Below are 226,432 nucleotides of genomic sequence, written 5' to 3' on the forward strand. Positions count from 1 at the left end.
AACTCGCCACCCGCTACAAGGCCGGAGTCCACCTGGCCGCACTCATCCTCTGGCTCCGCGAACCCACCCAAGATCCTTTGTCAGACAGTGCCTAGGGGCCCGCCATGACGGAACCGACGCTCCGCGTCAGCGGCCTCGGCAAGTCCTTCGGCGGCGTCCGCGCGCTGGACGGCGTCGACCTCACCGTCCCGGCGGGCCAGGTGCACGCGCTCCTCGGCCACAACGGCGCCGGCAAGTCGACCCTGATCAAGTGTCTCGGCGGCGCGTTCCCGCCGGACACCGGCACGATGGAGGTGGCCGGGACCACGTACACCCGGCTGAGTCCGCGCGAGTCGATCGCCGCGGGCGTGGCGATCATCTTCCAGACGCTCAGCGTCGTCGACTCCCTCACGGTGGCCGAGAACATCTTCCTCGGCCAGGAGTGGACCCGGTACGGAACGGTCCACCGGCGCGCCCAGGAAGAGGTGGCGGCCGGTCTGCTGGAGCGGGTCACGGCCACCTGCTCACCCCGCGACCGGGTCGGCGAACTTCCCATGGCACAGCGGCAGTTGGTGGAGATAGCCAAGGCGCTCAGCCGCAGTGCCTCGGTGCTGGTCCTGGACGAACCCACCGCCGCCCTGTCCGCGGCGGAGAGCGACGCCCTCGCCGAGCGGGTCGAACACCTGCGGGACCAAGGGCTGGCCATCGTCTACGTCACCCATCTGCTCGCAGAGGTGGAGCGGCTGGCGGACGCGGTGACGGTACTGAGGGACGGCCGGGTGAGCCACCGGTCGACGGTCTCGGGCCGGACGAGAAGAGACCTGGTCGAGGCGATCGTAGGAGCGGCGTCCTCCGAGCACGGCCCGGGAAACCGACCCGAGGGGCGCGGGGAACCGCTCGAGCAGCCACGGACGACCGTATCGCCGCCACACAACAAGCAGCCCTCACCCCCCGAGCGCCCCCGACTCACCGTGACCGCCCTGCGAGGGCCCCGCTTCGGCCCCGTCGACCTGGCCGTCGCCGAGGGCGAGATCGTCGGCCTGTACGGCCTCGTCGGCGCGGGCCGCACCCGCATCCTCGAGACCCTCTTCGGCAGACGCGCCGCGACCGGCGGAACCGTCCGCGTGGGCGACCGGACCGTCACGGCCACCCGCCCCGCGGAAGCACTGGCCGCAGGCCTCGCCCTCGTCCCGGGGGACAGACGCCGGCAGGCGGTGTTCCCGGTGCTCAGCGCACAGGACAACGCGCTGCTCCCGTCGGTACGCGCGCTGGCCCGGCACGGAGTGCGTGCGCTGCGCGCCGAACGGCGTGTCTTCGGCGCCCTCTCCGACGCCGTGGGACTGCGCCCGCGCCGGCCACGGCTGCCGGCCGCCGCCTTCTCGGGCGGGAACCAGCAGAAGCTCGTCCTGGGCAGATGGATCAACGAGGCGCGCGACGTAGACGTCCTGCTCCTCGACGAGCCCACCCAGGGCGTCGACGTGGGCGCCCGCAAGGAGATCTACCAGGTGGTGTCCTCGCTGGCCGAACAGCGGGACACCGCCGTGCTGTTCGCCTCCAGCGACCCCGAGGAGATCGTCGCGCTCGCCCACCGCTGCCTGATCGTCTCCGCCGGCCGGGTCGTCGGCGAGCTGACCGGCGCCGGACTCACCGAGGCCGCCCTGCTCTCGGCCGTCCACCAAGCCGACCACACGACCTCCCCGAGCCCGGAAGGAGCGGCATGACCACCGCGACCACCACCACCCCGTCCGACCGTCTCCTGCCGACGCCCCGCGCGCTGGCGGACGGCGGGCTGAACGCCGTACGGCGGCATCCGCTGCTCCTCGTCCTCGCCGTCATGGTGCTGGTCTTCCAGCTGACGACCGGCAGCTTCCTGGACGCGGGCAATCTGCGCGGGATCGCCACCGACGCCGCCACCCTCGCCATCGTGGCCGTTCCGCTGGCCCTGCTGGTCATCAGCGGATACCTCGACCTCTCGGTCGGCTCCACCCTCGCCCTCGGCGGGCTGGTGGCCGGCTGGCTCGCCGGGCAGCAGCACCAGTCCCCGCTCGTCGCCGTCCTCGGCGCGCTGGCGGTGGGCGCGGCGGTCGGTGCCGTGAACGGCGTCCTGTGCTGCTACCTGGGACTGTCCGCGTTCATCGTGACGCTGGGCATGCTGACGGCGGTGCGCGGCTTCGCACAGCAGCTCTTCCCGCTGCCGCTGAGCGGCTTCGGCTCCGGATTCGCCTGGCTCGGCGGGTCGCGGATCGCCGGAATCGACGCACCGGTCGTCATCGCCGCGCTGGTCCTCGTCGCGGGCGCCCTGTTCCTGGCGCTCACCCCGGCCGGACGGCACGTCTTCGCGATCGGCGTCAACCGGGAGGCCGCCTACCTCTCCGGCATCGGCGTCCGCCGTACGCCGTTCGCGCTGTTCCTCGTCACGGGGGCCGCCGCCGCGCTGGCCGGGGCGATCAAGGCATCGGTGCTGGACAGCGTCGTCGCCGGCACCTCGGGGGCCGGATTCGAACTGACCGTGCTCACCGCCGTCCTCCTCGGCGGGGTGGCGCTCACCGGCGGCTCCGGTTCCGTCTTCGGCGTCCTGCTCGGCGTGCTGTTCCTCGGCTGTCTCCAGAACGGCCTGACACTGCTGAGCGTGCCGACGTTCTACCAGCAGATGGCCCAGGGCACCGCCCTGGTCACGGGAGCGGCACTCGCCTTCTTCGGCCCGCGGCTGACCCGGTGACCCGCACCCCCTCGCCCCGCCCCCACTCCGAGAGGACCCACGTGAACGACAGCGCCCCCTCCCTCGTCCTGACCGGCGGCCAGGTCCTGACCGTCGACGCCGACTTCACCGTGACCGAGGGCGTGGCCGTGCGCGGCCGGGACATCGTCGCCGTCGGCAGCGACGCGGAGATGCGCGCCCTGGTCGGACCCGGCACCCGGCTCGTCGAACTCGGCGGCCGGACCGTGCTGCCCGGCATCAACGACTCCCACCTGCACGGAGCCGCCTACGGCTTGACCAAACCGCCCTTCGCCCTCGACGTCGGCCACCCGGCGGTCGGGTCGATCGCCGACATCGCCGACACCGTCGGGCGGGCGGCCCGCGCGGCCCGGCCCGGCGACTGGATCATCGGCCTGGGCTGGGACACCGGCTATCTGGCCGAGTCCCTGGCCGACCCGGGGCGCTTCCCGCACCGTCGGGACCTGGACGCGGTCGCACCCGACAACCCGGTCTGTCTGACCCACTTCTCCTCGCACCTCGTGTGGGTCAACAGCGCCGCGCTGCGCCGCTGCGGTGTCGACGCCGCCAGCGTGCCCCCGCCGGGCGGTGTCATCGACACCGACCCCGACGGCCGGCCCACCGGCATCCTGCGCGAGGCCGCCCAGCAACTCGTCAACGCCGGCCTGCCCTCGCCCACCGTCGCTCAGCGCCGCCAGGCCATCCAGGGGGTGGTGCGTGAACTCCACACCCGCGGCATCACCAGTTACACCGAGCCCGGACTCGGCCCCGGCGGCGCCACCTCCTTCTTCGGCGGGCTGAGCACCGACAACTGGACCGCCTACGCCGAGCTCGCCGCGAGCGGAGAACTCCGGGCCAGGGTCAGCGTCCTGCTGCTGCCCGCCCCGATGGGCGGCTCGGCCGACGACGTACGCAGGGGACTGGCCGAACTGCGCCGCCCCCGCACTGCGGACCCACGCCTGCTGAACGCCATCGGCGTCAAGATCTTCGCCGACGGGGTGCCGCCCAACCGCACGGCGTGGATGAACGAGCCGTACGCCGACGGCGGCCACGGCGCGCTGTGCGTGCACGGCGACACGCCCGCCCTGCGCAGCGACGAACTGCGCGAGATGATCCGCGTGGCCCATGAGGCGGGCTTCCAGCTCGGCGTGCACGTCACCGGCGACCGGGCCATCGACGAGGTCGTCGACGCGTTCGTCGCCGCGAACACCGCCGTGCCGCGCCCCGACGCCCGGCACTACGTCATCCACGGCGACTTCGTCGGCGCGCGCAGCCTCGCCAGGCTGGCCGCCCACGGCTACGGCGTCAACATGAACCCGGCCATCAAGTGGACCATCTCCGACCTGATGGACGAGGTCGTCGGCCCCGAGCGCTCCGCCTACCAGTGGCCCGTACGGTCGGCGGTCGAGGCCGGGGTGACCGTCTGCGCCAGCTCCGACGCGCCGATCACCGAGCCCGACTGGCGGCAGGGGGTGACCGCGATGCTGCTGCGGGAGTCCAAGGCCAGCGGCCGGCGCAGCGGCCCCGAGCAGTGCGTACCGCTGGCGGAGGCACTGCGCTCCTACACGGTCAACCCGGCCCGACAGGACTTCGCCGAGGACTGGAAGGGGTCCGTCGAGGTCGGCAAGGTCGCGGATCTGTGCGTCCTGGACCGCCCCCTGCTGGACCGGGACCCGCACACCCTCATGGACGCCGAGGTGGACCTGACGGTGTTCGACGGCCGGATCGTGCACGAGCGCTGAGGAGAGAGCAGACAGGCGAGACGGGACCCGGAGGAGAAGACATGACCACCGCAGACACGACCACCGCGGACATGACCACCGCGGACACGACCACCGCGGACATGACCACCGCGGACACGACCACCGCGGACATGACCACCGCGGACACGACCACCGCGGACACGACCACCGCGGACATGAGCACCGCACCCCGCATGCTGCTCGTCCTCAGCGAGAACTGGACGCTCACCGGCGGCCGGGCCGACCTGCCCGCCGCGATCCGGTGGGCGCGCGAGGCCGAGGACGCCGGCTTCGACGCCGTCATGGTCAGCGAGCACATCGTGCTCGGCCCGGACGCCGCCGCCGACGGCGTCATGGGCAACCCCCGTGACTACGCCCTGCCGGGCAACCAGGACCCGTTCACCCCCTGGCCCCACTCGCTGCTCCTGCTCGCCGCGATCGCCTCCGTCACCGAGCGCCTGCGCCTGGCCGCCGCCGCGGTCCTGGCGCCGCTGCGCCACCCGCTGCTGATGGCACGGGAACTGGGCACCCTGGACCTGATCAGCGAAGGGCGGCTGCTGGTGCAGCCGACGGTGAGCTGGAGCCGGGACGAGTACGACGCCCTGGGCGTCCCCTTCGGACAGCGCGGGCGGCTGCTCGACGAACACCTCGACGTCTGGGCGAAGGCCTGGGGAGCGTCGCCGATCTCGCACGAGAGCGAGCACTACCCGTTCCGGGACGTCCACTTCGAGCCCAAGGCGTTCCGCCCCACCGGGCCACGGCTCTGGTTCGGCGGTCAGCGCCTCGGCGGGCCCGTCCTGCGCAGACTCGTACGGTACGGCCACGGCTTCCATCCGCTGGGGCAGCCGACATCGCAGGATCTGCGGGCGCTCACGGAGGCCATGACCGCGGCCGGCCGGGACATCACCGACCTGGAGATGATCGGCGGCACCCGGGCGGTCTTCCCCGACGACCACTCCACGGCGGACCTCGGCGCGGCGCTCGCATGCATCCCGGAACAGCTGGAACAGGGCTTCACCACGTTCTGCGTCAAGCCCAACCAGTTCATCGACGACCCGTCCGGCGTCGGCGCGTTCTGCCGTGAGGTGATGCGCCGCGTCGCGGCACTCACCGCCTGAGGAGGCGCCCTCCCCGCGGGCCTGTCGTTTCGTACAATTTGAGTCCGAACAACACGACGACCCACGCATCATGTGGCCGAAGGAGTGTGCCGATGCCCGGCCAGCGATCCATCGCCGAAGCCGAGAAGCTCGCCGAGGCCAAGCTCGGCGGCATCCCGTTGCGGCGGGAGCAGATGGCCGTCGTCGCCAACATCTACCGCGCCGCCTCGGCGGTGCGCCAGCACCTGGAGAACTCCGTACTGCGCGGCTCGGACCTGACGTGGACGGCGTTCGTCGTGCTCTGGGTGGTGTGGGTGTGGGGCGAGTCGGAGACCCGGCACGTCGCCGAGGAGGCCGGGATCTCCAAGGGCACGCTCACCGGCGTGTCGCGGACGCTGGAGGGGCGGGGGCTGCTGCGGCGGGCCGGACACCCCGCCGACGGCAGGCTGGTCCTGCTCAGCCTCACCGACGAGGGGGAAGCGCTGATGAAGCGCCTGTTCCCGGCCTTCAACGAGGAGGAGGCCTTCGTGGCGAGCCGGCTCAGCGACGACGAGTGCCGGAGCGTCGCCGACGGGCTGCGCCGCGTAGTGCGCCAGGTCGAGGAGAAGGGCGAGGAGCGCCGCACGGCCCTGCTGGACGGCGCCGCCCCGGCCCCGCGCCGCAGCGGCCGCCGCCCGAAGGCCTGACCCCGTCCGACCGACCGATCGCCCCCCATGGGCCGCCCCACCCCCTGACCCCGGCCGACCTCGAACCCGGCGACTACACGCCGGCCGACCGCGCACCGGCCGACCGCGCACCGGGCGACCGCGCGCCAGCCGACGACGCGCCGTCCGACGCGCGTCGGACGGTCGCGCACCGGGCGACCGTGCGTCGGACGGTCGTGTGCCGGACGGTCGTGTGCCGGGCGACCGTGTGCCGGACGGTCGTGTGCCGGATGGCCGCGCGCCGGATGGCCGCGCGCCGGCCGACCGCGCGCCGACCGGTCGCGCGCCGGGCGACCGCGCGCCAGCTGGTCGTGTGCCAGCCGACCGAGCGCCGGGCGTCGGTTACTGGGGTGGTGGTGCGCCCGGCGGCTGTGCCTCGGTCCTTGGTGCTTCGCCCGAGAGGGTCCGGCCTCGGGCCTCGTTCGGCGGGGCTCTGGGGAGCGGGGCACAGCCGCCGGGCGGCCTACTCGCAGGCTCCTGCTCCCTCGGGGAACCCCCGAGGGAGCCCCGCTCGTGTCAGCGGAAGTCGCGGGCGGCCCGGACCAGCGCGTCGAAGAGTCCCTGTTGCGCGGGATCCTCGTGCGCGGTGTCCTCCGGGTGCCACTGGACTGCTGTGAACCACCCTCGCGCGCCGGGGAGTTCGAGTCCCTCCACGGTGCCGTCGGCGGCTCGCGCGGTGACCGTGAGCCCCGCCGCGACGCCGCTCACCCGCTGGTGGTGGTAGCAGGAGACCTCCACCTTCTGCGCGCCGGTGGCCCGCTCCAGCAGCGTGCCGGGCCGTACCTCCACCGGGTGCACGACGTGCCGGTGTGCGCGTTCGGGTCCGCCCATGTCCTGTTCCAGCGTGCCGCCGAGGGCGACGTCGACGACCTGGAGGCCCCGGCAGATCGCGAGCAGGGGCAGGCCCGAGCCGAGGGCCCGCCGGGCGAGTTCGAGGTCGAAGGCGTCCTGGAGGTCGTCGACGTCGTAGACGCTGCCGTGGGTGTGCGCGGCGCCGTAGCGGTGCGGGGCGAGGTCGCCGCCGCCCGGCAGCAGGACGCCGTCGAAGCGGGTGAGGCGGGAGGCGACGCCGGACTCCGCGGGGTGGATGCTCGCCGGTTCACCGCCGGCCCGCCAGACGGCCTCGATCAGGGCGCGGGCGTTGACCTCGGCGGCGTACCGGAGCGCGGAGGTGGTGGCGGAGAAGCGGGCGGGGATCGCGATGAGCGGGCGTACGGGCGTCGTCACAGCTGGATCCAGGTGGTCTTCAGTTCGGTGTACTTCTCGAGGGCGTGGGCGGACTTGTCGCGGCCGTTGCCGGACTGCTTCACGCCCCCGAAGGGGACGGTCAGGTCGCCCTCCTCGTAGCAGTTGACCCAGACCGTGCCCGCCCTGAGCGCGCGCGAGACCTGATGGGCGGTGGACAGGTCGGAGGTCCACAGGCCGGCGGCGAGGCCGTACTCGGTGGCGTTGGCCAGGCGGACCGCCTCGTCGACGTCGTCGAAGGCGAGCACGGACAGGACCGGCCCGAAGATCTCCTCGCGGGCCAGCCGCATCCCCGGGTCCACCCGGTCGAAGACCGTCGGTTCCAGATACGTGCCGCCCGTGTCGGCGAGGATCCGCTCGCCGCCGGCCCGGAGCCGGGCGCCCTCGGCCAGCCCGGTGCCGACATGGTCCCGTACGCGGTCGAGGTGGGCCTCGCCGACCAGCGCGCCCATCTCGGTGGCCGGGTCGAGGGGGTCGCCGACGCGCAGCTCCCGGGCCCGTTCCACGACCGCCTCGGTGACGCGTTCGGCGATCGAGGAGTGCACCAGCAGCCGGGAGGGGGCGGTGCACATCTCGCCCTGGTTGAAGAAGATGCCCCAGGCGGCGGTGGCGGCGGCCTTCGCCAGGTCGGGGGCGTCGGGAAGGATGATGTTGGGGGACTTGCCGCCCAGTTCGAGCCAGACGCGCTTGAGGTTGGAGTCGGCGGCGTAGCGCAGGAAGTGGCGGCCGACGGCGGTGGAGCCGGTGAAGGCCAGGACATCGACGTCGGGATGCAGCCCGAGGGCACGTCCGGCCACCGGTCCCCGGCCGTTGACCACGTTGAGCACGCCCGCCGGCAGCCCGGCCTCCGTCGCGATCCGGCCCAGCAGCAGGGCGGACAACGGCGAGTTCTCCGACGGCTTGAGCACGACCGTGCAGCCGGCCGCCAGCGCCGGGGCGACCTTCCAGCCGGCCAGCGTGAGCGGGAAGTTCCAGGGCACGACCGCGCCGACGACCCCGGCCGGCTCCCGCGTGACGAGGGTGAGCGCGTCGGGGGCGCTGTGCGGGGACTCGTCGGTGAGTTTGTCCGCCAACTGCCCGTACCAGCGGAAGGTGTTGATGAGGGCCCGCAGTTCGATCCCGTACGCGTCGGTGACGGGCTTGCCCATCTCCAGAGTGACGGTGAGCGCGAGTTCCGTACGCCGTTCCTCGAGCAGGTCGGCGATCCGCAGGAGCGTCCGGCCGCGTTCGGCGGGTGCGAGGCGCGGCCAGGGGCCGGTGTCGAAGGCGCGGCGAGCGGCGGCCACGGCGGCGTCCACCTCGGCGGCGCCTCCGTCGGCGACCCGCGCCAGCACCTGGCCGTCCCGGGGCGAGACGGCGGCGAAGGAGTCTCCGGCCCCACTTTCGGCGACGCCGTCGATGTGGTGGGCGCCGGACGGTTCGAGGGTCTTGGCGCGGCGCAGCCACTCGTCGTGGGTGAGGTCCGGCATGCCAGGTCTTCCCTTCGCGAGTCTCATTTGATGCCAAACGATATGCGTTCACGGGTCTCCCCACAAGGCTCGGGAGCCTTCCCGCATCCAGCGGGACCCTGCGCGAGGTCTTGACGTGTACTTGACGTAGTGGCTTCATGGGAGCGCTCCCACACGCCATCCCCCACGCCCCCCACCCCTCTGCCGCCTGAGTTTCCTGGCCTCACTCCTGGAGTCGCAGTGAGAACTACAAGGAGCACCACAACGAGCACGACAAGGAGCACGAAGAGAAGCGCGAAGAGAAGCAGTGAAAGAGACACGGCGATGAGCACGGCAATGAGCCCTGGCACGAGCGCGGACACGAGTACTGGCACGAGCGCGGACACGAGTACTGATACGAGCGCGGACATGAGTACTGATACGAGCGCGGACATGGGCACGGCAAGGAGCGCGGGTCGCGGCGCGTCGCCGGCGCACCCCCTTGGCGCGCTGCTGACAAGGCTCGCGGTCCTCCTCGGTCTGGTCCTCGTGGGTGCCCTCTGCCCGGCCGCCGCCCAGGCCGAGACCCGTTCGCCCGACGCTCTAGCCACCGGCCTGCACATCAGCGACGGGCGACTGGTCGAGAGCAACGGGAACGACTTCGTCATGCGCGGCGTGAACCACGCCCACACCTGGTATCCGGGCAGGACGCAGCAGTCCCTCGCCGACATCAAGGCGATGGGCGCCAACGCGGTGCGCGTCGTCCTCGCCGACGGCCACCGCTGGAGTGCGAACAGCGCGTCGGACGTGGCGACCGTCGTCGCGCAGTGCAAGGCCAACCGGCTCATCTGCGTGCTGGAGGTGCACGACACCACCGGGTACGGCGAGGACACCGCCGCAGGCACGCTCGACCAGGCGGCCGACTACTGGATCGGCCTGAAGGACGTCCTGGCCGGCCAGGAGAACTACATCATCGTCAACATCGGCAACGAGCCCTGGGGCAACACCGATCCGGCGGGCTGGACCGCCCCGACCGTCGCCGCGATCAAGAAGCTGCGCAACGCCGGTTTCCAGCACACGATCATGGTGGACGCCCCCAACTGGGGTCAGGACTGGCAGGGCGTCATGCGCGCCAACGCCCAGTCCGTGTACGCCGCCGACCCCACCGGCAACCTGATCTTCTCGATCCACATGTACAGCGTCTTCGACACCGCGGCGGAGATCACCGACTATCTGAACGCCTTCGTCAGCGCCCGACTCCCGATTCTCATCGGTGAGTTCGGCGGCCCCGCCGACCAGTGGGGCGATCCCGACGAGGACACCATGATGGCCACCGCCCAGCAGCTCGACCTGGGCTACCTCGCCTGGTCCTGGAGCGGGAACACCGACCCGGTCCTCGACCTGACGATCGACTTCGATCCCGCGCAGCTCAGTTCATGGGGTCAGCGCATCTTCAACGGCGTCAACGGCATCGCCCAGACCGCCGAGGAGGCCACCGTCTTCGGCGGCGGGACCCCGGGCGACACCCAGGCCCCGACCGCTCCGGGCACCCCGGCCGCGGCCACGGTGACGGCCACCTCCGCGACGCTCACCTGGACGGCCGCCACGGACAACGTCGGCGTCGCCGGCTATGACGTCGTGCGGATCAGCGGCACCACCGAGACCGGTGTCGCCGCCTCGACCACCAACTCCGCCACCGTGACCGGCCTCACCGCGAACACCGCGTACACCTTCGCCGTCTACGCCCGCGACGCCGCCGGGAACCGCTCCACCCGCTCCGCCGCGGTGAACGTCACCACCGGCAGCGCGCCCGCCGTGTCCTGCTCCGTCGGCTACCGCGTCGTGGGGGAGTGGCCCGGCGGCTTCCAGGGGGACATCACCCTGCGCAACACCGGTACCACCGCCATCAGCGGTTGGAAGCTCGCCTTCGCCTTCGCCGACGGTCAGACCGTCAGCAACATGTGGGGTGGGACCGCCACCCAGAGCGGCGGCTCGGTGAGCGTCGCCCCCGCCTCGTACACGTCCACCGTCCCGGCCGGCGGTTCGGTCACCGTCGGCTTCATCGGCAGCAAGGGCGCGACCAACACCGCACCGACCGCGTTCACACTCAACGGCGGTGCCTGCGCCACCACCTGACCGGGCGCCCCGCCGGCCGGCGGAAGAGGCCGGTGCCTTCGCCGGTCACTCTCCCGAGGGCCGTGTCGCGGACGGGCGCGATCAGCACCTCGGTCCGCGCCCGGGCACGGGAGATCGCGCCGGCGGGCGTCACCGGCGTGGCAGGTTCGGGGCCGTTCCGGCTCTCCGGGCGGACATGGGCCCACCCCGTAGGGTGTGCCCATGTCCACGACGCCCCGCTGGCTCAACGCCGACGAACGACGAGCCTGGCTGGCCTACATCGACTTCTCCACCCTGCTCGCCGACCACCTCAACCGGCAGCTGCGGCGCGACGCGGGGATGACACACGCCGACTACAGCGTGCTGGCCTACCTCTCCGCGGCCCCGGAAGGCACCCTCGGCATGTCCGAGCTCGCGCAGCGCCTGAAGATCACCCGCAGTCGGCTCACCCACGCGGTGAACCGGCTGCGCGAGGTCGGTCTCGTGGACCGCAGGGAGGACCCCGCCGACGGCCGGGGCCAGCTCGCCTTCCTCACCGACCAGGGCAGGTCCCTGCTGGAGGAGGCCGCCCCGGGGCACGTGGAGGCCGTACGCCGAGCGGTGTTCGACGTTCTCACGCCCGAGCAGGTGCGCCAGTTCGCGGACATCGGCGAGGCCATCAGCGAGGCCCTGGTCCGGGCCGAGAGCACCGAGGCCGACCCCGCGGCGCTGCCCTGGCGCCGCCGGTAGCGGGTCGGGCGCATTCGGCCGGTCCAGGCGGTCAGGCCGGTCATGCCGCTCCGGGCGGTCGGGCAGGTCAGGCCGGTCCGCGCGGTCCGGGGTGGTCCGACGGGGCCTGACCGGCGCACGGAATCGCTGATCGGCACAAGGAATCGGTGACGGATCGAGAAGAACCGGCCGACGGTCCGTACCTGGGGGTACCGGGGGGCCGCCCGCCCCTCCGACCACGCCAACGATCCTAGGGACGTACCTCGTGAACGCAACCGCCGCCATCGGCGTCACCGGCCTCGGCGTGATGGGCCGCAACCTCGCGCGCAACTTCGCCCGCAACGGTTACACCGTCGCCGTCCACAACCGTTCCGCCGGCCGCACCCGCGCGCTCGTCGAGGAGTTCGGCCACGAGGGCGCGTTCGTCCCCGCCGAGTCGGCCGCGGAGTTCGTGGCCGCGCTCGAACGTCCCCGCCGACTGATGATCATGGTGCAGGCGGGCGCGGTCACCGACGCCGTCATCGACGAGTTCGCCCCGCTCCTGGAGCCCGGCGACATGATCATCGACGGTGGCAACGCCCACTACGCCGACACCCGCCGCCGCGAGGAGTCCCTGCGCGAGCGCGGTCTCCACTTCGTCGGCGCCGGCGTCTCCGGCGGCGAGGAGGGCGCGCTGAACGGGCCGGCCGTCATGGTCGGCGGCTCGACCGAGTCGTACGACGTCCTCGGCCCCATGTTCGAGTCCATCAGCGCGAAGGTCGGCGGCGAGCCCTGCGCCACGCACATCGGCACCGACGGCGCCGGGCACTTCGTCAAGATGGTGCACAACGGCATCGAGTACGCCGACATGCAGCTCATCGCCGAGGCGTACGACCTGCTGCGCCAGGTCGCCGGCTACACCCCGGCGGAGATCGCCGACATCTTCCGGACCTGGAACGAGGGCCGGCTCGGCTCGTACCTCATCGAGATCACCGCCGAGATCCTCGCCCACACGGACGCCACCACCGGCCTGGCGTTCGTCGACGTCGTCGCCGACGCCGCCGGTCAGAAGGGCACCGGTCGCTGGACCGTGCAGACCGCTCTGGACCTGGGCTCCCCGGTCACCGCCATCGCCCAGGCCACCTTCGCGCGCGCCGCCTCCGGCCAGAGCGCGCTGCGCGCTGCCTACGCCGGACTCCCCGGCGGCACCACGCCCCCGCTCAGCCGCACCGAGGCCACCCGCTTCACCTCACAGGTCGAGCACGCCCTGTACGCCTCGAAGGTCATCGCCTACGACCAGGGCTGGAAGATGATCCAGGACGCGGCCGGCGAGTTCGGCTGGAAGATCGACCTCGGCGCGGTCGCCCGGATCTGGCGCGGCGGCTGCATCATCCGCGCCACGTTCCTCGACCGCATCAGGGCCGCGTACGCCGCCGACCCGGACCTGGTCAGCCTGCTCGGCGAGATGGAGTTCGCCATGGAGATCACGGACGCACAGGTGCCCTGGCGGGAGACCGTGGCCTCCGCCGCCCGCCGTGGGATCCCCGTGCCCGCCTTCTCGGCCGCGCTCGCCCACTACGACACCCTGCGCGCGGAGCGTCTGCCGGCCGCCCTTCTCCAGGGCCAGCGCGACTACTTCGGCGCCCACACCTACCAGCGCACCGACCGTCCCGGCGCCTTCCACACCCACTGGGCCGAGGCCGACCGCCCGGAGACGTCGGCCTGACACACGGGAGTGGGGCGCCCTCGGCCCAGGGCGCCCCACTCCTTCTGTCCGTCGTCGGTGCAGGAAGGCAGGACCCAGCATGGCGTGCGGCAGGCGGCACCAGCCCCTGCCGTCACCCGCCGGATGAGCGACACCTGAACTGACGTGCCAATGGTGCCAATCCAGGCGGAGTGCCTCGAAGTCCGGGTCGGGCGGGGCTTCTCGCCCGCGAGCGGGGCGGACGACTCTGGCGACTTGCCGATGCGTGTACGGCTTGTGCATCAGTGACCGTGCAGGCCGCCGTGGCTCCGGAGACCTTCCTGCGTGCGGTCGTGACACCGTCGGGCAGCGCCTCGTGGCGAAGTCGCCCTCGCGTCGCCACCGCACACTGCCGGGACTGTCGCAGCGGCCGGCCACACCGGCTGATCCGCGACACCGGCGCGGGAAGCGTCGCAGATCGGGGTGAGGATCAATCAAGTGATGTCCCGTCAACCGTTCGCGCTGCGCCCGGTGGTCGGCCTGGTCACTCGACTTGGCGCTGGCTCTGGCCGGTGTCCCGGACGCTCTCATCGTCCAGGCGGTGGGTCGCGCCAAGGTGCGGGTGTCAACGCTGCCGCTGAGGTTCCTCGCGGCGACGGCTGCGCTCTACGGGCGCTCGGCCATCGCTCACACCTCCAGCACCAACCGCTCTCCTTCCGGTGCACGCGAGACGCAGGGCAGCATGGCGCCGGCCGCACGTTCGGCGGCGGTGAGCCGGCGGTCACGGTGATCGACATGGCCATGGGCCACCCGTACCCGGCAAGTGCCGCAAAACCCCTGGCGGCAGGAGAACGGCATGTCCGGCAGGGCCTCGTGGAGAACCTCCAGGGCGGAGCGGTCGTGCGGCACTGGCAGAACTCTTCCGGTGTCGCCCAGCTGAAGTTCGAAGGGACGGCCGTCCGTGATCGGAGCCGGGGCGAAACGCTCGAAGTGCAGGGCTGACGCGCGGCTGCCACCGAACGCGCGCCGAACGCCGTCGATCATGGGCGCGGGCCCGCAGCAGTACACCGCACCCGCCGCCGGGCTCAAGCTCAGTAGATCGGCTGCTTCGGGCACGCCGGACTCGTCGTCAGGACGGATGGAGACCCGGTCAGGGGCCGCGGCCGCGAGTTCGGCCAGCTCTGCCGCGAAGGGCATCGAGCCGCGGCTGCGGCCGGTGTGCACGAGCCTCCAGTCCAGGCCGCGTCGGGCGGCTTCCCGGGCCATCGGCAGGATCGGGGTGATTCCGATGCCGCCCGCGATGAGCAGGATGGATGCTTCGGCGGCGAAGGGGAAGGCGTTCCGGGGCGCGGTGACGGCGACCCGCACACCGTCTCCGAGGGTGTCGTGCACCTCGGCCGAACCGCCTCCGCCGTTGGCGATGCGGCGCACCGCGATGCGGTACCGGTACCGGTCGGCGGGGTCGCCGCACAGGGAGTACTGCCGCTTGCGGCCGGAGGGCAGGCGCAGTTCGATGTGGGCGCCGGGCTGCCAGGGCGGGAGTGTTCCGCCGTCGGGTGCTGCCAGCCGCAGGGAGACGACATCCTCGGCCTCTTGGTGCCTGGCGGCGACCACCAGTTCCCGGATCACAGGCATCCCGGTGGCCGGTGGGCGCCTGGGAGGAGTGCCGCGCCGCGCGAGGCGCGTTACCGCGGTGTCGCTGAAAGCCGCCAGCTTCCGCATGAAGGAGTCGCCGCGCGGTCTGCCGTACAGGTCCGGCGGCCGGGTGAGGGGTGTGCTGATGTCCATGGGATGCCTCACGGGTTGCTGGCTCATCGGGCCGCCGCTCGGGCAGCGGGGGACGCCGCCAGGTAGGCGACCGCCAGCTGGGTCGAGCCCTCCTGGGCCGGGTGGTAGCCGGGGCGGAAGTAGCGCAGCACCGAGCCGGCGAACGCGCCCGGTGGCGGCAAGAGGTCCTTGCGGGCGGCGGCCAGGTAGTCGCGGAAGCGGACCTCGACCCGGTCGTCGAGTTCGGGGTCGGCGCTCATCAGGAAGCGGACTCCGCGGATCCACAGCCGGGTCAGCACCGGAGCGGTGACAAGCATGCCGCCCACCCGGCGCCGGTACCGGGGATCGAGGTGCACCAGCAGGTCGAACGCGACCGAACGGTGTTCGACCTCCTCCGCGCCGTGCCAGCGGAACAGATCGAGCATCGCGGGGTCCGCGCCGGCCTGGTCCAGGTGCCCGTTGCTGAGAATCCAGTGACCCATGTACGCGGTGAAGTGCTCGAAGGCCGCTATGAGGGCGAGCCGTTGGAGGAGGTGCGCGTGTGTGGCGGCCGGCGTCAGCTCCGGCCGGTCTCCGAGCACCCGTCGGAAGATCCATTCGGACTGCCGGGTGTACGGAGCCGGGTCCAGCCCCTTGGCGAGCAGGTGCTCCAGGACCTCCTGGTGCGCCTCGGCGTGCATCGCCTCCTGGCCGATGAAGCCGCGTACGTCCTCGCGCAGCCGGTCGTCGGTGATCAGTGGCAGTGCCTGCTCGAAGGTGCGCACGAACCAGCGTTCGAGCTCGGGGAGCATGAGGTGGAGTACATCGAAGGTGTGGGTCGCGAAGGGCTCACCCGGCAGCCAGTGCAGCGGGGTGGCGCCCCAGTCGAAGGTGACGTCCCGGGGTTGCAGCACCAGGTCGTGGTGGTCGATGGGCTCGGACGGCCTCTCCGGGTGGGCATGTGCGGCTCGGAACATGACAGGTTCCTCCTCCGTCGGTGATCGGTGTGTGCGGAAGGGCGGTCAGGCAGTCGTCCAGTACTGCCGGCCTGTTGGGCTGTGGGTCTGTCAGATCGGGTGCGCGGTGTGGTCCGGAGTGCGGTGGGAGCCGCCTTCGACGCGGTGGGCGAATTCCGCGATCCGGGACGCGACCTCCTCGGGGTGGCTGAGCTGTACCCAGTGCCCGGCGTCGATCGGGCGCCGTTGTATCCGGCGCGTCCAGTGCTCCACTCCGTACGAGAGCACCGGGGTGACGCAGAAGTCGCGGGTGGGGATGATGAGTTGAATCGGGACAGTGGTCGGCCGGTCCCGGGGACGCAGCAGGCGGGGCAGCATGTTGGCGCGGTACAGCGCGGTGCCGGACACGGCGTCGCGGGCCAGCGTCGGCGCGGGGTAGGGGGTGTGCCCCGGTACGCCTTGGGATCCGGTGAGGAAGGTGCGCCAGCGGTGTCCCAGGCCTCTCCAGGTCAGGGCGGGCAGGAGCGGAAGATGGAAGTAGGCGATGTACCAGGACCGTGCGGCCTGCCGCAGCATCTTCGGCAGATCCGGATGCCGCGGCCGAAGGCGGGCCCGGATCAGGTGGCCGACGTGGTCCAGGCAGGGTCCGGAGATGGAGGTGAACGAGGCGATCCGCCCGGCCAGGCGGGTGCCGGTGACCGACTCCCAGGAGTGGATCGATCCCCAGTCGTGTCCGACCAGGTGCACCGGGCGGTCGGGGCTCACGGCGTCGAGGACCGCCTCCAGGTCGGCTTCCAGGCGGGACATCCGGTAGGCGCGCAGACCCCTGGGCCGGTGGGAGGCACCGGCTCCCCGCACGTCGAAGGCGGTGACGTGGAAGCGGTCGGCCAGGCGCTCGGCGACCGGTCGCCACACGGCGCTGGTGTCCGGATAGCCGTGGACCAGCACCACCGGAGGAGCCGTGGACGCTCCCCACTGGTAGGCGGCCAACTCCACGCCGTCCGCGGTGATCCGGCGGGCGGCCGGGCCGGTCACCGGCCACCGCCGGCACGGGTCAACTCGCCGTAGTTCAGACCGCCGTGGAGGAAGCTGGGCAGCACCGGCCAGTGCCGCTTGAAGGGGGCCAGCTCCGAGGAGGGCAGGATCTGCAGCCAGCGCGGATCGCGCCGGCTGGGGTCGGCGAGCGTCTTCTCCTTGACCATGGAGTCGTACTGGTCGAGAGAGTCCTCCAGGGTGTTGGCGTTGGGCACCACCTCATGGCCGTAGAACGCGGCGTGGCGGCGCACCCCGGGGATGCGGGAGAGCTCGGGCTGCCAGTTGTCGGCCGAGATGCCGTTCTCGGAGGAGACCCACACCCCGTCGGGGGTGTTCAGCACCAGGGAGTGGTTGCCGTCCGTGTGGCCGGGGGTCCACAACAGGCTGACGCCGACGCCGAGTTCGACATCGCCGTCGAAGGCGGTGACGCGCTCGGGCGGTACCCCGTCCATGCCTCCGTCGACGTACCAGGCCCACTGCATCGGATGCGTCGATTCGAAGGTGCCCAGCTCCCTGCGGTGCACCAACAACCGGGCGCGCGGGAACAGCGCTTCGCGGGGCGCCCGTTCGCCGGGAACGGTGCTGGTACTTCCCATGATCATGCGCACGTCCTGGACGTGCAGGTGGTCGAAGCTGACGAAGTCCACGTCCTCGGGTCGCAGACCGCAGGAGGGCAGGACGGTGTTCGGGTCCTGGTAGAAGCGGGCGAAGACGTGCTCGGTGAGGAAGTCCCCCGCCAGACGCTTGAGCTGGGCGTAGAACGGCGCTTGAGCCGTTCCGGCGGCGACGGTCGGCTCCCACACCAGTGTTTTCGGCTCCCCGTCGAAGCCGTCGAACTGCACGACGAGCATCCGGTTGACGATGCTCACGAACGGGTTGACGGCGAGCGCGGCGCCGTGGAAGCCGAACCGGGTCGGGTACGGGGCGGCGGCGATGTCGAAACTGCGGACGGCGTGGATGCGGCCCTGCTGGACGAACCGCTCACGGTAGGTGGCCGCGGCGCCGCGCACGGCGCGCAGCCGGTCGCCGCGGGGCCATACGTCGTGGACCCCTTCGAATTCGGGGATGGGACGCGGAGCGGCGGCGTCCTGGGCCTTCTTCGCGCTGGGCGCCGGTTTGGGCGTGGTGGTCACGGGCTCAACCTTCGGGATGGCGGGCGGTCCGGGTGCGCTGCTCGTAGGCCGCGCGGACCGACCGGTCGGACAGGGCGGCGAGCTGGTCGGGGACAAGGAGGTGATGCAGGGCGTCGCGGGCACGGCCCGGCAGGACCGCGGCCAACCGGGTCAGGGCTGCCACCTGGCGGGGAACGAAGACCTCGAACCGCGGGCGCAGCACGACGTCGAGCACCGCGTCGGCCACCTGATCCGTCGTCAGGCGCCGGGTGGGGCCGGTCGCGGTGCCCACGGCCAGCTCGGTCTCCACGACACCGGGCATCACCAGGGACACGTGCACGCCGGTGCCGCGTAGTTCGGCGCGGACGGCGGTGCTGTAGCCGTGGACGGCGTGCTTCGTGGCCGCGTAGGTCGCCTCGCCGGCCGGGGCGACCTTGCTGGCGGCGGAGGCGATGTTCACCACGTGGCCGCGACCGCGTTTCCGCATCCCCGGGATCACGAGCTTCATCCCCCGCAGTACGCCGTGGACGTTGACGTCGAACTGGCGCAGGGCGGCTTCCTCCGGTTCCTCCTCGAAGGGTCCCACCCACATGATTCCGGCGTTGTTGACCAGTACGTCGATCGGCCCCAGCCGGGTCTCGACGGTGCGCAGGAAGTCTTCGAAGGAAGGTGTGTCGGTGACGTCGAGAGACAGCCCGAGCAGCCGGCCACCGGCATGCGTGCCGATGGCACCGGCCGCCTCCGTGGCGAGCTCCGCGTCGAGATCGCCGATCGCCACGGCGGCTCCGGCGGCGGCGAGCCGGGCTGCGACGGCACGCCCGATTCCGCGGCCCGCCCCGGTGACCGCGATCACTCGGCCGGTCAGCGGTTGTGTGCGGGGGAGCCTGTCGCGGTCTCTTCGGCTGGACGTGTGCGGGTATTTGGGCGGTGCTGCCACGGTCGAGCCCCTTTCTTGCCCTGAGCATGAGCGGAACGCCGAGCGGCAAGCGACCCCCACGCGCGTCTGACACGATGCCATGTCAGATGATCTGACAAGGTAGAGTGTCAGTTCGGAGCACACCGGTGTCAACACCTCTGCGAAGGGGAAAAATGACCGGCACACAGACCGCCGGGCGGCGCTACGGCGGACGCGATGCGGCGCAACGACAGCAGGAGCGCCGCACCCGCCTCATCCAGGCGGGCCTCGACATGTTCGGCACGGTCGGATACGCCTCAGCCTCCGTCAAGCAGGTGTGCTCCCATGCCGGACTGACCGAGCGCTACTTCTACGAGTCGTTCCGCGACCGCGAAGACCTTCTCGCCGGGGTCTACAACGAGCTGATCACTACGATCAGCGCCGAAACCGCGCAGGCCGCAGCCGCTGTCGCACCCGATGTCGACGCCCAGCTGCGCGCCGGCCTCGAGGTGTTCATCCGTACACTGGCCGGCGACGCCCGCATGGCCCGCCTGGTGCTCATCGAGGTCGTGGGCGCCAGCCCCCGCCTCGAAGTACGGCGCCGTGAGGTCCTGCACCAATTCGCCGCCATGGTCGCCGCCGTCGTCGGACCGCTCCCTGGCCCGGAAGCCTCCTCCAGCCGGCTCACCATGACCGCGATGAGTCTGGTCGGCGGAGTCAACGAACTCCTCGTGGACTGGACGCTCGGTCACCAGAACGCCACCGTCGAAGAGCTGATCGACCTGTGCTGCACCCTGTTCATCGCGGCCTACCGAGCCATCAGCGATCAGCCCTGATCACGCAGGCCCGGATTTTTTCAGGAGCTTCTGCATCGGAGCAGCCCACGTCCCCTGCTCACCGGCCCGGCGCACTCGGCGGCCCTGGTTCGATCAGGCAGGCCGACGAGAAACCTTGCGCAATGAACGCAGGTGCGGCGCACCTGCCTGCTATCGGCTGTCGGACGGGTTACATATCGATCATCCATCCGGAATCGACGCGATGTGATCGGGTTGAGCAGCCGCGAACCATGACGGGCCCGTCGCGTCGGGGGAGCTGCTGAACGGCGGGGGATCACCCGCCGCCTGCGTCCCCGCTGGCGCGCCTGTCCCGGGGTCCAGCCCGCGCGGGACCGGCCCTGTCGCTGTCGCCGGGTGCCCGCAAATGCCCAGGCCCGCCAAGTGCCTGTGTCCCTCGACCGCAGTTACTGTCCGTGTTCGCGCGGTGGACGCATTCGCCAGAATCGAGTACTGCGCCCCGTCAGTGATCATCGTCGGCGACATCGGGCTCGTGCCCGTCTCACCGGACGCCGCCGAGGGCTTCTACCGCCCGGTGGCTGCCGCGGCGGCGTATCCCTGCATCTGCGTCTGGAGCGTTTCGGGGTGTGCCGAGATCGGCTGCGTGTAACAACCGATCGCCGTTGAGCCGCTCATGGCGCGGGAGGCCCGCTCGTGCCGCGCATCCTTGGCCACGCTCTCGAACGCCAGGCGGGCGTTCTTCCGTGCTCCGTGTCAAGGCGGCGGCGATCGCCTTGACGCCCGGGAAGAGTCGGAAGAGGTACGGCTGCGTGATATCGGCACGCTCGGCAATCGCCTCGGCAGGGGTGTCGTAGCAGCCCTTGAGCGCGAACTCGCGATCGCGGCGCGGGGATGGCGCTGTCGCGTCTCTCCGCCTGCTCATCCGGCGCGTGCCGCCCTGCCGGCGGGCGCCGGTCAGCTCAACCTGAAGCCGGCCGGTGACGCGGCCCGGGATCAGTTCCGTGCTTGGGCTTGCGCAGTGGAAACCGATCAGTTTACAGTGAAGGCAAAGGGAAACCGATCGGTTTCTCAGGCGAGTTCGGGAGTGCGTGATGACGACGAATCGACCGGTGGCCCTCGTGACGGGCGCGTCCTCCGGCATTGGCGAGCAGACCGCGCTCGCGCTGGTCGCGGCGGGTTTCGAGGTGGCCGGCACGGGCCGCGACACCTCACGCGTCACCCCGCTCCAGGGCGTGACGTTCCTCGACCTCGACGTGGTCAGTGACAAGTCGGTCACCGCCGTGGTCCAGCAGGTGATCGACCGGTTCGGGCGGATCGACGTCCTGGTCAACAACGCCGGCATCGGCTCGATCGGCGCGGCCGAGGAAACCTCCCTCGCGCAAGCCCAAGGCGTCTTCGACATCAACGTCTTCGGGGTCATGCGCATGGTGAAGGCGGTCCTGCCGCACATGCGCGCCCAGGGACGCGGCCGCATCATCAACCTCTCGTCAGTGCAGGGATTCATTCCCGCTCCCTACATGGCCGTCTACGGCGCGTCCAAGCACGCGATCGAGGGCTACTCCCAGTCCCTGGACCACGAGGTCCGCCAGTACGGCGTCCGCTCGCTCCTCGTCGAACCCGCCTACACCAACACCGGATTCGAGGCCAACAGCGCCAAGCCCGACACCCCCCTGCAGACCTACGCCGACCAGCGGCACGTCTTCGACCGCCTGATGACGGAGGCGATCAAGAACGGCGACGACCCCGCCGTCGTCGCCAAGGTCATCGTCACAGCCGCCACCGATACCAAGCCGAAACTGCGCTACGCCGCCGGTCCCCTGGCCGGACGCGCACGCATGCTCCGCTTCGTTCCCGCCTGGGTCCTGGACAAGCAGATCCGCACGATGAACAAGCTGGCCGGCTGACACCCGCCACCCCGTCCACCAAGCACGTCGGCACCCGCACATCCCGTCGCGCCGCCGCTGATACCGGGAGAGACCCCTGTCCGAGACCCTGCACTCCGCCGCCGCTACCGTCGCGAGCTGGCGCTCCGCCGAGGAACGCGGTGACGTCGACGCCGCGGTCGCGTGCCTGAGCCGGGACGTCGTGCTCGGCTCGCCGCTCACCGAGCAGTTCCGCTTCGAGGGATCTGACCAGCTGCGTGACCCCCTGACCTCGGCGTTCACGGCGGTCAAGGACGTCCGCTACCACACCCAGACCGGCGAGGGGAACGGGTACGCGCTGGTCTACCGGGCGCGGGTGGGGTCCCGGTCGTTCGAGGAGGTGCAGTTGCCGCGGCCCGACGACGAGGCAAAGATCAAGGAGATCACGCTCTTCGTGCATCCGATGCCGGCCCTCACCGTCCTGATGACGACCCTGGGGCCGGAACCCGCCCGCCAGCAGGGCCGCCGGGGCCTCGCGGCGCCCATGCGCGCCAGCACCATGCCCGTGCACGCGATGGTCACCTTCGGGGACCGCAGCATGGTGGCGAAGACCCGGCCGGCGGCCCGGCAGACCTGAGAGCACCAGGTTCACTGGCCGTTTGGCCCCGTTCCCCTTCCGGGAGTTGGCGGCAGCCGCAGGCGATGTCCCCGGCGGACGGCTTCAGGTCGCAGGAACGCACGAGGTACCTGCGTCCGGGTGGGCTCCGGATCGCCCTGACCGCACGGGCGAAGCCGACTCCCCGAGGGCGCCTGCTGGAGGCACCGTCCTCCACCGGCCACGGCACCTCCGGCAATCCCCCGCACGCCGAGGTGATGCGGCAACTCGGTCCCAAGCTCGTGGCGGTCGACCTGCGCACGGACCGGATCGTACGGAAGATCCTCTTCCCGCCCGAGGTGGTGCCGGCGAACAGCTACCCCAACGACGTGCGCTTCGCACCTGTACGCCATCGCCAACCAGCTCAACCGGCTGTCGCCCTTCCACGAGGGCAAGGACCTGCGCCGCAAGCCCTGTCTCCTGGTCCGCCCGCAGATCGACGCCGGGCCGGTCGGACTCGTGTGACCTCTCCGGCCCGCGTCAGGCGGCCACCTGGCCGCTGGATCAGAGCGCATCCCAGCCGTGCGGCGGGGGACCTCGGCCCGGGCGCTGCCTGGGCGCGGCCCCGGTCGGGGCAGCGCTTGCCGGCGCAGTGCGCGGCGACGCGGTCGGTATCGGTCAGACCATTGTCCCCGTACAACTCGACGCCCTCAACGCGCTGGCACCCGAGCCGGAGACACGGTTCGAGCTGAACCGTACGTTCAGGCCCGGCGCGGTACCGGCTCCGGGCTCACGGCACGTCCGCGAATCCCTGAACCTTCCCCTCGCTCACTCGCCACCCCGCTACCAATACCCCCAGGGCCCGCTCATAGCAGTCGGCGACCGCGAGCCCGGGCGGCTCGTTCCCCGACAGCACCAGGGACACCAGGCCATGGGCCGTTCCCCAGACCGACAGCGCGATGACCTCCGGGTCGGACTCCGGACTGAACTGCCCTGCCTGTTGTCCGCGCCGCACGGCGTCGACGAGGGGCCGGTAGGTCTCGATGGCCTCCCGCGGCCTCTCCGACTTCGACTCCGCCTCGGACGGGCACTGGACGCTGCGGTCGGAGAAGAGGATCGCGTAGAGATGCGGGTTGGCGATCGCGTATTCGCGATAGACGAGCCCAAGTCGGATCACGTCGCCGGCCGGGTCGTCCGTCGGACGGATGGCTGCCAGGCGTGCGACGAAGAGCCGCGCCGCCTCCTCGTACAGGCTCCTGAGCAGGCCCGCCTTGTTGCCGAAGAGCGAGTAGACCGCCGTGGTCGAGGTCTTCACGTCCGCCGCGAGCTGTCGCAGGCTCAGCGCGGCCGTGCCGCGGTCGAAGACCGTGGCGGCCGCGCGGTGCAGGAGCCGGAGCCGGAGTGCTTCGTCATGTGTCTTGAGCCTGGCCATGGCGCCATCGTATTGCAACGCCGTTACGAATGCTTCCCGGTATCGCTTTGGCTTGTTGTCGTCCGCTCCGCCCCGCGTCAGGACCCGCCGCTTCCGAGCGATCTTCTCTTGTAAATCAGCAGGTCAGGGCGGAGGAGCTCAACCCCTCTCCGGGGGAGCGGTGTACAACAGCGTTGCATCGAGCAATGAAAACGCTGTTACGGTTCGTTCGGTGTCGACCTTCGGACGGTCCTGTCCGGCGCTGGCTAACGATCTAGGAGAAGTCATGTTTGAGGGGTTTGGGCGTCTGCTGTACCGCAGGCGAAAGCCGGTGCTGATACTGACCATGCTGTTCGCCGTCCTGTCCGGGGCCTACGGTGCCGGAGTCTTCGGCTCCCTGACACCGCTCGGCTTCCAGGACCCCGGCTCGGACAGCGTGCGCGCGGCCCGCATCGCCGAGAAGGCGTTCCCACAGCGGACACCCGACGCGGTGATCGTCTACCGCGACAAGGACCGCACCGTCGACGACCCGTCCTTCCGGCAGGCGGTCGTCAAGCAGTTGGAGTCCCTGCCGGAGTCGGAGGTGACCGGCTACCTGGACTTCTGGACGACCAAGATGCCGGCGCAGGTCAGCCACGACCGGCACGCCACCTACGTCGCCCTGAACCTCCACGGCAGCAGTGAGAAGGCCAAGGAGGACGCGTACGAGGCGGTCAAGGACGAGATCCCGGCACCCGGCCTTCAGACGCTGCAAGGCGGAACGGTACCCACCGGCCACCAGGCCAGTGAGAAGATCGAACACGACCTGAGAACCGCGGAAGTCATCTCGGCCCCCGTGCTCTTCCTGCTCCTGCTGGTCGTGTTCGGCGGTCTGACCGCGGCCTTCCTCCCGTTGCTCGTCGGCGTGCTCTCCATCCTCGGGTCGATGGCCGTCCTGCGGACCATCGCCAACATCACCGACGTGTCCGTGTTCTCCATGAGCCTGGTCACGATCCTGGGTCTCGCGGTCGCTATCGACTACGGCCTGCTGATCGTGAGCCGCTACCGTGAGGAACTGGCGGCCGGCTACACCGGTGAAGCGGCGATCGGGCGCACCCTCGCCACGGCCGGGCGCACCGTGATGGTCTCCGGTACCACGGTCGCGGCGGCGCTGGCCGGCCTGGCCCTCTTCCCGTCGACCTTCCTGAAGTCGATGTCGTACGGCGGTGTGGCAGCGGTCCTGCTGGCGGTGCTCTTCTCACTGGTCGCGCTGCCCGCCCTGCTCGCCGTGATGGGACCGAAGGTCAACGCCTTCCCGCTGCGCCGCAAGAAGGCAGGGCGGCCGACGGCCGCGGGGGAGGGTGGCTGGTACCGGTTCGGGCACGGCCTGATGCGGCGGCGGTGGGTCGTGGTGGTGGGCGCGGTGGGCCTGCTGCTGACGCTCGCCCTGCCGTTCTCGAAGATCGAGTTCGGTTCCATCAACGCGCAGCAGCTGCGGAGCAGTTCCGAGGGCCGCCAGGTCTTCGACGCCATGGAGCACGACTTCGACGGCGACGCGGTGAAGTCCATCGACTCGCTGCTCGTGCTGAGGTCCGACGGGACCTCGAAGGACCAGGGCGCGGCGCTGAAGGCGTACGCCGAGCGGCTCGGCGCCACCGACGGTGCCACGAGCGCCCGGATCACCGGAGTCGAGGGCGCCACGGCCCGGGTGTCGGTCACCTACGACGGCAATCCCATCTCGACCCACGCGCGCGACCTGGTGAACCGGCTCAAGGACGTCCCCGAACCGCCGGGCGCCCGCGCGTACTTCGGCGGCGAGTCGGCGGTCTACGACGACACCCTGGACGCACTGGGCGAGACCCTGCCGTGGATGCTGCTCTACATCGCGGTGATGACGTACCTCCTGCTGTTCCTCGCATTCGGCTCGGTGCTGCTGCCGCTGAAGGCCATCGCGATGAACATGCTGTCGCTGACCGCGACCTTCGGCGTCCTGGTCTGGATCTTCCAGGACGGCCACCTGCACCACCTGCTCGGCTTTGATCCGACGGGCAACATCGAGCCCAACATGCCGATCATGCTGTTCGCGCTGATCTTCGGACTCTCCATGGACTACGAGGTGTTCCTGGTGTCCCGGATGCGAGAGCAGTACGACAAGCAGGGCGACAGCACCGAGGCCGTGGCGACCGGGCTGCAGTCCATCGGCCGCCTGGTCGTGAGCGCGGCGCTGCTGATGTGCGTGCCGCTCGCGGCGATCGGGATGAGCGACGTGCTGACCATCAAGCTCTTCGGCGTCGGCATGGTGTTCGCGGTCCTGGTGGATGTGCTGGTGGTGCGCATCCTGCTGGGAACGGCCGTCATGAGGCTGCTGGGCAGGGCGGCCTGGTGGGCTCCGGGCCCACTCGCCCGCTTCTACGACCGGTTCGGCATCAAGGAGACCGACATACCGACAGAAGTGGACAAGCCGGTCCCCGTTGCCGCGGGCTGACCTCCCCGAGGGGCCGAAGTGCCTTCCCCCGAGGACTTCGGCCCTCCGCTGTGACTTCGCGGCGTGAGCGAGGTGCCTGCGGTGCCCTGCCGTGTCTCGGCCGCCCTGCCGAGGGGTCAGTCCGCCGGATACCGACTGCCCCGGATCAAGGACTGGTTCCACCGCCTGGCACGCGCCCGCGGCTACAGCACGGAGGCACGGGGGGAAGTCTGGAGGACAAGACCGGTGTCGGAACCGCGCCCGGCACGACGTCCGCTTCGCGGACAGACGAACCGGCCGGACGCAGCCGCTCCGGCCGATGCGGGCCGCGGGATCACGCCAGCAGGAACAGGCCGGCGAGCAGGCAGAGCAGCACCAGGCAGTAGCCCTCGAACATCAGTCGCAGCGTGGCAGGGGCGGTGCGCAGCTCCATGAAGTGCAGCCCGACCAGCCGGACTTTCACTCAGGACCTGCTGGCCATACTCGACGAGCATCGCGGGCTCGTGGCGGCCCTGGTGTTCGCGCGGGCGTTCGACGACCCGGACAGGACGGTGTTCCCGCAGCTGGGCTCGGACTTCGCCGAGCTGCTCGGTAGCGCCGAGCCCGCGATGCGCGTCGAGTCGGAAGCGCGTGGCTTCCGCGGCCTGCCGTCGGTCCACGTCCGGTTCATGTTCGGCCTGGCCATCACCATGAGCCTGCGCGGCGACCGGCTGTTCACCGCCTCCGACCGACCGGACTGGGAGACCCTCCTCGACGAGCTCACGGCGCTCACGCTGAACGGGTTCGGCAGCTCGGAGAAGCTGACCAACTGAGGCGGGTTCTGCCGATCGTCGGCCAGTGCGGGGTCCTGACTCCCATACCCTGCGCTACGGCTGTGCACAGCGCGCGCGGCGCTTCCGTGCGTGCGGCCACCTGTCCCCACCTGTTTGAAGAGCGGCGCGTGACGTCTCTAGCGGCACCGCTGCCGCTCGCCCGCGGGTACTACCACGAGGTGGGGCCATCGCAGACCCTCATCGAACGCCTGCCGGCGCCACCGTCGACCGCGGCGAGGATGACACCGGCACCGCGGCCGACGACCGCGGGTTCGGCGTTACCTGCGGGCACATGTTCTCCGACGGAGTGTCAGGTCTGCTGCGCTGTGGCGTGCTGGCGGGAAGCGGCAGGATGGGGAAGCGGGATCTTCTGCGCGAGTTTCTCGCCCTCGACGTCCAGATCGGGCAGGAGACGGTCCAGCCACACGGGAATCCACCAGGCCTTGTCCCGCGCGAGTGCCATGGTGGCCGGGATGAACGTCATGCGGATGACGAACGCGTCGATGAGGATGCCCACCGCCAGCGCGAATCCCGCCTGTTTGATCATGGGCTGGGCGTTGAAGATGAATCCGGCGAAGACCGAGACCATGATCGTGGCCGCGGCGATCACTACGGCGCTCGCCCGGGCGAAGCCGGAGACGGTCGCGTCGAGCGGGTCGGCACCGTGCATGCGGGCCTCGCGCATCGAGGTGACCAGGAACACCTGGTAGTCCATGGCCAGTCCATAGAGCACGCCGGTGACGATGATGGGCAGCAGGCTCACCACAGGTGCGCTCGCGTCGAGTCCGAACAGCGCCTGCAACCAGCCCCATTGAAAGACGGCCGTGGTGATGCCGAAGGTGGCGGCGATGCTGAGCAGGAAGCCGAGAGTGGCCATCACCGGGACGACGACCGAGCGGAAGACCAGGAGCAGGACGATCAGCGAGAGCCCGAGAACGGTGGCCACGTAGAGGGGCAGGACGTCCCCGAGGCGGTCGGACACGTCGATCGCGAGGGCGGTGAAGCCGGTGATGCCGATGGTGACGCCATGGGTTTCGCGGATCTCCCGGCTCTTGTCCCGCACGGAGGTGACGAGGTCCTTGGTGCCGTCGTCGTTCGGACCGTCGCCGGGAACGAGGCTGAGGACGGCCACGGTGCCGGCGGTGTTCATACCTGCCAGAGAGATCGAAGTGGCGCCCTTGGTGTCCTTCAGCTCGGAGACGACCGCGGCGAGGGCCGTGGGAGTGAGCGGCCGCCCGCTGTCGGAGGAGCGGGCGACGAGCATGAGGGGTCCGTTGTAGCCGGGGCCGAAGGTGTCGCTGACCTCCTCGTAGCTCTGGCGCTGTGCGGTGTCGGGGTTGTAGCTGGCGCCGGACGGCAGACCCATCCTCATGTCGAGGGCGGGGAGCGCCAGAACCAGGGGGATCAGGAACGCCGCCGTGAGAGCGGGGTACTTGTGGCGGACCAGGTGTGATCCCCAGCGGGTGGCCCGTGTCCGTGCGGTGGCGGAGGCCTGCTGCTGCGCCGTGCGTCGGGTTCGGGCCGAGCAGATGCGCTCCTTGACCAGGCCCAGGAGCGCCGGCAGCAGGGTCAGGGCGAGCAGGACGGTGATGGCGATCGTGGCCGCGGCGGCGAGGGCCATGGTGCTGAGCAGCGTGATACCGACCACCAGCAGTCCGGCCAGGGCGATGATGACGGTGCTGCCGGCGAAGAAGACCGCGCTGCCGGCGGTGCCGATGGCGCGACCTGTCGCCTCGTGCGCGTCCAGGCCGGTGTCCAGGATGAGCCGCCGTTGCCGGTTGACGATGAACAGGGCGTAGTCGATGCCGACGGCGAGCCCCAGCATCAGGGCCAGTACGGCGGTGAGCGAGTGGATCTCGAAGACGGTGGAGAGAGTGAAGGCGCCGCCGACGCCCACCGTGACACCGATCAACGCGATGACCAGGGGCAGGCCCGCAGCCACGACCGATCCCAGGGTGACCAGCAGGACGATGGCCGCCACCACGACGCCGACGATCTCACCGACGCCCACGATCTCGGGTATCTCCAGCATGGCCGCCGACGGCAGGACGTCGACGTGGGCTCGTTCGGCCTGCTGCTCGGCGGCCTCGACGGTGCTGTCGATCGTGCCGGAGGGCAGCTCATAGGTCTGCTCGTCGAACTGGAACTGCATCAGGGCGGTGGAGCCGTCGGCCGAGACGATGACCCCGGGCACCGGTCGGCCGTCCTGCAGCAGCGGGGCCGGCACCTTGCCTCCCGTCGGCTGCCCGGCGGCTTCGGCCACCGCCGCCTGGGTCCGCAGCAGCGGACTCCTCTCTCCTTTGGACAGCTCGTCGGCGAGGACCTTGCGGGCGTCGATGACGTGGTCGTGGCGGTAGACCGCGTCCACCGCGGCGATGAGGGCGGCGCGGCTTTCCTCGCCGTCGACCCGCGTCCCGTTCTGTGCGCGGAACACCAGCATGCCCTGCCCGCCGGACGCCTCGGGAAGGGACTTCGCCAGATCGTCGATGACCTCCTGGGCGGAGGTGCCGTCGATGCGTACCTCATTGCTCAGCTTGACGGGGTTGACCACGAGCAGCGCCACCACGGCGGACACCACCGCCAGCCAGCCGAGGATCACGTGCCAGGGCCTGGCGTAGGCGAAATGCCCCAGCCGGTACAGCAGCACAGACACAGCCGTCTCCCTTCTCCGGCGCACCCTGTTGGGCACGCACATCCGAACGAAGTGAGAGGGTACTACCAAAACGATAGGAGACTATCAAAGCGATAGGGTGCTATCATGGCGCAGGTGATCGAGTAGTCTGCGGTGCGGAACGGGAGGGTCGGAGATGTCGAACGGCGCACCGCGCACACGCCGGCTCCGCAGGGTTGACGCCCGCTCCAGCGTGGAGCGCATCATTGCGGCCGGGCGTAATGTCCTCGGCGCGGGTGAGGGCTCTTTGGAGCAGATCGCTGCCGAGGCGGGCGTGGGCATCGCCACGCTCTACCGGCACTTCCCCAACCGGGAGGCCATCGTCCGGGCCGTCCTCGACGACATCCTCGAGACCGACCTCCTCCCACTGATCAACGACGCCACGGCCTCCCGCCACCCACGCCAGACCCTCCTGGACATCGCCACCCGGCTACTCGACCTGATCACCGAGGAGCGGGGACTGGTCACCTTCGCCGCCAACTTCGCAGACGTCGCAGTGGACGCCCTCCAGCGCTTCAGCGAGTCCCTCCGCCCCCTCCTCGAGCACGCACAGGAGCAGGGCGAGATCCGTAGCGACCTCACCGCGGACGACATTCCGCACTTCCTCGTCATGGGCATCGCAGGCCTCGCGCTCCCCGGCACCGCACCGTCCATGCGCGCACGCTTCATGGCCCTGCTCTTCGACTCGCTCAACCCCGCCAGCGCGTCCCCCCTCCCACCGGCACGCGCGGAAACGGAAGACGACGACCTCCGCGCCGCGATCGGCGGCGTCGTCCGGGACTGACTCCCGGAGCCGAGGCCGACCCCAAGGGCGCCTGACCTCCGCGAGACCGAGGAGCCCCTCCACGACAGAGTCCGGGCTCCCGGGAGTGAGGGGAGGGCGTGTCCGGGGCGGAATTCGTATGTGTCTGATCCCTGGGCCAGAACGACCCCGCTCGGCCGATGACGAGCGCCGTCCTGTGCCGGGACCCGTGCGTTGTTCGGCGTGGTCTTCGGGTCCTTGGCGCCCGCGCCTCGCCGAATACAAGAAGCCGCTGACGGTGTGTCGCCGCGGCCTACGGCTCCACGCACGGGGCGCCGTGGTCCGTGCAGCGCATCGCCCGGCACGTGGTTCGGGCTGTCGCAGGTTGGGTGGGGCTGACGGTGGGGTGCGGGACGACGGTCCGGCCAGGCAGGTGCCCGGCGGTGCCGGACCAGCGGGGTCTGCCCCGGTCGGCACCTGCCGGTGGCCGCGGGTGACGTGGTGCAGCGGGTACTCCTGGGTGATGCCCATCGCACCGTGCAACTGGTGTGCCAGCGCGCGACTTCGGTCGCCGCCTGGGCGGTGGTGATGCGGGCCACGGCCACGGCCGCGGTCGTTTCATCCGGTCCGGCGGGTTCGGTGCCGGCTTCTGCCTGGGCACCCGCAGGGTCAGCACCAGCCGTCACAGCTTGCCGGGCCAGGGCCGCCTCTGCCTGCAGCAGTTGGATCTTCATCAGCGCCAGCCCCGAGGAGACCGCCGGAATCCGCAGCAAGGGGGAGCCGAACCGGTGGCGCTCGGAGACGCAGGCCTTCCTCAGCCGGTACGCCCCGCGCCGGCCACCGCGGCCGACCACAGCAGTGCCAGGCGTGACCGGATCGCGGCGTGCCCAGGGCCGGAGGCGATCGGCGTGGCCGGAGTGCGGTGCAACAGAACCGTGTCCCGTGGCTCGCCAACCAGGTTCTCACCCGGCCGTACCGTCACCGACTCGTGCCGCACGTCCACGATCAGAGCCTCCCGCCCTGGGCCGCTGACCACGAGAAGTGTCGCGTCCCGGGCCCAGGGCACGGCCGCCAGTACGGCCGCCAGTACGGCCGCCAGTACGGCCGGCAGTACGGCCGTGAACGTTCCACGGTCCACGTCTTCTTCCACGGCCCTCGGTGATGGCTGCGGGCCTTCGCCGCCACCGGAGGACTCGTGAACTTCCGGCATCGCCGAGAGTCGGTGTCTATCGAGCGGGTGGAGCACGCTATCGACTTGATCCGACCTCATGAAGATCGAGGCCATCGTCTGGAGCCGGCAGGTCATCAGGCGACGGCAATGGCGACTGTCGGGCGGGGCGCCCCCGATGGCCGTGTTCGGCGCGACGGACCCGGAGCGCCTGCGCTACCTGAAGCGAGCCGCTCCACTCGCCTCGCGGCTCGAAGTGACCCGACGGCGGTAGGGGCCGACGTCGGCGCGCGGCTTCCTGCGATGCTGGGACATGGGTCAGCGCCTCGACTTGGAATTTGAAAACTGATCGGTTTACCATGGAGCTGAAACCGACCGGTTTCATCAGCTGGAGCCCGGCTGAGTGCTGAATCCGCGCCTCCGGTTCCGCGTCGGGGGTCGTGTGTTCCGGGATTGAGCGTTCCAAGGGCCGCCGGCCCGCAATGAAGCTGTCCGGCCTTCTCCGTCTGTGAGTGTGTTGTCCGAGACCGGAGTAAGTCATGAGTGGGATTCACCCGTTCCGCGTCCTGCGTGCCAAACCCCTGTGGATCGCCAACGGCGTCATCACAGGTGTCCTCGCGCTGCTCTTCACCGTGTTCTACGTCGGGGCCAACGTCGATCCCGTCGATCACATGAAGAATCTGCCCGTCGGCCTGGTCAACGCCGACAAGGGGGCCGCTGTCGGCGGCGAGCAGGTCAACCTCGGGGCTCGGATCACCGAGTCGATCAAGAAGTCCACCGCGAGCGGGGGCAAGGTCGACTGGAAGGTGATGGACGAGAAGGAGATGAAGGAGGAACTCGGCAAGGGCAAGCTGTACGGCGCGCTCGTCGTCCCCGCCGACTTCACCTCCGCCACCACCGCACTCACCGGTGCCGCGACCACCAGGGTCCCGATCCGTCCGACGCTGACGGTGCTGACCAACCAGTCCGCCGGCAGTGTGGGCTCCGGTCTGGCCCGGACCGCGACGACGCAGGCGGCCGAAAGCGCCTCGCTCCAGGTGGGCAAGGAGCTCATGTCCCAGGGCGGGACCGGGCAGGCGAAGCTGCCCGCCGCGGCACGCCTCCTGCTGGCCGACCCGGCCGCCGTCACCGTCGAGGACGGCCATCCCCTCGACTCGCACAGCGGCCTGGGCCTGACGGCGTTCTACTACGCCCTCGTCCTCGTGGTCTGCGGCATGCTCTCCGCCAACGTCATCAGCGGCCAGGTGGACCACGCCCTCGGCTACACCCACAACGACATGGGTCCGCTGCGCCTGCACCGCCCGCTGATCCGGGCGACCCGGGTGCAGACCCTCGCCGTCAGCGGCACTCTCATGGCCGGGCTGTCGCTGCTGATGGGGAGCCTGGTCATGGTGGGCGCGGTCGGCCTCATGGGGATGCACGCCGCCCATCTGCCCCTGCTGTGGCTGTTCTCGGTGTGCGCCATCGCCGTCTCCGGGATCGGTGCGCTCACCCTGCTCGCCGTCTTCGGCACGCCCGGCATGCTGGTGGTCACGCTGGTCTTCATCGGGATGGCGGTGCCGACGGCCAACGCCACCACGCCGATCCAGGCACTGCCCGGCTTCTACCGCTTCCTGGCGGAGTTCGAACCGCTGCGGCAGATCACCGGCGGCATCCGTTCGATCCTCTACTACGACGCCCAGGCCGACGCCGGCCTGACCCGGGGCTGGGTCATGATGGCCGTCGGCCTCGCGGCAGCCGCCCTCTTCGGTTTCGGCATGACCAGTTGGTACGACCGCAAGGGGCTGCACCGCATTCCCGCCGAGACGGAGCCCGAGAAGACCGCTGCCCCGGCGTAGCGGAAGGCGGCTCACCCAGGACCGGGCCATCACTCGGAGTGGCCCCGGTGTGCGTCGCCCCCCGTGGGGACGAGAGGCGCGCGCACCATCAGGGCTCGGCGACGGTCTCTCCCCCAAGACCGTCGCCGAGCCTCTGAGCGGCCTGCGGGCGTCCTCCCGGCGTCGGGCGTCTCCCCGACACCCGGTGGAAACCGATCAGTTTCTATTTCGTCCGATTCGAGTTAACCTCGCGGTATGACGACCGAAGTGAAGCAAAGTCCCCGGGAGCGGCTGCTGGAGGCAGCGGCCACGCTCACCTACCGCGACGGCGTCGGCATCGGCGTCGAGGCGCTGTGCAAGGCGGCGGGGGTGTCGAAGCGCTCCATGTACCAGCTGTTCGAGAGCAAGGACGAACTGCTGGCGGCGAGCCTGAAGGAGCGTGCCGCTGCCTTCGTGGCGAGGGCCCTGCCCCCGGATGATGGCCTTTCCCCCCGCGAGCGGATCCTGTACGTCTTCGAGCGGGTGGAGTCGCAGGCGGGTGCGCCCGACTTCCAGGGCTGCCGGTACCTGGCTGTGCAGATCGAGCTCAAGGATCGGACCCACCCCGCGAGCCGGGTGGCCCACCAGATCAAAGCGAACCTGACGGCCTTTTTCCGTTCCGAGGCCGAACGGGGTGGGGCGAGGAACCCCGACCTGCTGGCCCGGCAACTCATCCTGGTCTTCGACGGCGCCAGCGCCCGCGCGGGGATCGGCGCCGACAATCTGACCGGGCTCATCGCGCCCACTGTGACCACGCTGCTCGATGCGGCAGACATGCACTGATCCGTCCGGTCTTCGAGCAGGATCGGCGACCGAAGCGCTCTTTCGGGTTGATGCCCGACTCCGGCAGCCGGAGCAGCGCCCATGGCCTCAAGCCCCTGCCTCCCTGTAGTGGGAGGGAAGCCCGATGGCCGTAAGAGCGACCGGTTCCAGCGGGCCGTCGACGAGGGTGATCTGCCCTCCGGCGCTGACCCGGAACCACTCGCCCGATACGTCATGACCGTAGCGAACGGCATCGCCGTCCAGGCCGCCGGCGGCGCCACCCGCTCCGAACTCCAGCAGGTGGCCGACGTGGCGCTGCGGAACTGGCCACCCGTCTGACAGCAGGTGCCCGCGGAAGCGTGTCGCGCCCCCGCCGAGGCGAGGAACCGCACCCAAATCAGTGGCATCGCCAGCCATCAAGGCCCACCCGCTTGGGCGATGAAGTCAGTCGTCGCAGGCCACAGGACCGCTCTCGGCCAACTTCGCTGTCCAAGGACAGCCGACGGGCCCGCGGCTTCACCGGCCTGCGCCCGGCGAGTACGGACTTCGCCGAGGGACACGAGGCCAGCCGGCCCCTGAAGCCTGAGCTCCGCCCGACTCCACCTCGACCCCGCGTGCCGTGGTCATCCGGCGCGCAACCCGGCTTGCATCACGAAACCGATCGGTTTACGGTGGTGAAACCGATCGGTTTTCATCTTCGTGGAGGTAGTCATGACAGCAATCAAGGGCGCCGGCGTCTTCGTCACCGGAGGCAGCCGTGGCATCGGCAAGATGCTGGTCGAGGAGCTCTACGCGCGCGGGGCCGGCAAGGTCTACGCCACGGCCCGTGACCCGCGCACGGTGTCTCACCCCGATGCCGTTCCGCTGGCGCTCGAGGCCACGGACCCGGCATCCGTGGCAGCCGCAGCCGAGCAGGCCCAGGACGTCACCATCCTGATCAACAACGCCGGCGCCTCCGTCCGCGCTTCGTACCTCAACTCCCCGATGGAGGAAGTGCGCCGGGATCTGGAGACCAACTTCTACGGGCCGTTGCTGGTCACCCGGGCCTTCGTGCCGGTCATCGAGCGCAACGGCGGGGGCCACATCCTCAACGCCCACTCCGCCCTGTCCTGGCTGGCCGACGGCACGCCCTACGGCGCCTCCAAGGCCGCCCTGTGGTCGCAGACCAACTCCCTGCGCCTGGAGCTGCAGCCGCGCGGCATCGCGGTGACCGGGCTCCACATGGCCTACGTGGACACTGAAATGACCTCGGGTCTCGACGCGGCCAAGGCCGACCCCCGCGACATCGCCGTGGCCGCACTCGACGGCATCGAGGCGGGAGCGCACGAGGTGCTGGCCGACGACACCACCCGCTGGGTCAAGTCCCAGCTGTCCTCCGACCTGGAAGCCATGTACGCCCAGCTGAAGAAGTGATACCAACCGCGGTTTCCAGGGAGCCCCGTGTGGACAGCTCGTCCACCCACCGCTTCGTCGAGGTGAACGGGGTCCGGCTGCACATCGCCGAACAGGGGCAGGGCCGCTGATCCTGCACGGCTGCACGGCTGCACGGCTGCACGGCTGCACGGCTGCACGGCTGGCCGGAGAGCTGGCACTCCTGGTGTCACCGGTTCGGGGCGCTGGCGGCGGCCGGGTACCGGGTCGCCGCCCCGGCCAGCGCGGCTACGCCGGGATTCACCCGCTCTCCCGGCATGGCCGACGGAGGACGACTTTCGGGCGTACGTGCAGGACTTCGTCCTGCACGGCGAGCGGGCGTTCACCGGTGCCTTCGACGCCGCACTTTTTGACTTCCTCAACCGCGTCGACGACCACCCGTCCCGATGACGTTACGCGGCATCCGCCTCGTGGCTTTCTCAACAACCGACTCCCCCCACAAGACAGAGGACACATTGATGCCCGATCGCAACCCCATCCTGATCACCGGTGCCGCCGGCGAAGTCGGCGGTGTGAGCCGAACGATGGTTGACATGCTGCTCGAACAAGGGCACCCGGTGCGCGCGTTCGTGCGCCAGGAAGACGAGCGCGCGCACGCGCTCCGCCAGGCCGGGGCCGAGGTCTTCGTCGGTGACCTGCTCACCATCGCCGACGTGAGCGCCGCGCTGAAGGGCGTCCGCCGCATCTACTTCAGCATGAGCCTGTCGCCTTACTACACCGACGCCGTCAGCCTGATGGCCGCCGCGGCACGGGCCCAGGGCGACATCGAGGTCTTCGTCAACATCTCCGAGTACGAGCAGTCGTTCATGACGTTCGACAAGATGACCGCGCCGGAGGATGAGCGGCGTGCGTGGCTCGGCGGACTCGTCGCCAACTGGTCGCCGCAGCAACGCGCCCACTGGGTCGCCGAGCAGGTGCTGGACTGGTCCGGCCTCCCGACCGTCAACATCCGGGCGGCCATGTTCGTCGAGAACCCCCTGATGACCTGGCTGGCGCTGGAGCCGCTGAGCAGGGGTGAACTGCGCCTGCCCTTCGGTGACCACCGGCTCGCGCCCATCGCGGGCTACGACGTGGCGGAGCTGTGCGTGAAGATCCTGGCCGACCCGGAGCCGCACATCTCGAAGTCCTACGACCTCAACGGCCCAGAGCTTAAGGACATGCACGGGTTCGCGGAGGACTACGCGGCCGTTCTGGGACGCGAGGTCACGTACGTTCCCGAAGACGTCGAAACCTGGAACGAGACCTACGTCGACACCGCCCTGGCCGCGCTCCCGCACACCGCGGAGCACCTCAAGACCCTGACCCGGCTGAAGGGCGGCGGCGGCTACCGCGGCACCACCGACCAACTGGAAACCCTGCTCGGACGCCCGCCGAAGACCGTGCGGTGGGCGCTGGAGAACCACCCGCGCATCCGGAAGCTGGCGTCTGCCTGAACCGCTGAGCGATCCGGCCCACCTCTCCAACTCGTCGGATCCCGCCCTCTGACGCGTGGAGGTAGCCGAACGCACCTTCTGAGAGCCCCTGTCCAGGCAGTGCCGAAACCCTGCGAGGGTCAGCGCCGGGCTGGATCAGCTCGGCGCTGAACCCGAACGTTCAGCACAATGCTCTCCCACCTGCATTGCGCACTGATCCGCGGATCCTGCAGGGTCGGGCTCAGACGCCCGTCGCCGGGTACGTCGGGTACTCCACCCCGGAGACGTGCTGGACGACACGGACGACCTGGCAGGAGTAGCCGAACTCGTTGTCGTACCAGAGGTAGAGGATCGCGTTGTCGCCGTCGACCTTGGTGGCGCCGGCGTCGATGATCGAGGCGTGGCGCGAGCCGATGAAGTCCACCGAGACCGCGTCCGGCGCCGTGGTGAAGTCGATCTGGCGCTTGAGCGGCGAGGTCAGTGACACCTCGCGGAGGTGATCGAGGACCTCCTCGCGGGTGGTCTCCCGGCCGAGCCGCAGGCTGAGGATCGCGATCGAGACGTCCGGCACGGGCACGCGGATCGAGCTGCCGGTGATCGGCGCCTTGAGGTCGGGCAGCGCCTTGGCGACGGCCGAGGCGGCGCCGGTCTCGGTGATGACCATGTTCAGCGGCGCCGAACGGCCGCGACGGTCGGCCTTGTGGTAGTTGTCCAGCAGGTTCTGGTCGTTGGTGAACGAGTGGACGGTCTCCACGTGGCCGCGCAGCACGCCGTACTCGTCGGCCATCGCCTTCAGCGGCGGGACGATCGCGTTGGTGGTGCAGGACGCGCAGGACAGGATCTGCTCGTCCGGCTTGATCGTGTCGTGGTTGACGCCGTGCACGATGTTCGGCACATCGCCCTTGCCGGGCGCGGTCAGCACGACCTTGTCGATGCCCGGCCGCAGGTGCTCGGAGAGGCCCTCGCGGTCGCGCCACTTGCCGGTGTTGTCGATGAGGATGGCGTTGCGGACGCCGTACTCCGTGTAGTCGACCTGGCTCGGGTCGTCGGCGTAGATCACCGTGATCTCGTTGCCATTGGCGATGATCTTGCTGTTGGCCTCGTCGACCGTGATCGTGCCCTGGAACTGGCCGTGCACCGAGTCACGGCGCAGCAGGGACGCGCGCTTGACGAGATCCTGCTCGCCGCCGCCGCGTACCACGATGGCGCGCAGTCGCAGGCCGTTGCCGGAGCCGGACTTCTCGATGAGCAGACGGGCGACGAGCCGGCCGATGCGGCCGAAGCCGTACAGGACGACGTCACGCGGCTCACGCCGGTCGATCTTGTTCGCGCCGGTGGCGCCGGCCACGGCCTCGGCGGTGAACTCCGCCACCGACAGACCCCGGTCGTCGGCCCGGTAGGTCGCGGCGAGCATGCCGATGTCGATCTGCGAAGGGCCGAGGTCGAGCGCGGTGAGGGCATCGAGGAACGGCAGCGTCTCGGTGACCGAGAGCTCCTCGCCCGCGATCTGGCGGGCGAACCGGTGGGTCTTGAGGATGCTGACCACCGACTTGTTCACCAGGGAGCGGCTGTGCAGCAGGACGGTCACGTCCCGCTCGCGGTGCAGCTTCCCGATCATCGGGATCATCGACTCCGCGATCTCCTCGCGGTTCTTCCAGTTGGTGAACGAATCGTCGTTGAGCGTCACGGGCCTATCTTTCGAGCTAGGTGGCGCTCATATGCTAACCCTGCGGTCATTCGATCATTCAAGCGGGCCCGCGCTCAGCTGTGCACCTCGGGCCGGGATGCCTGCCGGGGGAGGGTCGCGAGGGGTTCCGGGCGGCCGGCGTCGCCGCCTGAGCCGTCTCCGTGCGGGCCTGTCGGGGGAAACCCGTACCGGCGGGGAAGCCGTTCCGGCCGGGGAACCCGTTTCTGCCGGGGGCCCATCCCGGCGGACTCCCGGCCGTCTCCTCGTGGAGCACACGGATCGCACGGGTCGCCCGGATCTGTGCCGGGCATGTGGCGGTCGGCCCCCGGGACACCCGCGGGGGATTGAGCGTCTGCCGGTCGGGTACGCGTGGCCGGACCGCCGCTACCGGCCGCTACCAGGGGAGACCGTCATGGAGACACCCGCGCACGACCGCATCAACAACCCCGCCGCGCTGGCGCTGGACGCGCTGGCCCGGAACACCGAGGACACCGCCGCACTGGACACGCTCGCGCACTGCGACGTCCTCGTGCCCGTGCCCGACGACGCCATGGACGAGGACATCACCAACCCGACCACGGTCGCGCTGCCCGTCCTCGAGCAGCCCGGTGGCGCGCCCGTGGTGCCCGTGTTCACCTCCGAACCGGAGATGGCGGACCTGCTGCCGGAGGTCGCCCGCTACCGGCTCGTGCCCCTCGGCGCGCTCGCCGCGCAGTGGCCGACCAGTGAGCTGTCCCTCTCGATCGACGCGGCCGGCGACCATCCGCTGACGCTCACGTCGGAAGGGGTCCGCACCCTGCTGGTCCGCTGACCCACGGACGCTTTCCCGGATCGGGGCTCCCCCGTCGGCCGGGGGAGCCGGGCCGGTCTAGGACTCGGCCAGCATCCGGCCGAGCGCCGCCCGCTGGAGCGGCAGCACCTCGGTGTGCAGGTCGCGGCCCTTGCGGGTGAGGGCTACCCACACCCCGCGCCGGTCCTCCACGCAGACGGAACGTTCCACCAGGCCTTCCTTCTCCAGGCGGCCGATGAGGCGGGACAGCGCGCTCTGGCTGAGGTGCACCCGTCCGACGAGGTTCTGCACCCGGCACTGGTCGCCCTCCCGGGGCGCCTCGGCGGCGAGGATGTCGAGCACTTCGAAGTCGCTCGCTCCGAGGCTGTGCGGGTGCAGCGCGCGATCGATCTCGCACATCGTGCGCGCGTGCACCGACAGGATGTCCCGCCACCGCTCCTCGAGGCCCGCTCCGGCCGAATTCGCTGCCATACCCGCACGGTAACACCAAAACGGCGATTCATTGAGTGTGCAACTAGTGCGGGCGCAAGCGGTTCCGGGAGGGCTCAGGCGGCCGGGTCCTGGAGCAGCCCCACCAGGTTGCCGTCCGCGTCCTTCACGAAGGCGATCAGCCTGCCGCCGCCGACGTCCTGCGCGTCCTGAAGCAGCTCCGCCCCCGCCGCCACCAGCGCCGCGAGCCGCTCGCGCAGGTCCGTGACATGCCAGTACGGAACCGGTCCGGTCATGCCCTTGGCGTGTCCGTTCGGGTCGAGACCGACGTCCTGTCCGGCGGCTTTGAAGCCGACGAAGTAGGGCTCGTCGGCGTACGGCTCGACCTCCAGCAGTGCGCTGAACAGGGCCTTCGCCCGAGCGAGGTCCTTGACGGGGTAGATGATCGTCTGCAGGCCGGCGGTCATGGCGTTCTCCTCGGTGAGGTGCGGTACGCGGGAACGGGTCCGTGTTTGTTCCCGCACCACTCACGCTAGGCCGGGGAGCGGCGGACGGCTTCTCCGATCCTGACCGGTTCGGCGCGCACCGCCCGGTCCGCTACGTCGACTCCCGCTTCACCAGCTCCGTCGGCAGGATCACCGCCGCCGGGTCCTCGCCCCCTATCTGGGCGAGCAGCACCCGGACCATCTCGCTGCTGATCCGGTCCCAGGGCTGCCGGATGGTGGTGAGGGAGGGACTGGCCGCGGTCGCCGCCGGGGAGTCGTCGAAGCCGCCGACCGCGACGTCCTCGGGCACCCGCCGCCCCGCCCGGTGCAGGGTCGTCAGCACGCCCTGTGCCATCAGGTCGGACGCGACGAACACCGCGTCGAGGTCCGGTGCCTGCGCCAGCAGCCGCTCGGCGCCCGCCTCACCGCTGGCCCGGCTGTAGTCACCGGAGACGACGATCCGCTCGTCGTAGTCGACGCCCGCCTCGGCGAGCACCTCCCGGTAACCGGCGAGCCGCTCCACACCACCGGGGGTGTCCAGCGGGCCGGTGACCACGCCGACCCGCCGACGGCCCTGCGCCAGCAGATGGCGCACCATGTCCCGGGCGCCGTCACGGTCGTCGGCGGCCACGTAACTCACCTTGGACCCGATCCCGATCGGTTTGCCGCACGCGACCAGCGGGACGCCCGCCTCGCGCAGCTCCGTGGCGATCGGGTCCCCGGAGTGGCTGGAGACCAGCAGCACCCCGTCGACATGCCCGGCGGTGATGTACCGCGTGATGCGCCGCCGCTCGTCCTCGGTCCCGGCCAGCATCAGCAGGAGGGGGGTGTCGTGCGCGGCCAGCGCCTGCGTGCAGCCGCGCAGCAGGACATTGAAGTTGGGGTCCTCGAAGAACCGCTCCTGGGGCTCGGTCAGCAGGAAGCCCACCGAGTCGGAGCGGCCGGTGATCAGGGAACGGGCGTGCCGGTTCACGACGTAACCCGTTCTGCGGATGGCGTCGTTGACCGCCTCGGCCGCGGTGGGGCTCACGTAGTGACCACCGTTGAGCACCCGCGAGACGGTGCCCCGTGAGACTCCCGCCTCCCGTGCCACGTCGTGGATGGTCGGCGGTCTGCGGCGGCCCCCCGCACCATTGTTCATGGTCATGACTTTACGGCTCCGGACAGCAGATCCAGGCTCCAGAACCGCTGAATGACCAGGAACAGCGCCACCAGCGGGATCACCGCCAGGAACGCGCCGGTGATCACCAGCGTGTAGAGCGCCGGGGTGTTGGCGCCCTGTTCGAGGAGTGTGAACAGGCCGAGCGTGATCGGGAACTTCTCGTCGTCGCTGAGCATGATGTACGGCAGCAGGAAGTTGTTCCAGATCGCCACGAACTGGAACAGGAACACCGTCACCATGCCGGGCACCATCATCGGCAGCGCGACCCTGGTGAAGATCCGCCACTCGCTCGCCCCGTCCATCCGGCCCGCCTCCACCACGTCGCTCGGCACGGCCGCGGCCGCGTAGATGCGCGCGAGGTAGACGCCGTACGGGGAGAGGATCTGCGGCAGCAGCACGGACCAGTAGGAGTCCGTGAGGTCCGCCTGCGCCATCAGCAGGTACTGGGGGATGGCGAGGATGATCGGCGGCATCAGCACGCCCGCCAGCAGCACGTTGAACAGCGTCTCGCGGCCCCGGAAGCGGTAGGTCGCCAGGGCGTAGCCGCTGAAGGCCGACACACACGTCGACAGCAGCGCGCCGAGAACGGCGTACAGGCCGGAGTTGGCCATCCACTGCCAGTAGATGCCGTCGCGGTAGGCGTTGAGGTCGTGCAGGTTGTCGGTGAAGCCGCTGCCCGGCAGGAACGTGAACGTGGAGAACAGCTCACTGCCGGACTTGGTGGACGCGATCACCACCCACGCCACCGGGAGCAGGCAGTAGAGCGCACCGAGCAGCAGTGTGAGCGTCGGCACCAGCGCGATCCGGCCGCGCATCGGCGGACGGCCCTGGGACGCGCCGGTGGCGCCGGCCGCGGAGGGGGCCTTGTGGACGGCAAGAGAACTCATCGTGCGGCTCCTTGACGGGCGTCCTGCTTGTTGCGGCGGTTCGCGGCCCGCAGGAAGCCGAAGGACAGCAGCAGCGTGGCGAATGCGATGATCACGGCCTCTGCGGCCGCCTGGTAGAGGTCGCCCGTGCCGAACGCGTCCCGGTACACCTTCATCAGCGGACTCCAGGTCGTCGACACGGAGTTGGTGAGCGGTTTGAGGGTGGTCGGCTCGTTGAAGACCTGGAGCGTGGCGATGATCGAGAAGAAGAAGGTCAGCACCAGCGAGGGCGCCACCATCGGGATCTTGATCCTCAGCGCGATCTGCGTCGGGGTGGCGCCGTCCAGCTTCGCCGCCTCGTACACCTCGACCGGGATGGCCTGCAACGAGGTGTAGATGACGATCATGTTGAAGCCAGTGCCGCCCCAGACCGCGATGTTCGACAGGGCGAGGTACAGCGGACCGCCGTCCAGCAGGTCCGGCTGCGGCATGCCCAGCCTCTCCAGGACGAAGTAGAACGGGCTGACGTCCGGCAGATAGAGGAAGCCCCACAGCAGCGCCGCCACCACGCCGGGGATGGCGTACGGCAGGAAGATCGCGAGCCGGGTGAACGGGGCGAGCCGCACCTTCTCGGAGTCGAGCATCAGCGCGAACAGCAGCGCCAGCCCCAGCATCACCGGGACGACGATGCAGCCGTAGCCGAGGACGCGCAGCGCGCCGTCGAGCAGCTCGCTGTCGGTGAAGGCGGCGGTGTAGTTTCCGAAGCCGGCCCAGATCTCCTTGCGCGCGCCCGAACCCAGGCCGAGGCCGGAGACGTGCACCTTGCGGAAGCTGAGCCACACCGCGTACCCGATGGGCAGCGCGAAGAACAGGCCGAAGAGGATCGTCGCGGGGAGGAGGAAGGCATACGGGGCCCCCTTGACCCCGTACGACCTCCGGCGTGCGATGGTCACTCGGCGACCTCGAAGCCCTGCTTCTTGAGGTCGGCGACCGTGTCCGCCTGCATCTTGGCCAGGGCGGCGGAGAAGTCCGACTTGTCCTTCGCGGCGGCGCCGAACGCGTCCTTGAAGGTCGTGTAGGCGACGTTCACGTTCGGGCCCCAGGCCGACGGCGCCGTGGTCTTGGCGATCTTGGCGGCCGTGGTGTAGAAGTCCGCCTGGTTCGAGAAGTAGTCCGGCGGGGTGGTGAAGGCGCCGCTGAGCTGGGCGGAGGTGGAGGCCGGGTAGATGCCGCTCTCCTTGGCCAGGGCGTTGAGGGCGTCGCCGTCGGTGTTCAGCCAGGCGGCGAACTCGGCGGCGGCCTCCTTGTGCTTCGAGTCCGTCGTCACGGCCGTGGAGGATCCGCCCCAGCTGCCGGTGACGTTCTCGCTGTTCGACCACTGGGGGAGCGGGGCCATGGCCCACTTGCCCTTGGTGTCGGGCGCGGCGGTGGTCAGGGTGCCCGGGGCCCAGACGGCGGAGACCCAGGCGATCTGCTTTCCGGTGTTGAGCGCCTTGTTCCAGGCGGGCGTGTACATCGGCTGGTTGTCGATGGCGCCCTCCTTGACGAGGCCGCCCCAGAAGTCGGCGACCTTCTTGGTGGCCGCGTCGTCGATGCCGACGTTCCACTTGTCGCCGGAGGTGGTCCACCACTTGGCGCCGGCCTGCTGGGCGAGGCCCGCGAAGAGGCCGGAGTCGTTGGCGGAGAAGGTCGTGAGGTCCGTGTCCGGAGCCTTCTCCTTCAGCGCGCGGGCGGTCGCCGCGAACTGCTCCCAGGTCGTCGGGACCGTCAGGCCGTACTTCTTGAAGAGGTCCGCGCGGTAGTAGAACATCATCGGGCCGATGTCCTGCGGCACCGCGTACACGGCGTCCGTGCCCAGCGTCGTCTGCTGCCAGACACCGTCGGCGAACTTGGCCTTCGCGTCGCCGACGTTCTTCGCTATGTCCGCCAGCGCGTCATTGCTGACCAGCGTCGGCAGTGCCTGGTACTCGGCCTGGACCAGGTCGGGGGCCTTGCCGGCCTTGTGCGCGGTGAGGATCTTGGTGACCAGCGTGTCGCCGGACGCCTGCTTCTTCACCGTGACGGTGATCTGGTCCTTCTTGCCCTGGCCCTTGTTCCACAGGTCCACGACCTTGTCCATGCCGGGCGTCCACGTCCAGTACGTGAGCGAGACCGGACCGGACTCGGCGCTGTCCTCGTCGGACGAGCCGCAGGCGGTGAGTGCGGTGGCGCCGAGGGCGACGGCGATGGTGGCAGCCGCACTTCTGACAACGAGCCGCCGGCGCTTCGTGTTGGGCATGGATCTCTCCCCTGACCTGGGTTTTCGCCCGGTGCGAAAACCTGCCATGCGATCGCATGGGCGAGCTCCCCACCCGTCGCGAGGAGGTCCCATGCTGTCTGTGAGCGTTCACAGTAGAGAAACATCCCGGACACTTGTCAATGGTTGTTGCTGTGCGGTTATGTTGGGCTCTGAACGACGCCGCTGTGTGTGCACGTTCCCAAATGATCGATTAAACGGGAGACATCCATGCCGGAGACCAGCCCCAAGGGCCTCACCAGGCTCGCCTTCGGTGGGGACTACAACCCCGAGCAGTGGCCGGAAAGCGTCTGGCAGGACGACGCCCGGCTGATGCGCGAGGCCGGCGTCACCATGGTGAGTGTCGGGATCTTCTCCTGGGCCCTGCTGGAGCCCTCGCCCGGCGCGTACGACTTCGGCTGGCTGGACCGCGTCATCGACCTGCTGCACGACAACGGCATCCGCGTCGACCTGGGCACCCCCACCGTGGCGCCCCCGGTCTGGTTCTACCGCGACCATCCCGACGCCCTGCCCGTGACCCCCGAGGGCGCGCGCTACGAGTTCGGCTCCCGCGCCGCGATCTGTCACAGCAACGCGGACTACCGCGCCGCCGCGGCGAACATCACCACGCGCCTCGCCGAGCGCTACGGCGACCACCCCGCGCTGGCGATGTGGCACGTGCACAACGAGTACGGCGTGCCCGTCTCCGCCTGCTACTGCGATTCCTGCGCCGCCCACTTCCGCCGCTGGCTGGAGACGACGTACGGCACGGTCGACGCCGTCAACGAGGCCTGGGGCACCGCCTTCTGGGGCCAGCGCTACGCGAGCTTCGAGGACGTCAACCCGCCGCGCGCCACCCCGACCGTCGGGAACCCGGGACAGGCGCTGGACTACAAGCGGTTCGCCGACGCCACCATGCGCGAGAACTTCCGTGCGGAGCGGGACATCCTGCACCGCCTCGCGCCCGGCGTCCCCGTGACGACGAACTTCATGACCGCGCTCAGCCAGTGCGACTCGGTCGACTACTGGGCCTGGGGCCGTGAGGTCGACATCGTCACCAACGACCACTACCTGATCACCGACGGCCGCCGCACCCACGTCAACCTGGCGATGGCCGCGGACCTCACCCGCTCCGTCGCCGGCGGCGCCCCCTGGATCCTCCTGGAGCACTCCACCTCGGGCGTCAACTGGCAGCCCCGCAACCCCGCCAAGGCCCCCGGCCAGATGGCCCGCAACTCCCTCGGCCACGTGGCCCGCGGTTCCGAGGGCGCCATGTTCTTCCAGTGGCGGCAGTCCCGGCGCGGCGCCGAGAAGTTCCACTCGGCGATGGTCCCGCACGGCGGCACCGACACCCGCGTGTGGCGCGAGGTCGTCGAACTCGGCGCCTCCCTCGACTCGCTGGGCGCGATCCGCGGCACCCGCACCGAGGCCGACGTGGCGGTCCTGTGGGACTGGCACTCCTGGTGGGCGCAGAACCTCGCCTGGCGGCCCAGCGAGGACGCCGACCCGCGCGAGCGCGCCGACGCCTTCTACGAGGCCCTCTACGACCGCCACCTCACCGTCGACTTCGCCCACCCCGAGGCCGACCTCTCGCCGTACCCACTGGTCGTGGTGCCCGCCCTGTACCTGATGACGGAGGCGGCCGGGAACAACCTCAAGGAGTACGTCGCGAACGGCGGCACCGTGGTCGTGTCGTACTTCTCCGGCATCGTCGACGAGCACGACGCCGTCCACGAGGGCGCCTGCCCCGGCGCGCTCCGGGACGTACTGGGCCTGACGGTCGAGGAGTTCTCGCCGCTGCTCCAGGGCGAGAGCGTGCGCGTCACCGGCCCCGACGGCAACGAGCTCGCCGGCGACGTGTGGACGGAGTTCGTGGTGCCGCGCGGCGCCGAGACCGTCTGGGCCTACGCCGACGGCCTCACCGCGGGCCACCCCGCCGTCACCCGGCACCGGCTCGGTGAGGGCACCGCCTGGTACGTCTCCACCCGCCTCGGCCGCGAGGGCCTGGACGCGCTGCTCGGCCGGGCCGCCGAGGACGCGGCGATCGCCCCGCGCGCCGACCTGCCGTACGACGTGGAGGTCGTGCGCCGCTCCGGCGAGACGGGCAGCTACCTCTTCGCGATCAACCACACCGCCACCGACGCCAAGGTGCCGCTGGACACCCCCGGCACCGAACTGCTGACGGGCGAACGCGCCGCGGGCCGCCTCGCGGTCCCGGCGGGAGCCGTCCGGGTCGTACGACTCGACGGCTGAGCCGACTCCCCCTTCGCCCGTGGAGCCGCGAGCCGCGGGCGGAGGGGGTCCCTCACCCCACGAGGGAACCCCATCCATCACGTCGAAGGGACGACGGACGACGATGTTCCATCCCAGACGCACGCTCAGAGCCCTGCTGCTGCCGCTCGCCGCAGGACTCGCTCTCACCGTCCTGCCCGCGCAGACCGCGCAGGCGGCCACCACGCTCACCAACGGCGGCTTCGAGACCGACGGCGCCGGCACCGCGACACCGTCCGGCTGGTCCACGTACTCGGCCACCGGGCAGACCGCCGCCTCCTTCACCGAGTCCGGTGGGCACGCGGGCAGTTACCGCCTCTCGCACTACTCGGCCTCCGCCTACAAGGTCGAGACGTACCAGTACCTGTCCGGGCTCACCAACGGCACCTACAAGCTCACCGCCTGGGTGCGCTCCGGCGGCGGCCAGAACTCCGCGTACCTCGCGCTGAAGAACTGCGGCAGCGCCGAGCAGCGCACCGCCATCCCGGTCTCCTCCAGTGGCTGGATCCGCATCGTCACCTCCATCGCGGTGACGAACAACCAGTGCACCATCAGCGTCAACTCCGACGCCAACGCCGGAAACTGGATCAACGTCGACGACCTGACCTTCGCGTCGGGCTCCACCGGCCTGTCCATCAAGGGCTCGGACGTGTCGTCGCTCATCAAGAGCGAGGCACTCGGCGGCGTCTACAAGAACAGCTCCGGCACCACCCAGGACGCGCTCGCCGTCCTGAAGAACGCCGGACAGAACTACGCGCGCCTGAAGGTCTGGGTGAACCCCGCCGACGGCTACAACAACAAGGCGCGGGTCCTGGCGGCGGCCAAGCGCATCAAGGCGCAGGGCACGAAGCTCCTGGTGGACTTCCACTACTCGGACACCTGGGCCGACCCGGGGGCGCAGACCGTGCCCGCCGCGTGGGCCGGGCACTCCTACAGCCAGCTGAAGACGGACGTCTACAACCACACCTACGACGTCCTCAACGCCCTCAAGGCGCAGGGCACCACAGCGGACATGGTGCAGGTCGGCAACGAGATCAACGGCGGCATGCTGTGGTCCACGGGCTCCACCGACAACTGGTCGCAGCTCGCCGGACTGCTCAACTCCGGCTACGACGCCGTCAAGGCGGTCAACTCCGGGACGACCGTGGCGCTGCACCTCGCCAAGGGCGGTGACCTGGCCGGTACCCGCTGGTGGTTCGACAGCGCCGTCTCCAACGGGGTGAAGTTCGACGTCATCGGCCTGTCGTACTACGGGTACTGGCACGGCACGCTCGCCGACTTCCAGACCACCCTCGACGACGCCGCCTCCCGCTACGCCAAGCCGGTCTACGTCGCCGAGACGGCGTACCCCTTCCGGCTGGACAGCGAGGACTCGACCGAGAACATCATCGACCTGTCGAGCGAGCTGGTGTCCGGCTATCCGGCGACCGTCGCCGGCCAGACCCGGTGGATGAACGACGTGGCGAGCATCGTCGAGGCCGTTCCGAACGGCCGTGGACTCGGCGTCTTCTACTGGGAGTCCACCTGGACCGCCGTCACCGGCAACGGCTGGGACCCGACCGACGCCGGCTCCGGCAACGGCTGGGAGAACCAGGCCCTGTTCGGCTACGACGACAAGGCACTGTCCTCCATGTCGTGGTTCAGCCACCGCTGATCCGCCTTCCCTCTCCACAAGCAGGGGCCCGGCCGCACCGTGCGGCCGGGCCCCTGCCCGTCTCCCGGCGACTCGTCCGAACGCCCTTGTGTGGCATGGGTGTTCGATCCCGGCCAAGGCTTGCGGAGTGCGGGACACGGCGGCCCCGGCTGCGGAACATTGGGGAGACGCGGTACCGGGGGAGCGCCGACCGCAGGGACGGAGGGGACGACGATGCTCAGGACTCCCGTGAGTGAGAGGCGACTGGAAATCCTGGAGTGGCTGAAGGAGCCGGCCCGGCACTTCCCGCCGCAGCGGCACGGCGACCTCGTCGAGGACGGCGTCACGGCGGACGTCGTCGCGGAGAAACTGGGCGTGCGCCGGCAGGTGGCCGGCACCCACCTCAGCCTGCTCGCCGGCATCGGTCTGCTGCGCGCCAAGCGGATCAGGCGCCGCACCTACTACCGGCGCGACGAGATGCGCATCGCCGAAGTGGCGCGGATGTTCGAGAAGGGGTGGTGAGGGACTTCGGGAAGGGGCGGTAGAGGACGGAGGGTCCACCCTCCGGAAAGGCCCGGCAAAAGACCACGGCCACGACCCGTCCACGCCGTGCCCGCCTGCGAGGATGGCCGCCTCCTCAAGGAAGGGCGGCCCATATGGACCGTCGGACGCCTCTCGTCCCCCTCAGGTACATCACTCTCCCGGGGCACGGTCCCGAAGACGTCGTCGCCGACGCCAGAGGGCGGGTACTGACCGGGGTGTCGGACGGGCGGATCCTGCGTGTCGACGGCCTTGACGACCCGCCCGCCGCTCGTGTCGAGCACGTCGCCGAGATCGGCGGCCGGCCGCTCGGCCTCGAAGTCCTCCCGGACGGCGACCTGTTGGTGTGCTGCGCCGACGGCGCGCTGCTGCGCGTCGACCCCGACGGCGGCACCGGAAACGTCCGTGTCCTGACCGAGTCGGTGGCGGGGGAGCGGCTGCGCTTCTGCAGCAACGTGGTCGCGCTGCCCGACGGCACCGTCTACTTCACCGTGTCCAGCCAGGTCCACCCCTTACGGGACTGGATGGGCGACCTCGTCGAACACACCGGCACCGGCCGCCTGTTGCGCCTGGAACCCGGCGCCCGCGAGGCCGAAGTGGCCCTGGAGGGACTCCAGTTCGCCAACGGTCTCGCGCGCGGCGCCGACGACTCCTTCCTGATCGTCGCCGAGACCGGCGCCCGCCGCCTCACCCGCTACCAGCTCACCGGCCCCCGGGCCGGCCGGGCCGAGCCCCTCGTCGAGCGGCTGCCGGGGTTCCCGGACAACCTGTGGCGCGGCGCGCCCGACGGCCCGGTCTGGGTGGCGCTGGCCGGCCCGCGCGTCCCCCCGCTCGACCTCCTGCACCGCGCAGGGCCCGCCGTACGCCGCCGCGCCGCCCGCCTCGCCGTGAACGCGCCGTACCGCCCGTCGGGCACGACGGGGGTGCTGGCGGTCGACGACGACGGCCGGATCGTCCACCACCTCACCCACCGCCGCTCCGGGTTCCGCATGGTCACCAGCGTCTGCGAGACCGGCGGCCGACTGGTCCTGGGCAGCCTCTGGGAGCGGGGCATCGCGGTCTGTGAGGCGCCCCTGACCAAGTGAGACGGCGTTACGCTGATTCCCGGCCGTGATCACTCCGACGAGGTGGGGTGCTCCGGGCCAGGGCAGGAGACGTGCGACATGACAGCTCCGGAGGCCGAGAGCCTCCGTACCGGCGCAGCACGCAGGGCCACCGGGGCGGGTCAGCTCCCGGTGGTCGCCGTGGTGGCCGTCGGTGGCGGTATCGGGGCCGCCGCCCGCTACGCGGCTTCCCTCTGGTGGCCCACACAGACCGGCGGGTTCCCCTGGACGACCTTCTGGGTGAACGTCGTCGGCTGCGCGGTGATCGGTGTCTTCCTGGTGGTGGTCACCGAGGCGGTGACCACCCACCGGCTGGTGCGGCCGTTCTTCGGCACCGGTGTGCTGGGCGGGTTCACCACCTTCTCGACGTACGCCGTCGACGTCCGGACGCTGTTCGGCCAGGGCCGTCCCGGCACGGCCCTGGTCTATCTCGCCGCGACCCTGTGCGCGGCGCTCCTCGTGGTCCGGCTGGCGGCCACGGCGACCCGCCACGTTCTCCGGTGGAGGCAGCGATGACGAGACTGACCGGCAGGGCCCTGCGGCTGACCGTGTTCGTCGGCGAGAACGACACCTGGCACCGCAAGCCCCTGTACACGGAGATCGTGCACCGCGCCCACACGGCCGGTCTCGCGGGCGCCAGCGTCTTCCGCGGCATCGAGGGCTTCGGCGCCTCCTCGCTGATCCACACCTCCAGGCTGCTCTCGCTCAGCGAGGACCTGCCGGTCGCGATCGTCGTCGTGGACACCGAGGAGCGGGTGCGGGCCTTCCTGCCCGAGCTCGACGAGCTGGTCACGGAGGGCATGGTGACCCTCGATCCCTGCGAGGTCATCCGGTATGTCGGCCGAGGCGGGAAGCGGGGCGGGAACCGGGCCGAGAGCTGGGCCGAGAACCGGGGCGATTCGGGCATGAAGGGTAAGAAGTCGTTGTGAACTGGCTGGTGGTCGTCGTCGGCGGCATGATCGGCGCCCCGCTCCGCTACCTGACCGACCGCGCGGTGCAGGCCCGGCGCGACTCGCTCTTCCCCTGGGGCACCTTCGTCGTCAACATCGGCGGCTGCCTGATCCTCGGCACCCTGACCGGCGCCGCTGCCGTCGGTCCCGACCTGCGGTTGTTCCTGGGGACGGGTTTCTGTGGAGCGCTGACGACGTACTCGACGTTCTCGTACGAGACACTGCGGCTGACCGAGACCGGCGCGGGTCTGTACGCCGCCGCCAACGCCGTCGCGAGCGTGGTGGTGGGTCTCGGGGCCGCGTTCGCCGGCGTCGCGACAGGCCAGTGGGCGTGGTCGTAGGCGGTCCGGCCGGATCCGCGCCTGGTAGGACTGTGTACGACACCGGAGCGTCTACAACGCTGTCGACCGATTCGTCTCCTCAGAACTGGATTCCATGAGTGCCATCTCCGTCGGCCAAGCCGTCGTCCTCGGAGCCGTCGAGGGAGTGACCGAGTTCCTCCCCGTCTCCTCCACGGGCCATCTGAAGATCACCGAGGGCCTGATGGGCATCCCGGTCGACGACGACGCCGTCGTCGGGTTCTCGGCCGTCATCCAGGTCGGGGCGATCGCCGCCGTGCTCGTGTACTTCCGCAAGGACATCGTGCGGATCGTCTCGGCCTGGTTCCGCGGGCTGCGCGACCGTGAGGAGCGTCACCACCACGACTACAAGTTCGCCTGGTGGGTGATCTACGCGACGATCCCGATCGTCGTCGTGGGCCTCGCCGCCAAGCCGCTCATCGAGGGGCCGCTGGCCTCGCTGTGGGTGGTCGCGGGCTCGCTGATCGTCGGCAGCGGCGTGATGTGGGCGGCCGACCAGATGGGCCGCCACAAGCGCGGCGAGGACGACACCTCGTTCAAGGACGCGATGCTGGTCGGCAGCTCCCAGATCCTCGCGCTGCTCTTCCCCGGCTTCTCCCGCTCCGGCGCCACCATGTCCACCGCGCTCATGCTCGACCTGGACCGGGTGGCCGCCACCCGGCTGTCGTTCTTCCTCGGCATCCCCGCCCTGACCGGCGCCGGCATCTACGAGCTGAAGGACGCCCTGGGCACGGGTGCCGACGCGGCGCCCCTGGCCGTCGGCACGGCGGTGTCCTTCGGGGTCGCCTACGCGTCGATCGCCTGGCTGCTCAAGTTCGTCGCCAAGCACTCCTTCAACGCGTTCGTCATCTACCGGCTCGTCGTCGGAGTGGCGCTGTTCGGGCTGCTGGCCGGCGGAGTCCTCGACAGCTGACCGGCCCGGCAGCCGGTCGACAGCCGGTCGGCGGCCGGTCGGGGAATTCCCTCGTGGCCCCTCAGGGGGCGGGAAGGTGCCTTTCAGCCTCCCCGCCCCCTGAATTTTTTGTTTCAAGGCGCGTCTTGACAGCGGCGGCAGCGCACCCGGAGTATCGCTTCCGTGAACCTGTCAGACAGCCAGACAGGTGGAGCGGGACCGCGGCGCATCAGTGCGATGGAAGCGGTCCTCACCCACCTCCGCGGCGCCATCGAGCGCGGCCGGTACGCCATCGGCGACAAGCTCCCTTCCGAGGCGGAGCTCTGCCGCACCCTCGAGGTGTCCCGGCCCGTCCTGCGGGAAGCCCTGCGCGCCCTCCAGACGATGGGCCTGACCGTCGCCAAGACGGGCAAAGGCACCTTTGTGATCGCGAACACCGTGGAGGACCCCACCTTCGGCGACTACGCGGCCAGCGACCTGCTCGAGGTGCGCCGGCACGTCGAGGTCCCGGTCGCCGGGTACGCGGCGCTGCGCCGCACCCCGGAGAACCTGGACCACCTGGCCCATCTGCTCGACCGCATGGAGCGGGAGACGGACACCACCGCGTGGGTCGCGATGGACACCCTCTTCCACCTGGCCGTCGCCGAGGCCGCCCAGAACCCGGTGTTCCGCCGGGTCATCGAGGAGATCCGGGACGCACTGGCGCGTCAGTCGGCCTTCCTCAACGAGCTGGGCGGACGGCGCGAGCAGTCCAACCGCGAGCACCGGGCGATCGTCGAGGCGCTGATCGACGGTTCCGAGCCCGACGCGGTGGAGGCCATGAGTCACCACCTCGACCGCGTCGAGACGACCCTCACCGACATCGTGCGCGCCCCGCGCACGGACACTCCCCTGGAAGGCGGACCCGCGGCGTGAGCGACCAGCACCTCAAAGACGAGACGCGCCCCTCGACCCGTCACGTCGACGCCGGAGACGAGGGCTACAGCAAGTCCCTGAAGTCCCGCCACGTCAACATGATCGCCATCGGCGGCGCCATCGGCACCGGGCTCTTCCTCGGTGCCGGCGGCCGCCTCGCCGACGCCGGCCCGTCCCTCTTCATCGCCTACGCGGTCTGCGGAATCTTCGCCTTCCTCGTGGTGCGCGCCCTCGGTGAGCTCGTCCTGTACCGGCCGTCCTCCGGTGCCTTCGTGTCCTACGCCCGCGAGTTCATGGGCGAGAGGGGCGCGTACACGGCCGGCTGGATGTACTTCCTGAACTGGGCCACCACGGGCATCGCCGACATCACCGCGGTGGCCACCTACACCCACTACTGGGGCATGTTCTCCGACATACCCCAGTGGGTGATCGCGCTCATCGCCCTGGCCGTGGTCCTCACCGTGAACCTGATCTCGGTGAAGATCTTCGGCGAACTGGAGTTCTGGTTCGCCATCGTCAAGGTCAGCGCGCTGGTCATCTTCATGTGTATCGGCATCTATCTGCTGGTCACCCAGCACCCGGTGGACGGCGCCACCCCCGGCCCGTCCCTCATCGCCGACAACGGCGGTGTGTTCCCGAGCGGCCTGCTGCCCATGCTGCTGATCATCCAGGGCGTCGTCTTCGCCTACGCCTCCGTCGAGCTGGTCGGCGTCGCCGCCGGTGAGACCGAGAACCCCGAGAAGATCATGCCGAAGGCGATCAACTCCATCATGTGGCGCGTGGGTGTGTTCTACGTCGGCTCGGTGGTCCTGCTGTCGATGCTGCTGCCGTGGAACAAGTACACGTCCGGCGAGAGCCCCTTCGTGACGGTCCTCGCCAACATCGGCATCCCCGCGGCGGGCGGGGTGATGAACCTTGTCGTCCTCACCGCGGCCATGTCCTCGCTCAACTCCGGCCTGTACTCCACCGGCCGCATCCTGCGCTCCATGGCGATGTCCGGCTCCGCGCCGAAGTTCACCGGCGTGATGAGCCGCAGCCAGGTCCCGTACGGCGGCATCCTGCTCACCAGCGGTATCTGTGTGCTGGGCGTCGGCCTCAACTTCGTGGTCCCGGCGGACGCCTTCGAGATCGTGCTGAACTTCGCGGCGATCGGCATCCTCTCCACCTGGGGCATGATCATGATCTGTCACCTGCTCTTCTGGCAGAAGACCCAGAAGGGCGAGCTGACCCGGCCGAGCTACCGGCTGCCGGGCTCGCCCTGGACCGAACTCGTGACGCTGTTCTTCCTGGCGTCGGTCCTGGTCCTGATGTACGCCGACGGCGGCGCCGGACGCACCACCGTGCTGTGCCTGCCGCTGATCGTCGCGGCGCTGGTCGCCGGGTGGTACGCCGTCCGCCGCAACCTCGCCCGCACCTCGTCCAAGGCGGACGCGTGACCCCGTCGCCGGCCGCCGACCACCCACCAGTGATGCAGGCAGTGATGTACAGCAGTTCCCTCGCCGACGCCCCCGCGATCCGCGAACCCCTCCACACACCCGTAGCCCACCTCGTCCGCGGCGGGGTGACCGAGGGCATCCACTACGGCTCCGTCGTCGTCCTCGGCGCGGGCGGTGAGCTCGAGCTCCAGCTCGGTGACATCGAGGCCGCCTTCTACCCGCGCTCGGCGCTCAAGCCCGTCCAGGCCGTCGCCATGGTCCGGGCCGGGCTGCCCCTCGACGGCGAGCTGCTCTCACTCGCCGCCGCCAGCCACTCCGGCGAGGAACGCCACCTCGCCGGTACCCGGCGGATCCTCGAACTGGCGGGCGTCCCGGAGGACGCCCTGCGCAACGTCACGGACCTGCCGTACGACCCGGCGGTCCGCGACGCGTGGATACGGGAGGGCCGCGAGCCCTCCCGGCCGGCCCAGAACTGCTCCGGCAAGCACGCGGCCATGCTGTACACGTGCAGGCTCAACGGCTGGTCCCTGGACGACTACCTCGACCCGAAGCACCCGCTCCAGCAGGCGATCGCCGAGATCGTCGAGGACCTCACCGGACAGCGGATCGCGACGGTCACCGTCGACGGGTGCGGCGCCCCCCTGTTCTCGGTCTCCCTGCACGGCCTCGCCCGGGCCGCCGCCCGTGTCACCACCTCGGCGCCCGGCACCCCCGAGGCGCGGGTGGCCGACGCGATGCGCGAGCACGCCGAGATGGCCTCCGGCTCCGGCCGGGACGTCGCCGCGCTGATGCGCGCCGTCCCCGGCCTGCTGGCGAAGGACGGCTTCGAGGGCGTCGAGGTCGCCGCGCTCCCGGACGGCAGGGCCGTCGCCGTCAAGATCTCCGACGGCGCGAACCGCGCCCGCGTCCCGGTCACCGCGGCCGCCCTCGTCCGAGCCGGCGTGGACCCCGCCCTCCTCACCGAGTTCGCGGGAGAGCCCCTCCTCGGCGGCGGCGAACCGGTCGGCCGCGTCCGCCCGGTCCGCGCGCTGGACCCGGTCACCGTGCGCGCCTGCGCCTGACGGACTCCGGTGACCACCGGGTGTGCGCGGTGGTCACCGGCGCACCGCCGGATCCCCGCCCGCGCGGTCCCGCACTCCGACCAGGCCCCGCCCCAGGTCCCGCACTCCGACCAGGTCCCGCCCCCGGTCCTGCACTCCGACCAGGCCCCGCCCCAGGTCCCGCACTCCGACCAGGCCCCCGTGCCCGGCCCCCGTGCCCGGCCCCTGCGCCCGGCCCCCTCATCGCCGGTCCGGTCACCACCGGACCGGTGCCCGACCGGCTCGGGCGGTCGTCACCCCGTACCGCCCGAGCCGGCGCCACCCCACTCCCGCGCCGCCCGCCGATCACCCGCACCCGCACCCTCACCCTCGGAAAGAGGCCGCACCCTCATGACCGCCGCCGTCACCCGCAGCGAACACGACCTGCTCGGAGACCGGGACGTCCCGGCCGACGCGTACTGGGGCGTCCACACCCTGCGCGCCACGGAGAACTTCCCCATCACCGGGACGACGATCTCCGCCTACCCGCATCTCATCGACGCCCTCGCCGCCGTCAAGGAGGCCGCCGCCCTCGCCAACGAGGAGCTCGGCCTGCTCGCGCCTGACAAGACGGCCGCCATCGTCGCCGCCTGCCGTGAGATCCGCGCGGGCAAGCTGCACGACCAGTTCGTCGTCGACGTCGTCCAGGGCGGCGCGGGCACCTCGACCAACATGAACGCCAACGAGGTCGTCGCCAACCGGGCGCTGGAGCTGCTGGGGCACGCGAAGGGGCAGTACCGGTACCTGCATCCCAACGAGGACGTCAACCTCGGGCAGTCGACCAACGACGTCTACCCGACCGCCGTCAAGATAGCGACGGTCTTCGCGGTGCGTGGACTGCTCAAGGCGATGTCCGTACTCCAGGACGCGTTCGCCCGTAAGGCCGTCGAGTTCCGTGACGTGCTCAAGATGGGCCGTACACAGTTGCAGGACGCGGTGCCGATGACGCTCGGTCAAGAGTTCTCGGCCTATGCCGTCATGATTGACGAGGACCGCAACCGTCTTGACGAGGCCGTCCAGTTGATCCATGAGATCAACCTGGGGGCCACGGCCATCGGGACCGGCCTCAACGCCCCTGCCGGATACGCCGAGGCCGCCCGCCGCCACCTCGCCGAGATCACCGGGCTGCCGCTGGTCACCGCGGCCAACCTGGTCGAAGCCACCCAGGACTGCGGCGCGTTCGTCCAGATGTCCGGCGTGCTCAAGCGCGTCGCCGTCAAGCTCTCCAAGAGCTGCAACGATCTGCGGCTGCTGTCCTCCGGGCCGCGCGCCGGCCTCGGCGAGATCAACCTGCCGCCCGTGCAGGCCGGTTCGTCCATCATGCCGGGCAAGGTCAACCCGGTGATCCCCGAGGTCGTCAACCAGGTCGCCTTCGAGGTGATCGGCAACGACGTCACCATCACGATGGCCGCCGAGGCCGGACAGCTCCAGCTCAACGCCTTCGAGCCGATCATCCTGCACTCCCTGTCGGAGTCCATCACCCATCTGCGCGCCGCCTGCCTCACCCTCGCCGAGCGCTGCGTGGACGGCATCACCGCCAACACCGAGGTGCTGCGCGCGAGCGTCGAGAACTCCATCGGCCTGGTCACCGCCCTCAACCCGCACATCGGCTACACGGCGGCCACCGACATCGCCAAGGAGGCCCTCGTCACCGGTCGCGGCGTAGCCGAACTCGTACTGGAGAAGGGTCTGCTGCCCGCCGAGCGGCTCGCCGCCCTGCTGCGCCCCGAGGTCCTGGCGGGCAGCGGAACACCCCTCGTCTGACATCCGTCACCTGCGACGACGCGCCAGGACCGGTACGGAGGCACAATAGTGATCATGACAACGACGTCGTCCCGTGCCTTCCAGCCGGTCCTGGACCGCATCGCCGAGGAGATGGAACGCACCCCGGGCCGGGGCCGCCCCGCCGACTACATCCCGGCGCTCGCCGCCTGCGACCCGCGCCGGTTCGGCATGGCCGTCGCTGAGCCGGACGGCACGGTGTACGGCGTGGGGGACTGGCGGGTGCCGTTCTCCACGCAGTCCCTCACCAAGGTCTTCACCCTCGCCCTGGACCTGGCCCGCGAGGGCGACGAACTCTGGGAGCACGTGGGCCGCGAACCCTCGGGCAACCCCTTCAACTCCCTGGTCCAGCTGGAGTACGAGAACGGCATCCCGCGCAACCCCTTCATCAACGCGGGCGCGCTGGTCGTCACCGATCGGCTCCAGACCCGTACGGGGGACGCGGCGAGCGAACTCCTCGGCTTCCTGCGTGCGGAGAGCGGCAACGCCACGCTCGGCTTCGACGAGGAGATCGCCGCCTCCGAGGCCGCGCACGGCGACCGCAACGCCGCCCTCGCCCACTTCATGGCGTCCTACGGCAACATCGACAACCCGGTGCCGGTCCTCCTCGACCAGTACTTCCGGCAGTGCTCCCTCACCGCCTCCTGCGCCGACCTCGCCCTGGCCACCGGCTTCCTCGCCCGGCACGGCGTCCGCGCCGACGGCACCCGGCTGCTCACCGGCAGCCAGGCCAAGCAGGTCAACGCGGTGATGCTGACCTGCGGCACCTACGACGCGGCCGGCGACTTCGCGTACCGGGTCGGCCTGCCGGGCAAGAGCGGCGTGGGCGGCGGCATCATCGCCGTCGTACCGGGCCGCTGCACGCTGTGCGTGTGGAGCCCGGGTCTGGACGAACGGGGCAACTCGGTGGCGGGAGTGGCCGCCCTGGACCGCTTCACGACCCTGACCGGCCTGTCGGTGTTCTGACGCCCGGGGCTCGGCCCGCGGCTCGACCCGGGGGACCACCCGGGCCCGCGGAGCCCGGCGCCACGGCCCTCACCTCACACGTCGGTCACGCGCAGGCCGCCGCCGGGAAGGCACGATGTCGCTCTGCCGTCACCCGGGGTGGAGACCATGACGGAGTGTTGGCCAAGGCTTTCCCCGTCGATCTCCGTCGCTGCCAGGTTCTGGGTCTGGCCGGCACGGCCTGTCTCGCGCTCGGCGGCGAGACGGCCGGCGCGCTGCCCGCACGGGAGCTCCTGGCCCCGTCCTCGGTGCACGCCGTGCTCGGCCTGGTCGGCGTGTACTTCGGGCTGGTGCTGCTGACCGCGGCCTGGGTCCTGCTGGGCACCCTGGTGCGCGGCGCGGATCCACCGACCCCCCGCGCCCTCGTCCTGGTCCTCGTCGTCTGGGCGGCGCCGCTGCTGATCGCGCCGCCGCTGTTCAGCCGGGACGTGTACAGCTATCTGGCCCAGGGCGCCATGGTGGACGCGCACCTCGACGTGTACGCGCACGGTCCGGCCCGGCTCGGCGGTCCGCTCGCCGAAGAGGTCGCCCCGCTGTGGCGGAACACCGGAGCCCCGTACGGCCCGGTCTTCCTCGCCGTAGCCGCCGCCCTGTCCGCACTGACCCGGGGCGCCCTCTCCGCCGGGCTGCTCGGCATGCGGTGCGTCGCGCTGGCGGGGGTGGCGCTGATGACGGCCGCCCTGCCCCGCCTCGCCCGGCACAGCGGGGCCGACCCGGCGGCCGCGCTCTGGCTCGGCGCACTGAACCCCCTGGTACTGCTGCATCTGGTGGCCGGCGCCCACAACGACGCGATCATGCTGGGCCTGCTCGGCGCCGGGCTGGTGGCCGCGCTCGGCCGGCGCCCGGTGCTCGGGGCCGTCCTGGTCACCCTGGCCGCCCTGGTCAAGGCGCCCGCCGCGCTGGGACTCGTCGCCATCGTGGTCCTGTCACTGCGCGCGGGCCGGCGCCCGGTCCCGACCCTGCTGAGCACGGGGGCCGCGACGGCCGCCACCACGGTCGTGGCGACCGCCGTCGCGGGCACCGGCTACGGCTGGATAGCCGCCCTGGACACGCCCGTCTCCGCGCACAACTGGGCACTCACCAGCCTGCTGGGCCGTGCCACCCGCGCTCTCCTGGAGGGCCTGGGCAGTGACCTCGCGCCCCTGGCGGTGCCCGTCTGGCACGTCCTGGGCCTCGTGGTCACCGCCGTAGCCCTCGTCGTCATATGGTGGCGGCTGCGCCCGCGCCCGGTGTACGCGCTCGGTCTGAGCCTCGCCACGGTGGCCGCGTTCGGCCCGGCGATCCGCCCCTGGTACGCGCTGTGGGGTCTGTTCCTCATCGCCGCGGCGGCCCCCGACACCCTGACACGCCACCGGACGGCGGCCGTGGCGGGCGTGCTCGCCCTCGCCGTCCTGCCCGACGGGGACCCCGCCGACACGGGCCGTCTGGTCCTGGCCGTCTCCGGCGGCGCGCTCGCCGTGGTCGTCCTGTGGCAGGCCCACCTCGCGGACCGGGCGCCTGGCGCCCTGGGACGTACGGCGTGAGGCCCGGCGCGATCCGGGGTGTGAGGGCACCCCGCACCGACCGCGGCCGCCTCCTGCTGCTCCTCGCGCTCGCCGCCGCCGTCACCGTCTTCACCGCGACGGTGCCGCTGCTGCGCGACTGGTTCGACCTGCGCGTCTACCACGGCACCGTCAACAGCTGGATCCACGACGGCGGCCGCGTCTACGACTACCGGGTGCCGGGCACACCGTACGGCTTCACCTACCCGCCGTTCGCGGCCGTCGTGATGCTGCCGATGGCACTGGTCGGGCTGCGCGCCGCGATCGTGGCCGCCCTGCTGCTCAACCTGGCGGCGCTGGCGTTCGCCGTGCGGATGTGCGTCGGACCCCGGTGGCGGCGGTACGGCTGGTACGGAGCCGGCCTCGCCGCATGCGCTCTCGCGCTGTTCGAACCGCTGCGCGACACCTTCAGTTTCGGCCAGGTCAACCTGCTGCTGCTGGCCCTGGTGCTCGTCGACGCCGGGCCGCCGGCGTCCGGGCGGACCCGCTGGGCCGGGGTCGGCATCGGCCTGGCGGGGGCCGTCAAGCTCACGCCCGCGCTGTTCATCGGCCTGCTGCTGGTCGCCCGCAGGTGGCGGGCGGCCGCGGTGGCCACGGCCGTGGCGGTGGCCGCCACCGCGCTCGCGGCCCTGGTCGCCCCGGACGCCTCGCGCTTCTACTGGACGCGCGCCCTGTGGGACACGACCCGGGTGGGCCGGCTCGACTACGTCTCCAACCAGTCGCTCCAGGGCGTCCTGGCGCGGCTGGGCGTGGAGAGCCGGGCGGTCTGGGCGGTGCTGGTCCTGGCGGTGCTGGGCTGGTGGGCGGGGCGGGCCCGGCGGGCGGTCGCGGCGGGGGACTGGCAGGCGGCCTTCGCCCTCACCGGCCTCACCGCCTGCCTGGTCAGCCCCGTGACGTGGGTGCACCACCTGGTGTGGCTGCTGCCGTCCTTCGCGGTGCTGATCCGCGCGGGGCGCCCACGCGTCGCGGGCGCCCTGTACGCGGTGCTGTGCACCAGCGTGGTGTGGCTGTGGTTCGACGACGCGTCAGGCGTCGACGGCTTCCTCGGCAGCAACGCCTACACCTGGATCACGCTCGGCCTGCTGGTGTGGCTGCCCGTCGGTCATCTCCCCGCGGGACGACGGCCGATGAGCCGCAGCACGAGCGCCACGGCGGCCCCGCCCAGCGCGGCGGCGCCCGCGATCAACGCCGCCTCCGACCAGCCGGGAGCGTTGCCGGCGTCGACGGCGACGGCGACGGGGACCGGGGTCGTGCGGGGCACCGGCGTGGACTTCGGTGCGGGCTCCGGCGTGGACTCCGGAGCGGACTCCGGCTTCGGCCCGGGGCCGGGAAACGGCCACGGACGGACCCGCAGCGCGTCCAGCGAGCCCACCGGATCGACCCGCCCGGCGGCCGCGAACCCCCAGTCCAGCAGCTCGCGCGCCTCTTCGTAGACCTCGAACCCGCCGCCCGCCTGAGGGTTCATCACCGTCACGACGAGGGTGCGTCCGCCCTGACGGGCGGCGGCGACCAGGGTGTTGCCGGCGTTGCTGGTGTAGCCGTTCTTGATCCCGATCAGCCCTGGGTACGGCTCGACACCGTCCGCCCCGGTCAGCAGCCGGTTGGTGTTGGCGATCCCGTACGACCAGTCGTCGTCCCCGGGGAAGCTCGCCTCCGCGGTGCCGCAGTACCGCGCGAAGTCCGCGTTGCGCAGCCCCGCCCGCCCGAACACCGCCAGGTCGTACGCCGAGGACACCTGGCCCGGAGCGTCGTATCCGTCGGGCGACATCACATGGGTGTCCAGGGCGCCCAGGGAGCGCGCCTTGGCCTGCATCCGGGTGGCCGTGGCGTGCCAGCCGCCGTTGAGGGCCGCCAGTACGTGCACGGCGTCGTTGCCGGAGTTGAGGAACACTCCGCGCCACAGGTCGGCGACCCGGTACGTGTGCCCCTCGGCGACCCCGACGAGGCTGCTGCCGGGCCCGATGCCCATGAGCTCCTCCTCGCTCACCCGGTGCCGGATCTCGCCGGGCAGGGCCGGCAGCACCGTGAGGGCGAACAGGGTCTTGAGGGTGCTGGCCGGGGGCAGTCTGCGGTGGGCGTTCGACGCGGCGAGCACCTCACCCGTCCGCGCGTCGGAGACCAGCCAGGACAGCGCCGAGACGTCGGGGACCTCGGGGGCGCCGCGGTGGGGTCTGACCTGCGTCCCGGAGCGGTAGAGCACGGACGGCCGGGGCGCGGTCACCTGAGGGCCACCCGGTCCACCTGGTCCACCGGGCGTTCCGGGGTCCGCGCCGGCCGGGGCGGCCGGGGCGGCGGCCGCGGCGGGGCCGAGGGCGAGGACGCCCGCCACACAGAACGCGCAGGCTGTCGCAGCGGCCCGAGAAGAGAATCCGATCGTCATACGATCAACGTAGGAATGAACCCGGCGTTCCCCGCGCCTCCCGTGCCGGACACGGGCGTGCGTGCACCCGGATGCCGCACGTTGCGTCCTACGCGGCGGGCAGGGTCGGCTGGATGCGGCGCAGAAAGGCCGTGTTGTCCGGGGTCTCGCGCATCCGCTCCAGGAGCGTCTCCAGATTGGCCTGGCCGTCCCGGGTCCGCAGGGCCCGGCGCAGACCGCGTACGGCGGTCAACTCGCCCGGGGAGTAGAGGAGTTCCTCACGCCGGGTGCCGGAGCCGTTGATGTCGACGGCCGGGAAGACCCGCCGGGAGGCCGGTTCGCGGTCGAGGCGGAGCTCCATGTTGCCGGTGCTCTTCAGCTCCTCGAAGTAGAAGTCGTCGGCGCGGGAGCCCGTTTCGACCAGGGCGGTGGCGAGGACGGTGAGTGAGCCGCCCTCCTCGGCCGCCCGCGCGGCGCCGAAGAACCGCTTCGGGCCGATCAGCGCGGTCGCGTCGACACCGCCGCTGAGGGTGCGGCCACCGGCGGCCGCCGCGTTGTTGTGGGCCCGGCACAGCCGGGTCAGTGAGTCGAGGAGGATCACGACGTCCTCGCCCGCCTCGACGAGCCGCTTGGCCCGCTCGATGACGAGCTCGGCCAGCGCGATGTGCTGCCTGGGCGCCCGGTCGAACGTCGAGGCGTACACCTCGCCGCGCACGGAGCGCCGCATGTCGGTGACCTCCTCGGGCCGCTCGTCGAGCAGGACGACCATCAGCCGCGCTCCGGGATGGTTGCCGGCGACGGCGGCGGCGATCTGCTGGAGCAGCACGGTCTTGCCCGTCTTCGGCGGGGCGACGATCAGTCCGCGCTGGCCCTTGCCGATCGGCGCGACGAGATCCGTGACCCGTCCGGCGAGGCCGGCCGCCGGGTGTTCGAGGCGGAGCCGCTCGTGCGGGTGGACGGGCGTGAGGTCGCGGAAGTGGCGGCGAGCGCGGAGCTCCCCGGGCGCACGGCCGTTGACGCGGGCGACCTCGGTCAGGGCGCGCTGGGTACCGCGGACCCCTTCCACGAGGTCCCCCTTGCGCAGGCCGTGACGGCGGATCAGCGCGGCCGGGACCTGGAGGTCGGCGGATGTGGGCAGGCAGTCCGCGGGGCGCAACTGCCCCTTCCCGCTCGCGTCGATGTCGAGGACACCGGCGGCGACCCGGGCCGGCTGCTGCTGTACGGGGGGGTGTTCGAGAGTGGTGGTCATGGTGGCCGGTCCTTTCGAGGACGGAGGGCATGAGGCGTGCGGAGATGGGGGGAGCAGCCACGAAGGGAGGGCGCACGGCGCGCCTCGGGTGGCGGGAACAGCACCTCGGCCACGGCAGAACAGAGCCGTCGGTGAGGTGGTGCGGGAAAGCCGCTGTACCGGTCGGAAACGACGGGTGATGCGGCGAACTGAAGGGAACTGGCACCGGCGCCCGCAAGCGGGGCGTACACAAGTGCTTCCGGCACTGTAGCACGCCGGTCGGTCCCGATGGGGTCAACACGCCCATGAAACGCCTGCTGGTGCTCGGCGGACTGGATCTCGCGCTCGGTGAACTCCTCAACGCCACCGCGCAGAGCATCGGCATGCTCTGGATCGGTCAGGCCCTGGCGGGCGTCGGCGCCGCCGCGCTCTTCCCCGGCTCCCTCGCCGTGATCGCGGCCGCCACCTGGACCGACGGCGCACACAGGAGAGGCCGGGCTGGAGTTCCGGCGTCTTCCGGGTTCTGTCGCAGATATCCCCAGAGGGTAACGATCCGTGACGGCCAGGGACTTGACCGCTATTTCGGCATTATCTTTACGTCATGTCCACGCCGCCTCAGCCCCCGCAGCAGCCGGAGCAGCCGTCCGACGCGCCGGCCCAGCCGAGCGCGTACCCCTATCCGAATCCGCAGTCGCCGGCCCCGGGCGGGCCATTGGGTTTCCCGCCGGCGGCGCCCGCGGCCCAGGCCGGACAGCCGAGCGTCCATGCCCAGCCGACCCTGGTCGGGCAGCCCACTCAGCCCCAGCCGGTCAACCCGTACCTCCAGCAGGGTCCGTACCCCGTGGTCGGCCCGCCGCCGGCGAGCGGCGGCGGGGGCGCGGGGAAGGCCGTCCTGTGGGCCGCCGTCGGCGCGGTGCTGGCGTCCGCCGGCTGGGCGGCCGGCGTCTTCCTGATCGGCGCCGAAGCCGATCCGGACCTGCGCGGCTACTCGGCGCCGTCGAACCTGTGCAACTCCACGGACTACTCGTCCTTCAAGGAGGAGTATCCGGACGACGACAGCTCCCCGACGCACAACAGCCTCAAGGACGACGCCCTCGACGAGGGCCTGTGCAGCATCAGCCTGAAGAAGACCACGTCCAGTTACGCGGACGCCTACCTGTACTCGCAGGTGGACCTGCACAAGAAGACCGACCCCGGACCGGAGTTCACCGCGGGCTGGAAGAACTACGCCGACAGTCACTCGGGTTACGACGTGGAAGCCGTCACGGGCATAGGCGACGAGGCCTATCTCGTCAGCGACGACACCACGTCCGGCTCGTCGAGCGGATCCCTCTACGCGACGCTCGCCGTCCGGGACGGCTGGGTGACGTACACGATGAGTTACAGCGCCTACTACTCCTCGTACGACGACGACACGGATCCGCCGACGCTCGAAGAGGTCACGGGCTACCTGAAGACGGACACCAGGACGACCCTGGAAGACCTCAGGGACTGAGGTCCGGCCGGGGCCGGGAGCCCGGCCGCACGGCACGGTGGCCGGCACGCGGGCATGCGCCTCAGCGGCCGGCCTCCGGCGCGTCCAGCGCGTTCGTGATCGCCATCACCGCGCCGTGCGTCGCGCACCCGCCGTCGACGGTGATCTCCGCGCCGTTGACGCAGCTCGTCGTTGAAGTGGCGGCGCAGCCGGGCCGGCGGACCTCGCTGACCCCGGCCGCCGACAAAGGCCGTGCGGGCGCCGCGCGGCAGGACGGTGGCCCTGGCCGTCGACGGGGCGCCGACGGCCCTCACGCCGGGGGCGACCTACGCGGGAGCCCTCACGCTCACCGTGGCCTGATGTCAGGAGGCGGAGGCCGACCGGGCCTCCGCCTCCTTCAGGATCTGGTCGAACTGCGCCCCCATCGCCGCCGCGAGAGCCTGGGCGCCCGACAACGGGCGGACCATGACGGTGAGTTCGTCGATGAGCCCCTCCTCGTTCAGGTGGATGAAGTCGCAGCCGGTCAGCTCCCGCTCGCCCACCCGGGCCCTGAACACCAGCGCGTGGTCACGCCCGTCGGCCCCGTCGAGCTCCCGCTCGTAGCGGAAGTCCTCGAAGACCCGCGTCACCCCACGCAGGATCGACGCGGTGATCGCCTTGCCCGGGTACGGCTTGAACACGACCGGACTGGTGAACACCACGTCCTCGGCCAGCAGCGCTTCGACGGCGTCGAGATCGCCTGCCTCGACCGCCTCACGGAACGCGCGCATCGGATCACCTCATAGCGTGGATAGTAAAGTTATTGAATAGGTGCAGATGAGAATAGTCACCTCCTGCTACCGTGTCCATATGTCGCTCAAGTACGCCGTCCTGGCCGCGCTTCTGGAAGGCGAGGCCTCGGGCTACGAACTGTCGAAGGTCTTCGACGTCTCCCTCGCCAACTTCTGGCCCGCGACCCCGCAGCAGCTCTACCGCGAACTGGAGCGCCTCGCGCAGGACGGCCTGATCGAGGCACGGGTGGTGCAGCAGGAACGCCGGCCCAACAAGCGGATGTTCACCCTCACGGAGGCCGGCCGCGCGGACCTGGACGCCTTCGCCGCCACCCCGCCCCGGCGGCCCACCGCCATCCGCGACGAACTCCTCATCAGGATCCAGGCGATGGACGGTGTGGACCCGGAGGTGACCCGCGGGCTGGTCGAGGAGCGCAGGACCTGGTCCCGCGCCAAGCTCGACCGCTACCTGCGGGTGCGCGACCGCCTCCTCGACGGGCGCACCGAGGACGCGTACCTGAGCGAGGCCGAACGGATCGGCCCCTATCTGACGTTGATGGCCGGCATCGCCTTCGAGGAGACGAACCTGGGCTGGTGCGAACGCGCCCTGCTGCTCCTGAAGCGGCGGACGGCCGTAGGCTGACGCGGATGTTCAGTCCCGAAGGCCCCACCCTGCGCGAACTCGCCGTCCAGGCGCTGTCGTCCGTCGAGCACGGTTACGACCTCCTCGCGCCGAAGTTCGACCACACCCCCTTCCGTACCCCGGACGCCGTCCTGGACGCGGTCGCCTCGGCCCTGAAGGAGTCCGGCCCGTACGAGGACGGCCTCGACCTGTGCTGCGGCACGGGGGCGGGCGTCGAGGTCCTGGCGACGGCGTGCCGGGGGAGTGTGACGGGCGTCGACTTCAGCGCCGGCATGCTGGCGCAGGCGCGCCGGCGGACCCGTCCGGCGGGCCCCCGGGTGTCCTGGGTGCGCGCGGACGCCCGCGCCCTGCCCTTCACCGCCGCCTTCGACCTCGTCGTCAGCTTCGGCGCGTTCGGGCACTTCCTGCCCCGCGAGCTGCCGGGCCTGTTCGCCCAGGTGCGGACCGCGCTGCGGCCGGGCGGATGCTTCGCGTTCCCTGTCCTGGCCCCGCCCGGGCCGTCCTCCCCGGCCTTCTGGATGCTCCTCGGCTTCGACGCCGTGATGCGGGTGCGCAACGCCCTGTGGCGGCCGCCGTTCGTGATGTACTACCGCGCCTTCCGGCTCGGCGAGGTGCGGCGCGAGCTGGAGCGCGCCGGGTTCCGCGTGGACCTCCGCGCCCTGCCCGAGTTCGGGACGAGGAGCGACGGAAGTCCACGGGTCCGCATGGTCGAGGCGCGCCGGACGGACCGCCCGGCCGGTCCGGACGGGATCACCCGGCCGCGGGCAGCGTGAACGCGTAGACCAAGGCCTCCCGCCGGGTGTCCACCACCAGGTCGGTGATCTCCAGGGGGCGCGCGTACTGGTCGTGCACACGCCGGGTGACCCGCATCGACGGGTCGTCGGCGAGGTGGGTGATGCAGTCCCGGTGGTGCAGGGTCAGGCCCGCCCGGCGCATCCAGTCGTAGGCCCGCCGGAGCTCGGGTGAGGCGTTCGAGTCGGCGCGGTCGCGGTAGCGGGCCAGTTCCTCGACCTCGGCCAGGGCCACCGCGGAGAAGGACGTGACGGCCGTACGCAGACCGCGTCCGTCGGCGCGGGCGGACTCGTAGCGGTGCACCAGCGTCGGCCGGTGCGGGGCGATTCCGAGCGCCTCGGCGTGCTCGGGCGGGGGCGCCTCCCAGCTCACGGCGGCATGGGCCACCGCCGAGGGATCGTCCGCGGGCCGGGCGCCCACGGGGAAGGCCAGGAACGACGGGGTGCCGAGCGGCCCGCCCGGCAGGGCGGCGTGGCTGCCCCGCCGGTCGGTCTCGACCAGCCCGTCACTGCGCAGGACCTCCAGGGCCTGCCGTACGGTCTGCCTGCTGACGCCGAAGTGCCCGGCCAACCGCCGCTCGGCCGGCAGTCGTTCGCCGGGCGCGATGGTGCCGTCGCGCAGCTCGCCGAGCAGCTCCGTGGCGATCCGCCGGTACAGCGGCCCGTCGTCGGGGTGCGGGTGGACGTGCGGGGTGGTGGGGGTGGTGCTGCGGGCCATGCCGCGCGCCTCCTGTGAGTGACGTGCCGTGGTCGTGCGGACTCGGTGCGCCACCAGATCTAGCATTGGTCTAAACCAGCAGGGAAGGGCCGGCCGCCCGATCGGCCGAAACCGGACCGCCCCCGACCAGCGCCCCTCCCGTGCCGCGCCCACGCCGGGCCCGCACTCAGAGCGCGCTGTACAGGGCGTCCACCAACGCCGCCTTCCGCGGGTCGTCGGCGATGTGCGGCCCCATCCGGTTCATCACGTACCCCAGCGACACCCCGGCCTCCGGGTCGGCGAGCCCGCAAGAGCCGCCGAAGCCGTCGTGTCCGAAAGCGCGCGGGTTCGGTCCGTACGATCCGTTCGGGCCGCTGAGCCACAGCCCGAGCCCGATCTCCGTCTCGTGCGCGAACCCGGCCCCCAGCACCAGGTCCCGGCAGGCCCCCTGCCCCTCCCGCATCCGCTCGGCCGCCTCGGGGGAGAGGACGCGACGCCCGCCGTAGGCACCCCGGCAGGCGAAGATCCCGTAGAGCGCGGCCACCGCCCGCGCGGTGCCGTGGCCGTTCGCCGCCGGGATCTGTGCGGCCCGCCATCGCGGCGAGTTGGCCTCGCTCGCGCCCGCCATCGGATTGGTCAGGGCGGCGACGGCCGCCGGCGCCAACTGGCTGAAGATCGCCGCCTGTTCGCTGGAGGAGGTGGCCGGCGGATGCACCAGTTCGGCCGCCCGCCCGGCCTCCTTCTCCGGCAGCCCGATCGTGAAGTCGACGCCCAGCGGCCCGGTCACCTCCCGCTCCAGAAAGGCCCCCGGCAGCAGCCCCGACACCCGCCGCACCACCTCCCCGACCAGGAAGCCGTAGGTGAGGGCGTGGTAGCCGGACCGGGTACCCGGCTCCCACCAGGGCTCCGTGGCCGCGAGGCGCGCGGTGGTGAGCTCCCAGTCGTAGAGCTGCTCGAGCGAGTGCGGCTCGCGCAGCCCGGCCAGGCCCGCGCGGTGGGACAGCAGATGCCGGACCAGGACGCGCTCCTTGCCCGCCGCGCCGAACTCCGGCCAGTACCCGGCCACCGGAGCGTCGAGGTCGAGCAGCCCCCGGTCGGCGAGGATGTGCGCGCAGAGCGCCGTCGGACCCTTCGACGTGGACCACACGTTGACCAGCGTGTCCCGCTCCCACGCGCGCGTGCGTGCCGCGTCGGCCCAGCCGCCCCACAGATCGGCCACCGGCGCGCCGTCGACCGTGACGCTCACCGCGGCGCCCAGCTCGCCCCGGCCCCGGAAGTTCTCCTCGAAGGCCGCGCGCACCGCCGCGAACCGCGGGTCGCAGTGGCCGTGGATCTGTGGCACGTGCTCGGACATGGGGCCTCCGTGGTCCGGCGGAATCCCGGACCGCTACGCCGCGGCCCGGGCATCCCGAACGTACCGACTGGTCGGACTGGAGGGAAGTCCGCCGAACAGGAGGTCCTGGGTCACAGGAGAAATGTCCGCCCCGTCGGCTCCCGATGGCCCTCGGCCGTGTGCCAGTAGTCCCGTGACTCGACCGCCAGCCCGGCGTCGTCGAACCGGACGAAGACACAGCCGGCCAGCGTGCCGGCCGCCCCGTCCTCCTCGGACAGCACCCGGAACTCGGCCACCGCGACCCCGTCCGCGCCCACGACCGGGGGCGAGAACCGGACGTCGGTCACCCGCTCCGCCGCGAACGACCAGCGCAGGTAGGCCTCCAGCTCGGCCCGCCCCCGGTGCGGTTCGCGGAACGGCATCGACCGGTGGACGCAGCTCTCGGCGTACAGCTCCAGCAGCGCCGCCACGTCGTGCGAGGCCCAGGCCCGCTCCCACACCCCGGTGAACCGCTCGGCGGCGGCACGCGTGTCCACGCGCCGGCCTTCAGACGTAGGACCGCAGCCAGCGCAGCTTGGCCGCCTCCTGGTAAGGGCCGCCGCCCTCATGGTCGTTGAAGTCGTACACCTCGATCTTCTTGTCCTCGTGCGCCCACGCGTTGAAGGCGGCGTACACGGTCGACGGCGGGCAGGTCTGGTCCTCCAGGGCCGCCGAGAACAGCGCGGGGGCCGAGCCCCGGGACGCGAAGTGCACCCCGTCGAAGTACGCCAGGGTGCCCAGGACGTCCCGGGAGCGGCCGCGGTGCGTCTTGAGGAACAGGCCGATCTCGCGGTACGGGTGACGGTCCGTCAGTATCGCCGCCCGCGGGAAGTCGCACAGGAACGGCACGTCCGGGGCGACGCCTGCCAGATCCGGCACCAGGGCGCCCACGGCGATCGTGATGCCGCCGCCCTGGCTCGCGCCGACCGCCACGGTCCGTGCCGCGTCGGTCAGCGGGTGGGAGCGGGCCGCCTCGACGGCACGCACGGCGTCCGTGAACACCCGGCGGTAGTAGTAGTTCTCCGGGGCGTCGATGCCCCGCGTCATGAAACCGGGGTACGCGGGCGCGCCGCCCACCGGGTCCGCGGTGCCGCCGCCACCGCCCCAGGCGCTGCCCTGGCCGCGGGTGTCCATGATGAAGTGCGCGCGGCCCGTCGACGCCCACAGCAGGTGCTCGTGCGGCAGCCCGCGGCCCCCGCCGTAGCCGACGAACTCCACGACCAGGGGCAGCGGTTCCCTGGTCCCGGCGGGCAGCGTCAGCCAGCCCTTGACGGGGTGCCCGCCGAACCCGGCGAAGGTCACGTCGTACACCTGCACCGTGGTCAGGCCAGTGTCGACCGGCTCGAAGCGGGCGTCCAGGTCGTGCTCGCGGGCTTCCTGGAGGGTCTTGGACCAGAACGCGTCGAAGTCCTCGGGCTCGGTGGACTCGCTGCGGTAGGCGCGGAGCTCCTCGTCGGCCAGGTCGAACAGGGGCATGAAGGACCACCTTTTGTTAAGTGCCCATACGAATGATCACACCGTACGTGTGCACCGGGAGGCCTCGCCAGACCCTGGCCGGGAGCTTCAGGCGGGCCTGCGGCGGGTCCACTGGGGTTCCGTGCGGGCCCACTCCCGCTCCCACTCGCCGAGCCGGTGCCGCATCGCCACCCGGCGGATCACGGCGTGCCCGAGCAGCACCACGGCGGCGGTGCCGCCGGCCGCGCACGTACCCATGGTGAAGGCGTGCTGCCACACCAGCGTGTCGTTCGGCGGCGGTGCGACGCTGCGGCCCCGCGTGTCGAACCACACGTTCACCACCTCACCCGCGCGCGTGCCCGCCGGGACCCGGGCGGTGGCCGTCCGGGCGTGTTCACCCGGCGGGGTCCACCGCACGGTCACCCGGAACATCTGCGTCCTGACGCCCTCCACCGAGGGCATGGTCTCGGGCACATGGCCGACGACCTCGACCCGCTCGCGATGGCGTTCGGCCCGCAGCCGGTCCGCGACCGCCTGGGCGTCGGCATGGCCCCACCGGCCGGCGATCGCCCCGGCCAGCGGCACGGCGACCAGCAGGAGCACGGCGACGAACAGCGCCGTCCACGCCTCCACCACATCCGACCGGCGCCGCAGCGGATTGTCCCGCCGGCGCCAGCCCCGCACCCGGCCTCGCATGTCGACCTCCTCGCCGTCACGCGTACGAGTGCCCACATGAGCGTCATACCCCGTTCGGAGTACATCGTTTCACGCATCGTTCATGTCGGCCCCTTGGCAGCCTGGGACGCCGGGCACGGGCGGGAAGGGAGCGGCCCGGTGGGGCGGCGGGGCGGGTCAGCCGAAGCGCTCGATCCGGATGCGGTCGACCGGCTGTCCCGCCCGGACCAGCAGCCGCGAGGCATGCTCGGCGAACGCGTTGGAGCCGCACACGTACGCTTCCCAGCCGCCCGCGGGCTCCTCGGCGAGCAGCGCAGCGAGGTGACGCGCCGCGAGCCGCCCCACGGGCACGCCCTCCGGCGCGCTCCGCGTGAACACGGGCGTCGTCTCGGCGCCGTACTCCCGCGCGTAGATCAGCTCTTCGGGGCCGCGCGCGGACACCAGCAGCCGCAGCGGCACGTCGAGGCCGCGCGCCCGGTGGTGGCGGACCATCGACATCAGCGGGACGACTCCGGAGCCGGCGCCGATCAGCAGCGCGGGCCGGTCGCCCGGCCAGGCGAAGAAGCCGCTGAGCGGACCCCGCACCTGGACCTCGTCACTCGGCTCGGCCCCGGTGTGGAACCAGCCCGAGACCTCGCCGCCGTCCACGTGGTCCAGGGTCAGCTCGACGTGCCCCTCGTCGTCGGGCGCGGAGGCGATCGAGTAGTGCCGCTGGGCGGTGTAGCCGTCGTCGGCGGTCAGCCGGAGCATCAGGTGCTGGCCGGGCAGATGCCCCGCCCAGGCCGGCACCGCGAACCGGAAGGTGGCCGCCCGCGGGGTCTCGCGACGGATCTCGGTGAGCGTCGCCGTCTGCCACAGGGCGGCGGCCCGGTTGCTCACGGCGATCCGGCCGGGCACCGCGAACCGGGTCGGGGGAGTGAAGGTCTCGGTCACCGGAGTGTCAGTCACCGGAGTACCTCTGCTCCTCCCACGGGTTGCCCCGCCCGTGGTAGCCGTTCTGCTCCCAGAAGCCCGGCTCGTCGTGGTCGAGGAGCCGCAGCCCGGCGATCCACTTGGCGCTCTTCCAGAAGTACAGGTGCGGCACCAGCAGCCGCGCCGGACCGCCGTGCTCGGCCGTGAGGGGCTTCCCGTCGTACTCCCAGGCGATCCACGCCTGTCCGCCGGTCAGGTCGGACAGGGGCAGGCTGGTGGTGTAGCCGGTGTGCGAGTACGCGACGGCGTGGGTCGCGGACGCGTCGGGCCGGACGGCCGCGAGGAACGCGTCCAGGGACACGCCCCCGAACCGCACCCCGAACTTGGACCAGCTGGTCACACAGTGGATGTCACCCTCGTACGCGGACCCGGGCAGCGCGTGCGCCCCGTCCCAGTCCCAGGTGCGGGGCGCCGCCACCAGTCCGTCGACGCGGAAGGTCCAGTCCGCGGGCGCGAGATCGGGCGTGACCTCGGCGGACAGCACGGGCCAGTCGTCGCCCGCGTCGTACTGGCCGGGGGGCAGCCCCGGATGGTGGACGCGGGGGCGGCCGGTGAAGCCTCGGGTGACGTTCATGCGGTTCCAGCGGGAGGACGGCGGTTGTTCACGCCATCAACCGTACGTGCATGTCAGCCGTGCTCCGCACCCGGTCCGTCCGCCGATCATTAAGCCCGTATGAACAGTCCCGCGAGCGGGGAATAGCCGCCGCGCCCCGGCTCTTGCACGTGTCGTTCCGGGCCCAGCGGTCCAGCGGTCCGGTGCCAGCGAAGGAGAGTGGGAGCAATGCCGAAGGCGTACGTCTTCACCCGGTACGGCGGCCCGGAGACCGAGGCCCTCGTCGACCTGGACCGCCCCCGGCCAGGGCCCGGCGAGGTGCTCGTCGCGGTGCGCGCCGCGGGGGTGAACCCCGTCGACTGGAAGCAGCGCACGGGCTACCGGCGCCCCGGCGAGAGCGGTGAGCGCGCGTTCCCCTCGGTCCTGGGCAACGAGGTGGCCGGCGTCGTCGAGGAGACCGGCGAGGGAGTCACCGGGTTCGCGCCCGGCGAGGAGGTGTTCGGGACCGCGGTCGCGGGCGGCTACGCCGAGTACGCGCTGCTGGCCGCCGGCATCACCGCGCACAAGCCCGCCGGGCTGTCGTTCACCGACGCCGCGACCCTCCCCGTGGCCGCCGCGACCGCCTACGACGGTGTGCACCAGCTCGACCTGCCGGCCGGGGCGACGCTGCTGGTCACCGGAGCGGGCGGCGGAGTCGGTGTCGCCATCGCGCAGATCGCCCGCGCCCGTGGACTGCGGGTCGTGGGCGTCGCGAGCGAGGGCAAGAAGGACTTCCTCGAGTCGCTGGGCGCCGTGCACGTGCCGTCCGGCCCGGACTGGGCGGAAGGCGTGCGCCTGGCCGCCCCGGACGGCGTCGACGGCGTCTACGACCTGGTCGGCGGCGAAGTGCTGCACGAGGCGGCCGGCCTGGTGCGGGACCGCTCCCGGCTGATCACCGCCGGAGCCCCGGCCGAGGAGGTCGAGCGGCTCGGCGGAGCCCGGGTGGCGCGCGCCCGCGACACAACCGTTCTGCGGGCGGTGGCGGACCTGGTCGTCCGCGGCGACCTGAACCCGCATGTCACCCGCACGTTCCCGCTGGAGCGGGCGGGCGAGGCGCTGCGCGAGGTCGAGAGCGGCCACGCCCGGGGCAAGGTCGTCCTGGAGATCGGAGCGGACGCATGAGCGCCATGGAGCCCCCGCACGTCCTCGACAACCCCGCCCTCGCCTCCCTGACCGGTCCGCACGCCCACTTCGCCGAGCGTCGGGGCCGGGTGCTGCGCTACCCCGTCGACGTGTCGCCCTGGCTGGCGCTGCCGGACGAGCCGGACGCGGACGACTGGGCGGATCTGGCGGCGCTCGCCGGTCCCGGCGCGGAGGTCCCGCTGCCGGGCTTCCGCGGTGAGCTCCCGCCCGGGTGGGAGCTCACCCTCCAGATCGAGGGCGTGCAGTTCGTCGACGACGGGCTGGCCGCCGCACCCGAACCCGAGGCGGTCCGGCTCGGCCCCGCCGACGTACCCGAGATCCTCGACCTGATCGCCCGCACCCAGCCGGGGCCGTTCGAGGCCCGGACCATCGAGCTCGGCACCTACCTGGGCATACGACGGGAGGGCACGCTGATCGCACTGGCCGGCGAGCGTCTGCACCCGCCGGGCTGGACCGAGATCAGCGCGGTCTGCACCGACCCCGCCTTCCGGGGCGAGGGCCTGGCGACCCGGCTGATCCTGGCCGTCGCCCACGGCATCCGCGAACGCGGCGAGACGCCCTTCCTGCACACCAGCGCCCGCAACACGGACGCCATCCGCCTCTACGAGTCGCTGGGCTTCCGGCTGCGCCGCCGAACGGCGTTCCTGGCGGCACGGGTGCCGGAGCGGCTGGGGGAGGGACGGGAGCCGGTCCCGGTGGCGTAGCGGACCGGCCGGGGGGTCACGGGGCCGTCGTGGGGTGCGGGCCGCTCCCGGCGGCGGGCCCGCGCCAGGCGTTGTAGCGCACCAGGTACTCCGCGAACCGCTCCAGGTCCGCCTCCGGCCACTGCGCCAGCCGTTCCCGGAAGGCCGTGCGGCGGCTCTCGGTGACCTGGGCGAGGATGTGGCGGCCCGCGTCGGTGAGATCGAGGACCTGGACGCGGTGGTCCTCGGGGTCCTGGCGCCGCTCGATCAGGCCGGCGCGCTCCAGGGCGCCGACCTGGCGGCTGACCGTGGACTTGTCCAGGGCGTAGTGCGCGGCGAGGTCGGTGGCCCGGCAGCCGCCGCTCTCCTCCAGGTGGCCCAGGAGTGTGTAGGACACCAGCGACAGCTCGGGGTGCAGCCGGCCCGCCGAGGCACGGGCCCGCCGGGCGAAGCTCGTCATCTCCCGCTGGATCGTCTCCACGGCCTCGGCTGCTTCCACCGGTCCTCCCTCACTAGCCTGGTTGCATAGTACAACTTGGCGGGGTGAGGGGCTCCGCGCCAGGAACGGCAGCCGATCTTTGGGGTAGGGTGGCCGTCCGGCTGCGGAGGTTCCCAGTCGCGCGAGGCCGAGGAGGTGAGACCCATTACCGCAGTGTCAGGTCGGGTGCTCTCCTCCCGTGACAGCGTGGATCGCCGCCGGTAGGCGACCGTGGGAGCGCCCTTCGGCTTCCGAAAGGCTTCTCGGCTTCATGCCCCCTCGTTCTGCTGCCTCTCCCGCCTCTTCTTCCCCTTCTTCCTCCTCGCTCTCCCCCTCTTCGTCCCGTGACGTCCTGGTCGCCGTGCTGCGTGGTGCCGGATGCGTCTTCGCGGAGGACGAGGCGGAGTTGATCCTCGCCGCGGCCCGCACGCCGGACGAGGCCGACGCGATGGCGGCCCGCCGGGCGGCGGGCCTGCCCCTCGAACACGTCGTCGGCTGGGCCGAGTTCCACGGTCTGCGGATCACCGTCGAGCCGGGCGTCTTCGTGCCCCGTCGCCGCACCGAGTTCCTCGTCGACCAGGCCCTCGCCGCGGTGCCGCACGCCTGCGTCGTCGTCGACCTGTGCTGTGGCTCGGGCGCGGTCGGCGCCGCCCTCGCCGCGTCCCTCGGGCAGGTGGAGCTGCACGCCGCGGACATCGACGCGGCGGCGGTGAGCTGCGCCCGGCGCAACATCGCCGACCACGGCGGACACGCCTACGTCGGCGACCTGTTCGCGGCGCTTCCCGGACAACTGCGCGGCCGCGTGGACATCTTGGCGGCGAACGTGCCCTACGTACCGAGCGGCGAGGTGCCCCTGCTGCCGGCGGAGGCCCGGGACCACGAGCCGCTCACCGCCCTCGACGGCGGCGGTGACGGGCTGGACGTGCTGCGCAGGGTCGCCGCCGAGGCGCCGCACTGGCTCGCCCCCGGCGGCTGTCTCCTCGTCGAGACCAGCGAGCGCCAGGCCCCCGCCGCCGCCGAGGCGTTCACCCGCAGCGGCCTGACGGTGCGCCTGGTGGAAGACGAGGAGCTGTACGCCCACGTGGTCGTCGGCACCAGGGTCAGGTAGCCGCTCCGCTGCCCGTGGGACCGGGGGAGCGGTCGTCCCCGCGGTTCCACGGGCCGTGCCCCGGAGCGCCGCCGCGACGGTCGCCCGGGCCGTGTTGCTCGAAGGTGCCGGACAGGACGCGGTCGGCGGTGTAGTCGTCACCGGAACGGGAGCCGACGACGAAGACGGTGTCGCCCTTCTTCAGCGCGTCGGCCCCGGAGGAGCCGGACGCGCCTTCGGCGGACACGGTCGCGTCCGAGCCCACCGTCCACGTCCACGAGGCGCCGTCCTCGCTCTTGACGGTGACCCGGTCGTCGGCCGCCTTCGTCACGGTGCCCCGCTGCCAGACGCGGACGACCCAGCCGCCGGTGGCGGGGTCCTCGACGGTCGCCTCGCCGTGCGCCGCGTCCCCGCCGGGGCCGGACCACGGGCCGCCGCGGCCGTGCCGTCCACCGGGCCCCTCGGAGGAGGAGGCGGACGGCGACGCCGACGGCGAGCCGCCACCGGAGTCACCCGAGGCCGCCGCGTACGCGACGGTGCCGCCGAGCGCCAGGACGGCGACGGTGGTCGCCGCGATCACCGCCCGTCCGCGGGCCGACCGGCGTCGCCACAGCGTGCGCGGGTCCGCACGGACCCGTTCCCCGTCGACCGGTCCCGAGAGCAGTTCGACCTCTTCCGGCCCTTCGGGCCTGTCCGGCTCCTGCATCACGGCTCACTCTCCTCGGCCACGACGGCGGCACCAGTGCCACGCCTCACTGTGATTGTCCGGGGTGCCCGGTAAGGAAGCGATAACAAAAGCCTGTGAACCGGACGGGCGCCGCCGCTCACTCCCCGGCCCGCGCACGCGCCACGAGCAGCGCCACGTCGTCGTGGTTGTCGGGGTGGTGCAAGGCGCTCAGCAGCAGGTCGCACACCTCCTCCAGCGGCCGTGCGGGATCGTCCAGCAGCGCCAGCAGCGCCTCCAGACGTTCGTCGAGCGAGTGAGTGCGGGTCTCGACCAGGCCGTCGGTGTACAGCACGAGCTGCTCGCCGGGGGCGAAGTCGACGTCGGTCGTCGAGAACGGCACCCCGCCCACGCCCAGCGGCGCGCCGGTGGGCAGGTCGAGCAGCTCCGGCGGACGGCCCGGGCGGACGCGCACCGGCGGCAGATGCCCGGCGTTGGCGATCCGGCATCTCCCCAGCCGGGGGTCGTGGACGGCGTACACGCAGGTGGCGATGGAGTGGTCCAGTCCCTGGGTGATCCGGTCCAGGTGTTCCAGGAGGACCGCCGGATCGAGGTCGAGGGAGGCCAGTGTGGTCGTCGCGGTGCGCAGCCGGCCCATCGTGGCGGCGGCGTCGATCCCGCTGCCCATCACGTCACCCACGACGAGCGCCGTCTTGCCGTCCGGGAGCGGGATGACGTCGAACCAGTCGCCGCCGACCTCGGTGGTGGCGCCCGCGGGCTGGTAGCGGGAGGCGACCTCGAGGCCGCCGGTGACGGGCGGATGGCTCGGCAGCAGGCTGCGCTGGAGGGTGAGCGCGGTGGTGCGGGCGCTCTGGTACCAGCGGGCGTTGTCGATCTGGACGGCCGCCCGGGCCGCCAGCTCGCGCGCGAGCAGCAGGTCGTCGTGGCCGAACGGCAGTGGATTGCGGGTCCGTTTGAGGTCGAGGGCGCCCAGCACCTCGCCCCGGGCGATGAGCGGCACGGCCAGATAGGAGTGCACCCCGGCCCGCGCCAGCAGGGCGGCCGCTTCCGGGGAGTGCGCGATGCGCCCGAGGTCCTCGTCCTTGACCTGGGCCACCATGACGGGCCGGCCCGAGCGTACGCACTCGGTGACGAGCCGGTCGGGCGCGTAGCGGGCCACCTGGCCGGGCTGGTCGGCCGCCCGCAGCGCGTCCGGCTCGTCGGCGGCGCGCACCGCCAGGGCGCGGATCACGGCGGATTCGGCGGGTCCGAGGTTGGTGCGGCGGCCCGACATCACCGCGTCGAGCAGGTCCACCGCGGCCACGTCCGCCAGTTCCGGCACGGCCACGTCGGCCAGTTCGAAGGCCGTGCGCTCCAGGTCCAGGGTGGTGCCGATCCGGGCGGAGGCGTCCGCGATCAGCGCCAGCCGGCGGCGTGCCGCCTCGGCCTCGACGGCCGCCCGGTGCCGGTCGGTGACGTCGATGACCGAGACGGCCACGCCCAGCACGGTGCCGCGGGCGTCCTCCAGGCGGTACAGGGAGAGGGACCAGGCGTGGTCCTCGTCCGGGTCGGCGGGGGTGCGGCCGACCGTGGACCGGTCGACGAGCGGCTCCCCGGTCCGCAGCACCTGGCGTGCCGCTGCCTCCAGGGCTTCCGCGTCCAGCCGGGGCAGCACCTCGTGTACGGTCCGGCCGAGGTGATCCGCGGCCGGAACGCCGTTCATCCGCTCCAGTGCCGGGTTGACCGAGACGAACCGCAGGTCGGTGTCCAGGACGGCGAGGCCGTTGGGGGACTGCGCGACCATCCGCGTCGACAGCGCCAGGTCCCGTTCCAGCCGGCGTACCGTCGTCCGGTCGGTGGCGAGACCCAGGGCGTAGACGTCGCCCCGGTCGTCCATGAGCCGCATGTTGCGGAACTCCACCAACCGGGTGGTGCCGTCCTTGCGCAGGATCGGGAACGCCCCCGCCCAGCTCTCACCCGTGGCCATGACGTCGGCGAACAGCTGCACGACCAGGTCGACGTGCCGTTCGTGGACCATCACATGGGCCGCGTACCGGCCCAGCGCCTCATTGGCCGAGTACCCGAAAAGCTCCTCGGCCTGCGGGCTCCACAGGGCGATGCGCCCCTGGGTGTCGAGCACCACAGAGGCCACGTTGAGCACGTCCAGCAGACCGCTGGGCCCGGTAGGGCCACCGCTCTCAGCCGCGGACGATCCGGCTTCGTTCATGCCACGCACCGCCTCCGCGTATTGATGCGGCACGCCGTCCCCCGTGCCGACTCCCCTGTTCTACCGTGCTCAACCCTTTTCTCCCACGCCTTGGGCGCCCTTCTTCATGCTCCTCCGGTACGGCGTCGCGCGCCGTTCTCCTCAAGGCCCGCACCTGTCCATGGAATTGGTCTGTACATGACCATCATGCCGGGCCAGACTGTCCGCCGAGCGCGCCCACCCCCCTCGACGAGGAGTCCCATGCCCCTGCGTCCTGCCCGCCGCCGTCGCACCACGGCCGGCACCGCCAGCACCGCCCGCGCCGGCTTCCTGGCGCTGGCCGTGGCAACGGTCACCGTCCTGGCCGCGGCTCCGCCCGCCACGGCCGCCGACACCTGGACCGAGGTCGGCTCCGACCGGGCCGACCCGCTGACCGAGAGCCAGGGCCTGACGTCGGTCGAGGTCCCGGCGGGCAGCGCCAACCGCTACACCGGCATCGGCACCATTCCCTTCTCGGTCTCCACCCGGGGCTGGAACCACGTCGGCGACCCCGACGCCTCCTACGACGGCTACTACGTCGAGCCGTACCAGAGCGACTCGAACAACGCGAAGATGTACCGCGTGCAGGCGCCCGGCGGTGCCTGGTCGGAGTACGTCCACGCGCTCGGCTCCGGCGAGGCCCTGAACAACTCCTGGGCGGCGATCACCCCGAACAGTCAGTGGATGCTGTCCGGCGAGTGGGGCACCATGACCCGGTTCCTCGTCTTCCCGACCCCCGGCGCCAACTCCGCCACCTCGCCCTCCGCGAACCTGCCGCAGGTGTCGACCGTCCGCCTCGACCATGCCGTGCGTGACGTCCAGGGCTGCGACTTCACCGGCCCGACCACCCTGCTGTGCGCCTCGGACGACCCGGCGGGCACCCTCTTCGGCATCACCAAACCCCTCCTCCAGATCGACCTGTCCGCCGAACCGAACGGCACCTCCGACGTCACCGGGCATGTCACCGCGCTGCGCCGGCTCCCGCTGCGCAGCTCCTGCACGGGCACGTTCGAAGCGGAGGGCATCGACTACGACCGCCGTTCCGGCACCCTGCGGGTGATCGTCGTGTCGCCCGGGTTCTGTGTGCTGACCGACAGCAAGACCTACCGCTTCACCCGGAGCTGACCGAGCCGAGACCGGGGCCGGGCGGGGCCGGGCGGGCCTCCGGCGCCCCTCCTGTCGCTGGTCCCACTCGGAAAGTGGTGCTTTTCTGGGGATGTGGCGCGGTTCGCGGGGAACCCGCACCTCCACGCCACATCCCACGAGAGGAGCGATCACGATGGATCGCGAACGACCGCACGAGGAGTCCGTCTCCGTCGAGATCAGCGGATGCAGCAAGGAGGACGCCCGGATCGTGTTCGACATGCTGGGCGAGTGCTTCGAGTCGGACCGCGGCAGCGACGAGCTGCCGCAGCAGTTGCACGAGAGCCGCCCGATGGTGTGGCTCGGCACCTTCGAGGTGACCGAGGCGCACGACTGTGCCCGGCCGGCCCGGCTCTCGTCCTCCGTGGAGGCCGACGCGCAGGGCAGCTACTGGGCGATCGAGCGGCTGCGCGCCACGCTGGACTCGGTCTTCGCGGTGCGTGACCTCTCCTCGGCCTCCGGGGACCAGGAGCGGGAGCTGCACGTCCTGCTGGAGAGCCGGTGAGGCGGCGTCGCCGGTGACCTGCGGCACATGACCCCGATCCCATTGTGCAACTAGTTGCATAAACCGTGCGCGGTCCTCTAGAACTGGAGGGAAGACACCGCGCACGGAGGGCTGTCATGAGCCGTTACCCGCACCTGCTGAGCCCGCTCGACCTGGGCTTCACCACGCTGCCCAACCGCGTCCTGATGGGCTCGATGCACGTCGGCCTGGAGGAGGCCGAGCACGGCTTCGAGCGCATGGCCGAGTTCTACGCCGCCCGGGCACGCGGGGGAGTGGGCCTCATCGTCACCGGCGGCATCGCCCCGAACGACGAAGGGCGGCCGGGCGAGGGCGGCGCCAAGCTCACCACGGACGCGGAGGCCGAGCAGCACCGGGCGATCACTGACGCCGTGCACCGCGAGGGCGGCCGCATCGCGATGCAGATCCTGCACTTCGGCCGGTACGCCTACCACCGGGACCTGGTCGCCCCGAGCCCCCTCCAGGCGCCGATCAGCGCCTTCCCGCCCCGCGAGCTGACCGACGCCGACATCGAGCGGACCATCGACGACTACGCCCGCGCCGCCCGCCTCGCCCGGCAGGCCGGCTACGACGGCGTCGAGATCATGGGCTCCGAGGGCTACCTCGTCAACGAGTTCATCGCGGCGCAGACCAACCACCGCACCGACCGCTGGGGCGGCTCGTACGAGAACCGCACGCGCTTCCCCCTCGAGATCGTGCGGCGGGTGCGCGAGGCCGTCGGCGAGGACTTCATCGTCATCTACCGGCTGTCCATGCTGGACCTGGTGCCCGGCGGCTCGACCCTGGACGAGGTCGTCACCCTCGCGAAGGCCGTCGAGGAGGCCGGCGCGACCATCATCAACACCGGCATCGGCTGGCACGAGGCGCGCATCCCCACCATCGCCACCTCCGTGCCGCGCGGCGCCTACACCTGGGTGACGAAGAAGCTCATGGGCGCGGTCTCCGTGCCGCTCGTCACCACCAACCGCATCAACACCCCCGAACTCGCCGAGGAACTCCTCGCCGACGGCTGTGCGGACATGGTGTCGATGGCCCGTCCGATGCTCGCCGACCCCGAGTTCGTGGCCAAGGCCGCGGCCGGCCGCCCCGAGGCCATCAACACCTGCATCGGCTGCAACCAGGCCTGCCTCGACCACACCTTCAGCGGAAAGATCACCTCCTGCCTGGTCAATCCGCGCGCCTGCCACGAGACCGAGCTGATCCTCGCCCCGACCCGGCTGCGCAAGCGGGTCGCGGTGGTGGGCGCCGGCCCGGCGGGTCTCGCCTGTGCCGTGAGCGCCGCCGAACGCGGCCATGACGTCACCCTCTTCGACGCCGCGAGCGAGATCGGCGGCCAGCTCAACGTGGCCCGCAAGGTCCCCGGCAAGCAGGAGTTCGACGAGACGCTGCGCTACTTCCGCCACCAGCTCGACGCGCACGGCGTGGACGTACGGCTCGACACACACGTCGCCGCCGGGGACCTGGCCGAGTACGACGAGGTCGTCGTCGCCACCGGCGTCAGCCCCCGCACCCCCGACATTCCCGGCGTCGACCACCCGAGCGTCGTCGGCTATCTCGACGTCCTGCGCGACGGCGCGCCCGTCGGCGACCGCGTCGCGATCCTCGGCGCGGGCGGCATCGGCTTCGACGTCGCCGAGTTCCTCACCGACGGCGGCGACAAGGTGAACGAGGACCCGGCGGCCTACTTCCGCCAGTGGGGCGTCGACATGGACTACGCGGGCCCCGGCGGGCTCGCCGCCCCCGAGCGCCCCGCCCCGCCGCGCACGGTCCACCTCCTCCAGCGCAAGACCGGCAAGGTCGGCGCGGGCCTCGGCAGGACCACCGGCTGGATCCACCGCACCGAGCTCAAGCACCGGGGCGTCACGATGGTTCCCGGGGTGCGCTACGACCGGATCGACGACGCCGGGCTGCACCTCACCGTCGGCGAGCAGAGCATGCTCCTGGAGGTCGACACCATCGTGCTGTGCACGGGCCAGGACCCGCGCCGGGACCTGTACGAGGCGCTGCTCGCCGACGGCGCGAAGGCGCACCTCATCGGGGGTGCCGACGTCGCCGCCGAACTGGACGCCAAGCGCGCCGTCCAGCAGGGCACGGAACTGGCGGCGGCGCTGTAGGACCGTACCGGCGCCTCCCTAGGATGACTGCATGTCACTCCCGCACGCGATCCTCACCGCCCTCCTCGAGAGGCCCTCGTCGGGGCTGGATCTGACCCGCCGGTTCGACAGGTCGATCGGCTACTTCTGGTCGGCCACGCACCAGCAGATCTATCGCGAGCTGGGAAAACTGGAGTCCGAGGGGCATATCCGGGCGCTGCCGGCACAGGCGCCGGCCCGCGGGCAGAAGAAGGCCTACGAGGTACTGCCCGCGGGACGCGCCGAACTCGCCCGGTGGACGGCGGCCGCCCAGGACCCGAAGCCGCACCGTGACGCCATGCTGCTGCGGCTGCGCGCCGCGGCGGTCGTCGGCACGGCCGGCCTCGAGGCCGACCTGCGCCGCCATCTCGACCTGCACCGGCGGCAGTTGGCCGAGTACGAGGAGATCGAGAAGCGCGACTTCCCGCCCGGCGACGACAGCGCGCAGGCCAGGCTTCAGCACCTGGTCCTGCGCGCGGGCATCGAGCTGGAGACCTTCTGGACGCAGTGGCTCACCGAGGCCATCGACGAACTGCCCGCGGCCGGTGACGGGACCGCCTGGAGCCCGGCCGGTGACGGGACCGCCTAGAGCCGGTACGGCTTCGAGCGGCGGCGCAGGAACCAGGCCGCCGCGATGACGCCCGTCCCCACCAGCGCCCCGCCCACCCCCATGGCGACGGGGCCGTAGTCGCGGGCCGCGCCGCCGAGGCCGCCCATGACGCCCCGCGAGGGCGAGGCCGTGGCCGTGGGCGTCGTCGAGACCCTCGGGGTGACCGGCGTGGAGACGATCACCGACTGGGTGCCCGCGGTGCTGCCGTTGGAGCACATGACGACCACGGTGTACGTGCCCGGGGAGACGCCGGACCAGGCGGCGGACTGGCCGGCGGCCGTACCGGACAGGGCGACCTGGCGCCCCTGGGCGAAACTCGCCTGGGCGCTGCCGAGCAGTGCCGCCGTGCCCCAGCTGCCGTTGATCTGGGTGCAGGCGCTGGTCACGACCGACACCGTGGAGCCGGTCGTGCTCACGGAGATGCCCGAAGCCCGGGCCACGGCCGGCTGGGCGGTGAGGGCGAGCGGCAGCGCGGCGGCGGCTGCCACGGTCAGTCCTGAGCGGACGAGGAAACGGGAAGTGCGCATGGGATGTCCTCCGCGGCGGCACGGTTGGCGGTACATCCCTTGCGCCGCCGAAGGTCGGGTACGCCCGTGCTGCCTCAGGGGCAGCCAACGCGCCCCGGCCCCGCCCCGCATGCGGACGGCCACCGGCCAGGTGACGGATTCCTTCGGACGGCCCATGCCGACCGCCCTCCCCGCCCTGTGGCCGACCCGCGGCCCGAGGGACGCCCCGACCGCGCCCCGACCGCGGCGCGGCCCGCGGCGCGACGGGCGGCGCGACGGCCGGCCGATGGGCGGCTGGGCGCCGTGGCCCCGAGCCGTGGCCCCGAGCCGTGGGCCGTGCCGCCGGCACGGCCGCTCACCGCCGCGCGCCCGTCGTCACCGTGCGCTCCACCGAGAACGCGCCCCATGTGCCGTCCGGCAGCCGGGCCCGCAGCCGCACCCGGTGTCCGGCCCCTTCTTCCCGCCCCACGTAGAAGCTGTACGCAGCCCTCCCCGGTGGCGGGGTCCCGCCCCACACCAGCGAGGTGGCCGGCTGACCGTCGAGCTGGATCTGGTACTCCGTGACCACGCCGTCCACCCGGGGCGGCACCCACGACAGGTTGAGGTAGTACGACCCGTCGGCGAGGTGGACGCTCGCCCGGAAGCCGGCCGGCGCGGTGTCCGCCCCCTCGTCGTCACCCGGCGCGGTGGTCAGGCGCACGGGAGTACCGGCGGACGAGACGTTGTCGGCCGCGTCCCTGGCCCGGACGGTGAACGAGTAGCGCGCGCCGGGACGCAGTCCCGTGACGACCGTCGCCGTCTGGCCCCCGCCGACGCTGTGGATCCGCACGCCGCCCTGGTAGACGTCGTAGGACACCACCTTCCGGTCGTCCGTGGACGCCGTCCAGGACAGCTGGACGGCCCGGCTCCCGGCGGCCCGGCCGGTCACCGCGCCCGGCGGGGTCGGCGGCGAGCGGTCCGCCGCGGCGGCCGCCGGTGTCGTGGCCCGCGCCTCGCGGCTGCGCGGACCGAGCCGCCCGTCGCCGTCGCGGGCCCGGACGGCGAAGACGTACGTGGTCGACGGCGAGAGGCGGACGACGTCCAGCATGTGCGCGGAGCCGGGCACCTCCTGGACCTTCTCGCTGCCGCGGTACACCTCGTAGACGCTGACCGCGGGATCCGCGGCGACCGCGTTCCACATGACGTGCACGCTCGTCGCGCTGCCGGCCTGTGCGGTGACCCCGGTCGGGGCGCCCGGCGCCCGTCCGTCGCCGTCGGGCCCGCCCGCGCACCCGCAGCACAGGGCCGCCACCAGGCCGCACAGCACCACCCACAGCACAACGCGTCGCACGGCTTCGCCTCCCGGCCCGGCACGGCGGCAATGGTCCGGACCAATATGGCGTGGTGATGCGCATACATCAAGAGGGCGGTGAGGAGGGACCGCCGCCGGCGACCCCTTCCGGGGGTTACGTACGCTGACGTTCCGCACGGCTCAACTCGCCCTGAACGCTCATGAGTTCAAGCCGGTGGCGCGGACCGCTGTCGTCGCTGATCCCGCGCCGCCACAGTGGCCCGGGGCCCGGAGCCGAAACGGCGTCCGGGCCCCCGGCCCTCTGTCGCACCCGCACCGCCGGGCTCCCGAGAACGCTTCCGTGCTCCGTACGGCCCCCTCGGGGTGGCCCCGGGGCGTGACCGACACCAGATTGATCCGAGTGTCCGTCAATGCCCCCACGAGAGGGTCCCTATCGTGCGCGTCCAGTCGCTGACGCTGGCCGCGGCCGGCCTTGCCCTGCTGGCCCCGACCACCTCACCCGCCGCCCCGCATCCGTCCGCGGGCGCCCTCGGAGCTTCGGCGCCCCGGCGAGAAGGCTCGGTCCGCGCCGCCGACCTGCTGTCCCGGGTCCGTGACTGCACCCCCGTCTCGCGCGGCCGCTACAGCGCGGACGACGGCGCGCCGGCCACGATCCCGGTCTGCGGGACCGACGAGGCGGTGTTCTGGACGGCCGACATGGACATCGACTGCGACGGCCGTCCGGGCCCGGAGTGCAACAGCCTCACCGACCCGCTGTTCTCCGAGGGGACGGCCTACCAGCAGTCCGACGGCCGCTATCTGAGCGCCGAGACACTGCCCTACATCGTGGTGCCGGGGGTGAGCGGCATCTGGGACCACCGTGACCACGGGGTGCGCGGGGGGTCGGTCGCGGCCGTCGTCTACCAGGACCGGGTGCAGTACGCGGTCGTCGGCGACACGGGACCGAGCGAGATCATCGGAGAGGCGTCGTACGCCACCGCCAAGGCGCTCGGCATCCGCCCCGACCCGCGCGGCGGCGGCACCCCCTCCGGCGTCACGTACATCGTCTTCAAGGACTCCCGGGCGACTCCCATCGAGAGTCACGCCTCGGCGGTGGAGGTGGGGGAGCGGCTGGCGCGGCTCTTCGTGCGCGGCACGAAGGAACAGCCCCGCCCGCCGGAGACGCCGGCCGAGCCGGAGGAGCCGGCGGACGAATGGACGCCGGGCGGGCTCGCGGAGCCGCCCCAGGGCGAGGGCCGCGCGACACGGCGCACGGGGGCCGGCAGTCAGGGCCGCGCAGCAGCCAAGGGCGACCGCAAGACCACCCCAGAGGAGCCGAAGGCCCAGGAGGACCAGGGGGCCCAGGAGAACCAAGGGGACCAGGAGGCGTCGGAGGACGGCGAGGCTCAGGAGGCGTCGTGGGACGAAGCGGGCGACTCGGAGGCTCAGGAGGGTCTGGACGCCGAGGGGGACGAGGGGGACGAAGGGGACGCGTAAGCGAAACGGGGCGGCCCGGCTGTTCGGGCCGGGCCGCCCCTTCGACCCCGACCCCGTGTCACAGCCTCGCCGAGCCGCGTCACACCTTTCGGTAGCCGTACGCCTCCGCGGCCGCCGCCTCCACCGAGTCGAGGTCGGCGCCGGTCGCCGCCGTCACCACCGCGGCGACCGCGCCCTCCACGAACGGGGCGTCCACCAGCCGCGCGGTGTCGGGCAGTTCGTCGCCCTCCGCGAGCAGTGCCTTGACCGTGAGGACGGCGCTGCCCAGGTCGGTGAGGACCGCGACCCCGGCGCCCCGGTCCACCGAGGCGGCAGCGGCAGTGATCAGCTCGGCGCTCGTGCCCAGCCCGCCGCCCTCCGTACCGCCCGCCGCGGCGACCGGCACGGCCGGACCGCCGCCCACCAGGCCCAGCGCCAGCTCGGCCACCGCCGACGCGACCGCCGCGCTGTGCGACACCAGCACGATGCCCACCAGTTTGTCTTCGCTCACGGTGCCTCACTTCCTTCCCGCGCCCGCGCCCGCGTCGGCGAGGGCCGCGATGAGCAGCGCCGCCGAGGTGGCGCCCGGATCCTGGTGCCCGATGCTGCGCTCGCCGAGATAGCTGGCCCGGCCCTTGCGGGCCTGGAGCGGCGTCGTCGCCTCGGCGCCCTGCTCGGCGGCGGTGCGGGCGGCGCCGAAACCGTCGGGGAGGGCGTCGACCGCCGGCACCAGCGCGTCGATCATGGTCTTGTCGCCGGGCGCGGCACCGCCGAGCTGCATCACCGCGTCCACCCCGGTGCGCAGCGCCTCGGCGAACCGCTCCTCGTCCACCTCGGCCGCGTCCCCGAGCGCCTTCCCGGTCCGGCGCAGCAGCGTGCCGTACAGGGGCCCCGATGCCCCGCCGACCGTCGAGATCAGCGAGCGTCCCGCGAGCACCAGGACGGCGCCCGGCGTTTCGGGTGCCTCCTTCTCCAGCGCCGCGTTCACCGCGGTGAAGCCACGCCGGAGGTTGCTGCCGTGATCCGCGTCCCCGATGGGTGAGTCGAGGGCTGTGAGCCGGTCCGCCTCGCGGTCGACGGACGCGGCGGTCGCGGTCATCCAACGGCGGAAGAAGTCGGCGTCGAGCACTGGATCTCCTTGCATGGTCGGTACGGTCGGAGCGCCTGTCCCTGTCCCTGTCCCTGCCTCGGTCCCGGCCTCACACACCCCAGCGCAGCCCGGGGGTCCGCACCGGCGCGTCCCACAGCCGCAGCAGCTCCTCGTCCACCTGGCACAGGGTCACCGAGGCGCCGGCCATGTCGAGGGACGTCACGTAGTTGCCCACGAGCGTACGGGCGACCGCCACCCCCCGCTGGGCCAGCAGGCGGTGCACCTCGGCGTTGAAGCCGTACAGCTCCAGCAGGGGTGTCGCGCCCATGCCGTTGACCAGGAGGAGCACGGGACTGCGGGGCGTCATGTCGTCCAGGATCGCGTGGATCGCGAAGTCGGCGATCTCACCGGAGGTCATCATCGCCCGCCGCTCCCGCCCGGGCTCCCCGTGGATGCCGACGCCCAGCTCCAGCTCACCGGCCGGCAGATCGAAGGTCGGGCTGCCCTTGGCCGGTGTGGTGCACGCGCTGAGCGCCACGCCGAAGCTGCGGGAGTTCTCGTTCACCTGCCGGGCGAGCGCCTCGACCCGCTCCAGCGGCTGCCCCTCCTCGGCCGCCGCCCCCGCGATCTTCTCCACGAACAGCGTCGCGCCCGTGCCGCGCCGTCCGGCCGTGTAGAGGCTGTCGGTCACGGCGACGTCGTCGTCGACCAGGACCTTCGCGATCTGGATGCCCTCGTCCTCGGCCAGCTCGGCCGCCATGTCGAAGTTGAGCACATCGCCCGTGTAGTTCTTGACGATGAACAGCACACCCGCCCCGCTGTCCACGGCTGCCGCGGCACGCAGCATCTGATCCGGCACCGGTGAGGTGAACACCTCACCCGGGCAGGCCGCCGAGAGCATCCCCGGCCCCACGAACCCACCGTGCAGCGGCTCGTGCCCCGAGCCGCCGCCGGACACCAGCGCCACCTTGCCCGCCACCGGAGCGTCCCGCCGCACGACCACCCGGTTCTCGACGTCGACGGTCAGCTCGGGATGGGCGGCCGCCATTCCATGCAGCGCGTCCGCGACCACAGTCTCCGCAACGTTGATCAACATCTTCATCGGTACCTCCTGATGAGACGGACAAAGGAGCCTCTGGCCCCTGTTGTCGCAGGTCAGTGTCTCGATCCCAGGATCGGGCGTGTTCCGCGTTCCCTTCGAGCATCCCCGAAATCCCGGGCGGCTACCAGATGCCGGCGGAGGGGGCCCGGCAGACCGTCCCGCCGGAGACCGGGTCACCGCTGGCCGGTCCCCACCGGGGTCGTCCACCGGAGCCGAGGAAACCTTCGCCGACGATGTCGAGAATCCATGTCCGGCTCCGTCCCCGTGGTGAACGCGACCACAATGGGTCGCACCAGTCCCGAGGAGAACCACCATGGCCAAGTACCTGCTGCTCAAGCACTACCGCGGCGCCCCGGCGGCGGTCAACGACGTGCCGATGGACCAGTGGACGCCGGAGGAGATCTCGGCCCACGTGCAGTACATGAACGACTTCGCGGCCCGGCTCGAGGAGACCGGCGAGTTCGTCGACAGCCAGGCGCTCGCCTATGGGGGTTCGTTCGTCCGGTACGACGGCGAGGGCCGCCCGCCGGTCACCGACGGCCCGTTCGCCGAGACCAAGGACCTCATCGCCGGCTGGATGGTGATCGACGTCGACAGCTACGAGCGCGCCGTCGAGCTGGCCGGGGAACTGTCGGCCGCGCCCGGGAAGGGCGGGGAGCCGATCCACGAGTGGCTCGAGCTGCGTCCGTTCCTTGGCGCGCACCCCACGGTCACGGAGTGCCTCCTGAAGTGAACGAGATTCTGATCCGGAGCCTCACGCCCAGCGTGCTCGGGATCCTCGTCCGCCGCGGAGCCGACTTCGCGGCGGCCGAGGACGCCGTGCAGGACGCGCTGGTCGAGGCGGTCCGCGTCTGGCCGGACGACCCGCCGCGGGATGCGAAGGGCTGGCTGGTCACCGTGGCCTGGCGCCGCTTCCTCGACGCGACCCGGGCGGACGCCGCCCGGCGCCGGCGCGAGGACGCCGTCGACGAGGAGCCGGCGCCCGGGCCCGCGCCGACGGCGGACGACACGCTCCAGCTCTACTTCCTGTGCGCCCACCCGTCGCTGACGCCGTCGTCCGCGGTCGCGCTCACGCTGCGCGCCGTCGGCGGGCTGACCACCCGCCAGATCGCCCAGGCCTACCTGGTGCCCGAGGCGACCATGGCGCAACGCATCAGCCGGGCCAAGCGCACCGTCTCCGGCGTGCGGCTCGACCAGCCCGGCGACGTCGCCACCGTGCTGCGCGTCCTCTACCTGGTCTTCAACGAGGGCTACTCCGGCGACGTCGACCTCGCCGCCGAGGCCATCCGGCTCACCCGGCAGCTCGCGGCGGCGATCGACCACCCCGAGGCGGCGGGGCTGCTCGCCCTCATGCTGCTCCACCACGCCCGGCGCGCCGCCCGGACCGCGCCCGACGGCAGCCTGGTGCCGCTCGCCGAGCAGGACCGCGGCCGCTGGGACACCCTGGCGATCACCGAGGGCGTCGAGATCCTCCAGGCGGCCCTCGCCAGCGACCGGCTGGGCGAGTTCCAGGCCCAGGCCGCGATCGCGGCACTGCACGCCGACGCCCCCGCCGCCGAGGAGACCGACTGGGTGCAGATCGTCGAGTGGTACGACGAGCTGGCGCGCCTGACCGACAGCCCGGTCGTCCGGCTCAACCGCGCGGTGGCCGTCGGCGAGGCCGACGGCCCGCGCGCCGGCCTGGCGGCGCTCGCGGCGCTGGACGACTCGCTGCCCCGCCACGCCGCGGTGGCGGCGTACCTCCACGAACGCGACGGCGACCTGATGACGGCGGCACGGCTGTACGCCGAGGCGGCCCGGAAGGCGCACGACCTCGCCGAGCGCGACCACCTGATCCGCCAGGCCGCCCGGCTCAACACCCGCCGATCCCGCTGACCGCTGACCGCTGACCGCTGACCGCTGACGGGCCGGAACGCGCCGGGCGGCGCGATCGGCCGGTCGCTCACCGGCGGGGCGGGCGGCCCGGCCGTACGCGTTGACCGGCCGCGGCAAGGCCGACTGAGCCGGCCGGCTCCGGTGGCACGTCAGGCGATGAGGGCCTGGCCCCGGCCGAGGCGGCCGAGGAGCTGTGTGTGGTGGAGACCGGCCACGGACGCCAGGAGGTCGGGGTGGCGCAGCAGCGCCGCCGCCTGCCGGTCGTGGTGGTCGGGTGCGGTCAGGCGCCGGAAGTCCGGCGTCGTCCCACGGACGTGGTCGCCTCCGGCGAGCCCGGCCACCGCGCCGGCGGCCAGTGCGGGATCGGCGAGCAGACAGGCAGCCCAGCTCGCCACGACCTCGTCCACCCAGCTCCGCCAGGCCGGTGCGTCCGCATCGGGGCCGGTGTCCGCGCCGCCGATCCGGTCCAGCCGGGCCGAGCCGCCGGGGCCCGCGATGCCGAGCAGCGCGACGTCCGTGGCGGTCGGATAGCGCAGCCAGGCCGCGACGGTCACCGCCTGCCGGGCCTGCGCCTCGCACAGGGCGGCGGCGAGCGCGCCGCCGCTCGCCGGGTAGGCGCGGGTCAGCCATTCGGTGGTGGCGGCGATGACGGGGGAGAGATCTGCGAGCACGGAGCCGTCCGAGGTATGCGGCGAGGGGAACGGGGAGCTCCGCAAACCGTAGCCCGCGGCCCCCACCCGACGACATGCCCGAGCCCCCACCCCGGACGTGGCCTCGACCACAACACCACCCGGCGCGGCCCCTCTCGACCGCGCGCTGACGTCCCCGTCCGCGTCCGCGCCTGTGCCCGCGCCTGTGCCCGCGTCTGTGCCTGTGCCCGCCGCCCACGCCCATCGGACCCGCCCGTGCGCGCGAAATGCCCAGCCCAGCCCAGCCCAGCCCAGCCACGGCCTGGCATGCTCATGGAGGTCGGGGCAGGCCCTCTGCGATAATCGCGCTGTGCCGTCGACACCGCAGCCGCAACCGCAGGGCCTGATTTCGCCGCTTCCCATCACGCCCGACGCGCCGGACGCGATAGCGCGGCCCCTGCTCACCCAGTCCTGGCTCGACCTCACCTTCGTGCACTGGGCCGCGGACCCGGCCGACGTGGCCGGTCTGCTGCCGCCGGGGACCGTCCCGGACACCCTGGACGGCGTGACCTACGTCGGTCTGGTCGCGTTCCGGATGCATCGCGTCGGCTGGTTCCGGCTCCCGGGCGTTCCCTACCTGGGGACGTTCCCCGAGACGAACGTCCGTCTCTACTCGGTCGACGCGCACGGTCGGCGGGGCGTGGTCTTCCGGTCGCTCGACGCCTCCCGTCTGCTGCCGGTGGCCGTGGCGCGGATCGGCTTCCGGATGCCCTACCTGTGGTCCCGCATGGCGATCGACGCCGACGCCGACACCGTCACGTACACCAGCCGCCGCCGGTGGCCCGGCCCGCGCGGGGCAAGCAGCCGGCTCACCGTGCGAGTGGGGGAACGGATCGGGCAGCCCACCGCGCTGGAGCACTTCCTGACCGCGCGCTGGGGCATGCACAGCACCTTCTTCGGGCGGTCGATGTATCTGCCGAACGCCCATCCGCGCTGGCCGCTGCACCGGGCCGAACTCATGGAGTGCCGGGAGGACCTGGTGACGGCGGCGGGCCTGCCGGAGCCGGCGGGAGAGCCGGTGAGCGTCCTGTACTCGCCGGGCGTCCCGGCCCGCTTCGACCGCCCGGCCCGCCCGGCCGGCATCCCGACCCCCTGACCGCACCGCACCGGCCCGCTCCCGTGCTCGTTCGCCGCGGATCAGACGAAAGTCACCGACACCGCGCCGAGTCCGCCGAAGCGCGCCTCGACCCGCCGGGCGGGGCCTGAGCGGATCTTCGGCGGAGCGACGAGGTCCGGGCGTCCGGTCGCTCCGCCCGTGCGGGTCGGACCACCGGCTCGACTACCTGCTCGGCGCGTCCAGGCCCGTCCCCGTGTCCGGATCGGGGTTGAAGACCGGGTGGTAGCTCTCCGGAGGTGCGAGATAGGCGGCCGCCGGCAGTCCACCGGTGTCGACGACGATCTGGTCCACGGCGATCCCCGGGTCGACCATGAACACCCGCAGCACATGCTCGCCGGGCTCGGTGACCGTGACGGTCGCGGTCAGCTTCTCGACGCCCTCCTCCACGTTGCGCGCCCAGGCGTCGCCGCGGTTGCCGGTGGCGACGGCCTGCCCCGACAGCACGGTGGGCGGCCGGTCGTCGAGGGTGAGGGCCAGCCGCCGCGCGCCGCGCTCGTCGAGCGAGGGCAGCCGGAACACGGTCACGGGGAAGGACCCGGTGCTGCTGAACCGCACCCGGTACCTCAACTCCGGTGCGCGGGCGGCGAAGTCGGCGGTGACCGGGGCCGCCGTGGACGGCACCGCCTCCACGGCGGCGGTACGGCGTCCGAGCCCGCGCACGGTCCGCCAGCGGGCCCGGCCGCGCGCCACCCGGCGCTCGGTGTGCACGGCGTCGATCGAGACATATCCGTTGGCCTCGACGAACCCGCGGGCACGCCGGCGTGCCCGCTCCCCGTCGTTGACGACCTTCAGGGGCACCTCGAAACGCTGCGCGCCACTCGTGAGGACGACCGTGCCGTCGTGCGTGCCCTCGGGTGCCCGCGCCCAGTCGATCTCCACCCACACCCGGGTCTGTTCGGTGAGTGTGCCGCCCGCCGAACTCAGGTGGACCCAGGGGTGTTTGGTCTCCGCGGCCCAGTCGACCGGGAGGAAACCGGTGTTGAAGACATCGACGAAGCGCCGGTCCCGGGTGACGGCGGAGAAGGCCAGAGGCCGTTGCGTGCCGATCTCGTTCCCCTCGGACGCGACTCCCAGGCCCGAGGTCTCCTGCCGGGTGACCCTGGTGACGGCCGGGCGGCCCGGCGCCTTCGGGATCTGCGAGGGATAGGGGTTGACGTAGCCGTCCCACTTCCCGCCCGCGATCCCCGTGTTGTACCGCTTGGTGAGTGCCGCCTCCTGAGTGTGCGCCGCTTCGGCGAGGTCCGCGAAGACGTTGGCTCCGGCGCCGCGGCCCTGACGTACCGCGAGGGCGTTGCGGTCCGCCCAGTAGTACTTGAGGTTCATCAAGTAAGCGCCGTGCACGGGATACTGGACGAGCTCGAAATAGGCGTCCCGGTAGGCCTCGGGGAGTTCGGCCCCCAGCGTCACCGCTCTTTCGAGCAGACGGTCGTACGCGGCCATGCGGCGTCCCGCCTCGTCCCCGTGGTGAACGACGGAGAACATGTTCCGGTCGATGAACTCCGGGCGCCGCTCCGCCGCCAGTCGGTAGTACTCGGTGCGGATCGAGGCGATCTCCTGGGCGTGCAGAAGCCCGAACTGCCGTCCGTACCACTGCGCGAGGAAGCCTCCGACGTCGTCGGCGTGCCACCGGTCCACGTCCCAGGCCATGTCCAGGGAGAAGGACAGTCCGGTCTCGATCGACTTGAGGTCACCGACGTTGAAGATCCACATCCGGTCCACGCCGTGCTCGTACACCCGGCGCAGCTCCTGCCACACCTTGGTGAGCTGCGTGGTGTCGAGCCACAGGTAGCTGCGCGGACGGCCCCAGTAGGAGAGGTGGTAGTAGATCCCGTTGCCGCCGGACCGGGCGCGTTCCGCGTCGTCCGGCAGCTGGCGCATGTTGCCGTGGTTGTCGTCCGGCCAGATCAGCGTGACGTCGTCCGGAACCTGGACGCCCGCGTTGTACAGGTCCAGGACCTCCTTGTACGGGATGAAGATCTGCGGCCGAGCGGCCGCGCCGACCTCCTCGGCCAGGATCCGGCGCTGGTCGGCGATGATGTCGTTCATCACCACGACCTTCTCCGCGATCGTGGTGGCGTACTTCGTCTCCAGCGCGGTGTCGTGCAGGCCGCGCATGCCTATGGTCCAACTGCTCTCGTACGCCGCGTTCTCCCGGGCCCGGGCTCTCCAGTAGCCGGAGATGACGGCGGGGTTCACCGTGTAGTCGTACACCGGCGGTCCGCCGTCGGCGCCGCGGTGCTCCTCCGCCCACGGCTCCCACTCGTGGACGCCGTTGCGCAGCAGTGCCTCCGGGTGGCTGGAGCCGACGACGATGCCGTAGTGGTCGGCGAGTTCGGGGTTCTCCCGGTACTTGTTGAAGAAGTCGGAGTACGGGTGCATGGCCGGCCACAGGTAGTTGGCCTTCAGTCGCAGCAGCAGTTCGAAGAGGCGCTGGTACGTCTTCGGGCCGATGTTCTTGTCCGGCTCCTGGGTGCGCTGCGACCAAGTGGTCAGGTTCTGCTCGTCGTTGATGAAGACACCCCGGTAGCGGACCGACGGTTCGCGTCGTTCGAAGGGGCCCGCGGGCACGGAGACGGTGTCACGCTGCTCGACGGGCACGTCGGCCCACCAGTACCAGGGCGAGACGCCGACGCGTTCCGAGGTGTCGTAGATCCCGTAGACCGTGCCGCGCCGGTCGCTGCCCGCGATCACCAGTGCGCGGTCCACGCCGGGCGCCGGGTGCTCCACCACCTGGGTCACCGAGGCCTCCCAGCGCCCCTTCACCCGCTCGACGTCCAGCCGGCCCTGTGCCGCGAGCCGGTCGATGACCGGACTCGCGCCGAGGGTGCCCACCAGGATCAGCGCCGTGGACCGCTCCGGCAGGGTGTGCCGTAAACCGGGTCGCACCCCGCAGACCCGCTCCAGGTCGGCCCGGAGGTCGCCGGCCGCGCGGATCACGGCGGGGTCGTCGGCCGCGTCCACGAACACGTCGACCGCGACGCCGTCCCGTACCAGGTCGAAACCGGGCCGGGCGGACGCCGACGCGGCGTGCGCGGCCGCCGGGAGCGCCGCGGGCAGCAGCGGGGTCAGTCCGGCGGCCGTCAGGCCCCGCAGGAAAGCCTTCCGGGTCCACTGCTGGGAGGGGTCCTGCGGTGCGGTGGTCGGCATCGACGCTCCTGGGCTGGGCGGTGACAGCTACGGCGGTGGCATGACCATGCTAGAAAGCGCTTTCCCTCCGCACCCTAGGCCGGCGTCGACGGCGGCGTCCATATCCGTGCGGGGCCGGTGCCCGTCCGATCGGCCCGGCGCTGCGTGCGGGGCGGCACGGCGCTGCGGGCCGGGCGGCCCGGCGGGTGTGCCACGGGCCCGGTTCGGTCCCCGCCCCCGTGCGGGGCGTCACTTGCGCTCGCCGGGTGCGCACTCGCGTGCGGCCCGAGTGGAGGCCGGCCGTGCCACCGCGTCCTTTCCTCAGTAGGCTCTCCGGCATGCGGATCTCCGTCTCCTCGGACATGGACGAACCAGTGGCCCGCGCCCTCGTCGCGGAGCTGCGCGGCCGAGGGCACGACGTGGTGCCGCACGGCGCGCTGCGGCCCGGCGACGACCCCCGCTGGGCGGTGTGCTCGGCGGTGGCGGCCCGGGACGTGGCCGACGGGACGTCCGAGCAGGCGGTGGTGTGCTGCTGGACCGGCACCGGCGCGTCGATCGCCGCCAACAAGGTGCCCGGCGTCCGGGCCGCCCTGTGCGCCGACGCCTGCACCGCCGACGGCGCCCGCCGCTGGAACGACGCCAACGTCCTCGCCCTCAGCCTCCGCCTGACCTCGGAGCCGCTGCTCAAGGAGATCCTCGACGCCTGGTTCGCCGCCGAGCCCGGCGGGGACGCCGAGGACCGCTGGAACGTGGCCCATGTCGACGGCCTCGACGCCGCTCGGGAGCGCCCGGGATCCTAGGGCGCCCCTCTTACGGACGGCTTCGCTCCTCCGTACGGGTCGCTCGGCCCAGCCGGGTACCCGGCGGCCGGAGAGGGTGGGGAGGTACGGACCGGTACGTACCTCCGAGCGACCCGATCCGGAAGGGAACCCGAGATGTCCGTCGAACCGCAAGCGACGTCCGCCCGGCTGACCGACGACGAGCTCAGGACGCTGGACGCCCACTGGCGCGCCGCGAACTACCTCTCCGTCGGACAGATCTACCTGATGGCCAACCCGCTGCTCACCGAGCCGTTGCGGCCGGAACACGTGAAGCCGAGGCTGCTGGGCCACTGGGGGACCTCCCCGGGGCTCAACCTCGTGTACACCCACCTCAACCGCGTCATCCGCACCCGTGACCTGCACGCCCTGTGCGTCTGGGGTCCCGGCCACGGCGGTCCCGCGGTCGTCGCCAACTCCTGGCTGGAAGGCACCTACACCGAGACGTACCCGGACGTCACCCGCGACGCGGCCGGCATGGCCCGGCTGTTCCGGCAGTTCTCCTTCCCCGGCGGCATCCCCAGTCATGTCGCCCCGGAGACGCCCGGCTCGATCCACGAGGGCGGCGAACTCGGCTACTCGCTCTCGCACGCCTACGGCGCCGCCTTCGACAACCCGGACCTCCTCGTCGCCTGTGTGATCGGCGACGGCGAGTCCGAGACCGGACCGCTGGCCGCCTCCTGGCACTCCAACAAGTTCCTCGACCCCGTCCACGACGGAGCGGTCCTGCCGATCCTGCACCTCAACGGATACAAGATCGCCAACCCCACGGTGCCGGCCCGGATCCCCGAACCCGAACTCGACGAGCTGCTGCGCGGCTACGGCCACGACCCGATCCATGTCACCGGTGACGAGCCGAACGCCGTCCACCGCGCGATGGCGCAGGCCATGGACACCGCCCTCGACCGCATCGCCGCCCTCCAGCGCGCCGCCCGCGAGGACGGCTCCGGCGACGAGCGCCCCCGCTGGCCGGTGATCGTGCTGCGCACCCCGAAGGGCTGGACCGGCCCCGCCCACGTCGACGGCCTGCCCGTCGAGGGCACCTGGCGCGCCCACCAGGTGCCGCTGTCCGCCGTCCGGGACAACCCCGAACACCTGCGCCAGCTGGAGGCCTGGCTGCGCTCCTACCGGCCCGAGGAACTCTTCGACGCCCACGGCGGCCCCCGCCTGGACGTCCTCGCCCGGATCCCCGACGGGACCCGTCGCCTCGGCGCCACCCCGCACGCCAACGGCGGGCTGCTGCTCCGCGAACTCCCCTTGCCCGGACTGGAGTCGCACGCCGTGCCGGTCGACCGGCCGGGCGGTACCCGACACGAACCCACCGCGGTGCTGGGCGAGTTGCTCGAGGACGTCATGCGCGCCACCGCCGGCCGGCGCGACTTCGGTCTCGTCGGCCCCGACGAGACCGCCTCCAACCGCCTCCAGGCCGTCTACGCCGCCAGCGGCAAGGCCTGGCAGGCACAGACCCTCCCGGTCGACGAGAACCTCGACCGGCACGGCCGGGTGATGGAGATCCTCTCCGAACACACCTGCCAGGGCTGGCTGGAGGGATATCTGCTGACCGGCCGTCACGGTCTGTTCTCCTGTTACGAAGCGTTCGCGCACATCGTCGACTCGATGGTCAACCAGCACATCAAATGGCTGCGCGTCACCCGGAAACTGCCCTGGCGCGCACCCGTCGCCTCCCTCAACTACCTGCTCACCTCGCACGTCTGGCGCCAGGACCACAACGGCTTCTCCCACCAGGACCCCGGCTTCGTCGACCACATCCTCAGCAAGAGCCCCGAGGTCGTACGGGTCTATCTGCCGCCGGACGCCAACACCCTGCTGTCCGTGGCCGACCACGCCCTGCGCAGCCGCGACTACGTCAATGTGATCGTGGCCGGCAAACAGCCCTGTTTCGACTGGCTGAGCATGGACGAGGCCCGCGCCCACTGCGCGCGCGGAGCCGGCGTCTGGGACTGGGCCGGCACCGACAACGGCACCCGCGAACCCGACGTGGTCCTCGCCTGCGCGGGCGACGTCCCCACCCAGGAGGTGCTGGCCGCCGCCCAGTTGCTGCGCCGCGAACTGCCGGAGCTCGCCGTCCGGGTCGTCAACGTCGTCGACATCGCCCGGCTGCTGCCGAGCGGCGAACACCCGCACGGCATGGGCGACTTCGAGTACGACGGACTGTTCACCGCCGACAAGCCGGTCGTCTTCGCCTACCACGGCTACCCCTGGCTGATCCACCGCCTGGCCTACCGCCGCACCGGCCACCAGAACCTCCATGTGCGCGGCTACAAGGAGTTCGGCACCACGACCACGCCGTTCGACATGCTCGTCCGCAACGACCTCGACCGCTACCGCCTCGTCATGGACGTCATCGACCGCGTCCCCGGCCTCGCCGTGCGCGCCGCGACCGTACGGCAGCGGATGGAGGACGCGCGAGTGCGCCACCACGACTGGATCCGCGTCCACGGCACCGACCTCCCCGAGGTCACCGACTGGACCTGGGACGGGTGAGACGGCAGCTCACCGGCGACCGGACAGGGCGCACGGACCGGGGCGGACGGCGCAGGGGGAGGGGCAGCGGGCCGGGCGTCGTGCGCCCTGGTACGGCGTCCCGGCCGGTGCTTACAGTGGTCGGCCAGCCCTGCGCGCGAGTCCGGCGGGGCGAGTCCCACCCCCGTGGTCACCCGTCGTCCTCGCCCCCGACCGGCACGCGTCCGGACCCGGGCACGGCTCCGCGCACCGGAGCGGCTCCCGGGGCGACGGTGCGACGACCACCCGCGTGACAGACACCATCCGTGACACCGCTCGTGCCGTGTGGGGGCCCGTCCGCGGTACGAGCGCGCGTCCATAGCCGCTGGAGGCCGCTGTGTCCCGACCGTGCATCGCCCTGATCGCCGACCCCACCTCGCCCGAAGGCTGCCGTGAGTACCTGGCCGACGCCGTGGAACTGCTCACCGGCGCCCCGCCCGTCCGGGTCGACTCCCGGCACTTCGCGACCGGGGGAACCGGCCGGGGCGTCCGCGACGGAGGCCGGTTACGGCTCCAGGTCCCCGAGGAGCGGCTGGACTTCGTGCCCGACGTCGTGCTGCTCTACGAGATCCCGCCGCACCACCGGCGGGCCCTCGCCGGCTTCCAGGAGCTCCTCGAGAGCCACGACGTGGTGACCCTGGCCGCCGGCCCCGACGCCTGGCGGACCGCGACGGAGAAGAACCTCACCGTCGAACGCTTCGTCCGGGACGGGGTCGCCCAGATGGAGACCGCCGTGCTGTCCCGGCCCTCCCCGCGGGACGCGGCCGACACGTTCGACCGGCTCGGCCGCGACACCTGGGCGCGGCCCGTCGTCGGTACCGGCGGCAACGACACCTTCCACGTCACCACCCCCGCCCAGCTGGAGCACGCCGCCGCCTACTACGCCGAGCGCGGCACCGACTGGCTGCTCTCCCGCGACGCGGGCAACATCACCGCCGACGGCCGGCGCCACCAGTTCCGGGTCTTCGTCCTGGGCGACCGCGTCGTGCACGCCCGCGAGCACCTCCAGCCGGCGATGGACACCCCCTGCAACACCTGCCAGGGCGCCACCGCCGTCCACATCGCCCCGCGAGACCTGCAGCCCCGGCTCGCCGAACTCGCCGTCGCGGCCACCGCTTCGGTCGGACTCCCCTTCGCCGGTGTCGACCTGGCCGTGGAGAACGGCGGGGTCGTCTTCGAGGTCAACGTCCAGCCCGCCTTCGTCGACGGCGAGCTGGAACTGCGGGCGGTGGCCGTGCCGTACGTCCAGGCGCACCTGGACGCCTTCGCGCCCGCCGTCGGCGGCCCGCCCCGGGGGCTCACAGCTTCAGCGTGAACCAGGTCGTCTTGCCCTCGTCCGTCGGCCGCACCCCCCAGCCGGCGGCGAGGGCGCGTACCAGGATCAGGCCGCGGCCCGACTCCGCGTCCTCGACCGCCACCCGTGGCTGGGGGAGCTGCGGACTGGGGTCGCTGACCTCGACCGTGAGGGCGGTGGCGGTGCGGTGCAGATGCAGGCCGATCGGGCCCTCGGAGTGCTGGACGGCGTTCGTCAGCGTCTCCGACAGCAGCAGGAGCGCGTCGTCCGCCCGGTCCGCGCAGTTCCACGAGGTCAGCGCCTTGTGCAGAAAGGCCCGCCCCTCCGGCACCGAGGCCGGGGCGGCCGGGAGACGGGTCGTGACGGCCCCCAGCGGTGGGGCCGGCAGCTGCGCGAGCAGCAGGGTGACGTCGTCGTTGTGGCCGTCGGGGTCCGGCAGCAGACCCGCGAGGACACGGTCCGCCGCCGCCTCCAGGCAGGGCGTGCCGACGAACAACTTGTCCAGCAGCAGGCTCAGTTCACCGATCCGCACCTCGATGTCGCTGCCCGGCGTCTCGATCAGGCCGTCGGTGTAGAGCACCAGTGTGGCTCCGGGCGGTATCTCCGAACTGGACTGCTCGTACAGGATGTCGCCCACGCCGAGCGGGGCGTTGACCGGACAGGGCAGGGCGTTGACGCCCTCGCCCACCCCGGCGACCAGTACCGGCAGATGTCCCGCCGAACACACCGTGACCGTGCCCGCGTCCGGGGCGATCACCAGATAGCAGCAGGTGACGAGCTGGTCGGGCACGTCGAGGTCGGCGACGCAGGTGTCCAGCGCCCGCATCAACTGCCGGGGCTGCATACCGGTCTTGGCCAGCGCGTGCGCGGCCGACCGCAACTGGCCCATGACGGCGGCCGCTTCCAGCCCCCGGCCCATCACATCGCCTATCAGCACCCCCACCCGGTCGGCGCCCAGCGGAATCAGGTCGAACCAGTCGCCGCCCACCCCGGCGCCCTGGGTGGCGGGCCGGTAGCGGCTCGCGGTGGCCAGGCCGGGCAGCGCGGGCGGAGTGCCCATCAGACTGCGCTGGAGGGTCAAAGCGATGTGCCGCTGCTGTTCGTACAGGACCGTGAGCTCGGCCTCCGCGCGCTTGCGGTCGCTGATGTCCCGCACGATCGCGCACGCCCCGACCACGGTGCCGTGGGTGTCCCGGGTCGGCCACAGCGTGACGTCCACGTCGCGCAGCACTCCGGTGCTGGTCATCCGCAGCGTCTCGTAGTGCTCGACCTTCTCGGCGTGCCGCAGCCGCTGGAGCAGCTCGTGGATCTCGCCCCGAAGCTCCGGCGGGGCCAGCAGCGAGACGTGCCGGCCGATGGCCGCCTCGGCCGTGTAGCCGTACAGGCGCTGCGCGGCCGCGTTCCAGTAGGTGATGTAACCGTCGAGCGTGTGGGCGAGGATCGCGTCCTGCGACGACTCCACGAGCGCGGCGAGCTCGTTGATGCGCGCCTCGGCCGCCTTGCGGTCGCTGACGTCGCGCACGGCCGCCGACACCAGGAGCCCGTCCGTCGTCTCCAGGGGGCTCAGGCTGATCTCGACGGGGAACTCCGTACCGTCCTTGCGCAGCCCGTGCAGTTCGAGCCCGGCGCCCATCGGACGCACCTGGCGGTTGGCCGTGTACCCGCTGCGGTGCGCGGTGTGCTGGTCGTGGAACCGGTGCGGGATGAGCAGCTCGACCGGCTGGCCGAGCAGTTCCTCCCGGCCGTGCCCGAACAGGGCCTCGGTCTGGGCGTTGACGAGCCTGATGACGCCGGAGTCGTCGACGATGACCATGGCGTCCGGCGCCGCCTCCAGCAGCCCCCGGAACCGTTCCTCGGCCCCGCCGACCGCACCCTCCGACGGGGGCGCTCCGCAGCCGCACCGTTTCTGCTGAGCCTTCTGCTTCATGGTCCGTTTCGCGGTGCCCGCGCCCGCCCCCGTGCCTGTGCGCCGCGCTGGTTCCGCTCGTATCACGTCGGCCATCTTCCACCTCATCCCGCACGACGAATCAGGCCATCTCAGCGCCTCCGGCCCGCCCGCGCTCCGCGTTGTCGCTTACTGTCCGCCCCCTGTCCGAACCTGAACGCGACCGAACCGATCAGGATTCGAGAAGCGCCGGTCATCGGGTCACAGCTAGCGTGGCGTCGGTCAGATCGAGCCAGGCGACGCCCCAGCCCGCGCAGGCGGTCCCGGACAGCAGATGGAGAGACGATGAGCATGGCCAAGAAGACGGACCCGTCGCCTGCGCAGCACGTCGCCGACAGCCACGGTCTGATCCGCGTGCACGGCGCCCGGGAGAACAACCTCAAGGACGTCAGCATCGTGATCCCGAAGCGCCGTCTGACGGTGTTCACCGGCGTCTCCGGCTCGGGCAAGAGCTCACTGGTGTTCGACACGATCGCAGCGGAGTCGCAGCGGCTGATCAACGAGACCTACAGCGCGTTCGTCCAGGGCTTCATGCCGACGCTGGCGCGGCCCGAGGTCGACGTGCTCGAAGGGCTGACGACGGCGATCATCGTCGACCAGCAGCGGATGGGTTCCGACCCCCGTTCCACCGTCGGCACCGCCACCGACGCCAACGCGATGCTGCGGATCCTCTTCAGCAGGCTCGGGCAGCCGCACATCGGCCCGCCCACCGCGTACTCCTTCAACACCGCCACGGTCCGGGCGAGCGGCGGGATCACCGTCGAGCGCGGCGCCAAGAAGACCGTGAAGGCCACCTACTCCCGCACCGGCGGCATGTGCGTGCGCTGCGAGGGCCGCGGCACGGTCTCCGACATCGACCTCACCCAGCTCTACGACGACAGCAAGTCGCTCAACGAGGGCGCGCTCACCATCCCCGGCTACAGCATGGACGGCTGGTACGGCCGCATCTTCAGCGGCTGCGGGTTCTTCGACCCGGACAAGCCGATCCGCAGGTTCACCGAGAAGGAGCTGCACGACCTCCTGCACAAGGAGCCTACGAAGATCAAGGTCGACGGCATCAACCTGACGTACGAGGGCCTGATCCCGAAGATCCAGAAGTCGATGCTGGCCAAGGACATCGAGGCGCTCCAGCCGCACATCCGGGCGTTCGTGGAGCGGGCGATGACGTTCACCGTCTGTCCGGAGTGCGACGGGACCCGGCTCAGCGAAGGCGCCCGGTCGTCGAAGATCGAGAAGGTCAGCATCGCCGACGCCTGCGCGATGCAGATCAGCGACCTGGCGGCATGGGTCCGCGGCCTCGACGAGCCGTCGGTGGCGCCGCTGCTCACCGCGCTCCAGCAGACCCTCGAGTCGTTCGTGGAGATCGGTCTCGGCTACCTCTCGCTCGACCGGCCGTCGGGCACGCTGTCGGGCGGCGAGGCCCAGCGCGTCAAGATGATCCGCCACCTCGGCTCCTCGCTCACCGATGTCACCTACGTCTTCGACGAGCCGACCACGGGGCTGCACCCGCACGACATCAGCCGGATGAACGACCTGCTGCTGCGGCTGCGGGACAAGGGCAACACGGTGCTCGTCGTGGAGCACAAGCCGCAGACCATCGCGATCGCCGACCACGTCGTCGATCTCGGCCCCGGGGCCGGCACGGCGGGCGGCACCGTCTGTTTCGAGGGCACCGTCGAGGGGCTGCGGTCAGGCGACACCATCACCGGCCGCCATCTCGACGACCGGGCCGCCGTCAAGGAGACCGTGCGCAAGCCCACCGGCACGCTGGAGATCCGCGACGCGACGGCGCACAACCTGCGCAATGTCGACGTCGGCATCCCGCTGGGGGTGCTCTGCGTGGTCACCGGCGTGGCGGGCTCCGGCAAGAGCTCGCTCGTGCACGGGTCGATCCCGGCCGGCGAGGGTGTGGTGTCGGTGGACCAGGGCGCGATCCGCGGCTCCCGGCGCAGCAACCCGGCGACGTACACCGGCCTGCTCGACCCGATCCGCAAGGCGTTCGCGAAGGTCAACGGCGTGAAGCCGGCGCTGTTCAGCGCCAACTCCGAGGGCGCCTGCCCGACGTGCAACGGCGCCGGCGTCGTCTACACCGATCTGGCGATGATGGCGGGCGTGGCCACCACCTGCGAGGAGTGCGAGGGGAAGCGGTACCAGGCCGCGGTCCTCGAGTACCACCTCGGCGGCCGCGACATCAGCGAGGTGCTCGCGATGCCGGTGAGCGAGGCCGAGGAGTTCTTCGGCGCCGGTGAGGCGAGCACACCGGCCGCGCACCGCATCCTGGGCCGGCTCGCCGACGTCGGGCTCGGCTACCTCAGCCTCGGCCAGCCCCTCACCACGCTGTCCGGCGGCGAGCGCCAGCGGCTGAAGCTGGCCACCCACCTGGGCGAGAAGGGCGGTGTCTACGTGCTCGACGAGCCGACCACCGGCCTGCACCTCGCCGATGTCGAGCAGTTGCTCGGTCTGCTCGACCGGCTCGTCGACGCCGGCAAGTCGGTCATCGTCGTCGAGCACCATCCGGCGGTGATGGCGCACGCCGACTGGATCATCGACCTCGGTCCCGGCGCCGGTCACGACGGCGGCCGGATCGTCTTCGAGGGCACCCCGGCCGATCTCGTCGCCGCCCGCTCCACCCTCACCGGCGAGCACCTCGCGGACTACGTCGGCGCCTGACCGGGGCACCCGCAGGCGCGGCGGGGCGGGCCGTCACGACCATGAAGGCCTGCCCCGTTCGGCTCCTCCCGTGTGGCCCGGTGGCGACCGGCTCCGGTCGCCCTGCGGCTCTCGTCCCGCCGGTCCGTGTCAGTGGGAGCCGAGCCCGCCCCCGCCGAACGAGCCGCTGCTGCCGCGGCTCCAGCGCGGCCGTGTCTTGTCCCCGCTCGACCGGGTCTGCATGTTGGTCAGCTCGTACGGGGTGAGGGGACGGCCGCCCTTCGCCATCCGGGGCACCTCGTCGGGTTCCCGGTTCTCGCGTATCTCGTGCACCGCGCCGTCCGGCGGGAGGTGCGGCTGTTCGTCGGGGCGCGGCCTGGCCGGCTCGCGCGACTTCACTCGGGTGCCGAGCCAGAAGCTGCCGCCCAGCACGGCCAGCAGGGCCAGCCCGACCACGAACATCCCGAGGCTGAGCAGGCCGCTCGCGGCGGCCAGCTGAACGCTTGCGGTAGTCATATCACTCGAATACCCATCAAATAGGGCATGAACCCGCTATTCCGGCCCGGTGACTCTCCGCCGCCGATGCCTCGCACACGGCGCCCGGTGCGCCACCGGGCCGGTCCGCGGGTTTCGGTTTCGCCCCGCCTCGTCCGGCTACCCGTCAGGGGTGACTTCGACGACATCCCAGACGTACCAGGCAACGCAACAGGAGCTCTTCCGATTTCTGGAGGACCGCTTCGCCTGCGCCCAGGCGTGCACCGAGTGCGCGCGCGCCTGTGCGCTGCGCGCGAGCCTCGTGGAGCCGGACGGGACCGACGAACAGGCGCTGCTGCGCCGCAAGGGCATCATGTGCGCGGAGGTGTGCGACGCGACCTGCCGCGTGCTGTCCGAGGACAACCGCCTGGACGAGGCCGGCATCCGCGCCCAGCTGGAGTGGTGCCGGACCGTCTGCCTGGAGACCGCCCATGTCTTCGACAAGCATCCGGGAGCCGAGGAGGGCGCCGCCGCCTGCCGCGCCTGCGCCGAGGCCTGCACGGAGTTCATCGGGACGCTCGCCTGAGACCGGAGCGGCCGGGACTGGAGCGGCCCGCGGGATCGGAGCGGCCCGGGATCGGAGCGGACCGGGACCTGAGCGGCCCGGGACCTGAGGAAAAGAGCCCCCGCCATTCCCAATTTCTGAAACACGTTCTACCGTGTGCGCCGTCAGGACCGGCCTTGGGGAGCCAGGAGGCGCCGTGCACCTCGACCACACGCCCGAGCAGCTGCGGCTGCGCACCGAACTACGCGCCTACTTCGCCGAGTTGGTGCCGCACAACGCCTACGCGCGGCACATCGACCCGGTCGCCGCGAAGCGCTTCTACCGCAAGACGATCCGCCGGCTCGGCGCGGACGGCTGGCTCGGCGTCGGCTGGCCCGAGGAGTACGGCGGCCGAGGCCTCACCCCGATCGAGCAGTTCGTCTTCTTCGACGAGGCCGCACAGGCCGGCGTGCCGCTGCCCCTGATGGCGCTGAACACGGTCGGACCGACGATCATGCGGTACGGCACCGACGAGCAGAAGGCGCACTTCCTGCCGAAGATCCTCGCCGGAGAGATCGACTTCGCGATCGGCTACAGCGAACCCGACGCGGGCACCGACCTCGCCGCACTCAAGACGCGCGCGGTGCGCGACGGTGACACGTACGTAGTCAACGGGCAGAAGATCTGGACGACCAACGGCGACACCGCCGACTGGGTGTGGCTCGCGGTGCGCACCGACCCCGAGGCCCCGCCGCACAAGGGCATCACCATGCTCCTCGTGCCGACCGGTGACCCGGGATACTCCTGCACGGTCATCCGCACCCTCGCCTCCCACGACACCACCGCCAGCTACTACGAGAACGTGCGCGTGCCCGTCTCCCGGCGCGTCGGCGCCGAGAACCAGGGCTGGCGGCTGATCACCAACCAGCTCAACCACGAGCGGGTGACCCTCGCCGCGCACGGCACGATGGCGATCCGCGCCCTGCACGACGTCCAGCGCTGGGCGACGGAGACCAAGCTCGCCGACGGCCGCCGGGTCATCGACCTGCCGTGGGTGCGCCGGCGGCTCGCCCAGACCCATGTGAAGCTCGACGCGCTCAAGCTCCTCAACTGGCAGATGGTCGGCGCCCTCCAGAGCGGCACCCTCACCCCGCAGGACGCCTCCGCGGTCAAGGTCTACGGCTCGGAGGCCCGCCGGGACGCCTACGCCTGGCTGATGGAGGTCGTCGCCGCCCCCGGCGCACTCCAGGAGGGCTCGGCGGGCGCGGTGCTGCACGGCGAGCTCGAACGCGGCTACCGCTCCGCCGTGATCTTCACCTTCGGAGGCGGCAACAACGAGATCCAGCGGGAGATCATCTCGTGGATCGGCCTGGGGATGCCACGGGTACGGCGTTAGAAGAAGGCGCAGCATTCGGATCACCAACACCCTGGAAGGGCGACTCCTGCGTGAACTGAGGTGCAGCACCACCCGGAAAAGGCGGCGGCATCAATGCGATCTTGGTTGGACAGCGTCGGCTCTTTACGAGTTCTTACGCCGGTGGTCGTCCGTGTGCCATCCTGTCCCAGCCGGGTCGCGGACCGGAGAGGTCCAGGGCCGGGTGGGCAGACGGGGGTGCCGTGACTGACACAAGGCCGGCCGATTTACTGGGGCTTTCTCCCGCGGCGGGGTGTGGGTGCAAAGTGCCCATGCGTAAACTGAGTGGTTTCATGTCTGCTGTGGATGAGATGGTCGGGACGCTCAATGCCACGCGCCGTGTGCATACGGACGGCCGGTCCCGCGATGATGCCGCACTGTACGAAATAGCGCCGGACCGACTGCTGGCGGTCACTGTGGACTTCGGGACGCCGGTCTCTTCGGATGCCGCTACCTGGGGCCGTATCGCGGCCATGAATGCCCTTTCCGACATATTCGCCATGGGAGCGACGCCCCTGGTGGCTCTGAGTGTCCTCGGGTGGCCGGACGGCGTCGGCAAGGCCCAGATTCTGGCGCTCACCCGGTCCGCCGTCGAAGCCCTTTCCGAGGCGTCGGCGGTTCTGCTGGGAGGGCACACGATCACCTCCAGCATGCCGCTGTTCGGGCTCGCTGTCGTCGGCACCGCGAGGCCCGGAGAGGTGATGCTGATCCGCAATGCCCAGCCCGGGCATCTACTCATCCTGACGAAACCGCTCGGCACGGGAATCGTCACGGCGGCGGTGAAGGCGGGAGTGGTGGACCCGGAGACGGCTTCGGCCGCGGAAGCGGTCATGGCGTCATCGAACCGGACCTCCGCCGAACTGGCCGTGTCGGCCGGTGTGCGGGCCGCCACGGATGTCACCGGATACGGCCTCACCGGGCATCTGCACAACATGCTCAGCGCGTCAGGGTGCGCTGCCGACATCGATCTGCGCCGCGTTCCCGCCCTGCCCGCGGCAGAGCGGCTGCTGGAGGAGCACGGCGTCGTACCGAACAGTGCGGAACGGAACTACTTCGAGCTGGAAGAGGAGATCGACTGGGGGCGAACGCCGTGGTCCTCGCGGTTCCTCATGAGTGATTCGCAGACTTCCGGAGGGCTGTTGCTCGCCGCGGCTCCAGAGGTGGCGGCGCGATTCCTCGCGGCGTGCTCGGAGGTAGGGCAGTTCGCGGCGGTCATCGGGACAGTGACACCGGGAAGGCCGGGTGCCGTCCGATTCAAGGCGTGAACGCATGATCGATTCGACAGACCGGGAGGTCGGCATCGCATGAGCGCAGGGTCTCCTCCTCGCCGGATACTCGTCATCGGCGCCGTCGCGGGTCTCCTCGTGTTCATCGTCGGTGTCGCCGTTTCCGTCGCCACCGAGGGTGTGGTGTGGACCACCGTGTCCGTGACACTCCAGTCGCTGGGCTCTGCGGTGCTCTTCCCCATCCTGGTGTCGGTCGCATACGACAAGCTGAAGGAGCGGTGGCTCGGGGACGAGGTATGGCGCCTCTTCAACGAACTGTCGGACGCAGGCATCACCCGGGTTTACAAGGACCGGGAATTCAACTCGAACCAGGACAACGCGCAGACACGGCTCTCCGAAGAATTCCTGTCGCACCAAAGTGGCGAGATATGCATCATGGGGCCGACCCTGCGAGTCTTCTTCAATCCCCTCGGACCGTTCTACCGGGACATCGAGCGGATGCTGCGGAACGCTAACGGAGCTGTCCACATGCGGGCCCTGATCGAGCGCTCCGACAGTCCCGCGGTTTGGGAGAGGACGTCGATCGAGGAGCCGAATCTGGCCGCCGGGCAGAAACCCCAGACTGAGCGGGACGCAGAATCCACAATCGCCACGGTGCTGAATGTATGCACAACCACGGGCCCCTACATCACTCTTCGCCGCTTCATTCCGGCCCCCTACTGCACCGTCGTCATATTTCCCACCGTCGCCTTCTTCTCTCCCAATATTCTGGCGCCTGAGGCACCGGTCCGACTGCCGATGATCCTTTTCCGTTCCGGGTCCCACGGCTACCGCATGCTGAAGGCGTCGTTCGACTACCTGTGGGGCCACACCGAAACACTCCAAGTTGTGCCCTAGGACGCGATGTGGAAGCGACAGAACAGCGGATCACAGGACGCTATGCGTCTCTCGCCGTCGACGGAACCCCGGCGGACGCCGCCAGGAGCCTGGTGAACCTGGTCAACGTCCAGGGACCGGGCAAGATGGTGATCACCCCGGGGTCAAGGTGGAGCCAGGTGAACGGCGCACTCGAAAGGGTGGATCCCACGGGTAGTTGGCGCGACTGGTGGCGCCGGGCGTCGGGGGAGCCCGTCAGTCTGAGCGTCGGTGTGCCGACCACCATGGCCATGCCTGTGCACAGATTCAGCTCGCTCGATGGCCAAGCCGGTCCCGATCCTCTGCTCGGGATCAACATCGGCGGGCACTACCTCAGACTGGTTCGCGTCTGCGGCGGCACGGTCGTCGGCAGCCGGGAGAAACGGCTGGGCACGGGGCAGGACTCCGCGCTGTTCGGGATCTCGCTCCGGTCGTTCGTCGGGCTGCTGACCGGTGACGAACTCTCCCGCGGTGTCCGAGGCGTGGGCATCGCCTGGTCGGCGCCCCGTACATCGGTCGGACTGCGTGCGATGTCGATCCTGACGGAAGGCGGCGGCGAAGTCGTCGACTTGCTGGACGCGGGCGAGCTCGACTCCGCGTTGACGCAGGCACTCGGATGTCCGGTCCTCAGTTGGAACGACGGGGAGGGGGTCGCGGCCGCCGAGGCGCTTGCCCAGCCGTCCAGACAGGAGCGCCCGTTGCTCGCCCTCAAACTCGGTACGTCGTTCGCGTCCGGACTGGCCCTGGGGACGCACCAGGTGTCGGCGCTGCCCATGCAGTTGGCCAAGTGCCTGCCCGCGACTCCGCCGCCCGAGCGTTTTGCGCATCCCATGGTCGGGCTCCACGGCACGGCGCGTGATGCCTTGGGAGCCGCCTGTGTGACAGCGGCTTTCAGGTCGCTCGCCGGCCTCCCGCAGGCCGACTACGACGACTACTGCCTCGCGGCCGTGCGGCGTCACCCTGTGGCGATGATGCTGACCCGGTCGGCGGCCCGCACCGTCGCCGAGCTGGCGCAGCTGGTGAGCACTCTCTGGTCGCCGGTCGATCTTGTGTTGGGCGGCAGGAATCTACGACAACTGCCCTACCGTCAGATGTTCATGGGACTCGTGCGGCATGAACTGGCCTTCATTCCATCCGACGTCACGCTTCTTGACCCGGCCTGTGACGTCAGCCTGTCGGCGGCACTGGGCGCGGCAGCCCTCTCACGAGCCCGAATCTGAGCCGAACCGAAGGAGAGAGACATATGAGCAGCCTGCGGGACGCCATGCGGATGATCGAGCAGGACCAGGCCGAACCCGGTGTTCTCACGCGAGATGCCGTGGCCACGGCGGTTGACGAAGTGGTACGGGCGACGGCGACGGCGTACACCGAGCAGAGCGCGTCCTACGAGCAGGCGCGGGAGGCCCAGCCCTGGAAGTGGGACGAATATCTGACCACGACCCTTTTGGAGCGAGTGCGTTCGAGGATCGCCGGCGGAAGCCTGCCGCTCGGCGCGGCGACCGAGTGGCGGCTGCTCGACGTGGGTGCGGGCTATGGGCGCGACGTGTTGCGCTTCGCCGGCGAACCGGACATCGAGGCTGTCGCTCTGGAGAACGCCGACGGTTTCGTGCAGTATCTGCGCCGCGCCCAGGACGAAGGACGCATCGGCCCGGAAGGTGTGATGGTCACGGACATGCGTGACCTCGGCGCGATCGAGGACGGCAGCTTCCACTGCATCCGCGTCCACGCCACGCTTCACCATCTGCCCCTGGTGTCACACGGCCTGGGAGCGGACGCGGCCGTGGCCGGGTTCCGGCGCGTCCTCGCTCCCGGTGGAGTGCTGTACGTGCTGGTCAAGGCCGGCTCAGGCGTGAACGTCATTGACACCGGAGAAGGCCTCGGTGGACGGTTCTTCCAGCTGTTCACCCCTGCTGTCCTCAGGCAACTGCTGGAACGGCACTCCTTCTCCGTCGTCCAGATGGAAGAAGCCGTCGAACCGCGTTCGTCCGGCAATGTCGACTGGCTCTTCGCTCTGGCCGTGGCGGAATAGGAGGACTGGTGCCGGAGGTCGCCGTCATCGGACGCTTTCAGCCCTTTCACTGGGGCCACTTCGAGTACGTGACGGAGGCCGGTCGGCACAGCCCTCGTCTCGTCGTGGGCATCACCAACCCTTCGCTGGAGCGGACCCGGCACACGGGAACCGACCCGCATCGCTCCAGCAGGGAGGCGAACCCGTTCACCTACGAGCAGCGTTCCGCGATGATTTCGACCACCCTGGCGCGGCTGGCTCCTCACCTCCGGCCGCGCATCGTGACCTGCGACCTGCGATCTCCCGCCACACTGCGATCCTCACTGGGCGCATGTGACCTTGTGGCACTCACCGTCTACGACGCCTGGGGGCGGGAGAAACAGGCTGTGGCCGAAGCTGCCGGATATGACGTCATGGTGCTCTGGCGGAGACCGGAGAAACTCGTCACAGGGACGGAGGTGCGTCGTCGATGGCGGAACTCTCTGCCATGGGACCACCTGGTCCCCTCCGGTACCACCGAGACAATTCGGTCACTGACCGGCTGGGTTTCCGAATCGTCCGACCAGGCGGAGTGAGACTCCGGCTGTCCTGCATGCGAACCGTCGAAACGAACACCGCGGTCGCCATGCGGTCAGCCTGGAATCCTGGTCATGCTGCCGGTATGGAGGCCGACCCGGGGTTGTTCCGCCCGCCCAGTGTGACCTGGCAGGTGCACGGCGATCCGATGATGTGGGTCGCCGGGGTCCGCGCGCTCTGTCTCCAGGCACTCCACCCGCGTGCCGTACGCGGGGTCATGCAGAACTCCGACTTCCGGCGCGACGCCTGGGGCCGGCTGATGCGCACCGCCGACTTCGTCGGGACCACGACGTACGGCACCACCGATGCCGCCGAGAAGGCCGGCGCCCGCGTCCGGAAGATCCATCGCATGCTGTCCGCGACCGATCCGGACACGGGGGAGCGGTACGGCGTCGACGAACCCGAGCTGCTGCTGTGGGTGCACTGCGCCGAGATCGACTCCTGCCTGCACGTCCTGCGCCGCTCCGGCTACCCCCTGACCGACGCCGCCGCCGACCGCTACCTCGCCGAACACCGCGTCAGCGCCCGCCTGGTGGGGCTCGACCCCGACGCCGTGCCCGCCGACCGGACCGACATGGACGCGTACTTCGAGAGAATGCGCCCGCAACTCGCCGCCGGGGCGGAGGCGCACGAGGTGGACGACTTCCTGCGGCGGCCGCCGGTCCACCCCCTGCTCGTCCCGGCGCGCGCCCTGCTGGGGCGGCGGGTGGCGCACCTGGCGTATGCCTCCCTGCCGCCCCACGCCCACCAGCTGTACGGCAGACGGGCCCCGGAACCCGCCACCGTCACCAGGCAGTTGCGCGCCATGGGCACCCTGCTGCGCTGCGTTCCCGCACGTCTGCGGTGGCAACTCCCGCCCAGACACATCCTGCGGGCCATGGCGAGGCTCGGGCCCGAAGCTCGCCCGGCCCCGTTCAAAGTCGGGCGATAGGACGCCATACTGGACCAGCCAGGAGAGGGCCGGAAAGCGACGGGGGCGGCGGCGCACTATGGCGGAGAGCAGGCTGATCCAGGGCCGGTACCGGCTGCTGGACCGGATCGGGCGCGGTGGCATGGGCGAGGTGTGGCGGGCCCGTGACGAGTCCCTCGGCCGGCAGGTGGCCGTGAAGTGCCTCAAACCGATCGCCCCGCACCACGACCCGTCCTCCGGGCGCGTCCTGCGGGAACGGTTCCGGCGTGAGGGCCGTGTCGCGGCCGGGCTCCAGCACCGCGGGGTGACGGTCGTCCACGACTTCGGCGACAGCGACGGTGTCCTGTTCCTGGTCATGGAGCTCCTCGACGGCAGCAACCTGTGCCAGTTGCTGGACGACAACGAGCGCCGGCCGCTGCCCGTCCCCGATGTCCTGGAGATCGCCGACCAGGTCGCCGGGGCCCTCGCCTACACGCACCGGCAGGGCATCGTGCACCGCGACCTGAAGCCCGCGAACATCGTGCGGCTCACCGACGGCACGGTGAAGATCTGCGACTTCGGCATCGCCCGCCTCGGCCACGACATCGGTTTCACCTCCCGCCTCACCGGCACCGGCATCGCCATGGGCACCCCGCACTACATGTCGCCGGAGCAGATCGGCGGGGAGGAGGTCGACCAGCGCAGCGACCTCTACTCGCTGGGCTGCGTGCTGTACGAGATGGCCACCGGGGCCCCGCCGTTCGACCTGGAGGACCCCTGGGCGATCCTCGTCGGCCACCGGGACACCCCGCCCCGGCCGCCGCGCGAACTCCGCCCCGACCTGCCCGAACACCTCGACCGGATCATCCTGGACCTGCTGGCGAAAAGGCCCGACCAGCGCCCCCAGGACGCCCGTGAGATCGTCCGGCGCATCGCCGCGGGCCGCACCGCACCGGCGTACGTGCCGACCCTGGTGACACCCCGGCCCGAGCCGCGACCGCCCGGGCCCGCCGGCCGCGAGCCGCGGCTGCCGTCCTGGACGCAGGGCATGACCACCGGTCACAAGGCCACCGGTGCCGCCGGACTGCGGGTCACGCCGCCGGACGCCGGGGCGGCCCTGACCGGCGAGTGGATCCCCCGGCCGGCGCTCGGCGCGGTCCCCGCCCCGCCGGCCCCGGACACGCCGTCCCCGCAGGCGCTCACCGCGCTCGCCGGACGGCACAGCGCCGGCCTCGGCCTGGGGCGGCTCGGCCGCTGGGCGGAGGCGGGGGAGGCGCACCGCGCCGTCGCCGCCGAACGCGCGCACCTGCTCGGCGCGGACCACCCCGAGACGCTCGCCAGCCGTTACGAGGTCGCCTTCACCCTGAGCCGCACCGGCCGCGCCGCCGACGCGCTGCGCGAGTACCAGGACGTGGCCGCCGCCCGCGCCCGGGTGCTCGGCGCCGACCACGCCGACACGCTCGCCACCCGGCAGGAGATGGCCTACGTGCTCGGCCGGCTGGGCCGCCACTTCGACGCCCACCAGGTGTACACCTCGGTCCTCGCCGCCCGGATACGCACGGCGGGCGCCGACCACCCCGACACCCTGCGCTGCCGCCACAACCTCGCCTTCAACCTCAGCAGGCTCGGCCGTCTGGAGGAGTCCCACCGGATGGCGAGCGAGGTGGCCGTCGCCCGCGCCCGCGTCCTGGGCGCCGCCCATCCGGACACCCTGGTCACCCGCTACGAAGTCGCCTACACCCTGGGGCAGTTGGGTCGCTGGCCGGAAGCCCTGCAGACCTACCGCGAGGTCGCCGCGGCCCGCGCGCAGTCCCTCGGCCCCGACCATCCCGACACCCTCGCCGCCCGCTACGAGACCGGCATCAGCCTGGGCCGCCTCGGCCGCGGGACGGAGGCGCTCCAGCTCTACCGCGACCTCGTGGACGACCGCACCCGCATCCACGGCCCGGCGCACCCCGAGACCCTGCGGGCCCGCCACGGCCTCGGCGTCAATCTCGGCCGGCTGGGCCGCTGGGAGGAGGCTCTCGCCGAGTCCCGGGACGTGTGCGCCATCCGTGAGCGCGTGCTCGGCGCGGACCACCCCGACACGCTGGTCAGCCGTCGCGAGGTCGCCGTAGGCCTGGGCTGGCTGGGCCGCTGGACCGACGCGCTGACCGAGTACCGGCGGGTGGCCGCGGCCCGCGAGCACGTGCTGGGCGCCGACCACCCCGACACCCTCGCCGGCCGCAACGACGAGGCCCACTGCCTGGAACGGCTCGGCCGGGGCCAGGAGGCGGTCGAGCTGTACCGGAGGGTGGCGGTGCTGCGGCAGCAGCGGGCGGCCGGCGGAGCGTAGCCCCCACCCCTTGGCCGACCTTGATCGGCTCGTGTTACGAAGAACCATGCCTGAACACGAGGGACACGCGGGACACGAGGATCACCGGAGACAGCGCGCCCATGACGTCGTCATCGTCGGCGGCGGCCACAACGGCCTGGTCGCCGCCGCCTACCTGGCCCGGGCCGGCCGGTCCGTGCTGGTGCTGGAACGGCTCGACCACACCGGCGGCGCCGCCGTCTCCACCCGCCCGTTCAGCGGCGTGGACGCCCGGCTGTCGCGCTACTCGTACCTGGTCAGCCTGCTGCCGCAGAAGATCGTGCGGGAGCTGGGGCTGGACTTCCGCGTCCAGGGCCGCACCATCTCCTCGTACACCCCGGTGGAGCGCGGCGGGCAGTCCACCGGCCTGCTCGTCGGCGGCGGCGAGGCACGCACCCGGGAGGCGTTCGCACGGCTGACCGGCGGCGAGCGCGAGTACGCGGCCTGGGAGCGCTTCTACGGCATGACCGGGCGCGTCGCCCGGCGGGTCTTCCCCACCCTCACCGAACCGCTGCCCACCCGGGACGAGCTGCGTCGGCGCGTCGACGACGAGGAGGCCTGGCGGACCCTGTTCGAGGAGCCCGTCGGCGTCGCCGTCGAGGAGCGCTTCACGGACGACCTGGTGCGCGGTGTGGTCCTGACCGACGCCCTCATCGGCACCTTCGCCGACGCCCACGACCCCTCCCTGAAGCAGAACCGCTGCTTCCTCTACCACGTGATCGGCGGCGGCACCGGCGCCTGGGACGTACCCGTGGGCGGGATGGGCGCCCTGACCGACGCCCTCGCCGGCGCCGCGCGGGCGGCGGGCGCCGTCCTGGCCACCGGGCACGAGGCCGTACGGATCGATACGGACGGCCGTACGGCGGAGGTCACCTACCGCACCGCCGACGGCGAGGGCGTCGCCACCGCCCGGCACGTCCTGGTGAACGCCTCCCCGCAGGCGCTCGCGGCCCTCACCGGCGACGAGCCGCCCACCCCCGCCGAAGGCGCCCAGCTCAAGGTGAACATGCTGCTCGAGCGTCTGCCCAGGCTGCGGGACAGCTCCGTCGACCCACGTGAGGCGTTCGCCGGCACCTTCCATATCGCCGAGGGCTACGAGCAGCTCGCCGCCGCGCACGCCCAGGCGGCCGCCGGTGAGCTGCCCGCCGCCCCGCCCTCCGAGATCTACTGCCACTCCCTGACCGACCCCACCATCCTCGGTCCGGACCTCGTGGCGCGGGGCTACCAGACGCTGACCCTGTTCGGCCTGCACACGCCCGCCCGGCTCTTCGAACGGGACAACGACGCCGTGCGCGAGGAACTCCTGAAGACGACCCTCGCCCAGCTGGAGGCCCACCTCGCCGAGCCCCTCGCCGACTGTCTGGCCACCGACGCCGACGGCCGCCCCTGCATCGAGGCGAGGACACCGCTGGACCTGGAACGCGACCTCGGGCTGCCCGGCGGCAACATCTTCCACCGCGACCTGGCCTGGCCCTACGCCCAGGAGGGCGCCGGCCGCTGGGGCGTGGAGACCCGGCACGCCAACGTGCTGCTGTGCGGCGCGGGCGCGGTGCGCGGGGGAGGGGTCAGCGGGGTGCCGGGACACAACGCGGCGATGGCGGTCCTCGAGGAGACGGCCGGCGGCTGAGCGGCCCCGGGATCAGGCCCGCATGCCCCCGTCGACCCGCAGGACCGTGCCCGTGACGTAGGACGCCCGGTCGCTCAGCAGCCAGGCCGCGGCCTGGGCGACCTCGTCCGGGCCGGCGGCGCGGCCCAGCGGGGTCACCGCCTTGAGCCGGGTCTGCGTGCGGGCCGCGAGGAGCACCCGGGCGCCTGGTCATCTACACGGCGGCCCCGGGCTCGCCGTCCGAGGAGGCGCTGCGGCTGCTGGCGGTGGCGGGCACCCAGCGGATGAACGTGCCCGGCTGAGGACAGTAAATCTGACGGAGTATCAGAAAGAGGCTTCCGTCGTCGCACCGGCTGCGGCATCCTGCGCCCATGCAGACGGAGCTGAGCAAGCAACTGGGAGTCGAGCACGCCGTCTTCGGCTTCACGCCGTTCCCCGCCGTCGCCGCGGCCATCAGCCGCGCCGGCGGCTTCGGTGTGCTCGGCGCGGTCCGCTACACCGCGCCCGACGACCTCAGACGCGACCTCGACTGGATCGAGGCGCATGTCGACGGCAAGCCGTACGGCCTCGACGTCGTCATGCCCGCGAAGAAGATCGAAGGCGTCACGGAGGCGGACGTCGAAGCGATGATCCCGCCGGCGCACCGGCAGTTCGTGCAGGACACCCTCGCCAAGTACGGCGTGCCCGAGCTGGCCGAGGGCGAGGCGTCCGGATGGCGGATCACCGGCTGGATGGAACAGGTCGCCCGCGGTCAGCTCGACGTCGCCTTCGACTACCCGATCCGGCTGCTGGCCAACGCCCTCGGATCCCCGCCCGCCGACGTCGTCGCCCACGCCCACGAACAGGGCGTGCTCGTCGCCGCCCTCGCCGGCAGCGCCCGGCATGCCCGCAAGCATCAGGACGGCGGCATCGACATCGTCGTCGCCCAGGGCTACGAGGCGGGTGGCCACACCGGCGAGATCGCCTCCATGGTGCTCACCCCCGAGGTCGTCGAGGCCGTCGACCCGCTGCCGGTCCTCGCCGCCGGCGGCATCGGCAGCGGGCAGCAGGCCGCCGCCGCCCTCGCGCTGGGCGCCCAGGGCGTCTGGCTCGGATCGGTCTGGCTGACCACCGCCGAGGCCGACCTGCACTCGGCGGCCCTCACCCGCAAACTCCTCGCGGCCGGCTCCGGCGACACGGTCCGCTCCCGTGCCCTCACCGGGAAACCCGCACGCCAGCTGCGTACCGAATGGACCGACGCCTGGGACGCCGACGACGGACCCGGCACCCTCCCCATGCCACTCCAGGGGCTGCTCGTCGCCGAGGCCGTCTCGCGCATCCAGAAGTACGAAATCGACCCCCTGCTCGGCACGCCCGTCGGCCAGATCGTCGGCCGGATGAACGACGTCCGCAGCGTCCAGGCCGTCTTCGACGACCTCACCCGCGGCTTCGAGCGGGCCGTGGACCGCGTCAACCGCATCGCCGGAAGGAGCGGCACATGACCAGCACGCCCCCCGCGGGTTTCTGGGCCCAGGCGACCGAGGATCCCGACCGCACGGTCCTGATCGCGCCGGACGGAGCGCGGTGGAGCGCCGGACGTCTGCACGCCGCCGCCAACCGGCTCGTGCACGGACTGCGCGCCGCCGGTCTGGAGCGCGGCGACGCCTTCGCCGTCGTGCTGCCCAACTCGGCCGAGTTCTTCACCGCCCACCTCGCCGCCACCCAGGCCGGTTTCTACCTCGTCCCGGTCAACCACCATCTGGTGGGCCCCGAGATCGCCTGGATCGTCTCCGACTCCGGAGCCAAGGTCCTCCTGGCCCACGAGCGGTTCGCCGACCAGGCGCGCCGGGCCGCCGACGAGGCGGGTCTCCCCGGCACCCACCGGTACGCCGTCGGCGAGGTCGAGGGCTTCCGGCCGTACGCCGAACTCCTCGACGGACAACCGGAGTCGCCGCCCGCCGGCCGCACCCTCGGCTGGGTCATGAACTACACCTCGGGCACGACCGGCCGCCCGCGCGGCATCCGGCGCCCGCTGCCCGGCAAGCTGCCCGAAGAGGCGTACCTCGGCGGATTCCTCGGCATCTTCGGCGTCCGGCCGTTCGACGACAACGTCCATCTCGTCTGCTCGCCGCTCTACCACACGGCGGTGCTCCAGTTCGCGGGCGCGTCCCTGCACATCGGCCACCCACTGGTCCTGATGGACAAGTGGACGCCCGAGGAGATGCTCCGTCTCATCGACACCCACCGGTGCACGCACACCCATATGGTCCCGACCCAGTTCCACCGGCTGCTGGCCCTCCCGGCGGACGTCCGGGCGCGCCACGACGTGTCGTCCATGCGGCACGCCATCCACGGTGCCGCGCCCTGCCCCGACCATGTGAAGCGGGCGATGATCGACTGGTGGGGCACCTGTGTGGAGGAGTACTACGCGGCCAGCGAGGGCGGCGGTGCCTTCGCCACGGCCGAGGACTGGCTGAAGAAGCCCGGCACGGTCGGCAGGGCCTGGCCCATCAGCGAACTGGCGATCTTCGACGACGACGGCGACCGCCTGCCGCCCGGCGAACTCGGCACCGTGTACATGAAGATGACGACCGGCGGCTTCGCCTACCACAAGGACGACGACAAGACGAGGAAGAACCGCATCGGCGACTTCTTCACCGTCGGCGACCTCGGCGTGCTCGACGAGGACGGCTACCTCTTCCTGCGCGACCGCAAGATCGACCTGATCATCTCGGGCGGCGTCAACATCTACCCCGCCGAGATCGAGTCCGCGCTGCTCGCCCACCCCGCCGTCGCCGACGCCGCCGCCTTCGGCATCCCGCACGACGACTGGGGCGAGGAGGTGAAGGCCGTGGTCGAACCGGCCCCCGGCCGCGAGCCCGGACCCGACCTCGCCGCCGCCCTCCTCGACCACTGCGCCGAACGGCTGGCCGGCTACAAGCGTCCCAAGAGCATCGACTTCATCACCGAGATGCCCCGCGACCCCAACGGCAAGCTCTACAAGCGGCGGCTGCGGGAGCCGTACTGGGAGGGGCGGACGCGACCCGTGTGAGCGGGGCCCGGCAGACGCGTGTGCCGCTCCTTCCCCGGAGGGAGCGGCAGCACGACGGTCCGGCCGGCATCCCGGGCCGCCGGCGACTTGACCCGCCCCGGCCGCCGCCCGAGGATCATGAGTCATGACGCCCGGACATGGCAGCACGGTCGACGGGGTGCTGCGGCGCAGCGCCCGCCGCACCCCGGCACGCGTCGCGGTGGAGTACCGCGACCGCACCTGGACCTACGAGGAACTCGACGAGGCCGTCTCGCGCGCGGCGAGCGTCCTGCTCGGCGAGGGTCTCGTCCCCGGCGACCGGGTCGGCGCCTACGGCCACAACTCCGACGCCTACCTCGTCGCGTTCCTCGCCTGCGCCCGCGCGGGCCTGGTGCACGTCCCCGTCAACCAGAACCTGACCGGCGAGGACCTGGCGTACATCGTCCGCCAGTCGGGCAGCGCACTGGTCCTCACCGACCCGGAGCTGGCCGGACGGCTCCCCGCCGGCACACGCACGCTGGCGCTGCGGGACGCCGACGACTCACTCCTCGCCCGGCTGCCCGCGACCCCCGCGTACGACGGACCCGAGCCGCGCTCCGAGGACCTGGTGCAGCTGCTCTACACCTCGGGCACCACGGCGCTGCCCAAGGGCGCGATGATGACCCACCGCGCCCTGGTGCACGAGTACCTGAGCGCGATCACCGCCCTCGACCTGAGCGCCGGCGACCGTCCCGCGCACTCCCTCCCGCTGTACCACTCGGCGCAGCTGCACGTGTTCCTGCTGCCGTACCTCGCGGTCGGCGCCACGAACATCGTCCTGGACGCGCCCGACGGCGACCGTCTCTTCGACCTGATCGAGGCGGACCGCGTCGACAGCCTCTTCGCCCCGCCGACCGTGTGGATCGGCCTGGCCAACCGCCCCGACTTCACGACCCGTGACCTGAGCGGGCTGCGCAAGGCGTACTACGGGGCGTCGATCATGCCGGTGCCCGTCCTGGAGCGGCTGCGCGAACGTCTGCCCGGGCTGGGTTTCTACAACTGCTTCGGCCAGAGCGAGATCGGCCCGCTCGCCACCGTCCTCGCCCCCGACGAGCACAAGGGCCGGCTGGACTCCTGCGGGCGCCAGGTCCTGTTCGTGGACGCCCGGGTCGTCGACGAGAACGGCAAGGACGTCCCCGACGGCACGGCCGGCGAAATCGTCTACCGTTCCCCGCAGTTGTGCGAGGGCTACTGGGACAAGCCGGAGGAGACGGCCGCCGCCTTCCGCGACGGCTGGTTCCACTCCGGCGACCTCGCCGTGCGCGACGCCCACGGCTACTTCACGATCGTCGACCGGGTGAAGGACGTCATCAACTCCGGTGGTGTCCTGGTCGCTTCCCGTCAGGTCGAGGACGCGCTGTACACCCATGCCGCCGTCGCCGAGGCGGCCGTGATCGGCCTGCCCGACGAGAAGTGGATCGAGGCGATCACGGCCGTGGTCGTCCCGCGCGGCGAGGTCACCGAGGAGGAACTCGTCGCCCACGCCCGCGAGAACCTCCCCCACTTCAAGGCGCCGAAGCGGGTGTTGTTCGTGGACGAGCTGCCGCGCAACGCCAGCGGCAAGATCCTCAAGCGGGAGCTGCGCGAACGGTTCGCCTCATGACTCCCGCAGGTCCACGATCCGCCTGATCTTGCCCACCGACGGCTCCAGCGACTCCGGATCGACGATCTCGACGGCGACCGACACGCCGATCCCGTCCTTCACGGCCGCCGCGATGGTGTGCGCGGCCGTGTCGCGGTCCTCGCGGGTCGCGTCGGGCCGGGCCTCCGCGCGGACCGTGAGGGCGTCGAGGCGGCTCTCACGGGTCAGCCGGAGCTGGAAGTGGGGCGCCACGCCAGGGGTGCGCAGCACGATCTCCTCGATCTGGGTGGGGAAGAGGTTCACCCCGCGCAGGATGACCATGTCGTCGCTGCGCCCGGTCACCTTCCGCGTTCGCCGGAAGACGCGCGCCGTGCCCGGCAGCAGCCGGCTCAGGTCCCGGGTGCGGTAACCCTTCTCCCTCGTCACGTCACCCTCGTCGAACCATGCCGATCCGGCCATAGAACCATGCCGATACGGGCGACCGATCATTCGGTCGATCTTCCTCGGGATCAGTAATCCAGGCCGGCCGGCCACAGGCAAGAGGGCGGCCGTGACTTTCGCCCGGCGAAACCGCGTTGCGGACCGGTCCGGCCCGCGTCGAGGATCGGGGCATGCCGACCTTCACCGCCCCGGACGGGACCGAGCTCGCCTACCACGTGCGGGGCGAGGGCGAGCCGCTCGTCGTACTGCCCGGCGGCCCCCTGCGCGCCTCCGCCTACCTCGGCGACCTCGGCGGTCTCGCCGCCCACCGCCGGCTGATCCTCCTCGACCTGCGCGGCACCGGCGACTCCGCCGTCCCGGCGGACCCGGCGACGTACCGCTGCGACCGGCAGGTCGACGACGTCGAGGCGCTGCGCGTCCGCCTCGGACACGAGCGGATCGACGTGCTCGCCCACTCGGCGGGCGGCAGCCTCGCGCTGCTGTACGCGGCCCGGTACCCGCACCGGGTGTCCCGGCTCGCGCTGATCACCGCCACGCCATGGGCCCTGGGCCGGCCGGCCACGGCCGAGGACCGGCTGACGGCGGCTCGGCTGCGCACGGCCGAACCCTGGTTCGCGACGGCGTACCCGGCGTTCGAGGCCTGGCTCGCGGGCGGGGGCGATCCGGACTGGGCAGTCGTCGGCGCCTTCTTCTACGGCCGGTGGGACGACGCTGCGCGCGCCCACGACGCCGCCGCGGACGAGCAGACCAACTCCGCGGCCGAGAACGGGTTCCTGGACCCGGAGGCCTTCGATCCGCCCGCCCTGCGGGCCGCCCTCGCGGGCCTGACCGCCCCGGTCCTGGTGCTCGCCGGAGAGCTGGACGGCGGGCCCCGGCCCGATCTCGCCCGGCTCCTCGCGGACGCCTTCCCGAACGCCGAGTTCGCCGTACAGCCCGGCGCCGGCCACTACCCGTGGCTGGACGACCCGGAGTGGTTCGCCGGACGCACCGGAGCCTTCCTCGACGGCACACCGGTCGCCGGTTCGGTGCCGCCCGCCTAAACTGAGGGTGCCTCCACCAGGGAACTCGAGCCGCGGAGTGGGCCATGCCCGACCAGCCGAAGCTCCCCATCGTGTACGTGAGGGGATACGCGGGCGACACCTCGGGAATCAACAGTGCCGTCCAGGACCCCTTCTACGGCTTCAACGAGGGTTCGACGCATGTGCGCGTCGGACCGGACGACAAGCCCGCGTTCCACCAGTTCGAGAGCCCGTTGCTGCGGCTGCATCTCGACGAGGGGTACCAGATCCTGGTGCGGGGCGGCCAGGAGACGTACCTGGACACCCATGACGAGATCCCGTCCGACAGCATCTGGATCCACCGCTTCTACGACGCCTCCGCGAGCACCTGGAGCACGAGCCCCAGGAAGTTCCGCCTGGAGGACGCGGCCGAGGACCTGCTCCGCCTAGTCCGGCGGCTCAAGGAGAAGAGCGGCGCGGCGCGGGTCCACCTCGTGGCCCACTCCATGGGCGGCCTCGTCTGCCGCTGCCTGCTCCAGAAGATCCTCCCCGAGCTGGGCGAGGACCCGGCGGACCACGTGGACAAGTTCTTCACCTACGGCACCCCGCACGGAGGCATCGCCTTCGACCTCGGATCCGGTCTCCTCGAGCGGCTGATGGGCGCCACCGGCATCAAAGGCGCCGACGTCTTCGCTCCCCGGCGCATGTACGAGTACCTCACGCCCGACTCCCTGCGGGAGGACGGCGGCCCGCCGGAGAACTGGGACCCGCGGGAGATACCCGAGGGCGGATTCCCCCCGCACAGGGTCTTCTGTCTGGTGGGCACGGATCCCACCGACTACGACGTCGCCCACGGCCTGTCCGCGCGTGCAGTCGGCGCTCGCAGCGACGGGCTCGTGCAGATCGACAACGCCCAGGTTCCCCACGCGCACCGGGCGTTCGTCCACCGCAGCCACAGCGGGCGCTACGGACTCGTCAACTCCGAGGAGGGCTACCAGAACCTCCAGCGCTTCCTCTTCGGCGACCTGCGGGTCCAGGCCGAACTGGTCGGCCTCCGGCTGCCCCTCGAGGGCGGCGGCACCAGCTGGCAGGCCGAGGTGCGGCTGGCCGTGCGCGGGCTGCCCAGCGTGATGCACGAACAACTGGCCGCCCACTGGTGCCCCATCCAGCTGCCGGAGCCGCACGGCGACGGCACGGCCGCCGGGCCCGTCCCGCTGGCCACGGCATTCCTCAACAGCAAGGCGCCCCGGCCCCCGGAGACTCCCACGCTGCGTTACGCGCTGCACTTGCGGATCCTGTCCCTGCGGGAACGGGACGGAATCCTGCGCTTCACCGACCACCTCGAACAGACCGCGGACTTCGCCGACATCCTCGTCGTCGACGTCGGCTCCGCCGAGCCGGGCCCGGGAGTCTGGGCCGTCTGGAACTCGGACCTCCCCGGCGCCATCTGGGAGCACCGGCCCACCGGCACCCCGTGCGGCGACGAAGACCCCCGCAGCGGCGTCTGGCTGGCCCACATCCCCGTCCCCGTGACGGCGGCGCCGATCCTGGGCGAGGGAGCGAGCATCCGGCTGACGGTCACGCCCTGGGGCTGACGCCCGGCCGGGTCAACGGTCCTCGGCGACCGCCACCTCCCGCGCCCACCGGTAGTCCGCCTTCCCGCTCGGCGAGCGGCGGATGGACTCCGTGACCACCAGCTGACGCGGGATCTTGTAGCCGGCGAGCCGGGAGCGGCAATGGTGCTGGATCTCCTCCAGCGAGGGCTGCGCGGCACCGCCGCGCACCTGCACGACCGCCGCCACATGGTTGCCCCACGTCGGGTCCGGCACCCCGGCCACCAGGGCGTCGTACACGTCCGGATGCGACTTCAGCGCCTGCTCGACCTCCTCGGGGTACACCTTCTCGCCCCCGGTGTTGATGCACTGCGAGCCACGTCCGAGGACCACGACCACGCCGTCCTCGTCGACGGTGGCCATGTCGCCCAGCAGCACCCAGCGTTCGCCGTCCTTGCGGAAGAAGGTCTCGGCCGTCTTCGCCGGGTCGTTGTAGTAGCCGAGCGGTACGTGACCGCGCTGGGCGACCCGCCCGACCTCGCCCGCGGCGACCGGTTCGTGGGTGGCTGGATCGACCACCTGCGTACGGGAGTTGACCCGGACCCGGAAGCCGCGCTCGGGCCCCGAGTCCTCCGTCGCGGTGCCGTTGAACCCGGACTCCGAGGAGCCGAAGTTGTTCAGCAGCATCGCGTTGGGCATCAGCGCCCGGAACTGGCGGCGGACGGTGTCCGACATGATCGCACCGGACGAGGACACGCTGAACACCGACGAGCAGTCGGTGCCCCTCAGCGGGCCCTCGAGCGCGTCGATCAACGGCCGCAGCATCGCGTCGCCCACCAGGGAGATACTGGTGACCTTCTCCTTCTCGATCGTCCTCAACACCTCCTCGGGGACGAACTTGCGGTGTATCACGACCCGTTGACCGAAGTTGAAGCCGATGAAGGCGGTGAGGGTGGAGGTGCCGTGCATCAGCGGCGGGGTGGGGAAGAAGGTGATCCCGGTGCCGCCGGCCGCGACCCGCTCGGCGATCTCCTCCGGCTTCTTCACCGGTTCACCGGTCGGTGAACCGCCGCCCAGCCCCGCGAAGAACAGGTCCTCCTGACGCCACATCACTCCCTTGGGCAGGCCGGTCGTGCCGCCGGTGTAGATGATGAACTGGTCGTCGCCCGAGCGGTCGGGGAACCCGCGCCCGGGGGAGCCGCTCGCCTCGGCGTCCGCGAAGGAGGTGATGTCCGCGCCCGGCGGACCCACCCGTATCAGGTGCCGCAGCGCGGGCGTCTGCGGCAGCGCGGCCGCCACCCGGTCCGTGAACTCCGCGTCGAAGACGAGCGCCACCAGGTCCGCGTCCCGGTAGAGGTAGACCAACTCCTCTTCTACATAACGGTAGTTGACGTTGACCGGAACGATCCGCGCCTTGAGGCAGCCCAGCACCGTCTGGAGGTACTCGACGCCGTTGTACAGATGCAGGCCGAGATGCTCGCCGGGGCGGATCCCGCTGTCGAGAAGGTGGTGACCGACGCGGTTGGCCGCGGCGTCCAGCTCCGCGTACGTCAGACGGCTTTCCGCGCCCGTGCCGGGGTGGTCGACGTACACGAGCGCCTCACGGTCCGCCGCCACGTCGACGACCGACTCGAACAGGTCGGCAAGGTTGTACTCCACCGCTCCTCCTGACCGGGGGGCCTGGTTCTCCGACGGTTCGTCGGTCATCTGAGCAAAGGGGACGGCAAGTGGGAAGGGCTCGCGCCAATAAATCTGACTGACTGTCAGAAAACCCTTGAACTGCCATCACGCCTCCTGCAACCTGTTCTCGTTCTTTCCGAGGGGAGATCTGCGATGAGCGGCACCGAACACCTCACCGTGCGCCGCGAAGGCGCCACACTCGTACTCACGCTCAACAGACCGGAGGCCAGGAACGCGCTCTCGATCGCCATGCTCGTCGGCCTGTACGACGGCTGGCTCGAGGCCGACGCGGACGACTCGATCCGCTCGGTCGTCTTCACCGGCGCGGGCGGCTCCTTCTGTGCCGGCATGGACCTCAAGGCCCTCGCCGGCCGCGGCATGGAGGGCGAGCGGCACCGCGACCGGCTCAAGGCCGACCCCGACCTGCACTGGAAGGCGATGCTGCGCCACCACCGCCCCCGCAAGCCGGTGATCGCCGCCGTAGAGGGGTACTGCGTGGCGGGCGGCACCGAGATGCTCCAGGGCACCGACATCCGCGTCGCGGGCGAGTCCGCCACCTTCGGCCTCTTCGAGGTGAAACGCGGCCTCTTCCCGATCGGCGGCTCGACGGTCCGCCTGCCACGCCAGATCCCGCGCACCCACGCCCTGGAGATGCTGCTCACCGGCCGGCCCTACACCGCCCGCGAGGCCGCGGCCGTCGGCCTCATCGGCCATGTCGTCCCCGACGGCACCGCCCTGGAGAAGGCCCTGGAGATCGCCGAACGCGTCAACGCCTGCGCGCCACTCGCCGTGGAGGCCGTGAAAGCGTCCGTCTACGAGGCCGCCGAGTTGACCGAGGCCGACGGGCTCGCCGCCGAACTCGTCAAGGGATGGCCGGTGTTCGACACGGACGATGCGAAGGAAGGCGCCCGCGCCTTCGCGGAGAAGCGGGCGCCGGTCTACCGGCGTGCGTGACGCTCCGCGGGCTGACCGGGCGGGGAGACGCCGCTCGCCGGCTGCGGGCCGCCGTGGGCTGGTCCCGCAGTTCCCCGCGCCCCTTACGGGGCCCGCCCTCATCGATGTCCCGGCCCGGCCGCAGCATGCCGAAATCCCAAGGAGGCAGCCCCGATGCCCGAAGTTCTCAAAGCACCCCTCGTCGTCGAGTTTCCGTTCACCCGGTCTCTCGGGCCCGTCCAGAGCGCCTTTCTCACCGGCCTGCGCGAGCGGGTCGTCCTCGGGGTGACGGCCACCGACGGCCGCACCCTCGTCCCGCCCGTCGAGTACGACCCCGTCACCGCCGACGACCTGCGCGACCTGGTCGAGGTCGCCCCCACCGGCACCGTCACCACCTGGGCCTGGAACCACGCGCCCCGCCGCGGACAGCCCCTCGCCACCCCCTTCGCCTGGGTCCTGGTCCGCCTCGACGGCGCCGACACCGCCCTCCTGCACGCCCTCGACGCCCCCGGCCCCGACGCCGTCCACACCGGAACGCGCGTCCGGATCCGCTGGGCCGAGGAACGCACCGGCGCCATCACCGACATCGCCTGCTTCGAGCCCCACGGCGGCGAACCGGCCGAACTCACGGGCAGCACCGGTGAGTTCGCGGACCCGGTTTCCGGCATCGTCGCCGCCGCCCGGCTCGACTACACCTACTCGCCCGGCCGGGCCCAGACCGCGTACATCAACTCCCTCGCCGACCGCAGGACCGTCGGCGAACGCTGCCCGTCCTGCCGCAAGGTGTACGTCCCGCCGCGCGGGGCCTGCCCCACCTGCGGCGTCCCGACCGCCGAGCAGGTCGAGGTCGGACCGCGCGGCACCGTCACCACCTTCTGCATCGTCAACATCAAGGCGAAGAACCTCGACATCGAGGTGCCCTACGTGTACGCCCACATCGCCCTCGACGGCGCCGACCTCGCGCTGCACGCCCGCATCGGCGGCATCGCCTACGACCAGGTGCGCATGGGCCTGCGCGTCGAACCCGTGTGGACGGACGGCGCCCGCTACCCCGACCACTACCGGCCGACCGGCGAACCCGACGCGGACTACGACGTCTACAAGGAGCTGCTGTGACCCGGGACATCGCGGTGGTGGCCTTCGCGCAGACCGACGTCCGGCGCACCACCGACGAGCTCTCCGAGGTCGAGATGCTCATGCCGGTCCTGCACAGCGTCCTGGACCGGACCGGCCTCAAGACCGCCGACATCGGCTTCACCTGCTCCGGCTCCAGCGACTACCTCGCCGGCCGGGCCTTCTCCTTCACCCTCGCCCTCGACGGCGTCGGCGCCTGGCCGCCCATCTCGGAGTCCCATGTCGAGATGGACGGCGCCTGGGCGCTGTACGAGGCGTGGACCAAGCTGCTCACCGGCGACGCCGACACCGCGCTCGTCTACTCCTACGGCAAGTCCTCGCCCGGCTCCCTGCGCGACGTGCTCACCCGTCAACTCGACCCGTACTACGTCGCCCCGCTGTGGCCCGACTCCGTCGCCCTCGCCGCCCTCCAGGCCCAGGCCCTGATCGACGCGGGCGACACCGACGAGAGCGGCCTCGCCGCGATCGGTGCCCGCAGCCGCCGGGTCGCGACCCTCAACTCCCTTGCCCAGTCGCGTGGTTCGATCCCCCAGGGGGACTACGTCGTACAGCCGCTGCGCACCGGCGACTGCCCGCCCGTCGGCGACGGCGCCGCCGCCGTGATCCTCGCGGCCGGGGAGCGGGCCCGCGAGCTGTGCTCCCGGCCCGCCTGGATCCGGGGCATCGACCACCGGATCGAGGCCCACTCGCTCGGCGTGCGCGACCTGACCGACTCGCCCTCCACCCGCCTGGCCGCCGAACGGGCAGGCGCCTTCGAACGGCCCGTCGACACCGCCGAACTGCACGCCCCGTTCAGCGCGCAGGAGGTCGTCCTGCGCAAGGCGCTGCGGCTCGACGACAGCGTGCGGGTGAACCTGTCCGGCGGCGCCCTCGCCGCCAACCCGATGATGGCCGCCGGCCTCATCCGCGTCGGCGAGGCCGCCGCCCGGATCCACCGGGGCGAGTCCGACCGCGCCCTCGCCCACGCCACCTCAGGACCGTGTCTCCAGCAGAACCTGGTCGCCGTACTCGAAGGGGAACCGCGATGAGCAAGGAGCCCGTGGCCGTCGTCGGGATCGGCCAGACCAAGCACGTCGCGGCACGTCGGGACGTGTCGATCGCCGGGCTCGTCCGCGAGGCCGCCCGACGCGCCCTCGAGGACGCCGAGCTGACGTGGGCCGACATCGACGCCGTCGTCATCGGCAAGGCCCCCGACTTCTTCGAGGGCGTCATGATGCCCGAGCTCTACCTCGCCGACGCGCTCGGCGCGGTCGGCAAGCCGATGCTGCGGGTGCACACGGCCGGCTCCGTCGGCGGGTCCACCGCCCTCGTCGCCGCGGGCCTCGTCGCGGCCCGCGTCCACGGCACCGTGCTGACCCTCGCCTTCGAGAAACAGTCCGAGTCCAACGCCATGTGGGGACTGTCCCTGCCGGTCCCCTTCCAGCAGCCGCTGCTCGCCGGGGCGGGCGGCTTCTTCGCGCCGCACGTGCGCGCGTACATGCGGCGCAGCGGCGCCCCCGACACCGTCGGCTCGCTGGTGGCGTACAAGGACCGGCGCAACGCGCTGAAGAACCCCTACGCCCACCTGCACGAGCACGACATCACGCTGGAGAAGGTCCAGGCCTCGCCCATGCTCTGGGACCCGATCCGCTACTCGGAGACCTGCCCCTCCTCCGACGGCGCCTGCGCGATGATCCTCACCGACCGGGCCGGAGCCGCCCGCGCGCCCCGGCGGCCCGCCTGGATGCTCGGTGGCGCGATGCGCAGCGAACCGACCCTGTTCGCCGGCAAGGACGCCGTGTCGCCGCGGGCAGGCCAGGACTGCGCCGCCGACGTCTACCGGCAGGCCGGTGTCACCGACCCGCGCCGGGACATCGACGCCGTCGAGATGTACGTACCGTTCTCCTGGTACGAGCCCATGTGGCTGGAGAACCTCGGCTTCGCCGAGGAGGGCGAGGGCTGGAAGCTGACCGAGGCCGGGGTGACGGAGCTCGACGGCGACCTGCCCGTGAACATGTCGGGCGGCGTCCTGTCCACCAACCCCATCGGCGCCTCCGGCATGATCCGCTTCGCGGAGGCGGCGCTCCAGGTGCGCGGCCAGGCCGGTGACCACCAGGTGGAGCGGGCCGGCAAGGTCCTCGGGCACGCCTATGGCGGCGGCTCGCAGTTCTTCTCCATGTGGCTCGTGGGAGCGCGGCCACCGGAGTCCTGAAAGGTCCCGCTCACGTGCTCTGTCGGGGTCCCGAACCGATCGCTAGGCTGGCCCGCGGACGACGAACCGGGAGGAGCACGGACGTGGCCGAGAGCACCATCCAGCAGCAGCCGCTCGCGGGCTGGGACAAGCCGGAGCTGGACCTCAGCAGCGCCGAGTGGCAGTCCAGCAGCCAGGGGCGGGGGGATGTCCAGATCGCCTTCGTCGAGGGATTCATCGCGATGCGCAACAGTGGCCGCCCAGCGAGCCCTTCCCTGATCTTCACGCCCGCAGAGTGGGGCGCGTTCGTGTCGGGGGCGCGGGAGGGGGAGTTCGACCTGACCTGAGACCGGTACCGGCCGTCCGCCGGCACGGTGAGCCTGCCCGGGCGGGGGCCCGGGCGGGCAGGCGTCGTCGGCCGCCACCACCCGGGGAGCAACGGCGCCCCGGGACGACGAACCGCGTCCCTCCCGGCGGTCGCCGGACGGCGCTGTCCACGTACCATGGCCGCATGTCGTTCCTCCGCCGCCGCAGCGCCACTCCCGCCGGGCCCGACTTCGACGTCCTGGCCATGGATCCGGGCGACTGGCCCGGCAATCTGGGTGCCGGGCTGCTGCCCGCCCCCGACGGCAGTTGCCAGGGCGTCTTCCTGCGCTACGACCTCTTCGGCGGCCGCGGCCCCGCGATGATCATCGGCAATCTGCCCGAGGGCTCCCCGGCCCGAGAGGTGGAGGAGGGGGAGGTCCCCTTCGAGGTCGCCCAGCTGCTGCTCGCGCTGGAGAACGACGAGGAGGTGACCGTCGTCGGCACCGAGGACATGCCGGTGATGCAGGGCGACAACCTCCTGATCGTGCGCCGCCTCAAGCTCTCCGAGGGCCGGATCTCCTGCGTGCAGTTCGACCGCAGCGACAACGTCCTGGTGACCATCGCCGCCTGGGACCGCCCCATCACCGACGACCTGTACGCCCTGCTGAAACCGCTCCCGGCGGAGCTGTTCCAGCAGGGCTGAGGCGCGCTACGACATCGACGACATCAGCTGCACGTCCGCGGCCCGCACGAACGCCACCCGGTGGCCGTACTGGATCTCGTAGTACTGGTCCTCGCCGATCACGACCTGGTGCGAGCCGGTGGCGAAGCCGACCGCGTAGTAGTACTCGCCCGGCACCTTGTCTCCGACCACGTACCTCTGGCCCTTCGGCAGGGTGTACGGGAGCGGTGACACCGCCTGGGCCGGGACGCCCGCCGGGTAGGCCGACGCCTCCGGGTAGGCGCGGCCGTAGACCGGAACGCTGTCGAGGCCGTCCTTCGGAGTGATCACCTGGCCCGCCGCGGGGACCGCCGTCGGCTGCTCCTTCGGGTTGTGGAACCACGCCTTCTGACCCAGGTACCAGATCGCCGTCCAGTCACCCCACCGGTCGGCGACCGCGTACTGCTGGCCGCTGGACACCCGCGACGAGGTGTCGTTCACGCCCGTGGTCGGGGCCGAGCCCTGGCCGATGTCCTTGATCAGGGCCGACCTCTCGTCGTGGTCGGAGTACAGCCGCACCGCGCCGGAACCGTGCGCCGCGCACGGCCTGCCCTTGGTGACGCAGTCCGTGTACACCGGCTGGTTGGCGCGGTAGTCCGGCCGGATCGTCACCAGAGCGCCACTCCTGCGGGCCGTCGCCGCGAAGGGCCGGTCCAGCAGCTCGAAGTAGTGCCGCCAGTCCCAGTACGGGCCCGGGTCGGTGTGCATCCCGGAGACGGTCGCGCTGGTCGGCCCCGGCACGTTGTCGTGGCCCAGGATGTGCTGCCGGTCCAGCGGGATGCCGTACCGCCCGGCCAGGTACTTCACCAGCCGCGCCGACGACCGGTACATCGCCTCCGTGTACCAGGAGTCCGGCTGGGCGAGGAAGCCCTCGTGCTCCAGACCGATCGACTTGGCGTTGACGTACCAGTTGCCCGCGTGCCAGGCCACGTCCCTGGCCTTCACATGCTGGGCGACATGGCCGTCTGTGGAGCGCAGGGTGTAGCTCCAGGACACATAGGTGGGGTCCTGGACCATGTTCAGCACCCCCTCCCAGCCACCCTCGGTGTCGTGCACGACGATGTACTTGATGCTCGGCGCGGCGGGCCGGTCCCCGAGGTCGTGATTGCCGTAGTCGTTGTCGCCGAACTGCTCGTAGGGCGCCGGGATCCACTCGCAGGACACCGTCGTCGGACACTCCGTGCCGGCCGTGGAGGCCGTGCGCAGCCCGGTCTTCCGCAGCTGGGCGGTCCGCGGGGCCAGCTCCGGCACGGCTGCCAGGGCGACCGGCCCGCCGGCGTCCGTGACGCGCTCCGCGCCGGTGCGGAGCACCTCGTAGACGTCGTCGGCGTAGGCGCCGGCCGTCGCGCTGTCGTCCGCGCCCGAGAAGCGCGCCACCGCGCCGTACCAGTCCGCCGGGTCGGCGCTCAGCGGCTCGCCGAGACTCTGCTGCGCGGCGGCGAGGAGCGCCGCGCCGCCCGCGATGTTGGCCGAGGGGTCCGTGCGCAGCTCCTCGGCGCTCAGGCCGGTCAGCTCCGCCGCCCTCGGCAGGGTCCGCAGCCGGGCCGGGAGCTCGTCGACGGCCGGGAGCCGAGTCTGCGGTACCCGGGCCGGGCGGGCGGAGTCGCCGCGGGCGTCCTCCGCGCCCTGGCTGTGGTGCGGGGCCGCGGCGAGCGCCGTACGGGCGTCGGTGAGGTGCATCGGTCCGTAACCGCCGGTCACGCTCGGCGCTCCGGCGTGCGTGTCCCAGCGGGACTGGAGGTAGGAGACGCCCAACAGCAGGCTCCGGGGCACGCGGTACTCGGCGGCCGCGACGGCGAAGGCACGCTGGAGGCCGGCCGCCGTGGCGGCCCTGCCGGCCGGGGAGACCGAGGGATCCGTGGCCTCGGCCGGGGAGGCCGCGCCGAGCAGCGGGAGCAGCAGAACCGCCGACGCCATGGCGCCTGCGGCTCTACGGGTGTGTCTGCCAGGTCCGGGGTGGGTGACGGGTTTTCGCAAGGCGGCCTCCTGGGAACGAGCGGGCGGGCGTGCGGGGCCGGACGTGAACCAACTGTCACCGGCTTGCCGACAACCCGTCAATCATGCCCACAGACAGGAGATCCACCTCGTCAAGACACCACTGACGCACCCCGGGGGGCCTGCGGTACGCCGCCGTTCAGGCGACCGCGGACCCCCGTCCCCTCAGCGGGTGCCGACCGCCGCGCGCACGGCCCGGCGGGCCAGCTGGCAGTCGTCGTGCAGCCGTCGCAGCAGCAGGCGCTGTTCCTCGCCGGACGGCGCGCCACCCGGATGCGCGCCCGGGGCCGTCGGGGTGACGTCGTGCATCGAACGCTGCACGGCCGTCTCGTAGGTACGGATCTCGCGGGTCAGGACCAGCATCAGGTTCACCAGGAAGGCGTCCCGTGAGGCGGGGCCCGCCGACTGGGCGATCTGGCTGATCTGACGGCGTGCCACCGGCGCGTCGCCCAGCGCCGACCACAGCGTCGCCAGGTCGTAGCCCGGCAGATACCAACCCGCGTGCTCCCAGTCCACCAGCACTGGACCGGCCGGTGAGAGAAGGATGTTCGACAGGAGGGCGTCGCCGTGACAGAACTGGCCCATGCCCTGCCGGCCCGCGGTGGCCGCGATGCCGTGCAGCAGCTTCTGGAGGTCGCCCATGTCCCGGTCGGTGAGCAGACCCAGCTCGTGATAGCGGGAGATACGGGCGGCGTAGTCCAGCGGGGCGTCGAACGTCCCCGCCGGGGGCCGCCAGGCGTTGAGCCGGCAGACCGCGCCGAGTGCCGCCCGGACGTCCGCGCGCGGCGGGGCCTCGGTGGGGTGCCGCTGGAGTGCCGCCACCCGGCCCGGCATCCGCTCGATCACCAGGGTGCAGTTGTCCGGGTCCGCCGCGATCAGTCTCGGCGCCCGCACCGGGGGGCGGTGCCGGACGAACGTGCGGTACGCGGCTATTTCGTGCCGGATCTGCTCGGCCCACACCGGGGAGTGGTCGAGTAAGCACTTGGCGACCGCCGTGCTGCGGCCGGTCGTGCCCACCAGCAACACCGAGCGTCCGCTGCGGCGCAGCACCTGGACCGGGGTGAACTCCGGGCAGATCCGGTGCACGGACGCGATCGCCGTGCGCAGTTGGGCGCCCTGGGCGCCGGACAGGTCGAGTCTTCCGCTGAGCGGTTGCGTGCCGAGCCCCGCGGGGCGCCGGGTCGGACCGGCGCCGAGCGCGGTGCCCGCCGACCGCGCGGCGGGGTCGAGGTAGGGGCCGCCGCCGCCCGGGCGGGTGTGCAGCGACCGGGGCGGGGCGGACACGGAGGACGATGCTGCGTACATGGGAGAAACAGATCCCTTCGTGTGCCGGACGTTCAGAACGCTGCCCCGACCGGTCCTTTCGGTTACACCCTGGGGAATGTCCCTCGGCGACCGGGTCGGGGTGGCGCTTTCCTACCTGACACCCGTCGCCCAGTGGCACACCATCTGGCGCACCCTGGCGAACCCTGGCGAATAGTCGCCCGGCAACTTTCACCGGGCTACTGTCAACTCAGCCGAGAACCTGGGGGCTTGACGTGAGCGGACAACCCAACACCCGCCTCTCGGACCTGTTCGGCCTGGCCGGCTGGTCCAAGGGGGAACTCGCGAGGCTGGTCAACCGGCAGGCGGCGGCCATGGGCCACCCCCAGCTGTCGACCGACACCTCTCGGGTGCGGCGCTGGATCGACATGGGAGAGATCCCGCGCGATCCGGTGCCGAGGGTGCTGGCGGCTCTGTTCACCGAGCGTCTCGGCCGTGTCGTGACCATCGAGGACCTCGGTCTGGTCCGGCACGGGCGTACAGGGAAACGGCCCGGCGGCGGGAGTGCGGATCATCCCGACGGTGTGCCGTGGGCGCCCGAACGGACTGCTGCGGTCCTCACCGAATTCACGGGAATGGACCTCATGCTCAACCGACGCGGCTTGGTGGGCGCGGGTGCCGCGCTCGCCGCGGGATCAGCTCTCAGCAGTGCCATGTACGAGTGGCTGCACACCGACCCCACCCTCTCCTCCGACGCTCCTGTCATCGACCACCCCCTCCTCCACCATGCCGACCCCGCCGGGTTCGACCGCTACGAGGCCGCCCCCATCGGAAAGGAGGAGGTGCACGAACTCGAGCGCTCGGTGGAGGTGTTCCGGGCCTGGGACGCGGCCCGCGGGGGCGGGCTGCAACGCAAGGCCGTCGTGGGACAGCTCAACGAGGTGGGCGGCATCCTCGCCTACCACCACCCCTCCCATCTCCAGCGGCGCCTGTGGGGCGTCGCCGCCAACCTCGCCGTCCTCGCGGGCTGGATGTCGCACGACATCGGTCTGGAGCCCACGGCCCAGAAGTACTTCGTCATCGCCGCCCATGCCGCACGAGAGGGCGGTGACCGGCCGCGGGCCGGCGAGGCGCTCTCCCGGGCGGCCCGTCAGATGGTCCACCTCGGACGGCCCGACGAGGCCCTCGACCTGATGAAGCTCGCCCAGTCCGGATCCGGCGACGACGCGACCCCGCGTACCCGGGCGATGTTCCACACGGTCGAGGCCTGGGCGCAGGCGTCGATGGGCAAGGGCCAGGCCATGCGCCGTACCCTCGGCCGGGCGGAGGACCTCTTCGTCTCCGACAAGGGCGACGTCACACCGCCGTCCTGGATGCAGACCTTCAAGGACGAGGATCTGTACGGCATGCAGGCGCTGGCCTACCGCACGCTGGCCGAGTTCGAGCCGCAGGCGGCCGCGCACGCCCAGTACTACGCGGAGCGGGCGCTGGCGCTGCGCGTCGACGGGCGGGAACGGTCGAAGATCTTCGACCATCTGTCCATGGCGTCCGCCTGCTTCATCGCCGACGACCCCGAGCAGGCGGACCGGTTCGCGCGGCTGGCCCTGATGTCGATGGGGTCGAACTCCTCCCGGCGCACCTGGGACCGGCTGAGCCAGATGTACCGGCTCACCGCGGAGTACGCCAACTACCCGAGGATCAGCGAGCTGCGTGAGGAGATCAGGCTGGCGCTGCCGAAGCAGAAGGGCAGCAGGGGGAGCAAGGGGGGCAACGGCGCTCAGGTGTGAGCGGGTTGTCGTCGGTCGGTCCCACTCACCGGGTGACCCGGGCGACGAGTACGCAGGCGTCGTCGGCGCGTTCGCCCTCGCCGCACTCCTCCACGACCATCCGCACACACTCCTGTGCGGTGCGCGCCGCGTCCAGACGAGGGGCCAGGCCCAGGAGGCGGTCGGCGGGTGCCAGCCCGTCGGTGTGCAGCAGGAGCAGGTCGCCTTGTTCGAGGGTCTCCTCGGCCTGCCCGTAGACGGCGCGTGCGGTGGCTCCGAGGAGTACGCCCTCCGGTGCGTCCAGCCGGCGTCCCGTCCCGTCGCGGAACAGCAACGGGACGGGGTGTCCGGCCTGCGCCCACATCAGGGTGCGGGTGTCCGGCCGGTAGCGGCAGCAGACCGCGCTGCCCAGAGCCGGTTGGACCGTGGCGTCGAGTAACTGGTTCAGCCAGGACATCAGTTGGGCGGGCCGGGTGCCCGCCATGGCCATTCCGCGCAGGGCGCCCAGCAGCATCGCCGTGGTCGAGGTGACGGTCGGGCCGTGGCCGGTGAGATCACCGACGCTGAGCAGCGTCTGCCCGTCGCAGAGTTCGAGCGCGTCGTACCAGTCGCCGCCGATCTGTGAGGTCGTCGCGGCGGGCAGGTAGTGGGCGGCGAGGTCGAGGGAGCGGGGGCCCTGGTGCGGCAGGCGCGGGGAGCCGCGCCACGGCGGCAGCACGGCCTCCTGGAGCTCCACCGCGAGCCGGTGTTCGGTCTGGGCGTGGTGTCGCTGCCGCTGGAGCGAGTCACGGCTCTCGCGCACCGCCCGCTGGCTGCGGCGCAGTTCGCTGACGTCCCGCAGCACGGCCCACATCGAGGTGGTGCCGCCCTCGGCGTCGAGTACGGGCTCGCCCATCATGTGCACGGTGCGGCGGTCGCCGTCCGGGCGCACGACGCGGAACTCGCCGTCGATCGGCCGGGCGTCGATCAGGCAGTCCGTGACCATGGCCGTCAGCCTCGGCCGGTCCTCGTCGAGGACGAGCGCGGGCAGTTCGTCGAGGGTGAGCGGGGGAGCGGCGGGGTCGCGGCCGAGGATCCCGTAGAGCTCCTCGGACCAGACGGCCTCGTCCGTCAGCAGGTTCCACTCCGCGCTGCCGACCCGGCTGAGCAGCGACTCGCGCCGGGGCGCGGCGGGCGCGTGCTCGGCGGCCGGCACGGGCGGCGGACCGTCCCGCAACTGGGCCAGGTGCGTGTCGAGGTCGTCGAGTTGGTGCAGCGCCAGGTCGTAGAGCGCGCGCTGCCAGCGGCCCTGCGGGTCCCCTGTGTCGCCGCGGGCGTCCTGCCGTACGGCGTTCATGTCGCCCTTGAGCCGCCGGGTCTGCGTGATCAGCGCGTCGACCGGGCCGCGCCCCGGCGGCTGGGCGGCTGAGCGGTCCGCAGAGACATGGGGCGGCATGACGCACTCCGATGCGGGACGGTACGGCGAAGGCTGGCACAAGGGCCGTTACGACTGTTGCACAGCCCGCGACGGTGTGTAAGGGATTTGGCAACACACGATTCAGTGGTGCTTCTGGCATATGCCAGTGTCTTCAATGAGGGGTGGCGGGAGGTGGTCGGCGGGCCCGGGAAGCACCTCAAGTCGTAGGTGACGTACGTGACTTGAGGGACTCCTGAGGGGGTCGAAGGGGCCATCGGTCGGGTGTTCGGAGGGCTGATGTTCCAGGCAAGGGCCGCTGTGACGCAGGTCACGTGAATTGGACACTGCTTTCGCGTAATGCAAGTGGCCCCTGCGAGGTCGTACTTGCATGGACATCACTCTGGAACAACCCGTCCGCGCCCGCCTGATCACCGCGGAGGACCAGGAGCTGCCCGTGCCCGCCACGCTCCGCTACGACTCCTGCGACCCGTTCGCCGTGCACGTCGACTTCCCGCCGGAGGTCTCACTCGCGGGCGAGGCGGTCACCTGGACCTTCGGCCGGACCCTGCTGGAGCAGGGCGTGAGCGGTCCGGCGGGGAGCGGGGACGTGCACATCTGGCCCTGTGGGCCGGTCCGTACGGTGGTGGAGTTCCACTCCCCGCTCGGCCTGGCCCTGCTCCAGTTCGACACGGGTGCCCTGCGCCGGTTCCTGCTGCGCAGTTACGCGGTGGTCGCGGCGGGCCGGGAGGATGTCGGCGCCGCCGTCGACCAGGGACTGGAGGCCCTGCTCGGCAATGTCTGAGCCCCGGGTGTCAGTGACCGCCCGCGGTGTACAGGACGGGGCGCGGGGCGAGTTCGACCGCGACGCGCGTATCGCTCTCCAGGGACCGGATCCCGGCCTCGGCGACGGCGGAGGCCGCGTAGCCGTCCCAGACGGTCGGGCCGGTGACCCGACCGCGCCGGGTGGCGTCGACCCAGGCCTGCACCTCGCGGTCGTAGGCGTCCGCGAACCGCACGAGGTAGTCCTGGGGCACGTCCGCGCCGGCGGTGCCCCGAACGGTGACGAGCATTCCCTGGTCGTCGCCGATCCGTGCGCTGCCCGCCTCGCACACGGCCTCGCAGCGAACCTGGTAGCCGAAACCGCAGTTGACGAAGACCTCCACGTCGACCAGGGCGCCCCCGTCGGTCTCGAAGAGCACGAACTGCGGGTCGAGCAGGCCCTGCGGGGCGCCGGGGGAGGGGCGCGGGCGCCGTACGGTGACCGCGGTCAGCTCCTGGCCGAGCAGCCAGCGAGCCGCGTCGATCTCGTGCGACACCGAGCTGTCGATCAGCATCGCGCTGGTGAAGCCCGGCGGTGAGGAGACGTTGCGGTGTACGCAGTGCAGCATCAGCGGCCGGCCGAGCCGCCCGTCGTCCAGCAGCGACTTGAGCCTGCGGTACCCGGCGTCGTAGCGCCGCATGAACCCGATCTGCGTCAGCCGCCGTCCCAGCCGGGCCTCCGCCTCCAGCACACGCAGCGCCCCGGCCGAGTCCGGCACCATCGGCTTCTCGCACAGCACCGGGAGCCCGCGGGCGAAGGCCGCGAGCAGGGCCTCCTGGTGGGCGGGACCGGGCGAGGCGATCAGCACGGCCTCGACGCCGGGCGCGTCGAGCGCGGCCTCGACCTCCGTGTGGACCGTCACGCCCTCGATTCCGGCCACGGCCCCCTTCGCGCGCGCGGCGTCGGGATCGGCCACTGCGGCGACCCGGGCTCCGCTCACCACGCGATCGAGGCGACGTATATGGTCGGCCCCCATGTGGCCGGCACCCAGTACGGCCACGCCCAGCAGGTCACTCACGCGTACTCACCCCCCGGTCGACGATCACGCCGTAGCGTACGCCGCCGGGAAAGCCGCCGAACGGGCCCCCGACCAGGGCAACCCGCCGAGCCGCCACAGCGCGGGTCGGTCGCGGGTCAGTAGCGCAGCACGCCCGCCATCCCGTCCGCGTCGCCCAGTGTGCCGTCGGGCACGAAGCGCACCTCGGCGCCCGTCTCCAGGCACTGCTCGACGATCTCGTCCACGATGTCGTCGCGGGCGTCGAGGTCGCCGCTCGGGGCGGGGACGAGATGGTCGCCGCCGTCGCGGACCGTGACCCGGTAGTTCTCCTCGACGGCCAGCAGCCGGATCCGGCCCTCCCGCGCGCTCTGCCAGAGCTCGTCGACGCCGGCCGCGAAGGTCTTGTGTCCACGGGCCGAGTCGAGTTTCCGGGCGACGGCCGCGCTGTCGCGGCGGCCCTCCGCCTCGTGCAAGGGGCGCACCGCCTGCCACACGGCGTCGGGTGTGCCGTGGGAGAGGCCGCCGTGCGCGACGTGCACCGCGCCCCGGGTGACTCCGCCCAGCTCGTCGAGGAGCGACAGCGCCGCCTGCTCGCCGGTGACGTACAGCGGTCGCGGGTCCTCGCGCAGCAGCCTGCCCAGGGCGGTGTCGGCCTCGCGCAGGAAGTGGCGGGTGCCTTCGTCGCGGAACGTGCTGGGCGAGTCGCCGATCCGCTCCATGCGCTCGGCGTCGAAGTTCGGCTGACTCCTGACCAGGGGGAAGCCGCCGGCGTGTACCTCGGTGACCCGGTCGGTGCCGCCGTTCCACAACGTGACGTGGCCGGCGGAGACCGACAGCACCCAGAACGGCCGATCGGCGGCCTGGGCCGAGACGAGGTTGCGGGTCAGGAAGGTGTCGGAGAGCACGACGCGTTCGGGGACGGCACGGGCCAGGGACCACACCTGGTGCTCGCCCGGGGCCGCGTAGATGACCAGGCCGTCCTCGGTGTGCGCCAGGTCGACCTCGGCCAGGGCCAGGTCGAGCTGGTCGGCGACGTCGGCGCGCCGCTCGCGGCTGACCGCAGGGTCGGTCTCCAGCTGTTTCTTCGCCTCGGCCACGACATTGCGCAGCCGGACCCGGTCCTGGGCGTTCTCGGGTTCCCGCCGGTGCGTCGGCGTCAGCACGGACACCGCGGGATAGGGGCGCGGGCGGCGCAGTTCGGAGAGGGTCGCTGGGCTCAGTGCGTGCTCCATATCAGCACGATAGGTCCCAATCGACGTTCAGGCATTTGGGGCAATACAAATACATGTCCGGGTGTATACGTGGTTGAGGTCGCAGCGGCGGCCGGCGGGCGTTCCCCGGCCGCCGGCGCACCACTTCCGTCGCTCCGTCGTAGGGCACCCTGCCGCAGACCGAGACCGAGACCGAGACCGAGACCGAGACCGAGACCGAGACCGAGACCGAGACCGAGACCGGGCTTCGGCCGGCCACCGCGAAGCTGAGCCTGCCGACGCTCACCACCATGGTCGTCGGCTCGATGGTCGGCGCCGGCGTCTCCTCCCTGCCGAGCTCGGGCGCGGCAGCGGACACCGCGTGACCTGCCCCCTGGTGCGCGATCCCGTGGAGTTCTGATCGCGATCTCGCAGGCGCCGGACGGTGACGGCGACCCCTTCGGGCGGTTACCGTACGCGTCAGTAACCGGGACCGCACCGCAGGAGGCACCCATGCCGCAGCTCGAAGTCGACGGCGCAGCACTGACGTACGACGACGAGGGCCCGCGCGACGGCGACGGCGTGCCCCTGGTGTTCGTGCACGGCTGGACGGCGAACCGGCACCGCTGGGACCACCAGGTGGCGCACTTCGCCGAGCGGCGCCGGGTGATCCGCTTCGACCTGCGCGGGCACGGCGAGAGCAGCGGCGCGGGCGTGAAGACGGTCGCCGAGCTGGCGACGGACCTGCTGGCCCTCCTCGACCACCTGGAGATCGAACGGTTCGTGCTGGTCGGTCACTCGATGGGCGGGATGATCTCGCAGACCGTCGCCCTCTCCCACCCCGCACGGGTGGAGCGCATGGTGCTGGTGAACTCCATCGGCAAGATGACCTACAGCCGGGGCAGGGGCCTGCTGATGGGCGCCTCCACCCTCGTCCCCTTCAAGCTGTTCGTCGCCACCAACATCCAGCGGGCCTTCGCCCCCGGCTACCCCCGCGAGCAGATCAGGGCGTACATCAAGTCCTCCGCGGACACCCCGCGCGAGGTGGTCATGACGCTGTACGGCGCCATGCGTGCCTTCGACGTGCTGGACCGGGTCGGCGAGATCCAGGCCCCGACCCTGATGATCCACGGCTATCACGACATCCAGCTTCCGGTGCGGCAGATGCTGCGCATGGCCAAGGCGTATCCGGACGCCACCGTCCGCGTCCTCGACGCGGGCCACGAACTCCCCGTCGAGAAGCCGGCCGAGCTGACGGCGGCGATCGACGCCTTCGTCACCGTCAAGCCCTCGTAGCCCTCGTAGCTCTCGTAGCCCTCGTAACTGGCGTAGCCCTCGTGGCCGTCGGCCGCGGGGGCGCTAGCCGAAGCTGTCCGGGTCCGCGGCCTTCCAGTCCGTCGCCCAGGACTCCGGTGGTCCGGCGAGCAGTTCGCCCGGCGCCAGCCACTCGTACAGCTCCGCGTACGAGCGGACCGTGCCCGGCTGCGTCCGCCGGACCAGATGGCCCGGTGTGAGCCCGGCCGGCTCGCGGATGCCCATCGCCGCCATGATCCGGACGGCGTCACGGACCGTCTCGCGCTGGTAGCGCCGGACCCGCCGGGCCGTGTCGGCCACGTTCAGGGCGTGTGCCCGCAGTGGATCCTGGGTCGCGACGCCGGCCGGGCAGGTCCCCGTATGGCACCGCAGGGCGCCGACACAGCCGACGGCGCGCATCATCGCCCGGGCCGCGTTGGTGTAGTCGGCGCCCTGCGCGAGGCGGGTGACGATGTCCGGGCCGGTGGTCACCCGGCCGCTCGCCCCGATCCGCACCCGGTCCCGGAGCCCGACGCCGACCAGGGCGTTGTGCACGGTGATCAGCCCCTCGGTGAGCGGCATACCGAGGTGCCCGGCGAACCCCGCCGGCCCGGCGCCGGTGCCGCCCTCCGACCCGTCCACCACCACGAAGTCGGGTGTCAGCCCCTCCGCCACCATCGCCCCGCACAGCGCGAGGAACTCCCGCCGTGAGCCCACGCACAGCTTGAACCCGGTCGGTTTGCCACCCGCCAGCTCCCGCAGCCGGGCCAGGAACAGCACCAGTTCACGCGGCGTGGAGAACTCCCGGTGCAACGGCGGCGACACCACCGTCTCGCCCGCCGGAACCTTCCGTTCCCGCGCGATCTCGGCGCTCACCTTCACCCCGGGCAGCACCCCGCCGCTGCCCGGCGCCGCCCCCTGGGACAGCTTCAACGACACGCACTTCACCTCGGGCAGCGCCGCCTTGTCCGCGAACTCCCGTGCGTCGAAGCCGCCGTCGGCGCCACGGCACCCGAAGTATCCTGTCCCGATCTCCCAGACCAGGTCGCCGCCGCCGCGCAGATGGTGCTCGGACAGCCCGCCCTCCCCGGTGTCCTGCGCGAAACGCCCCAGCGCCGCACCTCGGTTGAGGGCGAGGACCGCGCGCGACGACAGGGCCCCGAAGCTCATCGCGGACACGTTCAGCAACGCCATGTCGTAGGGCTGGGAGCAGTCCGGCCCGCCCACCCGCACCACCGGCGGCTCCTCGGCCGGCTCGACCGGCCGCAGCGACGGCACCAGATACTCGTGCCCGTCCCGGTCGCCGCCGAACGGCTCCCGCGCGTCGCCGCTCCCGGGAGGCACGCGCACCTGCACCGCCGGATAGCGCAGCCGCCCGACCAGCGGGTGGTTGCGCAGCACGGGGCGGCGGCGCTGGAGCAGGTCCCAGCCGCCCAGACAGGCCGACGCGAGCAGCGGTCCGGCCGCGAGCCACCACCAGGCGGACCGGGCGGACGCGGCGACCGTCGCCCCGGTGGCGAGGAGACAGACGAGCAGCAGCGGCAGGAGCCGGCGCACTCAGTCGTCGTCCTCGTCGGGCCCGCAGGAACTGCCGCTGGGCGGGAGGGAGCCGTACAGCAGGAAGTCGTCGACCTTGCGGTGCACGCACTTGGACGAGCCGTACCCGGTGTGGCCGTCGCCCTTGTTGTCGAGCACCACGGCCGGGGTACCGAGACGCTTCGCCGTCTCCACGGTCCAGCGGTACGGCGTCGCCGGATCGCCGCGGGTGCCGACCAGCAGCATGTCCGGGGTGCTCAGGTCCTTCACCTCATCGCGGATGAAGTCGGTGCCCTTGGGGCGGCCGTAGCACATCAGGACCTCTGTGAGGCGGTACCGGCCGAAGACCGGTGAGGCCTTGTCATAGGCGGCGTGCAGCCGCTTGAGGTCCGCGGTGATCTGCGCGGCCGTGGGCCGGTCGGGGTCGTCGGCGCAGTTGATCGCCATCAGCGCCGCGGGCAGGTTGTCGAGGGGGACGTCCTCCTCGTCGACCAGCGTCCCGGGGGAGGGCTCGCCGCGGCCCGCGGCGCGGAGCGGGAACGGCAGCGGAAGGGCGAAGCCGCCGGTCGCGAAGCTGAGCACCCCGCTGGCGTCGCCGCTCTCGATGAGCTGCGCCAGCGCCCGTTCCAGCAGGGGCCACAGTTCCTTGCTGTACAGCCCCTGTCCGAGGGCGCCGACGAGGTCCTGGCCGGTGAAGTCCGCGCCGAAGTCGGTCGGCAGCGGGTCCTCGTCCAGCGAGCGCACGAGCCGGACGACCTCCTCGCGGGCCACGCGCGGATCCTGCCCGAACGGGCAGGCGATGTCCTTGGTGCACCAGCCGACGAAGTCGTCCAGCGCCACCTGCTGTCCCCGGGCGCCCGCGATGCCCTGCTCGGTGAGCGGCTCGGTCAGGGTGTCGACGCCGTCGAGGACCAGCCGGCCCACCTTGTCGGGGAACCGGGCGGCGTAGACCGCGCCGAGCCGGGTGCCGTACGAGAACCCCAGATAGTTGAGCTTCTTGTCGCCGAGCGCCGCGCGCAGCACGTCCAGGTCCTGTGCCGCGTCGACGGTGCCTATGTGCGGCAGCACCGGTCCGGAGTGCTCGGCGCAGTCGGCGGCGACCTGCTTCAACCGGGTGAGGAGCGCCTGGGGATCGGCGAGGGCCGAGTCGTCGTCCAGGGTGGCCAGCCCGCTGTCCTCCCCGTCCCCGCAGCTGACGGGGGAGGAGCGGCCGACGCCCCGGGGATCGAGGGCGACCACGTCGTAGCCGTCCGTGAGGTTCATGAACTCCTTGCCGCCATAGGCGAGTTCAGGGACCCCCGGGCCGCCGGGGCCGCCGAAGTTGAGCACCACCGAGCCGCGCTTGTCGCCCGTGGCCCGGTAGCGGGCGAGCGCGAGGTCGAGCGTGCCGGTCTCGGGGCGGTGGTAGTCGAGGGGGACGGTGAGGTCGGCGCACTGGAGATCCTTGGGCATGCCGTCGCCCTCGCACGCCGACCACGTGACCTTCTGGCCGTAGAACCGCGAGAGGTCGGGACGGTCGTCCGCGTCGGCGTTCCGGTTCGCGGTCACCGTCGGCAGGCCCGCGCCCAGCAGGGTCAGTGCGGCGGTCGCGGCGAGCGCGCAGCGTCGCAGCCCGGGCGGCGTCGGCAGCTTGACCAGCATCAGTGCCTCCAGGGACGCCCGCAGCGGTCCGGGAACGGCGCCCTCGCTCACGATAGGCGGCCTGCCGACGACCCGCCTCCGGGCGGGCGGGGGCCGCCCCGCGCCCCTTCGCGGACCGCTCCCCGTGCGCCCTGCGGTGCCCGCTCGGCGGGGCTGACACCAGTTCGACGAGGGGACCGAAGAGGGATCATAAAGGTGACCCAATGGGGTGAAAGGGTGTTCAGGCATAACCCGGACGGTGCGCCGACGTTCTACCGGGTGCGGGCGAGTGCCCGCGATTCATGTCTGGAAGGCAGGGACCCATGAGACGGGTTACCCGAACCGGTGTGATGGCCGTCGCCGCAGTCTCCGGCGCGATGGCTGTGACACTGCCCGCACACGCCGACTCCGCGGCGGACGGCGCCGCGGCCGGCTCGCCCGGACTGATCTCCGGCAACGGCGTCCAGCTGCCGGTGCACCTCCCGGTGAACCTGTGCGGGAACACGGTGAACGTGGTGGGCGTGCTGAACCCCGCCGCAGGCAACACCTGCGCCAACAAGGGCGCGGCGGCCGCTCCCGGGAAGCACGGCGCATCGTCAGGTGGTGGCGCCACCGCTCCCGGGCAGCACGGCGCGTCGTCCGGCGGCGGCGCCACCGCGCACGGCGTCACGCAGGACTCCCCGGGCGTCGTCTCCGGCAACGGCGTCCAGCTGCCGGTCCACCTCCCGGTGAACGTCAGCGGCAACAGCGTGAACGTCGTCGGCATCGCGAATCCGGCGTTCGGCAACAAGTCCGTCAACGTTTCCGGTGAGGAGCCCGCGCCGCCAGCCGAGCCCGGGCCGAAGCCGCCGAAGCCGCCGAAGCCGCCGACCCGGCACAATCCGCCTTCGGAGCCCCAGCACCCGCGCCCGCAGGCAGTTCCGCAGGCGCCGGCCCCTGCCTCCCAGGGCGGGGTGCCCGAGGCCGCGTCCTCGCTCGCCCACACGGGAGCCGACGCCACCCTGCCCGCCCTCGCGGGCAGCGCGGCCCTGCTGCTCGGCGGTCTGGCCGTGCGGCGGCGGTTCCGCCCGCACGCGGAGAGCTGAGCCGCCTCCTCGAAGCGGACGGTGCGCAGGCCCCCTCGGTGACGGTGACACCGGGCAGGTGAACAGGGGGCCTGTGACGGCCCGACGGCCTCCGAGGCCCGGGGCCGTCGAAGCCGCCCACCCGGCCGAACCGCTGGCCGAGTCACCCGGCCGAACCACTGGCCGAGTCACCCGGCCGAACCACTGGCCGAGTCGCCCGGCCGAACCACTGGCCGAGTCGCCTGGCCGAGACAGTGGCCGAACCACCCGGCCGACCCGCTGGCGCCGCCCCGGCCCGCACCGCCGGGGGCGTCCTGTCCGGCGCGGTCGTCGCGGTCCCCGGCCGCTCGCGGTGGACAGGACGCGGGCGGCCGGGCCGGCCTCAGCCGGTGTGCAAGCGCCGGTGCCGTGCGCGTATCTCCTCTACCAGCCCGGAACCGGCCCCTCCACCGCCACCCCGGGGGGCGACCTCGTGCGCTGGCGGGGTCCGCATCGGGGCCCGCACCGGCGGGGCCCGCACCGGCGGGGTCCGCACCGGCGGGGTGGGTACACCCCACTCGCCCAGCCGGCTGGCGAGTTGCCCGGACGAGGCGATGTACACGATTCGCCGAGACTCAAGCTGAGCTGCTCTCCGCGGCCAAGGCGCGGCTACGCGCCACCGGGAACGCGTGCCGGCGGCCCAGCGCGACCGCGGTGAGGGCCAGCGCGACCAGCGGCAGCGCCGTCCACGGCAGTGCCCCCGCGCCCAGGGCCTCCAGGACCACACCTCCGGTCAGCGAACCGCCCGCGATGCCCGCGTTGTACACCGTGGTCTGGAGCGAGGTCGCCAGGTCGGAGGCCGCGGGCCCCGAGGCGTTCACCAGTGCCGTCTGGATGAGGGTCGGCGCCCCGCCGAAGGCCACTCCCCACAGGGCGACGGAGATCAGCAGCACGGCGGGCGCGTCGGCGTACCGGCCGAGGGCCGGCATGACCGCCGCGCAGAGGGCGAGCACGCCGAGCAGCGTGGCCCGCGGGCGCCGGTCCACCAGCAGACCCGTGCCCCAGATCCCGGCGACCGTGGACGCCCCGAACACCAGCAGCACCACATCCGTACGTCCGAATCCGGCGTGCTCGGCGAAGGGCGCGATGTACGTGTACAGCACCTGGTGGCCCAGCAGCAGGAACAGGGTGACGGAAAGGATCACCGGGAGCCCCGGCAGCAGGGCGACCCGGGCGAGCGGCACCCGCTCGCCCCGTGCCTCGCCCGGGAAGCCCGGGACCCGCCACCGCACCCAGCCCACGAGCAGCACCGCGAGAGCGGAGAGCAGCCCGAACGCCGCGCGCCAGCCCACCACCTCGGCCAGCGCGGTCCCGGCGGGCACCCCCAGCGACAGCGCGAGCGTGATGCCGGCGAGCACGACCGCGATCGCCCGGCCGCGTCGCTCGGCCGGCACCATCCGGGCCGCGTACCCGGCGAGCATCGCCCACAGCGTGCCGCCCATGACGCCGGCGACCAGGCGCGCGGCGAAGGTGAGGCCGTACGACGACGACAGCGCGACCACCGCGTTGCTCAGCGCGAAGCCCAGCAGGGTGCCGACGAGGACCGGCCGGCGCGGCAGACCGCGCAGCAGCGCGGTCACCGGGATCGCCGCCACGAACGACGCCACCGCGTACCCGGTGACCAGGAAACCCACCCGGGCCTCGGGGACGCCGAGGGCCGGTGCCATGCGCGGCAGCAGCCCGGCGGGCAGCAGTTCGGTCACCACGGCGGTGAAGGCGGCCGTGGACAGGGCGAGCAGCCCAGGCCAGGGCAGGGGCGCGGGCAGGGCTGTGCCCTTGACCGTGGATGTGGTGGACATGCGACCATGGTCGAACATTCACATCAGTGTGAAGGCAAGCGTGGCCCTGTGGGCCGCTCACGGAGCGGCGGCCAGGAGTGGCGACGCGGAGCGACGAGCGGAGCGCGGCATGAAGATCGGCGACCTCTCCGGGCGCACCGGCGTCCCCACCCGGCTGCTGCGTTACTACGAGGAGCAGGAGCTGCTGCACCCCGAACGCGGTGAGAACGGCTACCGCTCCTACGGGGAGACGGCCGTCCGGGACGTCCAGCAGATCCGCGGGCTGCTCGACTCCGGCCTCACCACCGAGATGATCCGCGCGATCCTGCCGTATCTGTCAGGACCCGAGGAGATCATCCTGCCCGCCGAGCACCTCACCCCGCGGACCGCGGCCCTGCTCGAGGGGCACATCGACCGCATTCAGGCCCGGATCGACTGTCTGGCCCGCAACCGCGACCGGCTGAGCGCGTATCTGGCGGCGGTGCGGCCGGAAGGCGTGGCGGCGTCCGGCCCGGTCCGGCACCGGTAATTCCGTTGTCGCGGCCGCGCGGGGGTGCTGGAGTGGGCGTATGGATCACGCCGCGGTACTAGCCCTGTACGACCGGGACATGCGCGAAGGCGCGCGCCCCGAGAGCTCCGACGCGCGCGTGGAGCGGACCGGGGGTGTGGTCCGCCATGTCGGCGGCGAAGGCGGCTGGAGCGGGGTGCTCTGGTCGGACCTGGGCTCCGGCGACGCCGACGCGGTGATCGCGGAACAGGTCGCCTACTTCACCGGGCTCGGCCACGAGTTCGAGTGGAAGCTGCACGGGCACGACCGTCCCGCCGACCTCGGGCAACGACTCGAGGCGGCCGGTTTCACCGCCGATCCGGAGGAGACGCTGATGGTCGGCGAGACCTGTGACCAGCTGGTCGACGCCGAACCGCCCGAGGGTGTCCGCATCGTTCCCGTCACCGACCGGGCGGGCGTCGAGCTCATGGTCGAGGCGAACGAGAGGGCGTTCGGTCGCGACGGCTCCTGGCTGCGGGACCTCCTGCTCGCCCGTCTCGCCGCCGGCCCGGAGGAGATCGTGGCCCTCCTCGCGATGGCCGGGGACGAGCCGGTGAGCTCGGCGCGGATGGAGCTCATCCCGGGCGCGCGGTTCGCGGGCCTGTGGGGCGGCGGCACCGTCGAGGGCTGGCGCGGCCGGGGTGTGTACCGCGCGCTGATCGCGCACCGCGCCCGCATCGCCGCCGAGCGCGGCTACCGCTACCTCCAGGTGGATGCCTCCGACCAGAGCCGCCCCATCCTCGAACGCCTGGGCTTCGCGCCGCTGAGCACCACGACGCCGTACGTGTACGCGCGTTAGGGCGACAGAGCGGTAGGGCGGCAGAGCGGGAGGGCGGGAGGGCGGCAGGGCCGACGCCGGCGGCGTGGGTGGTGGTGCCGTGGCGCCGGGTGTTGACGTTCTCGGTCGCGTTATTGCCTGCGTTTGATGTTCACCGCTCAGTCATGCCATGTACCTTTCAATCGTTCCACGCGGGTAGAACCCTCGAATGCGGTATCTACGCGCGCAGATTTTGGCGCCCGCACCCGCCTCGTGTCCCCCCATCTCACGGAGGTTCGCCGGATGCTCGGATCACAGAGATCCCGCCGTAAGGTCACCACCGTCCTGGCCGGTATCGGGCTGCTCGTCACCGGAGCCGCCCTTCAGGTCAGCACCAGCGCCACGCCCGCCCACGCGGCCACCCCCCACCGCATCCTGTTCGACGACGGCCACGCGGAGGAGGCCGGCAACGCCGACTGGATCATCTCGACCAGCAAACCCGACCCGCTCTCCCAGGACTCCTCCCCGTCCTCCGAGACGGACTGGACCGGCGCGCTGTCGTCGTGGGGCGTCGCCCTCCAGGGGACCGGCGACTACAGCCTCAAGACCGCCACGAGCGCCCTCACCTACGGCGGCTCGGCCACCACCGACCTGTCGAACTTCGACACGCTGGTCCTGCCGGAGCCCAACACGCTGTTCACCACCGTCGAGAAGACGGCGATCATGAACTTCGTGAAGAACGGCGGCGGCCTGTTCATGGTCTCCGACCACACGGGCGCCGACCGCAACAACGACGGCGAGGACGCGGTCGAGATCCTCAACGATCTGATGACCAACAACAGCGTCGACTCCACCGACCCGTTCGGCTTCTCCGTCGACTCCCTCTCCATCAGCTCCGGCTACCCGGCCGCGATCAGCGACAGCACCGACCCCGTCCTGCACGGCTCCTTCGGCACCGTCACCAAGAGCCTGATCGCCTCCGGCACCACGGCCACGCTCAAGCCGGCCGACAACTCCTCGGTCAAGGGCCTGTTGTACCGCAGCGGCTACTCCGGGAACACCGGCGCCTTCTTCGCCACCAGCACCTTCGGCAGCGGCCGCGTCGCCTTCTGGGGCGACAGCTCACCCATCGACGACGGCACCGGCCAGTCCGGCAACACCCTCTACGACGGCTGGAACGACACCGGCGCCACCAATGCCGCCCTCGCCCTGAACGCCACCGAGTGGCTCTCCGGCGCGAGCGGCAGCGGGGGCGACGACGGCGGCACCGACTGCACCGACACCCAGGTGCTCGGCAACGCCGGCTTCGAGTCCGGCGCCACGACCTGGAGCGCCACCAGCGGCGTCATCACCAACTCCAGCAGCGAGTCGGCCCGTACGGGCTCCTACTACGCCTGGCTCGGCGGCAACGGCACCGCCGGGAGCGAGACCCTCTCCCAGTCGGCGACGATCCCGTCCGGCTGCTCCGCCACCCTCAGTCTCTATCTGCACATCGACACCGCGGAGACGACCACCAGCACCGCCTACGACACGCTCCAGGTCCAGGTTCTCAACAGCTCCGGCACCGTCCTGGGCACCCTGGCCTCGTACTCCAACCTCAACGCGGCCTCCGGTTACACCCAGCGCAGCTTCAGCCTGAGCGGGTACGCCGGCCAGACGGTCACGCTCAAGCTCACCAGTACCGAAGGCTCCAAGCTCCAGACCTCGTTCGTCATCGACGACACCGCGCTCGACGTCACCTGACGGCAGGCCGGTTGGGTCGCCCCCGCCGGGCGGCCCAACCGCAGGCCGTGAGCACCTCCTCGGCGGAAGGAGCGCGGTCGATTCTGGACGCACGACGGCCGGGTCGGTCCGCGTGGGCGGATCGGCCCGGCCGTCGTCCGGGTGCGACAGGGTCGCTACGACTGCGAGGTGCTCCTCGACACCGTGGCGGTGCACATCAGCCCCAGGATCAGGGCCAGGGCGCCGATGACGATGTTGTTGACCGCGACGCCGGCGTCAGGGCTGTCGCCGACGACCCATGGCGCGATGATCATCCAGATGCCCAGCGCGCACATGGCCCAGCTCAGGCCGTACATCCGCGCGGGAGCGGCGGTGAAGCCGAGGGCCAGCAGACCGATCGCGATCCCGACGATCAGGTTGTGGGTCATGAGCGCGGGCTGGCTTGCGGTGTAGTGGAGGATCCAGGGGGACACGGCGCAGTACAGACCGAGCAGGAACACCGGTCCGTCCACGAGCGCCACATCACGACCGCCGAGCATGCGGGCGTACCGCGCCTGCATCTCGGGAACATCGGGGTGCGTCGACATGTCACCTCTGGTGGGCGAGACGTTGGCCATGACGCGTCTCCTTCGACTTTCAGGCCCGACCGCTGCGGAGCGGTGTGCGGTAAGTGCCGCGCCTGTCCATTCTGCTCTTATTTATTCTTTATGTGTAGAGTCAGTGCGTACTGTTCGGTTATCGGATCATTCGTCCCTCCGGCAAGGAATCCCGGCCTCGCGCCAATCCGCTCCGGCCGCGGCCTCGGATTACACGCGACGGCCCCGCCCCGGGGCCGGGCAGGGAGGAGCGGACGATGGTGCGGACGACAGCGGCGGCCGGCGGCGAGCCGCGCGGGGGACCCGGAGCCGGGTCCGACGGGCGACGGCGGACGGCGGTCGTGGGCAGCGGGGTGGCCGGGCTGACCGCCGCGCACGTCCTGCGCCGCGGAAACCGCCGGGTCACCCTCTACGAGGCCGACGACCGGCTCGGCGGACACGCCCACACCCACGACCTCACCGCACCCGACGGCCGGGTCCAGCGCGTCGACTCCGGCTTCATCGTGCACAACCGCCGTACCTACCCCCACCTGCTGCGGCTCTTCGACGATCTCGGCGTCTCCACCCAGGAGTCGGAGATGAGCATGTCCGTACGGTGCGACGGCTGCGGGCTCGAGTACACCGGCGCCCGCGGCCCCGCCGGGCTCCTGGCCCGGCCGCGCAACGCCGTGCGCCTGCCCTACCTGCGCATGCTCACCGAGGTCCCCGCCTTCCACCGCGCGGCCCGCCGACTGCTGGCCCACGGCGCCGAGGACACCTTCACGCTGGGGGATTTCCTCGACCGCGAGGGCTTCTCCGCCTATTTCCGCGCGCACTTCATGACGCCGGTCGTCGCGGCCGTCTGGTCCTGCGACGCCGCCACCGCACAGCGCTACCCGGCCGCCTATCTGTTCCGGTTCCTGGAGCATCACGGGATGCTCGCGGTCGGCGGCTCCCCTGTGTGGCGCACGGTGACCGGCGGCTCGCGCGAGTACGTCGACCGGGTCGCCGAGCGCCTGGACGCCGTCCGCACCGGGATCCCCGTACGGGCCGTGCGGCGCACCCCGGACGGCGCCGAGATCACCACCGACGACGGCGTGAGCGAGGCCTACGACGCCGTCGTGATCGCCGTCCACCCCGACCAGGCGCTGCGGATGCTCGCCGACGCCACCCCGCGGGAGAAGGAGGTGCTCGGCGCGTTCCGCTACGCGCGCAACGTCACCCTGCTGCACACCGACACCTCGGTCCTCCCGCACGCCCGGCGCGCCCGGGCCTCCTGGAACTACCTGATGCCGTCCTGCGCCGCGGGCGCCGACCACGTCCGGGTCAGCTACGACATGAACCGGCTCCAGCGGCTCGACGCGGCCGAGCCGTACGTGGTCACCCTCGGCGGCGAGGACCGCGTCGACCCCGGCCGGATCCTCGCCCGCATGGCCTACGAACACCCCGTCTACACCCCGGAGTCGGTCGCCGCCCAGCGGGACCTGCCCGCCCTGAACACCACCGTCACCGCGTTCGCCGGCGCCTACCACGGCTGGGGGTTCCACGAGGACGGCTGCCGGTCCGGCGTGACGGCCGCGGCCGCACTGGGGGTGCGGTGGTGACCCCCCGGAGCGCGCGGGCCGAGCGGGCCGAACGGACCGAGGGGGCCGAGGGGGCCGAGGGGGCCGAGGGGGCCGAGCGGGTCACCCTGACACCCGCCCTGTACCCCTGCACGATCACCCATGTGCGCACCGCACCGCTGCGGTACGTGCTGCGCCACCGCACCCATCTGTGGCTGGTCGACGTCGACCACCCGCCCGAACTCCCGCGTCCGCTACGGGCGTTGACCCGCTTCGACGCGCGCGACCACTTCACCGGCGACGAGCCCGGCATCCGGGCGGGCCTGGACGCCTTCCTGGCGGCGCACGGCGTCGACCTGGCGGGCGGCCCGGTGCTCATGCTCACCCAGGCCCGCGTGTTCGGACACGTCTTCAACCCGCTCACCGTCTACTGGTGCCACGGCCCCGACGGCGAGCCGCGCTGCGTGGTCGCCGAGGTCCACAACACCTACGGCGAACGCCACTGCTATCTGCTCGACACGGACGCCGACGGCAGAGCGGGGACCGACAAGGAGTTCTACGTCTCGCCGTTCTTCCCCGTCGACGGCCACTACCGCATGCGGCTGCCCAGGCCGGACGAGCGGCTCGACCTCACCGTGCACCTCGACCGCGCGGGCGGGCGCCCCTTCACCGCAACCGTGCGCGGGACGCGACGGGAAGCAACGAACGGGCGGCTGCTGCGCCAGGCGCTGCGCCGCCCCTGGTCCACCATCGCCGTCTCCGCCGCCATCCGACTGCACGGCATCCGCCTGTACCTGCGCGGCCTGCCCGTCCGACCCCGTCCCGACCACCGCACCGGAGAGAACAACCCATGACGTACGTCGAGCCCCGCCCCGCCACCGTGCGGCGGGGTGACTGCCACGCCGTCCCGCACACGGACGCCGCACAGCGGCCCGGCGTGGCCGCCCCGCCGTCCGCCGCCCGCGTCCGGACCGCCGTGACCGGCGCCGTCGTCCGCCGGGCACTGGACCGGCTGCCGCTGCGGGCACGCTACGCGGACGGCACCTCCGTGGGCCGGGGCGGGCCGCTGCTGGAGATCAGGGACCCGCGCGCCTTCCACGCCCGGATCGGCACCCACGGCCTGATCGGCTTCGGCGAGTCCTACATGGCCGGCGAGTGGGACGCGCCCGACCTGGTCGCCCCGCTCACCGTGCTCGCCGCCCACGCGGCCGACCTGATCCCGGCCCCGCTGCAGCGCCTGCGCGGCCGGTGGGCGCAGCGGCAGCCGCACCACCGGCGCAACACCCCGGACAACGCCCGCGCCAACATCAGCCGCCACTACGACCTGTCCAACGACCTGTTCACGCTGTTCCTGGACGACACGCTCAGCTACTCCTCGGCGCTCTTCCGTGGCTTCCCCGCCCGCTGGGACCTGCTCGCCGCCGCCCAGCACCGCAAGATCGACCGGCTGCTCGACCTCGCCCGCGTCCGCAGCGGCACCCGGCTGCTGGAGATCGGCACCGGCTGGGGCGAACTGGCCCTGCGGGCCGCGGCGCGCGGCGCCCACGTCACCTCGCTCACCCTCTCCGGCGAACAGCGCGACCTGGCCCTCGCCCGGGTCCGGGACGCCGGCCTCGCAGACCGGGTCGCGGTCGAGCTGTGCGACTACCGCGAGGCACGCGGCAGCTACGACGCCGTCGTGAGCGTCGAGATGATCGAAGCCGTCGGCGAGGAGTTCTGGCCGGTCTACTTCCGCACCCTCGACGACCGCCTCGCCCCCGGCGGCCGGGCCGCCCTCCAGGCCATCACCATGCCCCACGAGCGGATGCTGGCCAGCCGGGACACCCACACCTGGATCCAGAAGTACATCTTCCCCGGCGGCCTGCTGCCCTCCGTCGAGGCCGTCGAGCGCACAGTCCGCGACCACACCCGGCTGACCGTCGCCCGCCGGGACGGCTTCGGCGCGCACTACGCCGAGACGCTGCGGCTGTGGCGCGAGCGGTTCACCGAACGCGCCGACGAGGTCGCGGCCCTCGGCTTCGACGCCACCTTCCGCCGGATGTGGACCCTCTACCTCGCCTACTCCGAGGCCGGCTTCCGCTCCGGCTACCTCGACGTCCAGCAGTACCTGTTCGCCAAGGAGGACCCGACCCGATGACCGACCTGCGCACCGCCCGCACCGCGCGGCCCGGCACCGCCCAACGGCTCGCCGCCCTCGTCGAGGACGCTCTCGGCGCGGCCCTGCCCGTCCGGCCGCGCGCCTGGGACGGCAGCGAGGCGGGCCCGGCCGACGGCCCCGTCGTGGTCGTACGCTCCCGCCGCGCCCTGCGCCGCCCGCTCCGGAAATCCGGCGAACTCGGCCTCGCCCAGGCTCATGCGGCCGGCGAGCTCGACATCGAGGGCGACCTCGGGCACGCGCCGCGCACCCTCCGGGCGGCCGCCCGGGAACGGGGCCCGCACGCCCCGCGGCCCAGCCTCGCCGACCGCACCCGCGCCGCGGCCGAGGCGCTGCGGCTCGGCGCCGTCGGACCGCGCCCGGCCCCGCCCGCCGCCCAGGCCCGGCTGCGCGGCGGCCTGCACAGCCGGGCCCGGGACCGGGCCGCGATCAGCCATCACCACGACCTGTCCAACGACTTCTCCCGCCTGCTCCTCGGCAGTCCCGAGGGCTGGTACGCGGGGCTGGAGCGGTCATGAGCGGGTTCCCCTGGGGCACGTTCGCGCTCAACCTCGCCTGGGCCGCCGCGGCCGTCCTCGTCGTCCTGCTCGCCACCTTCGCCCTGGCGGTACGCAAAGGCGTGCACCGTCTCGTGGACGTCGCCTGGGGAGTCGCCTTCACCGCCGTCGCCCTCGTGACCTGCGTGGCCTCCGCCGGGCACGGCGACACCGGGCGCCGTGTCCTGGTGACCGTCCTGACGGCCGTCTGGGGGCTGCGGCTGGCCGCGCACATCGCGCGCCGCGGCCGCGGCCACGGAGAGGACCCCCGCTATGAGGCGATGCTCGCGAAGGCGCCCGGCAGCCGGAACCTGTACGCGCTGCGCATGGTGTACCTGCTTCAGGGCGCCCTGGTGTGGCTGGTGTCGCTGCCGGTCCAGGCCGCGCAGTACGTGCCGGCGCAGATGACCGCGTTCGCCTGGGCCGGCACCGCGCTGTGGGCGGTGGGGATGTTCTTCGAGGCGGTGGGCGACGCCCAGCTGGCCCGGTTCAAGGCGGATCCGGCCACCCGGGGCCGGGTCATGGACCGCGGCCTGTGGCGCTACACCCGGCACCCCAACTACTTCGGGGACTTCTGTGTCTGGTGGGGTCTGTTCCTCATCGCGTGCGACTCCGCGGCCTCGGCCCTGGTCGGTTTCGTCTCGCCGCTGGTGATGAGCTTCCTGCTGATCAGGGGCAGCGGAAAGCCGCTCCTGGAACGGCACATGGCCGAGCGGCCCGGTTACGCCGAGTACGTCTCGCGGACGAGCGGCTTCTTCCCACGGCCTCCCAGGCGCTGACCGGGCGTAGACCTACTGCAACGGCGTTCGCTCTGAACACCGTTGCAGTAGTAAGCGTCCTGCTCACGCCCCGTGCCGGAAGCGCCGACAGCCAGGACGCCAGCGTTTCTACCTCCCCCCAAAGCGGCCACTGCCCAGGCGAGTTCGGCGTCCGCCACCCCTGGTGAGGGCACGGCAGGCAACGCAGTCGAGAAGACCAAAGAGGACTTCGAGCAGTCCCTGAAAGGCCTTGAGGACTCGCTCATCGAAACCCTCGGCGTCCAAGAGGGCACCTGCCAAGTCACCGACTCACAACCCCAGTACACCGACCCGGCCAAGGCCCTGGACGACGAGTGCATAGCTCTGGGCACCTGATCGCCGGCCTCCCCGCGCGCGGCGAGCAGGGTGCCGAGCCGTCCCCCGCGACCGCAAGGCAGGACCATCCCCACACATGCAGGGAGCAGCGTCCCGCGACGGTGCGCCATCCGGCAGATTCGGGACCATCCCCGTGCGAGGGGGAGCAGCCGTCCGAATCGAGCCCGCACTCGCCGGCCTGGGGGCCATCCCGTGCGGGTTGCAGCAGGACGACGGCTTGGAGTGCAAGGAGCTGCCGGGACCATCCCCGCGCGTGCGGGGAGCAGCGTTCGGTCAACGGCAACCTCATGCTGCACCCGTCGGCGGCGACCGAGGCCGTGTGTCGGGCGAGTGCGCTCCCGGCGAGTCGCCGTTCGCCTCCGGTCTCGCCGTCCTCAGGACCCCGACGGCGGCTGGGGGCCGGGCGGCGGTGCGTAGTAGTACCGGCGGCACGCTCTGACGAGGGTTTGTCCGGACAGCGTGAAAACATCGGCGAAGTCCGTGCTGGCCGGTGTCCTGCCCGCGGTGCCGGGAGCGGAGTGCACCACGCGTCCCAGCGCCACGATCGTCTCACCGTCGGCTATGACGGTGTCCAGTTCGTGCCGTCTGAGCGGCGACGCCTGCGCCGTGTGGGCCCTGAGCACCGCCTCGCGCCCGCGTCGCGGCGGCGCGCCGGGATGGTCGAGGGTCACGTCCGTCTCCGTGAGGGACGCGTATCCGTCCATGTCCCCGATGTCGAGGTAGTGGTAGGTGAGCAGTACGTGGTTGACGCCGGCCGCCGTCACCGCCGGATGGGCGGAGGACGTCCGGATCCTGTCGCTTGTCATGAATCGATGGCCGACCTCTCGTGAGCGGTGCACGGACGGGGTGGTGAACCGAAGGAGCGGTGAACGGACGGAGCCGTGCCGACGGGCGCACCGGGCGATCGTCCGACGCCGCGTTAACCCGCCGCTATCGCCGCGGTATCCCGGCGCAGTGATCTCCCGGTGTCCACATCGTTGGTCACCGCTGATCACTCGCGGGACGGATCACCGCGGGCCGGTGGGCCGGGCGGCGCCCCGCCTGTGACCAGGGCGTGTTCAGTGCCGGTGCCCGCGGGCGGCGCCGCTGTTCACCTAGTGCTCAAGCCCCGTTGCGCAAGGAGGAGGGTCTTATACTCGGCTCTCGGAGTGTGGTGATCCACTTTGGGTGTTGAGGGAGGAAGTCATGGGCGCAGTGCACGTCCGGCCGCAAGACCGGACGGTGGGCCCTGCCTTTCAAGTGCTGGGCGAGCTCAAGGTGTTCAGTGGCCACGGCACCGTGCCGATCTCGGCGGGCAGGCAGCAGGTCCTCCTCGCGGCCCTGCTGCTGGAAGCCGGACGGGTGCAGAACTGTGATCACCTGATCCGGCTGCTGTGGGCCGAGGACCCGCCCGAGACGGCGCGCACCCAGGTGCAGATCTGCGTCTCCCGGATGCGAAAGACCCTGACGGACGCGGCAGTCCCGGCCACGATCGTCACCCGGCCGCCGGGCTACGTGCTGCACATCGACGAGTCCGCCCTCGACCTGAGCGTCTTCAGGCGGGCGGTGGCCGAGGCCGGCGTGCTGGCCGGCCGGGGCAGCCCGGCCGAGGCGGCCGGCACCCTGCGCGCGGCGGTGGGCCTGTGGCGCGGCCCGTGCCTGAACGGAACGTCCAGCGAGGCGCTCGCCCGGATCGCCCAGCACATCGACGAGGAGCGCTTGTCCGCGACCGAGTCGTACCTGGAACTGGAGCTCGCGCTGGGCCGCCATCACCAACTGACCGCCGAGATAGCCTTCCTGGTCGGTGACAACCCCCTGCGTGAACGTTTCCGCGGGCAGTTGATGCTCGCCCTGTACCGCTCCGGACGACAGGCGGAAGCCCTGGAGGCGTACCAGCAGGGACGCAAGCTGCTCCAGGAGGAGCTCGGCCTCCAGCCCGGCGAGGACCTGCGCAGACTGGAGCAGGCGATCCTGACCGAGGACGCCTCCCTGCGGCTGGAGCAGACACCCGTCACCGTCGTCGTCACCGAGCCGAAACCGTCGGCGAGCCGGCCGGCCGCGCCTCCGTCCTCGTCCCTTGAGGGGACATCGTTGTCACACGAGCGGTCCACGACCAAGCGTGGTCCTGTGCCGCGGCAACTGCCCGTCGACACCGCCGACTTCGTCGGCCACGAGGACCTTGTCGCCGAGGCGGAGGCCGTCCTCACCAGCACCTCACCCGACCGGGCCACCGGCATCGTCGTCGTCGCCGGCCGTTCAGGCATCGGCAAGAGCACCTTCGCCGCCAGAGTCGCCCACCGGCTGGCCGAGTCGCACTTCCCCGACGGCCAGCTCTACTGCCAGCTGCGCGGCGGCCGTGCGGATCCGCTCGCCCCCCGGGAGGTCCTCGGCCGTTTCCTGCGTGCACTGGGCCTGCCGGGGCCGGCCATTCCCGACTCCCTCGAGGAGCGCGGCGAGATCTACCGCAGCATGCTGGCGGACCGGCGGATCCTGGTGGTCCTGGACGACGCCGCCAGCGAGGAGCAGGCCTTCCCCCTGCTCCCGGGCAGCCGCTCCTGCGGCGTCCTCGTCACCAGCAAGACACGGCTGACCGCCCTGCCCGGCGCCCACCGCGTGACCCTGGACATCCTCGGCCGGCAGGAGTCGCTGGACCTCATCGGGAAGGTGGTCGGCGAGGACCGGGTGCACCGCGAACCGGAGGCGGCCAAGGCACTGGCCGCGACCGTGGGAGGCCTGCCGCTGGCACTGCGCATCGTCGCCGCGCGTCTGGCGGCCCGCCCGCACTGGCCGCTGGCGTCGATGGTGCAGCGTCTCGCCGACGAGAGCCGGTGTCTGGACGAACTGACCCATGGGGAGATGACGGTGCGCGCCAGCCTCTCCCTCACCTACGAAGGACTGGCCGGCACCGACCGCAGGCTCCTGCGCCTGCTCAGCCTCGTCAAGGGCTCCGCCTTCCCCGGCTGGATCGGCAGCGCGCTGCTCGACGACCCGGACGCCAGCCCCTACCCGTCGGACCTCATGGAACCGCTGGTCGACGTGCAGATGCTCGACGTCGTCGGCGCCGACGCCACCGGTGAACCGCGCTACGGCTTCCACGACATCATCCGGCTGTTCGCCCGCGACCGGCTGGCCGCGGAGTCCGACGCGAGCGAGCGCAGAGCCGCGGGCCGTCGGCTGGGCGGCGCCTGGCTCTCCCTGGTCGCCCAGGCCCAGCAGCGCATCTTAGGCACCGGCTACATCAACGGGTCGGCCCCGCACTGGAACCCGCCGGTGGCGCACGTCCGCACCGTCCTGGCCCGGCCGATGGAGTGGCTGGACACCGAACGCGAGAACCTCAGCCTGACCGTGGAGAGCCTCGCGCAGGACGGCGAGGACGACTACGCCTGGGAACTCGCCGTCAACCTCGCACCCTTCTTCGAGGCGCGCGGCTACCTGGACCACTGGGCCCGCACCCACCGCAAGGCGCTGACCGCGGTGCGCCGGCGAGGCAACCAGTTGGGTCAGGCGGCGCTGCTGGCCTCCCTCGGTTCGCTGTACCTCAACCGCCGCGACCTCGCGGAGGCACGCAAGGCACTGACGGTGGCGCGGGAACTCTTCGAGACGCTGGGGCACGGCAAGGGCCTCGGGATGTGCCGCAGGGACCTCGGCATCGTGGAGCGGCTCGCCGGCCGCGAGGCCGCGGCGATGCAGCTCTTCCTGGAGGCGGAGCACGACTTCGAACGATGTAGTGAACCCTGGGCGAGGGCCTCCGTGATCGTCCAGCGCGCGGCCGTCCTGCTCAGGCAGGGCGACGTCGAGCGGGTGGAAGCGGAACTCGAAGACGCGCTGCACATCTGGCGCGACCTCGGGTACCTGGGCGGACAGGCCCGGGTACTGCAGCGCGCGGGCCAGCTGCACCTGCACCGGGGGCAGCCGGAGGAGGCCCGCAAGGTGTTGTCCGAAGGCCTGTGCATGGTCAGGGACGACGGCGACGTGATCGGCGAGGGGTACATGCTGCTCGATCTCGGCCGGGTGCACGCTCACCTGGGAGACCGGGCCGAGGCGTCCTCCCTGTTCGACCGGGCGCTCACCGTCCGCGAGGAGATCCTGGACCAGGCGGGTGCGGCCTCCGTACAGGTCGACATGGCCGACCTGGCGCTGCGCGCCGGCGACGCGGCCGGGGCCGGCGACCTGCTCGCCGACGCCACGAAGGTGTTCGCCACCCTCGGCATGGTCGAGGAACAGAACCGTGCCGCAGGCCTGCTGGCGCGGCTGTCCTCGCCCCGTCTGCCCGATGGCGGATGACACCGTGACCGTCCCGGCCCGGACCATGCCCGGGACCCGCCGCCGACCCAGGGCCGCGGCGCTCGGATGAAACCAGACCGTGGTGAGACGGGTGAACAGCCGTCCGCCGGCGCCGGTGCGCCCGCGCGCGCATGGCAGAGCGCGTTCCTGCGCCGTTTCGTGGGACGCGAGGACGAACTGGACCGCTTCCGCGTGCTGCTGGAGGAACCCTCGGACCCGGCCGCGGTGCCGGACGACCGCACGAGCCCGGTCGCGGTGCTGGCGCTGCACGGGCCCGGGGGAATCGGCAAGACGACACTCCTGCGGCGCTTCGCTGTGGAAGCCGAGCAGCGCGGCCGGCACGTCGTCGAGGTGGACGCGGAACGGACCGAGCCGACCGAGCGGGCCTTCGCCGCCGCGGCGGACGTCGCCGGGACCGGTCGGCTGGTCCTGCTCGTCGACGCCGCGGACCACCTCGGGAGCCTGGAAAACTGGTTCAGGGACCGTTTCCTCACCCGGCTGGCACCGGGCTCCCTCGTGGTGCTCGCCGGACGTCGGCCCCCGAGCCTGCGCTGGCGCACCGACCCGGCCTGGTACGACACGCTCCGCGTCGTACCCCTGGAGGGCCTGTCCCCGGCCGGGTCGGCACGGCTGCTGCGGGACACGACGACCGGCCCGACCGCCGACTGGGCGGCCCGGCTCGCCTTCGCGGACGGGCACCCCCTCGCTCTGCGGCTCGTCGGCTCCGACCGGGGCGACGGACCGCCCGGCGAGTGGCAGCCGTCGCCGCACGTCGTCGAGGATCTCCTCAACCGCGTGGTGGGTCCCGTGCCGTCACCCGTCCACCGGCGGGCGCTGGAGATCTGCGCCCACCTGACAGAGGTCACCGAGGACCTGCTGCGGGTTCTCCTGCCCGACCACGCGCACGAGATGTTCGACTGGATGCGCCGGCAGCCCTACGCCACCAGCCACCGCAACGGCCTGCGCCTGCTGCCCGTGGTGGTCCGGGCGCTGGACCGGGACCTCAGATGGCGCGCGCCCGACTCCTACCTGTCGATGCACAAGGCGGTGCGGGCCCATCTGCACCACCTGCTCCGTTCCCGCCCGGAACCAGCTTCCCTGCGTGCCGCCGCGGCCTACAACCACATCCAGACGGGGGGGAGATGGCTCCCCGGCTTCGACTGGAGCGACCGCGACGACCGGGTGCGTGAGACCACCTGCGACGCCGAGGACGTCCCCCCGGTGCGGGCTTTGATGCGCGAGGAGTTGGGTGCGGAGAGCGAGGCGGCCCTCGACTTCTGGCTGCACCGACGGCCGGGCGGCTTCCGCGTGTACAGGTCGGTGCGGTCGGGTGAGGTCGTCGGCTTCCTCGGACTGTTGAACTTCGACCGGTGGGACGCGGTGGAAACGGCGATCGATCCCGTGGTCGCCTCCGTACGCGACCACGTGGAAGCCGGCCGGGAACTGCGCCCCGGCCGGCGGGTGCAGCTGGTGCGTTTCCTGCTGGTGCGCAGGCGTTCGGCGGACCGGCCGGCCGCGCTGGCCGGGATGCTGGCCCGGATCACCCGGGAACTTCTGAGCGAGGACCGGCTGGAGTGGACCTTCCACGCGTCCGGCCCAGACGACTGGACGGCACGCCTGCTGAAGTTCGCGGACTTCCGCCGGCTGCCGCGCGGGCCGCTGCTCGCCGAGCGGGCCGTCACACTCTTCGGACGCGACTGGGGCGCGATGGGAGTGAGCGAGTGGAGCGACCTGCTGGACGACCGGATGCTCTTCGGCCTGCGGACCTCCGGCATCACGAGCCTTCCGCGCACGTCCGTTCTGTCCAAGGCGTCCTTCGACCGTGCCGTGCACGACGCGCTGCGAGCCTGGCACCAGCGGGAGCGCCTGACCGCCAACCCTCTGCTGCACGCCGCGTTCGTCGCTTCCCGCTCCGGCGACCCGGAGGACAACCTGCGCACCCTGATCCTGCGGGCGATCGAGGCGATCGACCAGGATCCCAAGGCGAAACTGCAGAAGGCGGCCGTCCGGGAGACCTACGTGGAGGGCGGCAGCACCCAGCAGGCCGTGGCCCGGGAGCTGTCCCTGTCCTTCAGCACCTACCGCCGTTACCTGAAACAGGGCATCGCGCGGGTGAGCTGGCAGCTGTGGAAGCAGGAGCTGACGCAGGCCGCGCTGGCCGCCACGTCCTCCTGGACGGCGCCCTGCCCGCCCGGACACCGTGATCGGCCCGCTCCGGCACAGCCCATCAGGGCGGTATCCGGAAGAGATAGCGCCGTCAAAGGGGAGTGATTACACGGCCTCCTAATTTTCACTCAGAAGCAGAATGCAGTGGAGAAGCGAGTGGGAGCAGCCCATGAACCGTATCGACGCACTCGTCGTGAAAGCCGTCACCGTAGTCACCGTCGTCGTCGCCGCCCTCGCTCCGCTGGGCACGGCGGCCGGCGGAGCCGCCGCACAGCCGCAGCACGCGGTCACCACGCAGGCCGACGGTGCCAACGACGACACCAACCCCTGGAGCTGACGGCCCCGGCCGTCAGCCGGCGCACCGCGGTGGTCGCGAGGCGCCGCGGCGGTGACGTCCTGGACGGACACACGAGCGGTGACCAGCCGCGCGTCCCCGCCTTCGCCGGCCTCCGTCCCGCCCGCGGGAGGCCCGCGCGGCCGACGGGAGTCTTTCGACGGTCCGGCCGTCGGTAGCGACATATTGCAGCACCAGCTGGAAATGAGGTCGTGTGGATTTCCGAATACTAGGCTCTCTCCAGGCGAGCGCGGACGGCGTGACCGTCCCGCTCGGCGGAGTGATCAAACGCCGTCTGGCCGCCTATCTCCTGCTCAACGCCGACCGGGTCGTGCCCACGCACAAGCTGCTCGACGTCCTGTGGCCCGAGGAGACCCCCCGTACCGCGCGCAAGATGATCGGCAACGCAGTCCGGGGCCTGCGGCTCGATCTGGCGCACGGGGCCCCGGAGACCCGGGCGGTCCTGCTGACCCGCGCTCCCGGATACCAGTTGCGCGTCGACCCCGACGCCGTGGACCTGTTCCGGTTCCGCCGGACCGTGGAACGCGCACGGGCCGAAGCCGGCGCCGGCGCGCATGCCGCTGCGGCACGCACGCTGCGCGAGGCGCTCGGGCTGTGGCGGGGGGCCGCACTTGCCGACCTGGCGGAGGATGGCCTGAAATGGCCCGAACTGGACGGCCTGGAGAGCGAGCGACTGGACGCCCTCGAGAACTACTTCGAAGCCGGGCTGGCGATCGGCAACCACCACGAACTCCTGGGTGAGCTGCAGACGGCCGTCGCCGAGGACCCCCTGCGGGAGCGGCTGAGCGGCCAGCTGATGCTGGCGCTCTACCGGTGCGGCCGGCAGACGGAGGCGCTGTCGGTGTTCCGCCGCATCAGGGGCGAACTCGTGGAACAGTACGGCCTGGAGCCGTCGCGGGAGCTGCAACGTCTGGAACGCGACATCCTGGAACACGCCCCCGACCTGGACATGCCGTCGGCCGCGCCGACCGAGCCGGTGACTGTGGAGCACCAAAGGGCGTCCGAGCAGGCGCGCGTGCCGTCCCTCGTCGGGCAGCAGGCCGCCCGCCGGCCGGACGTCTCCGGCGCCCCGTTGATGAGCCGTGTGCTGTCGCGGATGGCTCCCGACGGCAGACACGATCATGGTGTGGTGCCCGCCCTCGTCGAGGACGGCGGACGGCAGGGTACGGGACACCGGGCGGGGCACCGGCGCGGACGTGTCAGCGTCGTTCTGGTGTGGGTGCGTCACGACCTGCCCGACGGCCACGACCTGGACGGCGTCCAGCAGGCCATGGCGGAGATCGAAGCGTTGATGCGGCAGGAGTGCGCGCGCAACGGGGGGATTGTCGGGTCGGCGACGGCACCGATGTACTCCGCCGTGTTCGGCGCCGACAGCCCCCGCCGGGACGACGCCACGCGTGCGGTGCGGACCGCCTTCGCCGTGCGGGACTGGCTCGACTTCAGCCGCCTGCGCGGCGGCGCGTCCAGCGCCCGTCTGCACGTCGCCGTGGGCACCGGCGACGCCTGTCTGGCGTACCTGTCGGCGCACCACGGCGTTCCGAGCGTCACGGGGGATCCGGTCGACCGGTGCTTCCGGCTCCTGGCGATGGCCCCCGAGGGCCAGGTACGGGTGTGTGAGGCCACCCGTCGGGCGACGGAGCCGGACATCTCCTACCACCTGGGTCCCGAGCCCCCGGACGGCTGGGAGGCGGTCCGCTCCCGGCCCGCCGCGTTCCACGGCCTGCAGACGGAAGACGCGTTCCTGGGGACCGGTTGAGCCATGGAGGGGCCGGCCCGCGCCGGGGCTCACGGCCCGACCTCGCCGAAGAGGTGCGGGAAGTGGTTGATGTCACGCGTGACCCGTTCGATCAGGGTGCGCATGCTGTGCAGCCCGTCGGCGAGGCCGAGGCCGTCGCGGTGGCGCAGCACCGCGGCGCGGGACAACGGCAGCGCACCGGGTACGGCGTAGCGGATCGCACCGCAGGCGTCACGGCAGGGCAGCACGTCGCTCCGGGCGTACCGGCTGGCACTGAACGGGATGTCGAGCGTGCCGTCGGCGAACGCCGCGACGACGGCACGGGCCGGGTCGGCGGCGCCGAGGACCGGGGCGACGAGGTCGTCCACTTCGGCGAGCAGCCACTCCAGTTCCTCCTCGACCCGTTCGGTGTCGACGGTGACGAAGTCCAGCAGCGGTGAGTTGGCGACCGCGGCCAGGCGCATGCCGTCGATGTTCGCCTGGGCGTCGGGAATGCCCAGTGCCTCCTGGTGGGTCTTGGTGACCAGTTTGGCCGCGCCGCCCAGCCGGGCGGTGAGCGCACCGTAGAAGATCAGCTGCTCGGCGTGGGACCGCCGGGTGGGGAAGACGCCCATGAACTCGTGCAGTACGGGATACACCTCGACGTCCGCCGGCAGATAGCGCCGCGCCAGTTCGGGGATGGCGCGCAGTGCGGCGACGTCCTGGGCGAGGTGTCCGCCCTGCGGATAGGACAGGGACAGACAGCCCACGCCCTCGGCGGCGGCGAGAGCGGCCTCGATGACGCCGATGGCCAGGCTGATCGACGGTGGCGTCAGCACGCCGGTGAGGGTGCCGAACAGCTCGCGGTCCACCGTCAGCCCGGCGCGCCGCAGGTCACCGGTCATCGCGTCGACCTCGCGCCAGCAGGCCAGCGAGTGCGCGAGCGGTACGTCCTTGCAGTAGGGGAGGTTGTAGGAGATGCCGCCGCCCTCGAACGATGTCGCGCCGGCCGCCATGGCGACCTCGAACAGACGGCGGGCGTCCGGGGAGCCGTGCCGGATCTCCACCGGCGCGGACACCGACTCGACCAGTTCGCGGCCACGCCGCCAGCCGTGCGCCACGAGCGGGTAGCCGTTGAGCGCGCCCGGGTCGGTACCGGCCAGGCGGGAGGCGTGCTCGAAGCGGTTGAGCCGTGTGTGGGAGTCGATGGTGATGGTCAGGACGTCCGGCTGTGCACCGGCGTCGAGGGAGCGCATCAGCTCCAGCATCTCGGCGTGTCCGCCTACTCCGCAGCGGGGCTGGACGGCCACCACCGCGTCCTTCACCGAGCGGGCCAGTACGTCGCGGGCGGTCGGCGTCCCGCGTGTTCGGGCGTAGCGCACGATGTCGGCCGTGGACGGAAGGTCCGGGTCGGTGAGGGGGTGCGCGTCGGGGGAGAGGTGCATGTTCCGGCTCATATCGCTCGGGGGAGCTGGGACCGCGTGGTCCGCCGGGCCAGTTCGCGCAACAGGGGGAGGAGATCGCTCAGCTCGGACAGGATGTGGTCCACACCGAGCCGGTGCAGCCGGTCCAGCGCGCCGGGATCCTTCCTGCTGCCCACGGACAGGTTGCCGCCGAGGACCACCGGGCAGGGCAGCTGCCCGGCGGCGCGGGCGGCGGGCAGGTCACGCAGGTCCTCGTGGGCGTGGCCGTTGAGACTGCCGATCACCACGGCGAGCACGCCGGTGTTCTCGCGCACGGCCCGGACGAACTCCGAGACCGGCGTACAGGCACCCAGATTGATCACGGTGTAGCCCTCGGCGCGCAGATCGTGCGCGATCAGCTGGTTGGCCACCGCGTGCGCGTCGCTCGCCGTCACGCCCAGCACGACCACGTCGTGCGCGGACTCCGGCGAGTCGGTGTGCGCGGGAACGCCCCGCATGGATTCTCCTTCCCTGTGGACCGGCTCGGTGCCTGCTGCCCGGACCGGACTCACGGACCGGTGCCGCCGGCCAGCGTCTCGGCCAGTGCCCTGGTGGCCCGGACGTCCTGTTTGCCGTTGGCGTTGACCTTGATCTCGGGCACCACGTACACGCGCCGGGGCACCAGTTCCCGCGGCAGCAGGGAGGCCAGCCGGGTGCGGATCTCGCGCTCCGTGGGCGGCGTCTGTCCGGACCGGTCGTCGAAGACCACAAAAGCCTCCACCGTGTCCAGGACACCGCCGCGTACGACGTCGAACGCGGCATCGGCGAGCCGCGGCAGCGAAAGTACGTGGCGGCGCAGCTCCGCCGTCTCGAACCGGTGGCCGCTCACCTTCAGTTGACTGTCCTGCCGTCCGAGGTGAAGCAGCGCGCCGTCGGGCAACACCTCGACGATGTCGCCTGTGCGGTAGGCGCGGCCGCCGAAAGCGGGGTCGTCGAAAAAGCGGTCACCACCGCCGCCGAGGTAGCCGCGGGCGATGCCGAAGCCGCTGATGATCAGCTCGCCCTGGCCGCCCACGCCCACCGGTCCGCCGCGGTCGTCCACCACGTAGGCCGCGGTGTTCCAGGCGGGGCTGCCGATGGGCAGCGTGGGCAGGTCGGGCATGTCCCGCACCGCGAAGCGGTAGGCGCAGCAGCCGATCGTGGTCTCGGTGGGCCCGTAGTGGTTGACCACCTCCACGCCGTCGAGCCGGTCGGCCATCTGCCGCAACAGGGCGGGTTCCAGCGGCTCACCGCCGATCATCAGCCGTCTGGCGACCGACCGGTAGTCGGGCTGGAACATGCGCTCGAACAGCCGGAAGTGACTGGGGGTGGCCTTGATGAAGTCGTACGGTCGCGCGCGTCGGGCGTACAGGCTCGCATAGTCCGTCGAGTGTTCGATCATGACGATCGTGCGGCCGTGCGCGAGGGGCACCCAAAGCGTGGTGAGCGCCAGGTCGAAGCTCATGCTGGCGAACACCGGACAGGCGGCGCCGCCGGCCTGCGGCAGGACGTGGGTCGCCGCCCAGCCGATGTAGTTGACCAGGGAGCGGTGCTCCACCAGCACGCCCTTGGGCAGCCCCGTGGAGCCGGAGGTGAAGACCACGTAGGCCAGATCGTCGTGATGCGGGTCGGACGTGACCGTGGCCGGAGCGTCCGCCGGCAGGTCCGGCACGCCGGAGGTGTCCAGCGTGGGCAGGCCGGAGGCGCACTCGACGGAGCCGGTGCCGTCCCACAGCATGAAGCGGGGCCGGACCTGGTCGAGGATGAGGCGCACGCGCCCGACCGGGTTGGTCGGGTCGATCGGCGCGTAGGCCCCGCGGACGGCCATCACCGCGATCATCGCCGCGACCGTCTCCGCGCTGCGGCGCGCGATGACGCCGATGACCTCGCCGGGCTGCACGTCCATCTCGCGCAGCCTGGCGGCGAGGGACACGCTGCGCCGCCACAGCTGCCGGAACGTGGTGGTGGTGTCACCGCATTCGAGCGCCACCGCGTCCGGCGTGGTCTCGGCCCACCGGCGTATCAGCTCCACCACGGAGGACGCCGGCAGCTCCCTGCGTTCGCCCACGAGGGTGGCGCCCGGAAACTCCCCTGCTCGGTGGCCGGTCATGGCAAAACCTCTCTTCGTCTCGTGGAGGGGTACCCGGTCCCATCGGGACCGGGTGGTGGAGGGCTGGGTCCAGGCCCTAACGCCAGCCTCGGCCCGAGACACCGCGGAAGTCCCACACGTCGAGTTGGTGCACGTCCGCGAGCTCGGCCGGGACGGGATCCGAGCCGGTCGCGCGGAGCAGGAGGCCGGGCAGCGGCCGGTCACGGGTGGGCCGGCCGGTAGGCTCGACGAACTCGGCGCCCAGGCCGGCCAGGACCTTGGCCCCCGCCTCCGCCAAGTCCCTGGTCCACATGAGCACGCGGGTGCCGGGCAGAAACTCGTGAGCGATCTCGACGAGGTCCGCGTAGACCTCTGGGGTCCGGGCCTCGCACTCGACGACGGTGGTCGGTGTCGGTCCCCCGTCGTCGTCCACGCCGGAGCGATGGGCGACGAGATAGCCTTCCGCGCCTCCCTCCCCCGACCGCGCGACGAGGTAGTAGTACTTCGCCAGCGGGTTGGAGGCGCGCCAGCCGAAGTACGCGCTGTCGCGCGTGACGCGGACACGGCCGTCGGCGGGCACCGCGCGCAGCACCCCGGTCATGGCGTCGAGGTCCGGGGCGTGTGTCGCGGTGACCGGCAGACCGGAGCGTGGGCCGCGGATGACGGGCAGTTCGTCCCACGGGCCGCGGTGCCCGGCGCCGGGGGCCCGCGTCAGCACGGACTGTCCCCAGACGCCGACCTGCCGCCAGCCGCGGACCAGCATCGCCGGCACGGTGCCCTGGTCGCCGAAGTCGAGCAGCCACGGGACCCTGTCACGGCGCAGCCGGGAGAGCACTTCGTCGACCATCGCGTGGAAGAGCGAGCTGTTGCGGTATTCGGCCGCGACGATCGTGTCCGTCAGGCAGGGCAGCGTGAACCGCCGCCCGTCCCTCTCCCAGCAGGAGCCGAACGCCCCGACCATGCCGATAAGTTCGGCACCGTCGGCCGACGGGGAGCGGGCGATCACCGTGTAACGGCCGTCGAGGTATGGATTGGCGCGGTACTTCCACGCCAGGTACGCCTGGTTTCCCGCCGGTCCGCCGGCCCACAGACCCTCCTGGAGGGCGCAGATCTCCGCGTGATCGGCGGATGTGAAGCCGGTGACGGTGAATTCCGCGGGCACGTCAGGCTTCCCCTCGCTTCGCACGGACGAACCGGGCGATCGTCTCCAGGGTGCGGAAGTTGTCCTCGAGCACGTCGGCACCGGTGATGGGGATGCCGAACCGCGTCTCCAGCTCGACGAAGAGCTGAAGGAACATCGAGGAGTCGAGGACGCCGCCGGCCATGAGGTCGTAGTCGACCGGGATGGAGTCCGTCAGCAGGAGGTCGCACAGGATCGTGTGCACCTTCTCGAGTACCGCGCTCTCGGTCGGCGCGAAGCCGTATTCCATGTCCCACCCGTCTCCGTAGATGCGCCACCCGGCGCGGGTCACAACTGCCCGCCTCGCAGGATCGGTCGTCGCCCGCAATTCCGTGGGGGAATCGCCGCCGCATGTTGAACCTAACGCGGCCGGACAATCAGTGAGGTAATCGCAGGGCCCCCTCCGCGGCAATCGATCCGTCCGTCGCGTGGCCATCGCGTAATTACCCGCCGGTGAGGGACGGAACGTCGCGCTTACCGGATGGTGGGCGGAATGCGGGGCCTGCGTGACTACCGTCTAGGCCGTGTTGCGGAAGTAGCGCCGGCCGCCCGAGGGCGGGACAGGCGGGACTTCTTGAACACGGCCCAGCGGTCAGGGCGGGATTCTGCTGTGCCGACCGGATCCTTCCCGCAACGCCACACCCACCCGCCGGCGCGTGCCGCCGGCGCGGAGAGGAGACCCTGTGACCTCACGCCCCCGTATCGAACGCACCACCGTCGGCATCGCGCCCGCCCGCGCCGGGCGCCCTGCCGCCGAGGTGGAGTCGTACGCGCTGGACACCGGCAAGGGGCCCGCGATCACGGTGTGGAGCTACGGCGCCACTCTGGTCGAGGTCCGTGTACCGGACCGGGAGGGCCGGTGCGCCAATGTCTGCGTGCGGTTGACCGACCTCGACTCCTACCTGGACCGCGGGAGGAACCCCTACGTCGGTGCCAGCGTCGGCCGCTACTGCCGCTGCGTGGCGGGCGCGGAGTTCACCCTCGACGGGGTGCGCCACACGCTGGACCGCAACGAGGGCGAGCACCATGTGCACGGCGGATCCGAGGGTCTCGACCGCCGCGTGTGGTCGGCCGACGCGTCGAGCGACGGCGACGCCCTGGAGGTGCGGTTGTCGGTGACCAGCCCGGACGGCGACCAGGGCTACCCCGGCGAACTGGCGGTGTGTGCGAGCTACCGGATCGGACCGGACGGCACGCTGGACATCGGGTACACCGCGCGCACCACGGCGCCCACCATCGTCGGCATGACCCACCACGCGTTCTGGAACCTGGCGGGTGAGGGCACGGTCGACGGGCACCGGCTCCGCCTCGACGCGACCGAGGCGGTGCGCTTCGACGCGGACCTGATCCCCCTTCCCGGCGCTCCCGAGGACGTCCGCGGCACTGCCCGCGACTTCACGGCCGAGCGGTCGCTGGACGGCGTCGTCGTCGACAACTGCTTCCTGGCGTCGGACGGGCCGGTGCTCGCGGAGCTGTCGCATCCGGCCAGCGGCCGGGTGATGCGGGTCAGTACGGACCAGCCGGCCGTCGGCGTCTACACCGGGGACTGGTTCGCCCAGCGCCCGCGTGGCGGGATCTGCCTGGAGACCGGGGCGTTGCCGGACGCGCCGAACCGCCCGGACTTCCCGTCCGCGCGGCTCGACCCGGGCGACGTCCACCGGCACCGCACCGTCCACCGGTTCGGCTGCGGCTGAGACGGCTCAGGTCAGAACGCGGTACAGGTGGATCCGTCGCGGCCCCGCTCCGTCGTCGGACACCGCGGCGCAGCGGCGGAAGCCCAGAAGCACCATGCACTCCACGGTGGACTCTATGTCCGGATTGGCTTCGGCCCGCAGCACGTCCGCGCCGCGCTCACGCGCGAGCGCCATGGCCCGGCGCAGGCACAGCGGCCCGGCGAGCGAGGCGGCGGCGACGAGATCGGGCCGGACGGCGAGCCTGCTCAGGTAGGCCGGACTGCGGGCCGCCGGGAAGACTCCCGGCGGCACCTCGAAGGCCGGCGCCTCGGTGAGGGTGAACATGGCGGCGGCCCGCCCTTCGCTGCGCAGCAGGTGCACCAGACCGTTGCGGACCCGGAACTCCGTGGTGGCGGGATTGCGCCGCGGTACGGGGGAGGCGAACCGCTCCGCCTGACAGCGGTCGCTCGCGCACAGCAGTTCGTGCACCTCGGCGGCGTCCGTGGCGACTTCCCAGACCGGCGTCCTCATCGCGCACCCGACTTCACGGTGACGGTCATGAATACTCCATCCGGCATGTTCTTCTCCTTCACGTCCGGTGGCCTCTGTATCGCGGCCGCCGCGAGCGTAGACGGACTTCCTTCCGCGACGGTTAATCCGGAACAGGTCCAGGTATTCCATGGGAACTGTCCGGTAATTCGGGGGATGCGGCCGCGCGCTCTGTTACTCGGCAATGGAACTCCCTTACCGGAGACGATATGTGCCCGAGAGTTCCGCTGCTACTCTCTCGCAGAGAGCGCGGGCCTTGTGCAATCGCGACATTCGAAGGTGGACGAGTCGTTTCGGAGAAGGCGGCCGGGACGGACACCCGCCCGGCCTTCTCCGCACCGGGGGGCCGCCCTCGCCCGCCGCCGGATCACGGCTCCGCTGTACGAGACGCCGGTGTCGCCGGGCGGCACGAGCGGCCCGTGCCGCATCCGCCGTGGTCCGAGTACCGAAGCGGCGTCCGGCAGGGTCCGCCCGGACCCCGGTCCGCTTCCCGGTTCTGCTTCCCGAAGGAGACAGTCGAATGTGTGGTATCGCCGGATGGGTCGCCTTCCAGCGTCATGTGGGCCGGGAGCAGCAGGTCCTGGACGCGATGACCGGGACCATGTCCTGCCGCGGCCCGGACGCGGCCGGCACGTGGACCGACCCGCGCGGACATGCCGCGCTGGGCCACCGGCGGCTGGCGGTCATCGACCTCGACGGCGGCGCCCAGCCGATGACACTGGACACCCCTGCGGGCACGCTGGCCCTGGTCTACAGCGGCGAGGTCTACAACTACCGTGAACTGCGGGAGGAGTTGCGCCGCCGGGGGCATGTCTTCCGCTCCGCCGGCGACACCGAGGTGGTGCTGCGCGGCTACCTGGAATGGGGTGAGGCGGTCGCCGACCGGCTGAACGGCATGTACGCGTTCGCGGTCTGGGACGCGCGCTCGGCGAAACTGGTGATGATCCGCGACCGCATGGGCGTCAAACCGCTGTACTACCAGCCCACGGCGGACGGCGTCCTGTTCGGCTCGGAGCCCAAGGCGCTGCTGGCCAACCCGCTGGCCACCAGGGCCGTCGGCCTGGAAGGGCTGCGTGAGCTCTTCGGCTTCGTCAAGACGCCGGGACACGCGATATGGGCGGACATGCGCGAAGTCAGGCCTGGCACGGTCACCACGGTCGACGCGGGCGGCGTACGTGAGCACGTCTACTGGACGCTGACCACGAAAGAGCACACCGACGACCTGACGACCACCATCGCCCACGTGCGCGAACTGCTCGAGGACATCGTGGCTCGGCAGCTGGTCGCCGATGTGCCGCTCTGCCTGCTGCTCTCCGGCGGACTGGACTCCAGCGCGGTGACCGCGCTGTCGGCGCGGCGACTTGCCGCCCACGGCAAGAAGGCGCACAGCTTCGCCGTCGACTTCGCAGGACAGAGCGAAAACTACGTACCGGACGCGGCACGGCCCACGCCGGACGCGCCCTACGTGCGGGACATGGTCGCGCACGTGGGCACCGTGCACACGGACGTCGTCCTTGACACGGGCTCGCTGGCCGACCCGGCCGTCCGCCGCGCCGTGATCACCGCGCGGGACATGCCTGTCGGTACCGGTGACACGGACGTCTCGCTCTACCGGCTGTTGCACGCGGTCCGCCAGCACTCGACGGTGGCGCTGTCCGGTGAGAGCGCCGACGAGGTGTTCGGCGGGTACCACTGGCAACGCTCCCTGGAGGCGCAGCAGGCGGGCACCTTCCCCTGGATGTCGCCGGCGAACGGGTTCCCCCCGGGCACCCAGGGGCGGGACGGCTCCGTACTGCGGCCCGAACTGCTCGACGCGCTGGACCTGCCCGGCTACATCGCGGACCGCTACGCCGACGCGGTGGCCGAGGTGGAGCACGTGCCCGGTGACGACCCGGAGGCCCGCGCCCGGCGGGTGACCTCGCACCTTGGCATCACCCGGTTCATGCGCACGCTGCTGGACCGCAAGGACCGGCTGAGCATGGCCGTCGGCTTGGAGGTGCGGGTGCCGTTCTGCGACCACCGGCTGGTGGAGTACGTTCACAACACGCCGTGGGCCATGAAGAGTTTCGACGGCCGCGAGAAGAGTCTGCTGCGCGCGGCCGTCCGGGACGTGCTGCCCGCCTCCGTCGCCGACCGGGTCAAGAGCGCGTACCCGTCCATCCAGGACCCGGGCTACCTGACCGTGTTGCGCGGGCAGGCGAAGGAGCTGCTCGTCGAACCGGAGCACCCGGTGTTCGACCTGGTCAGCAAGGTGTGGCTGGAGGAGGCCGTGAACGGCGGGACGGGCCCGGCCGTGCGGAGCGGGCTGGAGCGCTGCCTGAACCTCGCGACCTGGCTCGACGCCCACCGCCCCCGGCTGCTGCTGACCTGAAGCGCTCCGGAGCACCACCCGGGAAGGTCATCGCGCCGACGCTGCCGCGCCCGCTCGGCCGACAGTCCCGGCCGGCACGTGCCGGGTACGGCGTTCCCGTCGGCGGGCCTGCCGGCCGGAGCGGTGGCGGCCCGGCCGAGCGGACCCGCGGCCCATACCGCACGGTCGCACCGCACCCACCCGACCAACCTCTTCCACGATCCGTAGTGAGCCATGAGGGAGTGCCGTTCGATGACCTCCGCCGACCACATACGCGCCCATGAGTACCTGGGAGCCGGCCCGGATTTCCCGCACTCGGCGTGGCGCACCCCGTTCGACGCGCTGCACCGGTTCGCGCGGCGTCAGGGCGACGCGCCACTGATCACCGCCGTGGCCCGCGACGGTACGGAGACCACGCTGGACTACCGCACCGCCGAGACCGCGAGCGCGCGGCTCGCGGGATGGCTGTGCGCCGAGTTCGGCACCGCGCGCCCGGCCGTGCTCGCGCTCGCGCCGACGAACGATGTGCCCTCCGTCCTCGCGGTGCTGGGAGTGCTCCGCGCCGGGTTCGGCCTCCTCATGCTCGGTCCCTCCGATCCACCGGAACGCCGTGCCCTGCAGATCGAGGCCGCCGGCGCGCTCGCCGTGCTGCGCGTACCCGGCACCGACGCGCCGCACGAGGACTCCACGGCGCTGCCACACTGGGAGGACCTGCAGGAGCGGGCCCTGCCCCTGCCACCCCTCGACCCGGCCGCCGACGCGCTGTACTTCGCGACGTCCGGCTCCACCGCGGCGTCCAAGCTCGTCGCCCAGTCCCACGTCAACGCGGTGGCCAACGCCGAGGCGGTGCGACGCCACCACGTCCTGGTCCCCGGCGACCGGGTGCTGGGGTGCCTGCCCATCCACCACGTCAACGGACTGCACTTCACCGTGCTGGGCACCATGACGGCCGGGGCGCACACGATCCTCGCCGAGTCGTTCTCGCCGATGACCTATCAGAAGACGCTGCGGCACTACCGTCCCCGCATCGCGAGCGTGGTACCGGGCGTGCTCGAAGCGCTCGTGGAGACCTGGCGCGGCGCCGAAGTACCACCGGACTTCGACTACTTCGTCTCGGCGGCGGCCCCGCTGACCACGCGCACGGCCCGCGCGGTCGCCGACCGGCTCGGCACCCGGGTGCTCCAGGCCTACGGCCTCTCCGAGACCACGAACTTCTCCACCACGATGCCGGCGGATCTATCCGACGAGACCTACCGTCGGCTCATGCTGGATCCGGACATCCCCTCGGTCGGCGTGGCCGTCTATGGCAACGAGGTGGCGGTGCTCGACGAGAACTGCCGTCCGGTGCGCCCGGGACAGGTGGGTGAGGTGTGCATGCGAGGCTTCAACGTGATGTCCGGCTACGCCGGCAACGCCGGGGCCACCGCGGAGGCGTTCCGTGACGGATGGTTCCACTCACAGGACCTCGGTCACGTGGTGCGGGAGGAGGGACGCGAGTACGTGGTCCTCACCGGCAGGCTGAAGAACATCGCCAAGGTGTCCGGGGAGACCGTGTCACTGGAGGAGATGGACCGCGTCCTGCGCGCCCTGCCGGAGGTCCGCGACGCGGCCTGCGTCACGGTCCCGGACCGGTTCACCGGAGAGAGCATCATCGCGGCCGTGGTGCTCACCGGGCGCGCGGACGCGGCGGATCCCTGGACGGCGCTGCGGGCGAGGTTCTCTCCGGCGGTACTGCCTTCGCGCCTGGTACCGGTGGACGAGATACCGCGCACCGCGACCGGGAAGGTGCTGCGCCCCCGGCTGTCCGCGTCACTGTCCGAGGCACTCGCCTCGGGCCGGCTGCGGTGAAGGGCGGGCCCTCGGCCGGTGCGGACGGAAGGGCTTCAGGACTCGAGCCGCGAGCGGCCGGCCAACGCGGCGGCCAGTGCCCGGGTGTGCCCGGGAAAGGCGAGTTCCACCGCTTCGCCGAGCACGTGACAGCCCTGCGTCTCGAATGTGGGCACCAGCTCGGGAAGTCCCGTGGCCGCCAGCTCCGGCAACAGCGCGAACAATTCCAGCGTGTCCCGTGTGCTGTGCGCCCCGTAAAGACGCACATCCTGTGCGGACGCCACAATTCCGGTTTCCTCACGGAATTCACGCACGGCCGCTTCCCGCCAGTTCTCCCCGGCCTCCAGATATCCGCCGGGCAGCGCCAGCCGGCCGCGTCCCGGGGGAAGGGAACGGCGGATCACGACGATTCCGCGCGAGCCGTCCCCCCGCGTCACCGGCTGCAGCACGACCGCAACGGGCAGCGGGTTGCGCCATTGCGTCTCACCGCACGCACGGCACTCCAACGGCCAACTCGTGCTGTCCGGGTAGGCGGAGCCGCAGTACGGGCAGTGCGTGACACGGCGTCCGTGCGTGAATCCCATGAACGCCTCGTCTCCAGTCAGGTCGGAAAGGGGGGCCCAGCCTAACGATTACCGGAGAACTCGCGGATAACCGACCGGCTATCGGCCGTGCCCCACCACGGCTGTGCGCAATTTCCGGGATGTTCCGGACCCCTCCCTAATGTGTTCCACGTGCTGAGCCGAAGCCGCAGGAGCAGAGGTCCGGGGGAGGATTTCTCAGCGGCGTGCACCGTCGGATTCTCCTGGCAGCTGATGCGTCCGAGCAAAGGAACCGAGCATGAGACAGCCCGCCGCCGCACCCTTCGAAACCCCACGCACGGCAGAACACGGCGCCACGTACGGAGGTTTCCGGGCCTCGCCGTCCGATCCCCACATCGCTCCGAGAGAAGCGCTGCTGGGCAACGCGACGCGTCCGCACAGCCCGACCGCGCGCGTCGTGGAGGGCGGGCAAACCGGTAGCGGCGCCCTGCACCAGGAGATCACCGAACAGCTGTGGAACCAGGGACTGGCCGTCGTACAGCTCAACGAGCCACTGCCGCACCACCGCTTCACGGAGCTCGGCGAGTTCCTGGGCACGGCGATACCGGAGACGGACCCCGCGGTACAACCCTTCGTACAGGAGCGCGTCATCCTCAACCTCCGCAGCCGGCACGCGCCCACCCAGGACGTGTCGCTGCAGCCCTTCGCCCGTAACTCCCTCAGCCTGCACTCCGAGAGCAGCGGCGCCGGTGTGGCGAGACAGCCCCGGTACATCGTGCTCATGTGCGTCACCCCCGGCGAAGACACGGGGCACGCCCGGACCGTGCTGGTGCCCATGCGGGAGGTGGCACGCCGCCTGTCGCCCAGCACGCTCGAATTGCTCTCCCGCACCAGTTACCGGGACAGCCCGGAGGCGCCGGCCATCGCGCGTCACGTCGACGACCGCTGGGTGTTCTCCTACCGGGACTTTCTCGACCAGGAACTGCGGTGGACGCACAGCCGGCCGGACACCGACCCCGGGACGGTCAACGCGGCACTGTGCGAACTGCTGGCCGCCATGTACGCGCCCCAAGAGACGATCGGTGTGCGCTGGCGCCGGGGACTGCTCGTCGTGATCGACAACACGTACCACTTCCACGGCCGGACCGCCGGTACCGCGGCACCGCCGCGACAGGAACGCCACCTGCAGCGCCTGCGCATCCGATAGGGACCGACCGGGTCGTCCCGCCGGACCCGGCACACCCGCACCGCCTCCGGCCGGACGCCGGCCCCACCTCTGCCCTCCCCGGTGCCACGGCGTCCCCACGCCCCCGTGACGGGCGGCACCACGCGCCACGGCCTGGTCCGAGGCACCCGCCCGGACCAGCCCGGTCCCCTCCCTCCAGCCCCCTCCTGCGAGAAGCCGATGACACTCTTCGACTCCCTTCCGACCCCGCGCCCCGCGCACGCGTCACCGGACGCCCTTGTGCTGTCCCAGCGCGCACCGCAGCCCGCGGGACTGTCCGACACGTTCGTCACCCGTGTCGACGAGCGAATGCTCGACGTCTTCGCCCGAGCCCGTCGGCCCGACGACCCGCTCGAACTGCGCGACCTGTGGCTGGGCCGCGTGGAGCACGAACTGGGACCCCACGCACACCACCCGGAGCTCGCCGAGCACTGGCGGGACAGCCGCCGCCTGCGCCTGGTCGAACCGGAACAGGTGCTGAAGTCCCGGGCGACCGTCCGGTTCGTCAAGGAACTGTTCAACTGGTACTTCCGCGACGACCTGTATGGCGGTCTCCGGGACGACGCGCGGTACATCCTCTCCGGGGGAGCGGTGGACGAGGAACGGTGGGGACTGCCGCAGAGCCTGAAGGAGTGCATCCGCTACGCCCTGGACCGCGACTGGTACGGCTACTCCGACTCGCGCGGGCGCTACCCGGCACGCGAGGCGATCGCCGCCTACGAGAGCGCCCGGCTCGACGGCGTGCACTACGGGCCCGAACACGTCGCCATGACCATGGGCGGGACCTTCGCCGTGAGCACGCTCGCGGACTTCGTGCTGCACGACATCTCCCCGTCCGCCGCACCGGCGCTGTGCGCGATACCCAACTACCCGCCTCTGGTCGAGACGATCGCCCGCCGGCACGACATCCAGCTGGTCCCCCTGGACAGCGGGCACGGACAGACCTCGATCGAGCCGCTCATTGCGGCGCTCACCCCCGACACCCCCCTGGTGCTGCTGCAGACCGTGGGCAACCCCACCGGGGCGGCCGTCACGGAGGAAGGCCTCGCCCGGCTCGTCGAAGCGGCCTCCCCCTCCACCGTCATCGTCCTGGACGAGTGCCACGAGTGGCTGGGGGAGTACGAGAAGCGCTCCGCCGCGCGCGGCGCGCCCAACGTCGTCCGCGTCTCCAGCCTCTCCAAGACCTGGTCGGCTCCCGGGCTCAAGGCGGGCTGGTTCCTCGCCGACCCCGCCTTCATCGCCGAGTACTACGAGTACGCCTCCTCCTCCTTCGGAGGGCCGCCCTCGTTCTTCTACACGGTCGTCGAAGTCCTGGCCCGTATGGAGCGCTGGCTGATCACCGGCGTCGAGGAGCCCGGACCCGACGAGCTGAAGGAGTTCGAGACGTCCTACGGACTCGACCTGGAGCGGCTGCGCCACGCCTACCGCACCTACCGGACGGACCGGCGGAGACGGGTCGAGGAACTGACCGTGCTGCGCGACGCGGCGACCGTCCGTCTGGCGCAGACCCCCGCACAGGTGCTGACACCGCGCTTCTCCATCAACACAGCCGTGGAACTCCCCGGCTGGGACGACTCCTACCGGTGCTTCCGCGACGTCCTGCGGGAGACGGGCGTCTCCCTCTTCCCCGGCATCCTCACCTTCTGCTTCTCCGGCGCCGTCATGCGGATCACCACCGCCCGTCCCTGGGAGCAGCTCGCGCCCGCCCTGGACCGGCTGGGCGCCCATCTCGTGGCAGGGACGGCCCCGGTGGAGGCCTCCCCGCGCGGCGGAGAGCGAGGCGTCGCATGAGTGCCTGGGTCGAACCGGGCGGCAGTCACAAGCTGATTCTCGGCATGGTGCACCTGGCGCCCCTGCCCGGCACCCCCTTCCACCGGCCCGACACCTTCCCCGAGATCCTCGACACGGCGGTGGCGTCCGCGCGGGCCCTGTACGAGGGCGGCGCGGACGGCTGCCTCATCCAGACGGTCGACCGTGTCTACAGCGTCGCCGACGAGTCCGATCCGGCCCGCACCACCGCGATGGGCCTGATCGTGCGCGCGGCCGTCGAGGCGACCGGCGAGGACTTCCGCGTCGGCGTCCAGCTGATGCGCAACGCCACCAAGTCGTCCCTGGCCGTGGCGAAGGTGGCCGGCGGCGACTACGTACGTGCCGGCGCCCTGGTGGGACAGACCCTCACCGCCCACGGCATGGTGCGGGCCGACCCGCTGGAGGTGATGAGCTACCGCCGGTCGATCGACGCGGAGACCGTCGGCATAGTGGCGGAGATCGACTCCATGCACTTCAAGTGGTTCGGGGGAGAGGCGACCACCGCGCAGGTGGCCCGCGCGGCCCGTACCGTCGGCGCGGACGCCGTGTCGCTGTCGCATCCCGACGAGCGCACGGCGCTGGACATGATCGCCTCCGTCCGCGACGCTGTTCCCCAGCTGCCCATCGTCCTGGCCGGACACACCGACCACGACAACGCGGCCCGCATGCTGGCCGCCGCGGACGGTGCGTTCGTGGGAACGTGCCTGGAGAGCGGCGGCTGGGGCGGCAAGGTCGACGTCGACCGCGTGCGCCGCTACGTCGACATCGTCAGGGGGTCCTGACGATGACGCCCACCCGCGGCGAACCGGCTTCCGCGCCGGCGGAACAGCCCACGATACGACCGGAAGTGATGCTGCGTCAGGTGTCGCGTCTCGCCGACGACCTGCGGGCCCACACCGGTTCCTTCGACGAACAGGTGCGGGCGCTGCCGGGGACCGTAGGCCTGGCGGACATCGAGTCGGTGGTCGTCGTCGGCGACGGCGACAGCGACCACGCCGCCAGGGCGGTCGAGATGGCGTTCCGGTCCGTCGCCGGTGTGGACTGCCGGCCGGTGAGCGCGCTGCCCTTCACCCACTACCGGCAGCCGTCCGCCGTCCCCCCGCCCGCCCGCGTGCTCACCATCGCGGTCTCCGCCTCGGGCCGCACCCCGCTCGTCATCCGCGCGGCGGAACAGACACGAGCTGCCGGAGGCGTGACCGTCGCCCTCACCGGAGGAGCACGGAGCCCGCTCGCCCGGACCGCGGACGCCACCGTCCTGCTCGCGCTGCCCGACCAGGAACCGTCCCCGGGCGTCCGCACCTACCAGGCCAGTCTCCTGGGAGCCCTGCTGCTCGCGACAGCGCTGGGGCAGGCACGCGGACACCTGGACCGTACGGACGCCGACACCGTGCGGGGCGAACTCGGCGCGCTGGCCGACGCGGTCGAAGCCACCGTGGACGACCTCACCGTGCGGACCCGGCGGATCGCCGACCGCATCGCCGACGCGCCGGCGCTGGCCGTGCTCGGCAGCGGACCGTCCCACGGCACCGCCCTGTACAGCGCGGCCAAAGTGATCGAGACCTCCGCCGTCCTCGCCATCGGCCAGGACCTGGAGGAATGGTGCCACGTCGAACGGTTCGCCGGCCCTCCCGACCTGCCGACCTTCGTCCTCGCCCCGCCAGGCCGGTGCTCCGACCACGCCCGCCGCGTCGCGCGGCGCGCCACCGAGCTGGGACGGCGGGTCGTCGCCGTCGCTCCTGCGGACCGCCTCGACGGTTTTGGGACCTGGGCCGAGCTCCCTGTCCACGGGCAGGTGCGCGAGGAGTTCTCCCCGCTGCTCTACCACCTGTTCGCCGCCCCCCTCGCCTGTCACCTCGCCCAGCTCCTGAACCGGATCCCGTTCGCCGCCGGCCGGCCGGACACGACCCGCGGCACCGCTCCCTGACCTCCCTTCCCCGAGCCCTTACCGAACACCCCCACGAGCACGAAGGAAGAAGAACCATGACCGAGACAACACACGCCCTGCCCGTCGACGAGACCCTGGAAGTCCTGAGCCGGGAGCTGCACAGCCTCGATCCGGCCGAACGCGAGGCCAAGGCGGTGCAGCTGCTGTCGGTCCTCGGCCGTGCGAAGGCCACGGAGACCGCCGCCCTCCGGCCCCGCGAAGAGCCCGGAGACACCCGCAGGGCACCCCTGCTGATCTGCGACTGGGCCACCGATCTCGGCCTGGACGGCACGACCCAGCAGCTCGGCATCAACCTCGCCCCCGGCCCCACCCGGGTGTCGAAGACCGCCGACGCCACGGGACACTCGCTGCTCTCCAGCGGCCACGTCGGCGCCGACATCCTGCACGTGCCCGCCGGCAGCGGCTTCGCCCCGCACACCCACCCCGGGGACCACCTGCTGTTCGTCCTGGCGGGCACCGGCACCATCTCCGTCGCCGGAGAGATCGTGCCGACGCGTCCCGGACAGGTCTACATGGTGGAAGGCGCCGTCACCCACGCGGTGGGCGCGGTGACCGACCACATGATCCTCTCCGTGGGCGCACCGCACCGTCACCTGGACAGCCCCGAACGGCAGGAACTCACCGCCTACAGCGCGCTTCTGGGCGATCTCGGCCAGATCACCTGCCGTCTCTGCGACATCCAGGGCTCCAGCGGCGAGGAGCTCACGGCGAAGGGCTGCCCGCACTCCCCGCATCGGTTCGGGTGACCGCCGCGTCCCGCTGACGCCCGTCCGGCAACACCACCGAGGGCCGTGGCACCCGACCGGCACCGTCGGTTGCCACGGCCCCGCCGGCCCCGCACACCACTCGTGACGACCTCCCACGACTCAAGCTGCGCAGCGCGACAGTCGCCTGCCACGTTCCTCCCGACCGAAACGACCAGAATCAGGGCCAACGATGTCGCAGAACGCACTCACCCAGCACCTGACCGACCCGCGCACCGGCCAGGAGCGGTTGTCCGTCACCGTCGGCCGCGCGGCCGACACCCGCGCGGCCGTGGCCGCCGCCCGCGGCGCCCAGCCCGCCTGGGCCCGCCTCACCCCGCGGGAGCGGGCACGACGCCTCCTGAGGTTCGCGGACCTCATCGAGGAGCATTCCGCCTCGTACGTCCTGGCCGAGCAGGCCGGCACGGGGAAACCCGCCGCCGAAGCACAGGGCGAGGTCGAGAACTGCGCCGACCTGCTCCGGTTCTACGCCGGCGCCCAGCGCGCCGACACCGCACCCGCGGCCGGCCGGCGCATCAGCGACCGGGAGAGCTGGGTGCGGTGGGAACCCATCGGCGTCGTCGCGGCGATCGTGCCCTGGAACTACCCGCTCATGATGGCCGCCTGGCGCATCGCCCCGGCACTGGCCGCCGGCAACACCGTCGTCCTCAAACCCGCCCTGACCACTCCGGACACCGCTCTGCTGCTCGCCCGGGACGCGGCCAGCACCCTCGGCCCCGACGTACTGGTGACCGTGCCGGGCGACCGCGACACCGGGCGGCTGCTGGTCGCCGAGGACGTCGACGCGGTGGCCTTCACCGGCAGCGAGGCGGGCGGCCAGGACGTCGTCACCCGGGCGGCACTGCGCCGGGTCAGTCTGGAATTGGGCGGCAACTGCCCCGTCCTGGTGCTCCCGGACGCGCCCGCGGACACCTACGAGGCGCTGGTACGGGCCGTCACGTACAACGCCGGTCAGAGCTGCGCCGCCCCGGCGCGGGTGATCACCCTGCGGGAGAACTACGACCGCGTCGTCGACGGCCTGGCCAAGGCGATGGGCGACCGCCGTGCCGGAGTCGACTTCGGACCGCTCAACAACGCCGACCAGGCGGCACGTCACGACCGCATCATCGCCAGCAGCGCGGCGGGCGTCGAGCACGTCGCCGGCATCGCGCCGCAGCCGGGACAGGAGAACGGCTACTGGCGGCCCGGCCGCGTCCTCGCGGATCTGGCGCCCGACGACCCGGCCGTGCTGGAGGAGGTGTTCGGCCCCGTGCTGACGGTCCAGGCGGCGGACGACGTGGACGAGGCCGTGGCACTGGCCAACTCCGTACGGCAGGCACTCGCCGCGAGCGTCTGGGGATCCGACACGGCCACCGTGCTGACCGTGGCCGACGGGCTGAACGCCGGCGAGGTCTGGGTCAACTGCCACCTGGACCAGAGTCCCGAACTGCCCCACGGCGGCCGGGGCAACTCGGGGCACGGCACGGACATGAGCGTCCTCGCCCTCACCGAATACCAGCGCCCCAAGACCGTCACCGTGCGTCTCGACACGCACTGACCGACAGGACGGCACGCCGCCTCCCGCGGCGCCCGCGCCGATGAAGGAGAAGAGGAACATGAGCACTGCGCCGGCCGGCCGAACCGGTGACATCCTGAGCGCGACCGTACGTGATCTCGTCGCCCGGCAGCTGCCCGGCGACGCCGGCGACGGGCTGAGTCCGGACCTTCCGCTGCGCGCTGCCGGGCTCGACTCGCTGCGCACGGTCGCGACGCTGGTGGCGATCGAGGACGAGTTCGGGCTCCAGCTCCCGGACGAGCTGATCACCCCTGAGACCTTTCACAGCCTGCGGACACTGACCGCCGCTCTCACGTCGGTGGCGGGCACGGAGCCGGTGGCAGGCACGAAGTCGGTGACAGGCACGGAAGAGGGCACGGCACACGATGCGGGGGCAGCCGATGCCGCCGCCTGAGCCGGCACTGAGGTTCGGCGTCCACTCCGGGCAGCAGTACGAGAGCTACGGCGAGATACTGGCGTTGTGGCGCCGCGCCGAGGAACTCGGCTACGACTGGTGCTCGGTCTTCGACCACCTGCGCCCGCCCATGGGTGGACCGGACGGACCGTGTTTCGAGGGCACCACCCTGCTCTCCGCGCTCGCCGCGCACACCACTCGGATCCGCAGCGCGTTGATGGTCGCGCCGGTGGCGTGGCGTCATCCGGCGATGTTGGCCGCGCTCGCCGCGACCATCGACCACGTCAGCGGCGGACGAGTGGAACTGGGCATCGGGGTCGGCGGTGCCGATCTGGCGCACGAGCAGTACGGCTTCGGGCTGCCTCCCCGCGCCGAGCGACTGGACATGCTGGAGGAGACCGCCGCCGTCCTGCGGGGCCTGTGGTCGGGCGAGCGGTTCTCCTACACCGGCAAACACGTCCGGATCACTGACGGCTACCTCCGGCCCGCGCCGGTGCAGTCCCGGTTGCCGCTGGTCGTCGGCGGCGCCGGCGACCCCGTGCTGCGCGTTGCCGCACGGCACGGCGACGTGTGGAACAGCCTGCTCGCGGACCCGGTCCCGTACCGCGAGCGCATGGACCGACTGGACCGGGAGTGCGAACGGGCCGGCCGTGACCCGGCGGAGGTCCGCCGTTCGATGACCTTCCGTGCCCTGCTCGTCGACGACCCGGCGGACCTGCCCGGCAAACTCGACCGTCTGCGCGCCGTCTTTCCGCCCGGCTCACCGGTCTGGCCGGAATACCTCGTCTTCGGCACCCCGGAACAGTGTGTCGAAGCGCTGCTGCCCTACCGCGAACTGGGTGTCACAGACTTCGTGCTCGGTGTGCGGCCCCCGGTGGACTGGGACAGTGTCACGCTCTTCGCCGAGTCCGTCGTCCCGCACCTGCGGCCATGAATCCGCGAGCTCCGAGCGGCGCCGGGCGAGAAAGGGAAATCCGGGTGAGCAACTGACGTCCACCGATTCCGGATCGGAGCTGTCGACTTCGCTCTGCGCATACGCGTGGGCGTGTCAGGCGACGGTGAGCCCTTCGCCGCCTGGCGGCAACGCCGGGAATGGGCTCCCGTCGCCCTGCCCGGTGTGGAGGAGGACCGGGGTCAGGTCGCGGTTGATTGCTGAACCGGCCCTTTGTTCCGGACCAGTTACTGACACGCCTTCTCGGTAGGTGCGCAGCGATTCCTGAGCAGTTCCGCCACCTCCTCTACGGTGCCCCGTGTGCTGAAACAAATGATCCCCGAACCGGGGCCGGGGCGCGTACTGGCCCTGGCGACACTGCTGTTGACGATGGGTCAGGGAGCGTTCATGACGTGCTCGGCCCTGTACTTCACCACGGTCGCGGGGCTGTCGGTCACCGAGTGGGGAACCGGTCTGACCATCGCTGCGGGAGTCGGTTTGTTCGCCGGAGTCCCCCTGGGACACCTGGCGGACCGAAAGGGAGCACGCGGTACGACCGCTCTCCTTCTCGCCCTCAACGGCGTTGCCGCCGCAGGCTACCTCCTGGTGGACTCCTTCACGCAGTTCGTTCTGGTCGCCAGCGCTTTCATCGTCATGGAACGGGGGAGCAGGTCAGCCCTCCAGGCGGCCGTGGCAGGGACGTTGAACGGTGACGAACTCGTGGCCACGCGGGCGTATCTGCGGTCCATCACGAACGCGGGAGTGGCCGTCGGGGCCGCACTCGCCAGTGTGTCCCTGCACTCGGGGTCCGCGCCGGCCCTGCGCGCCGTGGTGGTGCTGGACGCCTTGTCCTTCCTGGCGTCGGCGATGGTGCTGACCGCGCTGCCTCCCGTGCCGCCGACGCCTGCGGCCGGCAGCGGGCACAGACTGTCGGTGCTGAGAGACCGCCCCTTCGCGGTGGTGACCGCGCTCAGCGCGGTACTGTCCGTCCACGCGGTGTTGCTGGAAGTGGTGCTCCCTTTGTGGATCGCACGTCATACGAGTGCGCCGCGCTGGATGGTGACCGTCCTGTTCCTGATCAACACCGCGTGTGTGGTGGTGTTCCAGGTGCGCATCGCCAAAGGCGTACCGGACGTGCCTCGCGCGGTGCGCGTCGTGAAACTGGCCGGATGGGCACTGGCTGCGTCCTGCCTCCTCTTCGCGGCGTCCTCCGCGCACGCCGTGCTGCTCTCGGTGATGTTCCTCGTGGGGGCCGCAGCACTGCACGTCTATGGGGAGATGGTCTTCTCCGCCGCGGCGTGGACCATCGGCTTCAGCCTCGCCCCGCCTCATCGGCAGGGTCAGTACCAGGGTTTCTTCTTCACCGGTTATGCACTGGCCGTCATGGTCGCGCCCGCCCTCCTGACCACCACCGTGATCGAGGGCGGTGTGATCGGCTGGCTGGTGCCGGCGGTCCTCTTCGCCGCGGCCGGCCTCGCCCTCGGGCCGGTGACCGCCTGGGCCGCACGCAACCGTCCCGCAGACCTCCTGACCGCCGGCGGCTGACGCGTCCGGAGCGGAGGAGCCGGGCACGGAACAGCACGCCCCGAAGCGGTCACCACCGACCCGACCCCACGAGCCGTGGTCGGACAAGGCCGCTGCGCGGTAACCGAAAGACAATCGTCGGCTCGTGCAGCGCCGGGGCGGGAGGGCCTCAAGCAGTTACCGGATACAAGCCGGATGCTGCATAGGGTCCGGGACAGTCCGTGATGATGACTGATATCTGCGAGGTTGACGACTGATGTCCTTTCCGATGGACGGAGCCGACGGTATACCTGCCAGGCCTCACTTCCCCGACATCGAGGCCGAAGTTCTCCGGTACTGGGAAGAGAACGGCATCTTCCACGAGGTGATGCGGTCGCGGGCGGACACGGGCAAGGAGTTCGTCTTCTACGACGGGCCGCCGTTCGCCAACGGCCTGCCGCATTACGGACACCTGCTCGCCGGTTACGCCAAGGATGTCGTCCCCCGCTACCGCACCATGCGGGGTCAGCATGTCAAGCGGCGTTTCGGCTGGACCTCCCATGGCCTGCCCGCCGAACTCGACGCGGAGAAGAAACTCGGCATCACCACGAAGTCGGACATCGAAAGCATCGGCGTCGCCGAGTTCAACGAGGTGTGCCGCACGACAGTGATGCGGTACACGCAGGAGTGGCGGAACTACGTCAACCGTCAGGCTCGATGGGTGGATTTCGACGACGCGGTGAAGACCCATGACGTGAACTACATGGAGAGCGTCCTTTGGGCGTTCAAGTCGTTGTGGGAAAAGGGGCTGATCTACCAGGGACATGCGGTGTCCTGGTACTGCACTCACTGTGAGACACCTCTGGCGCACACGGAAAGCACCGGCCGTCTGGACGGAACCGACACACACCGGAAGGTGCGGGGCACGTTGGCGCTGGTGGGCGTGCCGCTCAGCGACGGTGCCGTTCTGCTGCTGGAAACCGAGACACCGTGGGCGCTGCCCGCATCGACTGCGGTAGCGGTACATCCGGACGCGGAATACGTGGTCGTCGCCGGTGCACCGGACATCCCGGGACTGGCCGGACGGCGTGTGATGCTCGCGGCCGACCGGCTGGCCGCCTACGCGGACCTGACGGAGGCCGCCGTTGTCTCCACCTGCCGGGGCGCCGAACTGGCCGGCCTTAGCTACGCACCGCTGTTCGACGGTGTCCACGCCGCAGCACGGGGGACACGGCACGTCGTCCTGGCCGAACGGCATGTGCCGTGCGACACGGGCACCGGGGTCGTGGCCGTCACTCCTTGCTTCAACGAGCAGGACCATGCCGTCGCCGAGGCCGCCGGGATCGCCCGGCTGTACCCGGTCGACGCCCGCGGACGGTACACCGACGAGGTGCCGGTGTGCGCGGGAACACCGGTCCTCGAGTCGACCGGTGCCGTTCTCGAGGTGCTCAGGGAGAGCGGCAGGCTGGTACGCGAGGACTCCCACGAGCTGCCGCGACCACACTGCTGGCGATGCGAGACCCCTCTGCTGGAGCATGCGATCCCGTCGTGGTTCGTCGCCGTGACACGTCTGCGTGAGCGGATGCTGGAGCTCAACGAGGACATCGCCTGGACCCCCGAGCACATCCGTGACGGTCAGTTCGGCAACTGGCTGCGGAACGCGAAGGACTGGAACATCTCACGCAACCGCTACTGGGGTGCCCCGATACCGGTCTGGATGTCCGACGACCCTGCCTTCCCCCGGATCGACGTGTACGGCTCACTCGACGAACTGGAACGGGACTTCGGTATCCGGCCGGACGACCTGCACCGCCCTCACATCGACGCGCTGACTCGCCCCAACCCCGACGATCCATCCGGGCGGTCCCGGATGCGACGGGTGCCCGAAGTGCTGGACTGCTGGTTCGAAACCGGCTCCATGCCGTTCGCTCAATTGCACTATCCCTTTGAGAACGTCGACTGGTTCGACCAGAACTCTCCGGGCGACTTCGTGGTGGAGTACTACGCCCAGACCCGGGGCTGGTTCTACAACATGCACGTGCTCTCCACGGCACTGTTCGACCGTCCGGCGTTTACGCACGCCACCGTGCTGGGCGTCGTACTCGGCCTCGACGGGCAGGCGATGTCGAAAGCCAGCGGCAACTACCTGGACGTGAATGACGTTTTCGCCCGTGAGGGTTCGGACGCCATGCGGTGGTTCCTCATGAGTTCGCCCCTGCTGCGTGGCCGTGACCTCGAGATAAGCGATGACGGCAGCCGGGACGCACTGCGGAACGTGCTCCTCCCGCTGTGGAACGCCTGGCACTTCCTGGACCTGCACACAGCCGGTGCCGCGGAGCCTGACGACTCACGAGCGTCGCACTTCCTCGACCGTTATCTGCTGGCACGCACGCGATCTCTGGTGAGCGCAGTGACCGACGCCATGGACACCCACAGCCTCTCGGGTGCCTGCTCACTTCTGCGGGAACACCTGGACGCGTTGACCAACTGGTACATCCGGTGCTCCCGGACACGGTTCGCCCACGGTGACAAGGGGGCCGTCGGCACGCTGCGCCACGTCCTGGAGGTGCTGTGCCGGCTCCTGGCACCGCTGCTGCCGCTGGTCACCGAGTACGTGTGGTGTGCCCTGACCGGTGGACGGTCGGTGCATCTGACCGACTGGCCGACATCCGCCGATCTCCCCGACGACCCCGAACTGGTGGCCAGGATCGACCGATTGCGGCAGATCACTTCTGCTGCCCTCAGCCATCGCCGGAGCAACGGCATACGGCTGCGTCAACCGCTGGCCCGCCTGGTGGTGGCCACTCCCGACGCACCGGACCTTTCGCCTTTCGCGACCGTGCTGCGTGACCAGGTCAATGTCAAGGACGTGGTCTTCACCACGGATGTCGCCGAACACGGGCAGATCCGCGTCACCGTGAACGCGCGTGCGGCCGGTCCCCGGCTCGGACGTGAAGTCCAGGAAGTGATCAAAGCGGCGAGCCGCGGTGAGTGGACCCGCACCGAGCGCGGAGAAATGGTGATCGCGGGCAAGCGGCTGGAACCGGGAGAGTACGAGGAACGGTTCGTGGCCGACGGCTCCGGTGCCGTCGCGCTGCCCGAGAATTCCGGCCTCATCGTGCTGGACACGCGCCTGGACGACGAACTGCTGGCCGAAGGGACGGTCCGCGATGCAGCGCGTGTGGTGCAGCAAGCCCGCCAGGCGGCTGGTCTGCTGGTCGGTGAGCGCATCGTCCTGACGATCGACGCCTGCGAGAAGCTGACGCCACGGCTGCGCCGGCATCTCGCACTACTGGCCGAGGAGACGCTGGCCGAAGAGGTGGTGTTCGGCGACGTCGCGGAGGGTGGTTTCGTCGGTTCCGTCGGGGACGGCTCCACCGTCCGGGTCCACGTATCCAGGACCTGAGCCGGTTGATCTCGGGTGCGTAGGAGGCGAGCGCCCGGCCGGAGCGGCGGCGCGACGGTGCGCCTGCTGCCACGCATCGTCCACGACCTCCAGGCCCTGCTGACACCGGCGCAGGCCGACGCCGACCCGGACCTACGACACCGTCGTCACCCGCTGGGCACTCGACCACCCCGTCCACGACCTGTTTCCCGGCCTGCCCCGGCAGAAATGGAAACGCCGGTCCTGCGGCGAGGGAGCACACGGCCGGCGGATCCACGACTGGGCCCGCGTCGAAGTCCGCCCTGGTCGACATGGCGCCGACGACGCCAGCACCAAGCCAGAGCCAGTCACCACAAACGACGCGGACACAGCCCTTGAAAACTGCCCAGCACTCAGAACGAACACCGTTGCAGTACCAGGCGCCGATCCGGGCGGCCGCCCGGATCAGGTGGGGAACGGCAGCAGTGCGACGGGCGGTGAGGTGGGCTCCTTCGAGCCGCCCGCCGGCTCGACCGTGATGCCCATCGCGGACGCGCCGTCCACCGTTCCCCGCAGGACCACCGCCTGGCTCGTGCGACGCGGGTCCATCAGCCCCGCGTCGCGCATGACGCCGTGCTCGTCGAACCACAGCTGGTAGACCTTGCCGCCCGGCGGCTCGGCCATCCCGGCGGCGAGGAACACGGCACGGTCGCGGCTCGCGGACACCACCACGGTCCCCTCGGCCCCGTCCGCCAGCCGGACCGTGCGCGAGCGGGCGTCGGGCGCGGCGAGCACCGCGGACAGTTCCGCGGACGCGCGCTCGGAGCGGCCGGCCTCGGCCCGGGCGTCCTCGGCGCGCTGGTACTGCCACACCGTCGTGCCGCCCAGCGCGGCCGTCGCCGCCAGGCAGGCGGCCAGCATCCAGCGGGACGCCCACCACGCCCTTCGTGCCCTGCGTCCGGAGCGGTCCCAGGGCGTCCGGGCCGGGGTGACCTGCCGGACCTCGGCGATCCGCCGCAGCACCTGGTCCCGCCCGCCGGGCGTCGGCCGCACCGACATCGCCAGCCCCAGCCGGGCGGCCGTCGCGGTGAACTCCGCGACCTCACGGGCACAGGCCTCGCAGTCCGCGAGGTGGCGTTCGAAGGCGGCGCGCTCGTCGTCCTCCAGGGCGTGCAGGGCGTACGCGCCCGACAGCGTGTGCAGATCCGAAGTGATCACACGCTCACCCCCAGGCAGTCGCGCAACCGGATCAGCCCGTCGCGCAGGCGGGTCTTCACCGTGCCGAGCGGCACCGCCAGCGCCTCGGCGACCTGCCGGTACGTCAGCCCCCGGTAGTAGGCTAGCTCCACCGCCTGCCGCTGGAGCTCGGTCAGCGTGCGCAGACAGCGCCGCACCTGCTCCCGTTCGAGCCGGGCCTCCACCTGCTCGATGACCTCGTCGTACTCGGGCGCGTGGTCGAGCAGGGCGGCCCGGTATTCGCGCGCCGCCGCGGCCTGCACCGACCGGACCCGGTCGACGGCCCGCTGGTGCGCCATGGTCAGCACCCAGTTGACGGCCGAGCCGCGCTCGGGGCGGTACCGGGGAGCCGAGCGCCACACCTCCACGAGCACCTCCTGGGCCACCTCCTCGGACTGCGCCCGGTCGCGCAGCACCGCGCGCACCACCCCCAGCACCGGCCCCGCGACGATGTCGTAGAGACCGGCGAAGGCCTCCTGGTCGCCCAGGGCCACCGCGCCCAGCAGTTCCTGGGGATCCGGCTGGGAGGCCGGGTTCCGGCCGATGTGGACGGCTTCTTTCACGGGGGGATCCTTCGGGAGTGCGGCAGGTCCGGACGTAATCCGGTGCACGAGGGGCGGGGGATTGGTCCGCGACCGCTGTTCCTGGGCGAACTCGAACGCAGCGTTTGTGCGTCGAATCTCGGTTCGCCCAGGGAACGCGCGTGCGGAAGGGGGGCCTCGGCCGTACGGGGGCCTCAGCCGTACGGCCCGGACTCCAGACGGCCGCGCAACCGCAGCAGGCCGCGCCGGGCATGGCTCTTGACCGTGCCCAGCGGCCAGCCCGTGCGCTCGGCGATCTGCGTCTGCGTCAGATCCTCGTAGAAGGTCAGCCGCAGCACCTGCCGCTGGGGGGCCGGGAGCCGGGCGAGCTCGCCGCGCACCAGCACGCGGTCGAGGGCCTCCTCGGGACGGCCGCGGCCGGGGTCGCGCAGGGTCAGCCAGGAGCCGGCCGAGGCGACGAGTTCCTGGCGGCGGGTCCGGGCGGCCAGCGCGTCGGCGATCTTGCGCCGGGTGATGCCCACGATCCAGCCGCCGAGCGCGCCCCGCTCGGGCCGGTAGCCGGCGCGACCGCTCCACACCCCGAGGAACACCTGCTGGGTGACGTCCTCGGCCTCCCTGGTGTCGCCCAGGGAACGCCGGGCGAGCGTGTGCACCAGGGTGCGCCAGCGGTGGTACACGGCGGCCAGGGACTCCTCGTCCCCCGACGCCAGGCCCCGGGCGAGTTCCTCGTCGGCGAGCGACTCCTCGGTCGGGACGGGACAGGGTACGACGGTCGGCTGCGGGCTCATGACGACGGCTCCTCGCGTCGGGCGGCCTGCGCTCAGGCCGCTCCGGGACGTCCTCCGGGGCGTGCCCCGGTGACCTCATCCTGCGAGCCGCGCGCCAGGCGCCTCAACATGCGTCGTTTCTGCGTCGTATCGTCGCCCTATGAGCCCATTCCCGAGCCCCGACGACGCCGGCCTGACGACCGGGGCGCTGGCCCGCCGACTGGGCGTGGCCCCCACCACCCTGCGTTCCTGGGACCGCAGGTACGGCATCGGGCCCGCCGTCCGCGCCGACGGACGGCACCGGCGCTGGCGGCCGGGCGACGTGGCCGTACTGGAGAGGATGTGCCGGCTCACCTCGTCCGGTGTGCCGCCCGCGGACGCGGCCCGAGCGGCGAAGGCGGGGGTGCTCCCGCCGTCCGCCGAGGCGGTGGGCGCGGCCGCCGAACGGCCGGCCGCGGCCGGCGCCCTCCCGTTCGGCGGCGACGTCCGCCAGGAGTGCAGGGGGCTGGCCCGCGCCGCCGTACGGCTCGACGCGCCGGCCGTCGCGGAGCAGCTCACCACGGCCGTCGAACGGCACGGACTCACCGTCGCCTGGCAGGAGGTGATGGTCCCGACGCTGCACGCCGTGGGACGCAAGTGGGCCTCGTCCGGCGACCGGTACGTCGAGGTGGAGCACCTGCTGTCCTGGCATGTCTCCACCGCCCTGCGCCGCGCCACCCGCGCTGTCGTGTCGGAGGACGCGGCGGGCGGTCCCGGGCCGGTGGTGCTGGCCTGTGTGCCGGGCGAGCAGCACAGCCTGCCGCTGGAGGCGCTGAACGCGGGGCTCGGTCAACTCGACGTCCCCGCCCGGATGTTCGGGGCGGCCGTGCCCGTCGAGGCGCTGACCGCGGCCGTGCGGCGACTGGGTCCGGTCGCTGTGGTCCTGTGGGCCCAGGCCCGCTCCACCGCGAGCCTGCCCCTCGCCCGGCACATCGCCGAGACCCGCTGGGGCGTCACCGGAGCCCGCCGGGCCCCGACCGTGATGCTCGCCGGGCCCGGCTGGGCCGGCCGGCCCACCCCGGGCCTGCCCCGCCCGACCGGCCTGAGCGACGCCCTGACGATTCTGGCCGGGGCCTGCGCCGGCTGACGAGCCACGTCCGCCCGTGGCCGAGCGGGTCAGCCCAGGTGCTTCGAGCAGCTCGGTGGCGAGCGGGGCGAGGAGCGGGGTTCTGGCCGGTGACCAGGTTGCGGTCCACCGCCACGTGCGGCGCCCACGGCTCACCGGCCCGAACCTCGACCCCCGCCTCGGTCAGCCGGTCCTGGAGCAGTCACCTGACGGGTGCTCAGGAGCGTTCCCTGGCACGCCTGAAGCGGGCGAGTCCCTCGGAGAGCTCGACGATCGGATCCGGGTAGTCGAGCGCCGCCCGGTCCGGGCCCGGCAGCTTCCACGGCTCGTGCACCGCGGGCGCCGCCACGCCCTCGAGCTCCGGCAGCCAGCGCCGTACGTACGACCCGTCGGGGTCGTACCGCTTCGCCTGGGTGACGGGGTTGAGGACCCGGTTGGGCCGTGAGTCGGTGCCGGTGCCCGCCATCCACTGCCAGTTGAGCTGGTTGTTGGCCACGTCCCCGTCGACCAGCAGGTCCAGGAAGTGCCGGGCGCCGACGCGCCAGTCGACGTACAGCGTCTTGGTGAGGAAGCTCGCGGTGAGCAGCCGGCCCCGGTTGTGCATCCACCCCTCGTGGCGCAGCTGCCGCATCGCCGCGTCCACCACCGGATAGCCGGTACGGCCGTCCCGCCAGGCCTCGACGTCCTCGCCCGCCGTCCGCTCCGAACGCCAGCGGTCGTGCTTGGTGCGGTAGTCGGCGCTCGCCGCGGCGGGCCGGGCCGCCAGTACCTGACGGTGGAAGTCGCGCCAGGCCAGCTGCCGCACGAACGCCTCGGCTCCCGGCCCGCCTTCGCGGCGCGCCCGGTGGACGAGTTCCACCGGGGACAGGGTGCCGAAGTGCAGATGCGGCGAGAACCGGGAGGTCGCGTCGCCCGCCAGGTCGTCGTGCCGGTCCTCGTAGGCGCCGATGCCCGACCGCAGCCAGGCGGCGGCCCGCTCGCGGCCCTCCTTCTCGCCCCCCTCGGCCAGCCCCGGCGACAGTCCCGGCAGTCCCTTCCGGGTGGGCGGCTCCTCCGAGCCGACCCCGTCCGGCACCCGCACGGCCCGCGGCGCGTCGAGCGGCTCGCGCAGCCGCCACTGCGACCAGTGCCGGAAGTACGGGGTGAAGACGGCGAAGTGGTCCGAGGAGGCCGGGGTCACCGCACCGGGGCCGACGGCGGTCGTCACCGCGTCGTGCACATGCAGCCGTACGCCCTCCGCCTCCAGGGCGCGGCGCAGCCGTTCCTCGCGACGCCGCGCGTGCGCGCTCCCGTCGGCGGCCAGATGGACCTCGTCCGCGTCCGCCTCGGCGGCCACCCGGCACACCTGCTCGACCAGGTCGCCCGAGCGCACGACGAGCCGGCCGCCCCGCTCGCGCAGCCCCGCGTCGAGATCGCGCAGACAGTCGGCGAGGAACGCCAGCCGGTTCGGCGCGGCGAACCCGGCGGCGTCCACGGCCCGGTCGCGCACGAACAGCGGGACCACCTGCCGCGCCCCGTCGAGGGCCGCGCGCAGCGGCGGGTGGTCGTGCAGACGCAGGTCGGCGGTGAACAGGACGACCGAGACGTTCATGGCAGGGCTCCGGGGCAGGGGTTCTGACGATCAACTGCTTCCGGGAAGCGGGGCTCGGCGGATGCAGGGGGCGGGCAGGTCTCCTCACACGGCCGCTCAGCGGACCTGCTCCCGCGCCCGCGCCGCCGCGTCCGCCACCGCCGCCTGGGCGATGTTGCGGGCCATGCCGCCGAACACGAGGGCGTGGAAGGGGGAGACGCTCCACCAGTAGGCGTGGCCGAGCAGCCCGTGCGGATGGAACAGGGCGCGCTGACGGAAACGGGTACGGCCACCGGTGTCCGTCTCCGCGTACATCTCCAGCCAGGCCAGGCCCGGCAGCCGCATCTCGGCCCGCAGCCGGAGCAGGTGTCCTGGCTCGATCTCCTCGACCCGCCAGAAGTCCAGCGAGTCGCCCACCCGCAACCGGGCGGCGTCCCGGCGGCCGCGGCGCAGCCCCACCCCGCCGACCAGCCGGTCGAGCCGGCCGCGGACGGCCCACGCGAGCGGGAAGGAGTACCAGCCGTTGTCGCCGCCGATGCCCTCGATCACCCGCCACAGGGACTCCCGAGGAGCGTCGACGGCCAGTTCGCGGCGGTCGGTGTAGAGGCTGCCGCCGGCCCAGCCGGGGTCGGTGGGCAGCGGGTCGCTGGGGGCGCCCGGGAAGGACGCGGAGGACCACCGGGTGGCGACCCGCGCCTCCCGCACGCTGCGCAGGGCGAGCCGGACCGCCTCGTCGAAGCCGAGCGGATGGCCGGGCGGGTCCGGCACGTACCGGGCGATGTCCCGCTCGTGGCAGACCACCTCGTGCCGCAGCGACTCGGTGAGCGGCCGCGCGATCGAGGCCGGCACCGGGGTCACCAGACCGACCCAGTGGCTGGACAGACCGGGGGTGAGCATCGGCACGGACAGGATGAGCCGGCGGGGCAGTTCGGCGATGACGGCGTAGCGGATCATCATCTCGCGGTACGTCAGGACGTCCGGCCCGCCGATGTCGAAGGCCCGGCTGACGTCGGCCGGCATCCCGGCGGAGCCGACGAGGGTGCGCAGCACGTCGCGGACGGCCACGGGCTGGATCCGGGTGTGCACCCAGCTCGGAGTGACCATCACCGGCAGCCGCTCGGTCAGATAGCGCAGCATCTCGAAGGAGACCGAGCCCGAGCCGATCACCACCGCGGCCCGCAGGACGGTGGTGGGCACGCCCGAGTGCAGCAGGATCCGCCCCACCTCGGCGCGGGAGCGCAGATGCGGCGAGAGCTCCCGCTCGGGCACCCCGGCCGGTGTGAGGCCGCCGAGGTAGACGACGCGGCGCACACCCGCCGCCCGCGCCTGCTCGCCGAAGATCCGTGCCGCCCGCCGGTCGGTCTCCTCGAAGTCGTCGCCACTGCCCAGCGCGTGCACCAGGTAGTACGCGACGTCGACGCCCTCCAGGGCCGCGGCGACCGACGCGGCGTTCGTGACGTCCCCGCGCACCCGTTCGACGTCGCCGGCCCACGGGTGGTCGCGCAGCCGGTCGGGGGAGCGGGCCAGGCAGCGCACCCGGTGGCCCGCCGCCAGCAGCTCCGGGACGAGCCGGCCGCCGATGTATCCCGTGGCGCCGGTCACCAGGCACAGTGTGCCGCTGCCGTCTGCGGTCATGAGTCCTCGCTCCTTCGCGTCGGTGGCTCTCTCGCAGATCGCTTCCACGCGCGGGAGGGCCGCGGATGCGTCCGGGGCTTGTGCGCACGAACGAGTGATCGCGGACGGCGACTACGCTGGTCCCGTGGCCACAGCGAACGACCGTGAGGGGCGGGTGCCGGGACAGCCGTCCGAGGCGTCCGGGACGCCTGCCGACCTGCACGCCTTCGCGGTTCGGCTGCGGCGGATGAACGGCGAGATCAACCGGCTGGCGCACGGGTTCGCGGGCGATCAGGGGCTGCACGCGACGGACGTCCAGGCGCTCGCCGCGATCCTGGACGCGGAGGGGCCGATGACCCCGAAGCGGCTGCGCGAGCATCTCGGGCTCACCTCCGGCGCCGTCACCGCGTGTGTGGACCGGCTGGAGCGTGCGGGGCACATCCGCCGGGTCCGGGAGAGCGCCGACCGCAGGGTGGTCCACCTGTACTACGAGGCCGATGCCCGGTCGGTGGCCCGCACCTACTTCCGGCCGCTGGCCGAGGCGACCTCGGCCGCGCGCTCGCGGTTCACCGAGGAGGAACTGTCGGTGGTGCTGCGCTTCCTCACGGCGATGGGTGAGGAACTCTCCGGGATCACCGCTCCCGGGCGCTGAAAGAGCCGCGGTCCGTCGCATCCGGGGACCGGCCGAGCGCAGAAGGACAGGCAGCGTCTACGATCACTCGGCGGCAACCTACTCAATCATTGAGATTGTTTGTTGTCGATATACCTGTGCCGTCGAGCTACCCGTGCCGCTGCCCGAGCCCTTTCAGAGCCCTTCCGAGCCCCTTCTGAGCTGGAGAACGATGTCCACCACCCCCCGACGCGCCCGCTGGCTCGTCCCGGTCCTCCTCGTCTTCGTATGGCTCGGCGTCGGCGGTGTCCTCGGCCCCTACGCCGGCCGGCTCGGCGAGGTAGCCACCAACGACCAGGCCGCCTTCCTGCCGCGCAGCGCCGAGTCGACGGAGGTCATCGCCGCGCAACGCGCCTTCCGGCAGAACGAGACGCTCCCGGCGATCGTCGTCTGGACCGAGGACGCCGAGGCCGGAGCCGGCGGGACCGCCATCGAGGGCCGGCTGGACGCCGCCGGCCAGGCCCTCGACTCCCTCGCCGCCGACCGGAGTGTGGCCGGTGACGTGTCGCCCGCGCTGCTCTCCGAGGACGGGGAGGCCATAGAGGGCGTGGTGCCCCTGCGCCCCGATCTCGGGGACGACCTCGCCCCCACCTTCGACCGGATCCGCGCCGCCGCCGAACGCGTCCCCGGCGCGACGGTCCAGCTGGCCGGACCGGCCGCGACCCGGGCCGACCTGTCCGACGCCTTCGCCGGCATCGACGGACTGCTGCTCGGCGTCGCGCTGGCCACCGTCCTCGTCATCCTGCTGCTCGTGTACCGCAGCGTGCTGCTCCCGCTGGTGATCATCCTCGGCGCGGTCTTCGCCCTCGGCCTCGCCTGCGCGGTCGTGTACGCGCTCGCCGACCACGACGTGGTGCGCGTCGACGGACAGGTCCAGGGCATCCTCTCCATCCTCGTGATCGGCGCCGCCACCGACTACGCCCTGCTGCTCACCGCCCGCTACCGGGAGGAACTCGCCGCGTGCGCCGACCGGTTCGCCGCCGTCACGGCCGCGCTGCGCAAGTCCTGGGGCGCCGTCGTGGCCAGCGCCGCGACCGTCGCCCTGGGGCTGCTCGCCCTGCTGCTCAGCGACCTCACCAACAACCGCGCGCTCGGACCGGTCGGCGCCATCGGCATCGGCTGCGCCGTGCTCAGCGCGCTGACCTTCCTGCCCGCCGTCCTGGTCCTCCTCGGTAGGGCCGCGTACTGGCCCGCCCGTACGACGGCGGGCGGCACGGGCCAAGGCGTCTGGCGGCGTGTCGCCGACCTGGTCGACCGGGCGCCCCGCCGGGTCTGGGCGGTGACGCTCGCCGTCCTGCTGGCCGGGGCCGCCTTCGCCCCGACGCTCGCCTCGAGGGGCGTACCCCTCGACGAGACCTTCGTGAACGACGCCCCCTCCGTCGCCGCGCAGGAGACCCTGGGCCGGCACTTCCCCGGCGGCTCCGGCAACCCCACCGTGGCCGTCGCGGACGCCGGCCGACTGGCGGAGGTCCTCGCCGCGGCCCGGGACACCGAGGGAGTCGCCTCGGCGGCCGGCGCCGGCGCGTCCGGCCGGCCCGGCGGCGAACCCCTGGTGGTCGACGGGCGGGTCCGGGTCGACGTCACCCTCGCCTCCGCCGCGGACGGCGACGCCGCCCTGCGGACCGTGGCGCGCCTGCGCACCTCCCTGCACGCCGTGCCCGGCGCGGACGCCCTCGTGGGCGGCTACACGGCCCAGCGGTACGACACCCTGCGCACCGCCGAACGCGACCGCACCCTCATCGTCCCCGTCGTCCTCGCCATCATCTTCCTCATCCTGACGGCCCTGCTGCGCTCGTTGCTGATGCCCGCCCTGCTGGTGGCCACGGTGGCGCTGAACTTCCTCGCCACCCTGGGTGTCTGCGGTCTGGTGTTCCGGCATGTGTTCGGCTTCGGCGGTACCGATCCGTCCGTGCCGCTGTACGGCTTCGTGTTCCTGGTGGCGCTGGGCGTCGACTACAACATCTTCCTCATGTCCCGGGTGCGTGAGGAGTCCCTGCGGCACGGCGTCCGGGAGGGCGTCCTGCGGGGTCTGGTCACCACCGGAGGCGTCATCACCTCGGCCGGCGTGGTGCTCGCCGCCACGTTCGCCGCTCTCGGGGTGATCCCGCTGGCCTTCCTCGCCCAGATCGCCTTCATCGTCGCCTTCGGCGTCCTGCTCGACACGCTCGTCGTGCGCTCGCTGCTGGTGCCCGCGCTGGTGCGGGACATCGGCGCCCCCGCCTGGTGGCCGGGACGGCTCGGCCACGGCCGCGCCAGGGCGGGTGACGAGCCGTCGGCACGGGCCTGAACATGATCGCGCCGATCCGGGGCAACGGAAACCCCGGAGAGGTTGTCCGTTTCGCACGGGAGGTGTCTGCCGCTATGGGCGCGAAGGTGTTGGAGCGGTTCCCCGCAGGATCCCCGCGAGGATCGTGGCCGGCGGAGGAGTACGCGGCGCGGCGGCGGGCCGAGGGGGAGCCCGCGACCGTGGTCATGGACCTGAAGTCGGATGCCTTCCTCGTCGTGGTCCCGCTCGGCGACGAGGACTGATCCCCCGCGGGCAGGCGCGGCCCGGGCACGGCGGGACGGTGGCCCCGGTAGGTTCCCGTCCCTACGGCGCCTCGGGCGTCGCGCTCAGCGTCCGTGCCGTCCGCACGAAGACCTCGTGCAGGTCCCGCGCGGCCTGGGGTACGGATTCCGCCCGCCGCCGTTGCAGCATCAGCAGCACCCGTGTCGTGTCGCCGCTGATCGGCCGGTGGGTGAGCGCCCCGAGCCGCTCCAGCGGATCGCCCATCACACTGAAGTCGGGCAGGACCGTCGCGCCCAGCCCCTCGGCCACCATCAGCTTGCCCATCTCCGCCCCGTCGGTGGAGTACGCGAAGGACAGGCCACGCCCGTCGAGCAGCCGATGGACATAGCGATGCATGACATAGCCCGACCGCATCCCGATCAGCGGTACGCCGAGCAGGTCGTCCACCGAGACCGACGGGGCCGAGGCCAGCGGGCTGTCCGGCCGCACGCACACCACCGGCCGGCCGCGCAGCAACTCGGTCGACTCGAACTCGGCGGGCACGTCGTCGCCCTCCAGATGGTTGACCAGGCCGAGGTCGAACCCGCCCTCCAGCAGGAGCCGGTGGATGTCGGTCTGCTGGGCGCCCACCACCTCCACCTGGGTGACGGGATGCGCGGCGCGGAACTCCCGGACCACCGGGATGAGCAGCGGTACGGTCGCCGCGTTCACCGTGCCGACCCGCACCATCCGGCTGATCCGGTGCTGCTCGCCCGCCGCCGAGCGGAGCCGGTCCACCGCGTCCAGCACCCCGATGATGTGCGGCAGGAGTTCCCGGCCCGACGCGCTCATGGTGGCACCGGACCGCTTGCGCTCCAGGAGGTCCACCCCGAGTTCCCGCTCCAGGTTCCGCACGGTCTCGCTCAACGCGGGCTGGGACAGCCGTAGTTCCTCTGCGGCCCGACGCAGCGAACCGAGCCGGGTGACCGCCGCGATGTATTCCAGCTGTTCCGTACGCACGACGGAAGAATGCGGGCTCACCGGACCCCTGTTCAAGGGTTTCCCTGTCACACCTTCGTGAAATTCAATGGTCCGCGATACGAGACCGGTCGGGTTTGCCTTGACTGCTGTCGCGGGCGGCTGCCACGATCGGGGACATGAAGATGCGACTGGACCTCACGCGGCGACGCCATGTCGACCTCGCGCGCGTCTCCAGCGCCTCCTGTTGCGCCGCGGCCTGATCACCTCCCCGCCATCCGCCGCGCTTTTCCTTTTCCCCGCCTGAATTCACCGTGCCCGCCCACCTCCTGGCGTCCGCACCCCCGTCGGCGCCGGCGCGCCCCGTGAATTCGGTGTGCCCGAAAGAATCCGCACCAGGAGTTCCGGATGCCTGCCGCGCCCGTGAAATTCGCCTACCGGGTCCTCGATGTCAGCGGGGGGCTCGTCACCAGCAGGACCGAGCAGCGCACACAGGACGAGTTCGTCCCCCCGCATGTCTGACCGCTCCCACACGCTCCACGACCCCGTCGCCCGCGGGCGCCGCGAGGCCGGCCGCCGGGTCCTCGCGGGCGAACTGCCCGAACCCATCTGGTACTCCTGACCGCTCCCACCGGAGCGCCCCGCCCTGCCGGGGTGCCCCGGGCTCCTTCGAAAGAGGACCCATGGCCACCGTCCTGTCCGTCTCCGGCAGCCCTTCCGCCTCCTCCCGCACCGGCCGTCTGCTGCGCCACCTCGACCAGCGGCTCGCCGCCCAGGGTCACGAGGTGATCCCGCTCGACGTCCGTACGATCCCGGCCGAGGCCCTGCTCGGCGCCGACTTCCGCCACCCGGCGATCGTCGAGGCCACCGAGCTCTTCGCGCGCGCCGACGGTGTCGTGGTGGCCACCCCGGTCTACAAGGCGTCCTACTCCGGTGTCCTCAAGGCGCTCCTCGACCTGCTCCCGCAGTACGCGCTCACCGGCAAGACGGTCCTGCCGCTGGCCACCGGCGGCTCCACCGCCCACGTCCTCGCCATCGACTACGCCCTGCGGCCCGTGCTCAACTCCATGGGCGCGGCCCATATCGTGCAGGGCTGGTTCACCCTCGACAAGGACATCACCGCCCACGAGGACGGCTCCATCACGGTCGCCGCGACCGCCACCGAGGCGCTCACCCACGTCCTCGACCAGTTCTCGGCCGCGCTCGGGCGGACGACGTACCTGGCCGCGGCGAGCTGAGCGCACGATGTCAGCCCATGTCATCGCCGACGACGCCGAGGCGCTCGTCGTCGCCGCCTCGCTGGCAGCGGAGTTCCGTGCGGGAGCCTCCGCGCGTGACACCGAACGGCGCCTGCCCCGTGCCGAGTTGGACCGGCTGTCCGTTTCCGGGCTGCTCGCCGTCACCGTTCCCGCCGACCACGGCGGGGCGGACGTGAGCGCCGGGACCCTCGCGGAGATCTTCCGTCTGCTCGGCAGCGCCGACGGCAGCCTCGCCCAGATCCCGCAGAGCCACTTCGCCTATGCCAATGTGATTGGCCGTCAGGGCACGCCGGAGCAACGGAAGTTCTTCTTCGCCGAGCTGCTCGCCGGCCGGCGCTTCGGCAACGCCCAGTCGGAGGCCGGCGGCAAGCACGTCCAGGACATCCGCACCCGCCTGGAGCCTCGGCCGGACGGCTCGTACGTCCTGACCGGCGTCAAGCACTACTCCACCGGCGCGCTCTTCGCCGACTGGATCCCGGTGCTGGCCCGCGCCGAGGGCGACAGGCTGCACGTCGCCTATGTGCCGTCCGACGCGCCCGGCCTCACCGTGGTCGACGACTGGGACGGGCTCGGGCAGCGGACGACGGCCAGCGGCACCGTCCGCCTCGACGGCGTGCCGGTGCCGGGTGACCGTGTCCTGCCGCACCACCTCACCTTCGAGGGGCCACAACTCCACGGTGCGGTAGCCCAGTTGCTGCACTGCGCGATCGACGCGGGGATCGCCGCGGGCGCGCTGGCCGAAGCGGCGGAGTTCGTGCGGACCAGGAGCCGGCCGTGGTTCGAGAGCGGCGTCGAGACGGCCGCCGAGGATCCGCTGCTGATCCAGCGGTTCGGTGAACTCGCCCTGGAGGTGAGGGCGTCGGAGGCACTGCTGCGCGAGGCCGCCCGGTCGGTCGACGCGGCGCGTGCCGATCTCACCGACGACACGGCCGCCGAGGCGTCTCTCGCGGTGGCCGCCGCGAAGGTGCAGGCGGCACGGGCGGCGGTGGAGGTCTCCAGCGCCCTGTTCGAGGTGTCCGGGGCCCGTTCCGCCCTCAACTCGCTCAATCTGCACCGGCATTGGCGCGACGCCCGCACCCACACCCTGCATGATCCGACCCGCTGGAAGATCCAGCACCTCGGACGGTTCGTGCTGAACGGCACCCGGCCGCCGCGCCACGGCCTGCTCTAGCGCGCGACGGACCGCCTCGGACGGGCAGCCGGGCAGCCAGTCCAGCGGACCGGCAGCCCGGCAGACGCACCGACGGACATTCCTGATCGGAGACCCCACGTGTCCCTCACCTTCCACTGGTTCCTTCCCACCAACGGCGACAGCCGCCATGTCGTCGGCGGTGGACACGGCACCCCCGCCACCGCCTCCGGAAGGGACCGGCCGCCGACGGTCGCCTACCTGAGCCAGATCGCCCGCGCCGCGGAGGACCTCGGCTTCGTGGGCGTGCTCACCCCCACCGGCGCCTGGTGCGAGGACGCCTGGCTGACCACGGCGATGGTCAGCCAGCACACCGAGCGGCTCAAGTTCCTGGTCGCGTTCCGGCCCGGCTTCGTCTCGCCGACGCTCGCCGCACAGATGGCGTCCACGTTCCAGCGGCAGACCGGCGGACGGCTTCTGCTCAATGTGGTCACCGGCGGCGAGAGCCATGAGCAGCGGGCCTACGGCGACTTCCTGGACAAGGACGACCGCTATCGCCGTACCGGTGAATTCCTGCAGATCGTCAGGGAGTTGTGGGAGGGCAAGACCGTCGACCTGGAGGGCGAGCACCTCCGGGTCGAGGACGCGAAGCTGGCCCGGGTGCCGGATCCGGTGCCCGAGGTGTACTTCGGCGGGTCCTCGCCGATCGCCGGCGAGATCGCCGCGAAGTACGTCGACGTCTACCTCACCTGGGGCGAGCCGCCGGCCCAGGTCGCCGAGAAGATCGCCCGGATCCGAGGGCTCGCGGCGAAGCAGGGGCGGACGCTCCGCTTCGGCATCCGGCTCCATGTCATCACCCGGGACACCTCGGAGGAGGCCTGGGCGGAGGCGGACCGGCTGCTGGCCGGGTTCGACGCGGAGACCGTGCGGTCCGTCCAGGCCGGGCTGGCGCGCAGCGAGTCCGAGGGACAGCAGCGGATGCTCGCGCTGCACGGCGGCGGCAGCCGGGACGGGCTGGAGATCCATCCCGGCCTGTGGGCCGGGATCGGTCTGGTCCGTGGCGGCGCGGGCACCGCGCTGGTGGGCAGCCACGCGGAGGTCGCCGCGCTGATCAAGGAGTACGCGGCCCTGGGGATCGAGGAGTTCGTGCTGTCCGGGTACCCGCATCTGGAAGAGGCGTACTGGTTCGGGGAGGGCGTGCTGCCCAGGCTGGCCGGGGAGGGGCTGTGGCGGCATCCGTTCCGAACCGGGGGCGCTCCCTCGGCGCAGGTGCCGTTCACGAGCTGAGGAATGCGTTCCGCCGCACGGATGCCGGAATTCAATGAATATTCAACTGGCCGTCGTGCGGCCGTTTTTCCCGTGTCGAAATCTTCTCGATCCGTCACTAGCATGGACGTATGAACGCGACACCGGACTTCTATGTGGTGAGGGAGGGCGACTCGCTCTCCGAAATCGCGGCCATGTTCCATGTGACACTGGCCCAGGTCAGAAAGTGGAATCCCCAGATCAAGAATCCGAACCTGATTCACCCGGGACAACGGGTCCGCGTCACGGAGCCGGTCGTGGTGCCGGTCGACGACGACGAGCCCTTCCCGGGCAAGGACTTCTTCCAGTCGTCCGTGAGCAGCCCGATCATCGAGGTCATGGGCTGGCGCCTCATCGAGGAGGGCTGCTCGGCGTATCCCGACGAGCCCGACCTCCAGTGGAGCGAGGCCGACCGGAGGTCCTACGCCAAGTGGCAGCAGAAAATCGGCTTCCACGGCAGCGACGCCGACGGCATTCCCGGGCGGAGTTCGTGGGAGAAACTCCATGTACCCGCTCTCCACATGAGTGAATAGCCCGCCCACGGCGCTGACGAAGGAAGGTCGGCAATGGGCATTTCCCTGGCGGCCGGGGACAGTACCCGGGGCAGTGCCCGACGCCTCGCTCTCGGATCGCGCACCGGGCCACCGCGGTCGCGATGGCGGGCCCTGGCGAAAGCGCGACTCGCCTGTCTCGAGGTACAGCTGAGACGAGAGGAGACCAGGCGGCCGTGCGACGACTGCCGCAGGGCCTACCTCGACGGCGTGGAAGGTCATCTCGACAAGGCCCGTTCCGCGGCCGACGAGGAGTTCGGGTGGCGGCGGCCCTGGTCCGGCTCGATCGCCCGTGAAGGCGTCTGGTCGAATCTGCGCGGCGCCGACGTGCTGCTGCTCCGACTGGTGCCCGACGCGGAGGCCGTCGGCCGCGCCAGCGAGGTCATGGCGCTGGTCGAGCGGCATCTGACCCAGGGCGACCCCCGGCGCGTCAGGCTCGCCCAACGGATCCGGCACATCGTCTCCGGCGAGCTGACGCCGGGCGACCGCGAACTGCTGGCCCGGGCGCTCGACAGCGCGTACAGCAACCTGGACGCCGAACTGGCCCGGGTCCGGAGCCTGCGCAACATGCTCTGGACCGCGACGCTCCTCGTCCTCGTCGGCGTGGCGGGCCTTGCGCTCTACGGCTGGCTGGACCCCCGCTCGCTCAGCCTGTGTTTCGCGCCCAAGGCCAGTGCGGGTGACCCGAACCAGATGCACGTCGTCTGCCCCAGCGCGGAGTACCACGACATGACGGCGAACACCGTCCCCAGCGACCTCGCCCGGCCGCAGGACATCCTCACGGTCGAGATCGCCGGGCTGGTCGGCGCCGCACTCACCGTCATCGCCTCGCTGCGCCGCATCCGGGGCACCAGCGCCCCCTACATGCTCCCGCTGGCGTCGGCGGTGCTGAAGTTCCCGACCGGCGCCCTGTCGGCCTTCCTCGGGGTGCTGCTGATCAGAGGCGCCTTCGTGCCCGGGCTCAGCGACCTGGACAGCAGGGCGCAGGTTCTCGCCTGGGCCGCGGTCTTCGGCGCCGCCCAGCACCTGGTGACCCGTCTGGTCGACGACCGGGCGCAGTTGACCCTGTCGGAGGTGGGCGGACCGACCGGAGAGGCGGGCGACCGGGAGAAGGCCGCCGTCATGGAGGAGGACGGGCCCGGGCAGGCCGGTACGAGTGGACCACCGGCTGCCGGGCAGCGGGCCGGCGCCGGATCCCCGGGTGGCCCTGGCGAGCACCCGGACGGCGGCCCGGTGGAGGAGACGACGGTGACGCGACCCGGAGGGGAAGCCGGCCGGTGAACCGGAGCGGGGGCGTGCGCCGTCAGCCGGTCAGCGCGTCGAGGTGAGCCGCCCGTGACTCCCGCGTCTGGGCCTGGACCATGAGGAACAGGGCCTCCCTGGCGAGGCGTTGGGCCCTGTTCGTCAGCAGCATCGAGCGGCCGCCGCCGGTCACCACCGCTGCCGTGGTCGCCGCCCGCAGCACCTCGGAGGCCTGTGTCCGCAGGGCCAGGCGGTCCGCCATGTGCTCCTGCGGCGCCGCACCGTCGGCCAGCGCGTAGGCCCGGGTGCGGACCTCTGTGAGACGGGCGCGCAGTGGGTGCGCCGTGTCCTCGTCCAGCAGGGTCAGGGCCGCCTGCGTGAGACCGAAGACGGCAGGGTTGGCGTTCACCGTCTTGATCCGGTCCGCCGCCGCCCAGCGCTCGTGCGGGGTGCGCAGCGCGACCGCCTCCTCCGGGAGCCACAAACCGTCCAGTGTCAGGGAGACCGTGCGGGCCGCGGTGAGGGCGGCGAGGCGCATCGGGGCCGAGGCCCGCAGGCCCGGCTGTTCCCGCGCCTCGGTGAAGGCGAACAGGACCTCGCCGGATTCGGTGACTCCGGCGAGGAGCAGCAGATCGTTCAGGCCCCACCCCGTGTACCAGGGGACACTTCCCTCGAAGCGCCAGCCGGCCCGCTCGGGGGTGACCCGGACGGGGACGCGCGGATACGCCCGCAGGTGCGCGTACGCGACTCCCGACAGCAGCTCACCGGTCGCCAGCGGGCCCAGCAGGCGCTCGCGCACCGGACCCTCGCTGCCGGCCAGCGTCAGTACCGGCGTGTGGTGCTGCGCCTGCACGAACCAGGTCGAGCAGCACGCCCCGGCCAGGATCTCCGCCGTCTCGCGCACCACCGCGCCGGGTGCCGCTGCCCCGCCGTACTCCTTCGGCGCGTTCAGCCCGAGCAGGCCCGAGCGCCGGATCTGCGCGAGGTGGCTCGCGGGAACCTCTTCCTGGTCCACCTGTTCGGCGTGCGGGGCGAGGAGATCGTCCGCGAGGCTGCGGGCGCGGATGACGAGGGGGTGCGGTGCGGTCATGGGCGGGATTCTTCCGGTTGCGTGGAGCGGGGTGTCGATCCGGGGGACCTCCGTTCGTGTAGGAGGTGACAAAACGGCACGAGACCTGGAGGACGTCGTGAAGTACTACCTGCTCAGCGTGATCACGCCCAGCGAGGGCGAGCCGCCGTCGGCCGAGGGGATGGCGGAGATCAACCGCAACCTCGAGACGTTCCACCGGGAGCTGCGCGAGGCCGACGCCTGGGTGTTCGCCGGCGGGCTGCACGGACCGGAGACCGCCACCGTGCTGCGGCCGGGCGCCGACGACGTCCTCGTCACGGACGGGCCGTACGCCGAGGGCAAGGAGTACCTCGGCGGGATCTGCCTGATCAAGGCGCCGGACCTCGACGCAGCCCTGCACTGGGGCCGGCGGGCGACCTGGGCCACCACCCTTCCCATCGAGGTGCGGCCCTTCATGGGCGAGGCCTGATGCCCCTGGACGTCGAGGCCGTGTTCCGCGCGGAGTACGGCCGGGCCGTCGCCGTCCTGGTCCGTTTCCTCGGCGACATCGACCTCGCCGAGGAGGCGGTCCAGGACGCCTTCACCACGGCCGTCGGACGCTGGCCGCAGACCGGTGTGCCGCCGAGCCCGGCCGGCTGGATCATCACCACCGCCCGCAACCGGGCCGTCGACCGGCTGCGCCGCGAGTCCACCCGGGATGCCAGGCACGCCGAGGCCTCTCTGCTGTACGCCGCCGGGCCACCCGCGGAGGAGGGCCCCGTGCGCGACGACCGGCTCCGCCTGATCTTCACCTGCTGCCACCCCTCGCTGGCGCCGCAGGCGCAGGTCGCCCTGACCCTGCGCCTCCTCGGCGGACTCACCACCGCCCGGCTCGCCCGCGCCTTCCTCGTCCCCGAGCCGACCATGGCCCAGCGACTGGTCCGCGCCAAGGCGAAGATCCGGGACGCGCGCATCCCGTACCGCGTGCCGCGCGACGCCGACCTGCCCGACCGGCTGAAGGGCGTGCTCGCCGTCGTCTACCTGATCTTCAACGAGGGGTACGGGGGCGACCCGGGCCTGTGCGCCGAGGCCCTGCGCCTCGGTCGGCTCCTCACCGAGCTGATGCCGGACGAGCCCGAGGCCACCGGACTGCTGGCACTGATGCTGCTCGTCCACTCCCGCCGGACCGCGCGGGAGGACGCCGACGGCACGCTCGTACCGCTGCCCGAGCAGGACCGCGGCCGATGGGACCGGGACCTGGTCACCGAGGGGCAGTCGCTCGTCCGCCGCTGTCTGCGCCGCAACCGGCCCGGGCCGTACCAGGTCCAGGCCGCGATCCAGGCCGTCCACTGCGACGCGCCGACCGCCGCCGACACCGACTGGCGGCAGATCCTGCGCCTGTACGACCAGCTCATGGAGCTCGCCCCGGGCCCGGTCGTGGCTCTGAACCGGGCCGTCGCCGTGGCGGAGACGGAAGGGCCGGGCCGGGCCCTCGACCTCGTCGACGCGCTGGACCTCGACGACTATCACGTCCGGCACGCAGTCCGCGCCGACCTGCTGCGCCGCCTGGGCCGGGTCACGGAGGCCGCGGCGGCCTACGAGGCGGCCCTCGCGCTGAGCGAGAGCCCGGCGGAACGGGCCTTCCTCGACCGGCGCAGGCGCGCGCTCGCCTCAGGCGGCGGTGAGGCGCCGGTGAAGTAGTTCGCGTCCCGGGGAATGTATTTTGGTGCATGAAAGGTTGGCATATACATCGAGCTCGTCACTCGCACCGAGGCCGAGCCGACTCCCACCCAGGCCGAGCCGACCGCTCGCACCGAGACCCAGGGCCGTAAGGCCCGCGCACCCCAGTGAGGCACCGTGACCACCGCCGCCACTCCCGAGCAGCCCGCCGACGTCGTAGCCCGGCTGCGCGCCACGTTCCGCACCGGCCGCACCAAGCCCGTCGCCTGGCGCACGGAGCAGCTGAGCCGCCTGCGCGAGCTGCTCACGGAGCGGGGCGCCGACCTGGCCGACGCCCTCCGCGCCGACCTGGGCAAGAGCTCCACCGAGGCGTACCGCACCGAGATCGACTTCACGGTCCGGGAGATCGACCACACCCTCGATCACCTGGACGCGTGGCTGCGCCCCGAGTCCGCCCCGGTCCCGGCCCACCTCGGCGCCGACGCCACCGCGTGGACGCAGTTCGACCCGCTCGGCGTCGTCCTCGTCATCGCGCCCTGGAACTACCCCGCCCAGCTTCTGCTCGCCCCGCTGGTCGGCGCCCTCGCCGCCGGCAACGCGGTGGTCGTCAAGCCCAGTGAGCTCGCGCCCGCCACCTCCGCCGCGCTGGCCCTGTTGCTGCCGGCGTATCTCGACACCGACGCGGTCGCCGTCGTCGAGGGCGGGATCCCGGAGACCACCGCCCTGCTGGCCGAGCGCTTCGACCACATCTTCTACACCGGCAACGGCACCGTCGGACGCGTCGTCCTGCGCGCCGCCGCCGAGCACCTCACCCCCGTCACCCTCGAACTCGGCGGCAAGTCCCCGGCGTTCGTCGACCGGGACGCCGATCTCTCCGTCGTCGCCGACCGGTTGGCCCGCGGCAAGTTCCTCAACGCCGGCCAGACCTGTGTCGCCCCCGACTACGTCCTCACCGACCCGGAGACGGCCGCCGCCCTCGAACCCCTGCTGACCCGCGCGGTCGAGACGCTCTACGGCGCCGACCCGCAGACCTCGGGCGCCTACGGTCGCATCATCAACGAACGTCACTTCGACCGGCTCGCCGCTCTGCTCGACTCCGGCCGGATCGTGGTCGGCGGCGGCGCCGACCGTACGGACAGGTACCTCGCGCCCACCGTCCTCGCCGACGTCGACCCCGGGTCGCCCGTCATGCGGGAGGAGATCTTCGGCCCGATCCTGCCGATCGTCACCGTCGACGGCCTGGACGAGGCGATCGCCTTCATCAACGACCGTGACAAGCCCCTCGCCCTGTACGTGTTCACCGAGTCCGGCGACACCCGGGGCCGCATCGCCGCCGAGACGTCTTCCGGCGGCCTCGGCTACGGCCTGCCGCTGGCTCATCTCACCGTCTCCGACCTGCCGTTCGGCGGGGTGGGCGAGAGCGGGATGGGCAACTACCACGGCCGCTACTCCATCGAGACGTTCAGCCACCGCAAGGCGGTGCTGGAGAAGCCGCTGCACTGAACGGCGCGAGACGTGGGCAGCTGGCGCAAACGGGCGAAAACGGACGTGAGTGGGCGGAAGTAGCCCGCCAAGCGGCGGCCAGGGAGCGGGTATTGGCCCGGAACGGCACGGTCCGTAGTCCGAAACGACCAATTCCATCGGACTTTCGAATCCGGAGTGCACGAAACGGCACCGCCGGACGCCGTGGAGGCAGAAGGTGTGACCGATGCCTTCCGGGGCCCCTGAGCCCCGCACCGCCAGCGGAAGGACCGAAGGGTCCGTGAACGACCAGTTCGAACAGCTCGCCCGCGACGTGGCGTTGTCCGTGCTAGCCCTCCGGGTCTTCGGGCCCGGCGTCCTCACCCTCGCGCGCCGGTTCGTCGCCGCACTCGTGCGGGTGGGCGTCCGGGAGATGGACCACCGGCTCCCGGGGGGCGATCGGTGACCCAGGAGGAGTTGCGACCCGCGGGGAACCCGCGGGCGCCGGAGAAGCTGCCCCTGGACTTCAGCGCCTTCCACCGGATGCACCGCCCGCGCTACGTCCGTGAGGCCGAGCGCTGTCTGCGCTGCCGGGCTGACGCCGAGGAGGCCGTGGACGAGGCGTTCGTCCAGATCGCCCGGCAGTGGCCGCGGATACTGCGCGCCGAGAACCCCGCCGCCTACGCCTGGCGGGTGATGAAGAACCGTGTCATCGACCACGCCCGGGCCCGTGGCCGGCGCGCCACGCTGATCGACACGGCCGTCTTCGAGACGGTCACCCTCCAGGGCGCCGAGGACGCCTTCGAGGTGATCGAGCAGAACCTGCGGCTGTTCCGGGCGATCTCCGCCCTCCCCGAGCGCCAGCGGGACGTCATCCGGCTGCGCTACTGCGAGTGCTACAGCACCGCCGACGTGGCGTTCCAGCTGGGGATCACCGAGGCCGGGGTGCGGTCCACCGAACGCTATGCCAAACGCCGGCTGCGGGAGATCTACACAGCGTGCGCCGAGGAGGAGGCGGAGCGGTCATGACCTTCGACACCGCGAGCGACATCGACACCCTGCTGGCGGGGGCGCGCCTGATGCCCACGGCCCCCTACAGCCGCTCGGACATCGAGGCCGCGGAGGCCCGGATCGCCGCCCGGGTCGCGGCGGGCGGTTGCGACGAGCCCACGGCGCGGGTGTGCCCGCAGCGCGCCGCGGCGGCCCGCGGGCGCTCTCGGGTGCACCCCGCGGCCCGGGACCTCAGAGCGCTCTGCGAGGCGCTGCTGACCCGCCCCGGGGCCCTGAAGGGCCTCGGCAACTTCCTCGGCAGCTCCCTGCCCGAGCCCTCCGGCGCACGGATCCTCGGCAGCCTCCTCTACCTCGCCGACTGCGAGGACAGCGCCCGCTTCTGGTGGCAGTACGGTGCCGGGGCCTCCGACACCGTCTCCTCGTACTGCCTCTACCTCCACCACCGCTCGATGGGGGAGGACGAGGAGGCCGACTGGTGGCTGCGTCACACGGAGATCACCCCCGCCACGCTGAGCCGGGAGGCCACCGAACTGGAGATCGCCACCGCCCTGCATGTGCTCAGCGGTCTGCGCCGCGGTGGGAGAGGACTGCCCGAGGCGTTGCGGGCCCTGGTGGAGTACGTGCCGGCCGTGGTCGGCTTCGTCGACGACGACCTCGAACTGCCGCTTCCCGACGGGGATCTGGCCGAGATCGTGGAAGAGGTCGTCGCCCATGGCGCGCCGCCCGCCAAGGAGCGACGCCGCGCCAGGTCCGGCGCGCTGCCCGAACGCCGGGAGCCGACCGTGCACACCGTGTCCTCGGCCACCCCCCGCACGGCCCGGCACTGGAGCCGCGACGTCCAGGAGGCGCTGCGCAAGTGCGAGGAGACCGTGGCCTGTTGAGGGCCCGCGTCGCCGGCTCGGACCGGTGCCCGCGGTGCGTGCGAGACTGCCCGGATGACCTCCGGAACGATCACCGCGGATGCCGCGGGCACCTGGGACATCGGCGGCCTGACGGTCGGCCGCATCGGCTTCGGCACGATGCGGCTGACCGGCAGCGCGGCCTTCCACCTCGGCACACCGAGCGACCGCGGCCGGTCCATAGCCGTCCTGCGGCGAGCGATCGACCTCGGCGTCGACCACATCGACACCGCCGCCTTCTACTTCTCCGCCCTCCGCTCCGCCAACGAGCTCATCAACAGCGCGCTCTCCCCGTACCCGGAAGACCTGCTCATCGCCACCAAGGTCGGCCCCTTCCGCGACTGCTCGGGGGAGTGGGGCACTTCGGCCCGCCCCGAGGACCTGCGCGGCCATGTCGAGGAGAACCTGCGCCAGCTCGGCCGTGACCACCTCGACCTGGTGTACCTGCGCCGGATGCGGCAGGAATCGATCACCGAGCACTTCGGCGCCCTCGCCGAGCTGCGCGAAGCCGGACTGATCCGCCACCTCGGCATCTCCGACGTCGAACCCCGCCATCTCGCCGAGGCGCAGTCCATCGCCCCCGTGGTCAGCGTGCAGAACCGCTACGGTCTCGGCCACCACGCCCCCGCGACCGAGGAACTCCTGCGCGTCTGCGGCGAACAGGGCGTCGCCTTCGTACCGTTCTTCGCCATCGCCGGCGACGGCGGAGCCCACGGCGCCACCACCGCCCATGACGAGGCGGTGCTCGCCGTCGCCCATGCCCACGGCACGTCCCCCGCCGCTGTCCGCCTCGCCTGGACCCTCGCCCAGGGGCCGCATGTGCTGGCCATTCCGGGCACCGGAGACCCCGGCCACCTCGCGGAGAACGTGGCGGCGGGCGCGCTGCGCCTCACGGCCGAGGAACTGAACCGCCTGAACGCCGCTCACCGCGGCGCCGGTGGGACGCCGGAGAACTGATCCGGCGACGGGTCGGGCGGCTCCGACGGGTCCTGCGGGTTCGACGGCTCGGGCGGGTCCGACGGCTCGGGCGGTCCGACGCCCGACGAGCCCGGCGCGCCGGAGACCGACGCCGACGCCGGCTCGTCCCCGGACCCCACCACTTGTCGGGATCCGGACCTCGCCGTCTGTCGGGATCCGGGCGACGGCGCCGGGCGGCGGCGCCTGGTGGCGGGGTCCGGGCGGCGGGGTCCGGGTGGTGGCGTCTACACGACCCACACCCCGTCCCGCATCAGATGCCGCCGAGGCAGCTCGTGCTCCTCGCGCCACGCCTGCACCGCCACCGGCCGCACCCGGAAGTAGGCGTACGACGCGCTGTCCCGGCCCGGATCCCAGCCCGTCTTCGCCAGGAACGCCGAGGCGGCCCCCTCCGGTACCTCCTCCCGCGTGTACGTCTCGACCTCGCCGTCGACGAGGACCACGTCCCGCGTGTCCCCGAAGGCCAGGCGGGCCAGGCCGCCCTCCCGGAGGTTGCGGCCGGTGGGGTTGGTGAGTCGGGTGGACAGCCACAGGTGCTCGCCGTCCCAGACGAACCACAGCGCGACGAGACAGGGCAGCCCCTCCCGGTCCGCCGTGGCGACCCAGATGTCGACTTCGCGGTCCAGCCGGTCCAGCAGTTCCCGCTTGCGCTGCCCGCCGGTGCGGGGCGGCTCCGTGATCTTCATGGCCGGGACGGTAGCGACGGAGAGGGGCCCTCCGCCTCGGACCACGGTCCCGACCGCCCCTCGGGCTCGCGACCTAGGTCACCGCCGCGGAGGCGACTGGCGTGCGAAAGGTTTTACGTATAACCTCACCCGTCAATCGCACCTCCGACAGCCTCCCGCACGCTCCCCGAAAGGCCACGATGAGTCGCATCGCCCTGGTCACGCTTGTCGTCGACGACTACGACGAGGCGATCCGCTTCTACACCGAGGCGCTCGGATTCCGGCTCGTCGAGGACGAACCCCGTCCCGACGGCGCCCGCTGGGTCGTCGTGCGGCCGGGGGACAGCCAGGACGGCGTCGGGCTGCTGCTCGCCCGGGCCAAGGGCGACGCCCAGCGCGCCCGGATCGGGGACCAGACCGGCGGCCGCGTCGGGTTCTTCCTGCACACCGAGGACTTCGCCGGCGACCACGCCCGCATGCTCGCCGCCGGCGTGACCTTCCTGGAGGAGCCCCGCCACGAGGCCTACGGCTCCGTCGCCGTCTTCCGGGACCTGTACGGAAACCGCTGGGACCTGCTCCAGCCCGCCACCACCTGAGAACCACCTGCCGAGGAACACACACTCATGACCGCGTCCCACATCGACACCGACACCCTCCGCCGTCTTCCCAAGGCCGTCCTGCACGACCACCTCGACGGCGGCCTGCGCCCCGCCACCGTCGTCGAGCTCGCGGACGCGGTCGGCCACACCCTGCCCACCACCGACCCCGACGAGCTGGCCGCCTGGTACTTCGAGGCCGCCAACTCGGGTGACCTGGTGCGGTACATAGCCACCTTCGAGCACACCCTCGCCGTCATGCAGACCCGCGAGGGCCTGCTGCGCACCGCGGAGGAGTACGTGCTCGACCTGGCGGCCGACGGAGTCGTCTACGGCGAGGTCCGCTACGCCCCCGAGCTGAACGTCAACGGCGGGCTGAGCCTCGCCGAGGTCGTGGAGACCGTCCAGGAGGGCCTCGCGGCCGGCATGGCGAAGGCGTCGGCGGCCGGTACGCCGGTCCGGGTCGGCACGCTGCTCTGCGGCATGCGGATGTTCGACCGCGTGCGCGAGGCCGCCGACCTCGCGGTCGCCTTCCGGGACGCCGGTGTCGTCGGCTTCGACATCGCCGGCGCCGAGGACGGCTTCCCGCCCGCCGACCACCTCGCCGCCTTCGAACACCTGCGCCGCGAGAGCGTCCCCTTCACCATCCACGCGGGCGAGGCCCACGGCCTGCCCAGCATCCACCAGGCCCTCCAGGTCTGCGGCGCCCAGCGCATCGGCCACGGCGTGCGCATCACCGACGACATCGTGGACGGCAAGCTCGGGCGGCTCGCGGGATGGGTGCGCGACCGCCGGGTGGCCCTGGAGATGTGCCCGACCTCCAACCTCCAGACCGGCGCGGCCACCTCGATCGCCGAGCACCCGATCACCGCCCTGAAGGACCTCGGCTTCCGCGTCACCCTCAACACCGACAACCGTCTGGTCTCGGGTACGACGATGACGCGCGAGATGTCGCTGCTCGTCCAGGAGGCGGGCTGGACCCTCGAGGACCTGCGCACCGTGACGGTGAACGCCCTCAAGAGCGCGTTCCTGCCGTTCGACGAGCGCAGGGCCCTCATCGAGGACGTCGTCCTTCCGGGTTACGCAGCCGCGCTCTGAAGCAGTCCCCGGACGTAGGCGGCCTGTCCGACGTGCTGGAGATCGTCGGACAGGACGCTGACCAGCCGTACGCCCAGGGTGACGGGCGGGTCCCAGCGCTCGTCCACGACGCGCTCCAGGTCCGCCGCCGTCAGCGCGCGCAGCGCCTCCAGGCTCTGCGCGTGCACGGCGTCGTGGTACCCGGTCAGCAGGCCGCCGTCGGAGACCCGCACCTTCGCGACCTTCGCGTCGCTGTGCCCGTACCCGGTGTCCTGGCGCGGCAGGTCGAGGCCGAACCGTTTCTCCCAGTCCTGGGCCAGCCACACCTGGTCGAGTCCGAAGGCGTCGGCGAGATGGTCGTCCTGGACGCGGGTGAGATGCCAGACGAGCCAGGCGAGCGAGTTGGACCCGTCGGCGGGCCGGGCGTTCAGGTCGTCGGGGTCCAGGCCCTCGACGGCGACGTGGACCTCTTCCTGGATGCGGCGGTACCCGTCGATGAGGATGTCCTTGGCATGCATACGTCCACCATCGCGCACCCCGCCCTCACCCGCTCCCCGTTTCCAGCAGCGCCATCAGCGCCCGGGCGGCCGGGCTGGTCGACCTGGCGGGCGGCAGCAGCGCGACCGTCTCGTACACCGCCTCGCCGGTGCCCTTGAGGGGCAGCGCGGTGAGCGCCTCCCGCTTGTGCCGGAAGTGGCGCGGCACGACGGCGACGCCGAGGTTCTCGTCCACCAGGTCCAGGAGACTGTGCACGTCGTTGACCTCCAGGGCGACCGTGCGGCGCACTCCCACCTCGGCGAACGCGGCGTCGGTGGCGCGGCGCGGCCCCCAGTCCGGATGGAAGTCGACGAACACCTCGCCCGCGACGTCCCGCGGCGTCAGCGCCGCGGACGCCCCGGCGAGACGGTGGTCGGGATGGCACAGCACGTACATCGGCTCGGTGGCCAGCGGCGCGCAGCGGAGCTGGTCGGTGTCCGGCTGGGTGCGGTAGGCGAAGGCCAGGTCGAGCCGGCCGGCCGCCACCTCCTCGCCGAGCGCGCCCGAGCCGGTCTGCCGCAGCCGGATCTCCACATCCGGATGGCGCCGCCGGAACGCCGCCAGCAGCCCGGCCACGTCCACTCCGGCGATGCACTGCTCGGTGCCCACGGAGAGGGTGCCGCGCACCACTCCCTGCACGGCCGCCACCGCCTCGTGGGCCGCCCGTACCTGCGCCAGGATCCGCTCGGCCTCGGCCAGCAGCGCCCTGCCCGCCTCCGTGAGCGTCACCCGCCGGGTGGTCCGCACGAACAGCGGAGCGCGCAGCTCCCGCTCCAGGGCCCGGATCGACGCCGACAGGCCCGACTGGGAGACCATCAGGCGTTCGGCGGCCCGGGTGAAGTGCTGGTCCTCGGCGACCGCGACGAAGTGCTGGAGGTGGCGCAGTTCCATGATTGAGAAGCGTAGCCGCACAATTCCATCGGATTCTTCTGTTGGACCACTACCCGCAGGTCGACCAGAGTGGGTGAAGGTTCCCGAAACCGTTCTTCCGTGCCAACCCTTCCTGGAGTCGCGTTGTACACCGCACACACCGACCGCTACGCCGACATGCCCTACCGGCGCACCGGACGCAGCGGCCTGAAGCTTCCCGCGCTGTCGCTCGGACTGTGGCACAACTTCGGCCCGGACCGTCCGGTGGAGACGCAGCGGGCGATCCTGCGCCGCGCCTTCGACCTCGGCATCACCCACTTCGACCTGGCCAACAACTACGGGCCGCCGCCCGGCGCCGCCGAGTCCGCGCTGGGCGAGGCGCTGAAGGCGGACTTCGCGCCCTACCGGGACGAGCTGGTCATCTCCACCAAGGCCGGCTACCTGATGTGGCCGGGCCCGTACGGCGAATGGGGCTCGCGCAAGTACCTGCTGTCCTCGCTCGACCAGAGCCTGACCCGGATGGGCCTGGACTACGTCGACATCTTCTACTCGCACCGCCCCGACCCGGAGACTCCCCTGGAGGAGACGATGGGCGCCCTGCACACCGCGGTCCAGCAGGGCAAGGCGCTCTACGCCGGTGTCTCCAACTACTCGGCGGAGCAGACCCGCGAGGCCGCCCGCATCCTCGGTGAGCTGGGCACCCCGCTGCTCATCCACCAGCCGCGCTACTCGATGCTCGACCGCCGCCCCGAGAGCGAGGGCCTGCTCGACGCCCTCGACGAGCTCCAGGTCGGGTCGATCGTGTTCTCGCCGCTGGAGCAGGGGCTGCTGACCGGCCGCTACCTGGACGGCATCCCGGAGGGTTCACGGGCGGCGAGCGACAGCCCGTTCCTGAACTCCGAGGCGGTCACCGAGGAGCTCACCGGCAAGCTGCGCGCCCTCGACGACATCGCCAAGTCCCGTGGCCAGTCCCTCGCCCAGCTCGCGCTGGCCTGGGTGCTGCGCGGCGGCCGGGTGACCTCCGCGCTGGTGGGCGCGAGCAGCGCCCGGCAGATCGAGGACAGCGTCGGCGCCCTGGCCAACCTGGACTTCGACGCCGAGGAGCTGACCCGGATCGACGCGGTCATCAACGGCTGAGCCGTTCGGTCAGGCGTACGGTCCCCGCGTCGCCCTCCTGCTTTCCGACCGCCTTGCGCACTTCCGCATCGACGGGAAGTTCGTGGGCGCCGTCCCCGAGGGCCATGAACGAACTCCGGAACGGATGTCCGTCCACCGTTCCGCGGATCTTGACCAGTCCGCGGATACCGAAGAATTCGGCGGGCTCCGGCCGGACGACACAGGTCCGGCCGCCTTTCGCCGGGCTCTCGCGCGGGACGGCCGTGAATTCGGTATTCAGTGTTCCGGTTGCGCTCATGACGTCCTCCGCTCGCGGTGATCTGCTGATGGGTGGACCGCCGCGGGCGGAGGAATTCATCGCCCGCCGGCTCAGGATCCGGCGGGCACCCGGTCGAGGAATCCGAGGACGGAGGCGATCCGGTCCTCGGTGTCCAGGACGACCACGTCGGATCCGGCCACCGGCGCCGCCCCGTCGGCCTCGCTGACCAGTTCCCAGGAGAAGTGGGCCGTGTCGTGGTGCCCGTCGACAGCGCCGGTGAGGCGGAAGGTGAAGCCCGGGAACTGCGCGTGCGTCGCCGCGATCACGGCCGCGATCCCCTCATGGCCCCGGACGTCGGCGAGAGGGTCCGTGTAGCCCCCGTCCACGGCCCACGCGGCGGTAACAGCCTTGGCCAAAGCCTCGGGGCCCCGCGCATTCCAGGCCTCGAAGTAGCGGGCGACGGCGTTCTCGTAACGGTCGGTGTTCGCGGACATCGTGAATCGGCCTCCAATGAGGTCATCGATACTGGTCAGGTCCCGGATCTCGGTTATCGCCGATCCGGTGTGACCACCTTGCCCGCGCCCGCCGTCCGGGTCGATTACCTGTCGGGTAATGACGACGGGATCCGGTGCTCGCCGGATTTCGGCCATGAACGACACGGAATATGCCAAGAGACTGGCCGGAAAGTCATGGTGACAGTGTTTCAAGAGTGAACATACTCGAAGGTCAGGGGCAGTTCACCCCACAGGAGCCGCACGGAAAGCGAGGCACGACCGGCCGGCGAGCACCGGGGGAGAGAGACGTGCACGACGAATTCCTGTGCCATGTCACCGCGTACGGCGTCTGCGACGGCCGGCGCATCGGTGTACCGCTCGGCACCTACCGTGCGCCGACGCTGGCGCTCGCGCTGTGGTGGCTGCGCGACCGGGCCTCCTGGATGGCCGAACGGCTGGATCCGCGGCCCGAGAGCGAGCACATCCCGCCGGGCGCCCTGGTCCCGGTCGCCGACAATGTGCCGGACGTGCCCGAACTGCTGCGGGCCTGGTGCGCCGACCTGGGACGCCAGGAGCTGGTGGCCGACGAGTTGGCGGGCGGGCGGCTGGTGCGGATCGCGATCAGCGACGAGACCACCGAGTACGAGCTGCTCGCCGAATCCGTCGACGCGCTGCGGATGCAGCGGACCGTCCCGGCGCTCGTCCTCCCCGTCGGCTGAGACCCCGCCGCCCGTTGGGCACGCAGAGGTGCTAATCGATAGAATTCGGACATGGTGGAGCGACCGGTCTCCTCGACCGCGCCCGAACTCGTGCTGGAGACCGAGACGGGTTCCAGCGTGCTGATCCCGGGCCACGACTACCGCATCGGACGTGACCCGCTCAGCGACATCGTCATCGACGACACCCGCGTCTCCTGGCACCACGCGGTGCTGCGGCCCGACGGCGACCACTGGACACTCGCCGACGAACACAGCACCAACGGGACCTACACCGACGGCCGGCGCGTCGACGAGTGGGGCGTCGGCCCCGGCAGCGTGATCCGCATCGGCAGCCCGGACGACGGCCCCTGCCTCGTCCTGTCGGGCCGCCCCCCGCCCCCGGCGGAACGCCCGTCGGCGGTCTCCATGCCCGGTGTGACCGGCACCTTCCGGGAGCCCACCTCCGTCCGGCCGCTGCCGTCGCGCACGGTGCGCATCGGCCGCGCCGGCGACAACGACCTCGTCGTCGACGACCTGGTCGTCTCGCGCCGGCACGCGGAACTGCGCGCGCTGCCCGAGGGCGGCCACGAGATCGTCGACCTGGGCAGCCACAACGGGACCTACCTCAACGGGCTGCCCGTCACCCGTGCCCCGCTCGACCCCGGCGACATCGTCGGCATCGGCCACTCGGACTTCTGCCTCGTCGGCGACCAGCTCCAGGAGTACGTGGACACCGGCGAGGTCTCCCTCGACGTGCAGGACCTGACGGTCGCCGTCGACCGGGGCCGCAAGGTCCTGCTCGACCACGTGTCCTTCCCGGTGGGGGAGAAGTGCCTGCTGGCGGTCGTCGGCCCCAGCGGCGCCGGCAAGTCCACGCTGCTCGGCGCCCTCACCGGCCAGCGCCCCGCCGATCACGGCACGGTCGTGTACGACGGCCGCGACCTCTACCGCGACTACGCCGAGCTGCGCCAGCGCATCGGACTCGTCCCGCAGGACGACATCCTGCACGCCCAGCTGACCGTGCGCCGCGCCCTCGTCTACGCCGCCGAGCTGCGCTTTCCGCAGGACACCGCCAAGTCCGAGCGCCGCGAGAGGGTCGAGGAGGTCATCCGCGAGCTGGGGCTCGAGCAGCGCGAGGGCCAGCCCGTGCACAGCCTCTCCGGCGGCCAGCGCAAACGCGTCAGCGTCGCCCTGGAACTGCTGACCAAACCCTCGCTGCTGTTCCTGGACGAGCCGACCTCGGGCCTCGACCCGGGCATGGACCGCTCGGTGATGCACATGCTGCGCGGCCTCGCCGACGACGGCCGTACCGTCATCGTCGTCACGCACAGCGTCCTCAGCCTCGACGTCTGCGACCGGCTGCTGGTGCTCGCGCCGGGCGGCAGGGTCGCCTACTACGGACCGCCCGAGGACGCCCTCGCCTTCTTCGGCTTCGAACAGTGGCCGGAGGCCTTCGAGGCCTTCGAACGCGATCAGGACCGGGACTGGGCGGGTGAGTACCGCGACTCGCCGTTCCGGCGGCAGTACGTCGTCAACGACAGCGAGCAGCCCCGGCTGCCCCGCTCCGGCCCGGTCATCCTGCTGCCGCCGCTCCGCCCCCGCAGCAGGAGCGCCCAGCTCGGCACCCTGGTCCGCCGCTACGCGGCCGCACTCGCCGCCGACCGCACCTTCCTCGCGATCATGATCGCCCTGCCGTTCGTCATGGGCGCGATGGCCCGCGCCCTGTCCGGCGGCGAACTCGACCGGGAGCACGCGATGAACGTGCTGCTCATCCTGTGCGTCGGCGGCGTCCTGACCGGCGCGGCCAACGCCGTGCGCGAACTCGTCAAGGAACGCGTGATCTACCAGCGGGAACGCGCAGTCGGCCTGTCCAGATCGGCGTATCTGATGTCCAAGGTCGTCGTCCTCGGCGCGGTGACCGTCGTCCAGGCGGTGGTGCTGACCCTCGTCGCCCTGCTCGGCGTCGACCTCAACGCTCCCGGCGGCGAGGGCGTGTTGATGCCACCCCTGATCGAGATCACCGTCGCCGTGGCCCTGCTGGCCTTCACGGCGATGATGCTCGGCCTGCTGATCTCCGCGCTCGTCCACAAGGAGGAGGTGACGATGCCGCTGCTGGTGCTGCTCGCCATCGTCCAAGTGGTCTTCTGCGGGGCGCTGCTGACACTGGACGGCGTGCCCGGTCTGGAGCAGCTGTCGTGGCTGGTGCCCGCACGGTGGGCGCTCGGCGCGATGGCCGGCACCATCGGGCTGGCCAGGATCGTGCCCGGGGAGATCACCGCCGATCCGCTGTTCGAGCACTCGGCGGCGGTGTGGCTGCTCGACGTGGGCATGCTCGTCGTGCTCTCGGCGGTCTGCGGATTCCTCGTCTCCCGGCTGCTGCGCCGGCACGAGCCCGCCGTGATGCGGAAGTAGGGGCGGGCTCATGACGACTCCCGGATTCCGGCCCACACACGTGGTCCCCCAGCACGGCATGCCCGCCTGGGAGGCCCCCGACCCGGCCCGCCCCACCGTGCCCCTCGATCCGCTGCTGCCCGTGCGGCTCATGGAGCGGCGCGGCGACTGGGGGCGCGTGCTGTGCTCCAACGGCTGGTCGGCCTGGGTCGACGGCCGCTATCTGGTCGCCGTCCCCCAGGACCCGCCCCCCGCCGACGCCCCCCTCGCGACCGCCGCCGACCCGCGCCCGCTCCTCGGCCGCGCCGAACAGGCCCTCGCCCGGTACCGGGCGGCGGTGGAGGAACTGGCCGACGCGGGCCTCGACGGCGAGTCCTTCAGGCGCCGCACCCACGGACTGCGGATCGGCGTGGTCGTCGACGGCGAGGACGTGTGGCTGTACGACCCGGCGCGGGAGAGCTGGCTCTACGGCGACGGCACCCGCCTCAGCACCTACGCGACGGACCGGGCGCCGGACGCGGCAGCCGAGGACCAGGACCACACCGCCACCCGGATCGTGAACCCCGGCCGGGGTTCCTGATGGCCCGCGGAAGCACCCCCTTCGCCGGCCGGCCCTCCGAACTGGTCGGCCGGAGGATCGCCGGCTACCGCATCGAGAGCGAGATCGGACGCGGCGGCATGGCCGTCGTGTACCGCGCCCACGACCTGCGGCTGGACCGGACCGTCGCACTCAAACTGCTCGCCCCTGAGCTGGCCCGCAACGACGTGTTCCGCAAGCGCTTCACCCATGAGTCGCGGGTGGCGGCAGCCATCGACCACCCGCACATCGTGCCGGTCTTCGAAGCGGACGAGACCGACGGGGTCCTGTACATCGCCATGCGGTACGTCGAGGGGAGCGATCTGCGCCACCTCCTCGACCGCGAGGGTCCGTTGCCCCCGGCGACCGCCGTCCGCATCGCCGCGCAGGTCGCCTCCGCGCTGGACGCCGCCCATGAGCACGGGCTGGTCCACCGGGACGTCAAACCAGGCAACATCCTCGTCGCCCGGGGCACCGACAGCGACCACCCCGAGCACGTGTACCTCACCGACTTCGGCCTGACGAAGAAGTCGCTCTCCCTGACCGGCTTCACCTCGGTCGGCCAGTTCGTCGGCACGCTCGACTATGTCGCCCCCGAGCAGATCTCCGGGCAGCCGGTCGACGGCCGCTGCGATGTCTACGGCTTCGCCTGCGTGGTCTACGAGTGCCTCGCGGGCCGCCCGCCCTTCCTCCGCGACGACGACGTGGCCCTGCTCTGGGCACACCAGAACGCCGATCCGCCCCCGCTCACGGAGGCCCGCCCCGGCATCCCCCCGTACATGGACGCGGTGTTCGCCCGGGCCCTCGCCAAGAGCCCCGAGGCCCGCCATCCCACCTGCGGCGCCTTCGTCGCCGAGCTGAGGCCGACGCCGGGCGGTGGACTCAGGCCCGCTCACCCGCCGACCGAACTGGCCGGCGCCCCGGTGTCGGCGCCGCAACCTCCGCACTGGGCCCGGCCGGTCTTCCACCCCCGTCCCCGGTGACCGGAGGGTCCCGAGCGACCCGGGGGGCCTGCACCGCTGTCAACGGGGTCCCGTGCCGCCCCGGCGCCGCGCCGCGCCCGCCAGCAGGCCGCCCAGGAATCCGGTGACCAGCCCCCACAGGGCGGCGAGACCCAGCGCCGACCACACCTCGGGACGCAGGTACAGCTCCCCGGACAGATCGCCGCCCAGATCACCGATGCCGAGCACCGACAGTCCGTAGTGCGCGGAGACCCGGCCGACCAGACAGATCATGAGCACCGTGAGCACCAGCGCCACCGCCATGTGCACCGCGTGCCGCCAGACGCGCGTCCCGGCGGGGGAGTGGGCCGCCATCACGAACGCGGCCACCAGCAGCAGGACCGCGTCGACGGCGAGGAGCCACCACACACGGCTGTCGTGCTCGGCGAGGGTGGAGAGGTTCAGCCGGGCGTCGTCCGGGCTGCGCAGCACCTCGTCCAGCACATGCGGCATCGGCAGCTCGAACGGACCCGCGACCCGGCCGTTCCAGGTGGCGCCCAGCCCGATCGTGAAGGTGAGCCACACCAGATTGGGCAGGCCGAGCAGGACCACGGCGAAGGTCTCGGCGGCGTGCCCGCGGGTCGCCGCGACGACGAGCGCGACGACGAGGCCCAGGACGACGCAGCAGAGCAGCAGCAGGACCATCGCGTACGCGGCCGGCCGCACCGACCGTTGCAGGCGCAGCAACCGTGGCGGCAACGGAGCCCCGGGCGAGACCAGCAGCGCCAGCGCCAGCACACCGGCCAGCCACACCAGCCCGACCACGAGCGTGAGGGGGACGTCCGTGGTGAAGCCGGCCTCGGGGCTCACGCCGAACAGTTCACCGAGGTCGCTCAGCGTGTCGTCACCGAGGGAGATCTTGAAGGTCTGGCGTGCGGCGAGGGCCAGGCCGAGGAGGCCGAGCAGCCACACCACGGCGATCCGGGCCGCCCACCCGGCCAGCTCCGCGGCGCCCGCCACCGCCCGGTGCCGTAGCGGCCGCAGGAATCCGGCGCCCACCACGAGCGCCCCGACGAGGGTCACGGACAGCGGGATCACCGTCAGACCGGCCTGGGTGTCGGCGAGCCCGCCGGCGTTCCCGGACAGCTCGACCGTGCCGCCGACGCCCGTCACCACCGTCGCCGCGATCACCCGCGGGAAGGCGCCCTGA

At 71.9% G+C, this 226,432-nt stretch carries 198 protein-coding genes and 9 pseudogenes (1 of these 207 cut by a window edge); 131 read left to right on the forward strand and 76 right to left on the reverse strand.

Going from position 1 to position 226,432, the window contains the following annotated elements; genetic code table 11:
* The first annotated feature begins 104 nt into the window (after positions 1-104).
* The 5 genes from ACFWBD_RS08910 (at position 105) to ACFWBD_RS08930 (ending at position 6,220) form a co-directional block, all read left to right on the forward strand.
* Positions 105-1,700: a sugar ABC transporter ATP-binding protein gene (locus ACFWBD_RS08910; protein ID WP_385664704.1), complete on the forward strand. Its 1,596-nt coding sequence runs from the start codon at positions 105-107 to the stop codon at positions 1,698-1,700.
* A complete protein-coding gene (locus ACFWBD_RS08915; protein ID WP_385664707.1) occupies positions 1,697-2,698 on the forward strand; it encodes an ABC transporter permease in 1,002 nt (333 codons plus the stop codon). The genes ACFWBD_RS08910 and ACFWBD_RS08915 overlap by 4 nt, the downstream gene beginning before the upstream one ends.
* A 41-nt stretch (positions 2,699-2,739) precedes the next feature.
* Positions 2,740-4,437: an amidohydrolase gene (locus ACFWBD_RS08920; protein ID WP_385664710.1), complete on the forward strand. Its 1,698-nt coding sequence runs from the start codon at positions 2,740-2,742 to the stop codon at positions 4,435-4,437.
* Positions 4,438-4,613: 176 nt separating this feature from the next.
* Positions 4,614-5,555, forward strand: coding sequence for an LLM class flavin-dependent oxidoreductase (locus ACFWBD_RS08925; protein WP_385665273.1), 942 nt, complete (start codon positions 4,614-4,616; stop codon positions 5,553-5,555).
* Between the two features lie 92 nt (positions 5,556-5,647).
* Positions 5,648-6,220 carry a MarR family winged helix-turn-helix transcriptional regulator gene (locus ACFWBD_RS08930; protein WP_020126034.1) on the forward strand — a complete coding sequence of 191 codons (573 nt, stop codon included), beginning with the start codon at positions 5,648-5,650 and terminating at the stop codon, positions 6,218-6,220.
* A 534-nt stretch (positions 6,221-6,754) separates the two neighbouring features.
* Here the strand turns inward: ACFWBD_RS08930 and ACFWBD_RS08935 are convergent.
* Positions 6,755-7,465: a gamma-glutamyl-gamma-aminobutyrate hydrolase family protein gene (locus ACFWBD_RS08935; RefSeq protein WP_385664714.1), complete on the reverse strand. Its 711-nt coding sequence runs from the start codon at positions 7,463-7,465 to the stop codon at positions 6,755-6,757.
* Complete coding sequence (locus tag ACFWBD_RS08940; protein WP_385664717.1) at positions 7,462-8,952, reverse strand: aldehyde dehydrogenase; 1,491 nt, start codon at positions 8,950-8,952, stop codon at positions 7,462-7,464. Before ACFWBD_RS08940 ends, ACFWBD_RS08935 begins: the two co-directional genes overlap by 4 nt.
* A 411-nt stretch (positions 8,953-9,363) precedes the next feature.
* On the opposite strand from ACFWBD_RS08940, the gene ACFWBD_RS08945 reads away from it, so the two are divergent.
* The 3 genes from ACFWBD_RS08945 (at position 9,364) to gndA (ending at position 13,438) form a co-directional block, all read left to right on the forward strand.
* Positions 9,364-11,046, forward strand: coding sequence for a cellulase family glycosylhydrolase (locus ACFWBD_RS08945; RefSeq protein WP_385665276.1), 1,683 nt, complete (start codon positions 9,364-9,366; stop codon positions 11,044-11,046).
* A gap of 201 nt (positions 11,047-11,247) precedes the next feature.
* Complete coding sequence (locus tag ACFWBD_RS08950; protein ID WP_385664720.1) at positions 11,248-11,754, forward strand: MarR family winged helix-turn-helix transcriptional regulator; 507 nt, start codon at positions 11,248-11,250, stop codon at positions 11,752-11,754.
* 244 nt (positions 11,755-11,998) lie between these two features.
* Positions 11,999-13,438 (forward strand): NADP-dependent phosphogluconate dehydrogenase, encoded by a 1,440-nt coding sequence (gndA, locus tag ACFWBD_RS08955; protein WP_385664722.1) that lies wholly within the window; start codon positions 11,999-12,001, stop codon positions 13,436-13,438.
* A 69-nt stretch (positions 13,439-13,507) separates the two neighbouring features.
* On the opposite strand, the pseudogene ACFWBD_RS08960 reads toward gndA, so the two are convergent.
* From ACFWBD_RS08960 to ACFWBD_RS08985, 6 genes and pseudogenes are all read right to left on the reverse strand, one after another.
* Positions 13,508-13,987: pseudogene (locus ACFWBD_RS08960) on the reverse strand (DUF6083 domain-containing protein); the annotation flags it as partial.
* Positions 13,988-14,083: 96 nt separating this feature from the next.
* Positions 14,084-15,184: a PDR/VanB family oxidoreductase gene (locus tag ACFWBD_RS08965; protein WP_385664724.1), complete on the reverse strand. Its 1,101-nt coding sequence runs from the start codon at positions 15,182-15,184 to the stop codon at positions 14,084-14,086.
* A 23-nt stretch (positions 15,185-15,207) separates the two neighbouring features.
* Complete coding sequence (locus tag ACFWBD_RS08970) at positions 15,208-16,119, reverse strand: metal-dependent hydrolase (protein ID WP_385664727.1); 912 nt, start codon at positions 16,117-16,119, stop codon at positions 15,208-15,210.
* A 90-nt stretch (positions 16,120-16,209) separates the two neighbouring features.
* Positions 16,210-17,133, reverse strand: coding sequence for an alpha/beta fold hydrolase (locus ACFWBD_RS08975; protein WP_385664729.1), 924 nt, complete (start codon positions 17,131-17,133; stop codon positions 16,210-16,212).
* Positions 17,130-18,266 carry a hypothetical protein gene (locus ACFWBD_RS08980; protein WP_385664732.1) on the reverse strand — a complete coding sequence of 379 codons (1,137 nt, stop codon included), beginning with the start codon at positions 18,264-18,266 and terminating at the stop codon, positions 17,130-17,132. Before ACFWBD_RS08980 ends, ACFWBD_RS08975 begins: the two co-directional genes overlap by 4 nt.
* Positions 18,267-18,270: 4 nt before the next feature.
* On the reverse strand, positions 18,271-19,182 hold the full coding sequence (locus tag ACFWBD_RS08985) for an SDR family oxidoreductase (protein WP_385664735.1): 912 nt from the start codon (positions 19,180-19,182) through the stop codon (positions 18,271-18,273).
* Between the two features lie 152 nt (positions 19,183-19,334).
* Between ACFWBD_RS08985 and ACFWBD_RS08990 the strand changes: the two genes are divergently transcribed.
* From ACFWBD_RS08990 to ACFWBD_RS09005, 4 genes are all read left to right on the forward strand, one after another.
* Positions 19,335-19,976: a TetR/AcrR family transcriptional regulator gene (locus ACFWBD_RS08990; protein ID WP_385664738.1), complete on the forward strand. Its 642-nt coding sequence runs from the start codon at positions 19,335-19,337 to the stop codon at positions 19,974-19,976.
* Positions 19,977-20,400: 424 nt separating this feature from the next.
* Positions 20,401-20,583, forward strand: a complete 183-nt coding sequence (locus tag ACFWBD_RS08995) for a hypothetical protein (protein ID WP_385664740.1) — start codon at positions 20,401-20,403, stop codon at positions 20,581-20,583.
* Between the two features lie 442 nt (positions 20,584-21,025).
* Entirely contained in the window at positions 21,026-21,838 is an 813-nt protein-coding gene (locus tag ACFWBD_RS09000) for an oxidoreductase (RefSeq protein ID WP_385664743.1), read from the forward strand.
* An 88-nt stretch (positions 21,839-21,926) separates the two neighbouring features.
* Positions 21,927-22,433 carry a nuclear transport factor 2 family protein gene (locus ACFWBD_RS09005; RefSeq protein ID WP_385665279.1) on the forward strand — a complete coding sequence of 169 codons (507 nt, stop codon included), beginning with the start codon at positions 21,927-21,929 and terminating at the stop codon, positions 22,431-22,433.
* Positions 22,434-23,181: 748 nt separating this feature from the next.
* Here the strand turns inward: ACFWBD_RS09005 and ACFWBD_RS09010 are convergent.
* Entirely contained in the window at positions 23,182-23,823 is a 642-nt protein-coding gene (locus ACFWBD_RS09010) for a TetR/AcrR family transcriptional regulator (RefSeq protein WP_385664746.1), read from the reverse strand.
* Between the two features lie 265 nt (positions 23,824-24,088).
* Here ACFWBD_RS09010 and ACFWBD_RS09015 point away from each other — a divergent pair, with 265 nt between their 5' ends.
* On the forward strand, positions 24,089-26,266 hold the full coding sequence (locus tag ACFWBD_RS09015) for an MMPL family transporter (protein WP_385664749.1): 2,178 nt from the start codon (positions 24,089-24,091) through the stop codon (positions 26,264-26,266).
* Between the two features lie 410 nt (positions 26,267-26,676).
* Positions 26,677-27,057, forward strand: a complete 381-nt coding sequence (locus ACFWBD_RS09020) for a hypothetical protein (RefSeq protein ID WP_385664752.1) — start codon at positions 26,677-26,679, stop codon at positions 27,055-27,057.
* Between the two features lie 310 nt (positions 27,058-27,367).
* On the opposite strand, the gene ACFWBD_RS09025 is transcribed toward ACFWBD_RS09020, so the two are convergent.
* Positions 27,368-29,710 carry an MMPL family transporter gene (locus ACFWBD_RS09025; RefSeq protein ID WP_385664755.1) on the reverse strand — a complete coding sequence of 781 codons (2,343 nt, stop codon included), beginning with the start codon at positions 29,708-29,710 and terminating at the stop codon, positions 27,368-27,370.
* Between the two features lie 154 nt (positions 29,711-29,864).
* On the opposite strand from ACFWBD_RS09025, the gene ACFWBD_RS09030 reads away from it, so the two are divergent.
* Complete coding sequence (locus ACFWBD_RS09030; protein WP_385664758.1) at positions 29,865-30,512, forward strand: TetR/AcrR family transcriptional regulator; 648 nt, start codon at positions 29,865-29,867, stop codon at positions 30,510-30,512.
* A gap of 772 nt (positions 30,513-31,284) precedes the next feature.
* Here ACFWBD_RS09030 and ACFWBD_RS09035 read toward each other — a convergent pair.
* The gene (locus tag ACFWBD_RS09035) at positions 31,285-31,608 is read right to left on the reverse strand and encodes a hypothetical protein (RefSeq protein WP_385664761.1); all 324 of its coding nucleotides are present in this window, start codon (positions 31,606-31,608) and stop codon (positions 31,285-31,287) included.
* Positions 31,609-31,738: 130 nt separating this feature from the next.
* On the opposite strand from ACFWBD_RS09035, the gene ACFWBD_RS09040 reads away from it, so the two are divergent.
* From ACFWBD_RS09040 to ACFWBD_RS09065, 6 genes and pseudogenes are all read left to right on the forward strand, one after another.
* Entirely contained in the window at positions 31,739-31,912 is a 174-nt protein-coding gene (locus tag ACFWBD_RS09040) for a hypothetical protein (protein ID WP_385664763.1), read from the forward strand.
* Between the two features lie 265 nt (positions 31,913-32,177).
* A complete protein-coding gene (locus ACFWBD_RS09045) occupies positions 32,178-33,476 on the forward strand; it encodes a DUF3533 domain-containing protein (RefSeq protein ID WP_385664766.1) in 1,299 nt (432 codons plus the stop codon).
* 234 nt (positions 33,477-33,710) lie between these two features.
* The gene (locus ACFWBD_RS09050) at positions 33,711-34,277 is read left to right on the forward strand and encodes a TetR/AcrR family transcriptional regulator (RefSeq protein ID WP_385664769.1); all 567 of its coding nucleotides are present in this window, start codon (positions 33,711-33,713) and stop codon (positions 34,275-34,277) included.
* A 138-nt stretch (positions 34,278-34,415) separates the two neighbouring features.
* Positions 34,416-34,595, forward strand: a pseudogene (locus tag ACFWBD_RS09055) (TetR/AcrR family transcriptional regulator); the annotation flags it as partial.
* Positions 34,596-34,967: 372 nt separating this feature from the next.
* Complete coding sequence (locus tag ACFWBD_RS09060; RefSeq protein WP_385664772.1) at positions 34,968-35,669, forward strand: SDR family oxidoreductase; 702 nt, start codon at positions 34,968-34,970, stop codon at positions 35,667-35,669.
* Positions 35,670-36,145: 476 nt separating this feature from the next.
* On the forward strand, positions 36,146-37,120 hold the full coding sequence (locus ACFWBD_RS09065) for an NmrA family NAD(P)-binding protein (protein WP_385664775.1): 975 nt from the start codon (positions 36,146-36,148) through the stop codon (positions 37,118-37,120).
* Between the two features lie 220 nt (positions 37,121-37,340).
* On the opposite strand, the gene ACFWBD_RS09070 is transcribed toward ACFWBD_RS09065, so the two are convergent.
* Complete coding sequence (locus tag ACFWBD_RS09070; RefSeq protein ID WP_385664778.1) at positions 37,341-38,786, reverse strand: glyceraldehyde-3-phosphate dehydrogenase; 1,446 nt, start codon at positions 38,784-38,786, stop codon at positions 37,341-37,343.
* A 412-nt stretch (positions 38,787-39,198) separates the two neighbouring features.
* Here ACFWBD_RS09070 and ACFWBD_RS09075 point away from each other — a divergent pair, with 412 nt between their 5' ends.
* Positions 39,199-39,597 carry an SseB family protein gene (locus tag ACFWBD_RS09075; protein WP_385664780.1) on the forward strand — a complete coding sequence of 133 codons (399 nt, stop codon included), beginning with the start codon at positions 39,199-39,201 and terminating at the stop codon, positions 39,595-39,597.
* Positions 39,598-39,654: 57 nt separating this feature from the next.
* Here the strand turns inward: ACFWBD_RS09075 and ACFWBD_RS09080 are convergent, their stop codons facing one another.
* The 6 genes from ACFWBD_RS09080 to ACFWBD_RS09105 all read right to left on the reverse strand — a co-directional run bounded on the left by ACFWBD_RS09080 (position 39,655) and on the right by ACFWBD_RS09105 (position 44,796).
* Positions 39,655-40,047, reverse strand: coding sequence for a MarR family winged helix-turn-helix transcriptional regulator (locus ACFWBD_RS09080; protein ID WP_385664783.1), 393 nt, complete (start codon positions 40,045-40,047; stop codon positions 39,655-39,657).
* 74 nt (positions 40,048-40,121) lie between these two features.
* The gene (locus tag ACFWBD_RS09085; RefSeq protein WP_385664786.1) at positions 40,122-40,472 is read right to left on the reverse strand and encodes a VOC family protein; all 351 of its coding nucleotides are present in this window, start codon (positions 40,470-40,472) and stop codon (positions 40,122-40,124) included.
* Positions 40,473-40,602: 130 nt separating this feature from the next.
* Complete coding sequence (locus tag ACFWBD_RS09090) at positions 40,603-41,637, reverse strand: LacI family DNA-binding transcriptional regulator (RefSeq protein ID WP_385664789.1); 1,035 nt, start codon at positions 41,635-41,637, stop codon at positions 40,603-40,605.
* A complete protein-coding gene (locus tag ACFWBD_RS09095; RefSeq protein ID WP_385664792.1) occupies positions 41,634-42,539 on the reverse strand; it encodes a carbohydrate ABC transporter permease in 906 nt (301 codons plus the stop codon). Before ACFWBD_RS09095 ends, ACFWBD_RS09090 begins: the two co-directional genes overlap by 4 nt.
* Positions 42,536-43,471, reverse strand: a complete 936-nt coding sequence (locus tag ACFWBD_RS09100; protein WP_385664794.1) for a carbohydrate ABC transporter permease — start codon at positions 43,469-43,471, stop codon at positions 42,536-42,538. The genes ACFWBD_RS09095 and ACFWBD_RS09100 overlap by 4 nt, the downstream gene beginning before the upstream one ends.
* On the reverse strand, positions 43,468-44,796 hold the full coding sequence (locus ACFWBD_RS09105; RefSeq protein WP_385664797.1) for an ABC transporter substrate-binding protein: 1,329 nt from the start codon (positions 44,794-44,796) through the stop codon (positions 43,468-43,470). The genes ACFWBD_RS09100 and ACFWBD_RS09105 overlap by 4 nt, the downstream gene beginning before the upstream one ends.
* A gap of 228 nt (positions 44,797-45,024) precedes the next feature.
* Here ACFWBD_RS09105 and ACFWBD_RS09110 point away from each other — a divergent pair, with 228 nt between their 5' ends.
* The 15 genes from ACFWBD_RS09110 (at position 45,025) to ACFWBD_RS09180 (ending at position 61,732) form a co-directional block, all read left to right on the forward strand.
* Entirely contained in the window at positions 45,025-47,046 is a 2,022-nt protein-coding gene (locus ACFWBD_RS09110; RefSeq protein WP_385664800.1) for a beta-galactosidase, read from the forward strand.
* A gap of 103 nt (positions 47,047-47,149) precedes the next feature.
* Positions 47,150-48,718: an arabinogalactan endo-beta-1,4-galactanase gene (locus ACFWBD_RS09115; RefSeq protein WP_385664803.1), complete on the forward strand. Its 1,569-nt coding sequence runs from the start codon at positions 47,150-47,152 to the stop codon at positions 48,716-48,718.
* A 213-nt stretch (positions 48,719-48,931) separates the two neighbouring features.
* Positions 48,932-49,219, forward strand: a complete 288-nt coding sequence (locus ACFWBD_RS09120) for an ArsR family transcriptional regulator (RefSeq protein ID WP_385664806.1) — start codon at positions 48,932-48,934, stop codon at positions 49,217-49,219.
* A gap of 134 nt (positions 49,220-49,353) precedes the next feature.
* The gene (locus ACFWBD_RS09125; protein WP_385664809.1) at positions 49,354-50,322 is read left to right on the forward strand and encodes an SMP-30/gluconolactonase/LRE family protein; all 969 of its coding nucleotides are present in this window, start codon (positions 49,354-49,356) and stop codon (positions 50,320-50,322) included.
* A gap of 78 nt (positions 50,323-50,400) precedes the next feature.
* Positions 50,401-50,856 carry a fluoride efflux transporter CrcB gene (crcB, locus tag ACFWBD_RS09130; RefSeq protein WP_385664812.1) on the forward strand — a complete coding sequence of 152 codons (456 nt, stop codon included), beginning with the start codon at positions 50,401-50,403 and terminating at the stop codon, positions 50,854-50,856.
* Positions 50,853-51,269 (forward strand): DUF190 domain-containing protein, encoded by a 417-nt coding sequence (locus ACFWBD_RS09135; protein ID WP_385664814.1) that lies wholly within the window; start codon positions 50,853-50,855, stop codon positions 51,267-51,269. Before crcB (ACFWBD_RS09130) ends, ACFWBD_RS09135 begins: the two co-directional genes overlap by 4 nt.
* Positions 51,266-51,631, forward strand: coding sequence for a fluoride efflux transporter CrcB (gene crcB / locus ACFWBD_RS09140; RefSeq protein WP_385664817.1), 366 nt, complete (start codon positions 51,266-51,268; stop codon positions 51,629-51,631). The genes ACFWBD_RS09135 and crcB (ACFWBD_RS09140) overlap by 4 nt, the downstream gene beginning before the upstream one ends.
* Positions 51,632-51,725: 94 nt before the next feature.
* Positions 51,726-52,562 carry an undecaprenyl-diphosphate phosphatase gene (locus ACFWBD_RS09145; protein ID WP_385664820.1) on the forward strand — a complete coding sequence of 279 codons (837 nt, stop codon included), beginning with the start codon at positions 51,726-51,728 and terminating at the stop codon, positions 52,560-52,562.
* Positions 52,563-52,778: 216 nt separating this feature from the next.
* On the forward strand, positions 52,779-53,456 hold the full coding sequence (locus ACFWBD_RS09150) for a FadR/GntR family transcriptional regulator (protein WP_020126059.1): 678 nt from the start codon (positions 52,779-52,781) through the stop codon (positions 53,454-53,456).
* Positions 53,453-54,892 (forward strand): amino acid permease, encoded by a 1,440-nt coding sequence (locus ACFWBD_RS09155; RefSeq protein WP_385664823.1) that lies wholly within the window; start codon positions 53,453-53,455, stop codon positions 54,890-54,892. Before ACFWBD_RS09150 ends, ACFWBD_RS09155 begins: the two co-directional genes overlap by 4 nt.
* 44 nt (positions 54,893-54,936) lie before the next feature.
* Entirely contained in the window at positions 54,937-55,953 is a 1,017-nt protein-coding gene (locus ACFWBD_RS09160) for an asparaginase (protein ID WP_385665282.1), read from the forward strand.
* A gap of 369 nt (positions 55,954-56,322) precedes the next feature.
* Complete coding sequence (gene aspA / locus ACFWBD_RS09165) at positions 56,323-57,735, forward strand: aspartate ammonia-lyase (RefSeq protein WP_385664826.1); 1,413 nt, start codon at positions 56,323-56,325, stop codon at positions 57,733-57,735.
* 54 nt (positions 57,736-57,789) lie between these two features.
* Entirely contained in the window at positions 57,790-58,719 is a 930-nt protein-coding gene (locus tag ACFWBD_RS09170; RefSeq protein WP_385664828.1) for a glutaminase, read from the forward strand.
* A gap of 155 nt (positions 58,720-58,874) precedes the next feature.
* A complete protein-coding gene (gene mptB, locus ACFWBD_RS09175) occupies positions 58,875-60,281 on the forward strand; it encodes a polyprenol phosphomannose-dependent alpha 1,6 mannosyltransferase MptB (RefSeq protein ID WP_385664831.1) in 1,407 nt (468 codons plus the stop codon).
* 20 nt (positions 60,282-60,301) lie between these two features.
* A complete protein-coding gene (locus ACFWBD_RS09180; RefSeq protein ID WP_385664834.1) occupies positions 60,302-61,732 on the forward strand; it encodes a glycosyltransferase 87 family protein in 1,431 nt (476 codons plus the stop codon).
* An 83-nt stretch (positions 61,733-61,815) separates the two neighbouring features.
* Here ACFWBD_RS09180 and ACFWBD_RS09185 read toward each other — a convergent pair.
* Positions 61,816-62,679: pseudogene (locus ACFWBD_RS09185) on the reverse strand (D-alanyl-D-alanine carboxypeptidase family protein); the annotation flags it as partial.
* An 88-nt stretch (positions 62,680-62,767) separates the two neighbouring features.
* A complete protein-coding gene (gene rho, locus ACFWBD_RS09190) occupies positions 62,768-63,907 on the reverse strand; it encodes a transcription termination factor Rho (RefSeq protein ID WP_385664837.1) in 1,140 nt (379 codons plus the stop codon).
* Positions 63,908-64,487: 580 nt separating this feature from the next.
* On the opposite strand from rho, the gene ACFWBD_RS09195 reads away from it, so the two are divergent.
* A complete protein-coding gene (locus tag ACFWBD_RS09195) occupies positions 64,488-65,381 on the forward strand; it encodes a hypothetical protein (protein WP_385664840.1) in 894 nt (297 codons plus the stop codon).
* A gap of 61 nt (positions 65,382-65,442) precedes the next feature.
* On the opposite strand, the gene ACFWBD_RS09200 is transcribed toward ACFWBD_RS09195, so the two are convergent.
* Together ACFWBD_RS09200 and ACFWBD_RS09205 are read right to left on the reverse strand one after the other, a co-directional pair.
* A complete protein-coding gene (locus tag ACFWBD_RS09200) occupies positions 65,443-65,607 on the reverse strand; it encodes a hypothetical protein (protein WP_385664843.1) in 165 nt (54 codons plus the stop codon).
* 115 nt (positions 65,608-65,722) lie between these two features.
* Positions 65,723-66,130: a nuclear transport factor 2 family protein gene (locus ACFWBD_RS09205; RefSeq protein WP_385664846.1), complete on the reverse strand. Its 408-nt coding sequence runs from the start codon at positions 66,128-66,130 to the stop codon at positions 65,723-65,725.
* Positions 66,131-66,209: 79 nt separating this feature from the next.
* Between ACFWBD_RS09205 and ACFWBD_RS09210 the strand changes: the two genes are divergently transcribed.
* Together ACFWBD_RS09210 and ACFWBD_RS09215 are read left to right on the forward strand one after the other, a co-directional pair.
* Positions 66,210-66,773 (forward strand): PadR family transcriptional regulator, encoded by a 564-nt coding sequence (locus ACFWBD_RS09210; RefSeq protein WP_385664849.1) that lies wholly within the window; start codon positions 66,210-66,212, stop codon positions 66,771-66,773.
* A 5-nt stretch (positions 66,774-66,778) separates the two neighbouring features.
* Positions 66,779-67,546 carry a class I SAM-dependent methyltransferase gene (locus ACFWBD_RS09215; protein WP_385664852.1) on the forward strand — a complete coding sequence of 256 codons (768 nt, stop codon included), beginning with the start codon at positions 66,779-66,781 and terminating at the stop codon, positions 67,544-67,546.
* Here the strand turns inward: ACFWBD_RS09215 and ACFWBD_RS09220 are convergent.
* From ACFWBD_RS09220 to ACFWBD_RS09250, 7 genes are all read right to left on the reverse strand, one after another.
* Positions 67,524-68,282 (reverse strand): GntR family transcriptional regulator, encoded by a 759-nt coding sequence (locus ACFWBD_RS09220; RefSeq protein WP_385664855.1) that lies wholly within the window; start codon positions 68,280-68,282, stop codon positions 67,524-67,526. The two genes, ACFWBD_RS09215 and ACFWBD_RS09220, sit on opposite strands and share 23 nt — an antisense overlap.
* Before the next feature lie 166 nt (positions 68,283-68,448).
* Positions 68,449-69,615: a serine hydrolase domain-containing protein gene (locus ACFWBD_RS09225; protein WP_385664858.1), complete on the reverse strand. Its 1,167-nt coding sequence runs from the start codon at positions 69,613-69,615 to the stop codon at positions 68,449-68,451.
* 110 nt (positions 69,616-69,725) lie between these two features.
* Positions 69,726-70,130 (reverse strand): nuclear transport factor 2 family protein, encoded by a 405-nt coding sequence (locus ACFWBD_RS09230; RefSeq protein WP_385664860.1) that lies wholly within the window; start codon positions 70,128-70,130, stop codon positions 69,726-69,728.
* Positions 70,131-70,140: 10 nt separating this feature from the next.
* On the reverse strand, positions 70,141-71,109 hold the full coding sequence (locus ACFWBD_RS09235) for an acetylxylan esterase (protein WP_385664863.1): 969 nt from the start codon (positions 71,107-71,109) through the stop codon (positions 70,141-70,143).
* 87 nt (positions 71,110-71,196) lie between these two features.
* On the reverse strand, positions 71,197-71,784 hold the full coding sequence (locus ACFWBD_RS09240) for a hypothetical protein (protein WP_385665284.1): 588 nt from the start codon (positions 71,782-71,784) through the stop codon (positions 71,197-71,199).
* A 156-nt stretch (positions 71,785-71,940) separates the two neighbouring features.
* Positions 71,941-72,696 (reverse strand): ferredoxin reductase, encoded by a 756-nt coding sequence (locus tag ACFWBD_RS09245; protein WP_385665286.1) that lies wholly within the window; start codon positions 72,694-72,696, stop codon positions 71,941-71,943.
* A 7-nt stretch (positions 72,697-72,703) separates the two neighbouring features.
* Positions 72,704-73,309: a sulfite oxidase-like oxidoreductase gene (locus ACFWBD_RS09250; protein ID WP_385664866.1), complete on the reverse strand. Its 606-nt coding sequence runs from the start codon at positions 73,307-73,309 to the stop codon at positions 72,704-72,706.
* A gap of 207 nt (positions 73,310-73,516) precedes the next feature.
* On the opposite strand from ACFWBD_RS09250, the gene ACFWBD_RS09255 reads away from it, so the two are divergent.
* Entirely contained in the window at positions 73,517-74,449 is a 933-nt protein-coding gene (locus ACFWBD_RS09255) for an NADP-dependent oxidoreductase (protein WP_385664869.1), read from the forward strand.
* The gene (locus ACFWBD_RS09260; RefSeq protein WP_385664872.1) at positions 74,446-75,174 is read left to right on the forward strand and encodes a GNAT family N-acetyltransferase; all 729 of its coding nucleotides are present in this window, start codon (positions 74,446-74,448) and stop codon (positions 75,172-75,174) included. Before ACFWBD_RS09255 ends, ACFWBD_RS09260 begins: the two co-directional genes overlap by 4 nt.
* 16 nt (positions 75,175-75,190) lie before the next feature.
* Here the strand turns inward: ACFWBD_RS09260 and ACFWBD_RS09265 are convergent, their stop codons facing one another.
* Entirely contained in the window at positions 75,191-75,652 is a 462-nt protein-coding gene (locus ACFWBD_RS09265; RefSeq protein WP_385664875.1) for a MarR family winged helix-turn-helix transcriptional regulator, read from the reverse strand.
* 250 nt (positions 75,653-75,902) lie between these two features.
* Here ACFWBD_RS09265 and ACFWBD_RS09270 point away from each other — a divergent pair, with 250 nt between their 5' ends.
* Positions 75,903-76,739 (forward strand): putative protein N(5)-glutamine methyltransferase, encoded by an 837-nt coding sequence (locus ACFWBD_RS09270; protein WP_385664878.1) that lies wholly within the window; start codon positions 75,903-75,905, stop codon positions 76,737-76,739.
* Here ACFWBD_RS09270 and ACFWBD_RS09275 read toward each other — a convergent pair.
* Both ACFWBD_RS09275 and ACFWBD_RS09280 read right to left on the reverse strand, forming a co-directional pair.
* Positions 76,732-77,424: a hypothetical protein gene (locus tag ACFWBD_RS09275; protein WP_385664880.1), complete on the reverse strand. Its 693-nt coding sequence runs from the start codon at positions 77,422-77,424 to the stop codon at positions 76,732-76,734. The two genes, ACFWBD_RS09270 and ACFWBD_RS09275, sit on opposite strands and share 8 nt — an antisense overlap.
* Before the next feature lie 118 nt (positions 77,425-77,542).
* The gene (locus ACFWBD_RS09280) at positions 77,543-79,609 is read right to left on the reverse strand and encodes a SpoIIE family protein phosphatase (protein WP_385664883.1); all 2,067 of its coding nucleotides are present in this window, start codon (positions 79,607-79,609) and stop codon (positions 77,543-77,545) included.
* 240 nt (positions 79,610-79,849) lie between these two features.
* Here ACFWBD_RS09280 and ACFWBD_RS09285 point away from each other — a divergent pair, with 240 nt between their 5' ends.
* From ACFWBD_RS09285 to ACFWBD_RS09300, 4 genes are all read left to right on the forward strand, one after another.
* The gene (locus ACFWBD_RS09285; protein WP_385664886.1) at positions 79,850-80,752 is read left to right on the forward strand and encodes a hypothetical protein; all 903 of its coding nucleotides are present in this window, start codon (positions 79,850-79,852) and stop codon (positions 80,750-80,752) included.
* 154 nt (positions 80,753-80,906) lie between these two features.
* Positions 80,907-81,275 carry a hypothetical protein gene (locus ACFWBD_RS09290; RefSeq protein WP_385664889.1) on the forward strand — a complete coding sequence of 123 codons (369 nt, stop codon included), beginning with the start codon at positions 80,907-80,909 and terminating at the stop codon, positions 81,273-81,275.
* A gap of 116 nt (positions 81,276-81,391) precedes the next feature.
* Positions 81,392-83,407, forward strand: coding sequence for an FAD-dependent oxidoreductase (locus ACFWBD_RS09295; RefSeq protein WP_385664892.1), 2,016 nt, complete (start codon positions 81,392-81,394; stop codon positions 83,405-83,407).
* 31 nt (positions 83,408-83,438) lie between these two features.
* Complete coding sequence (locus ACFWBD_RS09300; RefSeq protein ID WP_385664894.1) at positions 83,439-84,014, forward strand: PadR family transcriptional regulator; 576 nt, start codon at positions 83,439-83,441, stop codon at positions 84,012-84,014.
* Here ACFWBD_RS09300 and ACFWBD_RS09305 read toward each other — a convergent pair.
* On the reverse strand, positions 84,011-84,562 hold the full coding sequence (locus tag ACFWBD_RS09305) for a hypothetical protein (protein ID WP_385664897.1): 552 nt from the start codon (positions 84,560-84,562) through the stop codon (positions 84,011-84,013). The two genes, ACFWBD_RS09300 and ACFWBD_RS09305, sit on opposite strands and share 4 nt — an antisense overlap.
* Positions 84,563-84,896: 334 nt before the next feature.
* Complete coding sequence (locus ACFWBD_RS09310) at positions 84,897-85,871, reverse strand: fibronectin type III domain-containing protein (protein WP_385664900.1); 975 nt, start codon at positions 85,869-85,871, stop codon at positions 84,897-84,899.
* A 396-nt stretch (positions 85,872-86,267) separates the two neighbouring features.
* Here ACFWBD_RS09310 and ACFWBD_RS09315 point away from each other — a divergent pair.
* Positions 86,268-86,966 (forward strand): annotated as a pseudogene (locus ACFWBD_RS09315) (glycoside hydrolase family 75 protein); the annotation flags it as partial.
* A 421-nt stretch (positions 86,967-87,387) separates the two neighbouring features.
* On the opposite strand, the gene ACFWBD_RS09320 reads toward ACFWBD_RS09315, so the two are convergent.
* The 3 genes from ACFWBD_RS09320 to dhaK form a co-directional block, all read right to left on the reverse strand.
* A complete protein-coding gene (locus tag ACFWBD_RS09320) occupies positions 87,388-87,798 on the reverse strand; it encodes a PTS fructose transporter subunit IIA (protein ID WP_385664903.1) in 411 nt (136 codons plus the stop codon).
* 6 nt (positions 87,799-87,804) lie between these two features.
* Complete coding sequence (dhaL, locus tag ACFWBD_RS09325) at positions 87,805-88,416, reverse strand: dihydroxyacetone kinase subunit DhaL (protein ID WP_385665289.1); 612 nt, start codon at positions 88,414-88,416, stop codon at positions 87,805-87,807.
* A 70-nt stretch (positions 88,417-88,486) separates the two neighbouring features.
* Positions 88,487-89,479, reverse strand: a complete 993-nt coding sequence (dhaK, locus tag ACFWBD_RS09330; RefSeq protein WP_385664906.1) for a dihydroxyacetone kinase subunit DhaK — start codon at positions 89,477-89,479, stop codon at positions 88,487-88,489.
* A gap of 313 nt (positions 89,480-89,792) precedes the next feature.
* Between dhaK and ACFWBD_RS09335 the strand changes: the two genes are divergently transcribed.
* Positions 89,793-90,212, forward strand: a complete 420-nt coding sequence (locus tag ACFWBD_RS09335) for a YciI family protein (protein WP_385664909.1) — start codon at positions 89,793-89,795, stop codon at positions 90,210-90,212.
* Positions 90,209-91,354: an RNA polymerase sigma factor gene (locus tag ACFWBD_RS09340; protein ID WP_385664912.1), complete on the forward strand. Its 1,146-nt coding sequence runs from the start codon at positions 90,209-90,211 to the stop codon at positions 91,352-91,354. Before ACFWBD_RS09335 ends, ACFWBD_RS09340 begins: the two co-directional genes overlap by 4 nt.
* Before the next feature lie 149 nt (positions 91,355-91,503).
* On the opposite strand, the gene ACFWBD_RS09345 is transcribed toward ACFWBD_RS09340, so the two are convergent.
* Positions 91,504-92,025, reverse strand: a complete 522-nt coding sequence (locus ACFWBD_RS09345; RefSeq protein ID WP_385664915.1) for a hypothetical protein — start codon at positions 92,023-92,025, stop codon at positions 91,504-91,506.
* A 328-nt stretch (positions 92,026-92,353) separates the two neighbouring features.
* Here ACFWBD_RS09345 and ACFWBD_RS09350 point away from each other — a divergent pair, with 328 nt between their 5' ends.
* The gene (locus ACFWBD_RS09350; protein ID WP_385664918.1) at positions 92,354-93,139 is read left to right on the forward strand and encodes a YqjF family protein; all 786 of its coding nucleotides are present in this window, start codon (positions 92,354-92,356) and stop codon (positions 93,137-93,139) included.
* Positions 93,140-93,322: 183 nt separating this feature from the next.
* On the opposite strand, the gene ACFWBD_RS09355 is transcribed toward ACFWBD_RS09350, so the two are convergent.
* Positions 93,323-96,307 carry a glycosyl hydrolase 115 family protein gene (locus tag ACFWBD_RS09355; protein WP_385664922.1) on the reverse strand — a complete coding sequence of 995 codons (2,985 nt, stop codon included), beginning with the start codon at positions 96,305-96,307 and terminating at the stop codon, positions 93,323-93,325.
* 317 nt (positions 96,308-96,624) lie between these two features.
* Between ACFWBD_RS09355 and ACFWBD_RS09360 the strand changes: the two genes are divergently transcribed.
* The 3 genes from ACFWBD_RS09360 to ACFWBD_RS09370 all read left to right on the forward strand — a co-directional run bounded on the left by ACFWBD_RS09360 (position 96,625) and on the right by ACFWBD_RS09370 (position 100,942).
* On the forward strand, positions 96,625-97,086 hold the full coding sequence (locus ACFWBD_RS09360; protein ID WP_385664925.1) for an RpiB/LacA/LacB family sugar-phosphate isomerase: 462 nt from the start codon (positions 96,625-96,627) through the stop codon (positions 97,084-97,086).
* Between the two features lie 135 nt (positions 97,087-97,221).
* Positions 97,222-99,609, forward strand: a complete 2,388-nt coding sequence (locus ACFWBD_RS09365; protein WP_385664928.1) for a phosphoketolase — start codon at positions 97,222-97,224, stop codon at positions 99,607-99,609.
* A 355-nt stretch (positions 99,610-99,964) separates the two neighbouring features.
* Positions 99,965-100,942, forward strand: a complete 978-nt coding sequence (locus tag ACFWBD_RS09370) for a RimK family alpha-L-glutamate ligase (RefSeq protein WP_385664931.1) — start codon at positions 99,965-99,967, stop codon at positions 100,940-100,942.
* On the opposite strand, the gene ACFWBD_RS09375 is transcribed toward ACFWBD_RS09370, so the two are convergent.
* Entirely contained in the window at positions 100,926-102,848 is a 1,923-nt protein-coding gene (locus ACFWBD_RS09375; RefSeq protein WP_385664934.1) for a PAS domain S-box protein, read from the reverse strand. The genes ACFWBD_RS09370 and ACFWBD_RS09375 overlap by 17 nt on opposite strands.
* Before the next feature lie 303 nt (positions 102,849-103,151).
* Between ACFWBD_RS09375 and ACFWBD_RS09380 the strand changes: the two genes are divergently transcribed.
* The gene (locus tag ACFWBD_RS09380; protein ID WP_385664938.1) at positions 103,152-105,536 is read left to right on the forward strand and encodes an ATP-binding cassette domain-containing protein; all 2,385 of its coding nucleotides are present in this window, start codon (positions 103,152-103,154) and stop codon (positions 105,534-105,536) included.
* 129 nt (positions 105,537-105,665) lie between these two features.
* Here ACFWBD_RS09380 and ACFWBD_RS09385 read toward each other — a convergent pair whose 3' ends face one another.
* Positions 105,666-106,031, reverse strand: a complete 366-nt coding sequence (locus ACFWBD_RS09385) for a DUF6479 family protein (RefSeq protein ID WP_385664941.1) — start codon at positions 106,029-106,031, stop codon at positions 105,666-105,668.
* 151 nt (positions 106,032-106,182) lie between these two features.
* Here ACFWBD_RS09385 and ACFWBD_RS09390 point away from each other — a divergent pair, with 151 nt between their 5' ends.
* The 10 genes from ACFWBD_RS09390 (at position 106,183) to ACFWBD_RS09435 (ending at position 117,541) form a co-directional block, all read left to right on the forward strand.
* Complete coding sequence (locus ACFWBD_RS09390; protein ID WP_385664944.1) at positions 106,183-106,575, forward strand: ferredoxin; 393 nt, start codon at positions 106,183-106,185, stop codon at positions 106,573-106,575.
* Positions 106,576-106,750: 175 nt separating this feature from the next.
* Positions 106,751-107,929 carry an acyl-CoA dehydrogenase family protein gene (locus ACFWBD_RS09395; protein WP_385664947.1) on the forward strand — a complete coding sequence of 393 codons (1,179 nt, stop codon included), beginning with the start codon at positions 106,751-106,753 and terminating at the stop codon, positions 107,927-107,929.
* A 221-nt stretch (positions 107,930-108,150) separates the two neighbouring features.
* The gene (gene selD / locus ACFWBD_RS09400) at positions 108,151-109,212 is read left to right on the forward strand and encodes a selenide, water dikinase SelD (RefSeq protein WP_385664950.1); all 1,062 of its coding nucleotides are present in this window, start codon (positions 108,151-108,153) and stop codon (positions 109,210-109,212) included.
* Positions 109,213-109,251: 39 nt separating this feature from the next.
* Positions 109,252-110,070 (forward strand): hypothetical protein, encoded by an 819-nt coding sequence (locus ACFWBD_RS09405; RefSeq protein ID WP_385664953.1) that lies wholly within the window; start codon positions 109,252-109,254, stop codon positions 110,068-110,070.
* An 8-nt stretch (positions 110,071-110,078) separates the two neighbouring features.
* The gene (locus tag ACFWBD_RS09410; RefSeq protein WP_385664956.1) at positions 110,079-111,308 is read left to right on the forward strand and encodes a hypothetical protein; all 1,230 of its coding nucleotides are present in this window, start codon (positions 110,079-110,081) and stop codon (positions 111,306-111,308) included.
* A 23-nt stretch (positions 111,309-111,331) separates the two neighbouring features.
* Positions 111,332-112,117, forward strand: a complete 786-nt coding sequence (locus tag ACFWBD_RS09415) for a class I SAM-dependent methyltransferase (protein WP_385664959.1) — start codon at positions 111,332-111,334, stop codon at positions 112,115-112,117.
* An 8-nt stretch (positions 112,118-112,125) separates the two neighbouring features.
* Positions 112,126-112,671, forward strand: coding sequence for an adenylyltransferase/cytidyltransferase family protein (locus ACFWBD_RS09420; RefSeq protein ID WP_385664962.1), 546 nt, complete (start codon positions 112,126-112,128; stop codon positions 112,669-112,671).
* 86 nt (positions 112,672-112,757) lie between these two features.
* Positions 112,758-113,603: an oxygenase MpaB family protein gene (locus ACFWBD_RS09425; protein ID WP_385664965.1), complete on the forward strand. Its 846-nt coding sequence runs from the start codon at positions 112,758-112,760 to the stop codon at positions 113,601-113,603.
* A 58-nt stretch (positions 113,604-113,661) separates the two neighbouring features.
* Positions 113,662-115,896 carry a tetratricopeptide repeat protein gene (locus ACFWBD_RS09430; protein WP_385664968.1) on the forward strand — a complete coding sequence of 745 codons (2,235 nt, stop codon included), beginning with the start codon at positions 113,662-113,664 and terminating at the stop codon, positions 115,894-115,896.
* Positions 115,897-115,942: 46 nt separating this feature from the next.
* Positions 115,943-117,541, forward strand: coding sequence for a phytoene desaturase family protein (locus tag ACFWBD_RS09435; protein ID WP_385664970.1), 1,599 nt, complete (start codon positions 115,943-115,945; stop codon positions 117,539-117,541).
* Between the two features lie 12 nt (positions 117,542-117,553).
* On the opposite strand, the pseudogene ACFWBD_RS09440 reads toward ACFWBD_RS09435, so the two are convergent.
* A pseudogene (locus ACFWBD_RS09440) lies at positions 117,554-117,691 on the reverse strand (SDR family oxidoreductase); the annotation flags it as partial.
* A gap of 32 nt (positions 117,692-117,723) precedes the next feature.
* Here ACFWBD_RS09440 and ACFWBD_RS09445 point away from each other — a divergent pair.
* The 4 genes and pseudogenes from ACFWBD_RS09445 to ACFWBD_RS09460 form a co-directional block, all read left to right on the forward strand.
* A pseudogene (locus ACFWBD_RS09445) lies at positions 117,724-117,822 on the forward strand (transcriptional regulator); the annotation flags it as partial.
* A gap of 69 nt (positions 117,823-117,891) precedes the next feature.
* On the forward strand, positions 117,892-119,001 hold the full coding sequence (locus ACFWBD_RS09450; protein ID WP_385664973.1) for an NAD(P)H-dependent flavin oxidoreductase: 1,110 nt from the start codon (positions 117,892-117,894) through the stop codon (positions 118,999-119,001).
* Entirely contained in the window at positions 118,998-120,551 is a 1,554-nt protein-coding gene (locus ACFWBD_RS09455; protein ID WP_385664975.1) for an acyl-CoA synthetase, read from the forward strand. The genes ACFWBD_RS09450 and ACFWBD_RS09455 overlap by 4 nt, the downstream gene beginning before the upstream one ends.
* A 124-nt stretch (positions 120,552-120,675) precedes the next feature.
* Positions 120,676-122,172 carry an acyl-CoA synthetase gene (locus ACFWBD_RS09460; RefSeq protein WP_385664978.1) on the forward strand — a complete coding sequence of 499 codons (1,497 nt, stop codon included), beginning with the start codon at positions 120,676-120,678 and terminating at the stop codon, positions 122,170-122,172.
* On the opposite strand, the pseudogene ACFWBD_RS09465 reads toward ACFWBD_RS09460, so the two are convergent.
* Positions 122,167-122,559: pseudogene (locus tag ACFWBD_RS09465) on the reverse strand (phenylacetate--CoA ligase family protein); the annotation flags it as partial. The gene ACFWBD_RS09460 and the pseudogene ACFWBD_RS09465 sit on opposite strands and share 6 nt — an antisense overlap.
* Positions 122,560-122,762: 203 nt before the next feature.
* Here ACFWBD_RS09465 and ACFWBD_RS09470 point away from each other — a divergent pair.
* Together ACFWBD_RS09470 and ACFWBD_RS09475 are read left to right on the forward strand one after the other, a co-directional pair.
* Positions 122,763-123,632: an alpha/beta fold hydrolase gene (locus ACFWBD_RS09470; protein WP_385664980.1), complete on the forward strand. Its 870-nt coding sequence runs from the start codon at positions 122,763-122,765 to the stop codon at positions 123,630-123,632.
* Positions 123,633-123,676: 44 nt separating this feature from the next.
* Positions 123,677-125,185 carry an esterase/lipase family protein gene (locus tag ACFWBD_RS09475; protein ID WP_385664983.1) on the forward strand — a complete coding sequence of 503 codons (1,509 nt, stop codon included), beginning with the start codon at positions 123,677-123,679 and terminating at the stop codon, positions 125,183-125,185.
* A gap of 12 nt (positions 125,186-125,197) precedes the next feature.
* On the opposite strand, the gene ACFWBD_RS09480 is transcribed toward ACFWBD_RS09475, so the two are convergent.
* Positions 125,198-126,802, reverse strand: coding sequence for an acyl-CoA synthetase (locus tag ACFWBD_RS09480; RefSeq protein ID WP_385664986.1), 1,605 nt, complete (start codon positions 126,800-126,802; stop codon positions 125,198-125,200).
* 174 nt (positions 126,803-126,976) lie between these two features.
* Here ACFWBD_RS09480 and ACFWBD_RS09485 point away from each other — a divergent pair, with 174 nt between their 5' ends.
* The 6 genes from ACFWBD_RS09485 to ACFWBD_RS09510 all read left to right on the forward strand — a co-directional run bounded on the left by ACFWBD_RS09485 (position 126,977) and on the right by ACFWBD_RS09510 (position 132,069).
* Positions 126,977-127,777, forward strand: coding sequence for a crotonase/enoyl-CoA hydratase family protein (locus ACFWBD_RS09485; protein WP_385664989.1), 801 nt, complete (start codon positions 126,977-126,979; stop codon positions 127,775-127,777).
* A 153-nt stretch (positions 127,778-127,930) separates the two neighbouring features.
* The gene (locus ACFWBD_RS09490; protein ID WP_385664992.1) at positions 127,931-128,872 is read left to right on the forward strand and encodes a Zn-ribbon domain-containing OB-fold protein; all 942 of its coding nucleotides are present in this window, start codon (positions 127,931-127,933) and stop codon (positions 128,870-128,872) included.
* A complete protein-coding gene (locus ACFWBD_RS09495) occupies positions 128,869-129,918 on the forward strand; it encodes a thiolase domain-containing protein (RefSeq protein ID WP_385664995.1) in 1,050 nt (349 codons plus the stop codon). The genes ACFWBD_RS09490 and ACFWBD_RS09495 overlap by 4 nt, the downstream gene beginning before the upstream one ends.
* Positions 129,915-131,081 carry a thiolase domain-containing protein gene (locus ACFWBD_RS09500; RefSeq protein ID WP_385664998.1) on the forward strand — a complete coding sequence of 389 codons (1,167 nt, stop codon included), beginning with the start codon at positions 129,915-129,917 and terminating at the stop codon, positions 131,079-131,081. Before ACFWBD_RS09495 ends, ACFWBD_RS09500 begins: the two co-directional genes overlap by 4 nt.
* An 83-nt stretch (positions 131,082-131,164) precedes the next feature.
* Positions 131,165-131,407 (forward strand): DUF397 domain-containing protein, encoded by a 243-nt coding sequence (locus tag ACFWBD_RS09505; RefSeq protein WP_351765040.1) that lies wholly within the window; start codon positions 131,165-131,167, stop codon positions 131,405-131,407.
* Positions 131,408-131,571: 164 nt separating this feature from the next.
* Complete coding sequence (locus ACFWBD_RS09510; RefSeq protein WP_062646030.1) at positions 131,572-132,069, forward strand: hypothetical protein; 498 nt, start codon at positions 131,572-131,574, stop codon at positions 132,067-132,069.
* A gap of 6 nt (positions 132,070-132,075) precedes the next feature.
* Here the strand turns inward: ACFWBD_RS09510 and ACFWBD_RS09515 are convergent, their stop codons facing one another.
* Both ACFWBD_RS09515 and ACFWBD_RS09520 read right to left on the reverse strand, forming a co-directional pair.
* Positions 132,076-134,004: an N-acetylmuramoyl-L-alanine amidase gene (locus ACFWBD_RS09515; RefSeq protein ID WP_385665001.1), complete on the reverse strand. Its 1,929-nt coding sequence runs from the start codon at positions 134,002-134,004 to the stop codon at positions 132,076-132,078.
* Between the two features lie 243 nt (positions 134,005-134,247).
* Positions 134,248-135,387 carry an aminoglycoside phosphotransferase family protein gene (locus ACFWBD_RS09520; RefSeq protein WP_385665004.1) on the reverse strand — a complete coding sequence of 380 codons (1,140 nt, stop codon included), beginning with the start codon at positions 135,385-135,387 and terminating at the stop codon, positions 134,248-134,250.
* A gap of 233 nt (positions 135,388-135,620) precedes the next feature.
* On the opposite strand from ACFWBD_RS09520, the gene ACFWBD_RS09525 reads away from it, so the two are divergent.
* On the forward strand, positions 135,621-137,132 hold the full coding sequence (locus ACFWBD_RS09525; protein WP_385665007.1) for a hypothetical protein: 1,512 nt from the start codon (positions 135,621-135,623) through the stop codon (positions 137,130-137,132).
* 25 nt (positions 137,133-137,157) lie between these two features.
* On the opposite strand, the gene ACFWBD_RS09530 is transcribed toward ACFWBD_RS09525, so the two are convergent.
* Complete coding sequence (locus ACFWBD_RS09530) at positions 137,158-138,546, reverse strand: PP2C family protein-serine/threonine phosphatase (protein ID WP_385665010.1); 1,389 nt, start codon at positions 138,544-138,546, stop codon at positions 137,158-137,160.
* A gap of 349 nt (positions 138,547-138,895) precedes the next feature.
* On the opposite strand from ACFWBD_RS09530, the gene ACFWBD_RS09535 reads away from it, so the two are divergent.
* Entirely contained in the window at positions 138,896-139,309 is a 414-nt protein-coding gene (locus ACFWBD_RS09535; RefSeq protein ID WP_385665013.1) for an SsgA family sporulation/cell division regulator, read from the forward strand.
* A gap of 10 nt (positions 139,310-139,319) precedes the next feature.
* On the opposite strand, the gene ACFWBD_RS09540 is transcribed toward ACFWBD_RS09535, so the two are convergent.
* The 3 genes from ACFWBD_RS09540 to ACFWBD_RS09550 all read right to left on the reverse strand — a co-directional run bounded on the left by ACFWBD_RS09540 (position 139,320) and on the right by ACFWBD_RS09550 (position 141,893).
* Positions 139,320-140,345: a Gfo/Idh/MocA family protein gene (locus ACFWBD_RS09540; RefSeq protein WP_385665017.1), complete on the reverse strand. Its 1,026-nt coding sequence runs from the start codon at positions 140,343-140,345 to the stop codon at positions 139,320-139,322.
* Positions 140,346-140,461: 116 nt separating this feature from the next.
* A complete protein-coding gene (locus ACFWBD_RS09545) occupies positions 140,462-141,556 on the reverse strand; it encodes a chemotaxis protein (RefSeq protein WP_385665019.1) in 1,095 nt (364 codons plus the stop codon).
* Position 141,557: 1 nt separating this feature from the next.
* On the reverse strand, positions 141,558-141,893 hold the full coding sequence (locus ACFWBD_RS09550) for a hypothetical protein (RefSeq protein WP_385665022.1): 336 nt from the start codon (positions 141,891-141,893) through the stop codon (positions 141,558-141,560).
* A gap of 134 nt (positions 141,894-142,027) precedes the next feature.
* Between ACFWBD_RS09550 and ACFWBD_RS09555 the strand changes: the two genes are divergently transcribed.
* Positions 142,028-142,810, forward strand: coding sequence for an alpha/beta fold hydrolase (locus ACFWBD_RS09555; RefSeq protein ID WP_385665024.1), 783 nt, complete (start codon positions 142,028-142,030; stop codon positions 142,808-142,810).
* Between the two features lie 63 nt (positions 142,811-142,873).
* On the opposite strand, the gene ACFWBD_RS09560 is transcribed toward ACFWBD_RS09555, so the two are convergent.
* Complete coding sequence (locus ACFWBD_RS09560; RefSeq protein WP_385665027.1) at positions 142,874-144,364, reverse strand: glutamate synthase-related protein; 1,491 nt, start codon at positions 144,362-144,364, stop codon at positions 142,874-142,876.
* Complete coding sequence (locus ACFWBD_RS09565; RefSeq protein ID WP_385665292.1) at positions 144,365-145,984, reverse strand: alpha/beta hydrolase; 1,620 nt, start codon at positions 145,982-145,984, stop codon at positions 144,365-144,367.
* Between the two features lie 329 nt (positions 145,985-146,313).
* On the opposite strand from ACFWBD_RS09565, the gene ACFWBD_RS09570 reads away from it, so the two are divergent.
* The gene (locus tag ACFWBD_RS09570) at positions 146,314-147,048 is read left to right on the forward strand and encodes a chaplin (RefSeq protein WP_385665030.1); all 735 of its coding nucleotides are present in this window, start codon (positions 146,314-146,316) and stop codon (positions 147,046-147,048) included.
* Between the two features lie 593 nt (positions 147,049-147,641).
* On the opposite strand, the gene ACFWBD_RS09575 is transcribed toward ACFWBD_RS09570, so the two are convergent.
* Positions 147,642-148,865 carry an MFS transporter gene (locus tag ACFWBD_RS09575; protein WP_385665032.1) on the reverse strand — a complete coding sequence of 408 codons (1,224 nt, stop codon included), beginning with the start codon at positions 148,863-148,865 and terminating at the stop codon, positions 147,642-147,644.
* A gap of 109 nt (positions 148,866-148,974) precedes the next feature.
* On the opposite strand from ACFWBD_RS09575, the gene ACFWBD_RS09580 reads away from it, so the two are divergent.
* The 3 genes from ACFWBD_RS09580 to ACFWBD_RS09590 all read left to right on the forward strand — a co-directional run bounded on the left by ACFWBD_RS09580 (position 148,975) and on the right by ACFWBD_RS09590 (position 151,891).
* Positions 148,975-149,373: a MerR family transcriptional regulator gene (locus ACFWBD_RS09580; protein ID WP_385665035.1), complete on the forward strand. Its 399-nt coding sequence runs from the start codon at positions 148,975-148,977 to the stop codon at positions 149,371-149,373.
* Positions 149,374-149,413: 40 nt separating this feature from the next.
* Complete coding sequence (locus ACFWBD_RS09585; protein WP_385665037.1) at positions 149,414-150,190, forward strand: GNAT family N-acetyltransferase; 777 nt, start codon at positions 149,414-149,416, stop codon at positions 150,188-150,190.
* Between the two features lie 261 nt (positions 150,191-150,451).
* Entirely contained in the window at positions 150,452-151,891 is a 1,440-nt protein-coding gene (locus tag ACFWBD_RS09590) for a hydrolase (RefSeq protein WP_385665040.1), read from the forward strand.
* Between the two features lie 155 nt (positions 151,892-152,046).
* Here ACFWBD_RS09590 and ACFWBD_RS09595 read toward each other — a convergent pair whose 3' ends face one another.
* Entirely contained in the window at positions 152,047-152,487 is a 441-nt protein-coding gene (locus ACFWBD_RS09595) for an SPW repeat protein (RefSeq protein ID WP_385665044.1), read from the reverse strand.
* Between the two features lie 320 nt (positions 152,488-152,807).
* Between ACFWBD_RS09595 and ACFWBD_RS09600 the strand changes: the two genes are divergently transcribed.
* The 5 genes from ACFWBD_RS09600 to ACFWBD_RS09620 all read left to right on the forward strand — a co-directional run bounded on the left by ACFWBD_RS09600 (position 152,808) and on the right by ACFWBD_RS09620 (position 157,477).
* Positions 152,808-154,049, forward strand: coding sequence for an NAD(P)/FAD-dependent oxidoreductase (locus tag ACFWBD_RS09600; protein WP_385665295.1), 1,242 nt, complete (start codon positions 152,808-152,810; stop codon positions 154,047-154,049).
* 86 nt (positions 154,050-154,135) lie between these two features.
* Complete coding sequence (locus ACFWBD_RS09605; protein ID WP_385665296.1) at positions 154,136-154,861, forward strand: DUF1365 domain-containing protein; 726 nt, start codon at positions 154,136-154,138, stop codon at positions 154,859-154,861.
* Positions 154,858-156,144 carry a class I SAM-dependent methyltransferase gene (locus ACFWBD_RS09610; protein ID WP_385665047.1) on the forward strand — a complete coding sequence of 429 codons (1,287 nt, stop codon included), beginning with the start codon at positions 154,858-154,860 and terminating at the stop codon, positions 156,142-156,144. Before ACFWBD_RS09605 ends, ACFWBD_RS09610 begins: the two co-directional genes overlap by 4 nt.
* Positions 156,141-156,680 (forward strand): hypothetical protein, encoded by a 540-nt coding sequence (locus ACFWBD_RS09615; RefSeq protein WP_385665050.1) that lies wholly within the window; start codon positions 156,141-156,143, stop codon positions 156,678-156,680. The genes ACFWBD_RS09610 and ACFWBD_RS09615 overlap by 4 nt, the downstream gene beginning before the upstream one ends.
* Positions 156,677-157,477, forward strand: coding sequence for a DUF1295 domain-containing protein (locus tag ACFWBD_RS09620; protein ID WP_385665053.1), 801 nt, complete (start codon positions 156,677-156,679; stop codon positions 157,475-157,477). The genes ACFWBD_RS09615 and ACFWBD_RS09620 overlap by 4 nt, the downstream gene beginning before the upstream one ends.
* Before the next feature lie 728 nt (positions 157,478-158,205).
* Here ACFWBD_RS09620 and ACFWBD_RS09625 read toward each other — a convergent pair.
* Positions 158,206-158,637 carry a nuclear transport factor 2 family protein gene (locus ACFWBD_RS09625; protein WP_385665056.1) on the reverse strand — a complete coding sequence of 144 codons (432 nt, stop codon included), beginning with the start codon at positions 158,635-158,637 and terminating at the stop codon, positions 158,206-158,208.
* Between the two features lie 379 nt (positions 158,638-159,016).
* Here ACFWBD_RS09625 and ACFWBD_RS09630 point away from each other — a divergent pair, with 379 nt between their 5' ends.
* The 4 genes from ACFWBD_RS09630 (at position 159,017) to ACFWBD_RS09645 (ending at position 166,371) form a co-directional block, all read left to right on the forward strand.
* Positions 159,017-162,094: a BTAD domain-containing putative transcriptional regulator gene (locus ACFWBD_RS09630; protein ID WP_385665057.1), complete on the forward strand. Its 3,078-nt coding sequence runs from the start codon at positions 159,017-159,019 to the stop codon at positions 162,092-162,094.
* 66 nt (positions 162,095-162,160) lie between these two features.
* Entirely contained in the window at positions 162,161-164,365 is a 2,205-nt protein-coding gene (locus ACFWBD_RS09635; RefSeq protein ID WP_385665060.1) for an ATP-binding protein, read from the forward strand.
* A gap of 64 nt (positions 164,366-164,429) precedes the next feature.
* On the forward strand, positions 164,430-164,597 hold the full coding sequence (locus ACFWBD_RS09640; protein ID WP_385665062.1) for a hypothetical protein: 168 nt from the start codon (positions 164,430-164,432) through the stop codon (positions 164,595-164,597).
* Between the two features lie 211 nt (positions 164,598-164,808).
* Entirely contained in the window at positions 164,809-166,371 is a 1,563-nt protein-coding gene (locus ACFWBD_RS09645; RefSeq protein ID WP_385665065.1) for a BTAD domain-containing putative transcriptional regulator, read from the forward strand.
* Between the two features lie 29 nt (positions 166,372-166,400).
* On the opposite strand, the gene ACFWBD_RS09650 is transcribed toward ACFWBD_RS09645, so the two are convergent.
* The 5 genes from ACFWBD_RS09650 to ACFWBD_RS09670 all read right to left on the reverse strand — a co-directional run bounded on the left by ACFWBD_RS09650 (position 166,401) and on the right by ACFWBD_RS09670 (position 171,290).
* Positions 166,401-167,774 (reverse strand): methylaspartate mutase, encoded by a 1,374-nt coding sequence (locus tag ACFWBD_RS09650; RefSeq protein ID WP_385665068.1) that lies wholly within the window; start codon positions 167,772-167,774, stop codon positions 166,401-166,403.
* Positions 167,775-167,782: 8 nt separating this feature from the next.
* Positions 167,783-168,250, reverse strand: coding sequence for a cobalamin-dependent protein (locus tag ACFWBD_RS09655; RefSeq protein ID WP_385665071.1), 468 nt, complete (start codon positions 168,248-168,250; stop codon positions 167,783-167,785).
* A gap of 50 nt (positions 168,251-168,300) precedes the next feature.
* A complete protein-coding gene (locus ACFWBD_RS09660; RefSeq protein WP_385665074.1) occupies positions 168,301-169,881 on the reverse strand; it encodes an amino acid adenylation domain-containing protein in 1,581 nt (526 codons plus the stop codon).
* A gap of 76 nt (positions 169,882-169,957) precedes the next feature.
* Entirely contained in the window at positions 169,958-171,022 is a 1,065-nt protein-coding gene (locus ACFWBD_RS09665; protein ID WP_385665076.1) for a hypothetical protein, read from the reverse strand.
* 1 nt (position 171,023) lies between these two features.
* Positions 171,024-171,290 carry an acyl carrier protein gene (locus ACFWBD_RS09670; protein WP_385665079.1) on the reverse strand — a complete coding sequence of 89 codons (267 nt, stop codon included), beginning with the start codon at positions 171,288-171,290 and terminating at the stop codon, positions 171,024-171,026.
* A 433-nt stretch (positions 171,291-171,723) separates the two neighbouring features.
* Here ACFWBD_RS09670 and ACFWBD_RS09675 point away from each other — a divergent pair, with 433 nt between their 5' ends.
* On the forward strand, positions 171,724-172,734 hold the full coding sequence (locus tag ACFWBD_RS09675) for an aldose epimerase family protein (protein WP_385665082.1): 1,011 nt from the start codon (positions 171,724-171,726) through the stop codon (positions 172,732-172,734).
* A 6-nt stretch (positions 172,735-172,740) separates the two neighbouring features.
* On the opposite strand, the gene ACFWBD_RS09680 is transcribed toward ACFWBD_RS09675, so the two are convergent.
* Positions 172,741-173,244, reverse strand: coding sequence for a hypothetical protein (locus ACFWBD_RS09680; RefSeq protein WP_385665085.1), 504 nt, complete (start codon positions 173,242-173,244; stop codon positions 172,741-172,743).
* A 538-nt stretch (positions 173,245-173,782) separates the two neighbouring features.
* Here ACFWBD_RS09680 and asnB point away from each other — a divergent pair.
* Together asnB and ACFWBD_RS09690 are read left to right on the forward strand one after the other, a co-directional pair.
* Positions 173,783-175,633, forward strand: a complete 1,851-nt coding sequence (gene asnB, locus ACFWBD_RS09685) for an asparagine synthase (glutamine-hydrolyzing) (protein ID WP_385665088.1) — start codon at positions 173,783-173,785, stop codon at positions 175,631-175,633.
* Positions 175,634-175,864: 231 nt separating this feature from the next.
* Entirely contained in the window at positions 175,865-177,460 is a 1,596-nt protein-coding gene (locus ACFWBD_RS09690; protein ID WP_385665091.1) for a class I adenylate-forming enzyme family protein, read from the forward strand.
* A gap of 35 nt (positions 177,461-177,495) precedes the next feature.
* Here ACFWBD_RS09690 and ACFWBD_RS09695 read toward each other — a convergent pair whose 3' ends face one another.
* Positions 177,496-178,023, reverse strand: a complete 528-nt coding sequence (locus tag ACFWBD_RS09695) for an NUDIX domain-containing protein (protein WP_385665094.1) — start codon at positions 178,021-178,023, stop codon at positions 177,496-177,498.
* A gap of 256 nt (positions 178,024-178,279) precedes the next feature.
* On the opposite strand from ACFWBD_RS09695, the gene ACFWBD_RS09700 reads away from it, so the two are divergent.
* From ACFWBD_RS09700 to ACFWBD_RS09750, 11 genes and pseudogenes are all read left to right on the forward strand, one after another.
* Positions 178,280-179,188, forward strand: a complete 909-nt coding sequence (locus tag ACFWBD_RS09700) for a TauD/TfdA family dioxygenase (protein WP_385665096.1) — start codon at positions 178,280-178,282, stop codon at positions 179,186-179,188.
* Between the two features lie 198 nt (positions 179,189-179,386).
* Positions 179,387-180,997 (forward strand): pyridoxal phosphate-dependent aminotransferase, encoded by a 1,611-nt coding sequence (locus tag ACFWBD_RS09705; RefSeq protein ID WP_385665099.1) that lies wholly within the window; start codon positions 179,387-179,389, stop codon positions 180,995-180,997.
* Complete coding sequence (locus tag ACFWBD_RS09710) at positions 180,994-181,797, forward strand: BtpA/SgcQ family protein (RefSeq protein WP_385665102.1); 804 nt, start codon at positions 180,994-180,996, stop codon at positions 181,795-181,797. The genes ACFWBD_RS09705 and ACFWBD_RS09710 overlap by 4 nt, the downstream gene beginning before the upstream one ends.
* A 68-nt stretch (positions 181,798-181,865) precedes the next feature.
* Positions 181,866-182,939: an SIS domain-containing protein gene (locus ACFWBD_RS09715; protein WP_385665105.1), complete on the forward strand. Its 1,074-nt coding sequence runs from the start codon at positions 181,866-181,868 to the stop codon at positions 182,937-182,939.
* A 56-nt stretch (positions 182,940-182,995) separates the two neighbouring features.
* Positions 182,996-183,706, forward strand: coding sequence for a cupin domain-containing protein (locus ACFWBD_RS09720; protein WP_108999175.1), 711 nt, complete (start codon positions 182,996-182,998; stop codon positions 183,704-183,706).
* Positions 183,707-183,896: 190 nt separating this feature from the next.
* Positions 183,897-185,261 (forward strand): aldehyde dehydrogenase family protein, encoded by a 1,365-nt coding sequence (locus tag ACFWBD_RS09725; protein ID WP_385665107.1) that lies wholly within the window; start codon positions 183,897-183,899, stop codon positions 185,259-185,261.
* 58 nt (positions 185,262-185,319) lie between these two features.
* On the forward strand, positions 185,320-185,673 hold the full coding sequence (locus ACFWBD_RS09730) for a phosphopantetheine-binding protein (RefSeq protein ID WP_385665110.1): 354 nt from the start codon (positions 185,320-185,322) through the stop codon (positions 185,671-185,673).
* Complete coding sequence (locus ACFWBD_RS09735) at positions 185,660-186,607, forward strand: LLM class flavin-dependent oxidoreductase (protein ID WP_385665112.1); 948 nt, start codon at positions 185,660-185,662, stop codon at positions 186,605-186,607. The genes ACFWBD_RS09730 and ACFWBD_RS09735 overlap by 14 nt, the downstream gene beginning before the upstream one ends.
* A 318-nt stretch (positions 186,608-186,925) precedes the next feature.
* On the forward strand, positions 186,926-188,149 hold the full coding sequence (locus tag ACFWBD_RS09740; RefSeq protein ID WP_385665115.1) for an MFS transporter: 1,224 nt from the start codon (positions 186,926-186,928) through the stop codon (positions 188,147-188,149).
* A gap of 235 nt (positions 188,150-188,384) precedes the next feature.
* Entirely contained in the window at positions 188,385-191,513 is a 3,129-nt protein-coding gene (ileS, locus tag ACFWBD_RS09745; protein ID WP_385665118.1) for an isoleucine--tRNA ligase, read from the forward strand.
* 124 nt (positions 191,514-191,637) lie between these two features.
* Positions 191,638-191,796: pseudogene (locus tag ACFWBD_RS09750) on the forward strand (IS701 family transposase); the annotation flags it as partial.
* A gap of 140 nt (positions 191,797-191,936) precedes the next feature.
* On the opposite strand, the gene ACFWBD_RS09755 reads toward ACFWBD_RS09750, so the two are convergent.
* The 3 genes from ACFWBD_RS09755 to ACFWBD_RS09765 form a co-directional block, all read right to left on the reverse strand.
* Positions 191,937-192,689, reverse strand: a complete 753-nt coding sequence (locus ACFWBD_RS09755) for an anti-sigma factor domain-containing protein (protein ID WP_385665121.1) — start codon at positions 192,687-192,689, stop codon at positions 191,937-191,939.
* Positions 192,686-193,270 (reverse strand): sigma-70 family RNA polymerase sigma factor, encoded by a 585-nt coding sequence (locus tag ACFWBD_RS09760; protein ID WP_385665124.1) that lies wholly within the window; start codon positions 193,268-193,270, stop codon positions 192,686-192,688. Before ACFWBD_RS09760 ends, ACFWBD_RS09755 begins: the two co-directional genes overlap by 4 nt.
* Positions 193,271-193,443: 173 nt before the next feature.
* A complete protein-coding gene (locus tag ACFWBD_RS09765) occupies positions 193,444-194,037 on the reverse strand; it encodes a sigma-70 family RNA polymerase sigma factor (protein ID WP_385665127.1) in 594 nt (197 codons plus the stop codon).
* A 139-nt stretch (positions 194,038-194,176) separates the two neighbouring features.
* Here ACFWBD_RS09765 and ACFWBD_RS09770 point away from each other — a divergent pair, with 139 nt between their 5' ends.
* Positions 194,177-195,142, forward strand: a complete 966-nt coding sequence (locus tag ACFWBD_RS09770) for a MerR family transcriptional regulator (protein ID WP_385665130.1) — start codon at positions 194,177-194,179, stop codon at positions 195,140-195,142.
* A gap of 42 nt (positions 195,143-195,184) precedes the next feature.
* Here the strand turns inward: ACFWBD_RS09770 and ACFWBD_RS09775 are convergent.
* The 3 genes and pseudogenes from ACFWBD_RS09775 to ACFWBD_RS09785 all read right to left on the reverse strand — a co-directional run.
* Positions 195,185-195,323 (reverse strand): annotated as a pseudogene (locus ACFWBD_RS09775) (type 1 glutamine amidotransferase domain-containing protein); the annotation flags it as partial.
* A 15-nt stretch (positions 195,324-195,338) separates the two neighbouring features.
* Positions 195,339-196,712 (reverse strand): cryptochrome/photolyase family protein, encoded by a 1,374-nt coding sequence (locus tag ACFWBD_RS09780; protein ID WP_385665132.1) that lies wholly within the window; start codon positions 196,710-196,712, stop codon positions 195,339-195,341.
* A gap of 96 nt (positions 196,713-196,808) precedes the next feature.
* A complete protein-coding gene (locus ACFWBD_RS09785) occupies positions 196,809-198,326 on the reverse strand; it encodes an SDR family oxidoreductase (protein WP_385665135.1) in 1,518 nt (505 codons plus the stop codon).
* Positions 198,327-198,450: 124 nt separating this feature from the next.
* On the opposite strand from ACFWBD_RS09785, the gene ACFWBD_RS09790 reads away from it, so the two are divergent.
* The 3 genes from ACFWBD_RS09790 to ACFWBD_RS09800 all read left to right on the forward strand — a co-directional run bounded on the left by ACFWBD_RS09790 (position 198,451) and on the right by ACFWBD_RS09800 (position 201,504).
* Positions 198,451-198,957, forward strand: a complete 507-nt coding sequence (locus tag ACFWBD_RS09790) for a MarR family winged helix-turn-helix transcriptional regulator (RefSeq protein ID WP_385665139.1) — start codon at positions 198,451-198,453, stop codon at positions 198,955-198,957.
* 190 nt (positions 198,958-199,147) lie between these two features.
* Complete coding sequence (locus tag ACFWBD_RS09795) at positions 199,148-201,262, forward strand: MMPL family transporter (RefSeq protein ID WP_385665142.1); 2,115 nt, start codon at positions 199,148-199,150, stop codon at positions 201,260-201,262.
* Positions 201,263-201,336: 74 nt separating this feature from the next.
* Positions 201,337-201,504 (forward strand): hypothetical protein, encoded by a 168-nt coding sequence (locus ACFWBD_RS09800; RefSeq protein WP_199920247.1) that lies wholly within the window; start codon positions 201,337-201,339, stop codon positions 201,502-201,504.
* A 61-nt stretch (positions 201,505-201,565) separates the two neighbouring features.
* On the opposite strand, the gene ACFWBD_RS09805 is transcribed toward ACFWBD_RS09800, so the two are convergent.
* Positions 201,566-202,483 carry a LysR family transcriptional regulator gene (locus ACFWBD_RS09805; RefSeq protein ID WP_385665145.1) on the reverse strand — a complete coding sequence of 306 codons (918 nt, stop codon included), beginning with the start codon at positions 202,481-202,483 and terminating at the stop codon, positions 201,566-201,568.
* A gap of 143 nt (positions 202,484-202,626) precedes the next feature.
* On the opposite strand from ACFWBD_RS09805, the gene ACFWBD_RS09810 reads away from it, so the two are divergent.
* The 6 genes from ACFWBD_RS09810 to ACFWBD_RS09835 all read left to right on the forward strand — a co-directional run bounded on the left by ACFWBD_RS09810 (position 202,627) and on the right by ACFWBD_RS09835 (position 207,966).
* On the forward strand, positions 202,627-202,704 hold the full coding sequence (locus ACFWBD_RS09810; protein ID WP_350786652.1) for a putative leader peptide: 78 nt from the start codon (positions 202,627-202,629) through the stop codon (positions 202,702-202,704).
* Positions 202,705-203,124: 420 nt separating this feature from the next.
* Positions 203,125-203,679 carry an NADPH-dependent FMN reductase gene (gene ssuE / locus ACFWBD_RS09815; RefSeq protein ID WP_385665147.1) on the forward strand — a complete coding sequence of 185 codons (555 nt, stop codon included), beginning with the start codon at positions 203,125-203,127 and terminating at the stop codon, positions 203,677-203,679.
* A gap of 7 nt (positions 203,680-203,686) precedes the next feature.
* Entirely contained in the window at positions 203,687-204,871 is a 1,185-nt protein-coding gene (locus ACFWBD_RS09820; RefSeq protein WP_385665150.1) for an SfnB family sulfur acquisition oxidoreductase, read from the forward strand.
* 99 nt (positions 204,872-204,970) lie between these two features.
* The gene (locus ACFWBD_RS09825; RefSeq protein WP_385665153.1) at positions 204,971-206,116 is read left to right on the forward strand and encodes an LLM class flavin-dependent oxidoreductase; all 1,146 of its coding nucleotides are present in this window, start codon (positions 204,971-204,973) and stop codon (positions 206,114-206,116) included.
* A gap of 110 nt (positions 206,117-206,226) precedes the next feature.
* Positions 206,227-206,667, forward strand: a complete 441-nt coding sequence (locus tag ACFWBD_RS09830; protein ID WP_385665155.1) for a peptidoglycan-binding protein — start codon at positions 206,227-206,229, stop codon at positions 206,665-206,667.
* Positions 206,668-206,895: 228 nt separating this feature from the next.
* On the forward strand, positions 206,896-207,966 hold the full coding sequence (locus tag ACFWBD_RS09835; protein ID WP_385665157.1) for a hypothetical protein: 1,071 nt from the start codon (positions 206,896-206,898) through the stop codon (positions 207,964-207,966).
* 22 nt (positions 207,967-207,988) lie between these two features.
* Here ACFWBD_RS09835 and ACFWBD_RS09840 read toward each other — a convergent pair whose 3' ends face one another.
* Complete coding sequence (locus ACFWBD_RS09840) at positions 207,989-209,017, reverse strand: acyl-CoA dehydrogenase family protein (protein WP_385665160.1); 1,029 nt, start codon at positions 209,015-209,017, stop codon at positions 207,989-207,991.
* 97 nt (positions 209,018-209,114) lie between these two features.
* Here ACFWBD_RS09840 and ACFWBD_RS09845 point away from each other — a divergent pair, with 97 nt between their 5' ends.
* The 7 genes from ACFWBD_RS09845 to ACFWBD_RS09875 all read left to right on the forward strand — a co-directional run bounded on the left by ACFWBD_RS09845 (position 209,115) and on the right by ACFWBD_RS09875 (position 214,983).
* A complete protein-coding gene (locus ACFWBD_RS09845) occupies positions 209,115-209,465 on the forward strand; it encodes a YciI family protein (RefSeq protein WP_385665163.1) in 351 nt (116 codons plus the stop codon).
* The gene (locus ACFWBD_RS09850) at positions 209,465-210,676 is read left to right on the forward strand and encodes an RNA polymerase sigma factor (RefSeq protein ID WP_385665165.1); all 1,212 of its coding nucleotides are present in this window, start codon (positions 209,465-209,467) and stop codon (positions 210,674-210,676) included. Before ACFWBD_RS09845 ends, ACFWBD_RS09850 begins: the two co-directional genes overlap by 1 nt.
* A gap of 156 nt (positions 210,677-210,832) precedes the next feature.
* Positions 210,833-212,158 carry an aldehyde dehydrogenase family protein gene (locus tag ACFWBD_RS09855; RefSeq protein WP_385665168.1) on the forward strand — a complete coding sequence of 442 codons (1,326 nt, stop codon included), beginning with the start codon at positions 210,833-210,835 and terminating at the stop codon, positions 212,156-212,158.
* A gap of 259 nt (positions 212,159-212,417) precedes the next feature.
* Positions 212,418-212,582: a hypothetical protein gene (locus tag ACFWBD_RS09860; RefSeq protein ID WP_160160046.1), complete on the forward strand. Its 165-nt coding sequence runs from the start codon at positions 212,418-212,420 to the stop codon at positions 212,580-212,582.
* Positions 212,579-213,145 (forward strand): sigma-70 family RNA polymerase sigma factor, encoded by a 567-nt coding sequence (locus ACFWBD_RS09865; RefSeq protein WP_385665170.1) that lies wholly within the window; start codon positions 212,579-212,581, stop codon positions 213,143-213,145. Before ACFWBD_RS09860 ends, ACFWBD_RS09865 begins: the two co-directional genes overlap by 4 nt.
* Positions 213,142-214,008 carry a hypothetical protein gene (locus ACFWBD_RS09870; RefSeq protein WP_385665172.1) on the forward strand — a complete coding sequence of 289 codons (867 nt, stop codon included), beginning with the start codon at positions 213,142-213,144 and terminating at the stop codon, positions 214,006-214,008. Before ACFWBD_RS09865 ends, ACFWBD_RS09870 begins: the two co-directional genes overlap by 4 nt.
* Positions 214,009-214,062: 54 nt before the next feature.
* The gene (locus tag ACFWBD_RS09875; protein WP_385665175.1) at positions 214,063-214,983 is read left to right on the forward strand and encodes an aldo/keto reductase; all 921 of its coding nucleotides are present in this window, start codon (positions 214,063-214,065) and stop codon (positions 214,981-214,983) included.
* A gap of 245 nt (positions 214,984-215,228) precedes the next feature.
* Here the strand turns inward: ACFWBD_RS09875 and ACFWBD_RS09880 are convergent, their stop codons facing one another.
* Positions 215,229-215,687, reverse strand: coding sequence for a pyridoxamine 5'-phosphate oxidase family protein (locus ACFWBD_RS09880; protein WP_385665178.1), 459 nt, complete (start codon positions 215,685-215,687; stop codon positions 215,229-215,231).
* A gap of 179 nt (positions 215,688-215,866) precedes the next feature.
* Between ACFWBD_RS09880 and ACFWBD_RS09885 the strand changes: the two genes are divergently transcribed.
* Together ACFWBD_RS09885 and ACFWBD_RS09890 are read left to right on the forward strand one after the other, a co-directional pair.
* The gene (locus tag ACFWBD_RS09885; RefSeq protein WP_385665181.1) at positions 215,867-216,262 is read left to right on the forward strand and encodes a VOC family protein; all 396 of its coding nucleotides are present in this window, start codon (positions 215,867-215,869) and stop codon (positions 216,260-216,262) included.
* A gap of 27 nt (positions 216,263-216,289) precedes the next feature.
* Positions 216,290-217,360 (forward strand): adenosine deaminase, encoded by a 1,071-nt coding sequence (locus ACFWBD_RS09890; RefSeq protein WP_385665183.1) that lies wholly within the window; start codon positions 216,290-216,292, stop codon positions 217,358-217,360.
* On the opposite strand, the gene ACFWBD_RS09895 is transcribed toward ACFWBD_RS09890, so the two are convergent.
* Positions 217,342-217,857, reverse strand: a complete 516-nt coding sequence (locus ACFWBD_RS09895) for a DUF664 domain-containing protein (protein ID WP_385665186.1) — start codon at positions 217,855-217,857, stop codon at positions 217,342-217,344. The two genes, ACFWBD_RS09890 and ACFWBD_RS09895, sit on opposite strands and share 19 nt — an antisense overlap.
* Before the next feature lie 25 nt (positions 217,858-217,882).
* On the reverse strand, positions 217,883-218,767 hold the full coding sequence (locus ACFWBD_RS09900; RefSeq protein WP_385665189.1) for a LysR family transcriptional regulator: 885 nt from the start codon (positions 218,765-218,767) through the stop codon (positions 217,883-217,885).
* 123 nt (positions 218,768-218,890) lie between these two features.
* Here ACFWBD_RS09900 and mgrA point away from each other — a divergent pair, with 123 nt between their 5' ends.
* The gene (gene mgrA, locus ACFWBD_RS09905; RefSeq protein WP_385665192.1) at positions 218,891-219,883 is read left to right on the forward strand and encodes an L-glyceraldehyde 3-phosphate reductase; all 993 of its coding nucleotides are present in this window, start codon (positions 218,891-218,893) and stop codon (positions 219,881-219,883) included.
* Here the strand turns inward: mgrA and ACFWBD_RS09910 are convergent.
* Both ACFWBD_RS09910 and ACFWBD_RS09915 read right to left on the reverse strand, forming a co-directional pair.
* Positions 219,873-220,160, reverse strand: coding sequence for a DUF1905 domain-containing protein (locus ACFWBD_RS09910; protein WP_385665195.1), 288 nt, complete (start codon positions 220,158-220,160; stop codon positions 219,873-219,875). The two genes, mgrA and ACFWBD_RS09910, sit on opposite strands and share 11 nt — an antisense overlap.
* A 71-nt stretch (positions 220,161-220,231) precedes the next feature.
* A complete protein-coding gene (locus tag ACFWBD_RS09915; protein WP_385665198.1) occupies positions 220,232-220,615 on the reverse strand; it encodes a nuclear transport factor 2 family protein in 384 nt (127 codons plus the stop codon).
* A gap of 308 nt (positions 220,616-220,923) precedes the next feature.
* Here ACFWBD_RS09915 and ACFWBD_RS09920 point away from each other — a divergent pair, with 308 nt between their 5' ends.
* From ACFWBD_RS09920 to ACFWBD_RS09935, 4 genes are read left to right on the forward strand one after another with little or no spacing between them, the layout of a single operon-like run.
* Positions 220,924-221,334 carry a hypothetical protein gene (locus tag ACFWBD_RS09920; protein WP_385665201.1) on the forward strand — a complete coding sequence of 137 codons (411 nt, stop codon included), beginning with the start codon at positions 220,924-220,926 and terminating at the stop codon, positions 221,332-221,334.
* A 51-nt stretch (positions 221,335-221,385) separates the two neighbouring features.
* Positions 221,386-223,725: an FHA domain-containing protein gene (locus ACFWBD_RS09925; protein ID WP_385665204.1), complete on the forward strand. Its 2,340-nt coding sequence runs from the start codon at positions 221,386-221,388 to the stop codon at positions 223,723-223,725.
* Between the two features lie 10 nt (positions 223,726-223,735).
* Positions 223,736-224,284: a hypothetical protein gene (locus ACFWBD_RS09930; RefSeq protein ID WP_385665207.1), complete on the forward strand. Its 549-nt coding sequence runs from the start codon at positions 223,736-223,738 to the stop codon at positions 224,282-224,284.
* The gene (locus ACFWBD_RS09935) at positions 224,284-225,264 is read left to right on the forward strand and encodes a serine/threonine-protein kinase (RefSeq protein ID WP_385665210.1); all 981 of its coding nucleotides are present in this window, start codon (positions 224,284-224,286) and stop codon (positions 225,262-225,264) included. Before ACFWBD_RS09930 ends, ACFWBD_RS09935 begins: the two co-directional genes overlap by 1 nt.
* Positions 225,265-225,303: 39 nt before the next feature.
* On the opposite strand, the gene ACFWBD_RS09940 is transcribed toward ACFWBD_RS09935, so the two are convergent.
* Positions 225,304-226,432 carry the 3' portion of a streptophobe family protein gene (locus ACFWBD_RS09940; RefSeq protein WP_385665213.1) on the reverse strand. It continues 140 nt past the right edge of the window, so the window shows 1,129 of its 1,269 coding nt (coding positions 141-1,269); its start codon lies beyond the right edge, outside the window; its stop codon occupies positions 225,304-225,306.

The sequence above is a fragment of the Streptomyces sp. NPDC060002 genome (genome assembly GCF_042737245.1).
Taxonomy (GTDB): domain Bacteria; phylum Actinomycetota; class Actinomycetes; order Streptomycetales; family Streptomycetaceae; genus Streptomyces.

Excerpts from the sequence above, each read along its gene's own strand:
- ACFWBD_RS08915 (WP_385664707.1), top strand. The coding sequence starts at position 1,697 with ATGACCACCGCGACCACCACCACCCCGTCCGACCGTCTCCTGCCGACG.
- ACFWBD_RS09040 (WP_385664763.1), top strand. The coding sequence starts at position 31,739 with ATGAAGATCGAGGCCATCGTCTGGAGCCGGCAGGTCATCAGGCGACGG.
- rho (WP_385664837.1), bottom strand. The coding sequence starts at position 63,907 with ATGACCACCACTCTCGAACACCCCCCCGTACAGCAGCAGCCGGCCCGG.
- ACFWBD_RS09010 (WP_385664746.1), bottom strand. The coding sequence starts at position 23,823 with ATGGCCAGGCTCAAGACACATGACGAAGCACTCCGGCTCCGGCTCCTG.
- ACFWBD_RS09105 (WP_385664797.1), bottom strand. The coding sequence starts at position 44,796 with ATGCCCAACACGAAGCGCCGGCGGCTCGTTGTCAGAAGTGCGGCTGCC.
- ACFWBD_RS09635 (WP_385665060.1), top strand. The coding sequence starts at position 162,161 with ATGAAACCAGACCGTGGTGAGACGGGTGAACAGCCGTCCGCCGGCGCC.
- ACFWBD_RS09535 (WP_385665013.1), top strand. The coding sequence starts at position 138,896 with ATGGACATCACTCTGGAACAACCCGTCCGCGCCCGCCTGATCACCGCG.
- ACFWBD_RS09900 (WP_385665189.1), bottom strand. The coding sequence starts at position 218,767 with ATGGAACTGCGCCACCTCCAGCACTTCGTCGCGGTCGCCGAGGACCAG.
- ACFWBD_RS09240 (WP_385665284.1), bottom strand. The coding sequence starts at position 71,784 with ATGCGAGGCCGGGTGCGGGGCTGGCGCCGGCGGGACAATCCGCTGCGG.
- ACFWBD_RS09300 (WP_385664894.1), top strand. The coding sequence starts at position 83,439 with ATGTCACTCCCGCACGCGATCCTCACCGCCCTCCTCGAGAGGCCCTCG.
- ACFWBD_RS09895 (WP_385665186.1), bottom strand. The coding sequence starts at position 217,857 with ATGCATGCCAAGGACATCCTCATCGACGGGTACCGCCGCATCCAGGAA.
- ACFWBD_RS09270 (WP_385664878.1), top strand. The coding sequence starts at position 75,903 with ATGCCCCCTCGTTCTGCTGCCTCTCCCGCCTCTTCTTCCCCTTCTTCC.
- ACFWBD_RS09565 (WP_385665292.1), bottom strand. The coding sequence starts at position 145,984 with ATGCTGGTCAAGCTGCCGACGCCGCCCGGGCTGCGACGCTGCGCGCTC.
- ACFWBD_RS09490 (WP_385664992.1), top strand. The coding sequence starts at position 127,931 with ATGCCCGAAGTTCTCAAAGCACCCCTCGTCGTCGAGTTTCCGTTCACC.
- ACFWBD_RS09840 (WP_385665160.1), bottom strand. The coding sequence starts at position 209,017 with ATGACCGCACCGCACCCCCTCGTCATCCGCGCCCGCAGCCTCGCGGAC.
- ACFWBD_RS09780 (WP_385665132.1), bottom strand. The coding sequence starts at position 196,712 with ATGAACGTCTCGGTCGTCCTGTTCACCGCCGACCTGCGTCTGCACGAC.
- ACFWBD_RS09800 (WP_199920247.1), top strand. The coding sequence starts at position 201,337 with ATGGGCGCGAAGGTGTTGGAGCGGTTCCCCGCAGGATCCCCGCGAGGA.
- ACFWBD_RS09570 (WP_385665030.1), top strand. The coding sequence starts at position 146,314 with ATGGCCGTCGCCGCAGTCTCCGGCGCGATGGCTGTGACACTGCCCGCA.
- ACFWBD_RS09335 (WP_385664909.1), top strand. The coding sequence starts at position 89,793 with ATGGCCAAGTACCTGCTGCTCAAGCACTACCGCGGCGCCCCGGCGGCG.
- ACFWBD_RS09375 (WP_385664934.1), bottom strand. The coding sequence starts at position 102,848 with ATGAAGCAGAAGGCTCAGCAGAAACGGTGCGGCTGCGGAGCGCCCCCG.
- ACFWBD_RS09360 (WP_385664925.1), top strand. The coding sequence starts at position 96,625 with ATGCGGATCTCCGTCTCCTCGGACATGGACGAACCAGTGGCCCGCGCC.
- ACFWBD_RS09710 (WP_385665102.1), top strand. The coding sequence starts at position 180,994 with ATGAGTGCCTGGGTCGAACCGGGCGGCAGTCACAAGCTGATTCTCGGC.
- ACFWBD_RS09595 (WP_385665044.1), bottom strand. The coding sequence starts at position 152,487 with ATGGCCAACGTCTCGCCCACCAGAGGTGACATGTCGACGCACCCCGAT.
- ACFWBD_RS09250 (WP_385664866.1), bottom strand. The coding sequence starts at position 73,309 with ATGAACGTCACCCGAGGCTTCACCGGCCGCCCCCGCGTCCACCATCCG.
- ACFWBD_RS09770 (WP_385665130.1), top strand. The coding sequence starts at position 194,177 with ATGAGCCCATTCCCGAGCCCCGACGACGCCGGCCTGACGACCGGGGCG.
- ACFWBD_RS09500 (WP_385664998.1), top strand. The coding sequence starts at position 129,915 with ATGAGCAAGGAGCCCGTGGCCGTCGTCGGGATCGGCCAGACCAAGCAC.
- ACFWBD_RS09630 (WP_385665057.1), top strand. The coding sequence starts at position 159,017 with ATGGGCGCAGTGCACGTCCGGCCGCAAGACCGGACGGTGGGCCCTGCC.
- ACFWBD_RS09205 (WP_385664846.1), bottom strand. The coding sequence starts at position 66,130 with ATGCGCGCGTTCCGTGAGGCGGTCGAGGCAGGCGATCTCGACGCCGTC.
- ACFWBD_RS09030 (WP_385664758.1), top strand. The coding sequence starts at position 29,865 with ATGTCGAACGGCGCACCGCGCACACGCCGGCTCCGCAGGGTTGACGCC.
- ACFWBD_RS09415 (WP_385664959.1), top strand. The coding sequence starts at position 111,332 with ATGAGCAGCCTGCGGGACGCCATGCGGATGATCGAGCAGGACCAGGCC.
- ACFWBD_RS09450 (WP_385664973.1), top strand. The coding sequence starts at position 117,892 with ATGCAGACGGAGCTGAGCAAGCAACTGGGAGTCGAGCACGCCGTCTTC.
- ACFWBD_RS09215 (WP_385664852.1), top strand. The coding sequence starts at position 66,779 with ATGTTCAGTCCCGAAGGCCCCACCCTGCGCGAACTCGCCGTCCAGGCG.
- ACFWBD_RS09590 (WP_385665040.1), top strand. The coding sequence starts at position 150,452 with ATGCTCGGATCACAGAGATCCCGCCGTAAGGTCACCACCGTCCTGGCC.
- ACFWBD_RS09555 (WP_385665024.1), top strand. The coding sequence starts at position 142,028 with ATGCCGCAGCTCGAAGTCGACGGCGCAGCACTGACGTACGACGACGAG.
- ACFWBD_RS09160 (WP_385665282.1), top strand. The coding sequence starts at position 54,937 with ATGTACAGCAGTTCCCTCGCCGACGCCCCCGCGATCCGCGAACCCCTC.
- ACFWBD_RS09365 (WP_385664928.1), top strand. The coding sequence starts at position 97,222 with ATGTCCGTCGAACCGCAAGCGACGTCCGCCCGGCTGACCGACGACGAG.
- ACFWBD_RS08965 (WP_385664724.1), bottom strand. The coding sequence starts at position 15,184 with ATGGACATCAGCACACCCCTCACCCGGCCGCCGGACCTGTACGGCAGA.
- ACFWBD_RS08990 (WP_385664738.1), top strand. The coding sequence starts at position 19,335 with ATGACCGGCACACAGACCGCCGGGCGGCGCTACGGCGGACGCGATGCG.
- ACFWBD_RS09110 (WP_385664800.1), top strand. The coding sequence starts at position 45,025 with ATGCCGGAGACCAGCCCCAAGGGCCTCACCAGGCTCGCCTTCGGTGGG.
- ACFWBD_RS09210 (WP_385664849.1), top strand. The coding sequence starts at position 66,210 with ATGTCGCTCAAGTACGCCGTCCTGGCCGCGCTTCTGGAAGGCGAGGCC.
- ACFWBD_RS09615 (WP_385665050.1), top strand. The coding sequence starts at position 156,141 with ATGACCGACCTGCGCACCGCCCGCACCGCGCGGCCCGGCACCGCCCAA.
- ACFWBD_RS09290 (WP_385664889.1), top strand. The coding sequence starts at position 80,907 with ATGGATCGCGAACGACCGCACGAGGAGTCCGTCTCCGTCGAGATCAGC.
- ACFWBD_RS08930 (WP_020126034.1), top strand. The coding sequence starts at position 5,648 with ATGCCCGGCCAGCGATCCATCGCCGAAGCCGAGAAGCTCGCCGAGGCC.
- ACFWBD_RS09925 (WP_385665204.1), top strand. The coding sequence starts at position 221,386 with ATGGTGGAGCGACCGGTCTCCTCGACCGCGCCCGAACTCGTGCTGGAG.
- ACFWBD_RS09060 (WP_385664772.1), top strand. The coding sequence starts at position 34,968 with ATGACAGCAATCAAGGGCGCCGGCGTCTTCGTCACCGGAGGCAGCCGT.
- ACFWBD_RS09355 (WP_385664922.1), bottom strand. The coding sequence starts at position 96,307 with ATGCCGACCACCGCACCGCAGGACCCCTCCCAGCAGTGGACCCGGAAG.
- ACFWBD_RS09455 (WP_385664975.1), top strand. The coding sequence starts at position 118,998 with ATGACCAGCACGCCCCCCGCGGGTTTCTGGGCCCAGGCGACCGAGGAT.
- ACFWBD_RS09700 (WP_385665096.1), top strand. The coding sequence starts at position 178,280 with ATGAGACAGCCCGCCGCCGCACCCTTCGAAACCCCACGCACGGCAGAA.
- ACFWBD_RS09515 (WP_385665001.1), bottom strand. The coding sequence starts at position 134,004 with ATGGCGTCGGCGGTTCTGCTGCTCCCGCTGCTCGGCGCGGCCTCCCCG.
- ACFWBD_RS09890 (WP_385665183.1), top strand. The coding sequence starts at position 216,290 with ATGACCGCGTCCCACATCGACACCGACACCCTCCGCCGTCTTCCCAAG.
- ACFWBD_RS09430 (WP_385664968.1), top strand. The coding sequence starts at position 113,662 with ATGGCGGAGAGCAGGCTGATCCAGGGCCGGTACCGGCTGCTGGACCGG.
- ACFWBD_RS08940 (WP_385664717.1), bottom strand. The coding sequence starts at position 8,952 with ATGCCGGACCTCACCCACGACGAGTGGCTGCGCCGCGCCAAGACCCTC.
- ACFWBD_RS09115 (WP_385664803.1), top strand. The coding sequence starts at position 47,150 with ATGTTCCATCCCAGACGCACGCTCAGAGCCCTGCTGCTGCCGCTCGCC.
- ACFWBD_RS09520 (WP_385665004.1), bottom strand. The coding sequence starts at position 135,387 with ATGTACGCAGCATCGTCCTCCGTGTCCGCCCCGCCCCGGTCGCTGCAC.
- ACFWBD_RS09510 (WP_062646030.1), top strand. The coding sequence starts at position 131,572 with ATGTCGTTCCTCCGCCGCCGCAGCGCCACTCCCGCCGGGCCCGACTTC.
- ACFWBD_RS09810 (WP_350786652.1), top strand. The coding sequence starts at position 202,627 with ATGCGACTGGACCTCACGCGGCGACGCCATGTCGACCTCGCGCGCGTC.
- ACFWBD_RS09695 (WP_385665094.1), bottom strand. The coding sequence starts at position 178,023 with ATGGGATTCACGCACGGACGCCGTGTCACGCACTGCCCGTACTGCGGC.
- ACFWBD_RS09935 (WP_385665210.1), top strand. The coding sequence starts at position 224,284 with ATGGCCCGCGGAAGCACCCCCTTCGCCGGCCGGCCCTCCGAACTGGTC.
- ACFWBD_RS09785 (WP_385665135.1), bottom strand. The coding sequence starts at position 198,326 with ATGACCGCAGACGGCAGCGGCACACTGTGCCTGGTGACCGGCGCCACG.
- ACFWBD_RS09725 (WP_385665107.1), top strand. The coding sequence starts at position 183,897 with ATGTCGCAGAACGCACTCACCCAGCACCTGACCGACCCGCGCACCGGC.
- ACFWBD_RS09435 (WP_385664970.1), top strand. The coding sequence starts at position 115,943 with ATGCCTGAACACGAGGGACACGCGGGACACGAGGATCACCGGAGACAG.
- ACFWBD_RS09075 (WP_385664780.1), top strand. The coding sequence starts at position 39,199 with ATGGAGACACCCGCGCACGACCGCATCAACAACCCCGCCGCGCTGGCG.
- ACFWBD_RS09765 (WP_385665127.1), bottom strand. The coding sequence starts at position 194,037 with ATGAGCCCGCAGCCGACCGTCGTACCCTGTCCCGTCCCGACCGAGGAG.
- ACFWBD_RS09730 (WP_385665110.1), top strand. The coding sequence starts at position 185,320 with ATGAGCACTGCGCCGGCCGGCCGAACCGGTGACATCCTGAGCGCGACC.
- ACFWBD_RS09470 (WP_385664980.1), top strand. The coding sequence starts at position 122,763 with ATGCCGACCTTCACCGCCCCGGACGGGACCGAGCTCGCCTACCACGTG.
- ACFWBD_RS09720 (WP_108999175.1), top strand. The coding sequence starts at position 182,996 with ATGACCGAGACAACACACGCCCTGCCCGTCGACGAGACCCTGGAAGTC.
- ACFWBD_RS09235 (WP_385664863.1), bottom strand. The coding sequence starts at position 71,109 with ATGCCCCTGTTCGACCTGGCCGACGAGGAGCTCCGCGCCTACCGCAGC.
- aspA (WP_385664826.1), top strand. The coding sequence starts at position 56,323 with ATGACCGCCGCCGTCACCCGCAGCGAACACGACCTGCTCGGAGACCGG.
- ACFWBD_RS09715 (WP_385665105.1), top strand. The coding sequence starts at position 181,866 with ATGCTGCGTCAGGTGTCGCGTCTCGCCGACGACCTGCGGGCCCACACC.
- ACFWBD_RS09015 (WP_385664749.1), top strand. The coding sequence starts at position 24,089 with ATGTTTGAGGGGTTTGGGCGTCTGCTGTACCGCAGGCGAAAGCCGGTG.
- ACFWBD_RS09065 (WP_385664775.1), top strand. The coding sequence starts at position 36,146 with ATGCCCGATCGCAACCCCATCCTGATCACCGGTGCCGCCGGCGAAGTC.
- ACFWBD_RS09625 (WP_385665056.1), bottom strand. The coding sequence starts at position 158,637 with ATGACAAGCGACAGGATCCGGACGTCCTCCGCCCATCCGGCGGTGACG.
- ileS (WP_385665118.1), top strand. The coding sequence starts at position 188,385 with ATGTCCTTTCCGATGGACGGAGCCGACGGTATACCTGCCAGGCCTCAC.
- ACFWBD_RS09145 (WP_385664820.1), top strand. The coding sequence starts at position 51,726 with ATGAGTGCCATCTCCGTCGGCCAAGCCGTCGTCCTCGGAGCCGTCGAG.
- ACFWBD_RS09460 (WP_385664978.1), top strand. The coding sequence starts at position 120,676 with ATGACGCCCGGACATGGCAGCACGGTCGACGGGGTGCTGCGGCGCAGC.
- ACFWBD_RS09880 (WP_385665178.1), bottom strand. The coding sequence starts at position 215,687 with ATGAAGATCACGGAGCCGCCCCGCACCGGCGGGCAGCGCAAGCGGGAA.
- ACFWBD_RS09295 (WP_385664892.1), top strand. The coding sequence starts at position 81,392 with ATGAGCCGTTACCCGCACCTGCTGAGCCCGCTCGACCTGGGCTTCACC.
- ACFWBD_RS09000 (WP_385664743.1), top strand. The coding sequence starts at position 21,026 with ATGACGACGAATCGACCGGTGGCCCTCGTGACGGGCGCGTCCTCCGGC.
- ACFWBD_RS09090 (WP_385664789.1), bottom strand. The coding sequence starts at position 41,637 with ATGACCATGAACAATGGTGCGGGGGGCCGCCGCAGACCGCCGACCATC.
- ACFWBD_RS09150 (WP_020126059.1), top strand. The coding sequence starts at position 52,779 with ATGGAAGCGGTCCTCACCCACCTCCGCGGCGCCATCGAGCGCGGCCGG.
- ACFWBD_RS09385 (WP_385664941.1), bottom strand. The coding sequence starts at position 106,031 with ATGACTACCGCAAGCGTTCAGCTGGCCGCCGCGAGCGGCCTGCTCAGC.
- ACFWBD_RS09705 (WP_385665099.1), top strand. The coding sequence starts at position 179,387 with ATGACACTCTTCGACTCCCTTCCGACCCCGCGCCCCGCGCACGCGTCA.
- ACFWBD_RS09610 (WP_385665047.1), top strand. The coding sequence starts at position 154,858 with ATGACGTACGTCGAGCCCCGCCCCGCCACCGTGCGGCGGGGTGACTGC.
- ACFWBD_RS08945 (WP_385665276.1), top strand. The coding sequence starts at position 9,364 with ATGGGCACGGCAAGGAGCGCGGGTCGCGGCGCGTCGCCGGCGCACCCC.
- ssuE (WP_385665147.1), top strand. The coding sequence starts at position 203,125 with ATGGCCACCGTCCTGTCCGTCTCCGGCAGCCCTTCCGCCTCCTCCCGC.
- ACFWBD_RS09485 (WP_385664989.1), top strand. The coding sequence starts at position 126,977 with ATGAGCGGCACCGAACACCTCACCGTGCGCCGCGAAGGCGCCACACTC.
- dhaK (WP_385664906.1), bottom strand. The coding sequence starts at position 89,479 with ATGAAGATGTTGATCAACGTTGCGGAGACTGTGGTCGCGGACGCGCTG.
- ACFWBD_RS09820 (WP_385665150.1), top strand. The coding sequence starts at position 203,687 with ATGTCAGCCCATGTCATCGCCGACGACGCCGAGGCGCTCGTCGTCGCC.
- ACFWBD_RS09850 (WP_385665165.1), top strand. The coding sequence starts at position 209,465 with ATGCCCCTGGACGTCGAGGCCGTGTTCCGCGCGGAGTACGGCCGGGCC.
- ACFWBD_RS09225 (WP_385664858.1), bottom strand. The coding sequence starts at position 69,615 with ATGTCCGAGCACGTGCCACAGATCCACGGCCACTGCGACCCGCGGTTC.
- ACFWBD_RS09545 (WP_385665019.1), bottom strand. The coding sequence starts at position 141,556 with ATGGAGCACGCACTGAGCCCAGCGACCCTCTCCGAACTGCGCCGCCCG.
- ACFWBD_RS09285 (WP_385664886.1), top strand. The coding sequence starts at position 79,850 with ATGCCCCTGCGTCCTGCCCGCCGCCGTCGCACCACGGCCGGCACCGCC.
- ACFWBD_RS09095 (WP_385664792.1), bottom strand. The coding sequence starts at position 42,539 with ATGAGTTCTCTTGCCGTCCACAAGGCCCCCTCCGCGGCCGGCGCCACC.
- ACFWBD_RS09475 (WP_385664983.1), top strand. The coding sequence starts at position 123,677 with ATGCCCGACCAGCCGAAGCTCCCCATCGTGTACGTGAGGGGATACGCG.
- ACFWBD_RS09275 (WP_385664880.1), bottom strand. The coding sequence starts at position 77,424 with ATGCAGGAGCCGGACAGGCCCGAAGGGCCGGAAGAGGTCGAACTGCTC.
- ACFWBD_RS09050 (WP_385664769.1), top strand. The coding sequence starts at position 33,711 with ATGACGACCGAAGTGAAGCAAAGTCCCCGGGAGCGGCTGCTGGAGGCA.
- ACFWBD_RS09085 (WP_385664786.1), bottom strand. The coding sequence starts at position 40,472 with ATGACCGCCGGCCTGCAGACGATCATCTACCCCGTCAAGGACCTCGCT.
- ACFWBD_RS09870 (WP_385665172.1), top strand. The coding sequence starts at position 213,142 with ATGACCTTCGACACCGCGAGCGACATCGACACCCTGCTGGCGGGGGCG.
- ACFWBD_RS09915 (WP_385665198.1), bottom strand. The coding sequence starts at position 220,615 with ATGTCCGCGAACACCGACCGTTACGAGAACGCCGTCGCCCGCTACTTC.
- ACFWBD_RS08950 (WP_385664720.1), top strand. The coding sequence starts at position 11,248 with ATGTCCACGACGCCCCGCTGGCTCAACGCCGACGAACGACGAGCCTGG.
- ACFWBD_RS09885 (WP_385665181.1), top strand. The coding sequence starts at position 215,867 with ATGAGTCGCATCGCCCTGGTCACGCTTGTCGTCGACGACTACGACGAG.
- ACFWBD_RS09585 (WP_385665037.1), top strand. The coding sequence starts at position 149,414 with ATGGATCACGCCGCGGTACTAGCCCTGTACGACCGGGACATGCGCGAA.
- ACFWBD_RS09640 (WP_385665062.1), top strand. The coding sequence starts at position 164,430 with ATGAACCGTATCGACGCACTCGTCGTGAAAGCCGTCACCGTAGTCACC.
- ACFWBD_RS09280 (WP_385664883.1), bottom strand. The coding sequence starts at position 79,609 with ATGAACGAAGCCGGATCGTCCGCGGCTGAGAGCGGTGGCCCTACCGGG.
- ACFWBD_RS09135 (WP_385664814.1), top strand. The coding sequence starts at position 50,853 with ATGACGAGACTGACCGGCAGGGCCCTGCGGCTGACCGTGTTCGTCGGC.
- ACFWBD_RS09195 (WP_385664840.1), top strand. The coding sequence starts at position 64,488 with ATGTCCACGCCGCCTCAGCCCCCGCAGCAGCCGGAGCAGCCGTCCGAC.
- ACFWBD_RS09910 (WP_385665195.1), bottom strand. The coding sequence starts at position 220,160 with ATGAGCGCAACCGGAACACTGAATACCGAATTCACGGCCGTCCCGCGC.
- ACFWBD_RS09020 (WP_385664752.1), top strand. The coding sequence starts at position 26,677 with ATGAAGTGCAGCCCGACCAGCCGGACTTTCACTCAGGACCTGCTGGCC.
- ACFWBD_RS09080 (WP_385664783.1), bottom strand. The coding sequence starts at position 40,047 with ATGGCAGCGAATTCGGCCGGAGCGGGCCTCGAGGAGCGGTGGCGGGAC.
- ACFWBD_RS09830 (WP_385665155.1), top strand. The coding sequence starts at position 206,227 with ATGAACGCGACACCGGACTTCTATGTGGTGAGGGAGGGCGACTCGCTC.
- ACFWBD_RS09305 (WP_385664897.1), bottom strand. The coding sequence starts at position 84,562 with ATGCGCACTTCCCGTTTCCTCGTCCGCTCAGGACTGACCGTGGCAGCC.
- ACFWBD_RS08925 (WP_385665273.1), top strand. The coding sequence starts at position 4,614 with ATGAGCACCGCACCCCGCATGCTGCTCGTCCTCAGCGAGAACTGGACG.
- ACFWBD_RS09380 (WP_385664938.1), top strand. The coding sequence starts at position 103,152 with ATGAGCATGGCCAAGAAGACGGACCCGTCGCCTGCGCAGCACGTCGCC.
- ACFWBD_RS09580 (WP_385665035.1), top strand. The coding sequence starts at position 148,975 with ATGAAGATCGGCGACCTCTCCGGGCGCACCGGCGTCCCCACCCGGCTG.
- ACFWBD_RS09220 (WP_385664855.1), bottom strand. The coding sequence starts at position 68,282 with ATGGCCCGCAGCACCACCCCCACCACCCCGCACGTCCACCCGCACCCC.
- ACFWBD_RS09875 (WP_385665175.1), top strand. The coding sequence starts at position 214,063 with ATGACCTCCGGAACGATCACCGCGGATGCCGCGGGCACCTGGGACATC.
- ACFWBD_RS08910 (WP_385664704.1), top strand. The coding sequence starts at position 105 with ATGACGGAACCGACGCTCCGCGTCAGCGGCCTCGGCAAGTCCTTCGGC.
- ACFWBD_RS09120 (WP_385664806.1), top strand. The coding sequence starts at position 48,932 with ATGCTCAGGACTCCCGTGAGTGAGAGGCGACTGGAAATCCTGGAGTGG.
- ACFWBD_RS09620 (WP_385665053.1), top strand. The coding sequence starts at position 156,677 with ATGAGCGGGTTCCCCTGGGGCACGTTCGCGCTCAACCTCGCCTGGGCC.
- ACFWBD_RS09650 (WP_385665068.1), bottom strand. The coding sequence starts at position 167,774 with ATGCACCTCTCCCCCGACGCGCACCCCCTCACCGACCCGGACCTTCCG.
- crcB (WP_385664812.1), top strand. The coding sequence starts at position 50,401 with ATGACAGCTCCGGAGGCCGAGAGCCTCCGTACCGGCGCAGCACGCAGG.
- ACFWBD_RS09680 (WP_385665085.1), bottom strand. The coding sequence starts at position 173,244 with ATGAGGACGCCGGTCTGGGAAGTCGCCACGGACGCCGCCGAGGTGCAC.
- ACFWBD_RS09655 (WP_385665071.1), bottom strand. The coding sequence starts at position 168,250 with ATGCGGGGCGTTCCCGCGCACACCGACTCGCCGGAGTCCGCGCACGAC.
- ACFWBD_RS09260 (WP_385664872.1), top strand. The coding sequence starts at position 74,446 with ATGAGCGCCATGGAGCCCCCGCACGTCCTCGACAACCCCGCCCTCGCC.
- ACFWBD_RS09660 (WP_385665074.1), bottom strand. The coding sequence starts at position 169,881 with ATGACCGGCCACCGAGCAGGGGAGTTTCCGGGCGCCACCCTCGTGGGC.
- ACFWBD_RS09795 (WP_385665142.1), top strand. The coding sequence starts at position 199,148 with ATGTCCACCACCCCCCGACGCGCCCGCTGGCTCGTCCCGGTCCTCCTC.
- ACFWBD_RS09425 (WP_385664965.1), top strand. The coding sequence starts at position 112,758 with ATGGAGGCCGACCCGGGGTTGTTCCGCCCGCCCAGTGTGACCTGGCAG.
- ACFWBD_RS08970 (WP_385664727.1), bottom strand. The coding sequence starts at position 16,119 with ATGTTCCGAGCCGCACATGCCCACCCGGAGAGGCCGTCCGAGCCCATC.
- ACFWBD_RS09170 (WP_385664828.1), top strand. The coding sequence starts at position 57,790 with ATGACAACGACGTCGTCCCGTGCCTTCCAGCCGGTCCTGGACCGCATC.
- ACFWBD_RS09255 (WP_385664869.1), top strand. The coding sequence starts at position 73,517 with ATGCCGAAGGCGTACGTCTTCACCCGGTACGGCGGCCCGGAGACCGAG.
- ACFWBD_RS09670 (WP_385665079.1), bottom strand. The coding sequence starts at position 171,290 with ATGGAATACGGCTTCGCGCCGACCGAGAGCGCGGTACTCGAGAAGGTG.
- ACFWBD_RS09045 (WP_385664766.1), top strand. The coding sequence starts at position 32,178 with ATGAGTGGGATTCACCCGTTCCGCGTCCTGCGTGCCAAACCCCTGTGG.
- ACFWBD_RS09930 (WP_385665207.1), top strand. The coding sequence starts at position 223,736 with ATGACGACTCCCGGATTCCGGCCCACACACGTGGTCCCCCAGCACGGC.
- ACFWBD_RS09575 (WP_385665032.1), bottom strand. The coding sequence starts at position 148,865 with ATGTCCACCACATCCACGGTCAAGGGCACAGCCCTGCCCGCGCCCCTG.
- ACFWBD_RS09690 (WP_385665091.1), top strand. The coding sequence starts at position 175,865 with ATGACCTCCGCCGACCACATACGCGCCCATGAGTACCTGGGAGCCGGC.
- asnB (WP_385665088.1), top strand. The coding sequence starts at position 173,783 with ATGTGTGGTATCGCCGGATGGGTCGCCTTCCAGCGTCATGTGGGCCGG.
- ACFWBD_RS09125 (WP_385664809.1), top strand. The coding sequence starts at position 49,354 with ATGGACCGTCGGACGCCTCTCGTCCCCCTCAGGTACATCACTCTCCCG.
- ACFWBD_RS09405 (WP_385664953.1), top strand. The coding sequence starts at position 109,252 with ATGAGCGCAGGGTCTCCTCCTCGCCGGATACTCGTCATCGGCGCCGTC.
- ACFWBD_RS09735 (WP_385665112.1), top strand. The coding sequence starts at position 185,660 with ATGCCGCCGCCTGAGCCGGCACTGAGGTTCGGCGTCCACTCCGGGCAG.
- ACFWBD_RS09530 (WP_385665010.1), bottom strand. The coding sequence starts at position 138,546 with ATGCCGCCCCATGTCTCTGCGGACCGCTCAGCCGCCCAGCCGCCGGGG.